The sequence below is a fragment of the Saliphagus sp. GCM10025317 genome (genome assembly GCF_042663665.1).
Classification (GTDB): domain Archaea; phylum Halobacteriota; class Halobacteria; order Halobacteriales; family Natrialbaceae; genus Natronosalvus.
Genome location: NZ_JBHTAQ010000005.1, coordinates 1 through 226,681 on the forward strand (window position 1 = coordinate 1; position 226,681 = coordinate 226,681).

At 64.8% G+C, this 226,681-nt stretch carries 200 protein-coding genes, 5 tRNA genes, 3 rRNA genes and 13 pseudogenes (1 of these 221 cut by a window edge); 119 read left to right on the top strand and 102 right to left on the bottom strand.

All coding sequences use genetic code 11. The features are described 5' to 3' along the window. Positions 1 to 250: 250 nt before the first annotated feature. Together ACFQS4_RS02155 and ACFQS4_RS02160 are read left to right on the top strand one after the other, a co-directional pair. Entirely contained in the window at positions 251 to 715 is a 465-nt protein-coding gene (locus ACFQS4_RS02155) for a hypothetical protein (RefSeq protein ID WP_497902086.1), read from the top strand. 210 nt (positions 716 to 925) lie between these two features. Next, positions 926 to 1,243, top strand: a complete 318-nt coding sequence (locus tag ACFQS4_RS02160) for a hypothetical protein (protein ID WP_497902087.1) — start codon at positions 926 to 928, stop codon at positions 1,241 to 1,243. Positions 1,244 to 1,308: 65 nt separating this feature from the next. Here ACFQS4_RS02160 and ACFQS4_RS02165 read toward each other — a convergent pair whose 3' ends face one another. From ACFQS4_RS02165 to ACFQS4_RS02175, 3 genes and pseudogenes are all read right to left on the bottom strand, one after another. After that, entirely contained in the window at positions 1,309 to 2,649 is a 1,341-nt protein-coding gene (locus ACFQS4_RS02165) for an outer membrane protein assembly factor BamB family protein (protein ID WP_497902088.1), read from the bottom strand. Between the two features lie 106 nt (positions 2,650 to 2,755). After that, positions 2,756 to 4,101: pseudogene (locus ACFQS4_RS02170) on the bottom strand (tryptophanase). Positions 4,102 to 4,271: 170 nt separating this feature from the next. Then, on the bottom strand, positions 4,272 to 4,736 hold the full coding sequence (locus ACFQS4_RS02175; protein ID WP_497902089.1) for a hypothetical protein: 465 nt from the start codon (positions 4,734 to 4,736) through the stop codon (positions 4,272 to 4,274). Positions 4,737 to 4,849: 113 nt separating this feature from the next. Between ACFQS4_RS02175 and ACFQS4_RS02180 the strand changes: the two genes are divergently transcribed. Genes ACFQS4_RS02180 through ACFQS4_RS02200 form a run of 5 tightly spaced genes read left to right on the top strand, consistent with a single transcriptional unit; the run spans position 4,850 to position 8,259 of the window. Beyond that, entirely contained in the window at positions 4,850 to 5,944 is a 1,095-nt protein-coding gene (locus ACFQS4_RS02180; RefSeq protein WP_497902090.1) for an RAD55 family ATPase, read from the top strand. Positions 5,945 to 5,969: 25 nt separating this feature from the next. After that, on the top strand, positions 5,970 to 6,674 hold the full coding sequence (gene rnhB, locus ACFQS4_RS02185; RefSeq protein WP_497902091.1) for a ribonuclease HII: 705 nt from the start codon (positions 5,970 to 5,972) through the stop codon (positions 6,672 to 6,674). 26 nt (positions 6,675 to 6,700) lie between these two features. Continuing rightward, the gene (locus ACFQS4_RS02190; protein ID WP_497902092.1) at positions 6,701 to 7,297 is read left to right on the top strand and encodes a class I SAM-dependent methyltransferase; all 597 of its coding nucleotides are present in this window, start codon (positions 6,701 to 6,703) and stop codon (positions 7,295 to 7,297) included. A gap of 37 nt (positions 7,298 to 7,334) precedes the next feature. After that, entirely contained in the window at positions 7,335 to 7,823 is a 489-nt protein-coding gene (locus ACFQS4_RS02195; protein ID WP_497902093.1) for a DUF5810 domain-containing protein, read from the top strand. 25 nt (positions 7,824 to 7,848) lie between these two features. After that, positions 7,849 to 8,259, top strand: coding sequence for a DUF5809 family protein (locus ACFQS4_RS02200; protein WP_497902094.1), 411 nt, complete (start codon positions 7,849 to 7,851; stop codon positions 8,257 to 8,259). Between the two features lie 258 nt (positions 8,260 to 8,517). Here the strand turns inward: ACFQS4_RS02200 and ACFQS4_RS02205 are convergent, their stop codons facing one another. Further along, positions 8,518 to 8,838 carry a hypothetical protein gene (locus ACFQS4_RS02205; RefSeq protein ID WP_497902095.1) on the bottom strand — a complete coding sequence of 107 codons (321 nt, stop codon included), beginning with the start codon at positions 8,836 to 8,838 and terminating at the stop codon, positions 8,518 to 8,520. Between the two features lie 206 nt (positions 8,839 to 9,044). Here ACFQS4_RS02205 and ACFQS4_RS02210 point away from each other — a divergent pair, with 206 nt between their 5' ends. The 3 genes and pseudogenes from ACFQS4_RS02210 to ACFQS4_RS02220 all read left to right on the top strand — a co-directional run. After that, positions 9,045 to 9,476, top strand: coding sequence for a hypothetical protein (locus ACFQS4_RS02210; protein ID WP_497902096.1), 432 nt, complete (start codon positions 9,045 to 9,047; stop codon positions 9,474 to 9,476). Continuing rightward, a pseudogene (locus tag ACFQS4_RS02215) lies at positions 9,466 to 10,048 on the top strand (NUDIX hydrolase); the annotation flags it as partial. The gene ACFQS4_RS02210 and the pseudogene ACFQS4_RS02215, both read left to right, overlap by 11 nt. 52 nt (positions 10,049 to 10,100) lie before the next feature. Beyond that, a pseudogene (locus ACFQS4_RS02220) lies at positions 10,101 to 10,448 on the top strand (rhodanese-like domain-containing protein); the annotation flags it as partial. Between the two features lie 617 nt (positions 10,449 to 11,065). On the opposite strand, the gene yciH reads toward ACFQS4_RS02220, so the two are convergent. After that, complete coding sequence (yciH, locus tag ACFQS4_RS02225) at positions 11,066 to 11,359, bottom strand: stress response translation initiation inhibitor YciH (protein ID WP_253431440.1); 294 nt, start codon at positions 11,357 to 11,359, stop codon at positions 11,066 to 11,068. A 174-nt stretch (positions 11,360 to 11,533) separates the two neighbouring features. On the opposite strand from yciH, the pseudogene ACFQS4_RS02230 reads away from it, so the two are divergent. Together ACFQS4_RS02230 and ACFQS4_RS02235 are read left to right on the top strand one after the other, a co-directional pair. Then, positions 11,534 to 11,951, top strand: a pseudogene (locus ACFQS4_RS02230) (PPC domain-containing DNA-binding protein). A 1-nt stretch (position 11,952) separates the two neighbouring features. Continuing rightward, positions 11,953 to 15,532: pseudogene (locus ACFQS4_RS02235) on the top strand (DNA polymerase II large subunit). A gap of 101 nt (positions 15,533 to 15,633) precedes the next feature. Here ACFQS4_RS02235 and ACFQS4_RS02240 read toward each other — a convergent pair. After that, the gene (locus ACFQS4_RS02240; RefSeq protein WP_497902097.1) at positions 15,634 to 16,635 is read right to left on the bottom strand and encodes a lipid II:glycine glycyltransferase FemX; all 1,002 of its coding nucleotides are present in this window, start codon (positions 16,633 to 16,635) and stop codon (positions 15,634 to 15,636) included. 313 nt (positions 16,636 to 16,948) lie between these two features. On the opposite strand from ACFQS4_RS02240, the gene ACFQS4_RS02245 reads away from it, so the two are divergent. The 3 genes from ACFQS4_RS02245 (at position 16,949) to ddfA (ending at position 18,469) form a co-directional block, all read left to right on the top strand. Continuing rightward, entirely contained in the window at positions 16,949 to 17,230 is a 282-nt protein-coding gene (locus ACFQS4_RS02245) for a WNWW family protein (protein ID WP_497902098.1), read from the top strand. A 359-nt stretch (positions 17,231 to 17,589) separates the two neighbouring features. Next, the gene (locus ACFQS4_RS02250; RefSeq protein ID WP_497902099.1) at positions 17,590 to 18,075 is read left to right on the top strand and encodes an Lrp/AsnC family transcriptional regulator; all 486 of its coding nucleotides are present in this window, start codon (positions 17,590 to 17,592) and stop codon (positions 18,073 to 18,075) included. 121 nt (positions 18,076 to 18,196) lie between these two features. Next, on the top strand, positions 18,197 to 18,469 hold the full coding sequence (ddfA, locus tag ACFQS4_RS02255; RefSeq protein WP_497902100.1) for a DdfA family disk-determining factor: 273 nt from the start codon (positions 18,197 to 18,199) through the stop codon (positions 18,467 to 18,469). Between the two features lie 126 nt (positions 18,470 to 18,595). Here ddfA and ACFQS4_RS02260 read toward each other — a convergent pair whose 3' ends face one another. Continuing rightward, complete coding sequence (locus ACFQS4_RS02260) at positions 18,596 to 19,021, bottom strand: DUF7968 family protein (protein ID WP_497902101.1); 426 nt, start codon at positions 19,019 to 19,021, stop codon at positions 18,596 to 18,598. A gap of 118 nt (positions 19,022 to 19,139) precedes the next feature. Here ACFQS4_RS02260 and secF point away from each other — a divergent pair, with 118 nt between their 5' ends. Together secF and ACFQS4_RS02270 are read left to right on the top strand one after the other, a co-directional pair. After that, the gene (gene secF / locus ACFQS4_RS02265) at positions 19,140 to 20,018 is read left to right on the top strand and encodes a protein translocase subunit SecF (RefSeq protein WP_497902102.1); all 879 of its coding nucleotides are present in this window, start codon (positions 19,140 to 19,142) and stop codon (positions 20,016 to 20,018) included. Then, positions 20,015 to 21,603, top strand: a pseudogene (locus tag ACFQS4_RS02270) (preprotein translocase subunit SecD). The gene secF and the pseudogene ACFQS4_RS02270 overlap by 4 nt, the downstream one beginning before the upstream one ends. Positions 21,604 to 21,760: 157 nt before the next feature. On the opposite strand, the pseudogene ACFQS4_RS02275 reads toward ACFQS4_RS02270, so the two are convergent. From ACFQS4_RS02275 to ACFQS4_RS02315, 9 genes and pseudogenes are all read right to left on the bottom strand, one after another. After that, positions 21,761 to 22,525 (bottom strand): annotated as a pseudogene (locus tag ACFQS4_RS02275) (sensor histidine kinase); the annotation flags it as partial. Beyond that, positions 22,489 to 24,846 (bottom strand): MEDS domain-containing protein, encoded by a 2,358-nt coding sequence (locus tag ACFQS4_RS02280; RefSeq protein ID WP_497902103.1) that lies wholly within the window; start codon positions 24,844 to 24,846, stop codon positions 22,489 to 22,491. The gene ACFQS4_RS02280 and the pseudogene ACFQS4_RS02275, both read right to left, overlap by 37 nt. A gap of 96 nt (positions 24,847 to 24,942) precedes the next feature. Then, the gene (locus ACFQS4_RS02285; RefSeq protein ID WP_497902104.1) at positions 24,943 to 25,071 is read right to left on the bottom strand and encodes a DUF7563 family protein; all 129 of its coding nucleotides are present in this window, start codon (positions 25,069 to 25,071) and stop codon (positions 24,943 to 24,945) included. Positions 25,072 to 25,173: 102 nt separating this feature from the next. Continuing rightward, entirely contained in the window at positions 25,174 to 25,656 is a 483-nt protein-coding gene (rimI, locus tag ACFQS4_RS02290) for a ribosomal protein S18-alanine N-acetyltransferase (RefSeq protein ID WP_497902105.1), read from the bottom strand. Positions 25,657 to 25,699: 43 nt separating this feature from the next. Beyond that, the gene (locus ACFQS4_RS02295; RefSeq protein WP_497902106.1) at positions 25,700 to 25,891 is read right to left on the bottom strand and encodes a hypothetical protein; all 192 of its coding nucleotides are present in this window, start codon (positions 25,889 to 25,891) and stop codon (positions 25,700 to 25,702) included. A 5-nt stretch (positions 25,892 to 25,896) separates the two neighbouring features. Then, positions 25,897 to 26,385, bottom strand: a complete 489-nt coding sequence (locus tag ACFQS4_RS02300; protein ID WP_497902107.1) for a DUF892 family protein — start codon at positions 26,383 to 26,385, stop codon at positions 25,897 to 25,899. Positions 26,386 to 26,449: 64 nt separating this feature from the next. Beyond that, positions 26,450 to 26,779: a DUF6360 family protein gene (locus ACFQS4_RS02305; RefSeq protein WP_497902108.1), complete on the bottom strand. Its 330-nt coding sequence runs from the start codon at positions 26,777 to 26,779 to the stop codon at positions 26,450 to 26,452. Positions 26,780 to 26,783: 4 nt separating this feature from the next. Continuing rightward, on the bottom strand, positions 26,784 to 28,559 hold the full coding sequence (locus tag ACFQS4_RS02310; protein WP_497902109.1) for a nitrite/sulfite reductase: 1,776 nt from the start codon (positions 28,557 to 28,559) through the stop codon (positions 26,784 to 26,786). Between the two features lie 45 nt (positions 28,560 to 28,604). Continuing rightward, positions 28,605 to 28,979 (bottom strand): DUF8134 family protein, encoded by a 375-nt coding sequence (locus ACFQS4_RS02315; RefSeq protein WP_497903207.1) that lies wholly within the window; start codon positions 28,977 to 28,979, stop codon positions 28,605 to 28,607. A gap of 390 nt (positions 28,980 to 29,369) precedes the next feature. Here ACFQS4_RS02315 and ACFQS4_RS02320 point away from each other — a divergent pair, with 390 nt between their 5' ends. Both ACFQS4_RS02320 and ACFQS4_RS02325 read left to right on the top strand, forming a co-directional pair. Next, positions 29,370 to 29,564 (top strand): DUF8595 family protein, encoded by a 195-nt coding sequence (locus ACFQS4_RS02320; RefSeq protein ID WP_497902110.1) that lies wholly within the window; start codon positions 29,370 to 29,372, stop codon positions 29,562 to 29,564. Positions 29,565 to 29,649: 85 nt separating this feature from the next. Further along, complete coding sequence (locus ACFQS4_RS02325; protein WP_497902111.1) at positions 29,650 to 30,369, top strand: DUF7119 family protein; 720 nt, start codon at positions 29,650 to 29,652, stop codon at positions 30,367 to 30,369. Between the two features lie 24 nt (positions 30,370 to 30,393). Here ACFQS4_RS02325 and ACFQS4_RS02330 read toward each other — a convergent pair whose 3' ends face one another. Then, positions 30,394 to 31,668 (bottom strand): M20/M25/M40 family metallo-hydrolase, encoded by a 1,275-nt coding sequence (locus tag ACFQS4_RS02330; RefSeq protein WP_497902112.1) that lies wholly within the window; start codon positions 31,666 to 31,668, stop codon positions 30,394 to 30,396. An 82-nt stretch (positions 31,669 to 31,750) separates the two neighbouring features. Here ACFQS4_RS02330 and ACFQS4_RS02335 point away from each other — a divergent pair. Then, positions 31,751 to 31,824: transfer RNA gene (locus ACFQS4_RS02335), tRNA-Lys, on the top strand. A gap of 507 nt (positions 31,825 to 32,331) precedes the next feature. On the opposite strand, the gene ACFQS4_RS02340 is transcribed toward ACFQS4_RS02335, so the two are convergent. The 6 genes from ACFQS4_RS02340 to ACFQS4_RS02365 form a co-directional block, all read right to left on the bottom strand. Beyond that, entirely contained in the window at positions 32,332 to 33,243 is a 912-nt protein-coding gene (locus ACFQS4_RS02340) for a DUF8231 family protein (protein WP_497902113.1), read from the bottom strand. Positions 33,244 to 33,459: 216 nt separating this feature from the next. After that, a tRNA-Cys gene (locus ACFQS4_RS02345) sits at positions 33,460 to 33,535 on the bottom strand. 113 nt (positions 33,536 to 33,648) lie between these two features. Beyond that, positions 33,649 to 33,769, bottom strand: a 5S ribosomal RNA gene (gene rrf, locus ACFQS4_RS02350). Between the two features lie 139 nt (positions 33,770 to 33,908). Next, positions 33,909 to 36,820, bottom strand: a 23S ribosomal RNA gene (locus ACFQS4_RS02355). A gap of 209 nt (positions 36,821 to 37,029) precedes the next feature. Continuing rightward, positions 37,030 to 37,101, bottom strand: a tRNA-Ala gene (locus ACFQS4_RS02360). Between the two features lie 116 nt (positions 37,102 to 37,217). Beyond that, positions 37,218 to 38,691 (bottom strand): 16S ribosomal RNA (locus ACFQS4_RS02365). The 16S, 23S and 5S rRNA genes sit together here with 2 tRNA genes alongside, the layout of an rRNA operon. Before the next feature lie 985 nt (positions 38,692 to 39,676). On the opposite strand from ACFQS4_RS02365, the gene ACFQS4_RS02370 reads away from it, so the two are divergent. Continuing rightward, positions 39,677 to 40,177, top strand: coding sequence for a halocyanin domain-containing protein (locus tag ACFQS4_RS02370; RefSeq protein WP_497902114.1), 501 nt, complete (start codon positions 39,677 to 39,679; stop codon positions 40,175 to 40,177). An 85-nt stretch (positions 40,178 to 40,262) separates the two neighbouring features. On the opposite strand, the gene lpdA is transcribed toward ACFQS4_RS02370, so the two are convergent. From lpdA to leuS (ACFQS4_RS02395), 5 genes and pseudogenes are all read right to left on the bottom strand, one after another. After that, entirely contained in the window at positions 40,263 to 41,690 is a 1,428-nt protein-coding gene (gene lpdA / locus ACFQS4_RS02375) for a dihydrolipoyl dehydrogenase (protein ID WP_497902115.1), read from the bottom strand. Positions 41,691 to 41,777: 87 nt separating this feature from the next. Continuing rightward, positions 41,778 to 42,997 (bottom strand): annotated as a pseudogene (gene ilvA, locus ACFQS4_RS02380) (threonine ammonia-lyase). A 76-nt stretch (positions 42,998 to 43,073) separates the two neighbouring features. After that, positions 43,074 to 43,829 carry a YqjF family protein gene (locus tag ACFQS4_RS02385; RefSeq protein WP_497902116.1) on the bottom strand — a complete coding sequence of 252 codons (756 nt, stop codon included), beginning with the start codon at positions 43,827 to 43,829 and terminating at the stop codon, positions 43,074 to 43,076. A gap of 318 nt (positions 43,830 to 44,147) precedes the next feature. Then, a complete protein-coding gene (gene leuS, locus ACFQS4_RS02390; RefSeq protein WP_497902117.1) occupies positions 44,148 to 47,102 on the bottom strand; it encodes a leucine--tRNA ligase in 2,955 nt (984 codons plus the stop codon). Between the two features lie 248 nt (positions 47,103 to 47,350). Next, positions 47,351 to 50,013 (bottom strand): annotated as a pseudogene (gene leuS / locus ACFQS4_RS02395) (leucine--tRNA ligase). A gap of 267 nt (positions 50,014 to 50,280) precedes the next feature. Here leuS (ACFQS4_RS02395) and ACFQS4_RS02400 point away from each other — a divergent pair. Then, positions 50,281 to 50,628 (top strand): hypothetical protein, encoded by a 348-nt coding sequence (locus ACFQS4_RS02400; protein WP_497902118.1) that lies wholly within the window; start codon positions 50,281 to 50,283, stop codon positions 50,626 to 50,628. Between the two features lie 144 nt (positions 50,629 to 50,772). Continuing rightward, positions 50,773 to 51,234: a hypothetical protein gene (locus ACFQS4_RS02405; protein WP_497902119.1), complete on the top strand. Its 462-nt coding sequence runs from the start codon at positions 50,773 to 50,775 to the stop codon at positions 51,232 to 51,234. A 190-nt stretch (positions 51,235 to 51,424) separates the two neighbouring features. Here ACFQS4_RS02405 and ACFQS4_RS02410 read toward each other — a convergent pair whose 3' ends face one another. The 3 genes and pseudogenes from ACFQS4_RS02410 to ACFQS4_RS02420 form a co-directional block, all read right to left on the bottom strand. Further along, a complete protein-coding gene (locus tag ACFQS4_RS02410) occupies positions 51,425 to 51,844 on the bottom strand; it encodes an Hsp20/alpha crystallin family protein (protein WP_497902120.1) in 420 nt (139 codons plus the stop codon). 89 nt (positions 51,845 to 51,933) lie between these two features. Continuing rightward, positions 51,934 to 52,739: pseudogene (gene pheA / locus ACFQS4_RS02415) on the bottom strand (prephenate dehydratase). Between the two features lie 90 nt (positions 52,740 to 52,829). Beyond that, on the bottom strand, positions 52,830 to 53,819 hold the full coding sequence (locus ACFQS4_RS02420; protein ID WP_497902121.1) for an AI-2E family transporter: 990 nt from the start codon (positions 53,817 to 53,819) through the stop codon (positions 52,830 to 52,832). Positions 53,820 to 54,048: 229 nt separating this feature from the next. Between ACFQS4_RS02420 and ACFQS4_RS02425 the strand changes: the two genes are divergently transcribed. Next, positions 54,049 to 54,768 (top strand): DUF547 domain-containing protein, encoded by a 720-nt coding sequence (locus ACFQS4_RS02425; RefSeq protein ID WP_497902122.1) that lies wholly within the window; start codon positions 54,049 to 54,051, stop codon positions 54,766 to 54,768. Positions 54,769 to 54,821: 53 nt separating this feature from the next. Here the strand turns inward: ACFQS4_RS02425 and fni are convergent, their stop codons facing one another. Continuing rightward, positions 54,822 to 55,889, bottom strand: coding sequence for a type 2 isopentenyl-diphosphate Delta-isomerase (gene fni, locus ACFQS4_RS02430; RefSeq protein ID WP_497902123.1), 1,068 nt, complete (start codon positions 55,887 to 55,889; stop codon positions 54,822 to 54,824). Between the two features lie 294 nt (positions 55,890 to 56,183). Between fni and ACFQS4_RS02435 the strand changes: the two genes are divergently transcribed. Continuing rightward, a complete protein-coding gene (locus ACFQS4_RS02435; protein ID WP_497902124.1) occupies positions 56,184 to 56,612 on the top strand; it encodes a hypothetical protein in 429 nt (142 codons plus the stop codon). 98 nt (positions 56,613 to 56,710) lie between these two features. On the opposite strand, the gene rpiA is transcribed toward ACFQS4_RS02435, so the two are convergent. After that, positions 56,711 to 57,424, bottom strand: coding sequence for a ribose-5-phosphate isomerase RpiA (rpiA, locus tag ACFQS4_RS02440; RefSeq protein ID WP_497902125.1), 714 nt, complete (start codon positions 57,422 to 57,424; stop codon positions 56,711 to 56,713). 157 nt (positions 57,425 to 57,581) lie between these two features. On the opposite strand from rpiA, the gene ACFQS4_RS02445 reads away from it, so the two are divergent. Then, positions 57,582 to 58,499, top strand: a complete 918-nt coding sequence (locus ACFQS4_RS02445) for an ABC transporter ATP-binding protein (protein ID WP_497902126.1) — start codon at positions 57,582 to 57,584, stop codon at positions 58,497 to 58,499. Beyond that, complete coding sequence (locus ACFQS4_RS02450) at positions 58,499 to 59,812, top strand: ABC transporter permease (RefSeq protein ID WP_497902127.1); 1,314 nt, start codon at positions 58,499 to 58,501, stop codon at positions 59,810 to 59,812. Before ACFQS4_RS02445 ends, ACFQS4_RS02450 begins: the two co-directional genes overlap by 1 nt. A 28-nt stretch (positions 59,813 to 59,840) precedes the next feature. Here ACFQS4_RS02450 and ACFQS4_RS02455 read toward each other — a convergent pair whose 3' ends face one another. Further along, on the bottom strand, positions 59,841 to 60,389 hold the full coding sequence (locus ACFQS4_RS02455; protein ID WP_497902128.1) for a DUF5518 domain-containing protein: 549 nt from the start codon (positions 60,387 to 60,389) through the stop codon (positions 59,841 to 59,843). A 328-nt stretch (positions 60,390 to 60,717) separates the two neighbouring features. Between ACFQS4_RS02455 and ACFQS4_RS02460 the strand changes: the two genes are divergently transcribed. Together ACFQS4_RS02460 and ACFQS4_RS02465 are read left to right on the top strand one after the other, a co-directional pair. Beyond that, a complete protein-coding gene (locus tag ACFQS4_RS02460; protein WP_497902129.1) occupies positions 60,718 to 61,446 on the top strand; it encodes a hypothetical protein in 729 nt (242 codons plus the stop codon). Positions 61,447 to 61,679: 233 nt separating this feature from the next. Beyond that, entirely contained in the window at positions 61,680 to 63,041 is a 1,362-nt protein-coding gene (locus ACFQS4_RS02465) for an ABC transporter substrate-binding protein (RefSeq protein ID WP_497902130.1), read from the top strand. Between the two features lie 176 nt (positions 63,042 to 63,217). On the opposite strand, the gene ACFQS4_RS02470 is transcribed toward ACFQS4_RS02465, so the two are convergent. Then, positions 63,218 to 65,695 carry an ATP-dependent DNA helicase gene (locus tag ACFQS4_RS02470; protein WP_497903134.1) on the bottom strand — a complete coding sequence of 826 codons (2,478 nt, stop codon included), beginning with the start codon at positions 65,693 to 65,695 and terminating at the stop codon, positions 63,218 to 63,220. 534 nt (positions 65,696 to 66,229) lie between these two features. After that, entirely contained in the window at positions 66,230 to 67,576 is a 1,347-nt protein-coding gene (gene hemL / locus ACFQS4_RS02475; RefSeq protein ID WP_497902131.1) for a glutamate-1-semialdehyde 2,1-aminomutase, read from the bottom strand. Positions 67,577 to 68,547: 971 nt separating this feature from the next. Between hemL and ACFQS4_RS02480 the strand changes: the two genes are divergently transcribed. The 11 genes from ACFQS4_RS02480 (at position 68,548) to ACFQS4_RS02530 (ending at position 79,863) form a co-directional block, all read left to right on the top strand. Continuing rightward, complete coding sequence (locus tag ACFQS4_RS02480) at positions 68,548 to 69,321, top strand: carbonic anhydrase (RefSeq protein WP_497902132.1); 774 nt, start codon at positions 68,548 to 68,550, stop codon at positions 69,319 to 69,321. A 194-nt stretch (positions 69,322 to 69,515) separates the two neighbouring features. Then, on the top strand, positions 69,516 to 69,755 hold the full coding sequence (locus ACFQS4_RS02485; protein ID WP_497902133.1) for a hypothetical protein: 240 nt from the start codon (positions 69,516 to 69,518) through the stop codon (positions 69,753 to 69,755). 110 nt (positions 69,756 to 69,865) lie between these two features. Beyond that, on the top strand, positions 69,866 to 70,060 hold the full coding sequence (locus ACFQS4_RS02490) for a cold-shock protein (RefSeq protein ID WP_252701219.1): 195 nt from the start codon (positions 69,866 to 69,868) through the stop codon (positions 70,058 to 70,060). A 332-nt stretch (positions 70,061 to 70,392) separates the two neighbouring features. Beyond that, positions 70,393 to 70,791, top strand: coding sequence for a cupin domain-containing protein (locus ACFQS4_RS02495; RefSeq protein ID WP_497902134.1), 399 nt, complete (start codon positions 70,393 to 70,395; stop codon positions 70,789 to 70,791). A 67-nt stretch (positions 70,792 to 70,858) separates the two neighbouring features. Beyond that, complete coding sequence (locus ACFQS4_RS02500) at positions 70,859 to 72,049, top strand: ABC transporter substrate-binding protein (protein WP_497902135.1); 1,191 nt, start codon at positions 70,859 to 70,861, stop codon at positions 72,047 to 72,049. A gap of 1 nt (position 72,050) precedes the next feature. Next, complete coding sequence (locus ACFQS4_RS02505; RefSeq protein WP_497902136.1) at positions 72,051 to 73,214, top strand: FecCD family ABC transporter permease; 1,164 nt, start codon at positions 72,051 to 72,053, stop codon at positions 73,212 to 73,214. 2 nt (positions 73,215 to 73,216) lie between these two features. Continuing rightward, positions 73,217 to 74,281, top strand: coding sequence for an ABC transporter ATP-binding protein (locus tag ACFQS4_RS02510; RefSeq protein ID WP_497902137.1), 1,065 nt, complete (start codon positions 73,217 to 73,219; stop codon positions 74,279 to 74,281). Between the two features lie 198 nt (positions 74,282 to 74,479). After that, on the top strand, positions 74,480 to 75,130 hold the full coding sequence (locus ACFQS4_RS02515) for a hypothetical protein (protein ID WP_497902138.1): 651 nt from the start codon (positions 74,480 to 74,482) through the stop codon (positions 75,128 to 75,130). Positions 75,131 to 75,418: 288 nt separating this feature from the next. After that, positions 75,419 to 76,672: a DUF7345 domain-containing protein gene (locus tag ACFQS4_RS02520; RefSeq protein ID WP_497902139.1), complete on the top strand. Its 1,254-nt coding sequence runs from the start codon at positions 75,419 to 75,421 to the stop codon at positions 76,670 to 76,672. A gap of 171 nt (positions 76,673 to 76,843) precedes the next feature. Further along, a complete protein-coding gene (locus tag ACFQS4_RS02525) occupies positions 76,844 to 77,542 on the top strand; it encodes a hypothetical protein (RefSeq protein WP_497902140.1) in 699 nt (232 codons plus the stop codon). Between the two features lie 260 nt (positions 77,543 to 77,802). Next, positions 77,803 to 79,863, top strand: a complete 2,061-nt coding sequence (locus ACFQS4_RS02530) for a DEAD/DEAH box helicase (protein ID WP_497902141.1) — start codon at positions 77,803 to 77,805, stop codon at positions 79,861 to 79,863. A 95-nt stretch (positions 79,864 to 79,958) separates the two neighbouring features. Here the strand turns inward: ACFQS4_RS02530 and ACFQS4_RS02535 are convergent, their stop codons facing one another. Then, positions 79,959 to 81,134, bottom strand: coding sequence for a M24 family metallopeptidase (locus tag ACFQS4_RS02535; RefSeq protein ID WP_497902142.1), 1,176 nt, complete (start codon positions 81,132 to 81,134; stop codon positions 79,959 to 79,961). 263 nt (positions 81,135 to 81,397) lie between these two features. On the opposite strand from ACFQS4_RS02535, the gene ACFQS4_RS02540 reads away from it, so the two are divergent. Continuing rightward, on the top strand, positions 81,398 to 81,955 hold the full coding sequence (locus ACFQS4_RS02540; RefSeq protein WP_497902143.1) for an NAD(P)/FAD-dependent oxidoreductase: 558 nt from the start codon (positions 81,398 to 81,400) through the stop codon (positions 81,953 to 81,955). A gap of 203 nt (positions 81,956 to 82,158) precedes the next feature. Here ACFQS4_RS02540 and ACFQS4_RS02545 read toward each other — a convergent pair whose 3' ends face one another. Continuing rightward, positions 82,159 to 82,752, bottom strand: a complete 594-nt coding sequence (locus ACFQS4_RS02545) for an IMP cyclohydrolase (RefSeq protein ID WP_497902144.1) — start codon at positions 82,750 to 82,752, stop codon at positions 82,159 to 82,161. Between the two features lie 127 nt (positions 82,753 to 82,879). On the opposite strand from ACFQS4_RS02545, the gene ACFQS4_RS02550 reads away from it, so the two are divergent. From ACFQS4_RS02550 to ACFQS4_RS02575, 6 genes are all read left to right on the top strand, one after another. Further along, a complete protein-coding gene (locus ACFQS4_RS02550) occupies positions 82,880 to 83,470 on the top strand; it encodes a cupin domain-containing protein (protein ID WP_497902145.1) in 591 nt (196 codons plus the stop codon). Between the two features lie 65 nt (positions 83,471 to 83,535). Continuing rightward, a tRNA-Gln gene (locus ACFQS4_RS02555) sits at positions 83,536 to 83,608 on the top strand. Between the two features lie 143 nt (positions 83,609 to 83,751). Then, positions 83,752 to 84,471, top strand: a complete 720-nt coding sequence (locus ACFQS4_RS02560) for a rhodanese-like domain-containing protein (protein ID WP_497902146.1) — start codon at positions 83,752 to 83,754, stop codon at positions 84,469 to 84,471. A gap of 43 nt (positions 84,472 to 84,514) precedes the next feature. Then, the gene (locus tag ACFQS4_RS02565) at positions 84,515 to 85,516 is read left to right on the top strand and encodes a M48 family metalloprotease (RefSeq protein ID WP_497902147.1); all 1,002 of its coding nucleotides are present in this window, start codon (positions 84,515 to 84,517) and stop codon (positions 85,514 to 85,516) included. A 94-nt stretch (positions 85,517 to 85,610) separates the two neighbouring features. Beyond that, positions 85,611 to 86,240: an SWIM zinc finger family protein gene (locus ACFQS4_RS02570; protein WP_497902148.1), complete on the top strand. Its 630-nt coding sequence runs from the start codon at positions 85,611 to 85,613 to the stop codon at positions 86,238 to 86,240. A 127-nt stretch (positions 86,241 to 86,367) separates the two neighbouring features. Then, entirely contained in the window at positions 86,368 to 88,185 is a 1,818-nt protein-coding gene (locus ACFQS4_RS02575; protein WP_497902149.1) for an acyl-CoA dehydrogenase family protein, read from the top strand. Between the two features lie 25 nt (positions 88,186 to 88,210). On the opposite strand, the gene ACFQS4_RS02580 is transcribed toward ACFQS4_RS02575, so the two are convergent. Beyond that, on the bottom strand, positions 88,211 to 88,471 hold the full coding sequence (locus ACFQS4_RS02580) for a DUF8143 family protein (RefSeq protein WP_497902150.1): 261 nt from the start codon (positions 88,469 to 88,471) through the stop codon (positions 88,211 to 88,213). A 61-nt stretch (positions 88,472 to 88,532) separates the two neighbouring features. On the opposite strand from ACFQS4_RS02580, the gene ACFQS4_RS02585 reads away from it, so the two are divergent. Beyond that, positions 88,533 to 88,739, top strand: coding sequence for a zinc ribbon domain-containing protein (locus tag ACFQS4_RS02585; RefSeq protein ID WP_497902151.1), 207 nt, complete (start codon positions 88,533 to 88,535; stop codon positions 88,737 to 88,739). 31 nt (positions 88,740 to 88,770) lie between these two features. Here the strand turns inward: ACFQS4_RS02585 and hjc are convergent, their stop codons facing one another. Next, positions 88,771 to 89,292, bottom strand: coding sequence for a Holliday junction resolvase Hjc (gene hjc / locus ACFQS4_RS02590; protein WP_497902152.1), 522 nt, complete (start codon positions 89,290 to 89,292; stop codon positions 88,771 to 88,773). 127 nt (positions 89,293 to 89,419) lie between these two features. Here hjc and ACFQS4_RS02595 point away from each other — a divergent pair, with 127 nt between their 5' ends. The 3 genes from ACFQS4_RS02595 (at position 89,420) to ACFQS4_RS02605 (ending at position 92,431) form a co-directional block, all read left to right on the top strand. After that, entirely contained in the window at positions 89,420 to 90,508 is a 1,089-nt protein-coding gene (locus ACFQS4_RS02595; protein ID WP_497902153.1) for a saccharopine dehydrogenase family protein, read from the top strand. A 67-nt stretch (positions 90,509 to 90,575) separates the two neighbouring features. Beyond that, on the top strand, positions 90,576 to 91,469 hold the full coding sequence (locus ACFQS4_RS02600; RefSeq protein ID WP_497902154.1) for a hypothetical protein: 894 nt from the start codon (positions 90,576 to 90,578) through the stop codon (positions 91,467 to 91,469). 218 nt (positions 91,470 to 91,687) lie between these two features. After that, positions 91,688 to 92,431, top strand: a complete 744-nt coding sequence (locus ACFQS4_RS02605) for a DUF8593 domain-containing protein (RefSeq protein ID WP_497902155.1) — start codon at positions 91,688 to 91,690, stop codon at positions 92,429 to 92,431. 57 nt (positions 92,432 to 92,488) lie between these two features. On the opposite strand, the gene ACFQS4_RS02610 is transcribed toward ACFQS4_RS02605, so the two are convergent. Continuing rightward, positions 92,489 to 93,427 (bottom strand): DUF7983 family protein, encoded by a 939-nt coding sequence (locus ACFQS4_RS02610; protein WP_497902156.1) that lies wholly within the window; start codon positions 93,425 to 93,427, stop codon positions 92,489 to 92,491. Positions 93,428 to 93,570: 143 nt separating this feature from the next. Here ACFQS4_RS02610 and ACFQS4_RS02615 point away from each other — a divergent pair, with 143 nt between their 5' ends. Beyond that, entirely contained in the window at positions 93,571 to 94,035 is a 465-nt protein-coding gene (locus tag ACFQS4_RS02615) for a DUF8593 domain-containing protein (RefSeq protein WP_497902157.1), read from the top strand. A gap of 104 nt (positions 94,036 to 94,139) precedes the next feature. Here the strand turns inward: ACFQS4_RS02615 and ACFQS4_RS02620 are convergent, their stop codons facing one another. The 4 genes from ACFQS4_RS02620 to ACFQS4_RS02635 all read right to left on the bottom strand — a co-directional run bounded on the left by ACFQS4_RS02620 (position 94,140) and on the right by ACFQS4_RS02635 (position 98,247). Then, on the bottom strand, positions 94,140 to 95,324 hold the full coding sequence (locus ACFQS4_RS02620) for an MFS transporter (protein WP_497902158.1): 1,185 nt from the start codon (positions 95,322 to 95,324) through the stop codon (positions 94,140 to 94,142). Positions 95,325 to 95,507: 183 nt separating this feature from the next. After that, complete coding sequence (locus tag ACFQS4_RS02625) at positions 95,508 to 95,801, bottom strand: SUI1 family translation initiation factor (protein ID WP_254158939.1); 294 nt, start codon at positions 95,799 to 95,801, stop codon at positions 95,508 to 95,510. A gap of 76 nt (positions 95,802 to 95,877) precedes the next feature. Next, the gene (locus tag ACFQS4_RS02630; protein ID WP_497902159.1) at positions 95,878 to 96,387 is read right to left on the bottom strand and encodes a GNAT family N-acetyltransferase; all 510 of its coding nucleotides are present in this window, start codon (positions 96,385 to 96,387) and stop codon (positions 95,878 to 95,880) included. 102 nt (positions 96,388 to 96,489) lie between these two features. Then, entirely contained in the window at positions 96,490 to 98,247 is a 1,758-nt protein-coding gene (locus ACFQS4_RS02635) for an excinuclease ABC subunit C (RefSeq protein WP_497902160.1), read from the bottom strand. A 177-nt stretch (positions 98,248 to 98,424) separates the two neighbouring features. On the opposite strand from ACFQS4_RS02635, the gene ACFQS4_RS02640 reads away from it, so the two are divergent. Further along, positions 98,425 to 98,592, top strand: coding sequence for a DUF1059 domain-containing protein (locus ACFQS4_RS02640; protein ID WP_497902161.1), 168 nt, complete (start codon positions 98,425 to 98,427; stop codon positions 98,590 to 98,592). Positions 98,593 to 98,694: 102 nt separating this feature from the next. Beyond that, positions 98,695 to 99,303 (top strand): DJ-1/PfpI family protein, encoded by a 609-nt coding sequence (locus ACFQS4_RS02645; protein WP_497902162.1) that lies wholly within the window; start codon positions 98,695 to 98,697, stop codon positions 99,301 to 99,303. 99 nt (positions 99,304 to 99,402) lie between these two features. Here ACFQS4_RS02645 and ACFQS4_RS02650 read toward each other — a convergent pair whose 3' ends face one another. Further along, positions 99,403 to 100,806, bottom strand: a complete 1,404-nt coding sequence (locus ACFQS4_RS02650; RefSeq protein WP_497902163.1) for an MATE family efflux transporter — start codon at positions 100,804 to 100,806, stop codon at positions 99,403 to 99,405. 137 nt (positions 100,807 to 100,943) lie between these two features. Between ACFQS4_RS02650 and lipA the strand changes: the two genes are divergently transcribed. From lipA to ACFQS4_RS02695, 9 genes are all read left to right on the top strand, one after another. Continuing rightward, positions 100,944 to 101,900 (top strand): lipoyl synthase, encoded by a 957-nt coding sequence (gene lipA / locus ACFQS4_RS02655; RefSeq protein WP_497902164.1) that lies wholly within the window; start codon positions 100,944 to 100,946, stop codon positions 101,898 to 101,900. Between the two features lie 310 nt (positions 101,901 to 102,210). Then, a complete protein-coding gene (pdhA, locus tag ACFQS4_RS02660) occupies positions 102,211 to 103,320 on the top strand; it encodes a pyruvate dehydrogenase (acetyl-transferring) E1 component subunit alpha (protein ID WP_497902165.1) in 1,110 nt (369 codons plus the stop codon). Between the two features lies 1 nt (position 103,321). Continuing rightward, positions 103,322 to 104,308 carry an alpha-ketoacid dehydrogenase subunit beta gene (locus tag ACFQS4_RS02665; protein ID WP_497902166.1) on the top strand — a complete coding sequence of 329 codons (987 nt, stop codon included), beginning with the start codon at positions 103,322 to 103,324 and terminating at the stop codon, positions 104,306 to 104,308. 264 nt (positions 104,309 to 104,572) lie between these two features. Beyond that, positions 104,573 to 105,340: a hypothetical protein gene (locus ACFQS4_RS02670; protein WP_497902167.1), complete on the top strand. Its 768-nt coding sequence runs from the start codon at positions 104,573 to 104,575 to the stop codon at positions 105,338 to 105,340. A gap of 152 nt (positions 105,341 to 105,492) precedes the next feature. Then, positions 105,493 to 107,079: a dihydrolipoamide acetyltransferase family protein gene (locus tag ACFQS4_RS02675; RefSeq protein ID WP_497902168.1), complete on the top strand. Its 1,587-nt coding sequence runs from the start codon at positions 105,493 to 105,495 to the stop codon at positions 107,077 to 107,079. A 106-nt stretch (positions 107,080 to 107,185) separates the two neighbouring features. Next, a complete protein-coding gene (locus ACFQS4_RS02680) occupies positions 107,186 to 108,859 on the top strand; it encodes a Na+/H+ antiporter NhaC family protein (RefSeq protein WP_497902169.1) in 1,674 nt (557 codons plus the stop codon). A 105-nt stretch (positions 108,860 to 108,964) separates the two neighbouring features. Next, a complete protein-coding gene (locus tag ACFQS4_RS02685) occupies positions 108,965 to 110,056 on the top strand; it encodes a molybdopterin-dependent oxidoreductase (protein WP_497902170.1) in 1,092 nt (363 codons plus the stop codon). Between the two features lie 124 nt (positions 110,057 to 110,180). Continuing rightward, the gene (locus tag ACFQS4_RS02690; RefSeq protein WP_497902171.1) at positions 110,181 to 110,855 is read left to right on the top strand and encodes a helix-turn-helix domain-containing protein; all 675 of its coding nucleotides are present in this window, start codon (positions 110,181 to 110,183) and stop codon (positions 110,853 to 110,855) included. A 75-nt stretch (positions 110,856 to 110,930) separates the two neighbouring features. Continuing rightward, positions 110,931 to 111,170: a hypothetical protein gene (locus ACFQS4_RS02695; RefSeq protein ID WP_497902172.1), complete on the top strand. Its 240-nt coding sequence runs from the start codon at positions 110,931 to 110,933 to the stop codon at positions 111,168 to 111,170. A 21-nt stretch (positions 111,171 to 111,191) separates the two neighbouring features. Here ACFQS4_RS02695 and uvrB read toward each other — a convergent pair whose 3' ends face one another. Further along, on the bottom strand, positions 111,192 to 113,246 hold the full coding sequence (gene uvrB / locus ACFQS4_RS02700; protein ID WP_497902173.1) for an excinuclease ABC subunit UvrB: 2,055 nt from the start codon (positions 113,244 to 113,246) through the stop codon (positions 111,192 to 111,194). A gap of 130 nt (positions 113,247 to 113,376) precedes the next feature. On the opposite strand from uvrB, the gene ACFQS4_RS02705 reads away from it, so the two are divergent. Next, positions 113,377 to 113,658: a DUF7553 family protein gene (locus ACFQS4_RS02705; protein WP_497902174.1), complete on the top strand. Its 282-nt coding sequence runs from the start codon at positions 113,377 to 113,379 to the stop codon at positions 113,656 to 113,658. 105 nt (positions 113,659 to 113,763) lie between these two features. Further along, positions 113,764 to 115,119 carry a carboxylate--amine ligase gene (locus tag ACFQS4_RS02710; RefSeq protein ID WP_497902175.1) on the top strand — a complete coding sequence of 452 codons (1,356 nt, stop codon included), beginning with the start codon at positions 113,764 to 113,766 and terminating at the stop codon, positions 115,117 to 115,119. 125 nt (positions 115,120 to 115,244) lie between these two features. Here ACFQS4_RS02710 and ACFQS4_RS02715 read toward each other — a convergent pair whose 3' ends face one another. After that, complete coding sequence (locus ACFQS4_RS02715) at positions 115,245 to 116,375, bottom strand: ORC1-type DNA replication protein (protein ID WP_497902176.1); 1,131 nt, start codon at positions 116,373 to 116,375, stop codon at positions 115,245 to 115,247. Positions 116,376 to 116,534: 159 nt separating this feature from the next. Here ACFQS4_RS02715 and ACFQS4_RS02720 point away from each other — a divergent pair, with 159 nt between their 5' ends. Beyond that, positions 116,535 to 116,981, top strand: a complete 447-nt coding sequence (locus ACFQS4_RS02720) for a hypothetical protein (RefSeq protein ID WP_497902177.1) — start codon at positions 116,535 to 116,537, stop codon at positions 116,979 to 116,981. Between the two features lie 54 nt (positions 116,982 to 117,035). Here ACFQS4_RS02720 and ACFQS4_RS02725 read toward each other — a convergent pair whose 3' ends face one another. The 6 genes from ACFQS4_RS02725 to htpX form a co-directional block, all read right to left on the bottom strand. After that, positions 117,036 to 119,057, bottom strand: a complete 2,022-nt coding sequence (locus ACFQS4_RS02725; protein ID WP_497903135.1) for a MutS-related protein — start codon at positions 119,055 to 119,057, stop codon at positions 117,036 to 117,038. Positions 119,058 to 119,169: 112 nt separating this feature from the next. Next, the gene (gene pspAB / locus ACFQS4_RS02730) at positions 119,170 to 119,775 is read right to left on the bottom strand and encodes a PspA-associated protein PspAB (RefSeq protein WP_497902178.1); all 606 of its coding nucleotides are present in this window, start codon (positions 119,773 to 119,775) and stop codon (positions 119,170 to 119,172) included. Between the two features lie 91 nt (positions 119,776 to 119,866). Then, entirely contained in the window at positions 119,867 to 120,442 is a 576-nt protein-coding gene (locus ACFQS4_RS02735) for a hypothetical protein (protein ID WP_497902179.1), read from the bottom strand. Positions 120,443 to 120,445: 3 nt separating this feature from the next. Next, positions 120,446 to 120,892, bottom strand: coding sequence for a RidA family protein (locus ACFQS4_RS02740; protein WP_497902180.1), 447 nt, complete (start codon positions 120,890 to 120,892; stop codon positions 120,446 to 120,448). A gap of 52 nt (positions 120,893 to 120,944) precedes the next feature. After that, the gene (locus ACFQS4_RS02745; protein ID WP_497902181.1) at positions 120,945 to 121,652 is read right to left on the bottom strand and encodes a class I SAM-dependent methyltransferase; all 708 of its coding nucleotides are present in this window, start codon (positions 121,650 to 121,652) and stop codon (positions 120,945 to 120,947) included. 285 nt (positions 121,653 to 121,937) lie between these two features. Further along, positions 121,938 to 122,828 (bottom strand): zinc metalloprotease HtpX, encoded by an 891-nt coding sequence (gene htpX, locus ACFQS4_RS02750; protein WP_497902182.1) that lies wholly within the window; start codon positions 122,826 to 122,828, stop codon positions 121,938 to 121,940. A gap of 651 nt (positions 122,829 to 123,479) precedes the next feature. Between htpX and ACFQS4_RS02755 the strand changes: the two genes are divergently transcribed. From ACFQS4_RS02755 to ACFQS4_RS02795, 9 genes are all read left to right on the top strand, one after another. Next, positions 123,480 to 124,601 (top strand): 60S ribosomal export protein NMD3, encoded by a 1,122-nt coding sequence (locus ACFQS4_RS02755; protein ID WP_497902183.1) that lies wholly within the window; start codon positions 123,480 to 123,482, stop codon positions 124,599 to 124,601. Next, positions 124,594 to 125,838 (top strand): class I SAM-dependent methyltransferase, encoded by a 1,245-nt coding sequence (locus tag ACFQS4_RS02760; protein ID WP_497902184.1) that lies wholly within the window; start codon positions 124,594 to 124,596, stop codon positions 125,836 to 125,838. Before ACFQS4_RS02755 ends, ACFQS4_RS02760 begins: the two co-directional genes overlap by 8 nt. A 532-nt stretch (positions 125,839 to 126,370) precedes the next feature. Further along, complete coding sequence (locus ACFQS4_RS02765; protein ID WP_497902185.1) at positions 126,371 to 126,613, top strand: hypothetical protein; 243 nt, start codon at positions 126,371 to 126,373, stop codon at positions 126,611 to 126,613. 10 nt (positions 126,614 to 126,623) lie between these two features. Next, on the top strand, positions 126,624 to 127,157 hold the full coding sequence (locus tag ACFQS4_RS02770) for a hypothetical protein (RefSeq protein ID WP_497902186.1): 534 nt from the start codon (positions 126,624 to 126,626) through the stop codon (positions 127,155 to 127,157). Between the two features lie 128 nt (positions 127,158 to 127,285). Further along, positions 127,286 to 127,459 (top strand): hypothetical protein, encoded by a 174-nt coding sequence (locus ACFQS4_RS02775; protein WP_497902187.1) that lies wholly within the window; start codon positions 127,286 to 127,288, stop codon positions 127,457 to 127,459. After that, positions 127,456 to 127,734, top strand: coding sequence for a hypothetical protein (locus ACFQS4_RS02780; protein ID WP_497902188.1), 279 nt, complete (start codon positions 127,456 to 127,458; stop codon positions 127,732 to 127,734). Before ACFQS4_RS02775 ends, ACFQS4_RS02780 begins: the two co-directional genes overlap by 4 nt. 15 nt (positions 127,735 to 127,749) lie before the next feature. Continuing rightward, positions 127,750 to 128,643: a hypothetical protein gene (locus ACFQS4_RS02785; RefSeq protein ID WP_497902189.1), complete on the top strand. Its 894-nt coding sequence runs from the start codon at positions 127,750 to 127,752 to the stop codon at positions 128,641 to 128,643. A 237-nt stretch (positions 128,644 to 128,880) separates the two neighbouring features. Then, positions 128,881 to 129,543, top strand: coding sequence for a DUF7957 family protein (locus ACFQS4_RS02790; protein WP_497902190.1), 663 nt, complete (start codon positions 128,881 to 128,883; stop codon positions 129,541 to 129,543). Positions 129,544 to 129,577: 34 nt separating this feature from the next. Beyond that, positions 129,578 to 129,940, top strand: coding sequence for a hypothetical protein (locus ACFQS4_RS02795; protein ID WP_497902191.1), 363 nt, complete (start codon positions 129,578 to 129,580; stop codon positions 129,938 to 129,940). Between the two features lie 429 nt (positions 129,941 to 130,369). Here the strand turns inward: ACFQS4_RS02795 and ACFQS4_RS02800 are convergent, their stop codons facing one another. After that, the gene (locus ACFQS4_RS02800) at positions 130,370 to 132,274 is read right to left on the bottom strand and encodes a helicase C-terminal domain-containing protein (protein ID WP_497902192.1); all 1,905 of its coding nucleotides are present in this window, start codon (positions 132,272 to 132,274) and stop codon (positions 130,370 to 130,372) included. 246 nt (positions 132,275 to 132,520) lie between these two features. Here ACFQS4_RS02800 and ACFQS4_RS02805 point away from each other — a divergent pair. From ACFQS4_RS02805 to ACFQS4_RS02820, 4 genes are all read left to right on the top strand, one after another. Then, positions 132,521 to 132,608: transfer RNA gene (locus ACFQS4_RS02805), tRNA-OTHER, on the top strand. Between the two features lie 81 nt (positions 132,609 to 132,689). After that, positions 132,690 to 134,084, top strand: coding sequence for an oxidoreductase (locus ACFQS4_RS02810; protein ID WP_497902193.1), 1,395 nt, complete (start codon positions 132,690 to 132,692; stop codon positions 134,082 to 134,084). Between the two features lie 79 nt (positions 134,085 to 134,163). Beyond that, entirely contained in the window at positions 134,164 to 134,826 is a 663-nt protein-coding gene (locus tag ACFQS4_RS02815; protein WP_497902194.1) for an HAD family hydrolase, read from the top strand. A 127-nt stretch (positions 134,827 to 134,953) separates the two neighbouring features. Then, on the top strand, positions 134,954 to 136,012 hold the full coding sequence (locus ACFQS4_RS02820) for a hypothetical protein (RefSeq protein ID WP_497902195.1): 1,059 nt from the start codon (positions 134,954 to 134,956) through the stop codon (positions 136,010 to 136,012). A gap of 106 nt (positions 136,013 to 136,118) precedes the next feature. On the opposite strand, the gene ACFQS4_RS02825 is transcribed toward ACFQS4_RS02820, so the two are convergent. Next, positions 136,119 to 136,535: an RNA-binding domain-containing protein gene (locus ACFQS4_RS02825; protein ID WP_497902196.1), complete on the bottom strand. Its 417-nt coding sequence runs from the start codon at positions 136,533 to 136,535 to the stop codon at positions 136,119 to 136,121. A 1-nt stretch (position 136,536) separates the two neighbouring features. Continuing rightward, positions 136,537 to 137,196 carry an AAA family ATPase gene (locus ACFQS4_RS02830; protein WP_497902197.1) on the bottom strand — a complete coding sequence of 220 codons (660 nt, stop codon included), beginning with the start codon at positions 137,194 to 137,196 and terminating at the stop codon, positions 136,537 to 136,539. 129 nt (positions 137,197 to 137,325) lie between these two features. Between ACFQS4_RS02830 and ACFQS4_RS02835 the strand changes: the two genes are divergently transcribed. Both ACFQS4_RS02835 and ACFQS4_RS02840 read left to right on the top strand, forming a co-directional pair. Next, positions 137,326 to 138,249, top strand: a complete 924-nt coding sequence (locus ACFQS4_RS02835) for an ABC transporter ATP-binding protein (protein WP_497902198.1) — start codon at positions 137,326 to 137,328, stop codon at positions 138,247 to 138,249. Continuing rightward, positions 138,246 to 139,115, top strand: coding sequence for an ABC transporter permease subunit (locus ACFQS4_RS02840; protein ID WP_497902199.1), 870 nt, complete (start codon positions 138,246 to 138,248; stop codon positions 139,113 to 139,115). Before ACFQS4_RS02835 ends, ACFQS4_RS02840 begins: the two co-directional genes overlap by 4 nt. Before the next feature lie 74 nt (positions 139,116 to 139,189). Here ACFQS4_RS02840 and ligA read toward each other — a convergent pair whose 3' ends face one another. Continuing rightward, positions 139,190 to 141,310 carry an NAD-dependent DNA ligase LigA gene (ligA, locus tag ACFQS4_RS02845; protein WP_497902200.1) on the bottom strand — a complete coding sequence of 707 codons (2,121 nt, stop codon included), beginning with the start codon at positions 141,308 to 141,310 and terminating at the stop codon, positions 139,190 to 139,192. Positions 141,311 to 141,367: 57 nt separating this feature from the next. Beyond that, on the bottom strand, positions 141,368 to 141,814 hold the full coding sequence (locus ACFQS4_RS02850; RefSeq protein WP_497902201.1) for a DUF2391 domain-containing protein: 447 nt from the start codon (positions 141,812 to 141,814) through the stop codon (positions 141,368 to 141,370). Between the two features lie 311 nt (positions 141,815 to 142,125). Between ACFQS4_RS02850 and ACFQS4_RS02855 the strand changes: the two genes are divergently transcribed. The 6 genes and pseudogenes from ACFQS4_RS02855 (at position 142,126) to ACFQS4_RS02880 (ending at position 149,781) form a co-directional block, all read left to right on the top strand. After that, the gene (locus ACFQS4_RS02855; protein ID WP_497902202.1) at positions 142,126 to 143,508 is read left to right on the top strand and encodes an aspartate aminotransferase family protein; all 1,383 of its coding nucleotides are present in this window, start codon (positions 142,126 to 142,128) and stop codon (positions 143,506 to 143,508) included. Positions 143,509 to 143,528: 20 nt separating this feature from the next. After that, a pseudogene (locus tag ACFQS4_RS02860) lies at positions 143,529 to 143,917 on the top strand (Rid family detoxifying hydrolase). A 177-nt stretch (positions 143,918 to 144,094) separates the two neighbouring features. After that, complete coding sequence (locus ACFQS4_RS02865) at positions 144,095 to 145,372, top strand: amidohydrolase (protein ID WP_497902203.1); 1,278 nt, start codon at positions 144,095 to 144,097, stop codon at positions 145,370 to 145,372. A 143-nt stretch (positions 145,373 to 145,515) separates the two neighbouring features. Then, positions 145,516 to 146,163 carry a DUF8102 family protein gene (locus ACFQS4_RS02870; RefSeq protein ID WP_254158985.1) on the top strand — a complete coding sequence of 216 codons (648 nt, stop codon included), beginning with the start codon at positions 145,516 to 145,518 and terminating at the stop codon, positions 146,161 to 146,163. Between the two features lie 392 nt (positions 146,164 to 146,555). After that, entirely contained in the window at positions 146,556 to 148,271 is a 1,716-nt protein-coding gene (locus ACFQS4_RS02875) for a BCCT family transporter (protein WP_497902204.1), read from the top strand. Between the two features lie 148 nt (positions 148,272 to 148,419). Further along, positions 148,420 to 149,781 (top strand): aminotransferase class III-fold pyridoxal phosphate-dependent enzyme, encoded by a 1,362-nt coding sequence (locus ACFQS4_RS02880; RefSeq protein ID WP_497902205.1) that lies wholly within the window; start codon positions 148,420 to 148,422, stop codon positions 149,779 to 149,781. A gap of 387 nt (positions 149,782 to 150,168) precedes the next feature. Here the strand turns inward: ACFQS4_RS02880 and ilvA (ACFQS4_RS02885) are convergent, their stop codons facing one another. Both ilvA (ACFQS4_RS02885) and ACFQS4_RS02890 read right to left on the bottom strand, forming a co-directional pair. Continuing rightward, complete coding sequence (gene ilvA / locus ACFQS4_RS02885) at positions 150,169 to 151,407, bottom strand: threonine ammonia-lyase (protein ID WP_497902206.1); 1,239 nt, start codon at positions 151,405 to 151,407, stop codon at positions 150,169 to 150,171. Further along, positions 151,404 to 152,714: an amidohydrolase gene (locus tag ACFQS4_RS02890; RefSeq protein WP_497902207.1), complete on the bottom strand. Its 1,311-nt coding sequence runs from the start codon at positions 152,712 to 152,714 to the stop codon at positions 151,404 to 151,406. The genes ilvA (ACFQS4_RS02885) and ACFQS4_RS02890 overlap by 4 nt, the downstream gene beginning before the upstream one ends. A 146-nt stretch (positions 152,715 to 152,860) precedes the next feature. On the opposite strand from ACFQS4_RS02890, the gene ACFQS4_RS02895 reads away from it, so the two are divergent. From ACFQS4_RS02895 to ACFQS4_RS02905, 3 genes are all read left to right on the top strand, one after another. Further along, positions 152,861 to 153,832 carry an NAD(P)-dependent oxidoreductase gene (locus ACFQS4_RS02895; RefSeq protein ID WP_497902208.1) on the top strand — a complete coding sequence of 324 codons (972 nt, stop codon included), beginning with the start codon at positions 152,861 to 152,863 and terminating at the stop codon, positions 153,830 to 153,832. 6 nt (positions 153,833 to 153,838) lie between these two features. Next, positions 153,839 to 157,048, top strand: coding sequence for an FAD-binding and (Fe-S)-binding domain-containing protein (locus ACFQS4_RS02900; RefSeq protein ID WP_497902209.1), 3,210 nt, complete (start codon positions 153,839 to 153,841; stop codon positions 157,046 to 157,048). A 290-nt stretch (positions 157,049 to 157,338) separates the two neighbouring features. After that, entirely contained in the window at positions 157,339 to 157,689 is a 351-nt protein-coding gene (locus ACFQS4_RS02905; RefSeq protein ID WP_497902210.1) for a helix-turn-helix domain-containing protein, read from the top strand. Positions 157,690 to 158,306: 617 nt separating this feature from the next. Here ACFQS4_RS02905 and ACFQS4_RS02910 read toward each other — a convergent pair. After that, on the bottom strand, positions 158,307 to 159,485 hold the full coding sequence (locus ACFQS4_RS02910) for a M24 family metallopeptidase (protein ID WP_497902211.1): 1,179 nt from the start codon (positions 159,483 to 159,485) through the stop codon (positions 158,307 to 158,309). A gap of 161 nt (positions 159,486 to 159,646) precedes the next feature. Between ACFQS4_RS02910 and rio1 the strand changes: the two genes are divergently transcribed. Then, entirely contained in the window at positions 159,647 to 160,513 is an 867-nt protein-coding gene (gene rio1, locus ACFQS4_RS02915; protein WP_497902212.1) for a serine/threonine-protein kinase Rio1, read from the top strand. A 110-nt stretch (positions 160,514 to 160,623) separates the two neighbouring features. Further along, positions 160,624 to 161,508 carry a transcription initiation factor IIB gene (locus ACFQS4_RS02920; RefSeq protein WP_497902213.1) on the top strand — a complete coding sequence of 295 codons (885 nt, stop codon included), beginning with the start codon at positions 160,624 to 160,626 and terminating at the stop codon, positions 161,506 to 161,508. A gap of 52 nt (positions 161,509 to 161,560) precedes the next feature. On the opposite strand, the gene ACFQS4_RS02925 is transcribed toward ACFQS4_RS02920, so the two are convergent. Together ACFQS4_RS02925 and ACFQS4_RS02930 are read right to left on the bottom strand one after the other, a co-directional pair. Continuing rightward, positions 161,561 to 163,663 (bottom strand): minichromosome maintenance protein MCM, encoded by a 2,103-nt coding sequence (locus ACFQS4_RS02925; protein WP_254158999.1) that lies wholly within the window; start codon positions 163,661 to 163,663, stop codon positions 161,561 to 161,563. Positions 163,664 to 163,843: 180 nt separating this feature from the next. After that, positions 163,844 to 164,221, bottom strand: coding sequence for a thiol-disulfide oxidoreductase DCC family protein (locus tag ACFQS4_RS02930; RefSeq protein WP_500192049.1), 378 nt, complete (start codon positions 164,219 to 164,221; stop codon positions 163,844 to 163,846). 199 nt (positions 164,222 to 164,420) lie between these two features. On the opposite strand from ACFQS4_RS02930, the gene ACFQS4_RS02935 reads away from it, so the two are divergent. Then, positions 164,421 to 165,059 carry a DUF502 domain-containing protein gene (locus tag ACFQS4_RS02935; protein ID WP_497902215.1) on the top strand — a complete coding sequence of 213 codons (639 nt, stop codon included), beginning with the start codon at positions 164,421 to 164,423 and terminating at the stop codon, positions 165,057 to 165,059. 56 nt (positions 165,060 to 165,115) lie between these two features. Here ACFQS4_RS02935 and ftsY read toward each other — a convergent pair whose 3' ends face one another. Beyond that, positions 165,116 to 166,549 (bottom strand): signal recognition particle-docking protein FtsY, encoded by a 1,434-nt coding sequence (gene ftsY / locus ACFQS4_RS02940; protein WP_497902216.1) that lies wholly within the window; start codon positions 166,547 to 166,549, stop codon positions 165,116 to 165,118. A 14-nt stretch (positions 166,550 to 166,563) separates the two neighbouring features. Then, the gene (gene pfdA, locus ACFQS4_RS02945) at positions 166,564 to 167,040 is read right to left on the bottom strand and encodes a prefoldin subunit alpha (RefSeq protein WP_497902217.1); all 477 of its coding nucleotides are present in this window, start codon (positions 167,038 to 167,040) and stop codon (positions 166,564 to 166,566) included. 218 nt (positions 167,041 to 167,258) lie between these two features. Here pfdA and ACFQS4_RS02950 point away from each other — a divergent pair. Next, positions 167,259 to 167,574 (top strand): annotated as a pseudogene (locus ACFQS4_RS02950) (ASCH domain-containing protein). Positions 167,575 to 167,683: 109 nt separating this feature from the next. Here ACFQS4_RS02950 and ACFQS4_RS02955 read toward each other — a convergent pair. The 7 genes from ACFQS4_RS02955 to ACFQS4_RS02985 form a co-directional block, all read right to left on the bottom strand. Then, positions 167,684 to 168,349: a translation initiation factor IF-6 gene (locus tag ACFQS4_RS02955; protein ID WP_497902218.1), complete on the bottom strand. Its 666-nt coding sequence runs from the start codon at positions 168,347 to 168,349 to the stop codon at positions 167,684 to 167,686. 1 nt (position 168,350) lies between these two features. Further along, on the bottom strand, positions 168,351 to 168,629 hold the full coding sequence (locus ACFQS4_RS02960; protein WP_254159007.1) for a 50S ribosomal protein L31e: 279 nt from the start codon (positions 168,627 to 168,629) through the stop codon (positions 168,351 to 168,353). Between the two features lie 2 nt (positions 168,630 to 168,631). Continuing rightward, positions 168,632 to 168,784: a 50S ribosomal protein L39e gene (locus ACFQS4_RS02965; protein WP_497902219.1), complete on the bottom strand. Its 153-nt coding sequence runs from the start codon at positions 168,782 to 168,784 to the stop codon at positions 168,632 to 168,634. 86 nt (positions 168,785 to 168,870) lie between these two features. Further along, positions 168,871 to 169,896: a hypothetical protein gene (locus tag ACFQS4_RS02970; RefSeq protein ID WP_497902220.1), complete on the bottom strand. Its 1,026-nt coding sequence runs from the start codon at positions 169,894 to 169,896 to the stop codon at positions 168,871 to 168,873. After that, on the bottom strand, positions 169,893 to 170,015 hold the full coding sequence (locus tag ACFQS4_RS02975; protein ID WP_497902221.1) for a hypothetical protein: 123 nt from the start codon (positions 170,013 to 170,015) through the stop codon (positions 169,893 to 169,895). Before ACFQS4_RS02975 ends, ACFQS4_RS02970 begins: the two co-directional genes overlap by 4 nt. 309 nt (positions 170,016 to 170,324) lie before the next feature. After that, a complete protein-coding gene (gene thpR, locus ACFQS4_RS02980) occupies positions 170,325 to 170,882 on the bottom strand; it encodes an RNA 2',3'-cyclic phosphodiesterase (protein WP_497902222.1) in 558 nt (185 codons plus the stop codon). A 123-nt stretch (positions 170,883 to 171,005) separates the two neighbouring features. Then, complete coding sequence (locus tag ACFQS4_RS02985) at positions 171,006 to 171,584, bottom strand: cysteine hydrolase family protein (protein WP_497902223.1); 579 nt, start codon at positions 171,582 to 171,584, stop codon at positions 171,006 to 171,008. Positions 171,585 to 171,782: 198 nt separating this feature from the next. Here ACFQS4_RS02985 and ACFQS4_RS02990 point away from each other — a divergent pair, with 198 nt between their 5' ends. Together ACFQS4_RS02990 and ACFQS4_RS02995 are read left to right on the top strand one after the other, a co-directional pair. Continuing rightward, positions 171,783 to 172,877, top strand: a complete 1,095-nt coding sequence (locus ACFQS4_RS02990) for a DUF373 family protein (protein WP_497902224.1) — start codon at positions 171,783 to 171,785, stop codon at positions 172,875 to 172,877. A 98-nt stretch (positions 172,878 to 172,975) separates the two neighbouring features. Next, positions 172,976 to 175,912 carry a PAS domain-containing sensor histidine kinase gene (locus tag ACFQS4_RS02995; protein ID WP_497902225.1) on the top strand — a complete coding sequence of 979 codons (2,937 nt, stop codon included), beginning with the start codon at positions 172,976 to 172,978 and terminating at the stop codon, positions 175,910 to 175,912. A gap of 45 nt (positions 175,913 to 175,957) precedes the next feature. On the opposite strand, the gene ACFQS4_RS03000 is transcribed toward ACFQS4_RS02995, so the two are convergent. After that, positions 175,958 to 176,800 (bottom strand): polyprenyl synthetase family protein, encoded by an 843-nt coding sequence (locus tag ACFQS4_RS03000; protein WP_497902226.1) that lies wholly within the window; start codon positions 176,798 to 176,800, stop codon positions 175,958 to 175,960. A gap of 53 nt (positions 176,801 to 176,853) precedes the next feature. Beyond that, a complete protein-coding gene (locus ACFQS4_RS03005) occupies positions 176,854 to 177,135 on the bottom strand; it encodes a hypothetical protein (protein ID WP_497902227.1) in 282 nt (93 codons plus the stop codon). 526 nt (positions 177,136 to 177,661) lie between these two features. On the opposite strand from ACFQS4_RS03005, the gene ACFQS4_RS03010 reads away from it, so the two are divergent. Then, positions 177,662 to 178,426 (top strand): hypothetical protein, encoded by a 765-nt coding sequence (locus ACFQS4_RS03010; RefSeq protein WP_497902228.1) that lies wholly within the window; start codon positions 177,662 to 177,664, stop codon positions 178,424 to 178,426. 111 nt (positions 178,427 to 178,537) lie between these two features. On the opposite strand, the gene ACFQS4_RS03015 is transcribed toward ACFQS4_RS03010, so the two are convergent. From ACFQS4_RS03015 to ACFQS4_RS03025, 3 genes are all read right to left on the bottom strand, one after another. Beyond that, positions 178,538 to 178,849, bottom strand: coding sequence for a DUF7577 domain-containing protein (locus ACFQS4_RS03015; protein WP_497902229.1), 312 nt, complete (start codon positions 178,847 to 178,849; stop codon positions 178,538 to 178,540). Between the two features lie 96 nt (positions 178,850 to 178,945). Then, the gene (locus ACFQS4_RS03020; RefSeq protein WP_497902230.1) at positions 178,946 to 179,848 is read right to left on the bottom strand and encodes an acyltransferase; all 903 of its coding nucleotides are present in this window, start codon (positions 179,846 to 179,848) and stop codon (positions 178,946 to 178,948) included. A gap of 298 nt (positions 179,849 to 180,146) precedes the next feature. Next, complete coding sequence (locus tag ACFQS4_RS03025) at positions 180,147 to 180,818, bottom strand: DUF7344 domain-containing protein (RefSeq protein WP_497902231.1); 672 nt, start codon at positions 180,816 to 180,818, stop codon at positions 180,147 to 180,149. Between the two features lie 226 nt (positions 180,819 to 181,044). Between ACFQS4_RS03025 and ACFQS4_RS03030 the strand changes: the two genes are divergently transcribed. Both ACFQS4_RS03030 and ACFQS4_RS03035 read left to right on the top strand, forming a co-directional pair. Then, entirely contained in the window at positions 181,045 to 182,100 is a 1,056-nt protein-coding gene (locus tag ACFQS4_RS03030; RefSeq protein ID WP_497902232.1) for an aldo/keto reductase, read from the top strand. Between the two features lie 197 nt (positions 182,101 to 182,297). Next, entirely contained in the window at positions 182,298 to 182,759 is a 462-nt protein-coding gene (locus ACFQS4_RS03035; protein ID WP_497902233.1) for a DUF5518 domain-containing protein, read from the top strand. Positions 182,760 to 182,959: 200 nt separating this feature from the next. Here the strand turns inward: ACFQS4_RS03035 and ACFQS4_RS03040 are convergent, their stop codons facing one another. The 4 genes from ACFQS4_RS03040 to ACFQS4_RS03055 form a co-directional block, all read right to left on the bottom strand. Beyond that, complete coding sequence (locus tag ACFQS4_RS03040; RefSeq protein WP_497902234.1) at positions 182,960 to 184,576, bottom strand: tryptophan--tRNA ligase; 1,617 nt, start codon at positions 184,574 to 184,576, stop codon at positions 182,960 to 182,962. 76 nt (positions 184,577 to 184,652) lie between these two features. Continuing rightward, complete coding sequence (locus ACFQS4_RS03045; protein ID WP_497902235.1) at positions 184,653 to 186,224, bottom strand: sensor histidine kinase; 1,572 nt, start codon at positions 186,222 to 186,224, stop codon at positions 184,653 to 184,655. An 88-nt stretch (positions 186,225 to 186,312) separates the two neighbouring features. Further along, positions 186,313 to 187,398: a tRNA-intron lyase gene (gene endA, locus ACFQS4_RS03050; RefSeq protein WP_497902236.1), complete on the bottom strand. Its 1,086-nt coding sequence runs from the start codon at positions 187,396 to 187,398 to the stop codon at positions 186,313 to 186,315. Positions 187,399 to 187,495: 97 nt separating this feature from the next. Then, positions 187,496 to 188,287 carry a DUF91 domain-containing protein gene (locus ACFQS4_RS03055; protein ID WP_497902237.1) on the bottom strand — a complete coding sequence of 264 codons (792 nt, stop codon included), beginning with the start codon at positions 188,285 to 188,287 and terminating at the stop codon, positions 187,496 to 187,498. A 202-nt stretch (positions 188,288 to 188,489) separates the two neighbouring features. Between ACFQS4_RS03055 and ACFQS4_RS03060 the strand changes: the two genes are divergently transcribed. The 4 genes from ACFQS4_RS03060 (at position 188,490) to ACFQS4_RS03075 (ending at position 192,855) form a co-directional block, all read left to right on the top strand. Beyond that, a complete protein-coding gene (locus ACFQS4_RS03060) occupies positions 188,490 to 189,002 on the top strand; it encodes a PH domain-containing protein (RefSeq protein ID WP_497902238.1) in 513 nt (170 codons plus the stop codon). 85 nt (positions 189,003 to 189,087) lie between these two features. After that, positions 189,088 to 191,484, top strand: a complete 2,397-nt coding sequence (locus ACFQS4_RS03065) for a DEAD/DEAH box helicase (RefSeq protein WP_497902239.1) — start codon at positions 189,088 to 189,090, stop codon at positions 191,482 to 191,484. Between the two features lie 164 nt (positions 191,485 to 191,648). Then, positions 191,649 to 192,020: an ArsR/SmtB family transcription factor gene (locus ACFQS4_RS03070; RefSeq protein ID WP_497902240.1), complete on the top strand. Its 372-nt coding sequence runs from the start codon at positions 191,649 to 191,651 to the stop codon at positions 192,018 to 192,020. Further along, complete coding sequence (locus ACFQS4_RS03075; protein ID WP_497902241.1) at positions 192,013 to 192,855, top strand: arsenite methyltransferase; 843 nt, start codon at positions 192,013 to 192,015, stop codon at positions 192,853 to 192,855. The genes ACFQS4_RS03070 and ACFQS4_RS03075 overlap by 8 nt, the downstream gene beginning before the upstream one ends. 53 nt (positions 192,856 to 192,908) lie before the next feature. Here the strand turns inward: ACFQS4_RS03075 and ACFQS4_RS03080 are convergent, their stop codons facing one another. After that, complete coding sequence (locus ACFQS4_RS03080) at positions 192,909 to 193,085, bottom strand: ribbon-helix-helix domain-containing protein (RefSeq protein ID WP_253431802.1); 177 nt, start codon at positions 193,083 to 193,085, stop codon at positions 192,909 to 192,911. A gap of 73 nt (positions 193,086 to 193,158) precedes the next feature. Further along, a complete protein-coding gene (locus ACFQS4_RS03085; RefSeq protein WP_497902242.1) occupies positions 193,159 to 195,501 on the bottom strand; it encodes a twin-arginine translocase subunit TatC in 2,343 nt (780 codons plus the stop codon). 782 nt (positions 195,502 to 196,283) lie between these two features. On the opposite strand from ACFQS4_RS03085, the gene tatC reads away from it, so the two are divergent. Further along, on the top strand, positions 196,284 to 197,270 hold the full coding sequence (gene tatC / locus ACFQS4_RS03090; RefSeq protein ID WP_497903136.1) for a twin-arginine translocase subunit TatC: 987 nt from the start codon (positions 196,284 to 196,286) through the stop codon (positions 197,268 to 197,270). A gap of 42 nt (positions 197,271 to 197,312) precedes the next feature. On the opposite strand, the gene ACFQS4_RS03095 is transcribed toward tatC, so the two are convergent. Continuing rightward, the gene (locus ACFQS4_RS03095) at positions 197,313 to 197,678 is read right to left on the bottom strand and encodes an HNH endonuclease (protein WP_497902243.1); all 366 of its coding nucleotides are present in this window, start codon (positions 197,676 to 197,678) and stop codon (positions 197,313 to 197,315) included. Between the two features lie 809 nt (positions 197,679 to 198,487). On the opposite strand from ACFQS4_RS03095, the gene ACFQS4_RS03100 reads away from it, so the two are divergent. Then, on the top strand, positions 198,488 to 198,943 hold the full coding sequence (locus ACFQS4_RS03100; RefSeq protein ID WP_497902244.1) for a DUF5814 domain-containing protein: 456 nt from the start codon (positions 198,488 to 198,490) through the stop codon (positions 198,941 to 198,943). A 42-nt stretch (positions 198,944 to 198,985) separates the two neighbouring features. Here ACFQS4_RS03100 and ACFQS4_RS03105 read toward each other — a convergent pair whose 3' ends face one another. The 3 genes from ACFQS4_RS03105 to ACFQS4_RS03115 form a co-directional block, all read right to left on the bottom strand. Further along, positions 198,986 to 199,384, bottom strand: coding sequence for a DUF8146 domain-containing protein (locus ACFQS4_RS03105; RefSeq protein ID WP_497902245.1), 399 nt, complete (start codon positions 199,382 to 199,384; stop codon positions 198,986 to 198,988). 204 nt (positions 199,385 to 199,588) lie between these two features. Then, positions 199,589 to 200,215, bottom strand: a complete 627-nt coding sequence (locus ACFQS4_RS03110; RefSeq protein ID WP_497902246.1) for an RPA family protein — start codon at positions 200,213 to 200,215, stop codon at positions 199,589 to 199,591. Further along, entirely contained in the window at positions 200,216 to 201,145 is a 930-nt protein-coding gene (locus ACFQS4_RS03115) for a replication factor A (protein ID WP_497902247.1), read from the bottom strand. Positions 201,146 to 201,355: 210 nt separating this feature from the next. Here ACFQS4_RS03115 and ACFQS4_RS03120 point away from each other — a divergent pair, with 210 nt between their 5' ends. Further along, the gene (locus ACFQS4_RS03120; RefSeq protein ID WP_253431819.1) at positions 201,356 to 201,667 is read left to right on the top strand and encodes a DUF7091 family protein; all 312 of its coding nucleotides are present in this window, start codon (positions 201,356 to 201,358) and stop codon (positions 201,665 to 201,667) included. Positions 201,668 to 201,701: 34 nt separating this feature from the next. Here ACFQS4_RS03120 and ACFQS4_RS03125 read toward each other — a convergent pair whose 3' ends face one another. From ACFQS4_RS03125 to ACFQS4_RS03135, 3 genes are all read right to left on the bottom strand, one after another. Beyond that, positions 201,702 to 202,292, bottom strand: coding sequence for a DUF8215 family protein (locus ACFQS4_RS03125; RefSeq protein WP_497902248.1), 591 nt, complete (start codon positions 202,290 to 202,292; stop codon positions 201,702 to 201,704). A gap of 92 nt (positions 202,293 to 202,384) precedes the next feature. Beyond that, positions 202,385 to 203,170, bottom strand: coding sequence for an SDR family oxidoreductase (locus ACFQS4_RS03130; RefSeq protein WP_497902249.1), 786 nt, complete (start codon positions 203,168 to 203,170; stop codon positions 202,385 to 202,387). 69 nt (positions 203,171 to 203,239) lie between these two features. After that, positions 203,240 to 203,698: a Tfx family DNA-binding protein gene (locus ACFQS4_RS03135; protein ID WP_497902250.1), complete on the bottom strand. Its 459-nt coding sequence runs from the start codon at positions 203,696 to 203,698 to the stop codon at positions 203,240 to 203,242. 222 nt (positions 203,699 to 203,920) lie between these two features. Between ACFQS4_RS03135 and ACFQS4_RS03140 the strand changes: the two genes are divergently transcribed. Continuing rightward, complete coding sequence (locus ACFQS4_RS03140; RefSeq protein ID WP_497902251.1) at positions 203,921 to 204,454, top strand: hypothetical protein; 534 nt, start codon at positions 203,921 to 203,923, stop codon at positions 204,452 to 204,454. Positions 204,455 to 204,561: 107 nt separating this feature from the next. Here the strand turns inward: ACFQS4_RS03140 and ACFQS4_RS03145 are convergent, their stop codons facing one another. The 3 genes from ACFQS4_RS03145 to ACFQS4_RS03155 all read right to left on the bottom strand — a co-directional run bounded on the left by ACFQS4_RS03145 (position 204,562) and on the right by ACFQS4_RS03155 (position 206,541). Beyond that, positions 204,562 to 204,900: a DUF7977 family protein gene (locus ACFQS4_RS03145; protein ID WP_497902252.1), complete on the bottom strand. Its 339-nt coding sequence runs from the start codon at positions 204,898 to 204,900 to the stop codon at positions 204,562 to 204,564. Positions 204,901 to 204,999: 99 nt separating this feature from the next. Continuing rightward, the gene (locus ACFQS4_RS03150) at positions 205,000 to 206,043 is read right to left on the bottom strand and encodes a zinc-binding dehydrogenase (RefSeq protein ID WP_497902253.1); all 1,044 of its coding nucleotides are present in this window, start codon (positions 206,041 to 206,043) and stop codon (positions 205,000 to 205,002) included. Between the two features lie 63 nt (positions 206,044 to 206,106). Continuing rightward, positions 206,107 to 206,541: a UPF0146 family protein gene (locus ACFQS4_RS03155; protein ID WP_497902254.1), complete on the bottom strand. Its 435-nt coding sequence runs from the start codon at positions 206,539 to 206,541 to the stop codon at positions 206,107 to 206,109. A gap of 39 nt (positions 206,542 to 206,580) precedes the next feature. On the opposite strand from ACFQS4_RS03155, the gene ACFQS4_RS03160 reads away from it, so the two are divergent. Both ACFQS4_RS03160 and ACFQS4_RS03165 read left to right on the top strand, forming a co-directional pair. Next, positions 206,581 to 207,102 (top strand): archaemetzincin family Zn-dependent metalloprotease, encoded by a 522-nt coding sequence (locus ACFQS4_RS03160; RefSeq protein WP_253431834.1) that lies wholly within the window; start codon positions 206,581 to 206,583, stop codon positions 207,100 to 207,102. Between the two features lie 105 nt (positions 207,103 to 207,207). Continuing rightward, positions 207,208 to 207,459, top strand: a complete 252-nt coding sequence (locus tag ACFQS4_RS03165) for a YMGG-like glycine zipper-containing protein (RefSeq protein ID WP_497902255.1) — start codon at positions 207,208 to 207,210, stop codon at positions 207,457 to 207,459. 163 nt (positions 207,460 to 207,622) lie between these two features. On the opposite strand, the gene ACFQS4_RS03170 is transcribed toward ACFQS4_RS03165, so the two are convergent. The 4 genes from ACFQS4_RS03170 to ACFQS4_RS03185 form a co-directional block, all read right to left on the bottom strand. Further along, positions 207,623 to 209,437, bottom strand: coding sequence for a ribosome biogenesis/translation initiation ATPase RLI (locus tag ACFQS4_RS03170; RefSeq protein WP_497902256.1), 1,815 nt, complete (start codon positions 209,435 to 209,437; stop codon positions 207,623 to 207,625). Between the two features lies 1 nt (position 209,438). After that, positions 209,439 to 209,762, bottom strand: coding sequence for an EMC6-like membrane protein (locus tag ACFQS4_RS03175; RefSeq protein ID WP_312911006.1), 324 nt, complete (start codon positions 209,760 to 209,762; stop codon positions 209,439 to 209,441). A 204-nt stretch (positions 209,763 to 209,966) separates the two neighbouring features. Further along, on the bottom strand, positions 209,967 to 210,818 hold the full coding sequence (locus ACFQS4_RS03180) for a hypothetical protein (protein ID WP_497902257.1): 852 nt from the start codon (positions 210,816 to 210,818) through the stop codon (positions 209,967 to 209,969). A gap of 81 nt (positions 210,819 to 210,899) precedes the next feature. Further along, a complete protein-coding gene (locus ACFQS4_RS03185) occupies positions 210,900 to 211,484 on the bottom strand; it encodes a DUF7344 domain-containing protein (RefSeq protein ID WP_497902258.1) in 585 nt (194 codons plus the stop codon). Between the two features lie 274 nt (positions 211,485 to 211,758). On the opposite strand from ACFQS4_RS03185, the gene ACFQS4_RS03190 reads away from it, so the two are divergent. The 7 genes and pseudogenes from ACFQS4_RS03190 to ACFQS4_RS03220 all read left to right on the top strand — a co-directional run bounded on the left by ACFQS4_RS03190 (position 211,759) and on the right by ACFQS4_RS03220 (position 217,684). After that, complete coding sequence (locus tag ACFQS4_RS03190) at positions 211,759 to 212,310, top strand: hypothetical protein (RefSeq protein ID WP_497902259.1); 552 nt, start codon at positions 211,759 to 211,761, stop codon at positions 212,308 to 212,310. A 39-nt stretch (positions 212,311 to 212,349) separates the two neighbouring features. Then, entirely contained in the window at positions 212,350 to 213,471 is a 1,122-nt protein-coding gene (locus ACFQS4_RS03195) for a CARDB domain-containing protein (protein WP_497902260.1), read from the top strand. A 79-nt stretch (positions 213,472 to 213,550) separates the two neighbouring features. Further along, on the top strand, positions 213,551 to 214,720 hold the full coding sequence (locus ACFQS4_RS03200; RefSeq protein ID WP_497902261.1) for a S26 family signal peptidase: 1,170 nt from the start codon (positions 213,551 to 213,553) through the stop codon (positions 214,718 to 214,720). A 189-nt stretch (positions 214,721 to 214,909) separates the two neighbouring features. After that, on the top strand, positions 214,910 to 216,070 hold the full coding sequence (locus ACFQS4_RS03205) for a DUF5305 domain-containing protein (RefSeq protein WP_497902262.1): 1,161 nt from the start codon (positions 214,910 to 214,912) through the stop codon (positions 216,068 to 216,070). A 243-nt stretch (positions 216,071 to 216,313) separates the two neighbouring features. Then, entirely contained in the window at positions 216,314 to 216,610 is a 297-nt protein-coding gene (locus ACFQS4_RS03210; protein WP_254159066.1) for a helix-turn-helix domain-containing protein, read from the top strand. Positions 216,611 to 216,659: 49 nt separating this feature from the next. Further along, positions 216,660 to 217,070 carry a hypothetical protein gene (locus tag ACFQS4_RS03215; RefSeq protein WP_497902263.1) on the top strand — a complete coding sequence of 137 codons (411 nt, stop codon included), beginning with the start codon at positions 216,660 to 216,662 and terminating at the stop codon, positions 217,068 to 217,070. Positions 217,071 to 217,075: 5 nt separating this feature from the next. Then, positions 217,076 to 217,684 (top strand): annotated as a pseudogene (locus ACFQS4_RS03220) (IMPACT family protein). Positions 217,685 to 217,703: 19 nt separating this feature from the next. On the opposite strand, the gene ACFQS4_RS03225 reads toward ACFQS4_RS03220, so the two are convergent. From ACFQS4_RS03225 to ACFQS4_RS03240, 4 genes are read right to left on the bottom strand one after another with little or no spacing between them, the layout of a single operon-like run. Continuing rightward, positions 217,704 to 218,561: a PH domain-containing protein gene (locus ACFQS4_RS03225; RefSeq protein WP_497902264.1), complete on the bottom strand. Its 858-nt coding sequence runs from the start codon at positions 218,559 to 218,561 to the stop codon at positions 217,704 to 217,706. A gap of 56 nt (positions 218,562 to 218,617) precedes the next feature. After that, positions 218,618 to 221,311 (bottom strand): TRAP transporter permease, encoded by a 2,694-nt coding sequence (locus tag ACFQS4_RS03230; RefSeq protein ID WP_497902265.1) that lies wholly within the window; start codon positions 221,309 to 221,311, stop codon positions 218,618 to 218,620. A 10-nt stretch (positions 221,312 to 221,321) separates the two neighbouring features. Then, positions 221,322 to 221,927 carry a DUF1850 domain-containing protein gene (locus tag ACFQS4_RS03235; protein WP_497902266.1) on the bottom strand — a complete coding sequence of 202 codons (606 nt, stop codon included), beginning with the start codon at positions 221,925 to 221,927 and terminating at the stop codon, positions 221,322 to 221,324. 21 nt (positions 221,928 to 221,948) lie between these two features. Beyond that, the gene (locus tag ACFQS4_RS03240) at positions 221,949 to 223,049 is read right to left on the bottom strand and encodes a TAXI family TRAP transporter solute-binding subunit (RefSeq protein ID WP_497902267.1); all 1,101 of its coding nucleotides are present in this window, start codon (positions 223,047 to 223,049) and stop codon (positions 221,949 to 221,951) included. Positions 223,050 to 223,235: 186 nt separating this feature from the next. Here ACFQS4_RS03240 and ACFQS4_RS03245 point away from each other — a divergent pair, with 186 nt between their 5' ends. The 3 genes from ACFQS4_RS03245 to ACFQS4_RS03255 form a co-directional block, all read left to right on the top strand. Then, positions 223,236 to 225,407 carry a S9 family peptidase gene (locus ACFQS4_RS03245; protein WP_497902268.1) on the top strand — a complete coding sequence of 724 codons (2,172 nt, stop codon included), beginning with the start codon at positions 223,236 to 223,238 and terminating at the stop codon, positions 225,405 to 225,407. A gap of 159 nt (positions 225,408 to 225,566) precedes the next feature. Beyond that, a complete protein-coding gene (locus ACFQS4_RS03250) occupies positions 225,567 to 226,583 on the top strand; it encodes a metal-dependent hydrolase (protein WP_497902269.1) in 1,017 nt (338 codons plus the stop codon). A gap of 79 nt (positions 226,584 to 226,662) precedes the next feature. Beyond that, positions 226,663 to 226,681, top strand: partial view of a hypothetical protein gene (locus tag ACFQS4_RS03255; RefSeq protein ID WP_497902270.1) — the start only. Its footprint extends 596 nt past the window's final position; the window shows 19 of its 615 coding nt (coding positions 1-19); the start codon lies at positions 226,663 to 226,665; its stop codon lies beyond the right edge, outside the window.

Here is a 226,681-nt window from a genome sequence, read left to right on the forward strand (position 1 = left end):
CGACGCTCGCGGGAACGCTTCCGAGGACGAGTACGATCAGGAGGGCAGCGACGAACCGGCGTGTCACACGTCTCCTTCTCTCCCGCGCGAGCAAGACTGTTCTGGCTTCCTGACGGTCAGTCGATACACGTTCTGCATCCTGACGGCCCGTCGATGAAAGCCGGGCCGTTTTCGTTCCCGAGAACGTAGCCCGCGCCGTGTACGAGCGACCCGCCACCGCCCGAACGGATAGCGAGTCGGAGGGGCTCCCGTGACCGATCGCCGCGTCCGACGGGCGACGTCGGACGACGCCCTGGCCGTCCGTCGACTCGTCGACGGCGCGTTGCTCGAGGTCGGCGACGTCGAGTCGCGAATCGACGACGGTGACGTCCTGGTCGCGACAGAACCGCGATCGGTGGGTACCGGCGAGACGCGGCGGGTCCTCGGCGCGGTCGTCCTCGAGACGCCGGTTCGAGGCGAAACGAAGGGGGCACGTCGCGGCGATCGCCGTCCACCGACGTCACCGCGGACGTGGGATCGGAACCGACCTGCTCGAGGCGGCGCTCGAGCAAGCGGGCGTGCTAACGGCGAACTTCGATGCGGACGTGCGACCGTTTTACGAGTCGCTCGGATTCGACGTCGAATCGATCACGGAGGGACGGTATCGCGGGGTGAAACGACGTTCGGGGGCACGACACAACGGCTGAAGGAGCCGAGGTCATCGCGACTTCGGTGAGGATCAATCCGGGCGGAGTGTAGCCGACGACTACGTGCTCGATCACCGTTACCTGATACCTCCGACAGGAACCCGATCCTCGAGTGTGGCGGCTGACACGCCCGCCTGTCAGTGATAGCGATCATGCTCACATTTTATACCGGCGAGTGTGGTAGGTGGCCCCGGCATGAACCCCAGACAACTCCTCACCGGTGATCCCAAGCGGGCTCGATGCTCTACCTCGGGATCGGCGCCATCTCGCTGCTGAAAGCGCTGGCGGTCCGCAACGACAAGCGACGCTTCAAACGCGAACTACTCGACGCCGCCCTGTTCCTCGGCGTCGGAATCGCGCTGCGCAACGGCAGCCTCAGAGAGCAGAAACAACAGGAACTGCGCGAGTCAGTCCCCGACGTGCTCCTCCAGGCGCTCGAGGGCGACGGGAGCGGCGACGACTTCGCGTCGATGGCGAAGAAACGGTTCGGCCGCGAGTCGGAGCCGGAACCCGAACCCTCGCTGCGGGCTCGAGCGACGGGCTTCGTTCGCTCGTAGACTCGTAGAAGCGTAGAAGCGTAGAATCGCCTCGAGAAAGGACCGAAGAAGCGCACCACCGTTTTTCAGGCTTCGACGAGCTTGTAGGCACCCCCGTCGGTCTCGCCGTCCTCGGGAGCGGGCGCCCGCTCGGCGTAGTAGATGGCGCCGTCGACGACCAGCGGCGTGCTCGTGACGACGCCGTCGTGGTCGACGTGCCAGACTTCCTCGCCGGTCTGTTTCTCGACGGCGTACAGCGTCCGGTCCTTCGAGCCGAAGACCACCCGGTCGGCACACACCGTCGGGCACCCGGTGAGCGCACTGTCGGTTCCGAAGCGCCAGTGCTCCTCGCCGGTGGCGGCGTCGAGCGCGTAAAGGTTGCCGTCGTGACTCCCAGCGAAGACGACTCCGAGGCTCGGGTCGATCCCTGGGCCCGTCATCGAAAGCCCGCCCGTCTCGACCGACCAGTCCTCGGTGCCGTCCTCGAGGTCGACCCGGTAGATGCGCTGGTCCCACGAGCCGAAGTAGGCCCCGCCGTCGTAGGTGGCGATCGGTCCCTTGATCTCGCCGTCGGTGTCGTTGTCGGGGTCGGTCTCGAACGTCCACTCGAGTTCGAGGTCTGGATACTGCCACCCATAGAGCACGCCGTCGTTGGCGCCGACGACCAGCCGGCCGGCGTTGGGGTCGATCGCGGGCGTCGAGTGGGGGTGGTCGGTGGGCCGGCTCTCGGCGTCCTCCCACAGCACCTCGCCGGTGTCGGGGTCGACGGCGAACATGCTGCCCTCGGGGTCGGGATACTCGACGGCCACGAAGACGCGGTCGCCGTCAAATACCGGGCTCGAGCCGATCGACCCGCCCAGCTTCTCGGCCCACACCTCGTCGCCCGTCTCGAGGTCGAACGCGTAGAGGACGCCGTCGTAAGCACCGATGAAGACGGTATCTGCGGTGACGACGGCCGTCCCGTGGATGCCGTTGCCGTCCGTCTCGGTGTCGGCTTCCCACAGCACTTCGCCATCGGCGGTGAGCGCCGTGACGATGCCAGTGTCGCCCGGCATCACGAGACCACCGTCTGACGTCGGCGTCGCGCTCGCTTTCGCCGCGCTGTGATCGCCAGTGTTTACCTCTGGGAGGCGCCAGGCCTGCTCGACCGCGTCGGGGATCGTCTCCTGGGGACGATATCCCCAGTTCTCGAGCGAGTCCCGAAACTGGGCGACATTGTCGGGGTACGTCGCCTCGAGCGGGTCGTCGATGGGGTCGATCAGGGGGTCGTCTTCGGTGTCGTTGCCGTTACCGTTGCCGTTCCCGTCACGATTACCGGCGTTCGGCGTCGGATCGTCGGATTCCGACTGGTCGAGACAACCAGCGGTTGCCGCCGCGAGACTCGCGCCGCTGAGTCGGAGGACGCGTCGTCGGGAGAGGCCTTGCATTACGAGAGCAGTTTTACTCGAGTGGCATGAACGTTCGCCTCGAGCGCCTCGGTGCGCTCACCGGTGGTAATCTCAAAGTGACCGACGACCGTCCGCGAGCGGAGGGCTACCTGGACGTCGGCTCGAGTTCGGCCGTGAAGTGACGGAGTTCGGGTACCTCGGGTTCGGTTTTGATCTCGAGGCCCGTCGCCTCGTCGGCCCGCTCGAGGACGGCCGCGGCCGCATCGGCAACGTGCTCGAAGTGCTCGCGGTGGTAGGTCCGGCGGGGGACCGCCAGCCGGACGAGTTCTGGACGGTCAGTGCCGGGGAACGCGAAGCTCCCGAGTTCGACGCCGCGAACGCCGCCCTCACGGTAGAGTTCACAGACCAGCACCTGCCCGGGGAAGTCGCTCGACTCGAGGTGCGGGAAGACGGCCTCGGCGTCGAGGTAGACCGCGTGGCCGCCGGTGGGCGTGTAGACGGGGACGTCGCGGTCCTCGAGCAGGCTCGCGAGTGTCCGAATGCTCTCGACGCGGTCGGCGACGTAGGCCTCCTCGACGGCTTCCCGGAGGCCGACCGCCAGGGCCTCCATGTCCCGGCCGGCCATGCCGCCGTAGGTCGGGAAGCCCTCGTAGAGGATCGCCCGCTGTTTGCAGCGGTCGGCCAGCGCCTCGCCCTGGGTGGCGACGAACCCGCCAACGTTCGAGAGGCCGTCTTTCTTGCCGCTCATCACCAGCGCGTCGGCGTACCCCAGTTGTTCGCGGGCGACGTCGGCGACCGACGCTTCGGCGTACTCAGCTTCGCGCTCGGTGACGAAGTAGGCGTTCTCCGCGAAGCGACAGGCGTCGACGACGAACGTGGCGTCGATCTCGTCGGCGAACTCGGCGACCCGGCGGGTGTTCTCGACGCTCACCGGCTGACCCGCCGCCGAGTTGTTCGTGATCGTCTGGATCACCACGGGGACGCGGTCGGCGCCCACCTCCTCGACGACCTCGCGGCCGCGTTCGATCGAGAAGTCGCCCTTGAAGTCGCCCGGGGCCCCGGGTCGGTCGCGACCTCGACCGGGCAGTCGACCGGGTCGGCGCCCTGGTTGGCGACGTGGGCCCGCGTCGTGTCGAAGTGCGTGTTGTTCAGGGCGACGTCCCCCTCCTCGAGCAGGGTGCCGTAGAGGACGTTCTCGGCCCCGCGCCCCTGGTGGGCCGGGACGACGTGGGAAAAGCCCATGACGTCGGCCACCGCGGCCTCGAGCCGTCGGAAGCTCTTCGACCCGGCGTAAGACTCGTCGCCCCGGATCAGGGCGGCCCACTGGTCCTCGCTCATCGTTCCCGTCCCGCTGTCGGTCAGCAGGTCGATGAACACGTTCTCGGCGTCGAGGTTGAAGACGTTGTAGCCCGCCTCCTCGAGTGCGCGTTCGCGCTCGCCGCGAGAAGGGAGGTCGATCGGTTCGACCATCGTCGACTTGTAGTGTACCATATCCCGTTCTGAGGCGCGGCGATAGTTCAATGCATCTGCGGGTTTCTGGGGGCTATCCGCCCCGAACGTACACCGGGCGACGAATCGGGGCTTCGAAGCACGTCCCGTAGTCGCGGGAGGTGGCCCGGTCGGCACGCTCGAGACGCCGACCAGTCAAAGTAGGCCCGCAATCAGGGCTCGAGGCGATACCGGACCGTCCGCGCGCCGTCGAACCGAGGACCCGACCCGGTGTCACCGAAGCCGAGTTCCTCGGCGGCCTCCTCGACTGCTCCGTGGCCGTCCGGAACGAGTACTTCGACGGCCATCCCTTCACACTCGGCGAAGCGAACGGGTTCGGCCAGCAGGCGCTCGCAGGCGGCCTCGGTGCCGTCGATCTGGGTGACGTGGACGGTGTCGCCCTGGGCGTCGAAGCTGACGAATCCGAGGAGGTCCTCGGGATTGGACTTGCCGTACTGCGAGGCGTCCGCGTCGCTCGCGTCGTCCGCAGGTGGGACGTCGGCGTTCGGGTCGTGAGTACCGTCCTCGGCCACGCGCACCGTCCGGTCGTGGACGAGGTTCCGGGCCACGTCGGTCGGAGCGTCGGCGATGGCGGCAATCGCGTCGGCATCGGCCTCGAGGGCATCCCGTACGTTCATTACTGTTTGTCAATGCCACGCACGAATATAAATCCGACGAGCCACGGACACCGCCGCTACGACCCACTGTCGACGCGCGCACATTCTTGTGCCAGGGAGGCAAAACGCACCGCATGAACGACGCGTCGGCGACGGACGAGACTCGCTGTGCGTTCTGTGGACACGCGTGCCCACTCGAGCCGGTTACCGGAGACGGCGAGGGAGCGGACCCGGACCGGGTCTTCTGCTCGCGCGCCTGCCGCGACGCCTTTCGGGAGAACGAAGACGGGTCCCGGAAAGAAAACGGACACCGAACGCTCGAGACGGGCGTCGCCGCTCTCGAGGCGAGCCTCCCGCAGGGGCTCCCGCGAAACTCGTTCGTCCTCCTGGTGGGCAACTCCGGAACCCGCGAGGAGGCCATCCAGGCCGAACTGGTCTGGCGCGCGCTCGAGCGCGACGAACCGGCGATCGTGGTGGCGTTCACCGAACCACCCACGTCGGTCGTCGAGAACTTCCTCGCGATGGACTGGAACGTCCTCCCCTACCTCGAGTCCGGCCAGCTTCGCGTCCTCGACTGCTTTACCTCCAGGATGGACGACCCCGAGCGCCTTCACGACCGGATGACCGAGTGGAATACCCACCTGCGGCGCGTCGTCGAGCCGCAGACGGCCACCGTCCGCGATCCGGGCGACGCCCACGAGGTGCTGAACGTCCTCGACAACGGCCTCGAGGACCTCGAGATGATCGAGACGGGGCTGGTCGTCGTCGACTCCATCGCGGAGTTCGCCTCGCTCGTCCAGCCCGTCCAGGCCTACGACTTCGTCCGGGACGCCCGCGCCGAGGTCTGCAAAGGCCGGTTCGTGCCGCTGATCGCCGGGGGAACGGTCGCGGGCGGCGAGGAAGTCTTCCCCCGGAACCTCGCGTACGCCGTCGATGGTGTGGTCGACCTCGCGCTCGACAACTCGATCGTCGAGGACACGCTCTTTCGTCGGCTCCGGGTGCGCAAGCTCCGAGGCGTTCTCGCGATCAGCGAGTGGCACACCTACGAGTACACGAGCGGACTCGGCATGGTGACCTTCGATCCGCTTGAGGAACTCGAGGGCGACCACGATGACGGTGACAGTGGTGGAGAATCGGACGATGGGACGAGCGGGACGAACGATCCGCGAGACGACGTCGGTGGAAGCGAACACATCGACGAGCCCAACGTCGAGGAACGGAACAGCTAACTGTTCCAGCCGAAATCCTCCGTCAATGCCCTTCGGTGTCGACGAGGCCGGCAAAGGCCCCGTCTTCGGGTCCATGTTCGCCGCCGCGGTCTGGGCCCCGACTCGAGACGCCCTCCCCGACGGCGTCGCCGACTCCAAGCGCCTCTCGCTGGAGCGACGGGAGACCCTGGCCGAGACCATCCGCGCGGACGCTCGACTTCGGGTCGGCGTCGCCGAAATTACCACCGACCGGATCGACGCCCCCGACACCGACATGAATGGCCTGGCCGTCGAGGCCCACGCGAGCGCGCTCGAGGGGGCCGTCGAGGCTTCCGGGGCTGCCGAGGCCGCCGGGGAGTCTCCATCCACCCTCGAGCACGGGGGAACGTCGGAACCGCCGGTCGTCCACTGCGACGCCTGCGACACCGACGCCGAGCGCTTCGCCCGCCGGGTCGCCGACGCCTGCGCCCTCGAGACCACGGTCGAGGCGACCCACGGCGCCGACGACGACGACCCGCTCGTGGGTGCCGCGAGCATCGTCGCCAAGGTCGAACGTGACGCCCACGTCGCCGCAATCGCCGACGAGTACGGCGAGGTCGGCAGCGGCTACCCTTCCGACCCGACCACGCGGGCGTTCCTGGAGGAGTACGTCGCGAGATGTGGAGCGTTGCCGCCGTTCGCCCGCGCGTCGTGGTCGACCTGCGCCGACGTGCTCGCCGACGCCGAACAGACCGGACTCGGGCAATTTTGACGTACCCCCGCCCGAAATACGCCGGCATGAGCGAAGACGACGTCGCTCGAACCCTGCGAACCTACGAATCGGACGCCGACGCCTACGTCGAGAAGTACCGAACCGAGTCGGTGCTCGCCCGGTACGGCGAGGCGTTCCTCGAGGCGCTCGAGACCACCGGCGGACAGCGCGTTCTGGACGTCGGCTGTGGCCCCGGCGTGGACTCGGCGGCGCTCGAGGCCCGCGGATACGACGTCGTCGGTCTGGATCTGACCGAGTCGTTCCTCCGGGCGGCGACGGAGGACGTCCCTTCGGCGTCGTTCCTCCGGGGCGACATGCGCGCACTCCCGGTCGCGACCGGCGCGGTCGAGGGCCTCTGGGCGTGTGCGTCATTTCTCCACGTCCCCCGGGCGGACGCGCCCGCGACGCTCCGCGAGTTCCGACGGGTGCTCGACACCGACGGCGTCCTGTACCTCTCCGTAAAGAGACCCGACCTGGCCGCCCGCGACGAGAGCGACCGCCACTTCGAGCCATACCAGCCGAGAGCGGTCCACGACCTGCTCGAGACGGCCGGCTTCGAACGGGTGACGGTGACCGAACTGGACGGGTGGGTCTCCGCACTGGCCCGCACGCCCGCCCGATAGCAATCGACTTTTTGGGTCCCGCGTCGTAGCGCGATTCATGGGATACGTCTGTCCAATCTGTGAGGCGGGCGTCACCGACGGCCGCCAGCTCGCCGACCACCTCGCGGTCACCGCGTCGCTCGGCCGCACGGCTCACCTCGAGTGGCTCGAGGAGCACGTCCCCGACTGGGGCTCGAGAACGCGAGACGAACTCGCCGACGCCGTCACCCCGCACGCGCTCGAGGTGGAGTTACCGGTCTCGGAAGACGCTTCCGAGGGGCCAAGGGTGCAGTCGGGGCGGGGGGCGAACGCGAGGAACCAGAGAGGCCCGAAGGGCCCCAGACTCGAGGACGCCATCGCCCAGCAGGCACAGGAACCGGGGCGCGGAGACGTGACCACCGAAACCAGGGACGTCCTCGAAGAGGCGAGGGCGTTGACGGCTCGAATGGAGGGCGACGGGCGGCGCGGGTCGAGCGCCGGCAACGGGGAATCGCCCGTCGAAGACGAGCACGAAGACGAGACCGGAAACGAAAACGAAAACGCGTAACTGTCCTCTCGCCAACCGTCTCGACATGCACACCGTCGGTACCTTCGCCCCCGGCACCCTCGAGGACGCGAGCGAGCAGTACGAATTGGTCGGTCCCGCCGCCCAGACCGTCGTCCGCGAGGTCGCCAAATCCATGGACTTCGACCGCGAGGAGTACGCCGACCGCGTCTCGAGAGACGTAGTGGAGACGGCTCGAGACGCCCTGTTCGCGAGTTTGCTCGAGGTTCGCGTCGGCACCCGCAAGGAGTACGAGGACTGGCGCGAGGCGTACGACGGCGAGGTGATCGAGGCGGGAAGCGAGCACGTCGACCACGTGGTCTGGCACGCCGCCCCGACCGGCGAGGCCGTCGCCGCGACCTTTCAAGAGAAGGAGGAGGCCGCCATCGCGACGCTTCGGCGTCAGGCGTTCGGCCGACTGTACCGTGACCAGCTATAGGATCTTTTCAAGTGTCGCATCGGCCACCGGGTGGACGTAGCGCGTCATCTGGTGAGAACGTTCGAGCGAACCATCCCGGGTGAGCGGCGAAGAGCGCGTGCACCAGCGTCTCGAGATCACGGCGTTCGTGGAGTGACGCGACGAGTGATCGTGGCCATCGCTCTCAGGGGGTTGCTATACGAATCGAAAGGGGTTGCTGCACGAGAGGAAGGCGGCTTCGCGTAACGACGCGGAGACCGGCGTCCGTAGGGACGGCAATCAGGACGAGTTTGGACCTGAACCCGAATCCGGATCCGAGCGGAAATTCGAATCCGAACGCGACCCCAAGTCCGAACTCGAGTCGTCGACCACCTCGAACGTCGTTCCGCCGCACCGGCAGCCCTCTCGTCGCCCTATCGGGCGAATTTTTTCGTCGGACCACCGCTCCGCCGCGTACGCCGCCCCGCAAGACGTACAGATCGCTGCGACTTTCTGCACGCGTTCACGCTCGTGATCGCTGTCGACGCCATCTTCGTCTTCACCTGCGACTTCGTCTGACGCCGGTTCGGCGGCGTCGTCTCCCGCAACCTGGTCGTCCATGTGGGCCCTGAGGGGCCACAACGGGATAGCAATCATGCGGTGACCTCGAGGGTATTTATATAAGCGTGCTGGCGCGTTTCACGGCCTGCGTTCGCTATCACTTGCGCGAGAGCGTTCTCGAGACGACGGAGCGCCGGCGGAAGCCAACGGAACCCGACGAAGCAACGACGAAACGCGTATCCTCCGTCGGTCCCGAATGTCGAATAATGCGTCGACGGACCCTCCTCCTCGTTTCGGCCTTCGTACTCGTGCCACTCGTCCTCTTGGTCGCCCTCGGCGCCGTCCCCGCGCTGATCGGCGGCGGGGACGTCTACTACGTGGTCGCGAACGAGGTCGACCTCGAGGATGGGGAACCGCCAGAGGCGAACGTCACGGGTACGATCGCCGCTGAGAACCTCTCGGAGAACCGCTTCCCGTACACGACGGGCGCGCTCGAGGACGGTCGCTCGGCGGCCTACGAAGAGGGGCGATTCGGCTTCGAGTCGGCGTTCACGCACACGCCGTTCGACGAGTTCTCCGAGTTCGAGACGTGGAACCGCGCAGCGACCGACCCCGAGGCAGACGTGGTCTACCTCGAGCGAAACGGTACCTACTACCGCCTCGAGATCACACCAGCTAGCGATGTCGATGGACCCTGACGACACGGACGACGGGGGTGCCGACGCCAACTCGGGAACCACCGAGGATGCACCGGCGTGGCCCGTGCTCGAGTCGCAGACCGAGTACGAAACCGGCTGGTACGACGGCGGCTACGATCTGGTTGAACAGCCCAATGGCTCCGAGAAGCGCTACTACTGGGCCGACCTCCCCGGCAGTGGTGATCGTCGCCGCGACCGACGAGTCGATCCTGTTCGTCGAGCAGTACCGCCCCGCGATTCGAGAGACGCACCTCGAGTTGCCCGCGGGTATCGTCGAGGACGGCGAGTCCTACACCGCCGCGGCCGCGCGCGAACTCGAGGAGGAAACCGGCTTTCGCCCCTCGAGTCTCGCCCTCTTGCAGGAGTACCGCGTCGCGACGGGCGTCCTTCGCCACGACCGCGGCGTGGTCTACGCGGAGGGACTCGAACCCGGCGAGCGCGACCTGGACGGCAACGAGTTCCTCGAGGTGCGGACGATTCCGAAGGGCGAGGCGCTGGCTCGAGCGCGCGAGCACCCGGCGAACGACTCGACGCTGAGCGCACTGTTGCTGGCCCGCGAGGACGGGTTGCTCAGGGACCAAGAGCATCGTTTAACCCGCTCGAGACCCAACCCCGACCAACACGATGGACGGCGAAATCTCCACCGACGACGTCTCGGCACTGCTCGAGTCCGACGCCGACGTGCGGATCGTCGACATTCGCGACCAGGCGAGCTTCAAACGTGGCCACATTCCCGGCAGCGAGAACGTCCCGTTTCACGAGATAACAGCGAAAATCGAGGACTTCGACGACGCTGACCGGATCGTCACCGTCTGCCCGCACGGGCAGGCGAGCGTTCAGGCGGCACGGCTCATCGGCTCCTACGAGGGGAGCGCGGACGCCCGCGTCGAGAGCATGGTCGGGGGACTCGAGGCCTGGGCCAAGGCCTACGAGTTGGCGGCCGACGACGGCGAGGACAGCGAGGGCAGCGAGGGCAACGAGCGAGACGGGCGAGGTGAGCGAGACGAGGACGACGAACGCGAACACAGTACTCGAGGGAACGCTGACTCGAGCGCGCCGTTCTGATTCTGCGACCGGAGATCGACTCGCGGTCGCCGCAGGGTAATCACTGTACCAGTCCCCGAACCGACCTGGCGGACGCGACTCGAGTGAGGCGAGACGCGGATGACGACCACCCCGTTGTAACGACCCTGACTATGACGGCCGAACAACCATCCCTGTGAATGATTCACATACGAATGGTCTGGTTCCGCATCGCACCACAATGGGACAGACCGTCAGGATTTCAGCGGGCTGAGAGCCGTATCAGCACCCGGCCACACCCCCCACGTGGCCGGTTTTGCTGTCGGCGTATTCGAATCCTCGAGAGAGTGGTTTGAAGACGACGTCGTTACTCGAGGTACCGGTCCGAAGACGACACTGCTACTCGAGTTGTACGACTCGAGGCGTGTTCGGACGCGTCGCACGAAAAACGGGAGAGCGGCGTCGCTGCTCGAGGCCCTCGTCGAAACGAAAAACCGCACCGCAGGCGCTGTTTCGTTCGGTTCGCGACCCGCCATGGATCGGAAGTCCGGTCAGAGCATCGACGGTCAGGCGACGTTGAATCCGCGATCGCGGAGGAAGTCCTCGATGCGGCCGCGGTGGTTGCCCTGGAGTTCGATGTGACTGTCCTCGACGGTACCGCCACAGGCGAACTTCGATTTCAGATCCGACGACAGACTGTCGAGATCGACGTCTTTGGGGTCGAATCCTTCGATGACCGTTACCTCTTTACCGTATCTGCGCTCGTCAATGCGGATGGTGAGTTGCTGCTGGCCCTTGGCCACGTCCTCGCAGACGCAGAGTTCCTGGGGCAGCCCGCACGTCGAGCAGACTTCCGACATTACGTTCGCCCGTACGGAATGAGCATATTAAACACTATCGGGACCGCAACCGACTTCCGACTCTCGTGACCGCAACCGTCTTCGGCCTCCAGCAGTCGGACGCTCGACCCACCGCTGCCCGAAGCTGCCTGACAACCGATGGGATTTTCCCGTCTGCGCGTCCAGGGTGTTGGCATGAACTATCGCGCAGTCGAACCGACGGGAGAGTACGTCGCCAGCCTCGACCACGGCGCCGACTGGCGGGCCGAGATCGAGTCGCTCGCGACCGAGGTCGACGCCGACGCCGCCTGGTTCACCGCCCTCGGCGCCGTCCAGGACGCCGAAATCTGGTTCTACGACCAGGACACCCTCGAGTACGAACCCGTGACCTTCGACGAACCGCTCGAGGTAGCCAGTTGCGTGGGGAACGTCTCCTGGCTGGAGGAGACCGGTTCGCCCACACCCACGCCGTCCTCTCGCGACCCGACGGTACGGCCCTCGCGGGCCACCTGAACGCCGCGACCGTCTTCGCGGGCGAAGTGTACATGCGCACCTTCGAGGAGCCCTCGAGCGCGAGCACGACGAGACCACCGACCTCGACCTCTGGCTCTAACATGCGGGCCGAGGACGAGCGCTACTTCGAGACGCTCGAATCCTGCTCGAAGAGGCCATGGACGTCGCCGAAACCGCCAAGCAGCGAGGCGACGACCCGAAGCCAGAAGTCGAGATTCCGGTCGCGAAAGACATGGCCGACCGCGTCGAGAACATCCTCGGGATCGACGGCGTCGCCGAGCGCGTGCGCGAACTCGAGGGCCAGATGTCCCGCGAAGAGGCCGCCCTCGCGCTCGCGGAAGACTTCGCCGACGGTTCCGTCGGTGACTACGAGACGAAAGCCGGGAAGGTCGAGGGCGCGGTCCGGACGGCCGTCGCGCTCCTGACCGAGGGGGTCGTCGCGGCACCGATCGAGGGGATCGACAAGGTCGAGATCCTCACCAACGACGACGGCACCGAGTTCGTCAACGTCTACTACGCTGGCCCGATCCGGTCAGCGGGCGGGACCGCCCAGGCACTCTCGGTGCTGGTCGCGGACTACACCCGCGCGCTGGTCGGGCTCGAGACCTACGAGGCCCGTCAGGAGGAGATTGAACGCTACGCCGAGGAGGTCGGCCTCTACGACAAGGAGACCGGGTTGCAGTACTCCCCAAAGGACGAGGAGACGAAGTTCATCGCTAAACACCTCCCGATCATGCTCGACGGCGAGGCCACGGGCGACGAGGAGGTCTCGGGCTTTCGGGATCTCGAGCGCGTCGACACCAACTCCGCCCGCGGCGGGATGTGTCTGGTGATGGCCGAAGGGATCGCGCTGAAAGCCCCCAAGATCCAGCGCTATACGTCCCAGCTCGACGAAATCGACTGGCCGTGGCTCCAGGATCTGATCGACGGGACCTACTACGACGACGGTGCGTCAGCGAATGAAGGCGAGGACGAGGATGGAGGCGACGGCGGAGAAGGCGAGGGAGACGAGGAGACAAACGCTGACGACTCGAGTCCCGACTCCGAGGAAGACGATCGACCGTCGGGACCCCCGCGCGTCGAACCCGCCACGAAGTTCCTCCGGGACCTGATCGCCGGCCGCCCCGTCTTCTCACACCCCTGCGCCGAGGGCGGCTTCCGCCTGCGCTACGGCCGCGCGCGCAACCACGGCTTCGCGACCGCGGGCGTCCACCCCGCCTCGATGCACATTCTGGACGACTTCCTCGCGACGGGCACCCAGATCAAGACCGAGCGCCCCGGCAAGGCCGCCGGGGTGATTCCCGTCGACAGCATCGAAGGCCCCACCGTCCGCCTGGCCAACGGCGACGTCCGACAGATCGACGACGTCGAGGAGGCCCTCGAGGTCCGCAACGGGATCGAGAAGATCCTGGACGCCGGCGAGTACCTGGTCAACTACGGCGAGTTCGTCGAGAACAACCACGCGCTCGCGCCCGCCGCCTACGCCGTCGAGTGGTGGGTCCAGGACCTCGAGGCCGCCGGTGCGGACGTCCAGGCGCTCGAGGACGACCCCCGGATCGACCTCGAGGACCCGCCCGCCGAGCAGGTCCTCGAGTGGGCGCTCGAGTACGACGCCCCGCTCCATCCGAAATACACCTACCAGTGGCACGACCTCTCGGTCGAGGCCTTCGTCGGGCTGGCCGAGGCCGTCAGCGACGGAACGGTCGAGGATGGGGGCGCAGGTGGCGAGACGCTCGTCCTCGAGCACACCGACGCCGTCCGCGAGGCGCTCGAGACCATCGTCGTCGAACACCGCCAGCGCCCCGACCGGATCGAGGTCGACGACTGGGAGCCGTTCGTTCGCAGTCTGGGACTGACAGTGGATCTGGAGCGCACCTGGTCACTCGAAGACCTGAGCGAGCGCGCTCGCGCGTGGGGCGTACACGAAGACGGCGACAACGCCATCGAGGCGGTCAACGAGGTCGCCTCCTTCACGGTTCGGGAGCGCGCGCCGACCCGCATCGGCACGCGGATGGGTCGGCCCGAGAAGTCCGAGCGCCGGGACCTCAGCCCGCCCGTCCACACCCTCTTTCCCATCGGCGAGGCCGGCGGCGCCCAGCGCAACGTCGCCGACGCCGGAAAGTACGCCGAGACGATGAGCGACACGCCCGGCGTCGTCGAACTCGAGATCGGCCGCAAGCGCTGCGAGGCCTGCGGCGAGGAGACGTTCAAGAACCGCTGTCCGGAGTGCAACGAGCGGACCGTCCCAGACTACGAGTGCCCCTCCTGTGAGTCCCGGGTCGACCCGGACGAGGCGGGCCGCGTCGAGTGCGACCGCTGTGAGATCGAGGCCACCTGCGTCGAGTACACCGAGGTCGACGTCCACGAGGTCTACCGAGACGCCCTCGAGGCCGTCGGTGAGCGCGAGAACGCCTTCGAGATCCTCAAGGGCGTGAAGGGACTCACCTCGACGACCAAGGTGCCGGAGCCGATGGAGAAGGGCATCCTTCGGGCGAAACACGACGTCTCGACGTTCAAAGACGGCACCGTCCGCTACGACATGACCGACCTCCCCGTGACGGCCGTGCGGGCCAGCGAACTCGACGTGACGGTCGGCCAGCCGAGGCGCTGGGCTACGAGGAGGACGTCCACGGCGAACCGCTGACCCACGCCGATCAGCTGGTCGAGCTCAAGGTCCAGGACATCGTCCTCTCGGACGGCGCGGCCGAGCACATGATGCAGACCGCCGATTTCATCGACGACCTGCTCGCGCAGTACTACGGGCTCGAGCCGTTCTACGAGATCGACGATCGCCAGGAGCTCGTCGGCGAGCTCGTATTTGGTATGGCACCGCACACCTCCGCGGCTACTGTCGGGAGAGTGATCGGTTTCACGAGCGCCGCCGTCGGCTATGCACACCCGTTTTTCCACGCAGCAAAAAGACGAAATTGCGACGGTGACGAGGACTGTGTCATGCTCCTCATGGACGGCTTGTTGAACTTTAGTATTAGTTTCTTGCCAGACAAACGAGGCGGGCGCATGGACGCTCCCCTCGTTATGTCCTCGAGAATCGACCCCTCCGAGATCGACGACGAGGCCCACAACATGGACGTCGTCTCCCGCTATCCCCGCGAGTTCTACGAGGCCACCCTCGAGCAGGCCGACCCGGGCGACGTGGAGGACATCGTCGAAATCGCCGAAGACACCCTGGGAACCGACCACGAGTACACCGGCTTCGGGCACACCCACGACACCACCGACATCGCCATGGGGCCGGACCTGTCGGCCTACAAGACGCTCGGGTCGATGATGGACAAGATGGACGCCCAGCTCGAGCTGGCGCGCAAACTCGAGGCCGTCGACGAGACGGACGTCGCCGAGCGGGTCATCGAGTACCACTTCCTGCCCGACCTCATCGGCAACCTGCGGGCGTTCTCGCGCCAGGAGACGCGGTGTCTCGACTGCGGGGAGAAGTTCCGACGGATGCCCCTGACCGAGGTCTGCCGGGAGTGTGGCGGCCGCGTCAATCTGACCGTCCACAAGGGGTCGGTCAACAAGTACATGCAGACCGCCATCGACGTCGCCGAGGAGTACGGCTGTCGGGACTACACCAAGCAACGGCTGGAAGTGCTCGAGAAGTCCCTCGAGAGCGTCTTCGAGAACGACAAGAACAAGCAAAGCGGCATCGCGGACTTCATGTGACCGCGGCTGGTGGTGAGCGACTCCGTTCGGACGTTCGTCGGATCAACTGCGCTTCTGTCTCGCGTCGCACGCCCCTGACGTGGCGCTTGGAGGCGGACCGGTTAACTCCGTAGGTTGTCGACGATATTCGTTTTGAACCCGCTGTACACGGTAGCCAGCGGACTCGACCAGGTCAGTCGGTGGTACATCCGGACCTCCGGGGCGAACTTCGCCTTGTACTCGGAGAGTCCGTAGAGGTTCGCCCCGCCGTGGTCGAGGCGCTCGAGGCCGCGGTCGCGCGCCTGACAGATGACGTGCCAGAGCATGAGGTCCATCACCGGGACGCTGTGGTCGCGATTGCTAACCCCCTGCCACGTGACCAGCGTTCTATCGTCTTCGATAGTTATCTGACCGCCGACGAGTTCGCCGTCGGCAACGAACCGGTACACGCGCATGATCCCGTCGGGAAGTGCGCCGTACAGGGCCGAAAAGAACGCCGGCGGTGCGGCGTACTCGTCGTGACGTTTCCGTAGCCCGTCGATGATAGCGGGTATCTCTGCGCCGTTCGTTTCCGTTATTTCGTAGCTGTCGTTCGGCGTGTTTCGAAGGTTTTGCCGGAGGTCGCTGCTGAACGTCATCAGCAAATCCTCTTCCGACGGCGTGAGATCGACGGCGTACGTGAAGTACGGCTTGCGAGCGGCGTACTCGTTCCAGAAGAACGGCCGCGGGTCGCCGTACTCCGTGCCGGTCTGAATGTGGATGTACGCTGGACCGATCGTTTCTCGAATCGCCTCGTCAACGGCCGCGACGAAGCGGTTGTGACGCCGCAACGCCTTCCGTTCTTTCAGCGACTCCTGGTTGAGCAGGACTGGCCCGAGGTAGTTGATTCGCAAACCGGTCGGCGGGGAATAGGCCGTTTGAACGGGGCCTTTCGATTTGGAGAACACCGGAAATATGCCGACCGGCTGGTTGCCTTTGTACCCAACGTACGGATACAGCGTTCCGGCGTAGTCTTCCATGACCTCCAGGGCCTCGTAGCGGTGGAAGGGCGTCCGATGGGGCGACTGTTCGACCAGGCTATTCCACTCGTCCGGGTCGTCTACGAGGGACACGTCGATGGTCATTTTCCTCACCGTATCGGCGTATTGGACGGCACGCAGCACTCCTACGGACGAGAACCCCGTGTAAAGTTCTTTCATGCATTTCGCTGAAGCGTATCGCAGTCGTCGTTGTTACCCTCGGCGACATGGAACGACCGGAGTCGTGACCACCAGCGGCGCGAACGGAGACGAACCAGTGACCAGTTTTTCAATCGCTCGCGAAGAATACAGGGTTGGTACACATGACACCCACAGACACTGCCGGAATCGCTACCCGTCGTCACCTGCACCGGAGAAAGCGTACAGTGCGCCAATCCGGTTTCGCGTGCTCACGACCGTGACCGTCGAGCCAGGCCCGCTCGAGGTTCGCCTCCGCGATCGTTTCGGCGGCACCGTTGGGGAATCACGCGTCGTCGTCCGCCAAGCCGTCGACCTCGCAGACTCCGGCCAGTACGAGGCCGACGTGGGCGCCGAGTTGACCACCGAGGCGGTGCTCGAGGAACTTGCCGATGCGCCCCACGGCACGCCCGCGGACCGGTGGAACTGGTGGATCGGGTCGCTCGAGGTCGCCTACGGAGGCTACGGCCAGTTTGGGATTCAGCGCTATCGCGACGGGTGAGGCGGGTGAGACGGATGAGAGGATGAGACCCTCGTCGTCGGTCGAAAACTGGCGTCGGGTAATGCTATAGATAGTATAGTTTTCTCGATGGTAATGCTATAGATAGTATAGTTTTCTCGATGGTAATGCTATAGATAGTATAGTTTTCTCGATGGTAATGCTATAGATAGTATAATGTCATTCGACGGTCGTCGATCGAACGCGCGCCGCATCAGCGGGTGACTCCACGACCAACAGGGGCCTCGAGGGCGAGTTGATCTGTAGCGATTGGAGATCGATTCGGCAACGCTCGATCTGGTAATGACGACCAGACATCTGCGCACACAAGATACACCGCTTCTTCCCCGGTACCGCCGAGCATGGGTGAACGACAGTCAGCACTCGACGAGGTTGACCGGGGGATCCTTCACATACTACAGACGGACGCCCGGAACAACAGAGCCAGGGAAATCGGGGAGGCCGTGGGCGTCTCCGCGAGCACCGTCCGGAATCGAATCGAAGCACTTGAGGACGAGGGCGTGATCAGGGGATACATTCCGAAGATCGACTACGAGCAGGCGGGCTATCAGCTGTCGATCCTCTTCACCTGCACCGCCAGCGATCCGTCCGAACCGCTCACCGAGGACTTGCTGGAAAAACACGGCGTCGTCTCCGTCCGGAAGCTGCTCGCCGGTCGGGAGAACTACCACATCAGAGTCGTCGGTACGGACACGAACGACGTGTCGAACATCGCGAACTCGATTCGCGAGTGCGGCCTCGAGATCGTTCGGTCGGACGTGCTCGACGACGAGTACGTCCAGCCGTTCGACCACTTCGGCAAGGACGTCCCCTCGAGAGAGGGGTGAGAAACGGTCTCGCCGGAAATTCAGCCCGTTTTCTGTGGAATAAGCAGCGTTCGATGGTAAAATCCAGGCCTTCCACAACTGGTGACGGGGTTTATACGTATCCAACGGCTGCCTAGCGATGATGGAATCCGTTTCACCCACGCAATCAGTCTCCTCCAGTTCGCCCGTCACGGCCGTCGTCGAACTCGTCGCAGATCGAGAAGGAACGGATCCGATGGAGCTACAGCCGCCGCTTTACGACGTGATCGACCCCGAGGCACTCAACGCGCTCTTCGCGCCGACCAGTCGCGGCCGACCGCGCGAATCCGGTCAGGTTTCGTTCGAGTACCTGGGCTACGACGTCACCGTCCGGGGGAACGGGGACGTTTCCGTGAGAAACAACACTGAACGGTAGCGACCACGAGCGGTCGTGGCGATCGGACCGGATCCATTATTCACTCGGGTCACACGCCCACAGCGGTGAGTGAGCCGTCTGATAGCCAAATATTCCTCGGCCCGCGCTCGCTAACTATCCTGCTGTTCACCGCGCTCTGGACGCGAAACCGCTCACGAACGGCGTGGTCCGCCTGCACTTTGGACGCGCCAGCCCCATCGAGGCCGCAGGCTTCCTGACATCGTAGTCGATCTCGGTCTCCGGCCCGATTCGCGCCCCGCCGTCGACGGACTCGACGCGCAGGGGGACGTCGAGGGTGTTCCCACAGCAGCCGACGCCGACGAACTCCTCCCAGACGTCGCCCGGTTCCGCTCGCTCGCGAGTCTTGCGGAGGAACGCTCCGAACGAAGGCTTCTCGACCTGAAACCGCCCCCAGTCCGAGAGGTCCTCGGGGTACGAGAGGACCAGTCGAGCGGCCATCCGTGCGTCGGTCCCGTCCTCGTTCGGCTCCGCAACCGCGTCGCTCCCCGCAGTTCCGTCGCGTGCTGTACTCGTGTCACTCGAGTGTTTCATGCGCCGACTACGCGCTCGAGCGTGATGACGGGTTCCGTTTCGTTCACCGAGCCAGTACCTGAAATATCGTAATGGAATTGAGAAGGCTTACTTTCGCCGACGGCAACACCCAGGGTATATGGGGACTTTCGCGGTACCGGAAATCGATTACACCCGGTACACCAACCGCCAGCTGGCGGCGGTTCCACTCGCCGTCCTTGCCTTCGCGTTGCTCGTTCTCCTCGGCGGCTACGTCGTCTACGGCACGCCGGTCGAACTGGGCATGGACTTCGCCGGCGGAACCGAGTTGACGATCGAGACGACGAGTTCCGAAGCGGAGATCGAGGCCGCCTTCAGCGAGCAGCCCGAGTCGGTGCAGTCCGTCCAGGCCACCGAGAACCAGTACCTCGTGCAGTTCGCGCCGACCGACGCGGACGTACAGTCGGAGGCAGAGTCGAACCTCGAGCCCGTCTCCGGTAACGACCAGGTCGTCCAGCTCTCGGCGGAGACGTCGGCGAGTTTCGGGGCGGCCGCCCAGCAGACGGCGCTGCTCGGCCTCGGAGCCGCGTTCGTCGGGATGAGCGTCATCGCGTTCGTCCTCTTCCGGACGTTCGTTCCCTCCATCGCTATCGTCATCTCGGCGTTTTCCGACCTCGTGATCCCGCTCGCGTTCATGAACGTCCTCGGGATTCCACTGTCGCTCGGAACCGTCGCCGGACTCCTGTTGATCGTCGGGTACTCCGTCGACTCGGACATCCTGCTGAACAACCACATCCTCAGGCGCAGCGGTGACTTCTACGAGAGCACCCACCGGGCGATGCGCACCGGGATCACCATGACCGTCACGTCGATGGCGGCAATGTTGGTCATGGCCGTCGCCGCGTGGGCGCTCGGCGTCGAACTCCTGCTCTCGGTCGGCCTGATCCTCACCGTCGGGCTGGCAGCCGACCTGATGAACACCTACCTGCTGAACCTCAGCCTGCTTCGGTGGTACAAGTTCGAGGGGGTGGCCCGATGAGCGCCATCGGGTCGATCAAGGCGAACTGGCGCGTCCTGTTGTTGGTCGTCTTCCTTACCGTCGCGCTCGTCGCGCTCTTCCTTCCCGGTGGCGTCATGGGCGGTGAGGAGACGTACCCGACCAACGAGTCCGACTCGAGCATGCACAACCTCGAGTTCGGGCTCGGTCTCGACGGCGGGACGAAGATCAGCGCCCCGGTCGTGGGGATGCACGTCTCGGAGGTGAGCGTCGATGCCGAGGAACCCAACTGGATCGACGCGGCCAGGAGATCCAGGCCACGGTCTCGGAGGAACTGGACCTCGAGACCGGCGACGCCCTCGTCCGGACGGACCACCAGAACGGCGAGGTCAGCGTCGAAGTCTTCACCGGGAACGTCTCGGAAGCGGAGTTCGCCGCGGCGCTCCAGGAAGCCGGCATCGACGTCGCCGAAGAGGACGTCGAACAGGGCGTCACCCAGGCGACCCGCGACGACATCCAGACGACGATCCAGTTGCGGATCAACGAGGCCGGTCTCTCGGGCAGCCAGGTCTCCCAGGCCGAGATGGACGGCACCTACTACATCGTGACCGAGGCGCCCGCGATGACCACCGAGGAGCTTCGATCCCTGCTCGAGTACCGCGGAATCGTCGAGATCGTGATGCACTATCCCGACGGCGAGGGCGGCCAGCAAAACGAGACGGCGCTCGTTCAACAGGACTTCGGGAGCATCGGGACAGCCTCCTATAACGGCGAGGATGGGTACGACTACGTCCCCGTCACAGTCAACCCCGGCCCTGCCGAAGAGTACCAACAGCGGATGGTCGAGACCGGCTTCACCCAGAATCCCAGCAGTTGTAATTACGGAAACCCCGAGGCTGAAGGGTCGAACTACTGCCTGCTCACGATGGTCGACGGCGAGGTCATCGATGCCCACAGCGTCTCCCCGGGACTCGCCGCAGACATGGAAAGTGGTCAGTGGGCCAACGGCGGCCAGTTCCAGATGATCACGCCCAGCCAGCAGGAGGCCCAGACGCTCTCGATCAACCTCCGCGCCGGCGAACTGCGCGCGCCCCTCGACTTCGACCGGGCCCAGACGTACATGATCAGTCCCGCGCTGGCCGAGCAGTTCAAGAACTACTCGCTGCTGATCGGAATCCTGGCCGTTCTCACCGTCAGCGGCGTCGTCTACGTGCGCTACGGCGACCGACGCGTCGCCCTCCCGATGATCGTCACCGCCCTTTCGGAGGTCGTCATCCTCCTCGGCGTCGCCGCCCTCCTGCGGATGCCACTCGACCTCTCACACGTCGCCGGATTCATCGCCGTCGTCGGGACCGGGGTGGACGACCTGGTCATCATCGCCGACGAGGTGTTAGACGAGGGCGACGTCAACTCGAGGCGCGTCTTCGAGTCCCGGTTCCGGAAGGCGTTCTGGGTCATCGGGGCCGCGGCGGCGACGACGATCATCGCTATGTCGCCGCTGGCCGTGCTCAGCCTGGGCGACCTCCGCGGGTTCGCTATCATCACGATCCTGGGCGTGCTCGTCGGAGTTCTGATCACGCGACCGGCCTACGGGGACATCCTGCGCCGGTTGCTGACCGACAAGTAGCTCGTCGGTTTCGCGTTTCGCCCGCTAATCGTCTCGAGTCCTGAATCGATATCGAATGTCCTGGTCGGTTCTGGTGGAGAAGGCTAACTTTGGCTGGATCCGCGCTGCATACGCGAAGAGAGGTGACGCCGTTTGCGGCGAGGAGGATGTCACTCGCTCACTTTCCTGTAGCTTCCCGTCGCTCGCCAGCCGCTACTGGCAGCGTAAACGAGAACGTCGCTCCCTCGCCTGGCTCTGACTCGACCCAGATGTCCCCGCCGTGGCGCTCAACGATCCGCTCACACAGTGCGAGTCCGATACCGGTCCCGTCGTACTCGCCGTGGGTGTGAAGGCGCTGGAACACCTCGAAGATGCAGTCCTGATTATCAGTATCGATGCCGATGCCCTCGTCGCGGACCGACACGATCCACTCGGCCCCATCGCGTTCGGCCGAGGCGTGGATCCGGGGCTTCTCGTCGCCACTGTAGGTGATCGCGTTCTCCAGCAGGTTCTGAAACACCTGGCGGAGCTGGGTGGCATCACCCTCGACGCGAGGGAGGTCGTCGGCGGTAATCTCGGCGTCGCTCCCCGCGATCTGGATCCGAAGATCCGCCAGTACGTCGTCGAACACGGCATCGAGGTCGATGCGTTCCAGCGGATCACCTTGCGTCTCGACCCGCGAATAGGCGAGCAACCCGTCGATCATCTCGCGCATGCGGTTGGCTCCGTCCACCGCAAACTCGAGGAACTCTTCGCCGTCCTCGTCGAGCGCGTTCTCGTACCGTCGTTCGAGCAGCTGAAGGTAAGTCGAGACCATCCGGAGCGGTTCCTGGAGGTCGTGGGAGGCGGCGTAGGCGAACTGCTCGAGCCGTTCGTTCGACGCTTCGAGTCGCTCGATCACCTCTTCTAACCGTTTCTCGCGCTGTTTGCGTTCAGTAATATCCTGGACGGCTCCGCGGAGGAGGCCGCCTTATTATCGACGACCTCCGGGACGCCCTGCAGCCGCAGCCACCGTATGTCCCCGCTGTTCGTACGAATCCGTGCCTCCACGTCGAAGGGGTCGCCCGAGACGAGCGCGTTCTCGACGGCATCCTCGACGATCCCCTGGTCGTCCTCGTGATACATGTCGAGGGCGTCCTCCAGCGGCGGTTCCTCGTCCGCGTCCACTTCCAGAAGCTCGAAGATGTGGTCGGTCCAGAACACGTCCTTCGTTTCCGGGTTGATCTCCCAGCCGCCGACGTCCGCGATGCGTTCGGTTTTCTCGAGTAAATCGAGCGTCCGTTCGAGTTCACGTTCACGCTCGATCTGTTCGGTAATGTCGCGCGTCAACGCAAGTTGGGACGTCGTCCCGTCGGGGCGATGCAGCGGCGCCGCGTGCGTTTCCATGTGCCGGCGCGTGCCGTCTGCCCGATGATGTCGAACTCGGACGCCTCGTTCGCCCCGACAGATCCGCTCGTTGAACTCGCGGAACGTCTCGCGGTGTTCGGGGGCGATCAGCCCGTAGACAGATTCGCCGATCACCGCCGATTCCGAGTCGGCCTCCACCATGTCGAGCCCGGCGGGGTTCATCTGGAGCAGGGTGCCGTCGGCGGCAACGGTCTTTATGCACTCGGGCGCGGTCTCGATGAGTGCACTCAGATACTCTGTGCGCTCGCGCAGTTCCTGCTCGCGCTGGCGGCGCTCGAGTTCGTATTTCACCCACTGCCCCATCAGGTGCTGAAACGTCCGTTCGGCCTCAGAAAACGCGTCCGCTCTCGGTTCGGTCGAAACAAACCAGAACGTCCGGTTACTGTCGTCCTCGAATTCGAGGTACGTTCCGAGGTACGTCCGCACACCGAACTGGTCGTAGCACAGTTTGCCTTCGAACCCATCGCTCACAGGAGCGGTAATCGCACAGGTTCCCCCCTCGTCCGCAGGCACACGGCAGTACGTTTCGGAGAGAGGATACGAGTCGCCCGGAACGAGGTGTTCGTGCTCCCCGTTCGTGATCTCCACCTCGAAGTGATCAGTGTCCGGTTCAGCGACGGCGATCCCGCCGAGTTCCATATCGAAGCGTTCACAGCCAAGATCGAGCAAGTCCTGGAGTTTCTCCTCGAACGCCCGATCGGGATCGGAGGTTATCTCGTACAATTGCCGCTGGGCCCGTTCCCACTTCCTGCGCTCGCTATTGTCGCGGACCACCGCGAGCAGGACCGGACGGCCGTTGTGTTCCATCCGAGACGCAGAGATCTCCGCCGGAATCTGGCCCCGGTTCTTGGTGCGACAGGTAAGTTCATCAGTCCACCCAGTGCCGTCTTCGAACACCCCTTCGACAAATTCCCGGAACGCGTCGAGTTCGTTGGGGTGTACGTCGGAGGGAGCGAGGGCCACCAATTCGTCGTACGTATAGCCGAGCATCTCGGTTGCGGCCCGGTTCGCGTCGACGATCTCGTCCGCTTCGGGGTCAACGATGAGGATGCCGTCGTGACTACTCTCGAAAACTCGCTCCAGGTATTCTTGTCGTTCCGTTAACGCCGTCTTCACCTCCGTCCGCTCTTGCAGCGTCTGCATCATGCGATCGACCTTCGCCTCCATCTTCTCGGAGCCGAAGAACTTCTCGGGTGGTGTGTAGTAGAAGTTCTGTGAGACGGTGCTGTCGGAGACGATGTGCGGATGTGTCTTGATAACGTCGTGGATGACTGCCGCCGGGAACCTCTCTCGGTTGTACTGGCACATGACGGCGTAGTCTTCGTCCTGGTAGAGGGAATTGAGCACGGCCTCGTACTCGACCAGTTCGTCTGCACTCGTGTCTCCCTCCAGTGCCCACGTCATCTCGGCGGCCGCTCTGAGTCCCGTATAGCCATCTTCGTCTTTCGCCTGTTCGAGCGACTCCTCCCAGAATTCCAGCATGGTGGTCTGATCGAACTCGCCGGTCCGGTAGTAGGTGTCCGCTGGTGTGAGGACGGAGAGCGCACCCGATTCGAGGGCGGCGTTCACGTCGATGCCGTCGTCCCGCATCGCCTCCACGACTTCTTCCCTGGAGTTGTCGTCGGCGACGTACAGACACTGTTCGCCACGTTCGAGTCCCTCGGAGATGAACGGAATCGCAGATGCAAATTGGTCTGCAGGGCGCTCGTAGATGAGTGCAAAATGGTCGTTCGAGTGGTCGTGGTTGTTCTCGGGCTCGACCGGCCCACGAAACTCCGAGTGCTGATGCAGCGCCCCCGGCCCACCCTCGCGGTCCGGTTCTCGCTGTCGCGTACCGCGCTCGACCTGGTTACTCACTAAATCAGGTTATTCGCGGAGATTCTTAACTCTGGTCCCCAATTAGACCAGGTGATCGATGGATCACCTACTATTTTAGCAAATGCTGGTTTCGCGTCACCCAGAGCGCCGACACCGGGGACACGTCTCCACGAATCCGTTCTCGTCACCGTGGGTTCGACGGTAATCGATCGAGACCGGGCGACCGCAGCGCAGACAGGTACTCGACTCCGGTGTAAAGTCCATACTCGAGGCTCCGTGGAGCGTGAGAATAGCGCTGTGGGTGGGTATGCAAGGTGGTTCGCGAGCGCTACGAGTGGGCGGTGTGTCGCAAGTATCGCAAACGCGTTACGACAGCTCGCGAACCATCACGATTGCGTCCTCACCATCGTCGTAGTACCGCGGCACCCGCCGCAGCGGGTCGAAGCCGAACCGATCGTAGAGGCGTTTCGCCCCGTCGTTCGATTCTCGGACCTCGAGTTTGACCGAGTGAGCGCCCTGGCTCGCGAGGACGGCGAGCGACCGACCCAGCAGCGCCGAGCCGATACCCGAGCCGCGCCAGTCGGGATGGACGGCGACGTCCTTGACGTGGCCGATGTCGCGGCCGTAGTTCGGCGTCACGTCCGAAACGACGTACCCGGCGACCCGCCCGTCGTCGGTTTCGGCGACCAGAAACCCGGGCTCGCCCAGAAACTGGGTGAACGCATCGTAGGGCCACGGCTGGGGAAACGACGTGTTCTCGATCTGCACGACCGCGAGCAGGTCGGCCCGCTCGGCCTGGCGGATCGTCACGCCGTCTCGAGTCCGCGTCGACTCGGTCGGGGTCGTCACAGGAGGGAGTATCGACGTGAGGGTAAAATAAGTACGCGACCGTTCAGCCGGTTTCGCTGGCTTCGGATTGACCGTCGTTCTCGTTTTCGTTCTCGCTTTCGCTCTCGTCCTCGTCGTTCGCATCTTCCGTGCCGCCGTACTGCGTCTGTTCCTCCTTCGAGAGTTCGCTTCCTTCGTCGTCGGATTCGGACTCGCTCTCGTCTCGGGATCCGGATTCGTTCTCGTCGTCGACCATACGTATCAGGCCGGGATCGCTCCCATATCGAACTCCTCGGTGAGCGTCTTCAGCTCCTCGAGGGCGTCCTGTTCCTCCCGGAGGTTCTCCTCGAGCAGGTCGGCCGCGTCGCCCATGTCCATCTGGGCTGCCAGCGGGATCAGGTTGCCGTAGGCCGCGATTTCGTAGTGTTCGGTCTTCTCGGCGGCCGCCATGTTGTGGTAGTCGAGGACTTCCTGGCTGGGGTCGGTCTCGAGGAACTCCTCGTACTCCTCGATCAGCCCTTCGATGCCCTTACACTCTTCCTTCTCGGGCGGCTCGCCGAAAGCGTCGAACACCTCCTCGAGGCGGTCGATGTGCGTCTGGGTCTCTTCGCGGTGTTCGGCGAAGGCGTTCGCGATCTCCTCGCGTTCCGTGTGCTCCTCGAGGTCTTCCAACGCGTCGAGTAGCTGGTGCTCGGCGTGGTAGATGTCCTCGAGGCCGTGCTCGAACAGGTCCTGGATCGTTTCGGTCATGGAACCACCAGGTCGGACTCCGCCGGGCAGGGACAAACGTCGTCAGCCTGCGATGGCAGGCGGGTTACTCGGACGGTGATTCCGTACTCGAACTCGAACTCGAGCCCGAATCCGTATCCGCAGCCGCCTCGACGCGCCCAGCATGATTCTCCAGGTCGGCCGCCAGCGCCCGCGCCTGCTCGGACGTCAGGCGCACTTCCTCCATGTGCGCCGGCAGGTGCGTCTCGGACATGTTGTCCACCTCGAGTTGCAGTTTGACGTGATCGGGCTGTCTCCGGGCAGCGGTCGCGTCCACCACCGCGTCTCGCTCGTCCTCGAAGTCGTGCCCTGTCACGACCGCGTCCGTGAGGTCCAACGTCGTGTGCGCGGTGACGCGCATGAGTCGGTCGGCCATGGGCTCAGTCGTCCGATGGAATCGGCGATCCGTCGGGCGTCGCCGGCGCGGGACTCTCGTCCAGGGCGTCCTGGTCGGCGTATGGGTACCAGGTCCGCTTGGTGTTGTGCATGTACGGATCCTCGTAGTCGGTCTCCTCGGGTTCGATAAGGTCGGCCAGTTCGTCGTCGTCACGCGCGGCGACGAACTCGCGGAAGCTCTCCTGGCCCTCCCGACGGGCCTCGAAGTTCTCAAGCAGGTTCGCGATCGCACCCGGCACCTCGTCGACGGGGATTCGCTCGCCGACCCAGGAGGCGAACTGCGGATTCTCGCCGAGGCCGCCACCAAGGCCGATGTCGAGCGCCTCGACCGGCTCGCCGTCCTTACGGGTCTTCATCCCCCGCAGGGAGACGTCGGCGATCTGGGGCTGGGCGCACGACGCGGTACACCCCGAGAGGTGAATGTGGAAGTCGTCGACGCCCTCGGGCAGGTCGGCGTTCTCGACCAGCCAGCGCGAGAATCGGACCTGGCGGTTCTTCGTCTCGACGATCGAGAGCGAGCAGAACTCGGTCCCGGTACAAGCGATCGAGCCGCGCTGAAACGGATGCGGATCCGGGCTGTAGGTCTCGAGCAAGGGCTCCGCGAGCAGGTCGTCCAGATTCTCGTCGGGGACGTCCGTGAAAACGACGTTCTGGCGCTGGGTGAGACGAACCTCGCCGGAACCGTACTCGTCGGCGATGTCGGCCAGCTCGAGGGCGTCGTCGGCGCCGATCCGGCCGACGAGGACGTTCAACCCGACGTACGAATTGCCGTCCGGTTGGTCGTGAACGCCGACGTGGTCGTGTTTCCCGGCGGCCTCGCCGGCGTTGTAGGAGTACGACGAGCGCAGGTCCTCGCCTGCGCTCTCGAGGTCGAAGTCGACGTACTCCTCCTGGAGGACGTCGCGAACCTTCTCGGGCCCCCACTCGTCGACGAGGAACTTCATCCGGGCGGCGTAGCGGTTCTCGCGGTTGCCGTAGTCCCGGAACAGGCCCGAGATGCCGCCGGCGACCTCGACCGCCTGTTCGGGCGTGACGAAGACGTCGATGTCGCGGGCGAAGCGGGGCTCGTTGCGAGCGAGGCCACCGCCGACGCGGACGTTGTAGCCGGTCACCGTCTCGCCGTCGATTTCCTTCTCGGCCGGTTCGAACGCGAGGTCGTTGATGTCGCCCTGCCCACAGCCCTCGTCGCAGCCGGTGACCGCCACCTTCCACTTCCGCGGAAGGTTCGAGTGCGCCTCGTTTCGCTTGAACGTGTCGTGGAGGTCGTCGGCCAGCGCACCGGCGTCGACGTGTTCGTGCTCGTCCTTCCCGGCGACCGGACAGCCGACGATGTTCCGCCAGGAGTCCCCACACGCCTGCACCGCCGATAGGCCGACGTCCTCGAGTCGGTCGAAGATCGCGGGGACGTCCTCGAGGTTGATCCAGTGGAGCTGGACGGCCTGACGGGTCGTCACGTCGAGCCAGCCGTTGCCGAATTCAGGATTGGCGGCGGGCCCGTTCGAGTACTCTTTGGCGAGTTCGGCCAGAACGCGAAACTGTCCCGGCTCGAGGACTCCGCTCGGCGGACCGACCCGGAGCATGAAATAGGACTCCTGGCCGGCGCGCTGGTGGTATAGCCCGTACCACTTGAAGCGCTCGAACCAGGCGTCGTGTTCGTCCTCGGGAATCGACTCCCACCCCGACGCAGCGAACTCCTTGATCGCCTCCCTGATATCGGTTCCGTACAGTTCGTCTTTCCAGTTCTCGACGTCGCTTGGCATCTGCACCGGGCTACGCGGACCACCTACAAGGCCCCGGCCGTGGCGTCAGTTCTCCCCGCCTCTCGCCCCTTCCGGCGGTATTTGCCGGCCCGATTCGACCGCTCCGCCAGACGACTGCTCGAGCGTCGCCTGGACGGCCGACGCCTCGTACCGTTCGAACTCGCCGTCGACGACCCGGCCGACCGGCAGGCCCTCGAGCGATGAGTGACGGCCGCACTCGAGACACCGGCCGACCGCCCCCGCAACTACGCTGGTGCCGTCCACGCCGACGTCCGTGAACCCCTCGAGGAGAACGTACGCCGGTTCGCACCGACAGAATCGACCGCGAGCGAGGGTCCAGACGTCGCTCGCGCCGACCGTTCGGGAGTCGTTGACGCTGATCCACGCCCCGTCGTCGAGGGTACGCAACGAGATGACCATGCCCTCGCTTCGGGTGGCAGCCACCTTCGTCCATCGGCCCGTGCAATGCTTCGCCGTTGTCGTGACGGCGAATTCGACGGGAATCGCCAGCATGCGTCGCCGTCTTTCGTTTCAGCCCGTCAGAGATACCAGCAATCGTTACCCGAGAACGGGAGCCGGGGTATCGCTTGCACCCGAAGCCGTACTTAAGCGATGGCCGACCATACGGAGGAGTATGCCCGACGATCCGTCACGGTCACACGACCGCTCATCACGCCGCCAGCCCTCCGAACGCAGGGTACGGAGTCGCCAGCACGTCTCCGCCGACGTGGCTCCGGAATTGCACCTCCCTCCTATCGGATCCGGCGCGTCGCGATCGGTACCGAACGACGATCCAACGGAGGACACACGATGACGAATGCGTCACCCGACGGACGCCAGCTGGACGAATCCGACGACAGCAACGGCAACGAAGGAGACGTCAGCGACCGAGCCACCCCGGAGGCTACTCCCGGTGAGGACGACACGGCCCACCTCGAGGACGTCGACGTCGGCGCTGGCTGTACGGAAATCTGGGAGCACCTCGCCGAGCGACGCGAAGAGTAGCGAGGAGGCCCCAGATGCACCCCTCGACGAACCACAGCGGACCGTCTGAAACGCTTTTTAGGCACGTCGCCCCTATCAGCGGTACATGACCGACGACCACACCGGAGACCGCCGAACTCGAGACGGCGACCCCGGGAACGAGCCTCCGATCCCGACGGATCGAAAATCGCCAGTCGGCGCACCGGTCATCCGGGGCGACGAATCGATCACGGGAACCCACGCTCGCCGGGCCGTCCAGTTCGACCCCGACGACCCGGACAGTCTCGCACTCGCGGCCGAAACCGTCGCCCAGTTCGCCACCGGGTCCGTCGACGAGGACCACCTCTACATGCTCCGCGGCGCCGCAGCCTGTGCCGCGCTCGTTCGCGGCGAGGGATCGTACAAAACCGCCGCCGAGCGAGCGAGCGCCCACCTCAAGGGCGACGAGACGGTCACGGTTTCGTTCATCCGCAAGTGGGCCCGCGTCCACGACCTCCCCCGATCGGTTCGTCGACAGGTCGCCCTCGGCGAAATCGCCCCCTCCGCCGCCAAACACATCGCCCGCGTCGGCGGCGAGGATCGACTCTTGCTCGCCTGGGCCGTCCTCGACGGCGACCTCACCGTCCGCGACGTCCGCCAGGTCGCCAGTCAGGTCAACGACGGGGCCTCGATCGAGCGCGCACTCGACGACTGCGACGTCACCCTCGGCCGCCTCGAACTCACCCTCCCGGCGTCGGCCTACCGCGACCTCCGGCGACGAGCCTCACTCGAGGGCGTCGATCCAGGAACGATCGTTGCGGACGCACTCGAGAACGCACTCGAGTAGCATCGGGAAAGCGTCACAATCCCATCACTGCGACAGGTACGCCCGCGCCGTCTCTGCCAGCACCGCCCCTGCCTCGAGCACCTCGTCCCACTCAATCGTCTCCTCCGGGAAGTGTGCCTGGTTGATGCTCCCCGGCCCGAACAGGACTGTCGGAATCCCCGCCTCGACGTAGTGTCGATTGTCGGCCCCGTAGGTCGCCCCGCGCGGTTCGATTGCCTCGGCGTCGAATCCGCGCGCCGCCATCGCGTTCTGGAGCGCCGAAACCACCGGTTCGTCCGCCGCGATTTCAGCCGGTTCGAACTGTACCGAGAACCGTTCGATCGTTGGCCCGCTGACCCCCGCCGGCCAGGACGGATTGTCCGACAGCGACTCGAGGCGGCTTCGGAGCGCGTGTTCGACGTCCGTCACCGTCTCCCCGGGGGCGACGCCGACCCGAACCTCCGCCGTCAGTTCGTCCGGGACCGAGGACGCCCACCGCCCCGCCTCGACTCGCCCGATACAGATCGGCCACGGAATCGGGAACTCGTCGTACAACGGATGGGAGATGGCCTCGCTTCGTTCCCGTTCGAACGCCTCGCACTCCTCGCGAACGCGCTCGAACGCCGGCAACACCGACGCTCCCCGCCACCGCGTCGCCGCGTGTGCCGACCGGCCCTCGAGGCCGATCCGGATCATCAGGCTTCCCTCGACCGCCGCCACCGGACGCAACTCCGTCGGTTCCGCGACAATCGCCGCGTCTCGCTCGAACGGATAGGGATTTTCGAGTGCTGCCGTGGCTGCACCGATCCCGCCCTCCTCCTCGCCGGCGACGCTCTCGACGACGATCCGACCGTTCAGGTTGGGGTCGTGGTCAGTATTCGTAGCGACCTCTGCCAGGTGACGCGCCGCAAACACGCACACCCCCAGCCCCGACTTCATGTCCGCCGCACCCCTGGCCGTCAGGCGACCGTCGCGCCACCGGGGCTCGAACGGATCACCCTCCCACCCCGACCCCGTAGGGACGACGTCGACATGCCCGTTCAACACCAGCGTCGGCCCCGCGTCAGGATCTCCGAACTCGAAAACTCCGGCAACGCTCGGCCGATCCGCCGTCTCGATGTCGTCAGGGTCGTCCGGGAACGACGGATGCTCGGCTAGAACGGCCGGGTCAGCCTCCCAGGTGTAGGTCCGAAAGCCCGCCGCCTCGAGTTCCTCGCGCAGCCACACCTGGGCCGGCTTCTCGTTTCCTGCAGTCGTCTCGAACGAACAGCACGTGTCGACGAACTCCCGAAGGTCGTCGTCCCAGATGCGGAAATTCATGTGCGAGACCACGTCGGACCCCGATATAATACCGTGGGAGAAAGAAACGTTTAACCACGCGTCCCCGAAAGAGGAGAGTACGGGGCCGGTAGCTCAGTTCGGCAGAGCGTCTGGCTTTTAACCAGACGGTCGCGTGTTCAAATCGCGCCCGGCCCGCTTTTGCCACGAGCACATTCGTGAGTGGCAAAACGGCCCTGCGATTTGAACGCAGGGAGAGCGCAGTCTCGCGAACGAAGTGAACGAGGAAGCGATCGACCGTGTGTTCAAATCGCGCCTGGCCCCTTGCTCCGAGCAGAACCGCGAGGAGCAACGCGATCATACAGCGATCTGAAAGAGACCAGAAAGGCACAGCGAAGCGAGCATTTCTGGGCGTGGTTCACAATCGCACCCGTCTCGCTTTCCTGCCGCGAACACGTTCGTGAGCAGCGAGTTCAGATCAATCCACGTCAGCGACACGAGCGTTCCTCGAGTGTCGAACCGCACCGAACCACACTGAACCGCATCGGACCGCATCGAACCGCACCGAACGAGCCGCAGTTGCCACTCGAGAACGGCCAAAGACTACAGACACCGCAAACCGAAAACCGATAACCGAAAACACACCGATACCAACCACACTGACGAAACGGCACGCGAACCGTGGTCGTCTATAAGTTCGAGCCCTCAGCCTCGCAGCGGCATGAACGCCAACCCGGCCAGCAACACGATCGCGATCACCGACAGTCCGATCGCCCACCAGAACCCGTGGATTCGCTCGTTGTGCTCATCGACTGCCTGGTGTTGAGCCTGGAAACTCTCGACGTCCTCGGTCAGGTAAACGACGTCCTCGCTTGGGAAGTGAACGCCGTAGGGCGTCTGCTCGATCATCACTTCCTCGTTGTGGGAGAGCGATACCTCCGTGACATCCTCACCGGTGTACTCGACGGTCACCTCGTCCGTCTCGATTGTCGTCACCTCAGCGTCAACCTGTTCTTCCATCTCGGATTCGTAGAAGGTCACCTCATCTCCAACCGCGTACTCCTGGGTGTCGATATCGTCAACCTCCGTAACGTGGCGAACGACCTCTTGGCCGTCCTCTTCGACGATCACGTAGACGCCGTCGGGTCGCTCGAGGAACGTGTACTCCTCGGAATCGACCGATTCGATCAGCAAGAACGTCTCCGGTTGGGCCTCGCTTTCGTTTCCGTCACCACCGTCGGCACTCTCGTTTCCGTCACCCTCTCCTGGCGGCGCGTAAATGTAGACGGAATACTCCGTCCCCTCTTCCTCGAACTGAACCGTATCGCCATCGTCCCAGGCGTCACCATTTGCAGCGCTCGCACCGGACCACGCCACGTCAGTTGGAACGGAATCGTTGACGTATTCCAACGTCCCCGTTCCAGCAGCCCCGTCCAGCTCGGACACGTTGTACGTCCGATCCTCGATCGTTATCTCGTCACCCTGCTCGAGTTGGTAGTCCGCATCGGCTTCGTCGATCGTCACCTGCGGTGATTCCGCGGTCGCGATAACGGCGTACGCGCCCGCAGCGACCACCATAAACAGGACGGCGTAGACGATCCCTGCGCGTAATTGCATGTATGAGGCGTTGTCCGCGCGTCGTATAACGGTTACTAAGTTCTCGAAAGAGTGGAGCCAGGGATCGCATTCGCTCGAGCCGAGCCTGGTCGAGATCGACCGCGATTGACTGGTACTCGACGATTTGAAGGTGGCTCCAGGAATTGAAACCGACGCGCTCGAAGGGAGGAGATGAAGCGGTCTAAAGGGACCGGATCAGGGTACAAAACGTGAAAGAGCCAAGGGCCGGATTTGAACCGGCGATGGGTTGCTCTGCAGGCAACTGCGTTCGGCCGAACTCTGCCACCTTGGCGCGCTCGGATGTAGCCACCGCGTTCGTTTAAGCGTAGCGGTACGATTTGCCCGCTGTAAAGACGAAAACCCCACGAGCGCAGTCGCTCGTGAGGGTTGAATAGTGTATGAGTGGGTCGGCGGCGAGCCGGGTTCCCAGCGGGTCTCCCACGCCAGTACTGGCCGAAACGCGGGCGGGCTTAACTGCCGTGTTCGGGATGGGTACGGGTGGTGCCCCGCCGCTCTGGCCGCCGTAATGCCGACTCGCGGAGTCGAACCGCGACAGTACCAGGGTCGGTTACGGTGTCTAAGGTTCTCTGGTCGGTTGTGACCGTGTTGTACGTGTAGTCCAATTAGCGCCTGGACCCGTTCTTACGGGTTGATCCATGCGAAATGAATGGTGGCTTGATCTGTTAGTGCTCGCGGGCTCAACACCTCGTTGCCTCGGTGCGTACACCCCGAGTCTATCGAACTCGTCTTCTACGAGTGATCTCGGTGGCATCTCTTTTTCGGGTGGGTTTCGAGCTTAGATGCGTTCAGCTCTTACCCCGTGGTGCGTCGCTGCCCGGCACGTGCCCTCTCGGACAGCCGGTACACGAGTGGCACCCATTCGGAGTTCCTCTCGTACTATACGAACGTTCCCGTCAGATACCGTAGCACCCCCAATAGATAGCAGCCGACCTGTCTCACGACGGTCTAAACCCAGCTCACGACCTCCTTTAATAGGCGAACAACCTCACCCTTGCCTGCTTCTGCACAGGCAGGATGGAGGGAACCGACATCGAGGTAGCAAGCCACCCGGTCGATATGTGCTCTTGCGGGTGACGACTCTGTTATCCCTAAGGTAGCTTTTCTGTCAGCAATTGCCCGCATTGGGCGGGCTAATTGGTTCGCTAGACCACGCTTTCGCGTCAGCGTCCGTTGTTGTGCCGGACACTGTCAGGCTTCCGTATGCTCTTGCGCTCTTTCTCGGGTCTCCGACCCGAGTGAGGAAACCTTGGGGCGCGCTCGATATCTTTTCAAGCGCGTACCGCCCCAGTCAAACTGCCCGGCTACCAGTGTCCTCCGCCAGGAGTGAGAGTCGCAGTCACCATCGGGTAGTATTTCAGTGATGCCTCGGTGGCCCGCTAGCGCGGGTACCTGTGTAACGGCTCCTACCTATGCTGCACAATGGCGACCACGTCTCAGTGACAGCCTGCAGTAAAGCTCTATAGGGTCTTCGCTTCCCCTTGGGGGTCTCCAGACTCCGCACTGGAATGTACAGTTCACCGGGCCCAACGTTGGGACAGTGGCGCTCTCATTGATCCATTCATGCAAGCCGCTACTAAAGCGGCAAGGTACTACGCTACCTTAAGAGGGTCATAGTTACCCCCGCCGTTAACAGGTCCTTCGTCCCCTTGTACGGGGTGTTCAGATACCTGCACTGGGCAGGATTCAGTGACCGTACGAGTCCTTACGGATTTGCGGTCACCTGTGTTGTTACTAGACAGTTGGAGCGCCCGAGTCACTGCGACCTGCCACTTTCCGTGGCAGGCATCCCTTATTGCGAACGTACGGGACTAACTTGCCGAATTCCCTAACGTCGGTTGCTCCCGACAGACCTTGGCTTTCGCCGCCACGAGTACCTGTGTCGGATCTCGGTACGGACAGTGTGCTTGCCTTTTCACGGGCTCTGGGTTGACCTCTCTTGCGTTATCCAGCCATTCGACCGCTTCGTGCCATTACGGCTTCCACGGTCTTGGACTGTTCACCCGGGCGAAAGCCCGGGAGGCGGCCCCAAAGCGTCGGCTTTGAGTGCACACTGGCATAGGAATATTAACCTATTTCCCTTTTGTCAGCTTCGAATTGCGGGCTGACTTAGGACCGGCTAACCCTCGCTGATTAGCATTGCTGAGGAACCCTTACTCGTTCGGCCGTCGGGGTTCTCACCCGACTAACGCTGCTACTATGACCAGAATTTTCGTTACTGCACGGTCCACACGAAATCTCTTCCGTGCTTCCACCCGAACAGTACGCCAACCTACGGAATCGTGCTGTGACGCACGTCGCTGGTCTCGGTGATGGACTTGAGCCCCGATCATTTTCGGCGCCGCAAACCTCGGCCGGTAAGCTGTTACGCTTTTCTTAGAGGGTAGCTGCTTCTAAGCTCACCTCCCGGCTGTCAGGGCTTGCGACCACCTTCGATCGCACTTAGTCCATACTTGGGGACCTTAACCCAGCTCTGGGTTGTCTCCCTCACGGTACACAGGCTTACCCCGCGCACCGGACTCCCCGCGTCGACGGCGTTCGTAGGTTCGGAGTTGGACAGGGGGCGAACTCCTCTCGGAGTCCGGTCCCCCAATCCGTCGCTCTACCCCACGAACTACCTCGGCGGAGGTCATGCTTCGACATGTTTCGGTTGGAACCAGCTGTTTCCGGATTCGATGGGCCTTTCACCCTAGACATAGGTCACGCGAGGGTATTGTAGGACACCAACGCTAGCGGGCCTCCACGTGGCTTTCGCCACGCTTCACCCTGCCCATGCCTAGATCATCCGGTTTCGGGTCGTGCCCGCCTGACTCCCCGCGCTTGAACACGGTGACCCTGGTCGTAAGACTGCGGTCATATCGGTTTCCCTCTGCCTTCCCCGATACTCGGGTTAGACTCGTCAGACAGGCACACTCTCTGGTTCGTTTTTCAAAACGTACGACGGAACACCGGCTTCCCTCTCGGCTTACTACAGGTTCGCACCTGGTTCATTGTGAGAGGGACCTTGTATGCCCCGTCGCTCTATCGCCAACTGAGTTCACGCCCTATTGCACCTCCCTTTTTGGGGTGCTTTTCAGCGTTCGCTCACGCTACTTGTTCGCTATCGGTCTCGAGGAGTGTTTAGTCTTCGCGGTCAATGCCCGCGGGATTCACGAGGGATTTCCAACCCCCGCTACTCTGGAGCTGACTCCCATCGTACTGATCGACGGTACGGGACTGTCACCCTGTTTCGTACCCTATTCCAAGGGATTTCTCGTCGATGGTCGGATGTTGCAGGTCAGTCCGAACACCACATTGCCCGTGAGGGCTTCGGTTTGGACTGTGTCGGGTTCACTCGCCGTTACTAACGACATCGCGGTTTGCTTTCTTTTCCTGTCGATACTAAGATGTTTCAATTCTCGACGTTCCCCATTGCGCTAAGCAATTGCAAGAGGATTCCTATTCGGAGATCCCAAGTTCTTCCCCTCCGTGCGGGTCCCTTGGGCTTATCGCAGCTTGGCACGTCCGTCATCGGCTCTCGAGCCGAGCGATCCACCAGTTGGCACAGTAGCCACGTTCTTTCGGATCGGTGCTGCACAGAATGCAGCGGTTGTGACCCGGGAACGGGTCCAGTGGACGCCTGGACTACACGTACATACGGTCTTCATCTGCCACCAGTAGACGGCTGGTGGCATCGACCCTTCCCACCCACGCTTGCGCGGGGTGGTGCATCGGTTCATTCGGGATCAGACGCCGTACTCAAAGAGTACAGCATCGTCACCCGAGAGATGGACCCACAGGGATTCGAACCCTGGGCATCCTCCTTGCAAAGGAGGCACTCTACCACTGAGCTATGGGCCCACCCCCTCTCGGGGGCACAACGTTAGCCTTGGTAGTTCAAAGGTGCTCGCTCGGCCGATCGAGCGGTCGGTGAACGGACCGCGTGTGGGCTGGGGCGTCGCCCCAGTCCCGGTCTGTGGAGGTGATCCAGCCGCAGATTCCCCTACGGCTACCTTGTTACGACTTAAGCCCCTTGCGAAGCCCAGATTCGACCGGCGTTACGCCGGCCTCATCCGGACCTCACTCGGGTGCTTTGACGGGCGGTGTGTGCAAGGAGCAGGGACGTATTCACCGCGCCCTTCTGAGGCGCGATTACTACCGAATCCAGCTTCATGCGGGTGAGTTTCAACCCGCAATCCGAACTACGATCGAGTTTAGGAGATTAGCGTCGCCTCTCGGCGTAGCATCCCACTGTCTCGACCATTGTAGCCCGCGTGTAGCCCAGCACATTCGGGGCATACTGACCTACCGTTGCCCGTTCCTTCCTCCAGTTTGGCACTGGCAGTCCTCCTAATGTACCCAACCACCACAAGGGTGTTGCTGGCAATTAGGAGTGCGGGTCTCGCTCGTTGCCTGACTTAACAGGACGCCTCACGGTACGAGCTGACGGCGGCCATGCACCTCCTCTCAGTAGCTCCACTAAGCTCATCACACTGAGCTTCACAGCATACTGTCGGTGCTGGTGAGATGTCCGGCGTTGAGTCCAATTAAACCGCAGGCTCCTCCGGTTGTAGTGCTCCCCCGCCAATTCCTTTAAGTTTCATCCTTGCGGACGTACTTCCCAGGCGGTCTGCTTCACGGCTTCCCTACGGCACAACGCTGGCTCGTAGCCAGCGTCACACCTAGCAGACATCGTTTACGGCTCGGACTACCCGGGTATCTAATCCGGTTCGTGACCCGAGCTTTCGTCCCTCACTGTCGGATCCGTCTTCCTGAGGCGCTTTCGCCACCGGTGGTCCGTCCAGGATTACGGGATTTCACTCCTACCCCAGACGTACCCCTCAGGTCTTCCGGTCCCTAGCCGAACAGTTTCCGCCGGACGTCTACTCGTTAAGCGAGTAGATTTCCCGACGGACTTGTACGGCCAGCTACGGACGCTTTAGGCCCAATAATAGCGGTCATCACTTGGGCTGCCGGTATTACCGCGGCGGCTGGCACCGGTCTTGCCCAGCCCTTATTCGTGTACCACCTTACGGTACACAAAAGCGAGGACTATATGCCCTCGCACTTGGAGTCCCCTTATCGCACTGTCGTGCAGTGTAAAGGTTTCGCGCCTGCTGCGCCCCGTAGGGCCCGGAATCTTGTCTCAGATTCCGTCTCCGGGCTCTTGCTCTCACAACCCGTACCGATTATCGGCACGGTGGGCCGTTACCCCACCGTCTACCTAATCGGCCGCAGCCACATCCTGTCGCGCCTGAGCATTTCGAGCTCGAGCCAGTTCCAGGCATCGAGCCGTATGGGCTATTAGCCTCAGTTTCCCGAGGTTATCGCCCTCAACAGGGTAGTTTGGCCACGTGTTACTGAGCTATCTGCCACGAGTCTGAACTCGTGCGACTAGCATGGCTAAATCGGACTCCAATAGCAATGACCTCCGGCAGGATCAACCGGAATGCTATCCCTCCAGCAGAGCTGGAGGAGTTGGCGGTGAATGTAGGTACACACTCACACTAAATGGGTCCGTTCGGTGACCAACCTCGATAAACCGATCGAGCGTCACCGAACTACCAAGGCTAACATCAGATCCCATCTGTACGGCGGACCGCAGGGGTGAGATCCTCATTTCCTTCGGACTACATTGTAGGTCGTCCGGGGTACATAACCCCTTCGAACCGAGTCCGAGATGATGGAGCGAGTTGAACGCCCCATCGATCACGCGTTCTTTGCGTTTGCATCCGAGTGCCCTCGTTTACTTAAGGGCGTCGGATCGGATCGAAGCCGGCGAAGCCGACCTCGTTCACATCCAATCCGAGTAGCCTTACACACTTAAGGGCATCGGATCGCGGCCCGGCCGGAAATCGCATCCGGCGAGGCGTTCGCGTTCCAATCTGAACGCCCCTAAGTATATAAGGCCGTTGGATCGGTGTGGCCGGCGAGGCCGACCACGGTTGCGTCCAATCCGAATTGGCTTACACACTTAAGGTCGTCGGATCGGTTCGACGCCCGGTGTAAGGGTGGAATGCAGTGCCAACCTCCGTGCCGGGAAACGGCCAGAGGGGACGTGGCCGCGTGGGCCACGTCGTTTGCATTCTATTCGAGGAGAGGGTTAGTATATAAGGCCGTCGAACCGATAGCTCCGTGGGAACTCGCTACCATGGCACGGTTTTTCACCGACCACGGGTGCTCTAGGAACGTCAAAATGATAATAAATGTATCCCCTGATTCGGGGGCAGGTCCGTCGAACGGCGCGGCTGCTCGTCGAGTGGTGTCTCGCGGGCGGAGATCGATCGGTCATCCCTCCCTGGCAGGTGGGGTCAGATCGAGTGGTACCCGCGTACGTTGTAGGTCGTGCGTGCACGCGTAAGAAGACGTTGACATACGTTGTACAGCGGGAGCGAGAGCGAGAGAGCTATGGCCACGAAGCCGAACGCCTAGGTATATGCGCGAGCGAGCGACCAGGCGGCGGGTTCTCGAGGGAATCGGACTCGTGGCGACCGCGGGACTATCGGGGTGTCTCTTCGGACGCGGTGACGACGACGACTACTACGAGGGCGAATCGTTCGTCGCCGAGGACGACGAGCCCCATTTCGATGGACACCTCGACGGGATCGATCATCCGGGAACCGTCGACTGGACGGAGGCCAGCGAGGAAGAGCTGGTCGTCGCGGTCGGCACCGGTCGCGAGGGGATGGGATACGCCCCGCGGGCTGTTCGCGTCGAGGCTGGCTCGACGGTCACCTGGGAGTGGACGGGTGCGGGCGGTCGACACGACGTGGTCGATACCGACGATGCGTTCGACAGCGGCGAGCACCACGGCGAGGGGGAGACGTTCTCGTTCACGTTCGACGAGCCGGGTGTCTACACCTACTACTGCACCCCTCACCACCACCGGGGGATGAAGGGGGCACTCGAGATCGTCGAGTCTGAAACCGGCGATTGAACGAGGCAGCGCTCGAGTGTGTACGTATAGAGCAGGAACGAATTCTGGTGGTCCGTCCGTCGGTCCGTTCGTTGGTTCGTCGGTCCTACCGGTTCAGCGTGTGGATCGCGTGTCCGAGCGCGTTCTCGGCGGCTTCCATCACGGCCTCCGAGAGCGTCGGGTGGGTGTGAATCGTGGCCGCGACGTCCTCGAGGGTGGCTCCGAGTTCGATGGCGAGACCGAGTTCGGCGATCAGTTCGGAGGCCTCGGGGCCGACGATCTGGGCGCCCAGAACGAACCCGGCGTCCTCGTCGGCGACGATCTTGACGAAGCCGTCGGTGTGGCCCGTGGTGAGCGCACGGCCGCTGGCCTGGAACGGGAACTTCCCGGCGACCGTCTCAAAGCCCATCTCCTCGGCCTCCATCTCGGTCATACCGACGGTACCGATTTCGGGGTCGGTGAAGACGGCCGCGGGCATCGCCTGGTAGTCGAGCGCCGAGGGTTCGCCGGCGATGACCTCGGCGGCGACCTGGCCCTCCTTGCTGCCGGCGTGGGCGAGCATCGGTTCGCCGGCGACGTCGCCGACGGCGAAGATGTGTTCGACGTTCGTCCGGCCGCGGTCGTCAGTCGGGATGAAGCCCCGTTCGTCGGTTTCGATGCCGGCGGCCTCGAGTTCGAGCGTGTCGGAGACGGGTGCGCGGCCGACGGCCACGAGGACCTTCTCGGCGTCGATCTCGAGCGTGTCCTCGCCGTCTTCGGAGGCGGCCTCGACGCGAATGCCGTTGCCGTGCTCGCTCCAGCGGGAGGCCCCGTAGCCGAAGTGGAAGTCGATCCCGAGGTCCTTCGCGCGCTTTTTGACCGGGCGGGCGAGGTCGGGGTCGAAGCCGTTGAGCGCTTCGTCGAGCATCTCGACGACCGTCACGTCGGTGCCGAGTTTCGCGAAGACGGTCGCGAGTTCCATCCCGATGTAGCCGGCGCCGACGACGATCAGGGAGTCGGGGACCGAATCGAGCGCGAGCGCCTGCCGCGAGTTGAGTACGGGCTCGTCGTCGTAGGAGAAGTTCGGGATCTCGATCGGGCGAGAGCCGGTGGCGACGATTGCGTGTTCGAAGTCGATGGATTCGCTGCCCTGCCCCTCGCCGCCGTGGGAGACGCGGACCGTGTTCTCGCCGTCGAAGTGGGCGACGCCCTCCATGAGGTTGACCCCGTTGGCCTTACAGAGCTTCTCGACGCCGCTGGTCAGTTGATCGACGACGCCGTCCTTCCAGGAGACCATTCCCTCGAGGTCGATGGCCGGGTCGGCGTGGATGCCCATCTCCTCAGCGTTGCCGGCCTCGTGGGCCAGGTCGCTGGCGGTAATGAGCGCCTTCGAGGGGATACAGCCGTGGTTGAGGCAGGTTCCCCCGTAGGCCTCCTTCTCGACGAGCGTGACGTCGAGGTCGAGTTGGCCGGCCCGAATCGCGGCCACGTAGCCTGCTGGGCCCGCGCCGATGACGAGTACGTCCGTTCCAGTCGAAATGTCTCCGACGACCATTATGCTAGAGCAAATCCAATCGAGATATAAAAACGGGCAGGTATTGCGCCGACCGACACGCGGCTCGTCCCTTCGATCGAGACGGCGTCAGTCGACTCGAGTGGCGTCGTACCCGCGCGATTCGATCGCGTCGAGGACCTCCCTGGCGTGCTCGCGGCCGCTGGTGACGACCTGAAAGACGAGGTAGGCCTCCCCCACTCGAAGATTGCCGACGGCCCGGTCGTGACGGACCGTCCGGATGTTCGCCCCGAGGTCCGAGATCACGCCCGAGATTTCCTCCATCTTGCCGGGCTGATCGGCGATGCGGACGCGCAGTCGCAACAGCTGGTCGCGGTCGGTCAGCGCGTGCTCCAGGACCGTCTGGAGCATGGAGATGTCGATGTTGCCGCCGCCGAGCACCGGAACGACGGTCTCGCCGCTGACGTCGAGGTCGGGAGAGAGCAGGGCCGCGACCGAGGCCGCCCCGGCCCCTCGACGAGTTGTTTGGCTCGCTCCAGGAGGACGAGCGTGCTCTGGGCAATCTGGTCGTCGGTGACGGTGACGACCTCGTCGACGTGCTCGCGGATGATCTCGAAGGTGAGTTCCGAGATGCCGCCCGTGGCGATCCCGTCGGCGATGGTGGTCGGATCGTCGATCCCCTGTGGGAAGCCCTTGTCGAGGCTCTCGGGCACCGTCGCGGCGGAATCCGCCTGCACGCCGACGACGCGGATTTCGGGGTCGAGGCCGGCGAGCGCGGTAGCAATGCCGCCGATCATGCCGCCGCCGCCGATCGGCACAATGACGGTATCGACCTCAGGGAGCGCCTCGTGGATCTCGAGTCCCAGCGTCCCCTGTCCGGCGACGATGTCGGGGTCGTCGTAGGCGTGGACGAAGCCAACGTTCTCGGCTTCGGTGAGCGTCTTCGCGTGGGCCATCGCCGCCTGGAAGTCGTTGCCGTGGAGTTCGACCTCGCCGCCGTAGCTCCGGGTGGCGTTGACCTTCGCCTGCGGGGCGTTCTTCGGCATGACGATGGTCGACTCGAGGCCCGTCTTGGTCGCGGCGAGGGCCACCCCTTGGGCGTGGTTGCCCGCGCTGGCGGCGACGACGCGGTCGACGGTTCCTTCCTCGGCCACCTGGACGAGCTTGTTGTAGGCGCCTCGCGTCTTGAACGAGCCAGTTCGCTGGAGGTGTTCCATCTTCAGGAACACCGTCGCGTCGGCCATTCCGCTCAGCGATCGGTTTGACTCGAGCGGTGTCTTGCGGACGACCGATTCGTCGTCGAAGCGTTCCCGGGCCGCCAGCACGTCTTCGAAGCGGACCTCGACCATATCGGTAAAATCGTTGCGTTTCGCGCAGTATTTCACCTTCGGTTTCGCCCGTCGCCTTCCGGAACCGAAATCGAGATCAGAGAAACCGCGGAATCGACCCCGTTATCTCGAGTCGCTCGCAGTAGTGAGCGAGCGGGTCGCCCGCGGGCGTCGGCACGTCCGCCGCCTCGAATAGGTCGTTCTCGCGGATCGTCACCTCCGCCGGGGCGAGTGACCAGGGTTCGTGGGCGATCTCGGCGACGAGCGTTCGATCGCCGTAGGGGACGAGCATCCGTCGGCGTTCGGTGAGCCAGTGGGTGAGCGAGTCGGGCTGCGCTCGAGTCGGAGGCGCGATCGGTCGGTATTCCGCGTCGAATCGTGCGGAGTCACCGCTGGCGTCGTCACGCTCGCTCGAGAACGCGACCTGGCCGTCAGTGCCGTCGACACGCTGGCGAGCGTCGAAGCAGGGGACGTTGAGTCCCCTGCGAGCGAGGAAAGCCAGCCATGGTCCGTCGATGTCGATGCTGAAGAAGTACAGTCCGGAGACGTCCCGGTAGCGAACGTACGTCCGGAGGTTGAGTTCGGGACGCGTGACGCGCATCGCGCTCGGCGTGTCTCGAACGCCTGCTCGAGCGAGGACGAACGGGACGATCGAGAGCCAGGCCCGGTCCTCATAGGTCTCGAGGTCGAACCGATCGGGAACGTGCGGTCGAAGACGGTCCGGGTTGACGGGCCAGTGGAGGAAGGCCCCGTCTCGCCACACCATCGAGAAGGGGTGTGGCAGCCAGGGGAGGGACGCCGGTTCCGTTTCGGCGGTCGTCGAATCGGGATGCAGGATTCGCTGTTCGGTCATGGTTGATGCGAGAGTGCGACCTCTCGTTCGAGAAACAGTCGGGCGAGCCCCCCGAGCGAGACGGGTCCGAGCGCTTTCGTCGGCGGCGAGGGGTCGGTCGCAGCGGCGTTATTCATATACGTCTCTACGTTACCTGCGGGGATAAATCACTCAGGAACCAATTAGTTCAGGTGAATGTATCGAAGCGCTATACGAACTCGATCGGGAGCCTGAATCGGGAGAGTGTGCGGAGTCCGGACCGGTAACGAGTGCACAGAGGCCGCCGCTCCGAACGAGTAAGTTCGAAACGAATACGGACAGGATCGCCCGTAAAACGGCCTACTCGAGGTAGATCGCCGGGCGAAACGGTCGGGCCTGGCTCGCCTTGTCGGCGGGATCGATCGGATCGGCGTCCTCGGCGTCGATTACGACGTCGGCGTCGAACTCGCTCTTGAGGAAACCCGCGGACGCCTCGTAGACGGCCCGCTCGTCGATTCCGGCGAGCGTCTCGAGTGCGGCATCCTCGCGTTCGCGGACGAACGAGACGAGGTCGCCAACGAGGTCGTTGACGGCACCTCCTCGCTCACGAAGGGCAGGATTTTGCATGACCTGCTCCATCACGGCTCCCTGGTCCGGACCGGTTTCCACGACGGTGCCGAACACCTCGCGCTTCCAGTCGGCCGCGACGTAGACGCGGATCGTCTCGGGATCGGTGTCGGTCACCTCGACGATGTCGCGAACGTCCTCGAGCAGCGCCGTTACCAGCCGTTCCTCGGCGATGACGCTCGAGTCCTCGAATTCGGGCACCGACTCGGGCCACGGCACGTCCTCGGCTGGTTCGCCCGTCAGTCGCTCGTGGAGTTCGTTCGCCGTGAACGGGATGACGGGCGCGAGCAGGCGCAGTCGCGTCTCGAGGACAGTACGAAGGGTCCATCGCGCCCCCGCGCGTTCGAGGTCCGTCCGGCGGCGGTACCACTTCAGGTGCTCCTCGAAGCGGTAGAAGGCTCTCTGGCTGGCTTTCCGGGTCTCGAATCGGTCCATCGCGTCGGTGACCTCGCGAACCGTCTCCTGGAGGTGGGCGAGGAGCCAGCGATCGATCCGCTCGAGGTCACGTTCACCCGCGGGTCCGTCGATCAGGTCCACGGCACGGTTCCAGAAGCGCTCGAGTTGATCGCGCGTCGCGACGACGGCCTCGGCCCGCCAGTCGTAGTCCTGCCAGGGTTCGGCGCTGTTGAGCAAGAAGAAACGTACGGTGTCGGCCCCGTAGCAGTCGATGGCTTCCCCAGGGAGGACGACGTGCCCTCGCGAGGAACTCATCGACTCGCCCTCGAGCAGGCCCATGCCCATGACGGTGATTCCCCGGGGCCACTTCGCCTGCTCGAACAGTTCGGCGTGGTGGGAGAGGAAGAACGTCAGGTGATTCGAGATCAGGTCGTTGCCCGAGCACCGATAGTCGACCGGATACCAGTACTCGAACTCCTTGCGAAGTTCCAGGGCGTGCTCGTCCGGCTCGTCGACGGACTCCGGACCCAGCAAGAGCGCGTCGAAGAACTCTCGCGTGAGGTCCTCGACCGGGACGTCTCGGATCCGGTGGGCGATGGTGTAGTAGGCTGTGTAGATGGTCGAGTCCGACAGCGGTTCGATGACGAACTCGTCGTCCCACGGCAGTCTCGTCCCAAGGCCGTAGTTGCGGATGCAGGGCCACTCCTCGAGCCACTCGATCGTGTGGTCGTACTGCTCGCGGGTGTTCTCGGGAATCGCGTCCAGGTTCGCGACGGCCCGGTGGGCCTTCTCGCGCCAGGCTGCGTCGTTGTACCGCAGGAACCAGGTGTCCTGTTCGGCGACCTCGACGCGCCCGCCGCAGCGACAGACGACCGTCTCGGCGAAGTCGTACATCGCGTCGAAGGCTCCCCGTTCGCGGTAGTGAGCGTCGAGGTCGTCGCGGACGTCCTCGATTACCGCACCGGCGAACTCCCCGTATTCCTCGTTCAATTCGCCCTGGTGGAACTCGCGGGTGTACAGCTCCTCGGTCGCCGCCTCGAGGGCGGGGTCACTCGCGGACTCGATGCCGTACTCGGCGACGGCGTCCGCCGCGGGGAACTCGCCGTAGCCTTCGACGGCCAGGACGGCCCGCGGTTCGATGGCCCGCACCGCCTCGGGGTCGAGACCGTACTCGACCAGGTCGCCTGCGCGGGCTTTCGCCGCCTCGAGGGCGACCCAGTCGTCGGGCGAGTGGGCGGGGACGGACATGACGACGCCGGTAGCGCTGTCGGTGTCGACGAACTCGGCCGGGAGGACGACGATCTCCTCGTCGGTGACGGGGTTCCGGACGCGGGTGCCAACGATCTCGGCCCCCGGGAGGGTCTCGAGCACCTCGACCTCGCGCGCCTGCAACGCGAGTTTCTCGGTCGCCTCGAGGGAGACGACCCACTCCCTGCCGTCCACGCTCGCGCGAGCGTAGGTCGCGTCGGGGTCGACGAAGGCGTTCGTGACCCCGCGGACGGTCTCGGGGCGCAGGGTCGCCATTGGGTAGACGGTGCGTTCGCTCTCTGCTCCCGGTACCGCCTCGCCGTTCGCTCCGCTCGAGTCGTCACTCGTGGCGTGGAACGCGATCAGCGAGTACTCCTGGAATTCGGCGTCCTCGCCCTCGTAGATGTCGTGGGTCGTGACCGGCTGTTCCTCGTTCGTACAGTAGTTCACCGGGTGCAGCCCCTTCTCGAGGAGGCCGCGCTCGTACAGGGTCTCGTACTGCCAGGCGATAAATCGCGAATAGCGCTCGTCTTCGGTAGTGAACTCGCGGCGCCAGTCGATCGACAGCCCGAGGCGGCGCATTCCCGCCTCGTAGTGGTTCTCGATGAAGTACCGGGCGAACCCCATCGGCGTCTCGAGGTCCCAAAGGTCGGACTCGGGCACCCCGAAGGCGTTTCGCAGGCTGTCGAGCTGGTGGGCGTCACCACGTTTCAGGCGCTCGACAGCGCCGATGATGGGCGTGCCGGTGACGTGCCACGCGATGGGAAAGAGGACGTTGTCGCCCCGCTGACGACGGTAGCGGGCGTACGCGTCGGGGACGGTGTACGTGCGCGCGTGACCGATGTGCATACCGCCGTTCGGGTACGGGTAGGGGACGGTCACGAACGTTGCTTCTCCCGAACTGCGGCCGTCCGGGTCGGCCTCGTACCGGCCCGACTCGGCCCAGCGCTCGCGCCAGCGCGCCTCGAGTTCCTGCGGCTCGTAGCCGTCGCTCTCCTCTGAGGTGGCGGTTCGGGAATCCCGGCCTCGAGCGTGCCGGTTCACGTCGATCCCTCGATGGTCGACCGGGCGATTGGCCACGGCGTTACTGGCGGTTGTTGGATCCGTTTCGGCTGACCGTCGCAGTCGGCGTCGAGTCGTCGTCTCATGCTTTCGCTTACTCGAGTGACGGACAAAGAGCTAGTGTGTTGACAGGCGCGGCCTGTCACCAATCCCGGTCTCTCGGTTTCTCGGCGGCTCGGTGGTTCGGTGTCTCGATGGCTCGGTCTCTCGGTAATTCAAAATCTCGAGCGCTACTCCTCGATTTCGATCGCCGGCCGGCCTGGCTCCGCGTTCGAGAGCACCGAATCGTCGGCGTTTTCGGCGCGAACCACGCTGACTGGCGCGTCGAACTCCCGTTCGATTAGCCAGGCGGCCGACTCGAGAGCCGCGTGCTCCTCGTCCGGGCCGAGCGTCGTCGAGAGCGCCTCTCGCTCTACTTGCAGGTCCTGGCCGTAACTCGCGGCAGCGTCACCCTGCTCGCGGATGTGCGATTCCTGCATGAGTTCGCCGATCAGGTTGTCCGCGTCGCTCTCGATCGCGATCTCGAGGGCGTCGTACTTCCAGTCGGGGGCGACGACGACGTCGATCCCCTGCGGGTCGTCAATGCCGGCCACGTCGATAATCTGGCGGACGTCCTCGCGAGTGTTCTCGACGAGTTTGCGGCGCTTCTGGACGTGATCGCGGTCGACTGTCGCGGTCGGCCAGTCGGCCTCGACGACGAAGCCGCCGTCCTCGCCCTCGAGTTGCTCGTAGAGGTCCTCCGCGAGGTGCGGGGCGACCGGGGCCAGTAGCCGAACGACGGCCGACAGCCCGCGCTCGTAGGTCTCGGTGTAGGGTTCGGCGTAGTCGGCGTACTGGCGGAGCGTTCGGACCAGATCCTGAGTCTCGCGAAGCGCGCGGTTGAACGTCAGGTCGTCGTACTTCTCGGTGGCGATGGCGAGCGTCGCGTCGATTTCGCTCTCGACGTAGCTCGCGACGGCGTCGTTCTCGCCCGCGGGCGCGTCCGCGATGTAGTCCTGGACCATCCCCCGCAATCGCGTGAGGAACGCGTAGGTCGACCGGACGCCCTCCTCGCTCCAGTCGAAGTCGCGCTCGGGCTGAGCGGCCTGCATCATGAACAGCCGGGCGGTGTCGGCGCCGTACTCCTCGACGATCCGCTGGGGCGAGACGGTGTTCCCCTTCGACTTGGACATCTTCTCACCCTCGAGCTGGACCATCCCCTGGGCGAGCAAGTTCGTGAACGGCTCGCGGTGCTCGAGGCCCTCGTGGTCGGAGAGCACCTTCGTGAAGAACCGCGAGTAGAGCAGGTGCATCACGGCGTGCTCGATGCCGCCGACGTACTGGTCGACGGGCATCCAGTCGTTGGCCCGCTCCAGGTCGAAGGGAGCATCTTCGAGGTCGGGCGAGACGTACCGCAGGAAGTACCACGAGGAGTCGACGAAGGTGTCCATCGTGTCGGTTTCGCGCTCGGCTGGACCGCCACAGTCGGGACAGGTCGTCTCCTTCCACTCCTCGGCGGCGTCCAGCGGGTTCCCGGTGGTGTTGATGAACTCCGGTAACTCGACGGGCAGATCCTCCTCGGGAACCATTACGGGGCCACACTCCTCACAGTGGACGACCGGAATCGGCGTCCCCCAGTAGCGCTGCCTCGAGATGCCCCAGTCTCTGAGCTGGTACTGGGTGGCGTGCTCGGCGCTCTCGATATCCTCGGTCAGGCGCTCGCGTGCGGTTTCGCTGTCGAGACCCGAGTATTCGCCCGAGTTGACGAGGGCCCCGTCGTCGGTGTAGGCTTCCCCACTCACGTCCGGTGCGTCGGGCACGGACTCGCCATCCCAGTTCTCCGGTTCGGGAGCGACGACGGGAACGATGTCCTCGCCCATCTTCGTCGCGAACGCGTGGTCGCGCTCGTCGTGGCCCGGCACGGCCATCAGCGCGCCGGTCCCGACGTCCGAGAGGACGAAGTCGGCGACGTAGACCGGAATCTCCTCGCCCGTGGCTGGGTTGGTGGCGGACAGGTCGGTGGCGACGCCGTTCGGCTCGTCGCCCTCGGGATCGGCCTCGTGTTCGACAAAGTGGCGGACCTCCTCGTCCTCCTCGGCCAGTTCCTGGCTGATCGGGTGGTCCGGAGCGAGCGCGAAGAAGGTCGCGCCGAAGAGCGTGTCGACGCGGGTCGTGAATGCCCGGACGTCCCCGTGGTCTTCGATTTCGAAATCGAGTTCGGTCCCGTGCTGGCGACCGATCCAGTTGCGCTGCATCTGTCGGACCGAGTTCGGCCACCCTCGAGGTCGTCGATGGCCTCGAGCAACTCGTCGGCGTACTCCGTAATTCGGAGGAACCACTGCTCGAGTTCGCGGGTCTCGACGGGGGTGTCACAGCGCCAGCAGAGTTCGGCCTCGCCCTCGACCTGCTCGTCGGCCAGGACGGTCTCGCAGTGGGGACACCAGTTGACCTCGGCGTCGCGGCGTTCGACCAGCCCTTCCTCGTGGAAGCGGGTGAACAGCCACTGGTTCCAGCGGTAGTACTCGGGGGTGCAGGTGGTGATCTCGCGGCCCCAGTCGTAGCCGAATCCCATCGATTCCATCTGCCCACGCATGGTGTCGATGCAGTCGAACGTCCAGTCGCGCGGGTTGGTGTCGCGCTCCTTGGCCGCGTTCTCGGCCGGGAGGCCGAAGGCGTCCCACCCCATCGGGTGGAGCACGTCGTCGCCGCGCATCCGTCGGTAGCGGGCGTAGGCGTCGGTGATCGTGTAGTTTCGAACGTGGCCCATGTGGAGTTTGCCCGAGGGGTAGGGGTACATCCCCAGGACGTACGTCGGATCCTCGACGTCGTCGGGCGTTCGGTACACGTTCGCGTCGTCCCACGCCTCCTGCCAGCGTCGTTCGACCGTCGCGTGGTCGTATCCCGAGTCGCTCATTTGCTTATATAGGATTGGCGGAGGCGAGGTTCTATACCTTTCCATTGGTGGACAAACGGACGGTTCCCGCTCGCCTCGAGGCGGGCGCCCGAAGCAGGGGTTCCGTTCCGGTTCGGTTTCGAACCAGCTCGAGGGGACGAAGTGGGACCGTTCTCGAGAGTGAAACCGCTATACGTCGGCAGGAAGGTTCGAACGAGATGGAACGAGCAAAATCCGATGCAACCGTCGCGGTTTTATATACGTTCGCCGGTGGAATCACGGACCACAATGGCACCACTCATCAGCGCACTGGTCGCGTTCATCGTCGCACTGCTGGTCGGCGGCCTGGCGATTTACCTCGCCGCAAGCGTCGTCGTCGACGCTCACAGTTACGAGCACGCGATCGTGACGGCCATCGTCGGCGCCATCGGTTGGGCGCTCACCTCGTGGATTCCGCTCCTGGGGCCGATCATCGCCCTGATCGTCTGGATCGCCGTGATCAACTGGCGTTACCCCGGCGGCTGGGTGACCGCCGCAGCCATCGGCGTGATCGCCTGGCTGTCGGCGCTAGTGATTCTGTTCGTGCTCAACGCGATCCTGGGTCTCGGCGTCGGCGCGTTCGGCGTGCCGATCTGACCCGTCCGGAGCGATTTCCCGTTTCGCCGTCGAAACGCGTCGTCCGCTCGAGTGCATCCGACCCGGCCAGGCGTATCGTTTAACTCGACAAAACGTGTCGTTTGATCCGAACGTTTTTCTCGAGTACCGCGGAAACAGACGTCCATGCAACGGCGCCGCGTGCTCGTCGGGGTTCTCGCTTGCACCTCGCTCGGTTCCGGCTGTCTCTCGAGCGCCGACGAGGCCGAGAACGAGCCGGCGACGGTCGAGGACCCGCCCGAGTGGCTTCGAGAGCGTGGCCGCTGTGAAGACGAGTGGGCATGGGGAGCGCTAGAACTCTCGAGAACGGACGTCGAGTCGAGGTACGGTACCGCTACCGTCGCGTACGAGTTCCTCACCGAGGAATCGAAGCGCCTCGTTCGCTTCGCGATCCGCAACGACGGGGCCGAAGCGTGCACCCAAACTGGAGGGTCCTCCTTTCAGACCCTTCTGAGCGACGTTCGCGATCTCGCGTATCGGCCCTACCAGGAGGAACACGGTAAACGCCCTCACGTGTTCGTCATTCGTACGACCGAAGCGGCCTTCCGGATCGAACGGCTGGAGGCATTTGATGCAGTCCTCGTCTGAATCGGCGGCCAGACCCCGGTCACCGGATCCTCTCTGGATTTGCGGTCGATACGCCCGCGTCGATCCTCGCCACGTCAATATTCCTCCGTCGGTACTCGCGAATCGCCAGCACCCCGCTCGAGAGAGGCCGACGGCTCGAGCACGTATTTTTGGATGAAAACGCTTCGAGAACGCCTGAATCCGCGGTTTCCTAGTCGATGTCGATGCGTTTCGAATCGTCGCTCTCCTGCAATTTCGGCAGCGTGACTGTCAGCACGCCGTTGTTGTAGTTGGCCTTTATCGACTCCTCGTCGACCGGTTCGGGGAGGTGGAGCCGTCGACTGACCGACTTGTGCGACCGCTCCCGGCGGAGGTAGCGATCGTGCTCGTCGGTGCGGTCGGTCTCCTGTTCGGCCTCGAGGCGGAGCGTCCCCTCGACGAGAGTCAGCTCGATGTCCTCGGTCTCGAAGCCAGGGAGGTCGGCTGTCACGACGTACTCGTCGCGGTGGTCGGCCACATCGACAGCGACCGAACCCGGAAACGAGAGGCCGTTACCGCCGACGCCCGTTTCGATCTGCTTGCTGACTCGGTTGAGCATCTCCTCGAGGTCGTCGAACGGATTGCGTCGCATGCGAGTCGATAGGCGCTCGAAGAGGATAAATTGTGCCCCGGCGAGGACGACAGAACTGGCAGGGTCGTGTCGAGCGGATCTCGCGATTCTCAGTCGACGACGTGCTCGAGGTCGTACGACCCCAGGCGGCGAACCCACCCCTCTCGGCGAGGGACTCCAGGTCGGCGAGAGCCTCCTGGGTACGTTCCTCGTAGAGGCCGGCGTCGACGTCCATGTGGAAGACGTAATCGCCGAGTCGCTCGCCGCTTGGGCGGGACTCGACTCGGCTCAGGTTGATGTCGCGGTCGGCGAACGGCTCGAGGAGTTCGAGGAGCAGTCCGGGGTAGTTCGCGTTCGGATAGACGACGAGCGAGGTCTTCCCGCCGGCCTCCGAACGCTCGGAGGCGGGTGCGAGTGCGAAGAACCGCGTCGCGTTCGACGTCTGGTCCTGGATGTCGGCGGCGAGGACCTCGAGGTCGTCGCCCGCCGTGGCGGGGTGGGCGATGCCCGCGACGGAGGGGTTCTCGCGGGCGTATTCGACGCCCTGGGCCGTGCTCGAGACGGCCTCGAGGGTCGCATCGGGGTACTCGGACTCGAGGTAGGCGCGACACTGGGCGAGCGCCTGGGAGTGGCTGGCGATGGTGTCGAAGTTCGGCCCCTGTGCAAGCAGGGCGTGGCGGATCGGCGTGACGATCTCGCGGACGACGGCGACATCGTACTCCGCGAGGGCGTCCTGGCTCTCGGTGACGCTCCCCTCGATGCTGTTCTCGATGGGGATTACCCCGCGGTCGAACTCGCCGGCGGCGACGGCGGCGACGATGTCGGTGACCGACTGGCGGAAGACGACGTCGTCGTCGATCGCTCGCGTCGCACGGTGTGAGTACGTCCCCTCGGGGCCGAGCGTGACGGCTGTCATATCCGCAGGTGGGAGTCGAACCCCGAAAAGCGTGCCGAAGGTGGTGATTTCTCGAGTTCGCAGTCGGCCATCTCCACTTTTGACTCGACGCTAGAGCGACCCGTAATCGTCGCTGAAGATCTCGAGCGTGGCGACGAGCGCACCGAGGACGATGGGGCCGTAGAACAGCCCCATGAACCCAAAGGCAGTGACGCCACCGAGGACGCCGATAATGATCACGGCCGGGTTGAGTTCGGCGTAGCGGTCGACGACGATCGGTCGCATGTAGTCGTCCGAAAGACCGACGATGATGGTACTGTAGATCGCCAGCCCAATCGCGAACGCCGGCTGGTTGATCAGGAGCAGGTAGACCACAGCGGGGCCCCAGACCAGGAACGAACCGACGATCGGAATCAGCGAGAGGACGATCATGATGACCGTCCAGAACAGCGAGTTCGGGATGCCGACGACGAACAGGCCGATTCCCGCCAGTCCGCCCTGGACCAGCGCGATGAGGACGTGACCGGCCAGCACCGCCCACGTCACGTTCTCGAGTGAGTCGAAGAGGTCGGTCTGGACGGCGTCCGGAAGCGGCGTCACCTCCCGAAGCCACCGGAGCAAGGAGTCGCCGTCTCGGAGGAGGTAGTACAGCAAGAAGAGCGCCACGCCGATGCCGATGGCCGTGTGCGTGAGCCCCGCCAGCAGTTCCGGACTCCGTTCCAGGAGCGTCTGTCCCGCGGTTCGGGCCCACTCCATGGCCGTCGACTCGAGGTCGACCCCGAATCGCTCGGCGACCGACTGGAAGGGCTCAAGCGGAAGCGAATCGGCGTCGGCGCCTTCGACGAGGGCGCGGGCGTCGCGAAAGACGTACGCCACGACGATCACGACGGGGACGATGGCGAGAAGCAGGGCCAGCAAGACGAGCGAAAACGCGGCGATAGCGGGCGACGTTCGTTGCTCCAGGCGACGCTGGGCTGGCGTCAGCACGAACGCGAGGAGAACGGCGGCCAGCACGTACTGGATGTACGGGAGGACGAGTTGCGCCGACAACAGCAGGAGGACGGTGATGAGAACGAGCAGCGTCCCTCTCGATCGGTTCACACCTCGAACTCAACGGGGAGGGGGTTAAAAGCGGTGGCAGCAGGTACAGGCCGAGGCGGTCCCGCCGAGAGCAGCGACCCAGCCCTCGCCGAAGGCGCCTGCGTGAAGATCCGATTACTGCTGGGTAATCGGGGAAACATGGGATTGGCCGGCGTAAACGGTTCGTACGTCTCGACTGTCTCGTCGCTCGTCACACGGGTTCAAGGCCGTGGTTCACGAGAGATCACGTATGTCGACCCAGCTCGACCCGCTCTCGATCTCGGCCGACCTCCTCTACACGGTCAAGACGGACGGGGAGCGGGGCGCCCTCCGCGACCATCTCGCCACGCTCGAGCGGACGCGACTCGACCGGGCGCTCGGCGGCCGCGCGGAGAAACTCGCCTTCTGGCTCAACTGCTACAACGCGTACGTGCAGATCCTCCTCGAGGACGATCCCACGCTGCTCGAAGGTGGTGTGCTCGACCGCTGGAAGTTCTTCGCCAGGGATCGCGTTCCGATCGCCGGCGTCTGGCTGAGTCTCAACGACATCCAGCACGGACTCCTTCGTGGCTCGAGACACCCCTGGGGGATGGGGTACCTGCCGCGACCGTTCCCGACGGCCTTCGAGCGCCAGTTTCGGCTCGAATCAGTCGATCCCCGGATCCACTTCGCGCTGAACTGCGGCACCGAAAGCTGTCCGCCGGTGGCCGTCTACAGCCCTGCCGACGTCGAGACGGAACTCGAGACGGCGACCGACTGGTTCCTCGAGGAGAACGTGAGCTACCAGCCACGAGAGCGCGTTGCCCGCGTGCCGCGCGTCTTCCTCTGGTACCGCGGTGATTTCGGCGGCTCGAGCGGGATTCGGTCGTTCCTCGAGCGCTACGACGTGATTCCGCCCGGCGTGACGCCGACGTTGCAGTACGACGAGTACGACTGGTCGATGGATCTGGGGGACTACCGACAGAAATAGCTCGGATCGCCGCCAGCCCGGCGATCTCGAGGGTCTCGATTCTCCGAAAGCCGTCAGTTCCCGTGCCCTCGACCCTCGAGGTACTCCTTCGTTCGCCCGAGCAATACGTACTCGGCCCGCTGGAGGTCCGCTACCGATTCCGACCCCGTGACGAACATCGCCGTCTCGAGTTCGACGCGGAGGGTCTCGAGGAGGTCGACGACCGCCTCGGTTCCCTGCCCCGCCGGCGAGAGGAACGGCTTGGCGAGACCGCCAGCTTGCGCACCGAGGGCGATGGTCTTCGCCACGTCGAGTCCCGAGCGGACGCCGCCGCTGGCGATCACGGTGTCGTGGACGCTCGCGGCCTCGAGCGTGCTCACGGCGGTCGGGACGCCCCAGGCCCGGAAGCGTCGCCCGACGTGTTCCTGGCGGGTCGCGCCGACGGCGGCAGCCCGGTAGGACTCGATGCCCGACCACGTCGTCCCGCCCTTTCCGGCGACGTCGATGGCGTCGACGCCCGCCGCCGTCAGTCGCTCGGCGGTGCCCCGTGCGATGCCGTTGCCCGTCTCCTTGACGATTACCGGCACCGAGAGCTCGCTCGCGACCGTTTCGATGGCCTCGAGACAGCCACGGGCGTCGACGTCGCCCTCGGGCTGGACCGCCTCCTGGAGGAAGTTGAGGTGGATCGCCATCGCGTCCGCGTCGATCATCTCCACGGCGCGCTCGACGTCGCTCACGTCGTACTCGAGCAACTGGGCGGCGCCGACGTTGCCGTAGAGGAAGGCGTCGGGGCCGGCCTCCCTGACCACGGTGTAGGACTCGAGGAGGTCCGGATCGTCGAGTTCGAGGCCGGCGCGCTGGCTGCCGACGCCCATCGCGACGCCCGTCTCCTGGGCCGCGGCGGCGAGCGATCGGTTGATCTTCGTGGTGTTGGGGTGGCCGCCGGTCATGCTCTCGATGACGATGGGGGCCGCGAGTTCGTGGCCGAACAGGTCCACGCTCGTATCGATCTCGTCCCGGTGGATCTCCGGCAGCGCCTCGTGGACGAGTTCGATATCCTCGAATCCGGTCCCCGAGGTCTCGACGTCTTCTTCTTCTATAATGCGGATGTGGTCGTCTTTGCGGTCGGATGTCTCGGGCATCGCTTCGTCTCTGCTGTGTCGTTCGCCGGCGGTATTGAAAAGGTGTCCATTCGCGACGGTCGGTCGCCTACCCATTGCTATCGCCGGGTACCGCCTAATCGCCACCGTCGCTGGACCAATTGTGACGTGGCCCAACTGTGGGCCGCTCGCGTGGTGTCGGAATCGTTCAGGGCCGCTCCGAGCCGTTCGCGACCCACTCGAGCGACGACGAGGCGGGGGTGGAATCTCACCAGTTCAACGGAAAGGCGTCCGACCGTTTCAGGATTTTTGTGGCTGTCCGGCGAAGGCATCTCTATGTGGCGAGCAATCGTCCTCGGATTCAGCGTCGTCGAAACCCTGTTTCCCGACCGGATCATCGCCTGGGGAGAACGAAGAGCGTTCGAGAACCCGGACGCCGGCGAGTTGCGCACGTGGACCATACCGATGGCTCGGCTCGAGGGCGTGCTGTTCGCGTGGCTCGCCCTCCGTGAACGAGAACGCGCGCCGTCCGTCGGACCGGCTCTCGCCGTCCTCGGCGTACCAGCCCTCCTGGCCCCGGAGCGATTCGTTCGAACGGCGCTCGAACTCGCCTACCAGAATCCGGACGCCCTCGAGTTGAAACCGTGGGTGGTTCCGTTGACTCGAGCGATCGGTCTCTGCTACGTCGTCCTCGGCACGGTCGCCGGGCGTGTATCGGCACCCGCTGAGGACTCACGGTCAGAGGAGAATACTCGCCTGGAGTAGTGTCTGTTCCCGTCGACGGTACGCAGAACGTGATAAACAAGACGCGATACGCAGGATCCGATACGCAGGACACGCGTCTCGACGTACCCGGCTTCGAGCTAGTACGACCGCACTTCGAGTCCGTCGTCGGTTCCGACGTACGTCGCGTTCGCGAAATCGACGAACAGGCCGTGCTCGAGGACGGCGGGAATCGACGCGAGGTCGTTGCCGAGGGCGGCCGGGTCGTCGATCGAACCAAATGCGCAGTCAAGAACGAGGTTCCCGTTATCGGTGACCACGGGGCCGTCCTTATGCGTCGCCATACGGAGGGTCGGATCGCCGTCCAGGTCCTCGATGCGGCCCGCGACGACTGCGTGGGCCGCGGGGAGCACTTCGACTGGAACCGGCGCCTCGAGCGCGGGGACGAGTTTCGAGGAATCCGCGACGACGACGAACCGGTCGGCCGCGACGGCGACGAGTTTTTCGCGGGCGTGGGCCGCGCCGCCACCTTTGATCAGCGCCCCGTGGGCAGGGGAGTCGGGGTCGTCGACGACCTGGTCGGCCCCGTCGATAGCCAGGTCGATCCCGTCGACGGCGTCGAGATCCGTCAGCGGGATACCGACGTCGAGGGCCAGTCGCCTGGACTGAAAGGAGGTCGCGATTCCCCGAATCTCGAGGCCGTCCGCGACTGCACGGCCGAGTGCCTCGATGGCGTAGGCGGTCGTCGACCCGGTGCCGAGGCCGACGACCATCCCGTCTTCGACCTCCTCGGTTGCTCGTTCCCCCGCACGGCGCTTGTGGGCGTCGGCGCCGCCCGACGATTTCGCGCTCATACCGTCACGAGCGGGCGGCGACGGGAAAAACGTAGCCCTCGAGGTCGACCCTCGGTCGGCTGATCGAGACGAGTCGAGACCAACTCGGTCGGCGATTGCGGCGATTCGACCCCACCCCGCCAAAGTTTTTGGCTCGAGCGAGCCTTGTAGAGGGACGATGGGACCGAGCGACGACGCCGTGACGATGACCGACGTGCGGAAGACGTACCGCGTCGGCGAGCCGGTACACGCCCTCGACGGCGTCTCGCTGTCGATCCCGCGCGGGTCGTACACGGCCATCATGGGCCCGAGCGGATCGGGGAAATCGACGCTGATGAACCTCGTCGGCTGTCTCGATACCCCCACGTCGGGCACCGTCGCCGTCGACGGGGAAGATATTTCGACGCTCTCGGAACGCGAACGTACCCGCCTGCGGGGAACCAGGGTCGGATTCGTCTTCCAGACGTTCAACCTGATGCCGCGGTTGAACGCCCTCGAGAACGTGGCCCTCCCCCAGTTGTTCCGCAGCGTCGGTCGGACGGAGCGCCACGACCGCGCGCAGGATCTGCTCGAGCGCGTCGGACTCGGCGACCGACTCGATCACCTCCCGAACGAGTTATCGGGCGGCCAGCGCCAGCGGGTCGCCCTCGCCCGCGCGCTGGTGAACGATCCGGCGATCGTGCTCGCCGACGAACCCTCCGGCAACCTTGACACCGAGACGGAAGCGGACGTGCTCGACCTCTTCGAGGAGTTCCACGACGCCGGGACGACGCTCATCGTCGTCACGCACGAGCGCCACGTCGCCGAACGCGCCGAACGCATCGTCCACCTGCTGGACGGAAGCGTCGAGCGAATCGAACTACTGGAAGGTGGGGATGACAAGGCGTCCCCCGGTGGCGATTCTCGAGTGGAAACGAAGGGGTCTGCTGAGGGTGTTCGGAGCGAAGTTGCGAATGAAAAGACTGCTAATCGACCCTCGATTGATGGTGTGTCCTCGAACGACGATCTGTCCTCCGGCGATGACGACCCCGCCGCGAGCGATAATGACCCCACCGCGAGCCAAGACGACCCCACCACGAGCGAGGAGGAGCGCTGATGAACCCACTCGAGTCGCTCCGGCTCTCCTGGCGGTCGATTCGTGGCCACCGACTTCGGTCGGCGCTGACGACGCTCGGAGTGATCATCGGCGTCGCCGCCGTCATCGCCTTCGTCGCCCTCGGCGCGAGCCTGCAGGCCGGCATCATCGGCGACATCAGCCCCGACGACCAGCGGAACCTCTACGGCTGGGCGGCCGACCCGGATACCGAGGGCGGTCCGCTCGCCGGCGCCCAGTTCGTCTTCAGTCAGGACGACCTCGAGGCCGTCGAGGAACTCGAGGCCGTCGACGCCGCTTACGGCTATGCGACCATCGACGCCCAGTCGGTGACCCACGCGGGTGAGACCCGGTTACAGAGCAACGGCCTGATCGCCGCCGGCCCGTCCTACGTTCGCGAGTCCTCCCTGCGCGAGGGACGCCAGTTCGAGATGGGCGAGCGCGAGGCCGTCATCAACCCCGCAGCCGCCGAGCAGTTCGAGGAGAACGTCAGCGTTGGCGACGAACTCGAGGTCCGGATCGCTACCGGCGGAACCGAGACCGTTACCGTCGTCGGGATCACCGACACCTCGGAGGGGCTGAGCCCGTTCGAGGGGTTCGACGCGGCGCCACGAATGTACGTCCCGATGGATCCGTTCTACCTCGAGCAGGCGGTCGGTCCGGCGGGCGGAGGCGGCGGTTCGGGTGAGGGGAACGACGATAGCGAATCGGAAAACGACGAGGCCAGTTCGGAAACCGACGTCCGCTACCTCGCCATCATCGTTGAGGCCCCCAGCGCCGACGAGGGCGACGTCGACGCCGCTCGAGACGCTGCAACTGCGTACTTCAAGAGCGAGGAATCCGACGCAAGCGAGTTCCTCGGCGATGACGTCGCCGTCACCCTCCAGACCAGCACCCAGTTACTCCAGCAACTCGAGGACATCCTGGACATCCTTCAGAGCTTCATCGTCGGCATCGCCGCCATCTCGCTCGTCGTCGGTTCGATCGGTATCGCGAACATCATGCTCGTGTCGGTCACCGAGCGAACCCGCGAGATCGGAATTATGAAAGCCGTTGGCGCGCAGAACCGGGACGTTCTCGGACTGTTCCTCACGGAGGCCGTGATCCTCGGCGTGATCGGCGCGATACTGGGAACCGCCCTCGGACTGGCCGTTGCGGCCATCGGTGCCAGCTACATCGACATCCCGCTGGTGTACCCACTCGAGTACGTCGCCCTCGCCATCGTTGCCGGCATCCTGGTCGGCGTCCTGTCCGGGTTGTATCCGGCCTGGCGAGCCGCGAGGACAGATCCGATCGACGCGCTTCGATACGAGTGAGCGTCGGTCTCGGCCAATCGGACCGGAACTATCGGCGGTCTCGCTCGTGTCGCCGATTCGATTCTGGCTCGAGGTCCGTTCGTCGGCCTTCCGATTCGTATTCTAAATTGCGTTCTGAATCGAGTTCTCGACGATCCGGTCCGCGAGAAGTGTCGTCCGCACTGCTCGTCGGCGTGAGTCCGAGTGATCGCTGGAGTCGACGCCGTTCGTCCGGGTATTCGGCAGCGAGCATCGACCCGACGAAACCGCCGACGGCCGCGCCGCCAATGGTGTAGAGACAGGTGGCGACGCCGAACGCAAGGACGAAGAACAGTACCAGAGCGAACCCCTCTACGGGGAATCCACTAAGGGCGGCACCGAAGCCGAACAGACCGAGGAACAGGAAGAGTACGCCGGCAATCGGTACAGTCATGATCGCCCCCGCGAGCGCACCCGAAACGGTCCCCCTACGAGCGTCGCGGCCTTCGAGGAATCCGGACGCTGCACCGCCCAGGACGGTCGAAAACGGGAGAAACGAGAGAACGACCCCGACGATCGCTCCGATGACGGCGTGAACTGGCGTCGACGAGCGGACCATACGCCAATGTAGGACGCCGAATTGGAAAAATACCGTGCCCCCCGAGATAGGTATCTCATATCTGACACTCGTGGTGAGCGTCGGTCCTCGAGAAACGAGGCGACGCTCAAGGGTAGAGACCCGACTAGCTCAGTTGAAATCCTCGGCGGTTGATGCAAACGACGTGCTGCATACATGGCGCGAATGTCGCACGAGTCAAAGGCCGATTTACGAGGGTAGCGAACGGCCAGTATAGGTGAGATAGGTATCGAATAGTTGTGGCTCAAATCACTCCTTGAAGTTGGAGTACCTATTTAAGACACCTTATTGTACTGACAGACAATACAGTATGAATCGTCGGGAACTTCTCGTTGCGGGTGCTGTGAGTGTCCTCCTCGAGACGGGTGGCTGCATCGCCAACCTCAATCCACAGCGTGAAAATTCAGCCAATTTTGACGATAAAAACTCCACTGATGAGAACGTTATCCCGGGCTGTACGTCGAAAGCGGAGTGGGTAGATGACCATACCAACGGCCCGTTTCCCGGTCCAGACTCGATCGCCGGACGTCGCAATTGTGCGAACGCGGATCGCCCCGAACCTACCGGGGATGTTTGTGAGACGTTCGAGTTAGAGAAGCCGAACGGTGAAATCGACGAGTTACACAGCGTGGGTATCAAGCCGTATCCGGAGCCACCGAGTACGTTCGACGAAGAATCGCTGATAGAGTACGTGTACGAGTACGAAGACGCCTACCAGCAAAATAAGGCCGTGTCGGAGTACGGGAAACGAGCAATTGGTGCTGGAGCAGAGACCCTTGACAATTGGGGAGATCCGACACGAGTTCTTGAGCTCTACGATGAGATTACGGTCATCGGCATCCGTTTCGCTCCACCCGTAAATTACAGATCACACGACGGGAATTTCGTCGGTGATGATAATTTCAGCGACGAGGCAGTCTACGGGGTCGATGAGACCGGAGTCGTCCGCCTCCATGAACGGTATTTCGGCGATGAGAGAGCGGTCGTAAAAGAGACGCCCGATCCAGTCGAAGACGGCGACCTCCTCGAATGCTTTTGATCAACACGTGTAGTGAGCGGATAGTTCACTGATTTCATCGTGAAATAACCGAAGTCGCTGTACTGAACTCATTCTATGTATTCAGCAAGACCGCTGAGAATTGTAAGCAATGAATGTTTTAACAAAGCCAAAGGACTCAATCTCGAGGGATCGAGAAGTGACGCAATCTCGAGCAAAAACCTTTGAACGCGCTGACATCGGACTTATGCACCAGCGCGTCGATATCTCGCACGATGGGACTGGATCGACGGTCGTACCTTCGCGTCGCAACCGGATCCACGACGCTCGCCCTGACGTCGCTCGCGGGCTGTGCCACCCGCGAATCGGAACCAGAGCCACAGGAGCCAAACGGCGACGACGAACCGGCCGAACCCGAGGACGAAGGCGTCCTTCGAGTCGCGACGACGGACGCGTTCGCCCACGGCGAGAATCCCGCCTCAGCCTGGCTCAAAACCCAGTTCGAGGAGACGTTCGACAACGTCGAAGTCAACTGGGTTATTCCCGAATCCGGCATCGGTCACTACGTCGAACGCGAGCAACGCGGATTTCTCCCGGACGTCGATGCCTACGTCGGCCTCTCGGCAGCCGACCTCGCGACCGTCGACCACGACCTCGAGGAGGGTGGCCTATTTCGCGAACTCAACCGGGATCGAATCGAGACGCTCGACGGTGTCGTCGACGAACTCGACCTCGAGGATCCAGACGAACGTATCGTCCCGGTCAGTACGCAGTACTCCTGTCTGATGGTCGATGAAACGCGTATCGACCCACCGACCAGACTCGAGGAACTCGGCGAATCGGCCTACGCCGACTCGCTGCTCACCCCGACGCCATCCCGCGGTCGCGGCGGCGCCTTCCTCGACTGGCTGTTCGAATCCGCCGGTCCAGACGACGCGCTGACTGTCTGGGCCGAGCTCGAGGACAACGGACTCGACGTCTACGACACCTGGGTCGAGACGCTGCTGGCGTACGCCGAGCGCGCTCGACCGATGACCGTCGCCTACGCGGCGGATGCGCTCGTGGCGATCGATCGGGCAGTGACGTCAGATACCGACGAGACGCGGGGGAGCGAGCAAAACGAAACTGATGGCCCGGACAATGCGACCGACGGAACTGGGGCCGATGGCGACGATTCCACCGATTCGGGTGCAGACGACGAGTCGGATTCGGACGGCGGCGGTTCCAACGGCGAGGACTCGAGCGCAGACGACGACTCGGGGGACGACTCAGACGGCGAAGCGACCGACGAAACGGCCGACGTCGGCGGCGACCCCGATCAGTACCAGATCACGTACCTCGACGGGGAGGCCTACGCCGAACCCCTCCAGATGGCCATCTTCGAAAACGCGATCAACGTCGACCTGGCCTACACGTTCCTCGAGTTCGCGCTCTCGCCGGAGATTCAGGCCGGACTCGCTCCACGCCTCGGGCAGTACCCGGTGCGCCCGATCGCCGAACTCGAGTTTCCCGAAGAGTTCGACGTCTACGCCGACTACGCCGAGGATCCGCCGTCCGTCGTGACGTTTTCGTACGAAACCCGCCGGGACGACCTCCCAGCGTGGCGCGGTGCCTGGGAGGAGGAGTTCGATTACTGATAACACCCCGGAAGAGCGCTGAAGCGGGCGCTGCGCGGAATTTCCTGTAGCGAGAAGTTTGAGACGTTTCGACGAGAAGTTGGGGCGTCGCGACAGGAGCTCGGGGCGTCGCGGCGGGAAGTCAGAGGCGACGCGGCGAGAACTCGAGAACATCTTGCCGCGAAAATTGGAATGCCTTACTGGCTCGACTCGAGCCGCTCGCGAAATCGCTCGAGGCCGAACTCGAGCATGTCGGGACTGACCGGCTGAAACTCGTCGTCGTCCGGAAGGAACTGACGAACCGAATCCCAGCTGTCGCGAGCGTACCGTTCGTCGAGCAGGATGCGGACACCAATGTCCTCGGGCGAGCGGATCACCCGACCGATCGCCTGCCTGGCCTTCCGAACCGCCGGGACCGTCAGCGCGTAGGTGAACCCGTCGCCGAACGCGTCGTCGTAGGCTCGTCGAATCGCCTTCGTCCGCGGACTCGCCGTATTGACGATCGGAACGCCGCAGATGACCGCCGCTGCGAGGCGATCCCCGCTGTAATCGACGCCCTCCGTCAGGGTCCCACGGAGGCTCGTGACGAGTATCTTACCCCCACCCGCGAAGAACTCGTCTTTCAGCGATTCAGTGGCGTCGTCGCTGCTCGAGGCATCGAGCAAGACGGACTTGTCGACTCCTGGACGCGCCTCGAGGACCGACGCGGCCCACTCCGCCTCGCCATAACTCGGCATTCCGACGAGGACGTTCCCCGGAAGTCGGGCGACCTGTGCCAGCGCGTCCGCGTACGCGGTTCGCGTCGGCGTCTCCTCGCCAGGCGGCCCCCGGTTGTCGTAGGTGAACTTCGGCACCGACACCGCGAAGCTCTCGCGATTAGCCTCGGGGAAGTGCAGGCCGTACTGCCGTTCGACGACCGGACGCCCTTCCTCGCGCGCGAGGTATTCGAGACCCGTGACCTCCCGGAAGGCGTCCATCGGCTCGAGAGTCGCGCTCATCAAGATCCCGCCGCCGAACGCCGACAGTCGCGACCCGATAGCGTCACTGGGAACGCAGCTGTGCAGGGCGAGTCGAGCCGTGTACGCTCGCCGCCAGGAGTCGGCCGGCTCCATCTCGTCCCAGGTTCGCTCGAGTTCGATTTCTCGGAAGTTCGTCGTGTGATCGCGACGGTACCACTCCCCGAGCAAGCGGCCGACGGCGGGCGAGGCCCGGGTCTTCTCCTCGTCCTCGGCCTCGTTGAGAATCCGCTCGACGACCGCGCCGACCGACTCGGCTCGCACCCAGATCGCGTCGCTGTACCCCGCCTCGGCCGCCCACTCGGAAATCTCGTCCTCGGCCGGCATCGTCGGGTCGCGGAGCGGGATTTCGTCGTCCTCGAGGGACGTCAGATCCGACTGCCAGGCTCGATTTGTCCGCTCCAAGTGGGCACGAACTCGACGGTCGAGTTCCCCGCGGAGGTCCTGGACGAACTCGAGGGTGCGCTCGAGTTCCTCGATCGAGACGTCGGTGTCGTTCAGTTCGGCGCGAACGAGGTCCGCGTCGGCTGTCTTCGAGCCACCCTGGGCCTGGCGACCCTCCTGGTCGAATCGAACCGGCTGGAGCACCCGCGAGAGTTCGGTTTCGGCGTCCCGAAGCGTGGTGTCTGCGACCATGTCGCTCACCAGATCGCGAACCCGGGGCTCGAGCATGTGTGCTTCGTCGCAGACGACGAACGTCGATTCGTCGAGTAGGGCGCCGGTGAACGCGGCGGTCGTCGTCGGGTCAAAGGCGTGGTAGTAGTTGCCGATGACGACCTCCACATGGCCCAGTACGGCCCCCATCACCGAGTGCGGGCAAGTGCCGTGTCGAACCGACCCAGCGACGAGATCTTCAGGCGTGAGCAGCCCGGTTTCGGTCACGTCGAAGGGAGCCGCTTCGACTGGATCGGCGTCGCTTCCCTCCTCCGGCAGGTCCTCGAGATACTGGGCGTAGAACGGACAGTACTCGACCTCGCTTCCCGCGGGGCCGCCGGTGTTGTACTCCGGCATCTCCGGTGGGTACGGCGTCGGTTCGCCCGCCGTCTCGAGATAGCGCGCGCCGGCGTGGCTGACGGACGATCCGCTCGTTCCTGCGCCGCCGTTTCTGCCATCGACACCCCCTTCGGTTCCACTGGAACTGCTGCGCCCGTGCCGGCTCCCGCGACCGCTATCGGCCAGGCCAATCTGCTGGCTTCGGGCCTGGGCGGCAAGCGCACCGGCCGTCGTCGAGCCACCCTCGCCGGTGAGGTCGCGCGTGCGATCGCGGAGGGTCTCGCATCGGTCGTAGACGTTGTCGTCACTGATTCCGCCTGCGTTTTCGCGGTTGTACGGGCAGACGTCGGCCTTGCCGACGAGCGTGAGTCCAGAAATCGGGTTCCAGTCGGTGGGCAGGTTCTCGTTGATCGTCTCGAGGTCCGTCTCGAACTGGCGCAGTTGCTGTTTGACGCTCGTGAGGACGAACACCCGTTCGTACTGGCTGTCGGGGTCACGAACGAGGTCGATGCCCGCCGTGAGTGCGATCATCGTCTTGCCGGTCCCGCAGGCTCCTTCGATGACCGTGTACCCGCCCTCAGTAGCGGTTTCGATGGCCGTCTCGATCCCGTCGACTTGCTCGTCGTAGGGTTCGTCGTGGCCGAACACTGGGCGCCAGTCCGTCATCTCCTCCGTACTCATCGTCGGTCGTGCATAGGGTTGACGGACTGATCTGGCCGCGGCATCGTATATAAAGGATCGGCAGCGGCGTTTGCAGTCGAAAAACGAATCGTCGGTCGGTAGCGACGAGATGAATCGTCGTCACGCGAGTTTGCAGTCGAATCGACTCGTAGGTTGAGCCCTGGTGGGCCGTCGTCTCGACTGGAACGCGAGGCGGTGCTGGTATGCAAAGCAGCGCTGGAAAGCGAGACTGCGCTGAAACGCGAGGCTCGCTAGAACACCACCTGACGATTCGGAAACCACCACTGTAACGCACCACAAAAGACACGGGCCGGCCATCGGAACGACCAGCCGCGACCCTGTATTCCCAGGTGGCCACCCCCCAGTGGCCACTCGAAGAGGCGATGGCTCGAAACGTAAACCTTTGGATAACTTTCACACAGTGAAACGACTGTGTCCAGGTTCACAGAGTAAGACGACGAACGTCCACGTTCACAGAGTGAAATGACGAGCAGCCGGCGACTCGAGGCGCGGGCACAATCAGAGCGCGTGCTTGTACGCCTCGAGTGTTCGCTCGACGTCTTCCTCGGTGTGGCCGTAACTGACGAACTGGCTCTCGAACTGGTTCTGGGAGAGAAAGATGCCCTGGTCACGCATCTCGCCCCAGAAGATCCGCCGCCAGCGTTCGGTTTCGGCTCGCTTGACGTCGGCTGCGTTCTTCGGACAGTACTCGTAGCGCGGACAGTCGGGATTCTGGCGACAGCCGGCTTCACACTGGCCCTCGAGTTCGTCCCGGGAGGGGCCCTCGCGCGTAAAGATTACTTTGAACATGCTGTCGGTTCCGACCACGGTGTAGTTCGGCGTCTGGTCCGCGAGGACGTCGGTGAGACCGGCCCGGAGCATCTCCCCGAGCCCGTTGACGTGGTCGTAGACGTCGTTTTCGGCCGCGAACGTGAGCGTCTCGAGTCCGGCGGCCATCGTCACGGGGTGGCCGGAGAAGGTTCCGGCCTGGAAGACGTCCCCGGTAGGTGCGAATCCCTCGATCAACTCGGCGCGGCCACCGATGGCGCCGACGGGAAACCCGCCGCCGATGATCTTGCCGAAGGTGGTGAGGTCGGGCGTGATGCCGAAGTGACTCTGCGCACAGCCTAGCCCGCCGACGCGAAAGCCGGTGATGACCTCGTCGAAGATCAGGAGCGAGTCGTGATTGTCGGTGAGCTCACGAAGGGTCTCGAGGTAGCCGTCGACGGGGTGGACGATGCCGTAGTTGGCGAGGATCGGTTCGACGAGGACGCCAGCGATGTCGCCTCCGTGTTCCTGGAAGACCTCGCGGACGGCCGCTTCGTCGTTGAACGGGACGGGAAGGGTGTGCTCGGCGAACGCCTGCGGGATGCCGGCAGAGGAGGGAGCGGGATGGTCGGCGTCGCCCTCGACCAGCGTCGACTCCTGGGCGCCGTGGTAGCCGCCCTGCATGATGACGATCTTGTTTCGACCGGTCGTTCCGCGGGCGAGGCGGACGGCCGAGACGGTCGCTTCCGTCCCGGAGTTGACGAACCGGATCTTCTCGACACTCGGGACGTGCCGGACGACGAACTCGGCGAGGTCGACCTCGAGTTCGGTCGGTGTACCGTACATCGGACCCTCGCTAGCGGCTCGCTGGACCGCCGCCTGGACGGGTTCGGGGAGGTCGTGTCCGAGGAGCAGGGGCCCGAGTCCCATGACCCAGTCGACGAGTCGATTGCCGTCGGCGTCGACGACGTGGCCGCCGTCGCCCTTCCGGACGAAAAAGGGATACGGCTCGATGGCCGCCCGGACGGCGGAGTTGACGCCGCCGGGCATGACGGACAGCGCCCGGTCGTACAGCGCGCGTGAGCGTTCGTCGTTCATGGTATGGTCGGCGCTTTGGTCGCGGACGGCAAAGATGTACCGAGGTCTGGTTCCGTCACGATCGGAGACTGGTGTGTTGGCGTTTGGATCGTGCCTGAAAGCGTAGTGATTCTCGAGTCGAAACGAAGGGGTGTTTGGTCCTACGTCGGTTCCTATTAGATGATTGATGTTAAAGGGAAGATGATTAAGTGAATTATTCTGAGGTGTTTGCCGGGGTTAGAACACCCCCACCCCTTCGTTTCGGGTGGAGACGGTCAGAGGGGTGGTGGGTTTCGTGGGCCGGGAGAGCCGGATCGGCGATCGAGTGGGGACGATTTCTGCTCGAGACGGCAGGAGAAGCCGTGAGAGTCGTGAATTCGGAGAGAACAGGCGGTCTAGTAACTCAAGCCGTCTAGAACGGCGTTTCTAGTAGAGTCTAGTAACAAAAACCAACCCACCTAGTAAGATGCGTTATTTGCTAGTGCTGCGGACTAATTTATCGGGAGGTATCTTAAACCTTCCCGTCCTAGAAACCCCTCCCACCCCACCCCTCCTTTTCGCTCTCCACCTGAAACAAAGGGGTGGGGGGTCCCCTCCAAATCCCTCTCCGAGAGATCGTGTTATCGTACCTCATGGAACGTGGTTTTCACTCACAAATCTCTCTTTCAATCTCCAGTCTCGTTGGGACTCCCGACATCGTCCGATTCCCCCTCTGCCAAACCTTCGTCCTCTACCACACCCCGTTCTTTCCAATCCTTCTCCTACTCCTGCCTCGGCTCCTCTCACTCTCTGCCCTTGGCTCGCCTCACCCTCCGCTTTCGACTTCTCCAGCGCTCTGCGTTCAATATCGAGACCTTCACTGACCACTTGAAGCGACAGCCGGTCGTCACCACTGGCTCGAGGCGACGACGGCCAATCGCTCCATGACCGGAATCCCCAACACAATTATACAGTTCTCGTCGTTCGTTTACGTGAAACTCCGGACGATTCCCATGACATCCGACTCTGACTCCGACTCCGACTCAACGGACGCTCGAGACGATCACGCAACCGTCCTCTTCAATCTCCTCGAAGGGAACGAACGACACGTCGATTCCCTCGCCGACGGCTACTTCGACGCCGTTCGAGACGAACAACACCCCGACGTCGTCACCATGTGCTGTTCGGATTCGCGGGTTTCACAGGAAGGCATGTGGTCGATCGACCGTCCTGGAGCCATCTTCACGCCGAGTACGATTGGAAACCAGATCTGGGACGTCGAGGACGGCGAGCGATTCGTCGACGGGAGCGTTCTGTACCCGATTCACTACACCGACACGGAGGCGGTCGCCGTCGTCGGTCACACCGGCTGTGGTGCCGTCACGGCTGCCTACGAGGTTGCGTCGGGTGACGAGGAACCCCCGGGCCCACGCGGGGTCACCAAATGGGTCGAGGCGCTCGTTCCCGTCGTCGAGTCGGGTCTCGAGAGCGAACTGGTAGATACCGATATTGGATCCGACGATGACGTTGATGCCGACGCCGACACCGGAATTATCGACCAGCTCGTCGAGTACAACGTCCACCGACAGGTCTCGTACCTTCGAATGGCGGAATCGATTCCGTCCTCAGTCTCCTGCTACGGCTTCGTCTACGATTTCCACGAAACCTACGGATCCGAACCGGGGCGAGCGTACCTGGTCAACCTCGACGGCGAAACCGACCCGCGAGCCATCGCGATGGACCTTCCCGATACGTACGCCGATAGCGTCTCGAGCCTGCTCTACTGACCACGATAGCCGCCGTCGATACGGACGACGATCCTTCTCACCCACGTTCCGACGGCCATCAACGATTCCGTACTCGGAAGTGATGTGTCACGCGGTAGGTTTCGTCTCGAGGTGAAGCGATCCGCGGGCCGAATCTCGAGGCGAAGTGAACCGCGGACCGAACGTTATTCGTCCTCGCGTTCGAACGCTCGAGTATGCCACAACCCCCGATCTGGGACTCGCTGTGGGGTTTCCTCGAGAACGACACCAACTTCTACTACGCTATCGGGTTCCTCACGATCGCCATCTTCGTCGCCGCGTTCGTCGCCGTCTCGCTGACTAGCTCGGTAGACCTCACCCAGGGCGGCTTCCTCGGAATCATCGCAGGGTTCTCCATGTTCATGCTGGTCTTTTTCGTCTCGATCTTCGCCCAGCGACTCGAGGACCAGGAGTAGCCACGAGTCGAGACGCCGCCAGAGTGTCTCTCGAGGTCTTTCAGCCACCCATTCCGGCTGGAGGCTACATCGGAACGGTTATCCGTCTTCCCCGACTCTCTTTAGAAGCAATGGCGAAAGGAACCGTTGATTTCTTCAACGACACTGGCGGCTACGGATTCATCGAGACTGAGGACGCGGACGACGACGTTTTCTTCCACATGGAAGACGTTGGCGGCCCTGACCTGGAAGAAGGCCAGGAAATCGAGTTCGACATCGAGCAGGCCCCCAAGGGCCCGCGCGCGACGAACGTCGAGCGCCTGTAAATCGGGAATTCACTGAGGTATCGCTTTTGAACTATATTTTTCGCTCGCGAGTGACGACGCTACCGTTCGCGCTCACTCTCGTGATTCGACACTAACCAGTCTCCAGTCCCTGATTCACGCTCGAGTCACGGGTACGTCTTCGGGTCCTCAGGTGCGATCCCAGAGGTCCTCGGGTAAAAACCTCGAGTACGACGAATCTTGCTCGACACGAAATGGTGCCCTCGTCGCGAGAACCTTCGTCGCCGGGCCCTCGCCGACGCGGACAAGCGTACCCAAACTGATCCGGGTTACAGAGTCCGAACCGTTTTGTCGCTCACGCGCTCACGACCGATATGGACGACACCGAATCCGCCGAACCGAATCCGGACCCTGAGCCGACGATTCGCCGTACCGACGACGTCGAGTACGAACCCGTCGATGCCGCGGACGGACTCAACAAAGGCGTCCTCATCGCGGCCGAACACGGGGCCCCGAACTTCGCGATTCGCCGGTTCACCCTCGAGGCCAGCGCCGAGGTTCCGCCGCACACGAACGCCGTCGAGCACGAGCAGTACGTCCTCGAAGGCGAGTACGTCGTCGGGATCGGTGACGAGGAGTACGACGTTGAAGCGGGCGACTCCCTCCTGATCCCGGCCGGAACTGTCCACTGGTATCGCAACGAAACCGACGCTGCGGGCGCGTTCCTCTGTGCCGTTCCCAACGGCGAGGACGAGATCGAACTCCTCGAGTAAGCGAACCGACTCATTTCGGTCGGCCTAAATCAGTGCACTTTTACGCTGTTAGGCTAGCCTAAAACGTATGAAATCGAATCGGACGCGACGGGCAGTCCTGGCGACTGGAACGGCGGCACTCGCCGGCCTCGCAGGGTGCGTGAGCGGTACCGACCGAGAGGGTGAGGGAGACCCAGATTCGAACGACGGGAACGGCACCGACGACGGCTCGGGGAACGAGAACTCGAGCGACACCGATGGAAACGAAGGCAACGGTTCCTATTCAGTCACGATGGAACCCGTCGGCACCCTCGAGTTCGACGAGCCGCCCGAACGGTGGGCGACGTACTTCTCCGGGTACGCGGACATGGGCGTCGCCCTCGGCGTCGGCGACGGCCTCCTCTCGGTCGGCAACGCGCCACGGTATCACACGCAGTACTACGACAAACTCGAGGGCGTCTCCGTCGAGAAGGACGACCTTGTCCAGCTAATCGGCGAGGGCGGCATCGACAAAGAGGTGTTCTACGATCTCGAGGCCGACCTCCACCTGATGGACCCGAACTGGCTGGTCAAAAACGGCGCGTTCAACCTCGAGCAGTCCGACGTGGACGAGATTTCGACGGAAATCGCGCCGTTCATGGGGAACGTCATCTTCCGACAGACCGACCCGTGGCACGACTACCGGTACTACTCCCTGTACGAGGCCTTCGAGATCGTCGCCCAGATCTTCCAGCGCGAGGAGCGCTACGAGGCGTTCGCGTCGCTCCACGACGAGTTCATCTCGGACGTTCAGGCGGAGCTACCGCCCGAATCCGAGCGCCCGAACGCCCTGCTCGTCTGGGGCGGCGAGGAGCCCGAAGCGTTCTCGCCATACCGGCTCGGTGAGGGGACGAGCAAGAAACAGTGGCGCGACCTCGGCATCGGGGACGCCTTGGAGGGAACCGGCGTCGATGGACTGAGCACGGACGACCGCGGCCAGATCGACTACGAGACGATGCTCGAGGTCGACCCCGACGTGCTCCTCGTGCGCGGACACGAAGCCAAGTCCGCCGAAGAATTCGAGGACTCCGTGCTCGCGTTCATGCAGGATCACCCCATGGCGAGCGACCTCACGGCCGTCCAGGACGAGCGCGTCTTCCGCGGCGGTCCGCTCTACCAGGGCCCGATCATCAATCTCTTCACGACGGAACGCGCCGCACTGGAACTGTTCCCCGACCGGTTCGAGGGCGATCTGTTCGACCGCGAGCGAGTTGCCGAAATCGTCACCGACGGGCCCTGAAATGGGTGATTCGAGGACGTCACAGGAACTGTCCGCACGACTCGAGAGCTACGGGTGGATAGACGCTCGACTGGTCGGAGTCGCCATCGCGAGCGTGGGAGTTGTGCTCGTCTCGCTGTTCGTCCAGGTGAGCTTTGGCGTGTACTCGATGTCCATCACGGAGGCGTGGTACGCCGTCCTCGACGCCGACGTCTGGTACGACGAGCGGGTGTTGCTGTCGTTCCTCCTCGGCGAGGATCTGATGCGGACTGTGCTGTTCGTGCCCGAGAGTTACGAACTCCCCAACCTGGCGAGGAACACGACGATCGTCTGGAACGGCCGCTTGCCGCGGGTACTCGCCGCGGTGCTGGTCGGCTCGAACCTCGCGATTTCTGGCGCGATCTTCCAGGCGGTGACCCGAAACGAACTCGCGAGTCCGTACATCCTCGGGGTCTCCTCGGGCGCCGGACTGGCGATCTTGCTCACGCTCGTGATCTTCTCGGGAATGGCTGCGTTGCTCCCGATTAGCGCGGCTCTCGGCGGTGCGATCGCGTTTGTCCTCGTCTACGCCATCGCCTGGAAGGGCGGAACTAACCCCGTTCGACTCGTGCTCGCGGGCGTGATCGTCGGCACCGTCTTCAATTCGCTCCAGACGGCCCTCCTCCTGTTCGCTCAGGACATGGCGACCGTGCAGACGGCCATCTCCTGGACGACCGGGACGCTCACTGGCGCGGACTGGGACGAGGTCCGTCTCGTCCTCCCCTGGACGATCCTTACCTCGATCCTCGCGCTGGCGGGCGCGAGACAGTTGAACGTCCTCCTGCTGGGAGAACGAACCGCTGGCGCGCTCGGAATGTCCGTCGAGCGCGCCAGATTCGGCCTCTCGGGAATTGCAATCGTGGCGGCGTCGTCGTCGATCGCCGCGGCGGGCATCGTCGGTTTCGTCGGACTCATTGTCCCTCACGCCGTACGAACGCTCGTGGGCTCGGATTACAAGCGCCTCATCGTGGGCTGTCTGTTCGTCGGTCCGGCGTTGCTGGTCACTGCCGACGTCGGCGCGCGACTGGGGATGGCTGTCCTCTTCGGCAGCACGAACCAGCTCCCGGTCGGTATCCTGACCGGCCTGATTGGCGGGCCGTACTTCCTGTATCTCATGCGCAGACGCAAACACCTGGGTGATCTCTAGCCATGAAACGCCTGCCAAACCTCCGCGGGAGCGCTCGAGAAGAGGAGACGAAATCGTCGGAATCGCCGGACCCGTCAGAACCACCGGAGTCGGATACCGACGGCAGTCCGTCCACCACCGACGAAACCACACACTCGAGTCGCGAACGAACCTCGAGCCCAGAAACCGACTCGACAACCGACGGTGCCGACGCGAAACCGGACGCCTCGGGCTCGAACGGCTCGAGCGCCCTGGACGCGACGCGAACGTCCTCGAACACCGTCCGACCCACGCGATCAGGAAGCGAACTCGTCGGCACGGACCTCGAGATCGGCTACCCCGACACTGACGAGCCAGTCGTCGAGTGCGAACGGATCGACCTGCCTGCAGGCGAGGTGACGGCGCTGGTCGGCCCGAACGGAAGTGGGAAGTCGACGCTCCTGAAGTCGCTCGCTCGTCAATTGGCACCCGACCGGGGAGCCGTCCTTCTGGACGGAGACGACACCGACGAGTTTGGGAAGAAGTCGTTCGCCCGGCAGGTCGGCCTCCTCTCCCAGGAACACGACTCGCCGGGGAGCATCACCGTTGAGGAACTGGTCTATCACGGTCGCTATCCCTACCGCGGGTTCTTCGACGCGGTCGACGAGGCGGACGCGGAAGCCGTCGACCGCGCCATCGATTTAGCCGGCGTCGATCACCTCCGCGAGGCAGACGTCGGGAGCCTCAGTGGCGGTCAGAAACAACTGGTCTGGATCGCAATGAGCTTAGCCCAGGAGACCGACGTCCTCTTGCTCGACGAACCGACGACCTACCTCGATTTACACCACCAGCTCCGGGTGCTCGAGGTCGTCGACGCGCTGACGACCGAACGCGACGTGACGGTCGGCGTCGTCCTGCACGACATCGGCCAGGCGGCCCGCTACGCGGACAACCTGGTGGCGCTCAAAGACGGCAGCGTCTACGACTGGGGGCCGCCGGACGAGGTGGTCACGGACGTCCTGCTCGAGGAGGTCTTCGGCGTGGTCGCGACCGTCGGCTACGGTGAAGAGGGCCCGATCATCCAGCCCCACCATCCGGTCGACCGCTGACGTCGCGCGAGCGCGTTCGAGGGTCGTCGGGATCGGCCTATTCGTCGCTCGACGTTTCGGCCGCGCAACGCTCACTCGAGCCGCGTTGAATGGGGACAAATCGGAGAAAACGTCCGTCAAATGGCGTCAAACCCTGGAAAACCGCTTCCACCGAGTTACTGCTTGAAGTGGGTCTGGCGACCAGAGCCGAGTGCAGTCATGAACCGAACAACGCTGATCGCAGCCGTGCTGGCAGTGCTCGTGATAACGACCGGCTTCGCCGCCGCAGTGCCCGGAAACGCGCCCACGTCCGTGGGTGCGGACGACAACAGTTCCGACGTTCCGGCGGACGATCGCGCCGAGAATGCGGACGATCGCGCCGAAGCTGGTGACGACCGCAACGCTGACCGCGCCGACGACCGACGCGGGAACGCCACTGGCGCCGATCGCGGCGCTGACACCCGACAGGGCCCGAACGCCGACCTCCCCGCGCAGGTTCCCGATCACGTTTCCGCGATCCACGACCGAATCGCAGCCTTCCTGAACGGCAGCCTCGAGGGGACGCTCGGCGAGGCGATACGTGACGTGACACCGGACGATGAGGAGGAGACGGACGAGCAGGAGTCCGACGAACGCGACGAACGTAACGAGGCCGACGACGAGACCGACGACGATACCGACGAAGGTGACGAGCAGGAAGCCGACGAAAACGACGAGACCGACGAAAACGACGTGACGCCAGACGATGAAGAGGAGACCGACGAGCAGGAAGCCGACGATAGCGACGAAAGCGACGATAACGACGAAGGACGCGAAGACACGGAAGACGCTGATGACGACGTCGAGGAGTCGAACGACACCGACGAATAAGGCCGATCCTTCGACCCACTCTACGGAGTCATCGACTCTCGAGGTGGACGTAATGGATCCTGAACCCCGTCCAACCTGAGACGTTCTTCCGACCTTCGAGGCTATTCGATACCGTCTCGACCGGCTGTTTTACAAAATCTATACGTAACCGAATCAACTCGAACCGGCTGACAGCTCCTTTCCAATCGAAGTTCGATTCGATACCTGCGATACGAACTCCGTTACCAGCACATCGACTCTCGTTCTCACTTTCGTGTATTTTAAGCGATGTGGCAAGCATCGACTCGTATGAACCGTCGCGTCGGCGCAATTGTCCTGGTGGTCTTGCTCTGCTTCTCCGGCGTCGGACCGACGGCCGGCGTATTCGGGGTGGCCGCGGCCGGGGCGACACAACCCGAATCGAACGCGTTCCAGCAGGACCGGATCGACGCCGACGAGGTCCGAATGGACGTCGCTATTCGGCCCGACGGGACCGCCGAGTGGACCCTCGAGTTCTGGATTCGTCTCGACGACAACGAGAGCGAGGCAGCGTTCGAATCGCTGCGCCAGGACATCCGCGACGACCCCGACAATTACACGCAATCGTTCGCCGACCGGATGACCGAGACGGCCGCGACGGCGAGCGAAGCGACGGGTCGGGAGATGACCGTCGACGGATTCGATGTGGAGACCCAGCGGCAGTCACTCTCGCGGGAGTACGGTGTTGTCAGGTACACATTCGACTGGCACGGCTTCGCCGCCGTCGAAGACAGCGAAATCCACGTGGGCGACGCCATCGAGGGAATCTATCTCGACGAGGGAACGCGATTGCTCGTCGAGTGGCCCGAAGGCTACGAACGCAGCACGGTCGCACCCGATCCCGACGACGAACGCGACCGCGCGGTGATCTGGCGCGGCGGCGAGACCGATTTCGTCTCCGGGGAGCCTCGAGTGATCCTCGCCGCCGGTGGCGGTTTGAGTACGACGACCATGGTCGCAGTCGCGCTCGCCGTCGTCGCACTCGCCGCTGGTGGAGCCTGGTGGTATCGAAATCACGACCAGCCAGCCGGCCGGGACGGCGCCGGAGGGGATACGGTCACCCATCCAGGTACGCAGACGACGGATCGGTCCGACGAGACCGGCGCTCACCTCGCCGACTCTGGGGATGAAGCGGGAACTCGAGACGGACCAGCGTCTGAACCGCCGGCCGATCAGTCGACGTCGTCGGCCAACCAGCCAACGTCGTCGCCCGATCAGTCGACGTCGCCCGCCGCCGGGACTCCAGACATGGAACTTCTGAGCAACGAGGAGCAGGTCATCAATCTCCTCGAGTCACGCGGCGGCCGGATGAAACAGCAGTCGGTCGTCGAGGAACTGGACTGGACGGACGCGAAAACCAGCAAAGTCGTCACCGGCCTCCGAGAGGAGGGTAAACTCGAGTCGTTCCGGCTGGGTCGGGAAAACGTGCTCTCGCTTCCGGAGGCAGAGGGTCCAGGAGATGTGGATTCCGGGAATGACGACTCGTCGGCAGCCGGCGGTAACGGCGGTGACGGACGACAATGATCCGTTCGGTCGTCAGTCTCGAGCCCGCGGCGCCGGGATCGTCAGAATCACCAATATCGACGAAATCGATAGACGGAACCGGATCGAAAATGGCGTTGAATCGCGTTGATGGTCGTTGACCCGGGGCCATCGACTCCAACGTATATCATCGAACCAGTACAATACCCACCAATGAATCGACGCACATCGATGGCACTGACGGTTGCCCTCCTCGTCGCGGCGGTAGCGGTTCCGCTCGCGGCGGCGAGCGTCGTCCCGAACGGCGCCGTCCAGGAGGGATCCGACGCCGAGAACGAATCGATCGCCCCCGGTGAACAGCTATCGGCAGCCGTCGGCGTCCAGGACGCCGAACTCGAGGGCGACGTCTCCGAACGAGCGTTCGGTCTCGAACTGGCGAACGCCGAGTCCGACGAGGCGAAGGCGGCGATCATCGCCGAGCGCCACGGAGAAGACGAAGCGCGCCTCGAGAAACTCGAGGGGAGACTCGAAACACTCAACGAGTCCCGCGAGGCGGGCGAGGTCAGCGAAGGGCACTATCGCGCGGAGGTCGCGAAGGTCGTCGCCGAGATGGGGAGCGTCGAGCGACGTGCTGCCATCGGCGCGACCGCCGCCGGTGAGTTGCCGACTGACGTTCTCTCGGCACAGGGCGTCGACGTCGACGAGATTCGGACGCTCCGGGAGCGAGCCGGCGAGCGTGGTGGTCCCGACGTCGCAGCGACGGCGCGGTCGATCGCCGGTGAGGGGGTCGGCCAGCCGACGGACGATCGGTCGCCCGACGGCGGCAACGAAACGGCTCGAGACCGTGGGAACGAGACCTCTGGAGACCGCGGAAACGAGAGCGCTGACGAGGGATCGTCGAACGGACGGTGATCTTGTGTTCTCGTCGAACAGACAGTGATCTCGCGGAGTCGTCGAATGGACAGTGACCTCGAGAGACCACCGACGGTGCGGTTCAGCACTGGCACTGACGTTCGAAGCCGGTTCTCGTTCCGCCCTCGAGAGGAGGATCTTCTCTTTGACAGAACGGTCATTGCACAGCACACCTCTAACTATGGTTTTTATAGCATAGCCACATTGGGGGATCGACCGAGTCCGAACCGCTCAAGTACGCTACGCTGTTACTGACGGGCGTGTCAAAACAGGTCCCCGAGGTCGAGACGCTCTTTTGTCACGAGACCGGGAACGACTACCTCGTGGTGGTCACCCGGGACGGAAAGCGGCTGTTCCGGGCAAAACTCGGCATCTCGGAGACCTCGGCAGGACCACGACCCGCGAAATTTCGCGTCAAGCGCAACTCGAGCGAAGAGCCCCGTCAGCCTGACGAGTTCGTTGACCTCGCTCGCCGCACCGGCCGCATCCGCATCTCCGAGCAGACGTCCCGGGAGGGACGCCGGGAACTCGAGGAAATGTTCGCGGGCTACCAGCTCGAGGAGAAGACGAAGGTCGTCCGGACCTGTCGGTACTGCGCGTCCTCGGGCCAGTACTCTCCGATCACCACCGAGACGGCGATCAAGGATGACGAGGACTGGATCTGCACCGACTGCGCGGCTCGCGAACTAGAGCGGGAACTCTCTTACGTCGGGAACGTGACGGGGGCGGCGAAGGACCGCCTCGAGGAGCTGATGCTCGAGGTGCAGGACCTCCAGCGGATCACGAACCTGCTGAAGGGGCGACTGGATCCGGACCTCACGAAGTTCGACACCATCTCGGCGACGACCGACGAGGTCGATTCGGTGGGTGTCGACACCCTCAACCTGCATCCGGGCCTGCAGACCCTGCTCGAGGACCGGTTCGATACCTTGCTTCCGGTCCAGAGCCTCTCGGTCGAGAACGGTCTCTTCGATGGGGACGACCAACTGGTCGTCAGCGCCACGGCGACGGGAAAGACACTCGTGGGGGAACTCGCGGGGCTCAACCGCGTGCTCAACGGCAAGGGGAAACTGCTCTTTCTCGTGCCCCTCGTCGCGCTGGCCAACCAGAAGTACGAGGACTTCCAGGACGAGTACGGCCACCTCGTGGACGTCTCCATCCGCGTCGGCGCGAGCCGAATCGCCGACTCGGGCAACCAGTTCGACCCGAACGCGGACGTCATCGTCGGCACCTACGAGGGGATCGATCACGCCCTCCGGACGGGCAAGGACATGGGTGACATCGGCACCGTCGTCATCGACGAGGTCCACACGCTGAAGGAAGAAGAGCGAGGCCACCGCCTCGACGGCCTCATCTCGAGGCTGAAGTACACGACCGAAAAGCGCGCGGCGGCCCGCGAGAACTACGACGGCGCCCAGTGGATCTACCTATCGGCGACCGTCGGCAACGCCGAACAGCTGGGTCAGGCGCTCGAGGCTACCCTCATCGAGTTCGAGGAGCGCCCGGTTCCCATCGAGCGCCACGTCACATTTGCCGACGGCCGGGAGAAGGTCAACGTTGAGAACAAACTCGTCAGGCGGGAGTTCGACACCGAGTCCTCGAAGGGGTACCGCGGCCAGACGATCATCTTCACCAACTCCCGCAGGCGGTGTCACGAGATCTCGCGAAAGCTCGAGTACAACGCGGCGCCGTACCACGCGGGACTCGATTACCGGCGGCGAAAGCGCGTCGAGAAGATGTTCGCCGACCAGGACCTCGCGGCGGTCGTCACCACCGCGGCGCTGGCCGCGGGCGTCGACTTCCCGGCCTCGCAGGTGATCTTCGACTCGCTGGCGATGGGGATCGAGTGGCTCTCGGTCCAGGAGTTCCACCAGATGCTCGGGCGGGCGGGGCGCCCGGACTACCACGACCAGGGGACCGTATACGTCCTCGTCGAACCCGACTGCAGCTACCACAACTCGATGGAGATGACCGAGGACGAGGTGGCCTTCAAGCTCCTCAAGGGAGAGATGGAGCCGGTGATGACCCACTACGACGAGGACGGCGCCATCGAGGAGACCCTGGCGAACATCACGGTCGGCGGGAAGGCGGCGAAGGCGCTCAACGACCGGATGCTCGGCGAGGTGCCGACGACCCACGCCATCGGCAAGTTGCTCGAGTACGACTTCATCGACGGCTTCTCGCCGACGCCGCTGGGGCGAGTGGTGACGGAACACTTCCTCTCGCCCGGGGAGGCGTTCGCGATCGTCGACGGCATCCGCAAGGACGCTCACCCCTACGACCTGATCGCTGACATCGAGTTGCGGGAATCCGATCTGTAGCGGTTTTCGGGTCTGCCGACGCCTGAGACTGGCCCGTATCGGTCTCCCGTCGCCCGGTGCGGAGAACGACACAGTCGCGAGGGTAAGGTAAGAGCTTAGACGACACCGAGTCCACGGGGATAGTCGGTCAGGTTCTCGTACCCCTCTTCAGTTACTACGACGAGATCCTCGAGCCGGACACCTCCGACTCCGCGCTCGTAGAGTCCGGGTTCGACGGTGACGACGTGGCCAGGTTGCAACTCGCCACCGCCCCAGCCAAGTTTGGGCTGTTCGTGGACGTCGAGACCAACACCGTGGCCGGTGATGCTCGTGAAGCCGTCCTCGGTGGACTCGTCGGTTCGAAGCGTCGGGTATCCTTCGCGTTCGAAGACGTCACAGACCGTGTCGTTCACCGCTTTTCCAGTCACGCCAGGTCGGATCGCCCCCAGTGCCGCCTCGTACGCTTCGCGGGTCAGGTCGTACCACGCTTTGATCTCCGCTCTCGGTTCGCCCTTCACGAACGTCCGCGTCATGTCCCCGAAGTACCGCGACTCTTTGTGACGCGGGAAGACGTCGATGATGATCGGCTCGCCTGCCTCGATCGGTCCCGACCCGACCGCGTGGGCCCGTGCGCCTTCCGCTCCCGAGGCGACGATACAGTCGCTCAGTCCACAGTCCTCCTCGAGAAGCGTAACTTCGATCGCTCGACGGATTCGTTCGCTCGACAGAACCTCACCGTCGAGACGTAAGACACCCGCTTCGACCGTTGCGCGTTCGAGCATTCCCTCCGCGACCGCCATTGCTTTCTCATTGGCCCGCTGGGTCGCTGCGATGTGCTCGATCTCTTCGTCGGTTTTCACCGCCCGGATACTGGCCACGGTGTCGGCGTAATCCGTGACGACCTCGACGCCCTCGTTGCGCAGGACGTCCGCGGTCGCGTTCGGAAAGTACGGAGGGACGGACACGGAACCGATTTCGTTCTCGGAGACGAACGCTGCGGTTGCGAGTGGGGCGGCTTTCACCGGTCCGTGTTCGACGACCAGCTCTCCGTAATCGAACTCGGAGCGCCTGCGGATACTGTCACCGTCGCTTTCGGCGCGCGCTCGTGAATAGACGAGGTCGGGGACGAGAAGCCGAATATCCCCGTCGGTATACAGCGTCGTAAAGTCGCCCATCGCGTGAAACCCCGAGAGATAATACTGGTTGCTGTCCTCGCCGTCGGCGTCGATCAGATACCCGTCGGTTCCTGTCTCCTCGAGAAATGCCGTGAGTCGTGGATGTGCGGGAGTCACATCGTCGAAACTAGGAGGACGAGCAATAACTTCTAACGAGATGTGTTACCAACCAACGCCTGAAAGCGCATTTTGCCCCTTCGGATGTCGAAGCCCCTCTGTGCGAGACGGGAGTCGAAATGAAGGACCGGGTTGCACTTTTTGGGAACCTCCACCGAGTGGCCTCTCGGTATGCTGAAGCCGTAGAGCTCAGGGGGACCGAAATTCGAGACCAGTTCGCCGCCTCCCACACGCTTATTCGCGTTCCTGTGTAATTTCAACCCATGACGGATGTACTGATCGTCGGCGGCGGTCCGGCCGGATTGAGCGCGGCGCTGTTCACCGGAAAGAACGGCCTCGAGACAACCGTCTACGACACGGACGCGACGTGGATGCACAAGGCCCACCTGTTCAACTACCCGGGCGTCCAGTCGATGGACGGGTCGCAGTACATCGAGATCCTCCGAGAACAGGTCGACGACTTCGGCGTCGACCGCCAGCAAGGCGTCGAAGTCACGAGCGTCGAGTCGACGGACGACGGCTACCGCGTCACGACCGAGGACGGCGAGGAGACGGCGCCCTATCTCGTGCTCGCGACGGGTGCCAACCGCGACCTCGCGGCGGACCTGGGCTGTGAGTTCACGGACGACGACGTCGTCGACGTCGACATCACGATGGAGACCAGCCTCGAGAACGCGTACGCGACGGGGGCGGTGTGTCGCGCGGAGGAGTGGCAGGCGGTCATCTCGGCGGGCGACGGGGCGGCGGCGGCGCTCAACATCCTGACGAAGGAGAAGGGCGAGCACTACCACGACTTCGACGTCCCCGACGACGCGGCGTAACTGTTCGGTTCGCTGGTGGTCGACGGCGACGACTAACGCGCCTCGAACCGCTCGAGTCGTCACTCCTCCCGAACCCCGCTCTCCGACCCTTCGAGTTCCGGTACCAGATCCGAGCGCCCCTCATAGGTATCGTTGTAGTCACTTACCGCCGACCGCCCGCCACAGGGTCGGCGATCGGCGGAAAATTGTTACAACATTCCCTATCAGTTTTCGCCGTTGTCGATCGCCGTCTCGAACCCGTCGTCGGTCCGGACGACGCCAGCGGCACAGACGGCGTGTTCGAACTCGGCCTCGAGCGCCTCGCTCGCCGCGTCCAGGGCGTCCGTTGGTTCGAACTCGAACGCTTCCGGCGTATTTTTCTCGTAGGTGGCCACGAGCGTCGGCTCCTCGACGGTTTCGACGAGCAGGGCGTCCCGACGGACGGTGGCGATCAGGGCCTCGCCGTCGGCGTCGATGGTCGCCGCGATGCGGGGCGTGTCGTAGTCGTCCTTCTCGAAGTCCAGCGCGAGCAACGCCGTGGCGAGGGCGTCTCGAGCGGGGTAGCCCAGCTCGAGTTTCTCCGCGATGGGGTCGACGTGGGAGCCGTTACCGAAGGCAACCGTTTCGCCGGTCGGCGTCTCCACGACGCGCAGGCAGTTGTAGGCGACGTAGGGGTTGTCCGTCTCGGGCGCGTCGGGAGTGGGGCCGACGGTGAGCGCGTCCTCGCGGGCAGTAATCTGGCGATTGGGGAACGAACGGGAGGAGACGCGGTAGGCGCCCGCGTCCGGGCCGACGACGACGAATCGTCCGACGTACATACGCGTTCGTGTGCATCTCGAGGGAAAATAGATGTCGATGTATGCACGACCGTCCCGCTTCGGCACCGCCATTCGTTATCAGTCGTCCCGACCTCGATTTTATCTTCCTGGAGCGAAACGCTCGCGTATGCATCCCGTCGAGATCGACGCCCTCGAGCCCGTCGAGTTCGCCGACGGTGGCCAACGGCGGGAACTCTCGGGCGCGCTGGAAACGTCGCATCTCGCGATCAACGAGTACCGGATCCCGCCGGGCGGGGAGTTTCCGGGTGGCTTGCACGCACACCGTGACCAGGAGGAGGTGTTCGTAATCCTGTCGGGCGTCGCGACGTTCGAGACGCTGTCGGGCACGGTTACCGTTGCAGAGAGCGAGGCAGTGCGATTCGGTCGCGGAACCTTTCAGTCCGGAAAAAACGGTGGTGACACGGAACTGGTGGTACTGGCGCTCGGCGCACCACGGGAATCCGAGGACATCCGGGTACCTGCCTCCTGTTCGGACTGTGGGGGCGAACCCCTGCGACTGCGAACCGACGAGGGGACAGTCACGTTCGAGTGTCCGAACTGCGACAGTAGGTTCGAGGCCGACCGCTGCCCCGTCTGTGGGGGCGGGGACCTCGCGTTCGCTCGAGGAACAGGCGTTGACGTCAGCATCGAGTCGGCTATCATTCGCTGTCACGGCTGCGAGGAGACGTTCGAGGAACCGCCAATTTCCGAGCGATGATCGTTCCGCCTGGTCCGAGACGACAGCCATAAGTAGTGGCCGCACGAATCTCGTTCTGCGCTCGCAGACCCATGGGGTAGCGGCCAATCCTGAAGCCTTCTGGGGGCTTCGACCCAGGTTCGAATCCTGGTGGGTCTACTTCTCGAATTTCAACTCGAGCTCGATCGTAGCCCTTGCTAGCGGTTTCCACTCGAAATGAAGGGGTTCTCTCATCGAAATTACCGGCGAGAAGCGGGGTTTACACCAGAAGGTTTAGACGGTGGCACGACCTGAAAACCCGTATGCGACGACGTACGGTTCTCGGGGCGGTCGGGATCGCTTCAATACCGGGTCTATCGGGCTGTCTCGGATCGATCCTCGAGGACGAGGACTCGCCCGGCGGAGACGCGACGAACGACGAGGGATACGACACGGAATCGCAGGGCGGTCAAACCGTTCCCCTGGTCCCGCTCGAGGACGCCTACGAGTGGTACGAGGCCGACGAGGCGGAGTTCCTGGACACGCGTGGAGCGGGACAGTACGGCGCCTCGCACATCGAAGGGGCGCACCTGAGCACGGCGCCCGACGGCGTCGAGGACGACCCCACGACGGAGTGGAGCGAGGACACCCGGATCGTCACCTACTGCGGCTGCCCCCACTCGCTGGCCGTCCTCCGGGCGAGTGAACTGCTCGCGAACGGCTTCGAGAACGTCTACGCGCTCGACGAGGGGTACAACGGGTGGACCGACGCGGGCTATCCGACCGTGGGTGAGAGCGCCGAGTCCATCCCGACCTACGACATCGTCGGTCAGTCCTCGCCGGACCACGAGGGCGAGTACGTCTGGCTCTCGACGCTCGACGAATCCCAGCAGGAGATTTCGCAGGTCGAGGCCGACGGCTCCTACGAACTCCTCGTCCGCTTCGCTGACGTCGACGAGGACACCGTCCTGTCGCTCGAGGCACCGGACTATGCGCTCGAGGCGACCCTCGGCGAGTTGACGAGCGGCGTCGTGGACGCCTGACGAACGTTCAACGTTTTTCACCTCGGATTCTGTACCGGTTCGCATGCCCTCCGCTCGACTCGCACTCTCCGCCCGGATGGCGGTCTCCGTCGTTGCGCTCGCCGCGGTGACCGTCGCCTTTCTGGTCGGCGTCTGGTTGGTCTTCTACGGGGCGCTTCTCGCTGCCGGGTTCGGTGGCGCGGCGCCAATCGCCGGTCTCGTGACGGTCGCGACTCTCCTGTGCATCGGGTTCCTCGAATACCACCAGCGGGAGACGATCGAGCGGACGGCGGACGCCGACCCGGTCGACCGGGAGGCGGCGCCGGAGCTCTACCGCGTCGCGACGCGGGCCGCCGCCCAGCTCGAGGTTCCCGCGCCGACGATCGCTGTCTCGCCACGGTCGGCGCCCGAGGCGATGGTCGTCGGACTCCGTCCCAGATCCATGCACCTCGTCCTCTCGACGGGAATGCTCGACGCCCTCGAGGATCCCGCGGAACTCGAGGCGGTGATCGCCCACGAACTTGCTCACGTCGCAAACCGGGACGCAATGGTGATGACGGCCGTCTCGCTCCCCGTCGTCCTCGCCGGTGGCATCCGTTCGCGGATCACGGCGTTCGAGAACCCCGGCTGGTTCGTCCTTGTCGTCGTCCCCCTCGGCCTCGTCTCGAACCTCGGGTGGGTCGTCGGTCGGCTCCTGACGGCACACCTCTCGCGAGCACGAGAACGGGCCGCCGACCGCGCCGCGATCGACGTCACCGGGTCGCCTGCAGCCCTGGCCAGCGCCCTCGCACGCCTCGACCGATCGATCGCCGAGACGCCCGACCGCGGCCTGCGAGCCGTCTCGGGGATATCCTCGCTGTCGATCCTGCCCCTCGAACCAGCGGAACTCGAGAAGGTCATGCTCGGGCCAGAGGGCGACGTCGAACCGTCGTTCTGGTGGCTCCGCACGCGACTGCACCGCCTCGAGCGGCGACTCTTCGGGACGCACCCGCCGACGGCGAACCGCATCGAAGCTCTCTCCGCGTCAGCGTCGACCCGAGACGGCCCGCGCACCGAGTTGTTCTGAACAGTCAGCATCGGCTGACCGAGGGTTTAGGATGCTCGAGCCCCTATTACTGTCGAATAGCCCGACGACCGAATCCACCACTATCGACGCATCCATGAACACAGTCGCGTCACCGAAAGCATCGCTGCCCCTCCCGCCCCGCCGACACCTCGACGACCGGTCGGTCCGGGCGCGAACCGACCGCATGTCCGTGCTCCCGCTCGGCGACGGCCTCTACGAGGTCGAGGCCGGAAGCGGCGCAACCTACCTGGCCGACCTCGAGGCCGGCCGGTGTACCTGTCCGGATCACGTCTTCCGGGACGCCCGCTGTAAGCACGTTCGCCGAATCGCCATCGAAATCACCGAGGGACGGACGCCGCCACCGGGCCAGCTCGCCGTCCCCTGTTTCGACTGCGGCGACCCGACGTTCGTCGACGAGGACGGCCCGGAAGCCGACGGTCCGGCCTACTGCGACGAACACGCCGTCTACCCCGGCGATCGCGTCCGAGATCGGGAAACCGGCGACCGCCTGACGGTCGTCGACGTCTCGGACCTCCGGGCCGACGCCGTCCACATCAGCGCCGCTGACACTTCCGTCGCCGACTACGTCACCAACAGGCGCTACGACCCCGACGTGCCGGTCGTCGGCGCGGTGTACCCCCACGCCACGGTCGCGCGAAACGGCCCCGTTCCCGAGTCGCTACGCGTGTACGTCTTCCCGCGGACGCGCCTCGAGAAAGTCTGAGCCTGAGCCTCGTCTGAACCCGTTCTGAGCGCTGGTTGGGACGCTAGCGACTGCCGACAACCAGACGCAACGCCCCACCCGTTGGTTTCGCCCCGTTTTATCGTCGTCTGAATCCGAGTACTCGAGTATGACGATCACGGACGACCGAATCGACTACGGCGCCCTCAAGGAGGGTCGTCACGTCAACTACTGGACCCTCGACCGGACGCTCCAGCGCGAGGTCGCCCGCATTTACACCGAGGACGAGCTCGAGTGGGCCCGCCCACGCCTCAAGGCGTTCGGCGAGCTCGTCGGGCACACGGTCACCGACAATGCGGACGTGATCGACGACCACGGGCCGGAACTCGAGCCCTACGACAAACACGGCGAGGTGCAGAACCGGGTTCGCTACCCGCCCGAACAGCTCGAGAACGAGCGCCTGGTCTACGAGTCGGGAATCGTCGCCGACGCGTTCGAAGCACCACCGGGTCGCGACGAGCCGATGCCCCTGGCGCACAACCTCGCGATGCAGTACCTGCTCTGTTACGCCGACGTCGGCTTCGATTGCCCGGTCGCGATGACCGCGGGGGCCGCGCTGGTCCTCGAGAAGTTCGACGACGGGAGCCTCGAGTCCTACTACGACGGCCTGACGAGCCGCGCCTACGACGACCTGATCGAGGGGGCGATGTTCCTCACCGAGAAGCAAGGCGGCAGCGACGTCGGCGCCACCGAAACCTGCGCCGAGTGGGACGAGGATGCCGGATGCTACCGCCTCACCGGCGAGAAGTGGTTCTGCTCGAATATCGACGCCCAGGGGACGCTCGCGCTCGCTCGAATCGAAGGCGCTCCCGACGGCACGAGCGGGCTCTCGCTGTTTCTCGTGCCGCATGAACTCGAGGGGGAACTGAACGACCAGCTGTACCGCCGTCTGAAGGACAAACTGGGGACCATCGCGGTCCCAACGGGCGAAGTCGAGTTCCGGGGTGCGAAGGCGTTTCTCGTCGGCGAACCGGAGAACGGGTTCCGGCAGATGGCCGAGATGCTCAACCTCGAGCGGCTCTCGAACGCCGCGGCGTCGTGCGGGCTCATCGGCCGAGCACTGCTCGAGAGCAAAGTCAGGGCGGCCAACCGGGAGGCCTTCGGAAAACCGATCGATCAGCACCCGTTGATGCGACGGGATCTGGTCGACATGGCCGTCGACCACGAGGCGGCGACGGCGTTCACGATGGAAGCCGCGCGGCTGTTCTCGATCCGGGAGCGGGCCGAACGGGCGGCGCGTGGGGACCTCGAAACTCCGGACGACCGCCTCGAGGAACGCGCCTACCGACTCGTGCGACTCCTGATCCCCATCGCGAAAGCTCGGACGGGCCGGATGGCCGTCGACACTGCTTCATACGCGATGGAGATCCAGGGCGGCAACGGTTACGTGAACGACTTCGTGACCAACCGCCTGCTGCGCGACGCCCAGGTGCTCCCCATCTGGGAAGGAACCGAGAACGTCCTCTCCCTGGACGTGCTCCGTGCGCTCGAGCGCGAGGCCGCCCACGAGCCGTTCCTCGAGGTCGTGGAGGCGCGGCTCGAGGCCGTTTCGCACCCGCTGCTCGTGGATTCCGCCGAGGCGGTCGAGAGGGAGTTTCAGGACCTCGGAACCGCCCTCGCCACGCTGGCGACGAAGGATGGCGAGTACGCCCAGATCCAGGCCAAAGAACTGACTCACTACGTCTTCGACGTCTTCACCGCAGCGCTGTTGCTCGAGGAGGCCCAGCGAGCGCTCGAGGGCCAGCGTGATGGATGCGACGGCGGCGATCCCGACGCCCGCCTCGCACTCGTGGCCCGCCGATTCGTCGACCGACAGTTCGGCACTCGGGCAGCCCGCGGGCTCACGAGCGGCGACCGGTTCGCGCTCGAGCACTTCGACGCCGTAGTTGGCTACGAGCCGGTCGATCCGGCGACGCTCGAGGACTGACCGTCGTCCCTTCCCCGACCGCTCCTCACTCGTCCTCCAGGCGGCTGTAACCCCACGAGTCGGTTTCGTCGCGCTCGCTCGAGTCCGCTATCGACCCGGTCCAATCGTCCTCACTTTCCTCGGTGCGACTCCGATTTCCGCGTCCGCCGAGGCTCATCGCCTCGCGCTCGGCCGTCTCTCGATCGATGACCTCCGGGTTCGTAATTTCGTCGCTGATCAGCACGTAGAGCACGAGCGGCACCAGTAGCGAGAGGAGGAGCACGAAGGCGACGAATCCGGCAGTCATGAATACCGATTCGACGTTCAGCGACAATAAAGTATTCAACCATCCGTCACGAACGGCGCGTATGGTCTCCGATCGCGATCAGGGCTGTCCGAAGTGCGGCCACACCGAGACGGAAGTCGACGACATCGCCACCTCCGGCACCGGCCTCTCGAAGATCTTCGACATCCAGAACCGGCGGTTCCGCGTCGTCTCGTGTACCAACTGCGGATACTCCGAACTGTACCGCGGCAACTCGAGCAACGACATGATCGACCTCTTCTTGGGGTGAGCCGGCTCGAGGGCGCCGTTTCGACTCGAGGCTACTCGAGTATCGCGGCCGCTTCCTCGACGTCCATCACGCCCTGCTCGACCGCCTGGAGGACGCGCATGATTTCGGGATCCGGTCCCGAGTCAGCAGCGTCTCCGACCTCCTCGAGGGTGACCTTCTTCGAGCGGCCGACGAACTCGTCGAAGTCGGTGCCCTCGGCGACGGCGGTCTCCTTCTTGACGCGGTAGTTCCCGCCGTCGGTGACGTGGAGGTCGCCGGGGTGGAAGAAGTACCAGTCCTCGCGGTCGAACCGGACGCCGATGCGCGGTTTCGCGCCGAAGTTCTGCGCGAAGTAGATGAGCGCCTCGACCTCCTCGCCGGTGAGGTAGATGGGGTTGCCGGCGCTCGACTTGGCCTCGATCGCGTAGAAGGTCTCGCCGTCGCCGGCGAGCACGTCGGGCAGTTCGCGTTCGGTCGCAGAGCCGCTGGCGGGCGCTCGCATGACGGCGAACCCGGCCTCGTCGAGCAGGTTGACGAGTTCGCGTTCCCGGCGGTCGCCCTTCGCCTGAGACATGTCCCCCTCTCGCCACCGAATCGTTATAAACCGGCCGACTGCAGCCGAGGCCGCCAACCACCCGTCGAAGGCGCCGTCGGCTTACGCCAGCCAACGGTTTAACCGTCGGGTCGTGGAACGCGTCGGTATGTCGTCTCTCCTGCTGTACGGCTCGTACGGGTTCGTCGGGTCGCTCGTCGCCGAGGCGGCCGTCGATCAAGGCGTCGACGTGATCCTCGCCGGTCGAGACGGCGATCGGGTAGCCGACCAGGTCGACGAACTCGGGCGCCCTGGCCGACGGTTCGCTCTCGACGATCCGTCGACCGTGGCCGAGGCGCTCGAGGACGTCGAGTGCGTGTTGAACTGTGCTGGCCCGTTCTCGAACACCGCCGATCCGCTCGTCGAGGCCTGCATCCGCACCGGAACCGACTACGTCGACATCACTGGCGAGATACCCGTCATCGAGTCGATTCACGACCGCGACGAGGACGCCCGCGATGCCGGCGTGACGCTGCTCCCGGCCGCGGGGTTCTCCGTGATCGCTATGGATTGTCTCGCCGCCCACCTGGCGGAGCGGTTCCCCGGCGCCTCAGCGCTCGCGCTGGGGGTCGATTCGATCCGGGTGCCGTCGGTCGGCACGCTCAGAACGGTCGTCGAGGGCGTCGACACCGGCGGTGCGATTCGCCGGAACGGCCACCTCGAGCGCGTCCCGGCCGGGTGGCAGACGCGATGGATCGACTTCGGGCACGGCGAGCGACCGGCCGTCACCGTGCCCATGGGCGACGTGTCGGCGGCGTACTTCACGACCGGCGTGCCGAACGTCGAAGTGTACGCGATGGTGCCCCCGCCAGCTCGCCTCGGTCTCAAATCGCACCGGCTGCTCGCACCGGTGCTCGCGAGGGATTCCGTCCAGCGGGCGCTGAAGGCGGTCGCCGACCTCGTCCGCGAGGGACCGTCCGAGCGGGCGCGAGAGCGTGGGTCGGCCCTCGGCTGGGGCGAGGCGCGCGAGGGCGACGTGCGCGTCGTCTCGAGACTCGAAACGCCAGACCCGTACGTGGTGACGGTCGACGGCGCCGTCGCGGCGGCCCGACGGGTACTCGCCGGCGACGCCGACGAGGGCTTTTGCACGCCGGCGGGCGCGTTCGGACCCGAGTTCGTCTTCGACCTCGAGCGCGCGTCGGGGTCGTTCGAGGACGACGAGAAACAGATCGAGTCGGGCGCGATGCCCGCCGAGTGATCCTCGAAACCGTTACCTTTCGACGGCCGGCGTTCGACTTAGGTGCCCCGGCGGTGGACGTTCTCGCGTGCCGTCGAACACGCTCGACGATCGGGATCGAACGGTCCTCGAGGCACTCGAAGACGGCCCCGCGGGAATCGAGGCGCTCTCGGAACGCTTCGATACGGGGCCCGACGAGATCGCGGACAGCCTCGAGCACCTCGCGGACAACGCGCTCGTGAGCCGCGGCGACGACGGGTACGAACTCACCGACAACGGCCGGCGCGTCCTCGAGGCGACCCCCGTCGGCGCGCGCGATTACCGGATCGACACCCCCGACGAGGTCGAACGGGCGCTCGAGTCGCGCGACCTGCGACCGGACGAGGCGTCGGCCGTCCGTGCGGCGTTCTCGTTCCTCCGGTACTGGGGAGAGGCCACAGCCGCGGAGGTAATCGACGCGACCTACAGCGAGGTCCCCGCGGGCTACGAGTCGACCGAGGGGTGGTGGTCCGAGTGCGTTCGCGATCACCTCGGGGCCCTGCCGACCGTCGCGCGCTCGGGCGACGAGGACCTCGGCGAACGGTGGCGCTACGAGGAAACTCCCGTGATCGACCGTCCGGAGAACGGCGACGGTCGGGACGTTCCGGATCCGCCCTCGGTTAGACACTCGATCGGGAGCGCCCGACACGCCCTCGAGAATCTCGAACCCTCGCCAGCGGAGCGGGCGACCGCTCGGGCGGCGTTCGTCGTGCTCGCCGAGCGCAGACGGGCGACGGTCGACGACCTCCTCGAAGCGATCGAGGACGCGCACTCGACGGAAGACGAGTCGAGTGACGGCCCAACCGAGGCGCTTTCGTCCCTCCTCCTCGAGATTCCTGGCGTCTCACGGGTCGACGAGCCTGAGGACGCCGACGCCACTCCCGTCCTGCGGTACGAACCAGCGCCCGAGGACCTCGAATCGGACCGACGCGACTCGAGTTGAGGGACTTCGGCCCGCGGGTTGCGTGAGCAGCGATCACCTGTTTGTCGCCGATGCGTGTCGATCAACCCATGAGCGACACCGACCGAGTGCTCGAGCAGTCGTGAGGGACGTTGAGAGCGGTTCGTGAAGGGCGATTGCAGCACGAATCGAGAGGGCTGGCCGAGGCAGGACCATGCAGGCACGAACCACTTCGAACGGGCTGTGTTAGATCGACTCGTATGAGTCCAGTATTCACCGCGGACGACGTCGGCAAGTCGGTCGAGACCGCCTCGGGAGACACGGTCGGCCTCGTCACCGCCGTCGACCCCGGAACGGCCTACGTCGAACCGGATCCGGAAATGGCGGCCTCCACCAGGGCCGCGCTCGGGTGGGGCGGCCGGGAGGACGCCGTCCCCCTCGCGGACGACGCCGTCGACCGGGTCACCGACGACGCGGTTCGGCTCTCCCCGTCGTTCCCCGGGGAGGATCTGACGAGTGACGCGAGCCCGGCCGACTCGGAGTTGCCATCGTCGGAAGCCTCGGGGAAGAACACCCCCGCTCCGGACGAGGAGTACACACCGGGGGAACCAGTCACGACCGACCAGGAGGAACCGTCGGCGCCACCCGGGGAGGACGATCCAGACCCGGGGGCGGACGCGGGCGAGCGAATCGACGGCGACTCGAGCGGGTCGGTCGACCCAGCCGCAGACCTCGAGGAACTCGAAGAGATCGAGGAAGCCCAGCGCCGGGAACTCGAGGTGGATCCGACCGAACTCACGGGCCGTGACCCGGAAGCCGGGGTTCGTCCGGGCGAGGACGTCGGCCAGCGGACCGACGCGGCGGTCGAACCGGACGCGGTTCGGGAGGGGCTCGAGGGTTCGGGGCGTTCGGGCTCCGAAGACGCCGAGACGGAGTGCGGCGACGAGGACGAGCGCCGAACGGAACGCGGTACCGACGAGCAGGACGACGAATCGAACCGTTAGGAGGCACCCCCGTCGTTTTGACCCGGGAAAGGAGGTTCTGGTCGCCTCGTCACCCGATCACCCCGCCGAGAGCGCCTCCTCGAGCCGTTGCTCGAGGTCGCTGAGGTCATCGTAGAGCGACTCGTCGATCTGGCCGGCGGCTTCTGCGTCGACGTCCTCGAGGCGCTCGGCCAGCCCCTGCAGCCGGGAGTACTTCTCGCCCTCGTCGACGCCGGTCTTCTGGACGTACACCTGCTGCTCGATGTCGTAGACGGCGTCGGGCTCGAGATCGGTGACCGCCAGGACGACGTCCAGCTTGTCGGAGTCGATCCCGAGCACCCACTCGTGGGGGATGCCGTGCTTGTCGAGGGCGTCCAGGACGACGTCCTCGTCTTTCGGCTGGCGCCGGTCGCGGGTCGTTCGCCGGACCGTCCCGAAGCGACCGTGGAGCTGTTGATCGGGGCCGAGTCGCTCGAGGAGCGTCTCGCCGGCGGTTCGCCGCACCCGGTCGGATCCCCGCTGGACGTCCGAGAGCAGGACGTACAGGTCGGTCAGCGTCTCCGTGTCGAGCGTCGACGGCTCGTCGCGTCCGTCGCGCTCGAGGCGCTCGAGCTGATCGGCGAGCAGGGTGGCGTCGTCGTGGACTCGCTCGAGACTCGTCCGGGCGTCCTCGGGCGAGACGAGGTGCGGGCTCTCGCCGGCGACGGCCTCCTCCGGGGCGCGTTCGAGGCTCTCGCCGTCGGAAACGTGCTCGGCCGAGAGACTCAGGACGCTCGCGTACGGCTCGACACCCGGTGGGAGTTCCGCGAGCGGGATCGGGCCGCCCTCGAGTTGCTCGGCCAGCACGTCGAACTGCTCGCGGTGGAGCGGGCGCTCCTCGCCGCTGTCGACGAACTGGATCACGAGTCGATCCTCGAGCGCGTCGGTGATCCGAAACGCACGCTCGGAGACCGGCGTCACGAGTTCGGTTCCCGGCTCGAGTCTTCTACACGCGTCGCGAAGGGCATTCCAGTCCATAGGGAACGGTCGACGGCTACCTCGAAAAGCCATTGCCGCGTGTGTGCCGGGTGGTGGGTCGACTCCGACGATGGGGTTCTGACGCCGCCGCCGGCGATGGGACGACGTCTACGCTCGAACGACCCTCCCGGACCTGCCAGCCGATGCAGGCACCACACTATTCGCTCGAGGCGGGGCTAGCCCAGTGTATGTGCGCCACCTTCACGGCTGACGACGTCGGCAAGACGGTCGAAAACGACGAGGGAATGGCTGTCGGCGTCGTCGTTTCGGTCGAGGACGATACTGCGTTCGTCGAACCGGAACCGGGCGTCGTCGATTCGCTCAGGGCGGCCCTCGGCTGGTCGTCCGACCCTCAGGACGCCGTCCCGCTCCACGAGAGCGACGTCCGGGCGGTAGAGGAGACGATCCGACTCGAGGCGTTCCCCTCGAGCGAGGGCCCGTCCTGGGACGATCAGGAGGCGGGCGACGGCGAGACCGAGGGCGGCGCCGAGACCGACACGGCGAAAACCGAGGATTCGGGCGCGTCTCGTCCCGCGGACATTGAGGACGCTCCGCCGGAGGGCGACCAGACGGTCACGAAGGAGCGCGAACTGAACGAGGAACACTGATTCCGTCGCTTCGGTTCCGTAGCTCGACAAAACTCTCTTTTCTATAGCAAACAAACCGAACTGATAGATGCCCTGGAGAGCCTCCTCTCGAGGGACCAGTCAGGTCAATACCCCAGGCCGAGGGCTCGATTCGTGACGAGCGCGAAGAGGACGACGACCAGGAAACCGGCCAGGATCGTGAAAGCGACGCCCCAGCCGAGAACGTCGGCGAAGAGGCCGGTCGCGACGGAGCCGAGCGAGCCGACGACACCGTAGACGGTCCGGACGAGGCCGAAGCCGGCCCCGCGCTCCTCGTCGGTGAGGTTGTCCATGATCCGGGGAAGCAGAGCGGCCCCCCAGCCCAGGCCCGTTCCGACGAGCAGGACGGCGAGGACGATCGATGGAAAACCGAGGCCGAAGACGAACAGCAGGAGACCGCTCGAGCCGAGCACCATGCAGCCGGCGGCGGCGAGGTCGCGGCCGTAGCGGTCGGAGATGGCGCCGACGCCGACCTGGGTGATCGCCTGCACGACGAAGTACGCCGAGAAGACGATGCCGGCGAGGGTCTGGGAGTGACCGCGGTGTTCGATCAGAAAGGTGGGCAGGAACGACGACAGCGCCTGCCAGACGAACGCCGCGAGGATCGCGAGGCAGACGGTAAACGCGATGGACGGACGCGAGAGCACCTCGAGCAACGGCTCGAGTTCGAACCGGTCGCGCATCGGCTGATCGGGGCGGCGTGGCTCGGTCGGTTCGACGTAGCGGGAGAACAGGACGAAGATGGGGACGGCGGCGACGACACCGAGGGCGATGGCGTAGCGCCAGCCGAGGACGACGGCGATCCAGGCGGCCAGCGCCGGGGCGACGAGGCCGGCGAGCGGGCCGCCGCCGTTGTGGACGCCGATGGCGGAGCCGATGTTGTCGTAAGTTCGTGTCAGGAGCGTCGTCGCGACGCTGTAATGGAGGCCCGCGACGGCGCCGAGTACGAGCGTCGCAAGCAGGAAGATCGGAAACGCGGGGGAGACGGCGATGAGGAGGCTCGTGACGGCCGTGCCGCCGACGGCGACCAAGATGACGGGTCGTTCGCCGAAGCGGTCGGCGAGGATGCCGCTGGGGAATTGCGCGAGAAAGTAGGTCATCCAGAGGCCGGTGAGCGCGATGCCGACGACGAAGTTCGAGACGCCGAAGGCGTCGGTGACGTCGGGGACGACCGGGCTGATCACCAGGCGGGCGACCATCGTCGCGAAGAAGGCGAGCGTACAGAGCGCGAGGACGGTCTCCCGGTAGCGCCATCGATTCAGCAGGTCCATCGTCGTCAGTTTCGTCGTTCGTCGTCAGTTTCGCCTCGAGGCTGCGGGTGGCTAGCTGCCGTTCTCTCCGTGGGAACCCGACGCGCTCGAGTGTCGGGTTATTCTCGAGTCGGTGTCCCAAAGAACGCGTCGGTTGCGGCAGTCGAGCGACCGATCGTGCTCGACGACAAAAATGTGTGAGCGCTACTCCTGGACCTGGAACCCGCGCTCGCGAAGGAGCGGCGGGAGTCGACTGCGGTGATCTCCCTGAAGCTCGATTCGGCCCTCCTCGACGGTACCACCGGTTCCGAGCGCCTGTTTGAGTTCGGACGCGGTCGATTTCAGGTCCGCCGTCGAGAGGTCGAACCCCTCGAGAATCGTGACGGGTTTCCCGTATCGGCGCTTCTCGAGGCGGATCGTGAGCACCTGTTCGGCGACGGTGAGGTCGTCGTGGGAGTCGAGTTCGTCGAGCAGGTCGTCGAGGTCGTCGTTTGACACAGTAGGTGTGCTACGGCTTCGAGTGCCAAAGCGTTGTCTCTCGCCCGAATTGACTGTCACTCGAGGGAACGAGACGTCACTCGAGATCGAGCGTGTAGACGACCTCCCGACGGGACTCGCCGCCAATGTCGACCGTCCCCTCTCCAGACTTCTCGAACCCCAGATCCTCGTAGAACGCTCGTCCGTCGACGTTCGACGCGAGGTCGATTGCCCGCATACGGCGCATGTTGAAGTCCTCGAGGTTCTCGCGGAGGCGCTCGTGGAGGGCCGTGCCGATACCCTCGCGCTGGTGGTCGGGGTGGACGTACAGTCGGAGGACGTCGCCCTCGTCCTCCTGGACGACGCCGTGGGCGACACCCACGATTCCCGCTTCCCTACCCGCTTCTTCACCCGCTTCGGCGACCAGCATCGTCGTGCCGGGCGTCGAGAGAGCGCGCTCGAGTTCCTCGTCGCTGTACCAGGCGTCGACGGTCTCGTCGATTACGTCGGGTTCGAGTTCCGTGTACGTGTCGTGCCAGGTTTCACGGGCGAGTTCGCGGATGGCCTCGCGGTCGTCTGCCGTGGCCGGGCGAATGTCGGTGTCCATACGCGACCCACGTCATCGAGTACCAAAGAGGTGGTCGGAGGTTCGAGGTCGAGACGTCGTACAGTTGCGAACCGCACATAGCCGCTCCTTGGCCGTTTACGCTCACAGCCGCTCCTTCACCGTCTGCGCTGTCCGTTCGCCCACGCCGGGGACGCTCTGGAGATCCTCGAGGCTCGCCGCCCGGACGTTTTCGACGCTGCCGAACCGTCCCAGCAGTCGCTTTCGCGTCTCCGGCCCGATTCCCGGGACGTCGTCGAGTACAGTCGAGACTTCGTCGCGGAGCGTCTGGTGATACTGGACGGCGAAGCGGTGGGCCTCGTCGCGCACCCGCTGGAGCAGGTGGAGGTGCGGGGCGTCCCGCGGCCAGTCGTACTCCCGGTCGGGCGTGACGACGCGCTCCTCGGCTTTCGCCAGCCCGATGGCGGGGACGTCCCAGCCCACCTCCTCCAGGGCCTCGAGCGCTGCTTCCAGCTGTCCTCGACCCCCGTCGATCACCAGCAGGTCTGGGTTAGGCCGGTCGTCCCGCCCGTCGAGGGCTCGCTCGGCGCGCCAGGTGACGAGTCGGCGCATGTTGGCGTAGTCGTCGTTCTCGTCGGTGAGCTTCTTCCGACGGTAGCCCGACTTGTCGGCGCTTCCGTCGTCGAACGCGACGTTGCTGCCGACCGCCGACGAGCCCTGGGCATGGCTCACGTCGAACCCCTCGAGGCGCCTGGCGCGCTCGAGACCCAGCGCGTCGGCGAGCATGCCGCACTCGTCCCGTCGGCCGACGTTCTGACGGGCGTTCTTCAGCGCCAGTTCGACGAGTTTCGCCTCGCGACCGGCGCCCGGCACGCGGACGGCCACGCCCTCGGCCTCGAGCCAGGCGGCCACCTCCGGGTCGCCGTGGCGCTCGGGGAGCAACAGCGCGTCCGGCAGCTGTCGCTCGGCGTAGTACTGGACCAGGAAGGCCGCGAGGACGGCAGGGACGGCGCTCTTGGCTCCCTCGTCGGTCGCGGGTGCTTCGAGGGTGTGGCGGTCGCGGTCGACCAGTTTGCCGTGGTCGGAGCGCAGGCGGGCGACGGTCGCGTCCTCGCCGCGAATCGCGACGCCGACGACGTCGACGAGGTGTTCCTGGCCCTCACCCATCGACTGGACGGCGTCGTCGGCGTCCCCGTGGAACGCCTCGACGGTCTCGAGGCGGTCTCGGAGGTGTGCGGCGCGCTCGAACTGCTGGCTCTCAGCGGCGGTCTCCATCCCCCGCCGGAGGGGGTCCGTGAGCACGCCCGTCTCGCCCTCGAAGAAGCGGACGGCCGACTGCACGTCCTCGCGGTAGCTCTCGAGGTCGATCTCGCGGGTACAGGGGGCGCTGCAGAGCCCCATCTCGTAGTCGAGGCAGGGCCGGTCGCGGCCCGCGTACTTGTTGTCCGAGCAGCCACGCAGACCGTAGATTTCCCGCAGCGCTTTGACGACGGTCTCGAGCCGGCCCTTGTTCGTGAACGGGCCGAAGACGGTCGCGGCCTCTGCCGGATCTCGAGTAATTTCGATTCTCGGGGCCTCGTGGGCCGTGAGCTGGACCATCGGGTAGGACTTGTCGTCCTTCAGCCGGACGTTGTACCGGGGCTGGTGACGCTTGATCAGGTTGGCCTCGAGCAACAGCGCCTGGGTCTCGGTGTCGGTGACGGCGATCTCGAGGTCGTCGGCGCGGTCGACCATCCGGCGAATGCGGGCACTCCGCGGGTCTGCATACGAGCGCACCCGTGAGCGGAGGTCGACGGCCTTGCCGACGTAGAGGGTCGTTTCGCCGTCACGGTCGCGGAACTGGTAGACGCCGGGCTCTCGAGGGAGGTCGGCCGCTCGCTCGCGAAGCGTCTCGGCGTCCATCGCTATCGACGCCTCTAGCGGGGCGAGGGGTTTCAGTGTACCGTCCCCGGACGGCGCCGCCGCGTTCGTCGGATGGTCCGGAGTCTTCGCTCCGAGTGACTGTCATTCCCGCCTCCGACAACCGTTATTGCGGTCGATGGTGTGGAAATCCCTGCCGGCACGAGGCGAGTGATTCCTATGGTTAAAGAGGTACAATGCAAAGACGCGGGGTTCGAGGACTGTGACTTCGTCATCCGGGACGAAAACGAAGACGAGATGGTCGATCTCGTCCAGCAACACGCCGAGCGGACGCACGACAAGTCCGTGTCTCGAGACGACGTCCAGGGGCTGATGCACGACGTATAGGCGGACGACCGTCCTTTTATCGTCGGCTCGAGGCGGAAAGAGTCGGCATTTCGTCATCCGGAACGCGAAACACGCTTCGTCTCGAGGACCCTCCTCGAGCACATGTCCGACGCCGAATCCACGACCACCGTCGAAATCGTCATCTTCCCCGGCTTCGACGAACTCGACGCCATCGGTCCCTTCGAGGTCTTTCAGAACGGCGCTCGTGCCGGTGCGCCTCTCGAGACGAAACTCGTCACCCTCGACCCCGTTGACCGGGTTCGAGCCAGCCACGGCCTGCGCGTCGAACCCGACGACGTCCTGGGCGATCCAGACGTACTCGTCGTCCCGGGCGGGGGCTGGACGAGCGACGACGGGGGCGTCAGTCGTATAATCGACGAGCGTCGGCTTCCGGAGGCCGTCGCCGACCGTCACGCCGAGGGCGCCGTCGTCGCGTCGGTCTGTACGGGCGCGATGGTGCTCGCCGACGCGGGCCTGCTGGACGGTCGGCCCGCCGTCACGCACCGGGTTGCTCTCGAGGCCCTGGAGGCGGTCGCGGACGTGCGCTCGGCGCGCGTCGTCGACGACGGCGACGTGTTGACCGCGGGCGGCGTCACGTCGGGAATCGACCTGGCGCTGTGGTTCCTCGAGCGCGAGTTCGGCGAGGCGGTCGCGGCGGCGGTCACAGACGAGATGGAACACGAGCGCCGGGGCGAGGTGGTCGCACGTTAAACGGGGCTGGGGCGGCTGCACGGGTCTGGAGCGACTGAACGACTTGAGCGCAGACTCGAGGACCGAACGCTCGAGCAAACGCTGGAAAATGAAAGCCGATCAATCGGTGCTCGAGGCGGCGACGTCGACCGCGCGCTGATTCATCCCGGAGCCGGTCTCGTACCAGTAGTACAGTCCCAGTCCGACGGCGACGACGACGTTCGAGATGGTCACGGCCCAGAAGGCGGCAGTCGCGTCCATGCCGAGGACGTAAATCCCGAGAGCGGCGACCGGGAGGCGAACGGCCCAGTACTGACAGAGCGTGGCGACGAAACTCGTCCGTGTCCGGCGGGCGCCGTTGAACCCAGCCATCAGCAGGTAGTTCGCGCCGATGGCCCAGTAGCCGTAGGCGAGGATCTCGAGGTATGCGACGGTGTGGGCGACCTCTTCGGGCGTCGCGTCGGGTACGAACACCGTCGTCAACGTCTCGGGAACGAGCCATTGGACGGCGCCGACGACGGTGAGGGCACCCGCGGCGATGGCGACGCCAACCCAGGTCGTCCTGGTCGCCCGTCCTGGATTCTCGGCACCGAGGTTCTGCCCGATGACGCTCTGGGCGGCCTGCTGGAGGCCCTGGGCGGGGATGAAGGCGATGGAGGCGACCCGGGCGCCGATAGCGTAGGCGGCGACGGCGGCCGATCCGCCGGCGACGGCGACGATGGCGACCATCAACACGCGGACGGACTGGCTCGCGACGTACTGGCCGGCATTCGGCCAGCCGACGTCAACGATTTCGCGGGCGTCCTCGAGGTCGAAGCCGATGTTGCTGAGCCTGATTCGAAAGCCGTCCCGGCCGTAGACGGCGAGGCCGACCGCGAAGAAAAAGCCCGCGGCGTACCCGATGGCGGTGGCGGCGGCCGCTCCCTCGACGCCCAGTTCGGGGAACACCCACCAGCCGAAGATGAGGAACGGGTCGAGAGCGACGTTGACGACGACGGTGGCGACGTTGATGTATAGCGCTGCCCGCGCGTCGCCCCAGCCGACGAACCCCGACTCGAGGGCGTCGCTGGCGGTCGCGAGCGGAATGCCGAGTGCAATGACTGCGAGGTAAGCGGCGGCGGCCTCGATGACTTGGGGTTCGGCCGCGAACAGCCCCATGACGTCGCGGGCGAAGACGAACGCGACGATGCCGAGGATCGTTCCACCGATCAGACCGACAACGGTGCCGGTGACGGCGACGCGACGGGCCCCCTCGAGGTTCTCGCTTCCGACGCGCTGGGCGACGACGACCTGCGTGCCCACCGAAATGCCGATGGCCACGGTGAACAGCAGGGCGATAATCGGGAAGTTCAACCCGACGGCTGCGATGGCGTCACCGCCGAGCTCCAGTCGACCGAGCCAGAAGACGTCGATCACCTGGTTGGCGACGTGGACGAGGTTCTGGACGAGCAGCGGCGCGGCGAGTACGAGGAGGACTTTCGGGAGAGAGCCGTTCGAAATTTCCTCACGCGAAGCGGATAGCATCGTCAGTGACCTGTTACATTGGCACACGGGGCGTAATATAACTGTTCATTCACGTTGGTGCATTGTCTCAACGGAACGGCGATCGAATTTCGACGAGAACCACCACGACTTTTCACCATCGCCGTCCAGCATCAGGTATGAGTCGCTCGCGAAAGCCCGACTGGCTGAAGATGCGGCCGCCGTCGGGCCGGGAGTTCACCGGGATCAAGGAGACGCTGCGCGAGCACGACCTCAACACCGTCTGTGAGGAGGCGAACTGCCCGAACCTGGGCGAGTGCTGGAGCGGCCGAAACGGAACGGGCGAATCGGACAGCGGCGGCACGGCGACGTTCATGCTGATGGGCCATCGCTGCTCGCGCGGGTGTAACTTCTGTGACGTCGAAACCGGCGGGATGGAACCGCTCGATCCGGACGAACCCGAAAACGTGGGGAAGGCCATCGCCGAGATCGGCCTCGACTACGTCGTCCTGACGAGCGTCGACCGCGACGACCTCCCCGACCAGGGCGCCGGTCACTTCGCCAGGACGATTCGCGAAATAAAAAAGCGCCACCCGGGCGTCCTCGTCGAGGTCCTCATCCCCGACTTCCAGGGCGAGGAACGCCTCGTCCGAAAGATCATCGACGCCCAGCCGGACGTCATCGCCCACAACGTTGAGACCGTCGAGCGTCTGCAGTTCCCCGTCCGGGACCGTCGTGCAGGATACGAACAGAGCCTGGGCGTGCTCGAGCAGGTCGAACGCGAGTCGGACATTTACACCAAGACCTCGATAATGCTCGGCCACGGCGAGTACGACCACGAGGTCTACCAGACGCTGGCCGACCTCCGCGAACGCGGGGTCGACATCGTCACGCTGGGTCAGTACCTCCAGCCGTCGTTGAGCCACCTCGAGGTCAAGCGCTACGACCACCCGGACAAGTACGAGACCTGGCGACGGGTCGCCGAGGAGGAACTTGGATTTCTTTACTGTGCCAGCGGGCCGATGGTTCGCTCGTCGTACAAGGCCGGCGAACTGTTCGTCGACGCTGTGCTTCGGGAGGGCAAGAGCGTCGAGGACGCTCGAGCGAGCGCTCGTCAGAGCCCCGCGTCGAACTGAGCGGTCTTTCGCCCGCGATTCCATCACCTTTCAGACGCGTTTCGATATCGTACCGGGCCGCCGCACGGGCGGTTCGCTCCTGGAACCCACATGACCGACGAACATCCGTCCAGTAACGTGGACATAATCCGTGATACTCCAAACTATTCTCGCCATTTCTCGCGTTTATTTGGACGCTTGGTCGGCCTCATCCGAAAACAACGGCGAACTTTGGTAATCAATGGCAAGAATCGTGCTGATAGTAAATTATTTACGAAACTCCTTTAACGTGAGCGATAGACCATTAGGGTATGCGAAGGTGGGTATACCCGTGAGCACGCTACAGCACGACCCTAGTGATCGAGTACAGGTACTCGACGACGATGGTCGCGTCCTCGAGGGCGTCGAGGTACCGGATCTCGACGAATCCGAGTTCCTCGAGCTCTACGAGCAGATGAAACTCGCCCGCCACTTCGACCAGCGGGCGGTGAGTCTCCAGCGACAGGGTCGCATGGGGACGTACCCGCCGCTGTCGGGCCAGGAGGGCGCCCAGATCGGAAGTGCCCACGCCCTGGACGACGAGGACTGGCTCTTCCCGAGTTACCGCGAGCACGGCGCGGCGCTCGTCCGCGGCCTCTCGTTGAAACAGACGCTGCTCTACTGGATGGGCCACGAGGAGGGCAACGCGGTTCCCGAAGAGCAGAATATCTTCACGGTCGCCGTCCCAATCGCGACCCAGATTCCCCACGCCACCGGGGCCGCCTGGGCCTCCAGACTGCGCGGCGAGGAGAAGGCGTTCCTCTGTTACTTCGGCGACGGCGCCACGAGCGAGGGCGACTTCCACGAAGGGCTGAACTTCGCGGGGGTCTTCGACGCGCCGGCCGTCTTCTTCTGTAACAACAATCAGTGGGCCATCTCGGTGCCTCGAGAGCGCCAGACTGCGAGCGACACCATCGCCCAGAAGGCCAGCGCCTACGGGTTCGAGGGCGTCCAGGTCGACGGAATGGACCCGCTGGCTGTCTACAAGGTCACCCGCGAGGCCGTCCAGAAGGCCAAGAATCCGGGCGAGGGTGAACTCCGCCCGACGCTCATCGAGGCGGTCCAGTACCGCTTCGGGGCCCACACCACCGCCGACGACCCTTCGGTCTACCGCGACGACGAGGAAGTCGAACGCTGGAAACAGAAGGATCCGATCCCGCGCATGGAGACCTTCCTGCGCGAGCACGGGATGCTCGACGATGAGCGCGCTGACGCGATCGAAGAGCGCGTCACCGACGCGGTGGCGGACGCGATCGACGCCGCCGAAGCCGTCGAGCGGCCGGACCCCGAGGAAATCTTCTCGAAGGTCTACGCCGAGATGCCGCGACGGCTCGCGGAACAACGCGAGTGGTTCGAACGGATTCGCGAACAGTACGGAGACGACGCGCTACTGGAGGACTAACATGGCAGCAGAATCTGAAAACCTCACGCTGGTACAGGCGGTCCGCGACGGACTGCGTCAGGAGATGGAACGGGACGAAGACGTCGTCGTCATGGGCGAGGACGTCGGGAAGAACGGCGGGGTCTTCCGCGCGACGGAAGGGCTCTACGACGAGTTCGGCGAGGACCGGGTCATCGACACGCCACTCGCCGAGTCGGGCATCGTCGGGACGGCCATCGGCATGGCTGCCTACGGGCTCCGGCCCGTCCCCGAGATGCAGTTCCTCGGGTTCATCTACCCCGCCTTCGACCAGATCGTCTCCCACGCCGCGCGCCTGCGAACGCGCTCGCGCGGTCGCTTCACCTGTCCGATGGTCATTCGTGCGCCCTACGGCGGCGGGATCCGAGCGCCTGAACACCACTCCGAATCGAGCGAAGCGATGTTCGTCCACCAGCCCGGCCTCAAGGTGGTCATCCCGTCGACGCCATACGACACGAAGGGACTGCTCACGAGTGCGATTCGCTCGCCCGATCCGGTCATCTTCCTCGAGCCCAAGCTCATCTACCGGGCATTCCGCGAAGAAGTGCCAAACGAGTCCTACGAGGTCCCGATCGGCGAGGCGGCCGTTCGCCGCGAGGGGTCCGACATTTCGGTGTTCACCTACGGCGCGATGACCCGCCCGACGCTCGAGGCCGCCGAGAACCTCGAGGGCGAAATCGACGTCGAGGTCGTCGACCTCCGGACGGTCTCCCCGCTGGACATCGACACCATCGTCGAGTCGTTCAAGAAGACCGGCCGCGGTGCGGTCGTCCACGAGGCGCCGAAGACGAACGGCATGGGCGCCGAGATTGCGGCGACCATCCAGGAGGAGGCCCTGATGTACCAGGAGGCGCCGATCCAGCGCATCAGCGGCTTCGACACGCCGTTCCCGCTGTACGCGCTCGAGGACTACTACTTGCCCGAACCGGCCCGCATCGAGACGGGAATTCGGGACGCGATGGATTTTTAGGGTCGCCGGAAGCGACCCTGTGCGTTCAGGAACGCCGACTGCGTCGGTCTGGATTGGTTTCGAGGCGGGCTATGAACTGATCAATCGGCTTCACTCACCTCTTCGTTCGATTTGCTACGGTAATTTAGACCGTACTCCGTCTAATTGACGACATTTTCCAACAACACTTAAATGAACGATAGATAATCTATACAAGATGAGATCTTCTGTTGGTCACAAAAACCAACACCAAGACAGAAAGTTACTAGGTGGGATCCTATACGAATGAAAGATCGACACCGTCGCCCCCTCGAGTACGCACTCGTCTGTATCGGTGTGCTCGTCGTTGCCCTGATCGTGCTCGGATTCGCGTCCGGTCATGCCATCGCCGCATCGCCGGACGAATCACCTGCGGTCGGCGGTCAAAGTGGGGACGGCCATGGAGAGCCACCCGAGAATGCAACGTACGTGGTCAAAATTACCCCGAAAGCACCGGACGCCGCTCAAGTCCGCGTTGAGATCAGCTACGAGGCGAGATCGACTGCAGAACTCCAGCGAGCGCGCAACGAAACGCTGGACATAGCGTGGTTCCGTGGCGAGGAAATCGTTCAGGACGCGATGGCTGCCAACGACCTCGATTCCGACGCGGTCGAGCACCCCAGGAGAGGCTACTCGGTTCCCCGAGGCGACGACGCGGAAACCATAACGATCCGCTACAGCGTCCAGTGGACTGACATCCCGACGACTGACGATGATCGCATCCGGATCGGGCCCGGGTTCGCTGCTGCACTCGAGTCGGGCGACGAGTTCCGGGTCGCGGTACCCGCCGAACGGTGGGAGAACTGGACCGTCAATCGGGATAAGGCCGACACTGTGACGCACGCACAGCAGATCTACGTCTGGACGATCGGCGACGATCCGGCGCCCGAGATTGTCCTGTACCGTGGCGACGTCGCTGCAGAGAGTGACGATTCCCTCGAACGATCACCGGCAGTGGCGATTTTCGCCCTGCTTCTGATAGCCGGGTTGCTGGCGCGTCGCCGGCGATTGTAGTCGAACTCCCCGTCACAATCCGTTCGGGCACGGGTCGGCAGCTAGTTCGATCGAGCGAATCGACGAACGAACCACCGTTCTGTCCCGAGCAATATATGTGCGAATCGAAAGGGTAACGAAAACCGTATGTGAGCGAACCGTGAAGGCGACGTATGCGCGAATTCAAACTTCCCGACGTGGGCGAGGGCGTGGCCGAGGGTGAACTGGTCTCGTGGCTGGTCGAACCCGGCGACACGGTCAGCGAGGACCAGCCGGTCGCCGAGGTCGAGACCGACAAGGCGCTGGTCGAGGTTCCCTCGCCGTACAACGGCACAGTCGCGGAACTTCGCGCCGAGGAGGGTGAAATGGTCCCGGTCGGTGACGTGATTATCACGTTCAACGTCGAGGGCGAGGCGGACGAGGCAGAGGAGGCGAGCGCCGAAACGGAAACCGAAGCAGCCGCTGACCAAGCGGAGACGGCCGACTCGAGTTCGGCCGAGACCGACTCCGCGGACGCAGCGGCCGACGCCGAGTCCGTCGACGTCCCCGAGGGCCGCGTCTTCGCCCCGCCGCGAGTTCGCAAACTCGCCCGCGAGCAGGGCGTCGACATCTCGACGGTGCAGGGTAGCGGCCCGGGCGGCCGAGTCACTGAAGGTGACGTCGAGGCAGCTGCGGGTGCAGGTGGCTCGAGCGACAGTGGCACCGAATCCGCCGAGACCGCTCCGGCGGAACCGACCGAAGGCACCGGTGGCGTCGACGCTGCCGCGGGGGCCCACGGCGAGACCGAGACCGAGACGGGAACGGGAACTGGGACGAGCGCCTCGAGCGCTCCGTCCGTCGAATCGGCCGACCGCGACCGCACGCTGGCCGCTCCCGCCACTCGCCGCGTCGCGGAGGAGCAGGGCGTCGATATCAACGCCGTCCCTGCGACCGAAGAGCGCGACGGCGAGGCGTTTGTCACGCCCGAGGCCGTGATGGAGTACGCCGAGGCCCAGCAGCGCGCCCAGGAGGCCGACGCCGCCGCAGTCGCGACCGGCGAGACCGGCCCGCGGGAGACTCGCGAGCCGTTCAAGGGCGTCCGCAAGACCATCGCGAACGCGATGGAGCGCTCGAAGTACACGGCACCGCACGTCACCCACCACGACGAGGTCGATGTAACGAAGCTGGTCGAAACCCGTGAGCGGCTGAAGCCGACCGCCGAGGAGCAGGGCATTCGGCTGACCTACATGCCGTTCATCATGAAGGCGGTCGTCGCGGCGCTCAAGGAGTTCCCGGAGATGAACGCGATGATCGACGACGAGAACCAGGAAATCGTCCACCGCAACTACTACAACATCGGCGTCGCGGCCGCGACCGACGCCGGGTTGATGGTACCGGTCGTCGAGGACGCCGACCACAAGGGCATGCTCCAGCTCTCCTCGGAGACGGACGAACTGGTGACGAAGGCCCGCGAGCGCACCATTAGCCCGGACGAACTCCGGGGCTCGACGTTCACCATCACGAATATCGGCGGTATCGGCGGCGAGTACGCCACGCCGATTCTCAACTACCCCGAGGCCGGCATCCTCGCGGTTGGCGAAATCAAGCGCAAGCCACGCGTCGTCACCGACGACGAGGGCAACGAATCGATCGAACCCCGCTCGGTCATGACGCTCTCGCTGTCGTTCGACCACCGCCTCATCGACGGCGCCGAGGGCGCGGCGTTCACCAACGAGGTCATGCGGTACCTCGAGAATCCCGAACTCCTGTTGCTCGAGTAAGCGCGCTCGAGCGTTCTTCTCCGCGAAGCAGGGTTGTTAGTTTGTCAGTGACGCGAAGATTGCGATTACGCATCGTTTAAATACTAATAGCGTGCTCCGTGTGTACATGGTACAACCACACCCGTTCGGCGCGTGGTCGCTCCTGCCGCCGTTGCTGGCGATCCTGCTCGCCATCCTCACCCGTCGGGCCATGCTCTCGCTGTTTCTCGGCGTCTGGTCCGGGGGCATGATCGTCGCCTGGGATAACGCATCGAGCGCTCTCGATATCGCCGCCGTCCCGGTGGTGGGCGTGGTCGAAGCGTTCGGCTGGATCGTCGCCTCGTTCGGGGACGACACGTTCCACGCCGAGATCATCACGTTCACGTTCCTGCTGGGTGCCGGTATCGCGTTGGTTTGGCGGATGGGCGGCTCGATCGCCATTGCCCGCGCCGCAACGGATCGCGTCGACTCCCACCGGCGGGTCGGCCTGGCCGCGTGGCTGCTCGGGCTGGTGTGGTTCTTCGACGACTACGCCAACACGGCCATCGTCGGTTCGGCGGTGAAGGACATCGCCGACGAGATGCGAATGTCTCGCGAGAAACTGGCCTACATCCTCGACTCGACGGCCGCGCCGGTGGCGACGTTCGGTATCTCGAGCTGGGTCGCGTTCCAAATCAGCCTCATCCAGACCGAATACGAACAGATCGATGGCGAAACGCCCTCGGCCGTGGCGACGTTCCTCTGGTCGATCCCGTTCAACGTCTACTGCCTGCTGGCCCTATTGATGGTCCTGATCGTCGTCCTCACCCGCCGGGACTTCGGGGAGATGCTCACCGCGGAAACGCGCGCCAGGGAGACGGGTAACGTAACACGCGAGGACGCCACGCCGCTCCAGAGCATGAAGGAGGACCTCGGCGAACCGGTCGTCAACGATCCGCTCGTTCGGACGTTCGTCGTGCCGGTCGCGGCCCTGGTAATTGTGGTCATGGGCGGGGCGACGATCACCGGCTTCCAGGCCGCCGGGGTCACGCCCGCCGAGGCCGCATCCGGTGGCGACGCGCTCATCACCCTCGTGGACAACGTGAACTTCACGGGCGCGCTCGTCTGGGGCTCGTTCGCCATGGTCGCGACCGCCGTCGCGATGTCACTGTACTACGGGGTGATGGATCTCGAGGAGTCGATGGAGACCGTCCTGGACGGGTTCGGAATCATGCTCACTGCCGTGAGCATTCTCGTCCTGGCGTGGTCGATTGGCACCGTTGCGAGCGAACTCCAGACCGGCCAGTATGTCACCGACATCGCTGCCGGCTTCATCACGCCGACGCTGCTGCCGGTCGTCGTGTTGCTGACGACCGCCGTGATCGCATTCTCGATCGGCACCTCGTGGGGGACGATGGGGATCGTGACGCCGGTCGCCATCCCGCTGGCCTACGAGGTCGGCAACGGCTCGCCGGAAGTGCTGGCACTCGCCGTCGGGACCGTGTTCTCGGGGGCCATCTTCGGCGACCACTGCTCGCCCATCTCGGACACGACGATCCTCTCCTCAACGTTTGCCGGTGCCGATCACATCGACCACGTCCGGACCCAGCTGTACTACGCGGTCACGGTGATCTTCGTCGCACTGATCGTCTACCTGGCGTACGGTCTGTTCGGCCTCTCGCCGTTCGTCCTGGTGCCTCTCGGCGCAGTCCTGCTCGTCGGTCTCGTGTACGTCCTCTCGGAACTCGACGCCGGTCGTAAGAACATCTCTGCCAAGCCGTTCGCCGGCACCCAGCGCCGGGAAGCCCCTTGCGACGACTGACTTCGGATCGCTCGAGTCCCGCGTTTCCGATTCGTTCGTCTTCGATAACCCGGTCTTTCGGATCGGGCGTACCCCTTCTTGCCGTGCGAGCCCGTAACATCGCGTATGGAGCGCAGCCCTGCGGCTCTCGGTCGAAGTGCTGTCGACGCCCTCAGGCCACCGCCGCGCCTCGTCGACTGGTCGATCTTCGCCATCGTCGTACTCGAGGCGGCCTCGGGACTGCTCTCGTTCACCGTCGGCGGGCCGGAGGGATGGCCGCTCTTCTGGCTCCACCGGATCCTCGGCCTGACGCTCGTCGTCTTCCTGGGGTTCAAACTCGCCAGGGTTCGCCACCGACTGACCGATCGACGGCTGTGGCGTCGCTCCACCGTTCTTTCGGTACTTACCCTGATCGCGGCGACGGGCGCAGTCGGCACGGGCGTCGTCTGGGTGTTCGGCGCGGACGTCCGCATCGCGTACTGGACCCTGCTGAGCGTTCACGTCGGGTTCGGCCTCGCGCTCGTTCTCCTGATGGCGTGGCACCTCACGACCCGGTTTCGTCTCCCGCAGCGGGGCGACTTCGACCGTCGCCGAACGACGCTCGCCTACGGGGCGCTTCTGCTTGGCGGGGCCGCCGCCTATCGGGTCCAGGAGACCACCAACCGACTCCTCGAGACCCGCGGCGCCGACCGGCGGTTCACGGGCTCACAGCCGCGACGCGGCGACGGGAACGCGAGCTTCCCGGTCACCTCGTGGGTCGCGGACGATCCAGACCCGATCGACCTTGCTGAGTGGACGCTGTCCGTCCAGGGTGAGGTCGAGACGTCCCTCGAGTACGGCGCCGACGAGCTGGTCCCGGACAGTTCCGAAGAAGTACTCCTCGACTGCACGAGCGGCTGGTACACCGTTCAGCGCTGGAACGGCATTCGCGTCGACGACCTGCTCGAGGCGGCCGGTGCCCGGGCGGACGCCCGATACGTCCGGTTCGTCTCGGTGACCGGCTACCGGTGGTCGCTCCCGATCGAGGAGGCGCGGGCGGCGCTGCTCGCGACGCACGTCGGCGGCGAACCGCTGAGCCACGGTCACGGAGCACCGATGCGACTCGTGGCGCCCGGTCGCCGCGGCTTCCAGTGGGTGAAATGGGTCGAGCGAGTCGAGGTCCGTCGCCGCGGCGATCCAGCCCAGTGGCTCGCGACGCTGGTGAGTGGGTTCGAGTGAGACGCGCTCGAGTGTCGGGGTAGGAGAGTGGAGGGGAGTGTGGGATCACCGATCTGGCGGTCTCGACGGTCCAGTGGCGGATTCCTGGCGACTCCTTATACGGGTCGGACCCATCAGTCGCCGCATGAGCATCGTAACCGAATTCACGCTCCCGGCCGAGGCGTTTGCCCTCGAGGAGGCACTCGAGACGGTCCCGGACCTCACGCTCGAGGTCGAACGCCTCGCCACGCACAGCCGCGAGTGGGTCATGCCGTTCCTGTGGGTGACCGCGGACGACCTCGATGCGGCGGAAACGGCCATACGGGCTGATTCTTCGGTTACAAAACTGAAGACGATCGATCGTACCGGTAACGTCGGCTACTTCAACGTCCACTGGACCGAACGCGTCCAGGAACTGATCGACCAGGTCGTCGACCAACACGGTATCGTCCAGGAGGCAGCAGCGACGAACGGAACCTGGTATCTCAAACTCCAGTTCGTCGGCCAGGGACGACTCGAGTCGTTCCAGCACTACTTCGACGAACAGGGTTACTCCTTCGAACTCCAGCGGCTCTACGAGTCAACGGATCCGAAGGAGCGTGAGTACGACCTGACGCCCCAGCAACGGGAGGCGATGGTCACCGCACTCGAGATGGGCTACTTCGCGGTTCCGCGAGAGACGCAAATCGCCGAACTGGCGGACGCCCTCGACATCTCGACCAACGCCGTCTCACAGCGGCTCCGTCGGGCAACGAACAACCTCACCAGAAATACGCTCACCGTCTCTTCGGAACGGGCCGAGGGCCTCAAGCGATCGTAATTCTATCCTCGGGTATATAAGGGACTTCTAACTCAAAGCAGTCTGGCTTTCTTTGTTCCTGTGGTGGGGAATACTATGGCCGAGCTGCCACGGTCGAAGACGAACGTCGATCCCTCCTCGCGGACCGGGCCGCGACCGGATGGAGTCGATAACGAAAGCGACGTCGAAGACAACGGAAAACGAAAGGTCGCTGCCGCCTGCCGATCCTGTTCGAACGTTTACGCCGCCCAGTTGTGGCCCGACGGGACGGTCCAGCCGATCGGCCGGCGAACGGGCTGTGAGTGTGGATGCGAGGAGTTCGACGTCATCGAGTGAGCGCCAGCGAGGGCTGAACCGCTAGAACTCCTCGGCCGGCGGGGCGACCCCCTCGTCCTTCCCCTCGAGGTCGAACTCATCTCGAACCTCCCGCAACCGATCCCGGATGTCCGCGGCGAGTTCGAACTCGAGATTGCTCGCCGCCTCCTGCATCCGATCTTCGAGTTCGGCGACGTAGCGGGCGGCGTCCTCCTCATCCTCGAGGTCCGTGCCGGCGACGCTCGAGGTGTCGGTCTTGCTCCCCGGGAGATTTGTCTCGCCGACTTCCTTCTCGATGGTCATCGGTTCGTGGCCGTGTTCTTCGTTGAACTCGCGTTGAATCTCGCGGCGGCGGCGGGTCTCATCGATGGCCGACTCCATCGCGTTCGAGACCTCGTCGGCGTATAGCACGACCTCGCCGTTGACGTTCCGGGCCGCCCGCCCCATCGTCTGGACGAGCGTCGTTTCGGATCGGAGGAACCCCTCCTGGTCGGCGTCCAGAATCGCCACGAGGGAGACCTCGGGAATGTCCAGGCCCTCCCGCAGGAGGTTGATGCCGACGAGGACGTCGATCTCCCCGAGGCGGAGAGAGCGCACGATTTCGTGGCGCTCGAGGGTATCCGTCTCGTCGTGCATGTAGGCGACGTCGACGCCCGCCTCCTCGAGGTACTCGGTCAGGTCCTCGGCCATCCGTTTGGTCAGCGTCGTCACGAGGGTACGCTCGTCGCGGTCGATTCGGGCGTCGATGCGATCCATGAGGTCGTCGACCTGGCCCGTCGCGGGGGCGACTTCGACCTCGGGGTCGACGAGGTGGGTGGGGCGAACGATCTGTTCGACGATCTGGTCGCTCTCCTCGCGCTCGTAGTCGCCCGGCGTCGCGGAGACGTACAGCGTCTTGTCGGTTCGCTCCTCGAACTCCTCGAACGTGAGCGGGCGGTTGTCGTAGGCGGTCGGGAGTCGAAAGCCGTTCTCGACCAGCGAGTCCTTCCGAGATTTGTCGCCGGCGTACTGGCCCCGAACCTGGGGCAGGGTGACGTGAGACTCGTCGACTACGGTGAGGAAGTCGTCCGGGAAGTAATCCAGCAGGGTGTAGGGCGTGTCGCCGGGGTCGCGGTCGTCGAGGTACACCGAGTAGTTCTCGATGCCCGAGCAATAGCCCGTCTCCTCCATCATCTCGAGGTCGAACGTGGTTCGTTCCTCGATTCGCTGGGCGGCGAGCAGGTCGCCCTTGCGCTCGAAGTACGAAATCCGCGAGTCGAGGTCGTCCCGAATCTCCTCGACGGCTTGCTCGAGACGAGTCTCGGGCATCGAGTAGTGCTCGGCGGGGTGGACGAGGACGGCGGGTTCGGTGCTCTTGACCTCGCCCTCGAGCGGGTCAACTTTGAGCATGCGGTCGATCTCGTCGCCCCAGAACTCGACGCGGACGGCGTAGCGGCCGTACATCGGGAAGATCTCGATGGTGTCCCCGCGAACCCGGAACGTCCCCTGGGAGAAGTCGACGTCGTTGCGCTCGTAGTTCAGATCGACGAGTCGCTTCAGGAGGTCGTCGCGTCCGATCTCCTCGCCCGTTTCGAGGCGCATCGCCATCTCGACGTAGTTTCGCGGGTCACCGAGTCCGTAGATGGCCGAGACCGAGGCGACGACGATCACGTCGTCCCGGGTGAGCAGGGACCGGGTCGCCGAGTGACGGAGACGGTCGATCTCGTCGTTGATCGAGGCGTCCTTGTCGATGTATGTGTCGGTCTGCTCGACGTAGGCCTCGGGCTGGTAGTAGTCGTAGTAGGAGACGAAGTACTCGACGGCGTTGTCGGGGAACAGGTTCCGGAACTCCTCGTAGAGCTGGGCGGCCAGGGTCTTGTTGTGGGCAATGACCAGCGTCGGCTCCTGGACCTCTTCCATCACCCACGAGACGGTATTAGTCTTGCCCGACCCCGTCACGCCGAGCAGCGTCTGGCGGTCCATGCCGTCGGCGAAGCCCGCCGCCAGCTGCTCGATCGCCTCGGGCTGGTCGCCCGCGGGCTCGAACGGGGCGTCGACCGCGAACGGTTTCGCGGCCTCGGGTCGATCCGGCTGGAGGGGGCCTCGAGTGTCGCTCATCGTATCCGTGACCAGGGGCTCGGGCTACGTAAGCCGCTCGTCTGACGGCTACGGTTGGCGGGCCCGCCGACCGAAGCCGCCGCGCATATGCCGCCCCCACGTCTTTGACGCCGGTCGTCGTCGAGAACGTATGTCCAGTTCCAGCCGCGACGCCGACTTACAGCAGGCTCGAGCCGACCTCGAGCTGGCGACCGAGACCGCCGGCGACGACGTGCGGGACGTTATTCGAGACACGGCGGCCGCCTTCGCCGAAATCGCCGCCAGCGAGGGCGAAGCCGACCACGCCGTCTTCGACGAGCACCTCAACGCGCTCAGGCAGGCACGACGCGAGTCCGACGCCGAGACGGCAGATCGCCTCGAGGGCGCCATCGAACACGCCGAGAGCTATCGCCAGAGCCTCGAGCACGCGTGAGTCCTCTCGAGACTCGGTCCTCGAGGGTCGGTTTTCGCCCCGGTAGGGCAGCCATACGAGGGTAACGGACCCATAACAATACCCTCGTGGCCCCCTCCAACGCGTATGCAATCGGCTGCGCACGACCAACCACGCGAGGCGCGGGAACGCGTCATCGTTCCCGGTATCACGGCCCCTAGCACCGTCGCCTGTCTGCGGTCGCTCGAGCCGCGCGGGATCTACACCATCGTCGGCTCCGAGGATCGGACGACGCCCGGCTCCGTCTCGAGGTACTGCGATCGATTCGTCACGCTCCCCGACCCGCGGTCGGACATCGAGGCCTACGGGGACGTCCTCCTTTCGCTCGCGGCCCGACCTGGCGTCGAGACGATCATCCCCGTCCGCGAGGAGGACGTCTACACGCTCGCGGCGAACAGGGACGCCTTCGCCGAGCACGTCGCGACGCCGTGGCCGGACTTCGAGACCCTGCGGCAGGTGCAAGACCGGGTCGAACTCTTCGCGGCCGCCGAGCGCGCCGGCGTCGAGACGCCCGAGACGACCCTGCTCGACGAGTGGGACGACTGGTCGCGCGAGACGATCATCAAGCCTCGCTACACCGTCGCCGCTCCCGAATACCTCGGCCACGACGCCGGACTCAGCGACATCGGCTCGACCGTCTATCACGAACCCGGCACCCCGCCGGCGGTCGAATCGTCGCTCAACGAGTGGGGCCACGTCCCCATCGTCCAGGAGTACGTCCCCGACTCCCGGGAGTACGGCTTCTTCGCGCTGTACGACGAGGGGGAGGCGGTCGCCACCTTCCAGCACTGCCAGAAACGGGGCTACAAGTACAGCGGTGGTCCCAGCGCCTACCGCGAGTCGACCGACATCCCCGAACTCGAGGCGGCCGGCCTCGCGCTGCTGGACGAACTCGAGTGGCACGGCCTGGCGATGGTCGAGTTCCTGCGCAACCCCGAGACGGGCTCGTTCGAACTGATGGAGATCAACCCACGGTTCTGGTCGTCGCTCCCGTTCTCCGTGCGTGCGGGCGCCGACTTCCCCTACTACTATTGGCAACTCGCCCGTGGCGAACCGATCAGCCAGCCCGACTACGAGGTCGGCATCGGCGGTCACCTGCTCCGAGGCGAACTCTGTCACCTCCACAGCATCCTGGCCGAGGACTACCCGCTGGTCGAACGCCCCTCGTTTCTCTCCGCCGTCAGCGACGTCGCCACGTCGATGGTTCGAGAGCCCCGGTTCGACTACGCCGTCGCGGACGACCCCGTCCCGTTCGTCCAGGACGGCTGGAACTTCGTCCGTTCGGCCGCCGGCGAGCAACTTAGCGCCGTTCGAGCGGGCGGTGAAACCGACGAATCGTCGCCAGCCGTCGGATCGCCAGCGCTCGCTGAGCAAGAGCCCACGTCGACGCCGGCGACGGCCGACCTCGAGCCCCTCGAGGATCAACGCGGACGGACGAACTGACGCCGAGTCGTCGCTACTCGGCGTCGGACGACCGATTGGCACTGAGTTGGTGCCTCACCGTTCGGGTGGGCGAGGCGGTGGGTGGCACACGCTGGCGGCGGATGGACGAATAGGCGACCGGTAACTCACTCGAGTCGCTCCCGAATCGCCTCGGGTTCGTACGAGAGCGTCAGCGACCGCGACCGTCCACGCCCGTCGATCTCGGCGTACTCGGCGTCGATGAGGCCGAGCTGGTCGAGCTTGTTGACGATTTCCGAATAGCGGGTGTAGCCGAGGTCTGTCTCCTCGCTGAACCGCTCGTACACCTCGCCAGCCTGTGAGCCGTCGTGGTCGACGAGTACCTCGAGGAGCGCTCGTTCGTTCTCACTCAGGCTGTTGAGGCTTCTGGAGAGGTTGATGTACTTCGACGTCTCGTAGGCCTTCTCGACGTCCTCGAGTTCGACGGTTCGGCTCGCCCGCATCTCGGCGTTGAGTCCGGCTCGCCTGAGGAGGTCGATCCCCACCCGGAGGTCGCCGCTCTTGGCCGTGAGCGAGCCGACCCGCTCCAGAACGTCTGTGGCGACGACGCCGTCGTGGAACCCGCGCGTGACGCGCTCGTGGAGGATGTCGACGATCTCCGGCTGGTCGTACACCGGGAAGTAGACGTCCTCGGGCCGGAAGACGCTCTGGACGCGGGTGTCCAGGGCGTCGATCACCTCGAGCGCCGGGTCCGAGGAGACGACGATGACGCCGATCTTCGCCCCCGGGTGTTCCTCGTGGGCGCGCAGCAGCGAGTAGAGCGTATCAGACGCCTCGTTCTCGTAGAAGAGGTAGTTGACGTCGTCGAGCGCGACGACGAGCACGCGGTCGTCCTCGACGAGTTTCTCGGCGATCTGGCCGAAGAGCTTCTTGAAAGAGATGCCCGACGACGGGGGTTCGTAGTCGAAACAGCCCTCGAACAGTCGCGAAAAGACGGAGTACCGCGTCGAGTTGACCTGGCAGTTGACCCGGATCGTCTGGACGTCCCGGGTCTGGGCGCCGACCTCGTCGTACAGCTTCTGAATCGCCGTGGTCTTCCCTGTTCCCGGCGGTCCGCGGACCATCACGTTTAGCGGGCGCGAGCCCCGGACCGCAGGTCGCAGCGCGTACGTGAGACTCTGCATCTGCGAATCGCGGTGGCGGAACGTCTCGGGGACGTAATCGATCTCGAAGACGTGCTCGTTCCTGAACACGGATTCGTCCCACGACAACATCCCCTCTTCGGGGTCGCCAGTCATCACTTTCACCACGCCCTCGAAGCTACTTAGTTGTTTGCGGTCGTTTTCGGCGTGAAGCCGGGTTCTCACCGCTCGAGACCGTCGAAACGGGATATTGGTACGCAATCACCGACACAGCGTCCACGACTTTATATACGACGCCGGGGCCAGAACGGATCGATGATCGACGTACCTGCGGACGGAAACGAGCGTCTGGCTGCCCTCGGTGGCGCGTGCCTCGTCGTCAGCGCGTTCCTCCCCTGGGCCAGCATCGACGTGCTCGACATATCGACGACGACGAACGGATTCACGGGCATGGGATACGCCGTCCCGGTCGCCGGTTTCGTCGCCCTCGGACTGGTAACCCTGCGCGAGTGGACCGCGTTCGAGGCCAAAGTGACTGCGGCTGTGGGCGTCCTGACGCTCCTGTCGCTGGGCGTGATCTACACCTCCCTCGAGAACGTCTTCGCCGTCGGCTACCCCGCCCACTACGTCACCGTCTCGCCGGAACCCGGCCTCTACGTCGCCGCCCTCGCCAGCACCCTCGTCGCCGTCGCGGGGTATCGGGGGATGCGGGCGGCCGCCACCGAGACCGCGGCTCGACCCTCGAGCGAGCCTCGCGGATGACCCGACCTCGTGTCGTGGTCGCTCTCCGACCTCGTGGTCGCCCCCTGACCGCGGTCACTCGAACTTCTCGAGCAACCGGTCGTAGAACGCGGCGTTCCCCTCCTGGGCCAGCTTCTCGACGATCAACTCGGGTGTCGACCGCGCGAGGTGGTCCTTGACCGGCGACCGGTTGACCTCGAGTTCGCCATCGACCAGGCCGACGGCCTCGATGCCGTCGACGGCCACGTCGATGGCGGCCATCTCCCGGATTTCCCCGGCCAGGTGGGAGACGAAGACGGCCGTGGCGCCGTTCTCGGCGAGCGCCTCGAGGATGCCGGCGATGATCTTCGCGCTCGCCCCGGGTTCGGTGATGCTCTCGAGTTCGTCGACGAGAACGAGCGACCCCTCGCCGCCGGTGGCGAGGTCCGCGAACTCCCGGACGGTGGACTCGAACGCCCCGGCGTCGAGGGTTCCCTGGGTCTTGGCGTGGTAGTGTACGTCGTCGAAGCGGCGCAGCCGGAGCCCTTCGGCGGGAACGGGTAGGCCCATGTGTGCGAGGACGACGACGCTCGCGACCAGGTCGAGCGTCGAGGTCTTCCCGCCGCTGTTGACCCCCGAGAGCAGGGTGGTACCCGACACCGCGTAGTCGACGGGTTCGATTTCCTCGAGTGGCTCCTCGAGGACGGGCGAGCGGCCGCCCTCGATGGCGAATCCGGTTTCCCCGTAGCCGTCGTCGCCGTCCCAGACGAACTCGGGCATCGTACACTCGAAGTCCCGTGAGAAGCGGGCGACGGCGAGTTCGACGTCGAGCTCGAGTGCCGTGCGAACCAGGTCGTGGGCGCCCTCACGCTGGGCGGCGAGGTCGGCCGCCAGGTCGCGTTTGAGCTGGGCCGCCCGTCGGTCCCGGGCGACGGTGAGTTCCTCGCGAAGCCGTGCCGTGGCGTTCTCGCCGCGTTCGACGGGAAAGGTCGGTTCGTCGTCGAAGACGTGGCGGGCGAGTTCGGCCTCGCCGACGTCCAGGTCGAGGGCGTCGATCAGGTGCTCGCGGGCGGCCTCGACCGCCGCGGCGAACTCGTCGGCGAGTTCCCGGGAGAGCAGCGAGTCGACGCCGGCACCGCGCTCGACGAGCGAGAGCAGGTCGGCACCCTCGATGGTCACGTCTCGTGCCTCGATCGCCCCGCGGAGTCGGTCGTTGGCGACGCTCTCGGCGACGCCCGCGACCGCGTCGAGGTCGTCGACGGCGACCGTCAACCGATCGAGTTCGGGGTCGCCGGCGACGGTACCGTCGTCGTCGAGGCGCTCGAGGCCGTTCTCGAGGGCGTCGAGGTCGACCGTCGCGTCCAGTTGCGAATCGGTGTCGCCACTACCGCCGACCGCACGATGAACCGCGACCGCTGCCCGCAGTCGCTCCCGGTTGCGGGCGAAGAACGCGAGTGGACGCTCCGGAACCACGTCGGCGGGGTCCGCGAGCGCATCCGGGCGAACCTGTACGTCCCCCTCGACCTCGACGCCGGCGAAGGACTCGTCGATCGCGACCACCGTCGAATACCCTCTCGCCAGTTCGGCCAGCCCCTGGGCGTCCTCGACGATTTCGACGGAGATCTCGGGAATCGCCTCACGGGCTTCGGCGTAGCGCTCGGCGTCGGTCGTTGCCAGACAGCGGTCCCGGACGCGAACGTCGCCGGGCCGCTCGAGCGGTTCGACGCCCTCGAGGGCCTCGAGCACGACCGGATCGGGGTCGCGTTCGATCGCCTGACGAGAGAAGTCCTGCACCTCCTCAATGCGCGAGCGCCTGGGGCTGGGGTACAGGGTCTCGAGGCGGTGGGCCGCGTAGTCGGTCACCGTTCGATCCTGACACAGGGAGAGTACCTGTCGGTAAATCTCGCGTGCGCGGTCGGTCGCGAGGAAGCCGCCGGGGTCGTCGTGTTCGCGTCGGATCGCCCCGCGGGCGATGCGAGCGGCCCGGCCGACGGTGACGCCGGGCGCGCTGGCGAGCGCGGCCACGTCGCCGTTCTCGAGGGCCCGCTCGGGGTCGTCGAGTTCGTCCAGTGCACGGGCGGTCTTCGCGCCGACGCCCGGGATCGACTCGAGGTCCATTGCCATCGACCGCCACGTCCCGCCGAGACGAGAAAAAGGTCCCGCCCCGTTCTCGGCCCGACTCTCGAGTCCCGAGTCTCGAGTCGTGGATCACACGCCCCCGGCGAGCGCGCTACTCCCAGGGGTGACGCCCGCTCGTACTCGGCCACAGGGGATACCAGTACTCCTTGTCGGGTTCGATCTCGAGTTCGCCGTCCAGGACGGACTCGAGTTTGAACTCGGTGCCCGAATCGCGCTCGCGGCCGGCCCGCGGCGCGAAGGGGTAGTACGCGCCGCGCCGGAAGGAGTAGATCCAGTAGGCCGGTCCGCTGTCGTTTCGATAGGCGAAGACGGCCGCGAGCAGCCGCGAGCCGTAGCCTTCCTCGATGAACGTGTCCGCCGCGAAGTGGAGGCTGGTGATCAGGTCCTCCGGATCCGAGTCCTCGAGGACGACCCAGTGGTAGCCGTGGTCGTCCTCGGTGACGCGAAAGTCGGTGCCGGTGTCTTCGCTGCCGGCCTCGAGGATTGCTTCGACGTTCTCGACGGCGTCGCGAAAGCTGCTCGAGTCGACACCGGCGAAACAGAGCGCGCCCGCGTCGGCGGAGTCGTAGCCGAGGTCGGCTTCCATCGTCAGATACGCGGTGCTCATCCCGAAGAGGTCCTCGGGGTTGGCGTCCCGGCTGGCGTCCGATTCGGCGCGGATGCCGAGTACGGATCGCAGTCCGTCGAGCAGTCCCATACCCTTCGTTGGGGGGCCAGGGTTTGAAAGCTCGCGTTTTCTCGCTCGAAGCGGTAGTTCCCTCACCCGAGGACGGCTTTACTCGAGGTCGTCACTCGAGGAACAGTCGAACGTCCGCCGCCGGCCGCTCGGGCGTTTCGTCACAGCCGTCGGGGAACGAGGTGTACCACCCGGCGTCCCAGCTGCAGGTCGTCCTGGCGGTGAGATCGGCCGCCGTCGCCCCGTCCGCTTCCGGGGAGGCCTCGAACACGACGGTGTGACTCGAGGTGTGGGCCGTGTCGTCGCCCTCGACGACGTGCTCGACCGATCGAACGCGAACTGGACGGCCGACGTCGACGGGCTCGTCCGTGAGTCGTTCGATCGCTCGATCGGCCGCCGCGAGCCAGTCGTCGTCTTCGTCCTCAATGTGAGCGTTCGGCAACAGGGCGACGGGCTCCTCGAGGTGGGTGGCGATCAGAACCGAGCCGTCGGCGGCGGTGACCCCGACGACGGCCATCCCGCGACTGTGGGCGCGGCAGTGGTTCTCGTCGGCGTGGGTCTCGGTGCGTTCCTCGTAGTGAACGTCGTCGCGGTCTCGGAACCGGGCCGGGTCAGTGAGCGACTCGAGGTCGGTCAGGGAGTCGGTGCGCGTCGAGCTGGTCGCGGATCGTGGTGATTTCTCCGTCATTGGTTATTCGTCGCCGGTAATCGTTCGAACTGTCCACTCGCCGTCGGTGGGAATCGTCGCCCGCACTTCGAGTTCTACGAGGGCTCCGTCGACGTTGTGACTGGCAACCCCGACCATGCAACTAGCCGGGTAGTGAGGATAGTCGATGAAGTCCGATCGGACCTCGTGAATCGTTCCTCTGGTTTCGTCATCGAGGACATCCTCGCGAACGAACCATCGAAACTTCACGATGTCGTGCATCGACCCCTCGAGGTCCTCGAGTATCTTTTCAACGAGGCCCAGCATCTGTCGAGTCTGCTCACGAACGTTCCCCTCAGGGTAGACGAGGCCGTTGATCTCGACGTGCGTGTGCGTGTCGTGATGCGTTGCCACTGCGAGCGAAATTTGCGGTTCGTCGATGACGTCCGATTCAATCGTGCCTTGTCCGGGTGCGATGACGGTTTTCTTCATCTGTATCTCGTGTCTGCGTTTCGACTGGATTCGCCGCGTTCCTGGAATGGACTCATTTCGGCAACCAGACCAGTGGAACGTGATCCCAGGCCCAGCGCTCCTCGGGTTTCTCGGTGAATTCCCAGAACTGCCGCGGCGGAGTGCCGAGGGCGTCTTCGATTGCCGATTCGGAAAGCGTACTTTCCCCCTCGAGCACCAGCCGGAACCGCCTGGCGAACCCGTGGGGATCGAAGTCCGGGTCGTGCTCGCGCCACGCGTCGGGGTCCGCGAGACGACCGTCGTAGTGATCGCGCCCGGCCTCGGTGATGTAGCCGAGCACGAGGTGGCCGCCGGGGGTGACCGCGTCGTACAGCGCGCGGAGCGCGCGCTCTGTGTCGTCGACGTAACACAGCGTCGCGTAACAGCACACGAGGTCGAACTGCCGGCCGGGATCAAACTCGGGGAGCACGGCGCGTTCGAAGCACACGTTCTCGACCCCGCTCGAGCGGGCTCGATCGCGGTTCGCCGCGAGAATCGAGTCGGCGGCGTCGTAGCCGACGACGCTGGTTTCCGGGTGGCGTTTCGCGACGGTGAAGGCGACCTCGCCGGGGCCACAGCCGACGTCCGCGATCGAATCAGGGACGCCCTTCGCGGCGACGAAGTCCTCGAGGAGGTCGGTCAGGTGGTGGGTACTGGGGGTCGCGCCGGCGCGGTCGTCCGCGTCGGCGGTCTCCCAGAAGCGGTTCCAGTCGATGGTCTGCTCGAAAGGGGTGTCTGTCATGCGTGAGGAGTTGCTATCCGTTCGATCAGGTGTCGGTCGGCGGGAGCGGTCGACTCGTGGAGAGAGCCGTCGCTGTGGGATCGAAGGCGAGTCGTCGTATTACAGTGCGCCCGAAATCAGGGCTCTCGAGCGCTGTAGCTACACGTATTGGTAGTGATAAAAGAAAGCACCGATTTTAATTCGTTTATCTTCTGTATGTAATAATTCGGCGCGGCGGGTTAAATAGTTTTCGGCGTTCGTCGTGGATTCTCACCGAACCGGTGCTGTCGAATCTCGAGCGAGGAGCTATACTGTCTCCATCTCGCGCTCGAGCTGGCGGAGCTGATCCACGCGGCGCTCGGTCGATGGATGCGTCGAGAACAGTCTCCCGACGACGCCCGATTTCAGCGGGATGATGAAGAAGGCGTTCATCTCGGCCTCTTCGCGCATGTCTCTGTCGGGTACCTTGTCGATCTCTCCCGAAATCTTCAGCAGCGCGGAGGCGAGCGCAGAGGGCTTGCCGGTGATCGTCGCAGCACCCCGGTCGGCGGAGAACTCGCGATACCGCGAGAGCGCCCGGATCAGCAGGTAACTCACGATCCAGACGACCAGCGAGACGACGATGGCGACGATCACGCCGCCACCACCGCCGCGGCCGCGACCGTGACCGCCGCCGAAGAAGGCGCCCCAGCGGACGATCATGAACGCGATGGTCGACAGGAACGAGGCGATGGTCATCACCATCATGTCCCGATTCTTGACGTGAGCGAGTTCGTGGGCGAGGACGCCGTCGAGTTCGTCCTGGTCGAGCGTTCGCATCAGTCCCGTGGTGACGGCGACGGCAGCGTTCTTCTGGTTTCGCCCCGTCGCGAACGCGTTCGGCACTTTCGAGTCGATGACGGCGACTTTCGGCTTCGGGAGGTCGGCCTGCTGGGAGAGGCGTTCGACGGCGCTGTGAAGCTGTGGGTACTCCTCGGCGGAGACCGTCTTCGCGCCCATCGTTTTGAGAGTGAGGGTGTCGCTGAAGTAGTACTGCACCAGCGACATCCCGCCGAAGAGCAGGCCGAAGATCAGCAGGTTCGCTCCGCCCGCGATGTACGCCGTCAGCACCCCTGCGAAGACGATGTACAGGGCGAACAGCAGGAACATCGTGAGGAACATCCGAAACCGCAATCCCCAGTCCGGTTTCCAGTCCATACGCGAACAACGGACCGAGGGCGGATAAATCCGCCGCGAACGCGCCTCGAGCGGGTGGCCCGACCGGACGCTCCGTGCTCGCTCGTCCTCGAGTCGTATCTCGTATGCGCCCCCTATCGACCTCCAACGACGACGTGGATCGTCGACGATATCGCTCCCTCGATACGTTCTGCCACCCCAATCCACCACCTTTCAGTTGAGTCATAAGTGCTCGAGCGGGTACGTCGAAGCACCGAGCGAGCGTCCCCAAAACCCCTCTATTTCCCCTGGAAAGTCGAACACGAGGGGACGGCCACCGGTGTCGACGCTCGAGCGTACGCCACGCGTCAGACGCCCGGCCTTCGCGTTCCACCGGAAACGTCAGACGGGCGTGAAATCCGTCGTTCTACATGTTTGACGATCGATAACACCACGATCGAAACCGACACCAGTGGGGGAGATCAGACACATAGTTCGAAACGCGCACTTACTGGAGACGAATTCCGTGTGCCCTGATAACACGATCCGCAACCCCCTGGTTTCGGGTGGAGTTCCCACACGCTGTGACCGAACGGCCCGTCGAACCCCTCTATTTCCGGTGGAGACACCTCGCTGGGACCGGCGTCGGCGACGAACGCGTCGCTTAACTCCCCCAGTCCCCAACCACGGGACATGACCGATTCGCGTGCGTTCTGTCCCCGCTGTGGCGATCCGGTGCCGGAGCGGAGCGAAGGCGACGCGACGGACCCCCTCCGACCGGGGACCGACGTCGACCTCTGTGACAGCTGTTACTTCGACGACTTCGAATTCATCGACGCGCCCGACCGGATCGACGTACGCGTCTGCGCCCAGTGCGGGGCTGTCCACCGGGGTCGTCGCTGGGTCGACGTCGGTGCGCAGGATTACACCGACGTCGCCATCGAGGAGGTGAGCGAGGCGCTGGCCGTTCACGTCGACGTCAAGGACGTCGCCTGGCAGGTCGAACCCGAGGAGGTCGGCCCGAACACGATCCGGATGCACTGTTACTTCACGGGGACGGTTCGCGGAACGCCCGTCGAGGAGCAGGTGATGATCCCGGTGAAGATAGCCCGTCAGACCTGCACCAGGTGCGGTCGCATCGCCGGGGACTACTACGCCAGCATCGTCCAGATCCGGGCCGAGGACCGGACGCCCACGACGGAAGAACTCGAGCGGGCGAAAGAGATAGCCGAGACCATCGTCGCGGACATGGAGGCGACCGGGGACCGGAACGCCTTCATCACCGAGACCACGGAGACCGACGACGGCCTCAACATGCGGGTTTCGACCAACAAGATCGGCAAGAAGATCGCCAACAAGATGGTCGAAGAGTTCGGCGGCACCGTCAACGACGCCGAAACACTGGTCACCGAGGACGAGGATGGCAACGGCGTCTACCGCGTGACGTTCGCAGTTCGGCTCCCGCCGTACGTTCCCGGCGACGTGATCGACCTCGCGGACGACGACGAGGGGCCCGTCCTGGTCAGTAGTGCCCACGGCAACCTCAAAGGAATCCGGTTGCGGACGGGCGAACGCTACGAGGCGAGTTACGAGGAGGGCAACTCCCCCGAGGCCCGCAAACTTGGGGAGCGCGAGGACGCCGTCGAGGCGACCGTCGTCACGGTCGAGGACGAGCGCTCGATCCAGGTGCTCGATCCCGAGACCTACCAGGCGAAGACGATTTCCCGGCCCGAGTACGTCGACGCCGACGCGGAGGAAGTACCGGCGCTGAAGAGTCGCGCCGGCTTGCACATTTTGCCTGAGGACGATGAGTGAGGGCACAGGGGAGGACGACCGGTCTCGAGGCGAGGATTACCCTCGAGACGAGGGCCGACCTCGAGACGACGATTCGAGGTCGGACGACGATTCGAACTCGAGTCCCAGCGGCGATACTACAAAATCTATAGCAAAAGACTCGACCGCGCTCGAGCCGCGAGACGACCCGCTCGCGGTCGTCGTCGAGAAACCGCGCTCGGAGACGGCGATCGAATCCCTGCGGGCAGAGGGCGTCTACGACGACGACCGCCGGGTGCGGGAGTACGGCTCCGAGACGGTGGCGCTCCCGGTGCTCGAGTCACCCTCGGATACGGCCGTCCTCGAGGTCGTCCGTCAAATCGACCCCACCTACCGCACCCGCGACCTGGCCGACCACCTCCGCGAGTGGGGGTGGAGCGACGCCGACCTCGAGACGGCGCCCGGCTCCTGGGCCGTTATCGGTTCGGTGATCCTCGTTCGCGTTCCCGACGACTGCCACGACGAGGCCGAACTCGGAGAGGCCTTGCTCGCACTCCACGGCGAGGCCGACAGCGTGCTCGCTGACGAGGGAATCTCGAACGAGAGTAAGGGCGACGGCGGCACCTACCGCGAACCCCGAACGCGACTGCTCGCGGGCTCGAGTGACACCGAGACCGTCCACGTCGAGGACGGCACGCAGTACGCCCTCGACCCGACGCGGGTGATGTTCTCGCCGGGCAATCAGGCCGAGCGCCGGCGGATGGCCGAGGTCGTCAACCCGGACGAGCGCGTGTTCGACATGTTCGCCGGCATCGGCTACTTCACGCTCCCCATGGCGCGAGCGGGAGCGCGAGTGGCCGCGACGGAGCTGAATCCGACGGCATTTCGCTACCTGCTCGAGAACGCGATAGCCAACGACGTCTCGAGTCGGGTCGACGCCTACCACAGCGACTGTCGTGAACTGGCTGCCGACGTTCGCGCGGACCGGGTCGTCATGGGCTACTACGGCGTCGCCGACGACGAAGACGAGGCGGGACACGGCAGTCGAGTTGAGGAGGCCGTTTCGTTCCTGCCGGCGGCCCTCGAGGCCCTCGAGCCAGGTGGCGTCGTCCACTATCACGAGGCGACGCCGAGACCGGAACTGTGGGAGCGACCGGTCGGTCGGCTCGAGGCCGCTGTTGAAGAGGCAGGGCGGACCCTCGAGGTGCTCGAGAAGCGGCGGGTGAAGACGCACAGCGCGGGTGTCGAACACGTGGTCGTGGACGCTCGCGTGAAGTGACTCCTGAAGGGCTCGTTATCTATCCTTGTTGGTCGCTGTTGCGAAGCAGGCCTTTGCGTTCGTTCGGCACGGCTAGCATCTGGCTAACGTCTTCGCTGAGCGATGCTGCTTCGACCGGATACAGCGACCATCGAATGCGCTCGAACTGGACAGAACCGTCGCACGAGGACCTCCAGGCCGCTACACCACCATGTCTCAGGAGAAGGTCCAATCGATACCGAGTTCGTCCTCCTAAGATCTGGTATTACGGGTCTCGTCTAGTACGAGCACCGCCTCGAATCGAGCCTCGTCCCAAATACGCCCGCCGACAGTCTTCTGTTTGTGTTCTCTATTATGCAACGCGAACAGGCTATTCTCGTCTCTCTATAAATCACCTTCCCAATTATTAGAAAATAGAAAATATTAAATTGTGTTATGGATCTTCAATCGAACATACATGGCGCATGATGGATTAAGAGGGTGCAGGAGAGGGCTACTGGCAAGCTACTTCCCAATCGACCAGAACATAAATGGGAGGACGCTAGATGGACCTATGAGCGACGAACGTGACGTCCAAAGGATCATCGGCGCTGCAGTAAAAACCGGTCACCCCAAACAGGGGCCCAGACGAAGTTTAGCTGAATATACACATGACCCTGATCCTGCTTCAACGGGTGTGAGCGAAATGATAGTTAGGGTGAACGCCGATGGGAAAATAACGACCGCGTTCCCGGAGGAGGGGCCCGACGTCGCTGTCTGGATCCGTGATGAGCAGGAATGGCTAGATAATCTGTAACCCTCCAAAGATGACTGACCCAGCAGACACCTTCGAAATTGCCGTTCGCTACGATGACGATCTTCGAGAACAGGTCAAAGAGGGAGCTACTGATCCGCTGGGCTGGATCGATGTTATCCGAGGGGGTGATAAACCGCTCGTCGGCGGTGAACACGAGGAAGGGATGAGGGAATACCTAACGAGTCTGTTTGGAGGTCTATTGCAAGCACTGATGGGTTGTGTAGCGGGGAACGATGAAATCCTCCGGACAGGAAACGGCCCGCTCTATATCGTGTTCGAACCTGCCGACGATGAGACGATCTCCGTTTCGATCTGTTATTCTAAACGGAGTGCGCACTCTCCGGCACAGCGTGAAGCGTACGAACCGAGTGTGACCGTCCGCGCGGAGCCGCTGGTGAACGAACTCGTCGATCGAGCGACCGAGTTCGAGGCCTTCGTCGCTGATGTCAATCCGCAACTCGCAGCGGACTCGTCCGACTACCGAGGCCTCCGCGAAGATATCGATCGACTGCGAGACGTCTATCGCTCCGATCGCAGTCGTTGATATAGCCGACGCTATTCGGAGAGGAATCAAATTACTTCCATCGACGACTGGAACGGAAGCTACGAACGCTCCTGACTCGTAATCGACGACGATGAACGACGTGGATCCATTTACGATCGAATTCCGATATGGATCTCGACGGAGAGTACGGTTCGGTAAAACAGGCGATCAGAATGGGGGATTACAAGAAGGAGGCGATCGTCGTACAGGACGTCTCAGTGTCCAGAACGATCGACGAGGATCTTCGGGAATTGGGTATGGACGACGTGCGTATCGTCCGAACTGGAGGTGTGACGGAATGACATTCACCGCCGACGAAATCCGTGCCTGCTTCGAAGACGAGGTTGACGAGATTACAAAACGAGTCCGGTCGTGGGAAAACGGCGAGGTCCCGATCGACGGGACGACCACGTATCTCTATGCCGTCGCCAGGCGGTTCGAGTACCTCGGAAAACTCACGGCGCTACTCGGGGCGGTCCACCAGTCCCGAACGTGTATCGGAGAGGTCGCCAAGTGCTATCTCGCGCACATCGAAGCGTGTCGCTTGCGACGCGATATGACCGAACAGGCGAAGTGAAACAACGAACCGCAGATGTTCGCACGGGCGGTCAACGCTGCAGTCCTGAGTCGCGACGAGGAGTTACTCGCGAACGTCGCAGCCGCCACGCTCGCGATGGACGAAAGTTATCTCGATGCCTTCACCGAATCGTCTCTCAGCGCGCCGGCGCGATACTACAATGCAAAGGTTAAGGCCGCAATCGCGATCGACGATAAGTCGGTACGGGCGTTGCTCGCCAACCTCGAGGAGAGCCTCGAACGATTCGAGGAGAAGAGCCCGTATTGGGAGGTGATCCCGGTGTATTATCGCGCACTCGTAGATGGATCGGAACCGGCGGCTCAAACGAGCCTTTCGGAACTGTACGATTATTACGCTGCGGAGGAACCCGATCCGGACGACCCTCGCTGGTTCGTCCTTCACCACGTGTGCGCACACATCGTGCTTGCGCGTCGACGCGGCCTGAGGGTCTCCCGGAAGTCCGATCGGCTCTCGGAGGCGCTCCTCCGAGAGGACGTGCCAGCGGACGATACCGAACTCGACGTTGACGTGGACCTGGACGCGTTCCAGGTCACGAGCGACGTCGGGTTCTTCGAACTCGAACGCGACGGGGACGATCAATCCGTAATTGCAGGACGGATCTATCATTCCGACGGTGAGCCGGTGAGTGCCGACGACGTTCCCGAGCGCGAAGCAGGCCGGGTACTCTCCGACGAGTGGGTTGTGGCGGCCCTCGAGGAGGCAACCTGGCACGACTCCTACGACGACAAACTGGTAGCCGACGCAACAGCTGCTTTTAAGGACGGAACGGTGGGCCGAAAACTGGTCGTGGTCCAGGATCGAACCGACGAACACACGTTCGACGAGTCACTGGCAGAACTACCGATCGACGACGTTACGCTACTGAAGGGCGCTGGACGGCGCCGTTGATCGACGTTCTCATTTCTGTGGTAGGAACGTGCATGTTCGTATAACTTGGTGGCCTGGTGAAGACAGCCCTCAGCCCGCCGCTTTTGGATACACGCTCGAAGAGTCCGACGTCCCCCACTACTGATTCACCCACGGCTGTCTCTCAGAGTAACATCGAACGATTCGCGAATGTCGGTTGCTCATTGTCGGAGACGAATCCGTCGAACTAAGCCGACTTCTCGCGAAGGAGTGGATATGATGACAACCGACGTATCGCTCAACAAAATAACGGTCGGGGACAACGAGGTGATTCCTCCCAATTCCGTCGAGGATCACGTCGAACGCGATGACTCGGTAATCGTCGTGTTAGGAACGTTTCGGACGGGCAAGCACGGAGACCGCGATTTCGACGTCCCTTCTGACGATCGAAACGTTGTTGCGATAGATCACGCTAGCCGGGTAACGTGGATAATTGACCCCGTCCCCGTCCCGATGACCTCGGAAAACGGAGGTCATCGGAAACTGTGGACGATACAGGACCGATTCCTAACCAGTCACACGGACGGTACCTTCGAATTCGATCCGGAAACGGGTGAGATTCTCGAGGCGTGGCCCAAAACCGAACTCCCCGTCGGTGACCACACCGTCGACCTCAGCGGCGAGGTCTTCGACGTCCTCGAGTTCGACGACGCCATCTTTATTTATTGTTCAGAGGCCACACACGATCTCTATGCATTCGAATCCGATGGCACGGAACGATGGCGCTCGGAACCCGACGAGTGGCGGGGACATCTCTCCGTCGAGGATGGCGACCTCTGGGAACGAGTCGCGGTCGATCGGACAATCGACCACCGATACCGGCTCGATCCCGCAACGGGCGAACGCCTCGAGTGCGAGGAGATCGAGACCGGACTCTGGTGACAATCCATATGAACGATGCCCACCGAGACGCCTTATGGGCAAATCGTTTGCTGACGGCTCGATCGTCATGGAGGGAACGACCAGTACACCGACCGAATACCTTCGGTTCGAGCCGAACGGACTTTCCGGCGAATACTGGCTCCACCGGCGAGACGAGCTTGATCCGACGCACACGCGAGACGAGGTTATCGACCGGTATGCCCTCCCACCGAGTGAGTCCTACACCGTTACTGTCGTCGAAATTCCCGCAGGGATCGCGATCCGATTCGGAACAGTCGGCGCCAGCCACGGCCGGACTGGCGGTGCGGACCTTGTTAATCTGCTCGAATACGAATCGATTCCATCCGCCTGGATCCGTCGGTCGCTTTCGCTAGCCAAATTACTCAAAGCCCAGTGACGCCGAGGATCAGAGGACGTTCATGCTCGCGTCGCGTCGTGGCTCCTGATACCTCTCTCGGGCGTTGTCGTCACTCTCGAGCGGATCGCCCACCCAGGACGGTAAACGAGTCGATTGCGTTCGAGAGACAGAACTGCGCTCGTCGGGCTGACGATGGTGACGTAAGCTTGTTTGATGCTCGTGCAGATGCTCGAAGGGGTCTCTCTCCACCATCGACCGCGATTGTCGAGGAGGAACACCTAATCGTTTCTCGAACGATGCGTAGTTGCCGTCGTCACGTTTCGTTACGGAAGTGTACTCGGTCGTGAACTTGATACGACTTGGGTTCGAACCATCCCGTTATGAACCTGAACCAGATCATCGCGGCGCTGTTCGCCCTGTTGATGATCTCGTCGATGGTCGCCTGGGGCGCGACGTTTATCTTCTAACTTAGCCGTCGGTGTCCCAGACGTCCGCGAGCGGGCTTCGCTTCGAGGAGCGTCGGCCGCGTCGTGACCGCGATCCGGAACGGGAACTGCCTCGAGCATCGCTCTCGTTCGCGCTCCCGCCTGAGCCTGCCCCCTCTTTCGACTCTGAACTCGACATACTGTGCGAGGACGTTCTCGAGTACCCGCCGCGCCCGCCCCCATCCGTCGCCTCGAGCGCCGCCCGCGGCTCGAACTCGGGCAATTCCGGCACCGAGAGGCGATCGACCTGTTCTTCGAACCAGTCAGGCATGTCCGTCCGGGCGCGTTCGAACAGGTCGAGCAGGCTCGAGTCCGCGACGTAGGTTGCTCCATGGTCGTCAGGGGCGCGGATCACCCGGCCGCAGGCCTGGATCACGGTCCTGAGCGCCGCCCGGTAGTACCACGCCCACTGCCCTTCCTCGAGACGGTGAGCCACTCGCGAGTCGCTCGTGTTGAGGAACGGTGCCTTGCAGAGCACCTGCCAGCGACAGAGGTCGCCCTTCAGGTCGAGCGCTTCCTCCATCTTCACCGAGAGGAAGACGTCCGGTTCCGAGGAGGCCTTCCAGGACTCGAGGTCGGCGTCCCGGTCGTCCCTGGAGTGGGCTCGAACGCGGTCGCCGACGCCGAAATCGGTGAGGAGCGACTCGAGTTGCTCCTGGATCGCGTAGGAGTGGGCGTGGATCAGCCCCTTCTCGTCGGGGTGGGCCTGCATGATGCGGACGATGGTACGGGCGATCTTCGGCAGGGTCTCCTCGCGGTGTTCGTAGGTCATCTTCCCCTGAGTGACGTCGTAGAGCGGCCGGTTCTCGACGGGGAAGGTGTGGCCGACGTCGACGAGGGCGACGCGGGAGGGCTCGAGACCGACGTGGCGACAGAAGGCGTCCTTGTTGAGGATCGTGGCCGAGAGGAGTGCGAACTTGTTGCCCCGGTCCCAGACGGTGTACCGGAGGTAGCGCTCGGGGTCCATCGGTTTGATGGTGAGAGGGCCGCCGTTCGGGTTCTCGGTTTCGTCCCCGTCGCTCGAGTCCGCCCCTCCGTCGCGGTTCGACCCTCCGTCATCAGCCTGATCGACCAGCCACGTCGTCGGACTCTGCGGGTCGCGGTAGTCCTCGACGAAGAAGTCGAGTTCGCCGATGAGTTCCTGGAGGCGGTCCCGCTCTCGCACTTCGCCGGGTGAGAGGGATTCCTGGCCGAGCAACTCGTCCTTGCGGCTGGTACACCGCCGGCCGAGTGCCTCGGCGTAGCGGGCTGCCGCTTCCACGGAGTCGACCTGGGGCACCCGAAGGTCGTCCCAGAACGGGACGGTCCGGGGGCCGAGCTGGATCGTCGCGTACATCTCGGCCCACTCGGAGAGGCCGTGGGCCTCGTCGATCACGACGACGTCGCGCTTGCGGAACACCTCGCTGCCCGCGGTCTGCATGAAGTACGCGAGCGTCATCGCCGCGATGGAGCGGTTGGAGGCGATGGCTCGGTCGGAAAAGTACGGACAGCGGTGCTGGACCGAGCAGTCGTAGCCCCGCTCGCGGACGCAGGGGGCCTGGTTGACCGGCGTGTCGAGTTCGCCGGGGAGGAGGCAGGTGTAGTTCGACTTCCCGCGGATGATGTTCAGGTCCTGGAGCAAGTCGTCGCCGGCCACGTCGTCGAGCTGGGAGACCTGCGGGGTCGTGTAGTAGGCGCCGGTCGCCTCCACTGGATCAGCCTCGTCGACCGTACGGGCACAGCCGGCGACCGCACGAGCCAGCAGGGACTTGCCACTGCCCGTCGGCGCGCGGACGAGAACGACGTCGTTGCCCGCCTCGAAGGCGTCGCGGATGTCGCGGAGGGCCTGCTCCTGGTTGCCCCGGTAGCTCGGCGCGGGGAACGCCTCGAAGATCCGGTCGGGATTCACCACTCGAGTCACCGGGGGGCGTGGTCCTAAAGGCTGCGGAGTCTCGCGCGTCCTGAACGATGGATGTCGGCAGCGATTGGGGTGCTCGAAGCGACGGCAGCGACTGGTATGGGCTCGAAGCGATGGCAGTGACCGGGGTGGTCTCGAGACGGCGGTGAAGACTCCTCGAGGCGTACGGGAACGTTCGGCTTACGACGGAGTTAGGTTCCCGATTACAATTCGGACCACTGTCGTCGAACGGTGTACGGAAGGGTCGCTCAGCGGAAGAGCACCGCGGCGTCTCTGACCCGCGGCGGCCGTCTGGCCTCGTGGCGTTCGAATCCCACCCCTTCCGCTCCTGAATATTACTATACTTTCTATAGCAAGCACTCGAGACCGTCGCCACGCTCTTTGTCCACGCCCCCGAACGAAAAACATGGCACGCCTCGAGGATCCGCTCGAAATCGGCGGCGTCGAGATTCCGAACCGCCTCTACCGAGCACCGGTCCTCGAGTGCGCGGGGAACGGACCCGACGCCGTCGAGACGCTGATCGAAGACCTCGAGCCGGCCGCCGAGTCGGGCGTCGGATTGCTCTGCCAGGGGGCGACCATCGTCCGTGGCGAGGGCGGCTGTGCGGCTCCAGGGATGACCCGCGTCCACGACCCCGACTTCGTGTCCCGTCTCTCACGGCTCACCAACCGGATCCACGACCACGGGAGCCGGATCTTCGTCCAGCTCGAGCACGGGGGCCTTCGGAGCATGGAGACCTGGCACGCCGGCTATCGGCGCGAGCACCCGGACCTCGAGCAACTCGCCGTCTCCCCCCTCCCGGCACCGCTACGCGCGCTCGACCGGGCGGGCTTTCTGGCCTACGATCCGCACGTCCTGACGACCGAGGAGGTGTACGAACTGGCCGCCGACTTCGGCCGTTCGGCGGCGTACTGCGTCGACGCCGGCTACGACGGCATCCACCTCTCGGGGGCGAACATGGGCATCGTCCAGCAGTTCCTCTCGCCGTTTTACAACCGCCGTGACGACGAATTTGGGGGGACGCCCGAGAACCGACTCGCCTTCCTGGAGGTCGTCCACGACGAGATCCGCGACCGGGCTGGTGACGTCCCGCTGATCACCAAGGTGCCCGCCGAGACGCCGGCCCCATCCTGGCCGGTCGTCCGCAGGAAGCTCTCCCTCCAGGACGGCGTCGAGATCGCGCGACGGCTCGAACGGATCGGGTACGACGGCGTCGTGCCGGTCCAGACCTCCGTGGCCTGGGACATGAGCATCGTCCGCGGGCGGTATCCGAAACGGGCCTGGGAGAACGAGGCGCTTCGCGAGGGGTACGACGAGGCCTTCGGCGGTCCGTGGCGGCGGCGACTCGTCGCGCTTGGTAATCGACTCGAGTCGCTGGTCTACGACTTCGAGCCGGCCTGGAACGAGGACTTCTGTCGTCGCGTCTGCGATCGAGTCTCCATTCCGGTGCTGGCCGAAGGGGGAATCCGAGAGCGAGGCCAGATGGATCGGTTACTGGGTGCGACTGGCGAAACCGACGACGGGTCCGTCAGGAACGCGGCACCCGCCTGCAACATGGTCGGCATGGCCCGTCCCTTCTACGCCGAACCGCGTCTCGGGGCGCGGTTGCTCGAGTCTCGGTCTTCGTCCCCGGGCATAACTGACCGCGAACCTGCCCCGGAGATGCGCGTCCTCTGTGAGAACTGCAACAACTGTACGGTCCCGCAGGTGACGGGCGCCCCCGGAATCTGTCGCACGCCGTCAGTGCTCGGAAAGCGGGGCGAACTCGAGCGAGAGGGCGTCTACGACGGCCAGGAGTGACCTGCCATCTCCGCGCCGGCCCCGGCCCCCGGCTGCCAGCCGAACGCCTATGCGCCATCGCCCGAAATCGTCGGGTCACATGCGCGCCGTACTCTTCGACATGGACGGGGTCCTCGTCGACTCCGAGGACTACTGGGTCACCCTCGAGCGCGAAGAACTTCTCCCGCAGGTCGTCCCCGACCAGGACGTCGCTGTCGCCGAAATCACCGGGATGAACTACCGCGAGATCTACGACTACCTCGATGCGGAGTACGAGACTGCGGTCTCCCGCGAGGAGTTCCTGGACCTGTTCGAAACCGCCGCCGAAACCCTCTACCGCGACCGCGTGGCCCTCCTCGAGGGTACTCACGACCTGCTCGACGAACTCGAGGAACGGGACGTCCCGCGAGCGATCGTCTCCTCGTCCCCTCACGACTGGATCGACATCGTCCTCGAGCGATTCGACCTCGCGGATCGGTTCGACGCGGTCGTCAGCGCCGAAGAAATCGACGGGCCGGGCAAGCCGGAACCGGACGTCTTCGAGTACGCTGCGGCCGAACTCGGCATCGAACCCGAGGAGTGCGTCGTCCTCGAGGACTCCGAGCACGGGATCCGTGCGGCAGCCCGTGCGGGGACGACCTGCATCGCCTACGAAATCGAGGCTCACGACGACGTCGATTACTCGCCTGCCGACGCGGTCGTCGATAGCCCACTCGAGTTGCGCGATGCGGTCCTCGAGCGGGTTCAGGGTGCTCCTCGTTGACGCGACCTGCTGTGTTCCGTTGACGCGACCCGTTATGACCTCTGGTACTGACACTCTCTGTGCCCCCTGGTAACGACACCCTCTGCGGCCAGTACGTTCAAACGTCGTGAGCGTCACTAACGAATACATGAACAGACGTCGCTATCTCGGGACACTCACCGCCGGCCTTGCCGTGGGCGGTCTGGCCGGCTGTCTCGACGACCTCCAGGCGACATCCAGGAGCGACGCCGATCGGACGGCCGGGAACGGCGACGGGGCGACGGACGACGGCGACGACGGCACCGGCAGCACCGACGACTCCACGACCGACGGCAGCGCCGGCCGCGACGAAGCTGACCGCGAGATTCGACTGGCTGCCGGGCGACTGAACCGCGCCGGCGCCTCGCTTCGAGAATCCCGTGATTCCCTCGAGGACCCCGAATCGACCGACTACGACTCCGAGGAGCCCCAGGCGTTTCTCGACGAAGCCCTCGAGTCGCTCGAGGCGGCCGAAGACGCCGACCCGACCGAGGCACAACGCGCCGACATCGAAGAACTGAATGCCTACGCGGCCGTCCTCGGCCCCGCCATCGAGGTGACGGCCGTCGTCACCGACGACGGCCTCGAGGACGAGGTCGCCCAGGTCAACGACGCCATCGTCGACGAGGACCTCGTGACGGCCCGGTCGGTCGCCGAGTCGCTCGTCGACACCTTCGCCCCCGCACAGGAGACTCTCCAACCTGCACTCGAGGGCGTCGAATCCCTCGATGCCGACCGACTCGCCGATCTCGCAATCACGGACCTCGCGGCCGTCGAGGACGGCGTCCGGACGCTCGCGTCGGTCGTCGACTCCCTGGTCGTCCTCTCGACGTCGCTCGTGTCCCTCGTCGACGGCCACGAAGCGCTCGAGGAAGGCGGCAACCTGGCCGACGAAGAAGCGTTCGACGAGGCGTGTACGGCGTTCGACGACGCGGCGACGATTTACGCGGATACCGAAGCGTCGCTCGAGGACGGCCACGCGGACGCTCCCGAGGGGCTGGTGGCGTACTTCGAGACGGCGCTGTGCCAGGTCGACCACCTCGAGCAGGCGGCAGTCGCGTTCACCGAGGCGGCGAAGGCGGCCGACGACGGGGACCGGCGCACGGCCGAAGAGCGAGAGGCCGACGCGGAAGAACAACTCGAGCTGGCGGAAGCGTGTGGGACGTAAGGAGAGCGAACGCCGAGACCGACTACGACGACTTGCGAACGTCAGAACGAACTACGGCGAGTCGTGGACGCCGGAACGAACGACGATTCGCGATTATCGGAACCGACTACGACGAGTCGACCGGCCGCCCGTCCTCGGTTCGCGGGGCGACGTGATCGACGTAGTCCTCGAGCGACGGTTCCTCGACGCGGACGCGAACGGCGATTTCGCCGAGTTCGTCGGGTTCGCCGACCGAGAAGTTCACGCGGCCCTCGAACGCTGCCTGCTTCTTCAGCGCGAAGTGAAACGTGTCGCCCTCGCGGCTCGAGAAGAACTCGCCCCGGGCCGTATCCAGAATCTCCTGGCGGTGTAGTTGTTCCGAGAAGTGCTCCATGGAGTGGACCGTCGCCGTCACTTCGCCGAACCGTTCTTCGGGCTCGGCGTTCGGGAACAGGTTTCTGATGGCGTCTTCGACCCGGCTCGTTACCTCCGTGTCGTTGACGGGGGCAGTGATCTCGACGTCGACGCGGTAGAGCGTGGTCATGTCAGGGTTCGGATTCGAGGGTCGGTTCGCTATCTTTGGTATCTTCAGACTCTTCGATACTTTCGACATCGTCGGCGTCCTGGGACTCTTCGCCAGATTCGACGTCGGCACCCTCGGCCGCCGCCTCGAGCACCTCGCTAATCTGCGACCGAAACGCCTCGAGACTGTTGGTGTTCTCGACGACGACGTCCGCACGTGCCATCGCGTCGTCCATCCCGAAGCCGCGTTCGCGCTCGTCGCGGGCCTCGAGCCCCTCGCCGCCGTGGTCCTCGTCGGCGTCTCGCCCGCGGTCGACGACGCGTTCTCGCCGGAGGTCGAACGGGGCCTCGATGCTCACGACCGTGAAGTCCTCGCCGAAGCGTTCCTCGAAGACGTCGACCTCGGTGCCGGATCGAATGCCGTCGACGAGGACGCCCTCGTGGTTTTCGAGGCGGTCCTCGAGCATCGGGAGCGACCGTTCGGCGATGGCGGCAGGGCCGTTTTCCTCCCGCAGCGCCTGGGCGACTGTCCCGTGGTCCTTGCTGGGGTCGAGTCCCCTGTCGGCGGTTTCCTGTCGAACCACGTCGCCCATCGTGACGACCGGGATTCCTCGCTCGCGGGCGACCGTCGCGGCCTCGCCCTTGCCGCTTCCCGGGAGTCCGACGGTTCCGATAACGTACATTGGATGCGTGTACAGGCGACGTGTGCATAAGGGCTATGTCTCGCGAGTCGCGGCGGACTCCACGACGAGTCGTGTTGGCATTCCTATACTATCGGTGGGTATTTATCCCTGCATTTAGTAGCGGGCCGTATGAACGCAATCGAGGTCACGAACGTCACGAAGCGATTCGGTGACGTCACCGCCCTGAACGACCTCTCTCTGACCGTCGAAGACGGCGAAATCTTCGGCTTCCTGGGTCCGAACGGGGCCGGAAAGTCGACGACGATCAACCTCCTCCTCGACTTCATTCGCCCGACCGACGGTACCGTCTCCGTGCTCGGCATGGACGCCCAGTCGGAGAGCAAGGCGATCAGACAGCGCCTCGGCGTCCTCCCCGAGGGGTTCACGACCTACGACCGCCTCACCGGTCGCCAGCACCTCGAGTTCGCCATCGAGTCCAAGGACGCGACCGAGGAGCCGGACCTGCTGTTCGAGCACGTCGGTCTCTCGCCGGAGGAAGGCGACCGCAAGGCCGGCGGCTACTCGAAGGGGATGTCCCAGCGGCTCCTGTTCGCGATGGCTCTCGTCGGCGACCCGGACATGCTGATCCTCGACGAGCCCTCCACCGGTCTCGACCCCAACGGCGCCCGGGAGATGCGCCAGCTCATTCGCGAGGAGAACGACCGCGGGACGACCATCTTCTTCTCGAGTCACATCTTAGAGCAGGTCGAGGCGGTCTGTGACCGCGTCGGGATTATCCGGAACGGCGAGATGGTCGCCGTCGACAGCGTCGAGGGACTGCGAGATTCCGTCTCGACGGCCAGCCAGTTGCGCATCGAGACGGACCGGATGACCGAACCCGCGCTCGAGGCCGTCCGCGCGCTCGAGGGGGTCGAACGCGCCGAGGTTCTCGAATCCGGTTCGGCCGGGGCGGTCGTCGCCGTCGAGACGACGGGCTCGAAGACGGCGGTGCTCGGCGCGCTCGAGGACGCCGGTATCGTCGTCGAGGACTTTTCGACGGCGGAGGCGTCGCTCGAGGACGTCTTCCAGCGGTATACGGAGGTGACGGCATGAGCGTCACCGCCATCGTCCGGAAGGACTTCCGGGACGGGATCCGTTCGCGGTTACTCTGGGCGCTGATGGCGCTGTTCTTGCTCTCGATGGGCGGGTTCACCTACGTCGCCACTCGTGGGTTCGAGGGACAGTCGGGTGACTCGGGTATCGCGCTGTTTGGGTTGCTCGGTCTCTCCGTGATTCTCGCCATCGTCTTCCTCGTACCACTGACCGGGCTCGTTGTGAGTATCAAATCTATCGTCCGCGAACGAGAACTCGGGAGCATCCGCATCCTCCTCTCGCTGCCCCACACCCGCCAGGAAGTCGTCATCGGCAAGTTCATCGGCCGTGCTGGGCTGCTGACCGCCGCAATCCTCGCCGGGTTCGTTCCCGCGGCGATCATCATGTTCGCCCAGACCGGCGAGTTGCCGTTCTTCGAGTACGTCGCCCTCGTGTTCGTGACGATCTGCTTCGGCGTCGTCTTCGTCGCTATCGGCCTCAGCGTGTCGGCGTTTACCAGCACCGAGACCCGCGCCACCATCGGCGGCGTCGGCGCCTTCTTCCTGCTGTACTTCTGGCAGGGCCTGTTCGGGTACGTCAACGGCCGACTCGAGTTGTTCTCGGGCGATCTCCTGCTGTTCATCCAGCGCTTCGACCTGTTCGTCGTCTTCCTGGACTCGCTGATGGCGCTCCTCTCGATCCAGCACGATATTCCGAACACGTCGTTCGTCGGTTTGAATCAAGCCTTCCCTCAGAACCCGGAGGCAGTTGCATCCGTCTCCCAGCCGTTCTACCTCCAGCACTGGTTCGCGTTCGTGATCCTCGCACTCTGGATCGCGGTCCCGCTCGCGATTGGGTACGCCCGATTCGAGCGGATCGACCTGTAGCGCGTCACTCGGCATTCGTCTACCGTCTTTGCCTTTCTCCCCTCTCGAATCTTCGCCGCGAGCCTCCGACCGAATCAGACTTTGATACCCCGCTCCTCGAGCACTGCCCGAAACGCGTCCTCCTCGAGTACCTCTACGTCCTCCTCCTCGGCGTCTTCGAGCTTCGTCGCCCCCGGATTCTCGCCGATGACGAGGTAATCGGTGTTGCCGGAGACGCTCCCCGTCGCGTTCGCGCCGTGGGCTTCGACGAGTTTCTGGGCGTCCCCGCGGGTCATCCCCTCGAGACTCCCCGTGAAGACGAACGTCAGGCCTGCGAGTTCGTCACCACCGTCTTCGAGATCGCCTTCTTGCGGGGAGACGTGCTCGAGCACGGCATCGACGACGGCTGCGTTCGCCTCGCTCGCGAAGAACTCGTGGATCGTCTCGGCGACGGTTTCGCCCACGTCGTCGACGCCCTCGAGTTTCGCGGGGTCGTCCTCGGCCATCTCTCGGAAGGCCTCGAAGGAGCCGAACTCGCGGGCCAGCTCGCGGGCGGTCGTCGGCCCCACGTGGGGGATGCCGAGTGCCGAGAGGAACTCCGCCAGCGGAGGCTCACGGCTCGCCTCGATTTCGGCCACCAGGTTCTCGACGCTCGTCTCACCCCAGCCCTCGAGGTCGTGGAGTGCGTCTCGCTTTTGCGGTAGCTTGTAGAGGTCCGCAACGCTCTCGAGCAATCCCGCATCGACCAGCTGTCGGACCGTCTTCTCGCCGAGGCCCTCGAGGTCCAGGCCGTCGTCGCTCGCGTAGTACTCGATCGAGCGCCGACGCTGGGCGTCGCAGGCCAGGCCGCCCGTACAGAACGCCAGCGGGCCGTCGCGTTCGATCGCGCTCCCGCAGACGGGACACGTGTCGGGCAGTTCGTAGTGCCCGTCGCTCCCCTTCTCGACGACCTCCTCGACGTAGGGGATGACGTCGCCGGCGCGCTGGACCCGGACGGTGTCGCCGACGTTGACGTTCTTCGCGGCGATCTCCTCGGGGTTGTGCAGGCTCGCCCGCGAGACCGTGACGCCGCCGACGTCGACTGGCTCGAGCAGTGCAACCGGCGTGACCCGGCCCGTGCGCCCGACCTGGACGGCGACGTCGACGATGGGCGTCACCTCCGCGCGGGCGGGGAACTTGTAGGCGTAGGCCCACCGGTCGTGGCGGGCCGTCTGGCCGAGTTCCTCGCGGGCCTCGCGGTCGTCGACCTTGATCACGACGCCGTCGATCTCGTAGGGAAGGTCGTCGCGGGCCTCGAGCAGGCGGTCGCGGTAGTCGATGGCCGCTTCGATATCTGACACGATTTCGACGCGGTCGTTAGTCCGGAGGCCGTATCGGGGAAAATCCTCGAGTTCCTCGCGGTGGCTCTCCGCGAGGTCACTCGCTGCGAGCACGTCGAAGTAGAACACCTCGAGGGGGCGCTCGGCGACGACGGCGGGATCGAGCTGGCGAATCGTCCCCGCAGTCGCGTTCCGGGGATTGGCAAAGGGATTTTCGCCACGCTCGATGCGCTCGCGGTTGTGCGCCTGGAAGGCGTCTTTGGGCATGTACACTTCCCCGCGGACGGCGAAGGATTCCGGCGGATCGTCGTGGAGTCGCTGGGGGACGGAGCCGATTGTTCGGGCGTTTCGCGTCACGTCGTCTCCCTCGCGGCCGTCGCCGCGGGTGACCGCCCGCTCGAGCGAGCCGTCCTCGTAGACGAATTCCATGGAGACGCCGTCGAACTTGGGTTCACAGACGTAGGCGACCTCACCCTCGCCGTCTCCACTGTCACTGTCGCCGTCGTAGCCCGCGTCACGAAGCTCCCGGCGCACGCGCTCGTCGAACTCCCGGACGTCGTCGGCCTCGCCGCTGGCGTCGATCGAGAGCATCGGTGCGACGTGTTCGACCGTCTCGAACGCGTCGAGCGGTTCGTCCCCCACCGCTCGGGTTGGGCTGTCGGGATGAGCGAGGTCAAATTCGTCCTCGAGTTCCTGCAAACGAGCGAACAGCGCGTCGTAGGTCCGGTCGGCGATGATTGGGTCGTTCTCGGCGTAGTACCGACGGTCGTGTTCGCGGATGGCCTCGCGTAGGCGCTCGACCTGTTCTTCGGCCGCCTCGAACTCGAGGTCCCGGACCGGATCGAACTCGACCGGCGGATCCCGAAGGTAGGGATTCTCCGTCGTCGGTGTGGACATTACTCGAGCGTTCGTCCCGATCCGATTAAAACGTAGGTTTGTGGATCACGGACCCAGTCACTTCGCAAAGACGCTGTCGGCCGTCGCCGCTCCGACGACGCTGAAGATCGAGCCGACGCTGATCGCCTTCGCCGTAATTGCTGCAACCTGGGTCGTGGTTTCGGCGTCCTCGATAAACGTATCGGGAGCGTCGAAGAGCAACGCCAGGATGGTGACCGACCCGAACGAGACGAGCATGAGGGAGATGAATCGCAGCGGGATGCCGCCGACTTCCTTCTCCAGGTCGGGATCGCGACTCGAATCTGCAGCGTACAGCGCCGCGTACCCGATCGCGAAGACGAGACCGACCGTCGCGAGCGCTTGCCCGAGGTGCATATTCGACGCGAGGACCCACACCTCCTCGGTGACGACGAACGGCCCCGCCAGCAGGAACCCGCCGACGAGTTGCTGGGCGGAGTCGGCTACCCGAAACTGGGGCGGCCGACGAGGACGGCGAAGTTGCATACCCGAAATAACAGACGATTCGTCAAGTATCGTCCGGTCTCGAGACGGCTACGGTTGTCGAGGGTCGGCCGTTTCAGCGCGACCATCCACCGGTTAGCCGTTTCGACCGGCTCGGTGGGAGTGTACCGCTGTCAGCCGGGTGGAGAGTGATACCGAACTCGAGCGCTCGACGCCGAAGCCATCGTCGACACGCTGGCGGACACGGGCGACGGCGCGACGAACGTAGCGCTCGTAACCTATTCAGTAATTGTGTACGACTTGAATAGATATTGTGGACAAATTATTAGTAGCTGTTTCACAACGAGTCACGTATGACGGCAGGACCGCCGATCGCCGACCTTCACTTCGACGACGCACCGGACGTTGATTCCGTTCCCGGGCCGAAAACCCGGTCGCTGCTCGAGAAACAGCGAGAAATCGACAGCAGTGCGGTCGCGTACCCGAACGACATTCCGATCGCGTTCGAGGAGGGCAAGGGGGCGACGGTCCGCGACGCCGACGGCAACACGTACATCGATCTCTTCGCCGGGATCGGCGTGCTCAACGTCGGCCACGCCAATCCCTACGTACTTGAGGCCGTGCACGAGCAGGCCGACAAGTTCGTCCACACGGTCGACTTCCCGACCGAGGCCCGACTCGAGTTGATCGAAAAGCTCGACGAAATCGCCCCGGACGGGCTGCAGGGCCAGAACAAGGTCGTCTTCGGCGGTCCGACGGGGAGCGACGCCATCGAGGCGTCGATCAAACTCTCGAAGTACAACACCGGCGGCGACGGCCTCATCGCCTTCCGTGGGGCGTACCACGGCGCGACGACGGGGGCGATGAGCGTCACCTCGAACAAGAAGTTCAAGGGCCACTACACGCCCCTGCTCGCAGACGTCGTTCACGCGCCGTACCCCCACCCGTTTCGCCAGGACAAGACGCCCGACGAGGCGGTCGATCACGCGCTCGAGGAGGTCCAGGCGATTGTCGAGGATCCCTACGGGGGACTGGCCAATCCGGCCGGGATCATCGTCGAACCGATCCAGGGCGAGGGCGGCATCGTCACGCCGCCGGCTGGGTTCCTGCAGGGGGTACGCGATATTGCCGACGACAACGACGTCGTTCTCGTCTTCGACGAGATCCAGAGCGGGCTTGGCCGTACTGGTCAGTGGTGGGCCTGCGACTGGGAGGGCGTCACCCCGGACGCGATGACCTCCGCGAAGGCCCTCGGCGGGGCGGGATTTCCGCTGTCGGCGACTATCTACCACGAGGACCTCGACACCTGGGGATCGGGCGACCACGCCGGCACCTACCGCGGCCACGTCGTGGGAATGAGCGCCGGGACCCGCGCCATCGAGTACATCCAGGAACACGATCTCCTGGCCCACGCTCGAGACCTCGGCGAGTACATCCAGGGCCGACTCCTGGAGGCGGCCGAGGAAACGGAACGACTGGCCGACGTCCGCGGGAAGGGACTGTTCATCGGCGCCGAATTCGTCGACGTGGACGGGACCCCGGACGGCGACCTCGTCGACGCGATCCAGACCTACTGTTTCGAACGCGGGGTCCTCGTCTGGACGGCCGGTCGCCAGGGGAACGTCCTTCGGCTGCTCCCGCCGCTCGTCCTCACCCGCGACCTGGCCGAGACGGCCCTCGACGTCGTCGTGGAGGCGATCGAACACGTGACTGAGGGGGCGAAACGGACGGCCTGAGCCGTCGCTCGAACGAAACGATGTCCGACACCACCCCACTCGAGACCGACGACGCGCCGAGCAACGACAACCCCTACTCGCAGGGCGTCCTGGCCGGCGACACGTGCTACATCTCCGGCTACGGCCGGTCGATCCGGATACCGGCGAGGTCGTGGACGGCGACGTCGAAGCGCAGACCGAGCGCGTCCTCGAGAACGTCGCTGCCGTGGTCGAGGCAGCCGGCGGCGACGGTCTCGCCGACGTCGTCAAGGTGACGGTTTACCTGACCGACCTCGAGGACTACGACCGGGTCAACGAGGCCTACGGCGCACGGTTCGGCGAAGAACCGCCAGCACGCGTTTGCGTCGAGGTCTCGAGATTACCCGACGACGTTCGAATCGAGATGGACGCGATCGCGTTCCTGGGGTAGTTGGGCAGTCGGTCAGTCGGATCAGTTTGCGTCCTCACGGAGCTACGACAGTCGGGAGCGGTTCACGTCTTCGCGGAGGTGCGGCCCGGTTGGTCGGTTCACCGTCGCCTCGACGCAGAAACGAAGTGTCACACGCTACCCATAGTTAAATATCCGCCAGTCCTATCAGAATCAGGTATGCCCTACGACGCACACACGAGCGTGGCCGACCTCCGTCGGGCGTTTCACCGCCATCCCGAACCCGGCTGGCGCGAGTTCCGGACGACCGCCCGCGTCGTCGAGGAACTCGAGTCCTTCGACCTCGACGACATCGCGATCGGACGAGAGGCGCTCGCACCCGACAAACGGATGGCCGTCCCGTCGGCGGCCGACCTCGAGCCCTGGCTCGAGCGGGCCCGTGGGGCTGGCGTTCGACCGGACCTCCTCGACCGGATGGAGGGCGGGTACACGGGGGTCGTCGCGGTGCTCGAGCAGGGGCCAGGGCCGACGGTCGGGCTACGGGTCGACCTCGACGGCATCTCGATGGCGGAGTCGAGCGACGACGACCACCGGCCGACTGCCGAGGGGTTCCGGTCGGAACACGAGGGCTACATGCACGCCTGCGGCCACGACGCCCACATCGCGATCGCCCTGGAGACGATCGACGCGGTACGGAACAGCGACTTCTCGGGGACGCTGAAGGTGTTCTTCCAGCCGGCCGAGGAGATTTCGGGCGGCGGGAAGGCGATGGCTGAGGGCGGGTACGCCGACGACCTCGAGTACCTGTTCGCGCTCCACATCGGTCTCGATCACCCGACGGGGGAGATCGTCGCGGGCATCGAGAAACCCCTGGCCATGGCACACCTGACGGCCACGTTCGAGGGGGCGAGCGCCCACGCCGGGAAGGCGCCGAACGAGGGCGGCAACGCGATGCAGGCGGCGGCGACGGCGATTCAGAACGCCTACGGGATCCCCCGCCACAGCGACGGCATGACTCGCGTGAACGTCGGCCGCATCGAAGGTGGTACCGCGAGCAACGTCATCGCCGAGGAGATCACGATCGAGGCGGAGGTCCGCGGCGAGACCACGGGACTGATGGAGTACATGCGAACGGAACTCGAGCGCGTCTGCTATGCAGCTGCAGAGATGCACGACTGCGACGTAACCCCGCGAGTCATCAGCGAGTCGCCCCGGGCGGACAGCGACCCCGCACTGCGCGAACTCGTCGGCTCGGTCGCGCGGAACGTCCAGGGGGTCCACCAGGTGACCGAGACGACCGACTTCGGCGTTAGCGAAGACGTTACCTACCTGATGGAGCGCGTCCAGGCCGGCGGCGGTCTGGCGTCGTACGTCCTCGTCGGCACGGACCACCCGACGAACCACCACACGCCGACGTTCGACGTCGACGACGAGAGCCTCGAGATCGGCGTGGCGATCCTGTCGGACGCGATTCGAGCGTGTTCGCGTCAGCGGTAGTAGGGCGAGACACGGCCATATTCGGCCAGGTAGGGCCTGGTGCGGCCAGATACGGCCAGAACCGCGCTCATCTGGACGTCTTCTCGTCTCGTCATGTTCGTTCGATCAGAAGGATTAATCCCCGGGCTCCCTGTGTATTGGTTATGAGCCAGGACGACGTGCCGGCGTCCCTCCAGACGGCAGCGGACTCGGATCGGCCGCGGGGCATTCTCACCCCCTCCGATCGCGACTTCCTGCTCGGCCGGAAAACCGACTACACCGATCACTCGAAGAAGCAAAAGCGCAATCGGATCCGGCGCCGAGTGCGAAACGCGATTCTCGACTTCAGCATACTCTTTGCCTACATGGAAGAACGTGACCGCGAGACGGTGTTCGATCCCGACGCCGAGGACCGCGACGCCTACACCCAGGGAATCACCGACGTGCTCGCGTTTCTCCACCTCGGGACGATGGGCTATCACACGCCGTTCAAGGACATGCTCTCGGAGGGCGTCGGCAAGGCCGAACAGCGACTGGCCGGGTCGAACTACCGGATGGTCAACGTCGAGTTCAACGTCGAGCCGGTCGGGCAGATCGACGTCGACGCGGTGATCGAGAAACTCGAGAACGAGGAGTTCGCTCAGCTCACTGACGAGGAACTGCGCGCGTTCGTCCGACTGTTGACGATGTCCGAGGGATTCTCGCCCGAGACGGCCCGCGAGGAGATCAAGGATCGCGTCGACGAGTTCGCCGAGCGGGTGGCCGAGAGCGCCGAGGCTCGAGAGCGGACGCTCGAGGAACTGACGAACTGACGAACTGGCGAGTTGACAAATTGGCGAACTGACAAATTGGCGAACTGACGGTCGACAGCGGCCGCTGGCTAGTCCGGATCCCACTCTACCTACACCCGACCGACGAACAGTCGGGTATTCGGTTCATTGTTTCCCACAGCGCTGCTATCTGCGAATAGGCAATTCCTGATCTGAATAGCATTTCTGGGAGATCCGTGGCAAAAATATTCTCGAGTCGATGGCCGCTCGAGCGACCGTCAAATAAACGCAATCTGTAGATAGTTTACGAGAGTGAGAAACACTTATTGTTTACGACGTAAATGGTAGCGGTATGCCAACACGAAGCATGGCAAAATGTGGGTGGAGGCTCAGTCAATCAGTGAGCTGTCGCTCGGTTCGGGGGGTGAGTCGGGATGAGTGACGCCGAGAAGGGGGCAATCGCTCAGTTCCGGGAGGAGATCGACCCCATCGTCTTCGCGTTCGGGGCGTTGCTAACCGTCGGCGTAATCGCGGCGTTCTTCATCAGCCCCACAACCGTCGAGGAAGGGATCGGGTCGCTAAACGATTCGATGCTCGGCGCGTTCAACTGGGCACTGCTGGTGATCGTGTTCCTGATCGTGGTCTTCCTCCTGTTCCTGATCGTCGGACCGTGGGGGAGGATCAAACTCGGTGACGAGGACCCCGAGTACAGCTTCCTGTCGTTCTTCGCGATGTTGTACTCGGCCGGCTTCGCTGCGGGTGTCGTGTTCTGGGGGCCGACCGAGGGACTGTTCTACTACGATAGTCCCTCGCCGCTGTTCAACGTCGAGGGTGGGACGGCCGAAGCGATCCCCATTGCGATCCAGCAGACGCTGTTCCACTGGGCGTTGCCCCAGCTGGCCGTGTTTACGATCATGGGGATCGCGATCGGGTACTTCGCGTACAACTACGACGCGGTTCCGCTTCGCGTATCCTCGGCGCTGACACCGATTCTCGGGAAGGAGAATCTCGACGGACCGACGGCCAAGGTCATCGACATCCTCGCCGTCTTCGCGACGATCGGCGGCGTGGCGACCTCGCTGGGATTCATCGGTAGCCAGTTCGTCACTGGCCTCGACTACCAGTGGGGGATCAGTATGGGGAACATCGGGATCCTCGCCGTCGTGACGGTGATGACGCTGCTGTTTACGGTCTCGATGGTTCTCGGTGTCGACAAGGGGATCCGACGCCTCTCGAACTTCAACATGGTCCTGTTCGTCGTGCTCATGCTCGCGACGTTCATCGTCGGGCCGACGCTGTTCCTGGTATTGCTCGGCTCCCAGGCCCTCGGCGGCATGATTACCGACTTCGTCTCGATGAGTCTCTTCACCGGCGCTGGTCCGATGGGCAACGGTGATCCGGCAGCCACCGAGTGGATGAACACCTGGACCGTCTTCTACTGGGCGTGGGCGCTGTCGTGGTCCCCGTTCGCGGGACTGTTCATCGCCCGCATCTCCAAGGGACGGACCGTCCGCGAGGTCGCCTTCACCGGCATCGTCGCGACGTCAGCGGCGACTATCCCGTGGTTCACGTTCGTCGGCGGCACTGCGGTGTGGGCACAGCACAACGGCGTCGCCGACTTCAGCGAGGTGTTAGCCCCCGAGGCTCCAGGTCCGGAGGTTTCCGGCTTCATTCTCTTCGAAGCGTTGCAGTTCACGATCGACTTGAGCGCCGTCGGACTCGGCACGTACGCGGTCCCGGTGGGCGGGGTCCTGATCTACATGTTCTTGATACTCGTGACGACGTTCTTCGTCACGTCTGCAGACTCCTCGACGCTGGCCGTCTCCATGATGACGACCGGCGGGAAGGCCAAGCCGTCGACCATCAACCGGGTCTTCTGGGGCGTCGTCCTCGGAATGACCGCCGCAATCCTGATGATCCTTGGCGGCAGCGGCAGCGCGAACACGCTCCAGCAGGCGGCGATCATCACCGGTACTCCCTTCGCGTTCGTCTGCTTCCTCGCGATGCTCGCACTGATCAAGGACTTTGGCTCGAACTACGGTCGCGTGTTACTGCAGGACGAGACCGTCCTCATCGGCTCGAGTAAGCCATCGGAAACCGATTCACCGCCGACTGGTCCCGGCGGGCCCGTCGAATCCGACGACGACTGAGGCGCCACCCTCCTCCCACCCTGCTGATTGCCATCTCGTTTAGCTCCTGTGTCGATGTTCTCCCACACGGTAGATCGACGGCCACAATCGATCCGTTCCCTGCTATCCTATAACAAGTTTTAATGTACGAGGTACACATAATCTGTGTATGGATAGGGACACCGCGGAACCCGATGCGGACGTGCTTCCGGGTCCGAACGCCCAGCGGTGGGTCGACTTCCATCAGGCGCACTCCGCGCCCAGCGAGTACTCCCACGAGTTCGTCTGGGACATCACGCGCGAGGCCGACGGCCCGTTCGTCACGGACGTCGACGGGAACGTTCTGCTCGATTTCACCTGCCACATCGGCGCTGCGCCCCTCGGATACAACAACGAGAAGATCCTCGAGCCACTCGAGGCGTTCGACCTCGTCGAGCCGATGAAAATCGCCGGCCAGGACCTCTACTTCGGCGCCGGACCGACCCCCGAGGAGTCGGCAGTGCCGGGCTCGAGTCACCTCATGGAGAAGTTGGTCGACATCTCGAGCCAGTACGGGATGGACACGGTGTTCCTCTCGAACTCCGGCGCGGAGGCGATGGAGAACGCGATGAAGATCACGAACGATCACCGCGCCCCGGCGAAGTACGGCATCGCCTTCGCCGGCAGCTTTCACGGTCGCACCCTGGGGACCCTCTCGATCACGAAGTCCAAAGAGGTGTACACGCGTCACTACCCCCAGATCAGCGGGATCGAGACGGTGCCGTTCTGTGCCGACCGCGGCTGTGACGCCGACAGTTGCGACTGCGGCTTCTTCGCCGGCGGCGACTCGCAGCTCCGCAGTATGCTCGCGCCCGAAGGCGGCCACATCGACCCCTCCGAGATTGCCTTCCTCGCCCTCGAGCCCATCCAGGGCGTCGGCGGCTATCGCTTCCCCAGCGAGGCGTTCATGCAGGAGGTCGCGGACGTCACCGACGAGTACGACATCCCCCTGGTCGTCGACGAGATCCAGGCCGGTGTCGGTCGCACCGGCGAGATCTGGGCCTCGGATCACTACCCGATCGAACCCGACGTCATCGCGAGCGCGAAGGGACTTCGCGTGGGCGCGACGGTCTCGCGTTCGGAGGTCTTCCCCGACGAGAAGAACCGGCTCGGCTCGACCTTCGGCGGCGGCGACCTGCTCGGCTCGATGATGGGCGCGTTCACGCTCGAGGCCATCCAGGAGCACGACCTGCTCGCGAACGCCCGCGAGCGCGGCGAGCAGGCGAAAGAACTCCTGCGCGACGACGCTCCGGCGTACGTCGAGGACGTCCGCGGCAAGGGACTGATGCTGGCCGTCGAGTTCGATACCCCCGAGCGCCGGACCGCCGTGGTCGAGGCTGCCCTCGAGCGCGGCCTCCTGACCCTCGGCTGTGGCAAGAAGACGATCCGGCTGCTCCCGCCGCTCGACTCGAGCGAGCGCGAGATCGAACTGGGTATCGGTATTTTCCTCGAGGCGATCGAGGCGGTCGGACCGAACGCGAAAGTGGCGTAATCCGTTTCTGATTCTAGTTCTGACGCTGCGACTCGAGACCGGTATTCGGGCCGCTGCACGTACTGGTCGGACCGTTCACGTGCGATAGTGCGTCCCGAAACTGCGCGAGGGATGAGTGAGCGACTGTACGGAGCGAACGAATCGGCTGGGGAGGACGTGGAATCCTTAGCTGCCAGGAAGACGCACTGCTCCGTCACGACGGCCGTACCGTGCCGTCACCACTCCTCGATCGTGGCCACTAGGATTTCCACACCCTCCCCAGCCGATTCGCTCACTCGCGCCATTCGAACCGCGACGAAGTCGCGGTTCAGCGCGCCAAGAGTGGGCTCGAGAGAGCTATTCGAAGGAACAACTCGAGGGGGCTATTCGAAGGAACGCTCGAGGGGGCTATTCGAAGGAACGCTCGACGACGGACACTCCCTCGAGCGAATCTAGCTTCTCGAGCACCCCTTCGAGGTGCTCCCGCCCGCTTCCCTCGAGGCCAACGGTCACCGGAACCCGATTCGGCTCGTCGACGGGACCGCGTCGCGCGCGCTCGAGGACGTCCAGTTCGGCGCCCTCGGACTCGACGGTCTCCGCGACGTCTCCGACGACCAAGGGCCACCCGTCGATGGCCAGTCGTGCCTCAACGTAGCGCCCGAGTTCGTGGAGGCCGGTCCGCGTCAGTTCGGCGTGTTCGGTGAGGCCGACGTTGCCCCCGGAGACGATCACGCCGACGTGTGCTCCCTCGAGGTCCACCGCCGTTTCCTCGGAAATGGCGGCCGCCAGTGGTGTCGCACCTGCACCTTCGACCACCGTCCTCGCGCGTTCGGCCAGCAACGTCACCGCGGCGGCAATCTCCCGGTCGGTGACGCTGACCACGTCGTCGACGACCTCCCGGGCGATGGCGAAAGTGGTCTCCAGCATCCGGGTATCGGCGATTCCCTCCGCGACGGTGTCGACGGTCTCGAGTTCCCGAATCTCGCCCGTCTCGAGCGAGGGTTTCGCGTGAGCGGCCCCCTCTGGCTGGACCCCGATCACGCGGATCTCGGGATCGTGGGCCTTCAGCACCGTCCCGATGCCCGAAATCAGCCCGCCGCCGCCGATGGCGACGAGGACGGTGTCGAGGTCGGAATACTGCTCGAGCAACTCGAGGCCGATCGTTCCCTGCCCGGCGACGATCTCCTCGTCGTTGAAGGGGTGGACGAACGTCTCGCCGGTCTCGTCGACCCGTTCGAGGGCGTACTCGTACGATCGCTCGTAGATGTCGCCCTCGACGACCACCTCGGCGCCGTAGCCGCGGGTGGCCTCGATCTTCGCCGCAGGGGTCACCTCGGGGACGACGATGGTCGTCTCGATGCCGAGCAACTGGCCGGCCAGCGCCACGCCCTGGGCGTGATTTCCCGCGCTCGAGGAGACGACCCCCGCTTCTCGCTCCGCGTCGGAGAGCTGGGCCATCTCGTTGTACGCGCCGCGAATCTTGAACGAGCCCGTTCGCTGTGCGTTCTCGAGTTTGAGTCCGACCGACGCCGCGCCACTCATCTCGGCGAAGGTTCGCGACGTGTCGAGAGGCGTGCGGTGGACGACGTCGTCGATGCGCTCCCGGGCCGCTTCGACGTCCTCGAGGGTAACGCGGCTCTCGCTCATGCCTCGCTCTCGTCGTCGCGACGAGACACCGGGTGCCGTCGCTCGAGCTCACGAATCGTCTCGACGAGCACGTCCACGCCGTGGACGAGACTCCGCTCGTCCACGTCGAACGTGGGCGTGTGGTGACTTGTCGGATGATCGGTGCCGACGATGAGGTACGACGCGAGTCCCCCTTCCTCCTGGACGCGCTCCATCAGGAAGGTCGCGTCCTCGCTCGCGCCGAAGTCAGCCGAGGGGAGCACGTGCTCGACGCCCGCCACGTCGGCTGCGACCTCGCTCACGAGCGCCTGTAGTTCGGGGTCGCTGTCGGCCCGCGGCGACTCGCTGACGATGTCGACGTCCGCTCGACAGCCGTGAAGCGTCGCCGCCGACTTTATCGTTCGCTCGAGTCGCTCCTTCACGTACTCCATCAGCGCCGTGGTCTCGCCGCGGGCTTCAGCGACTATGTGGGCCCGTTCGGCGATGACGTTGCTCGCGGTTCCCGCCTCCGCACGACCGACGTTCACGCGGGTCATCCCGTCGCTGTGGCGGGGGATCCCGTAGGCGTTCTCGATCGCCGTGGCCATGGCGTGTAAGGCGTTGTCCCCCTCGTTGGGTGCCTTTCCCGCGTGTGCGGAGGTCCCCTCGATCGTCGCGTCGACGTGGCACATCGCCAGGGGTTTCTCGATGCCCGCGACGACCTCTCCCGTCGGGTGGTCGAGGCCGACGTGAATCGCGAGCAGGTAGTCGAGATCCGCCGCGAACTTGCTCTTCGCCATCGGACACCCGCCGCCGCCGGTCTCCTCGGCTGGCTGGAAGAAGACGACCAGTCGCCCGGCGAAGTCGCTTTCTACGATCGCCTCGAGCGTGGCCAGCCCCCAGGTCATGTGGGCGTCGTGGCCGCAGGCGTGCATCGTGCCGTCGACTGCCGACCGAAAGCCCTCGGCGGCCGGTTCGTGATCCGCGTCGGTCGATTCCTCGATGAACAGGCCGTCGATGTCGACTCGAAGCCCGATGGCCGGCCCGTCGCCTCGATTGAGGACCGCGACGGCACCGGTAGTGCCCCCCGTCATTCGCTCGAGGAGGTCCTCGCGAACACCGGCTTCACGCGCCCCTTCGAGCCAGGGCTCCAGTTCCTCGTCGTCGGGAACGGCCATTCGGTCGGCGGGGTCGTACGCGTCCGCTCCGACGGCGAGTTCGTCGACGTCGAGGGATTCGAGTTCGTCGACGAGCCGAGCGGTCGTCTGAAACTCACACCAGGCCGGTTCTGGGTGGCGGTGAAAACGGCAACGGAGGGGGACGAGTCGGTCCCGTATTGACTCGGTCATGCGAGACGCTGACGCGGCCCACGCACTTAATTATACACAATCAGTGTTAACGTCGGGTACACAAAAAGGATAAGGAAACGTGTGACAATCGTAGCGTACGAACGTTTCAGGGACGGTGGGCCGTCGCTGTGACGGAGATGATCCACATGAGCACGAATCCAGACGTCGTCGTTCTCCGGGAGGGAACGGAAGGCCTGTCGATGGAATCGTACGCCGAAACGCTTCGCGAGCGCCTCCCCGAACGCACCGTCGAACTCGCTCGTACGCCGGCGGCCGAGCGCGAACTCGTTTCGCAGGCGCGAGTGGTGACCGGAATCACGATCGAGGAGGCCATGCTCGAGCACGCCGAGCGCCTCGAGTTGTTCGCGTGTACGTTCGCCGGGACCGACCACGTCCCGATGGACGCGCTGGCCGACCGCGGCGTCGCCGTGACCAACGCTGGCGGCATCCACGCACCCGGAATCGCCGAGCAGTCCATCGCCAACATGCTCGTCTTCGCTCGAAACCTCCACGAAGGGTGGCGCCGCAAGCAAAATGGCGAGTGGCGCCACTTCCAGTCCCACGAGTTCACCGACAGCACCGTGACGGTCGTCGGCCTCGGGTCGATCGGCCAGCAGATCGTCACAAGGCTCGAGGGCTTCGACGTCGAGACGATCGGCATCCGGTACACGCCGTCGAAAGGTGGCCCGACCGACGAGGTCCTCGGATTCGAGGCGGACGACGTGCACGAGGCGTTCTCGCGCAGCGACTACGTCGTCCTGGCGTGCCCGCTCAACGACACGACCCGCGGCCTCGTCGGCGAGGCGGAACTGGCGACGCTCCCCCCGAACGCCGTCGTCGTCAACGCCGCTCGAGGGGGGCTCATCGACACCGAGGCGCTCGTTTCGGCACTGCAGTTCAACGGCATCCGGGGGGCCGCTCTCGACGTCACCGACCCCGAGCCACTGCCCGGCGATCACCCGCTGTGGGACCTCGAGAACTGCCTCATCACGCCCCATACGGGCGGCCACACGCCGAAACATTGGGACCGGCTGGCCGACATCGTCGCACACAACGTCCGCGCGCTGGAGTCGGGCGATGCCCTCGAGAACGCCGTCCTCGAGCCGACGTCGAGGTGACCGACGATGGCTACCGACGACTCGGCGTCCACGACCGATCGGGCCGACCGGACGGGGGCACCGGACTCTATGGGTGCGCCAGATTCGGACCGATCCGATTCGTCCGCGGACCGGGGAGCCGACCCCGCGGTGGATTCCCGGGCGAATTACGACTACGTCGGCGGGACCATCGATCGACCGGCTCTGGTCTCAGATCTGGACGCCCGAATCGACGGCGAGGTGCGATTCGACGAGTACACCCGCCAACTGTACGCGACCGACGCGAGCGCGTACGAACGGACGCCCGTTGGCGTGGTTCTGCCGCGGTCGACGGCGGACGTTTCGAGCGTCGTCGGCTACTGCGCCGACAACGGCATCCCCGTCTTGCCGCGCGGCGCCGGCACGAGCCTCGCCGGCCAGGCGGTCAACGAGGCCGTCGTCCTCGACTTCACGGCGCACATGGACGCAGTCGGCACGATCGACCCCGACGAACGACGGGCGACCGTCCAGGCGGGGGCCGTTCTCGCCGACCTGAACGCGGCCCTCGAGCCCTACGACCTGAAGTTCGCGCCCGACCCCGCCGCCGGCAACCGCAGCACGGTCGGCGGCGCCATCGGGAACAACTCGACGGGCGCCCACTCGCTGCAGTACGGCAAGACCGACGCCTACGTCGAGTCGTGCGAGGTCGTCCTCGCCGACGGCTCCGTCGAGCGCTTCGGTGAGGTGACGGTCGCCGAAATCCGAAACGCGGCCGATCCGGACGGCGACCTGCTCGAGCGCATCTACGAGGCGTTGCGCCGCGTGATCGACGAGGAAGCAGGCGCGATCGGCGAGGCCTTCCCGCAACTGAAGCGCAACGTCTCGGGGTACAACCTGGACCGCCTGGTCGCGGAGGCCTACGGGAAACCGGGCGCGTTCGACGAGCGTGGCGACGGCCCGCTCGTGATCGACGGCGAACCCGACCCCGACGCGACGGTCAACCTCGCCCGGGTGCTCGCCGGCAGCGAAGGGACCCTCGGCGTCGTGACGGAAGCGACGGTCTCGCTCGAGCCCGTGCCCGAGACCACGTCCGTGGCGCTGTTGACCTACCACGACCTGCTCGAGGCGATGGCCGACGTCGATACGATCGTCCGCAACCACGATCCGGCGGCGATCGAGGCGATCGACGACGTGCTGATCGACCTCGCCGAGCGAACCGAGGAGTTCGCGGCCGTCGCCGAACGACTCCCCGCGGGCACCGAGACCGCCTTGCTCGTCGAGTTCTACGCCGAGACCGACGACGACGGCCGCGAACAAGTCGCGGAGTTGCTGGCCGACCGGCTGCCGGACGCGGACGTTCCGGATCTGGGGGCCGACGAAGCGGATTCGGAAGACGGGGACACCACGGCCAACCCGGAGCACGACCCCGTCCGGGCCTTCGACGCCATCGAAGCTCACGACCCGGAAGGGATCGCCGAACTCTGGAAGCTCCGCAAGAGCGCGGCCCCGATCCTCCTCTCGCGAACGTCCGACGCGAAGCACATCTCGTTCATCGAGGACACGGCCGTCCCGACCGAGAACCTGGCGGCCTACGTCGCGGACTTCCAGGACGTTCTGGAGGAGTACGACACGTTCGCCAGCTTCTACGCTCATGCGGGGCCGGGCTGTATGCACATGCGTCCGCTCGTCGACACCAAGAGCTCGTCCGGGCTCGAGGCGTTCGAGTCGCTCGCCGACGACGTCACCGACCTCGTCGTCGAGTACGGCGGCTCGGTGTCGGGCGAACACGGCGACGGCCGCGCCCGCACGCAGTGGAACCACAAGCTCTACGGCGACGACGTGTGGGACCTCTTTCGCGACCTGAAGACGGCGTTCGACCCCGACTGGCTGCTCAACCCCGGGACCGTCTGTGGCGACCACGACATGACCGAACACCTCCGGTTCGACCCCGACTACGCGTTCGACCCGGGGCTCGAGCCGAGCCTGAACTGGGACAACGAGAACGGCTTCCAGGGGATGGTCGACCTCTGTCACGGCTGTGCCGGCTGTCGGAGCGGCCAGGAGACGACCGGCGGCGTGATGTGTCCGACGTTCCGCGCGGCCGAAGAAGAGAGCCTCAGCACCCGTGGCCGGGCGAACGCGCTCCGGGGGGCGATGAGCGGCGAACTCGACGCCGACACGACCGACGAGGAGTTCCTGGCCGAAATCGTGGACCTCTGTATCGGCTGTAAGGGCTGTAAACGCGACTGTCCGAGCGAGGTGGATGTGGCGAAGCTCAAAGCCGAGGTTGAACACGCCGCCCACCAGCGAAACGGCTCGTCCCTCCGGGACCGCCTCTTCGCGAACGTCGACCGGCTCAATGCCGTCGGCTCCGCGCTCGCCCCCCTGTCGAACGCGATGACCTCGCTTCCCGGATCCGGCGTTCTCGCCGAGAAAACGGTCGGAATCGCCCGCGAGCGCGACCTCCCGACGTTCTCGAGCCGGAGCTTCGAGGACTGGTTCGCCGCGCGCGGCCCCCGAGTTTCACTCGAGGCGGCGGACCGGAAAGTGCTCCTCTTCCCGGATACCTACACGAACTACAATCACCCGCGGGCCGGCAAGGCGGCGGTACAGGTCCTCGAGACGGCCGGCGTTCACGTCCGACTTCCTGACGGAACGACCTCGACCGGACGTCCGGCCCACTCGAAGGGCTTTCTGGACCTGTCTCGCGAACGAGCCCGGACCAACGTCGATGCACTGACGCCGTTCCTCGAGGACGGGTGGGAGGTCGTCCTGGTCGAACCCTCCGACGTGGTCATGCTCCAGTCGGATTATCTGGACCTGTTGTCGGGTCCGGACGTGGAACGACTCGCGAGGAACACCTACGGCGTCTGCGAATACCTCGATCGGTTCGACCTGGCCGGCGAACTGCCGGCCGACGGGGCCGGTGAGCGCCTGACCTACCACGGCCACTGCCACCAGAAGGCGACGAAGAAGGACGGTCACGCCGCGACCGTCCTCGAGACCGTCGGCTACGCAGTCGACGCGCTGGACTCGGGCTGTTGCGGGATGGCCGGTTCGTTCGGCTACGAGGCCGAACACTACTCGCTCAGCCGGGCCATCGGCGAGATCCTGTTCGACCAGGTCGACGCGAGTGACGGAGATCGGGTCGTTGCCCCTGGCGCGTCCTGTCGGACGCAGCTATCGGATTACGACGGGTGTACGGATCCGCCCCACCCGATCGAGGCGGTTGCGGCGGCGCTCGCGGAGCGATCGTGAGGTCAGTCGTCGGTCTTCGATTTTCTGGCCGCGAGCGGATCAGACCCTCGCTCGAGCGGCCACTGGTGGCCGACCGCCATCGAACTCCACAATCGGGACGGTCGCACCACCTTTCTCGAGAACGTCGGTCGAGTCCGATGACGGCTACGCCCCGAGTTCCGCACGTCGTTCTAGGGAAAGCCATTCGCCATTGAGCGGAAAAATACGTGGGGTAGGAAGCATACAAGCATACATCCCGTATTGATAATACGTCAGATACGCTTTTACCGATATGGCTCGTTTGTTCGCATATGTCGATCGATATCGACGAGTTCGAGGACCGCTCGCCCGCGGAACTCGAGGAGCCGAGTAACGCCGAACGAGTGCTCCGGTTCCTCTTCGAAAACAGCGACAAGGCGTGGAAGGCATCGACTATCGCTGAACGAGCGGACGTCAACGAAAACTCGATCTCGGCGGCCCTCAACCGACTGAAGGAACGGGACCTCGTCCGGCACAAGGGGTCGTACTGGGCCATTACGGACGACACGGAACGGCTTCGTCGTGCCCATCAGTTCCATCGGACAGTTCAGCGGTTCGACGAACTCTACGGCGAAGAGGATCGCGACGAGTGGATCGAAGCGAGTGACCGAGCGAGCGACTGACGTACGATCGAGGAACGATCGTCATCGCAGAGGATCCGTTCAAGGGCGAGGACGCCAGCCGACCGTGGCTGCTCATCGGCACGGACGAGACGCCGTTTTTCGGCGACCAGTTTATCGCCGTCACGCTCTCGACGAAAACGTGGTACGACGAGCGCGTCCAGATTGACGGCGACGATATCATCGATGGTGGTCTCCCGAAAGATAGTTCGATCCTCCCGTGGCGGTCGCATCGATCGACGTGACTCGAATCGACCGTGAGCTCGGGACGCTCGACGAGAAACTCGTCGACGAGGTCGTCAGACAGCTCGGTTCGTACATCGGTCTGGAGCAGCGCTGACCACTGACCCCGATCGAATTTCCCTTCGTCGTGGGGGTGATAGCGTCTGCCGAGCAACGTGACGTCCGAATACGGAGACGAAGCGAGCGTCAGTGACGTCGATCCGTTCCGGAACGTCGAGAGACTGATCAGCCGATAGCCACGGGAGACTCACGGCCAGAGTCCGTGAGGCGCTTCTCCGTCGCGATCCCTATCGGTCGTTCCTCGTCCGGGGACGAGTCCTCACCGTCGTCTCGAGAGCGACGTTCGCGGCTCGAATGTGCAACGGGTCGGAGTGCAATCAGGTGGTAAACAGTCGCCGTGGGAAGTCGGCCAGCGTCTCCGCGCCGGTCCCCGTCACGCGGAACGTCTCGCTGATCTCCATCCCAATTTCCTCCGTCCAGATGCCGGGGATCATGTGGAAGGTCATGTTCTCCTCGAGGATGGTCTCGTCGCCCGGGCGAATGCTCGCGGTGTGTTCGCCCCAATCCGGCGGGTAGCCGACCCCCATCGAGTAGCCGATTCGGTCCTCCTTTTCGAGGCCGTACTGGGCGATCGTATCGCGCCAGGCCTTCTCGACGGCCTCGCAGGTGACCCCCGGCTCGACGGCGTCGAGGGCCGCCTCAATCCCCTCGACCACAATGTCTGCGGTTCGCTCGAGTTCCGCGGGCGGATCGCCGACGAACGTCGTCCGGGCCAGCGGCGAGTGATAGCGGTGACGACATCCCGATAGCTCGATGATGACGGGGTCGCCGTCCTCGAACGGGCGGTCGGTCCACGTGAGGTGTGGGGTACCAGTGTGGTCGCCCGAAGGCATCAGCGGGACGATTGCCGGATAGTCGCCGCCGTACGCGTCGGTGCCGGTGATCAGTGCGTCGTAAATTGCGGCCGCGGCTTCGTACTCGGGGACGCCTTCCGAGATCGCGTCGAGGCCCGCCTGCATCGCGTTCTCCGAGATGCGAGCGGCCTCGCGCATGTACTCGAGTTCCTGCTCGGACTTCTTGACCCGTACCCAGCCGACTAGGAGCGTCGCGTCGTCGAATTCGGCTGCCGGGAGGTTTTCCTGGAGTCGCGTGTACGATTTCGCGGTGAAGTAGGATGCGTCCATCTCGAGGCCGATTCGGCCGTCTGCGACCTCGAGGTCCTCGAGGACGCCCGCGACGTAGTCCATCGGGTGGAGGTCGTACGGCGAGTGGACGTGGTCGTCGCTGTACGCCCGGATACTCTCCTCGGAGAGGGTAGTGGTCGTCCGGGCGCCGTTGGCGTCCATCTCGCGCCCGACCCAGACCGGCTCGTCGCGGTCGGCCGTGACGACGACGGCCTGGTGGACGTAGAACGACCAGCCGTCGTAGCCGGTGAGGTAGTTCATGTTGGCCGGGTCGGTGACGACGATGGCGTCGAGTTCCTCCTCGCGCAACCGTGCTTTCGCTCGCTCGACCCGACGCTCGTACTCGCGTTCGTCGAAGACATCTTGAGACATGGTAGCAGGCCCTACGGTGGTGGTCCACCAGGAATACTAAAAGTTTTTCGTGTACAATGACTACAGATACTGTTTACTTTCGTCCCCGATCGCCCTGCCGTCGAATCCGACCAGTTGCTCATGCCTACCCTTTACCCGTTTCGCGCCCTACGTCACCCTAGATGACAGCCGCGTTCGAACTGGTCGACCTCGAGGAAGCGGACACCCCCGGTGACGAGTGGGAGGAGATCGACGTCACCGACACGGAAGCCGACCGCATCGCCCGCAAGCGTGACCGCGAGTTCGAGCAGTTCGAGGAACGCATCAAGGACGCTGACCAGTTCAAAGTCGAACAGTCGGTGTTCGACGACGCCACCTTCGCCGCGCTGTACAAACTCGTCCAGGATGGCCACGTCGAGGCCTTCGGTGGCCCCATCTCGACCGGCAAGGAAGCCAACGTCTACCATGCCCTCGGTGACGACCGAGAGGTCGCCGTGAAAATCTACCGGATCAACGCCTCGAACTTCCGCCAGATGCGCGACTACCTCGAGGGCGACCCCCGATTCGAGGGACTGGGCGGCAAGAAGAAGGACGTCGTCCTCGCCTGGGTCCGCAAAGAACTGGCCAATCTCGAGCGCGCTCGCGCCGCCGGTGTTCGCGTCCCGGAACCAATCGCAGCCGAACGAAACGTCCTCGTGATGGAGTACCTCGGAAACGACGCGGACGGTCGAGCGAAGCGCCTCGGCGAGGTCCACGTCGAGAACCCGCAGACGGCCTACGAGGTGATTCGGGAGTACATGCGTCGACTCTACTCGGCCGGCCTGATTCACGGCGACCTGAGCGAGTACAACGTCATCGTCCACGAGAATCAACTCATCGTCATCGACCTCGGACAAGCCGTCACCGTCCACCACCCCAACAGTCGGGGCTTCCTCGAACGCGACTGCCACAACGTCGCCTCGTTCTTCCGGCGACAGGGCCTCGAGGTAACCGACGACGAGGTTCTCGAGTTCGTCACCCAGCCTGAACCGGACCCGACTCGATCCTGATACGGTGGAAATTAGGTGTTATATCCAACCGTATTTTTAACGTCTTCAGATAAAAATGAAATTCTAATTTCGATAGTATAATTTAAATACATCAATGCCCCAATGAATGTATGGTGGAACAAGGTGCACGTAAGGACCGGTGTCCCGAGTGCGAGGGGACCATCCGATCGACGGGGACGGAACAGATCTGTAGCCAGTGTGGACTCGTCTGTCGAGAGCACGCGATCGATCCCGGACCGGAGTGGCGATCCTACGGCGACGAGGACCAGTCTCGGCGCCGAACTGGCGCGCCGCTCACGCGGTCGCGACACGACCGCGGTCTCTCGACCGAAATCGGCTACGGTTCGGGCTCGCGTCTCACCGGCCGGAAACGTCGTCAATTTGCCAGACTCAGGCGCGAACACAACCGCGCTCGCATCGCGACGAAAGCGGACCGAAACCGCGTCTACGGATTTACCGAGATCCGTCGCATTCGAAGCCGTCTCTCGCTACCCGTATCCGTCCGTGAACAGGCGTGTACCCTCTTCAAATCGGCCCAGTCGGAGAACCTGCTACAGGGTCGGTCGCTCGAGGGGTTCGCCGCGGCCTCGGTCTACGCGACGTGTCGAACGCGGTCGATCGCCCGAACCGTCGACGAAATCGTCGCCGTCTCCCGTGCCAGCGAAAACGAACTCAAGGTCGCCTACGACGCCCTCAACCGCGAACTCGGCCTGCCGACCGGCCCGATCGACCCGTCTCAGTACCTGCCGCGATTCGCGTCGAAACTCGAGCTCGACGCTGACGTCGAGCGACACGCCCAGGAACGCGTCGACGCCCTCCTCGAACAGGGTCTGATCGGTGGCCGCAATCCAGGCGGCGTCGCCGCTGGCTGTCTGTATCACGCCTCGCTCGTGCTCGACTGTGAGGCCATCACCCAGCAGGCCGCCGCCGACGTCGCCGACGTCTCGCCGGTTACGATCCGATCGGCGGTCGAACTAGTCGATCAGGTGGAGTGAGGACTCGAGGCGATCCACTTTTTGACGACGTCGAGCACGAGCGCGAGCGACGCTACGTCGTCCGCAAGTTGTTCGTACTCGGCTCGTAGACCTCGCCCTTCTGCTTGAGCTTCTCGATCTCGTGTTCGGCTTTCGACTGATCCATGCCAATCTCGTTCGCCCGCTCGAGGACGACGTCGATCGGTGCGCCCTCGTCGTACTCCTCCTCGACGTCGCTGATGAGCTGCTTGATGTTCTTGATCCGGTCGCGCTGGGACTTCGAGGTCCCTGCCTCGACGATGTCCGCGTCGAACTCGCCGGTTTCGGGATCCACGCCGATGTCCTGGAGACACGAGCGAACGATCTCAATCACGCGCGTGGCGTCTTCCTCCTCGACCGTATCGGAGAGGCGGATCCGCGCGCTGGCTTCCGACAGTCGAACCAGCCCCTCGAGCTTTCGGGCCGTCACCGGCACCGCGGCGTCCTCGTCGGTCCCCTTCGAGCGGAGGTCGACGTAGAAGTCCCGGATGGCTTCCCGGGCCTCCTGAGTCATCCGCGGGTGGCAGTTCTGCTTGGAGTACGCGATGTACTTGCGCAGCAAGTCGGCGTCGATCACCGGGTCGACCTCCTCGGTCATCGACTCGATCTCCTCGGTGGAGACGTCGAGCTGTGGCATCTCTCGCTGCTGGGTCGTCAACTCGCCGGCGTAGTTCGTCGTCAGAATGTGTTCTGCCAGATTGCGGTCTTTCTCCTCGTCGGGCTGGTCCGTGACGGTGAAGATCAGGTCGAACCGCGAGATGAGCGCCGGCTCGAGGTCGATCTGCTCGCTGATGGGTTCGTAGTGGTCGAAGCGACCGTACTTGGGGTTGGCCGCGCCGAGCAGCGAACACCGGGACTTGAGGGTGGCGTTGATGCCCGCCTTCGAGACCGAGATCCGCTGTTGCTCAAGGGCTTCGTGCATGGCGCTGCGATCTTCCGGGCGCATCTTGTCGAGTTCGTCGACCGCCGCAATTCCTTGGTCGGCGAGCACGAGGGCGCCAGCCTCGAGGGTCCACTGTTGGCCGTCGCCGAAGTCGTCGCGAACCGCAGCTGCGGTAAGCCCTGCCGAGGACGACCCCTTCCCAGAGGTATAGACGGAGCGAGGTGCAATATTTTGGATATATCCGAGCATCTGCGATTTCCCTGTACCAGGATCTCCGATGAGCAGCATGTGCAGGTCCCCACGAATCCTCGAGCCGTCGGGTAACTGCTTGGTCACGCCTGAGAACAGCTGGAGCATCATCGCGAGCTTCTCCTCTTCGTAGCCGTAGATGGCGGGCGCGATGGAGCCGACCATGTCCTCGTAGACGTCCTCGCGCTGGGAAATCTCGTAGATTTGTTTCTTGTCCTCGTCGGTGATGTCCATGTCCTCGAACTGCTCCTCGTCGACCTGGACGGACATCCCCTCCATGTAGAAGTCGAAGATGGGCGACTTCTCCTGCTGGTTGCCCTGTTGCTCGAGACGCAGGACGCCCACCGCGGAGACGTGATCGCCGGGGGTGACCTCGCCGGTGATGTCGTCCTCGATGTTGACGTCGATGGCCTGGGGCGTCTCGCCGCCGCGCAGTCCCTCGGGGCTCTCCTGGATGCGAAGCTTCTGGGAGTCGACGAACTCGGACTGGTCGAAGTTCACGCGGAAGGGCCCCTGTCGCTCACAGCCTTGGCACTCGTGGGGCTCCTGGAAGTCGCCGGTCGACTGGGGGATTCGCGAGAGGGTGCCACAGAGTTGGCACTCGAAGGCGGCCTCCTCGATCTTCGGACGGACGTCGGTGGCCTTCCGGACGATGCCGCGCACCTGGACGAGGGTGTTCATGTGGCGGGCGCGAATTTCGCGGATCTCGGGGGATTCGGTGTCCGGGAGTGTGTGGATGCGGACGTGGGCCTGCCCGAGGCTGACGTCGATCGGCAGGTCGTAGAGTCGGAGGGCTTCCTCGGCGTAGCGCTGGAGCTGTTCGGGCTGGTTCAGGAAGTCGTCGGCCAGGTCGGGATCGAATCGGTAGAGGTCCTGCCAGTCGACCGACAGCGAGCGCTGTTCGTTGGGGTAACGCTGGGCGAGCTGCTTGATCTCGTTGTCGTAGTAGTTACGGAAGAACTGCTCGAACGCGTCGACGAGTTCAGAGTTGCCCGCTTGCGCCATTGAAATCGTCTAGGGTCGGCATGGGGTATAAATGGTCGTATAGCCGGCTGAAAGTAGTCAGCCTGACTCTCTTGTTCCTCGAGCAATTCGACCACTCGAGACTTTCGAGACTAGTTGTTCGGAAATGGTATCGATGTTATAGCGAGGCTCAATCTCGGTCGTATGAGGTGACGGCTGCTGTCACTGCTGTCTCGCCGGCGGATCCCGGCTCGCGATTTTGCCGAACAGGACCCGGTTGTCCGCGACGGCGCGATACCCCCACTCTCGTAATCGACTGTGTCCGGGGAGTCGCTGGAACGCTCGAGCCACGAACCGGTCGGGCGTCTCGAGGCGGGCCACGGCCTCCTCGAGGGCTTCGCCGCAGGAGTAGACCCGGTCCTGGGTGAGGAGGTGGGCGCAGGTTTCGTAGTCGTCGGGTAGCCGGGCGAGTTGATCCGGCGAGAGTTCCTCGAAGCCGACGAGTTCGAACGCGCCGCGGGCGTCGGCGTACTCGGCACACCAGGTACAGAAGCCACAGTCGTCGTCGTAAACGAGTCGCGGTAGCGGCGTTGCCGTCATGTCCCTATCGACGGCCGGCCGGCCGAAAGGTCTGTCCCTCGGGCAGTCGCCGACCGCCTCGAGCGCTGGCGTGACCGTATCACCGCTAAGCTCGAGCACTGAGGCGATCACGGCCAGTGCTATCAGCGCATCAATATCACCGACTCCTGATCACTGCAGGCCGAACGAATTTCAGGGATTCGTATCGTATACCGGACGTATGAACGCGCTGTTGTCGCGGCTGAGGCGGTGGTTCGTCAATGGGGTCGTAATCACGATCCCGATCATCGTCACGCTCATCGTCCTCCTCGTCGTCCTCGAGTTCCTCCTCGGTCTCCTCTCGCCGGCAATCGCCGGCATCGGCTACCTCTGGGACAATGAGCCGTCGACGGCGGTCATGCAAGTGCTGACCATCCTCGCGCTGCTCGCGTTCTTCTTCCTCGTCGGGCTCATCGCGGAGTACACCCCTGGGACGTACCTCTCCCGTCGGTTTCACCGCACGTTCGAGACGATTCCTGGCATTGGAACGATCTACACGAGCGTTCGCCAGGCGAGCAACGTCCTGATCGACGACGACGTCGACCAGTTCGAGGACGTGAAACTCGTCGAATTCCCCCACCGGGGCGCGCACGTCCTCGGCTTTCTGACCGCCGACACTCCGACGGCGATCGAGGAGAGTGCAAATGCGGGGGACATGCAGACGGTCATGATCCCGCTCGGTCCGAATCCGATGACGAACGGGTTCATCGTCCACGTTCCCGACGAAGCCGTCTCCGACGTCGACGTCAGCGTCGAGGAAGCCGTCCGAATGACCGCGACGCTCGGGGTTGCGTCTAACGGCGTGGACGAGGGTCGCTGATTTGCTCGACGTCCTCGAAAATCGTCTTCCGCTGTGAGAAATGAGAACGCCAGCAACTACTCCTCGAGCAACCGCTCGACCATCTCGTCGGGGTCGAATCGCTCGAGATCCTCGTAGCCCTGACCGACGCCCAGGAAGAGGATCGGTTTGCCGGTGACGTGGGCCACCGAAATGGCCGCGCCACCGTTCGAGTCGGCGTCGGCTTTCGTGAGGATGGTGCCGTCGATTTCGGCGGCCGCGTTGAACTCTCGAGCGCGGTTGACGGCGTCCTGGCCGGCGACGGCCTCGTCGACGAACAGGGTCATGTCGGGGTCGACGACCCGGCCGATCTTCTCGAGTTGGTCCATCAGCCCCTCGTTGGTGTGGAGGCGCCCAGCAGTGTCTCCGAGGACGACGTCGATGTCGTTGGCCTCGGCGTACTCCACGGCGTCGTAGAGCACGGCCGCGGGGTCGCCGCCCTGGTCGTGGGCGATGAGTTTGGTGTCCCGGGCTCTGGCGTGCTCGGCGATCTGTTCGTTCGCGCCGGCGCGGTAGGTGTCGCCGTTGGCCATCACGGTCGAGTAGCCGCGTTCCTCGAAGCAGCGGTCAAGTTTCGCGATGGAGGTCGTCTTGCCGACGCCGTTGACGCCCGTGAAGACGATGACGACCGGCTTGTCCTCGATGGCGATTCGCTCGTCGAAGTCGAACTGGCCGACGCTGATCACGTCGTAGATGGCGTCCTTCAGGGCCTCCTCGACGACCGCGCCCGTCGAGGTGGTGAACGTGCGCGTCTCGCCGACGAGTTTCTCGCGGATGTTGTCGACGATCTCGTCGACGACGCCCATCTCGACGTCGCTCGAGAGCAGGGCCAGTTCGAGTTCCTGAAGCGGCCCCTCGAGGTCGTCTTCTTCGATGACGAACTTGCCGCGGACGAGGGATTTGGCCTTGCGGCCGAAGCCGATACCGCCGGTGTCGTCTGCGTCGGTTTCGGCTTCAGCTCCGGATTCGGCTTCAACTTCGGTTTCGGCTTCGACTTCGACTTCGTCCTCGAGGTCCTCCTCGTCTTCGTCTCCGTCTCCGTCTCCGTCTCCCTCTTCGCTCACCAAACCGTCCCCGACGACCCCTTCGTCGGTCGTGGCATCCTCCTCGAACGCTCCGTCTTCGACGGGTGCGGCGTCGGTCTCTGCAACGGGAGCACCGTCTCGAGGTTCGGCGCCAGCGTCGGTTGTCTCCGCGACTTCGCGTTCGGATTCGGTACCCGCACCAGCGGCCGTTTCGTCCTCGAAGTCGGACTCGACACCCGAGCGTGAGTCGGTCGCGGTAGCTGCCGCCGTCGCTGTTGGTTCGTCCTCGGCGTCCGGTTCCGCGGGATCCGACTCGGGCGCGTCGACCGGGTCCTCGAGGTCGCCGTCCTCGAGTTCGTCCTCGTCGACGTCTTCGACGTTCGCTTCCGCGGCTTCTTCGGCGTCCTTGCGGAAACTACCGAGTTTCTCCTTCAGGTTGTCGAACATGGGCGTCGCCTACGTTACTCGTCGAGACCCTGATCCGATCCCGGACCCTGGCCTTGACCCTGCATCTGCTGCATCTGCTGTTGCATCGCCTGCTGCTGGAGCTGCTGGGCCTGCTGTTCGAGCTGGCCGCTCTCGCTCTCGAGATCTGTAATCTCCTCCTCGAGGTCGTCGATCCGGTCGCCGAGGCGGTCCTTCTTGTGCTCGAGCGTCTCGGCAGCGCCGTCCTGATCGCGCTCGATGGCGTAGTCGGCGCCGAGTTCGACGATGATCTCGTCTATGTCGTCGATGGTCGCCCGGACGTAGGCACCGCCGCCCAGGGGAACCTGGACCGTCGAGCCGGTCTCGAGTTGCTCGATGGCGTCGGTCGCCTCGTCGACGGCGTCCTGCTCGTCCCGGACGTTCTCGACTTCGCTCCGGAGGACCTGGATCTGTTCTTCGATCTCCTGGAGTTGCTGGGAGAGTTCCTGGAGTTGCTGCTGGCTGGCGCCCATCAGCAGGACACCTCGGTTGCGTCGTCGGTTCGCGCGTGTGTCGCCTCGTGGCTATCGATTGTTCGCATGACTATTGGTCCGTCAGGCAGTCGGAAGAATGTTCCCTTCCCTACCGACCTGACCAATTTGGATCGGTGAAACCAGGCTCCGAGACGTGAGGTGCGGTCGGGACCGCCCTAGGCTCAAGCGTTTTTGCCCCACCGACCGAACGGTCGAGTATGACCGAACTCGAGCCGGAAACCCTGCTCCCCCTCGCCTCGAATGCAATCGCAGGCTTCCGACGGCGAAATCACCCAGATTCACCGCGGACGAGCCTACGCCGAAGTGGGTGATACGTTCGTCGTCGACGACGCGACGTTCGAGGTCGTCGACGTCACGGAACGAACCCTCGGAGACCTGACGGACGCCGACGCCAGAAAGGAGGGTGTCGAGGACCTCGAGGCGTACCGCGACCTGCTCGAGCGCGCTCACGAGACCTTCAAGTGGGACGACGGGAGCGAGGTCGTTCGCCATCGGTTCGAGCGTCGGGAGTAAGGGTAAATCAGTGAAGCGTGGCTACCGCTCGAGGCCGTACCATGATCGTCCCTAGAAACTGTTAGTCGATTTCCGGCCATCACAGGCAAGAAACGTGACTCGTCTGCCGTCAGTCGATGTACCCGAGGGCGTCTTCGATCCGGCCCAGCTCCGGCCCCGTCGTGTCTCTCCCGACGACGTATCCCTGGGCGTTGGCGAGCAGACCGGAGCCGACCAGCGGCGCGCCGTAGTTAATCGTCCCGACGTCCGCGCGGACGTCGAGCGCGTCCTCGAGGGCGTCTAACTCCCCGTCGGTCGCCTTGGGATGACAGAGGACGCCATCGTTCGTCGCCACGGCCGCGGTTCCGACCGTCCTGACGCCGGCGAGGTCGCCGCGTTCGACGGGCACCTCGAGGGCGTCGCCGATGACCTGGACGGCCTCCCGGGGGAGGTCGGGATGGACGTACGCGCCGTAATCGTTTGCGAGGACGACGTTTCCGGCGGCATTGATCTGTCCGGGCAACTCGGTGACGGGTACGTCGAGAGTCTCCTCGAGGCGTTCGCGCTCGTACTCGAGGACGCGCGAACTGACGAGCAGGCCGTTCTCGTTACCCATCGCTAGCGCACCGACGGTCGAGGAGCCGCCGACGGTCGTCTGGACGGCCTCGACCGCGAGTTCCTCGGCGAGGTCTGCGACGAGGTCGTCGTCGGCGTCGGGGCGAACGAACAGGTGCGAGTCGGTCGCACGGGCGAAGACGCCGATGTACGACGACCCGCCGAACGCGGCGCGAAGCAAGTTACTCGGCGACCTCGGCCTCGACGATCGCCTCGCCGGCGTCCTCGAACCGGGCGGCGCGGACGCGGAGCTTCCGCGGCGGGTTCGCGCGGCCGTTGGCCCAGACCTCCTCGTTGATCGAGGGATCGAGGCGGATGGCGTCCTCGTCGACGGCGAAGTGCTTCGCCAGGTGTTCGCGGACGACCGACATCGCGTAGTTGGCGGCCTCGTGGTTGGGGCCTTTCTTCACGTCACGCAGCGGGACGGTGACGACGCGTTCGTCGAAATCACTTGCACTCATGGTTACTCGTCAGTGTCGTTTCGACGCCAGTTGCGTCGTTTGGGGTTTCGCTGCACTTCCATGTCGGTCTTGAGCATGACCCACGCGGGGACGCGGCTGTTCTGGTTCTCGAGTTTGGCAAGCCGCTTTTTCTTGCCCTTGGATTTTTTGCCCATAGTGGACGCAGGTAACCGACGCTGGCTTAAAATCTTGTCCATCTGGCCGTCGAGGGTTCGACGCGCACTCGAGCAACGTGCCCGAGTCACCCGTCCTCGAGCAGATAGCGCTCGACGTAGGTCGTGACGGCCTCGAGGGTCGCCTCGCTGACGCTCGTCGTGTACCGCCAGTTCTCAACCCCGTCGTAGCCGTCGTGGCGGTAGAACGAGTCGTGATCGTAACAGGCCGTGCCGTGGAATCGCGTCCCGCCACCAACTCCCTCCGGGCCGGCGTAGGCGGTCGCCATCGGCGACACCTCGAGGGTGTCGTCGTCGACGCGGACGGCGGTCCCGAGGTCGTGTTCACACCGGCTGTCGATCACGGTCTCGACGACGTCGTCGGTGAGGAACGTGTGAAAGGCCTCGTGGATGGCGATGTTCTTCGTCACGTCGCGGGAATCCCACGTCTCCGTGGCACCGAGGTTGGCGACGACCTGTGCGTCCTCGCCTTCGACCGCATCGACGTGGTGGTTCGGCCGCCGGGTGCCGCCGTATCCGACCGCGTAGTGAACCGGCCCCCACCAGCACAGGAGGTGGCTACACCGCCCCGTGACGGCCCCTCGCTCCTCGAGCACCTCGGCGAACGCGTCGAGGATGCCCTGCTGGGTCGGCGCGACGGCGTCCCGCGGGGAAGAGCCGGACGCGAGCGAGAGGTCGACCTGGCCGCCGCGTTCGACGATCACGTCGATGTCCTCGAGCCGTCCCTGCTCTGTGGCGTATGCCGTCACCTGATCGAACGCGTCCCTGATGGCCTCGAGGGCGTCCTCGTACGGCGGTGGCCAGCCGCTCGAGACACCCTGCCAGCCGTAGCGGGCCCACCCGGTCGTGGGGAGGGTGCCGGGGTAGACGCGGAGGTGGACTGGACCTCCGGTGACCGACGTGGTCGTCGTCTCGGTGGTTGAGGAGAGGACGGCCGCGCCGCCGAGGGCTGCCAGCACCTCTCGTCGGGTCGTGATGCCGTCGACGAACGCGCCGTCCGCGGTGCTGCCCGTCGTGTCATCCGCCGTGCCGACTGTCGTACCGACTGCCGACCCATCATCTCCGGATTCACGGGACCCGTCGGCCTCGTTCATGGTGTCGGTCGATCGGTGCCCGCTCTGACCACCGCGGCGGTGGTCGCGCTCACGGACGTATTTGCGTTCACGACAGTCAGGCCGCGACCGACGTCGACCGTCCCTGTCACCTCGATCATACCTGTTCTGTTACAACAGAACTTGGTATTACTCTTCTCGCTGTATTTCGTCGATAACGTGAGTTACAGAATCTCTACTTGTTGTTCGATGACTCTACTTGAATCGAGATATTCGCGTACGTATCACGAAATAGTCTATTTCTGATGACGGTCGATCGAGCGATACTGACGCGCGCTTCGGACTGTCACGAACGACGGATAGTGTGCGGAGAGAACAGGTGGTTCGCCGATGGGACGTGGGACATCGAATCCGGCTCGAGCGGGAATCGTGGCGAACCGGCTATTCGAGCGGAAATTGCGACGAATCGGCTACTCGAGCGGGAAGCGCTCGCGCGTCTCGTAGACGGGCCCGTCCTCGGTGAGTCGGCTCTCGGTGAGCCGAATCTCCTCGACCGTAGTCGTGCCGACGGTCGGCGAGCGCTCGCGGACGACCGACTGGACGCGCTCTTTCCCGCCGGCGTGGTCCATTCGCGCGATGGTGACGTGAGGCGTGAACTCGTGGTCGTCTGCCTCAAAGCCCATCGCCGTCGTCCGATCCTCGATCGTCGCCTGGAGGCGCGTCAGTTCCTCGCTTCCGTCCTCGACGCCGAGCCATACCACGCGGATGTACTCGAGATTCGGGAAGACGCCTAGACCGGCGAACCGAGCCTCGAACGGGTTGATCTCGGCATCGTCGACGGCGGCCTCGAGTTCTCGCTCGAGGTCGGGTACCCGGTCGGGGTCGACGTCGCCGAGGAAGACGAGCGTGACGTGTGCCTGCGTCGGGTCGGTGAGCCGTATTCCGGCGGCATCGGAGAGCGGTTCCTGGGCCGCGGCGACGGCGTCGGCGAGCGATTCCGGGAGGTCGACGCTGACGAACAGTCGCATATCGAGATTATGGCGCGTGCAGGCTTGAAAGATGGTGGTGGTGGTGGTGGCCGCGGCGGTTCTATAACTATAGAATATATAATCTCAAACTATGAAAAGTATATCGTGAGTGTACCGGCCCGATCACGCTCGAGCCACGTCTATCACTGCCACCGCATCCGTGATTGTCGCAAACTCTCGATTGAGGTGGGCGAGCGCGAGTCGGTGGCTCGTCTCGGCGTCGTAGGTCGTGCCGTCGTGGCCCTCGCGGTCGAACGTCGCCGTGGCGTCCGCGACGACGATTGGGTCGAAGCCGCGGTTCTCGGCCATTCGGGTCGTCGTCGACACGCAGTGGTCGGTGGTGAAGCCACAGAGGACGACCGTCTCCACGTCCCGGTCACGCAGGTGGTCCTCGAGATCCGTGTCGACGAACGCGCCGTTGACTCGCTTCTCGAGGACGGATTCGCCGTCGCGGGGTTCTCCGACGGATTTGAAGTCGTTTCCCGACTGACCCGGTCGCAGCGGTGAGTCCGCCTCGGTCGAGCAGTGTTTCGCGTGGACGATCGGACGACCGGTTTCGCGCCAGGCCGCCAGTAAGTCGGCGATACGCACTTCGGCGTCGGGATTGTTGCGCTCGCCCCAGACGGGGTCGTCGAAGCCTCGCTGGACGTCGATCAGGAGCAACGTCGCGTTCGCGGGGAGCGGGGTCTCGAGTCCGTTCATGCCGGTGAGTGGAACTCGAGCGCGTTGAACGCTTCGACCGGCCGCTCGAGGCGGTCTCTTGTGGTCGTTCGCCCGCTCGAGCGTCCGCCCGACCGGGCCTCGGCCATGGCGCGCACTCTCGCTGTCGTTCTCGGAACGGTGTGATACGCCCTCTCACTCCCAGAAGAGGGAAATACCGGGCAACCCAACGTCCCCACGATGCTGCTGGTCCTCTGCGTCGACCTCGACGACGACCTCGGTCGGAAGACCGGATTCTCGACGCCCGTCATCGGCCGCGAAGACGTCGAGGAGGCGGCCGTCGCCCTCGCGACCGCGGACCCGGAGGACTCCGACGTCAACGTCGTCTTCCAGGGGCTTCACATCTACGACGACCTCGATTCTCGCGATGAGAGCGTCGAGGTCGCCGTCGTCACCGGCCTCGAAGGATCCGACGTCAAAGCCAACCGCAAGGTCGGCGACGAGGTCGACACCGTGCTGGCCAGTCTGACGACGGGCGAGGACGTCACCGCGTTGCTCGTCACCGACGGCGCCCAGGACGAGTCGGTCGTCCCGATCATCCGTTCGCGGGTGCCCATCGACGGCGTCCGCCGGGTGGTCGTCCGCCAGGCGCAGAACCTCGAGTCGATGTACTACACGATGAAGCAGGTGCTGGCCGACCCCGAGACCCGGGGGACGGTCCTGATCCCGATCGGAATCTTGCTGCTGGTGTACCCCCTCGCGCTGCTCGGGAGCCTGTTCAACCTGCCAGGACTGATGCTGGGGGTGACCTCGGCACTGCTCGGCCTGTACCTGATCTCGCGCGGCCTCGGCCTCGGCGAGCACCTCGACGAGAGCGTCGAGCGACTTCGGCTCTCGCTGTACGCCGGGCGGATGACCCTCATCGCGTACGTCGTCGCCGCCACGCTGATGGTGCTCGGGGGTGTCAGCGGCCTCGACACGATCGAATCCGTCCAGGGCGAGACCGGCGGGAGCGTTCCGGTCGCGCTCGCGGCGTTCGTTTACGGCTCGATCCAGTGGATCGCCGCCGCCGGCATCACGACCAGTCTGGGCCAGATCACCGACGAGTACATCGCCGGGAGCCTCGAGCTCCGCTACCTCAACGCCCCGTTCTACGTGATCGCGATGGCGATCGTCCTCCACGCCGTGAGCGCCTTCTTCCTCGATCGGGCCGGAATCCCGTACCTCGCGACGGCGTTGACTGGCGGGACGCTCCTGGGAATTGTGAGCACGCTCACGTTCGCCGTCGCGGAGTCGCGGCTGGCGGAGGGAGGCCGGCGGGCCGAAGGCGCCTGACGGACGACCGAGAGACGAGCTCTACCGGCGAGAACGTCCGTACGGGCTGGCACAGTGTGTAACAGAGTATTTATGTGTCCAGTGAGTGGCCAACGGGTATGGGAGAACGTCCGAAGGACGAGGGGGTTACGTCCTCTCCAGCCGGTACAGACCCTCTCTCCTCGGAACTCTATCGGACGCTCGCCGACGCCGTTCCTGGTGGGGTCTTTCAACTCGATACGGACGGCCGCGTCGTCGCCGTCAACGACGCCCTCGTCGAACTGACGGGGTACAGTCGCGAGGAGCTGGTCGATGCGCACCCCTCCGTATTCCTGGAGAACGACAGCGCGGACCGCCTGGACGCCGAATTTCAATCGCGACAGGCGACCGGCGCTGACGACGTCTCGACGCTCGAACTCACGACTCGGGCCGCCACCGGCGAATCGATCCCCTGCGAACTCCGGCTCAACGGCGTGTCGGTCGACGGAACGACTCGAGGGGCGGTCTGTGCCGTCCGCGACGTGTCCGACCGGCTCCAGCGAGACGCCGAACTCGAGAGCGTCCAGGACGCGTTCGAGTCGATGGCCTCGGTCCTCGACGAGGCCGACGTCGGCGTCTTCCTCCTCGATTCGGACTTCGAGATCGTGTGGGCCGACCGGACGATCGAGCGGTTCTTCGACCTCGACCGGGAGGCCGTCGTTGGCCGCGACAAGCGCGACGTGCTCGAGGAAACGATCGCTGACCGGGTAGCCGATCCGCAGTCGTTCGTCGACGTCATTCGCTCGAGCTACGAGGACAACACCGTCGCCGAGCGCTTCGAGTGTCGCCTCCAGTCGGTGGACGGGACAGAGGAACGGTGGCTCGAGCACCGAAGCAATCCGATCACGGCCGGCCAGTACGCGGGCGGGCGAATCGAACTCTACTACGACGTCACGGGTCGGAAGCGATCCGAGGTCGCGCTGTACGAACGAGAAGAGCAGTTGCGGACGCTGGTCGAGGCGGTCGACGAGTACGCGATCTTCATGCTCGACACCGACGGGACGGTCGTCACGTGGAACACGGGGGCCCGGGAGATCAAGGGTTACACCACCGACGACGTCGTCGGCGAGCACTTCTCGACCTTTTATCCGGAGGAAGACGCCGCAGACGGGAAACCGGAGCGTCTCCTGGCGACGGCGCGCGAGGAGGGACAGGTCGAAGACGAGGGCTGGCGCGTCCGGAAGGACGGCTCGCGGTTCTGGGCGAACGTCGTCATCACCGCGATCAGGGACGACGGCGACCTGGTCGGCTACGCGAAGGTCACGCGAGACATGACCGAGCGGCGAGAGTACGAGGAGCAACTCCGTCGCGAGCGCGACCAGACCGAGCAACTCCTGCGGACCTCGCCGATCGCGATTTCGGTCCGGGACGCCGATAGCTCGCTCCTCCTGGCGAACCACCGCGCGAGAGAGCTGTTCGGACTCACGGAACCGGACCTCGATGAGGGTCCCGAGAGCCTCGAGGAGTGGACGATTTCGCACGCTGACGGAACGCCGTTTTCGCCGACGGATCGACCCGCGGTTCGCGTTCTCGAAACCGGCAATCAGGTTCTCGACCAGAAAGTCGTCGTCGAACGCCCTTCCGGCGACCGGTTATGGCTCTCCGTGAGCGCCGCTCCCGTGTTCGACGACGGCGGCGACCTCCAGCGAATCATCACCACGGCCGAGGACATCACCGGGGTCAAAGAACGCGAGCAACAACTCGAGTCCGAACTCGGGGAATTGCTCGGACGGATCTCCGACGCGTTCTACGCCCTCGACGAGGAGTACCGGTTTACACACGTGAACGAACGTGCCGAGGAACTGCTCCAGGCCAGCGAAGAGGAGCTACTCGGCGAATCGCTCTGGGAGATGTTTCCGGAGGCGGCCGAAGTCGACGAGGTCTGGGACGCGTTCCACACGGCGATGGATACCCAGGAGCAGACCAGTTACGAACTCTACTTCGATCTCCTCGACTTCTGGGTCGAGGCGAACATCTACCCCTCCGAAACCGGCGTCTCAGTCTACTTCAGGGACGTCACCGAGCGCATCGAGCGTGAACAGCAGCTGGCGGAATCCGAGCGACGCTACCGCACCCTCGCCGAACACTTCCCGAACGGGGTCGTGATGTTGTTCGACGAGGACCTCCGGTGTACGCTCGCGGCGGGACAGGCGTTCGAGCACCTGCCTATCTCCGCGGACGAACTCGAGGGACAGGTGCCGGCGGAGATGGTCGACGAAAGCGCCGGTCGAGCACTCGAGTCGGCCTTCCAGGAGGCACTCGACGGAACCGAGCAGATGATCGAAGTCGAGTACGCGGGTCGCCAGTGGTCGATCCACACCGCGCCGATCACCGACGTCCAGGGCGGTTCGACGGCCGGGATGGCGATGGCCCAGGACATCACCGAGCGAAACGAGCGCATTCAGAAGCTCGAGCAGTTCGCGAGCGTCGTCTCCCACGGCCTGCGCAATCCGCTGGGTATCGCCCAGATCTACACCGACATGGCTCGGCAGGAGGGGAATCCCGAGGACTTCGACCAGATCGAGCAGTCCCTCGACCGCATGGAGACGATCATCGAGAACCTGTTGACCACCTCGCGCGAGGGCCGGACGGTCTCCGACCCGGACCACGTTTCGCTCTCCGAGACCTCGGTGGAGGCCTGGCAGAACGTCGAAACGGGCGAGGCGACGCTCGAGGTGGACGACGACCTCGAGCGGGTGCTCGTCGACGAGGACCAGCTCCACTCGCTCTTCGAGAACCTGTTTCGAAACGCCGTGCAGTACGGTGGTGAGGCGGTCACGGTTCGCGTCCGGTCGCTCGAGGACGAGCCCGGGTTCGCCGTCGAGGACACGGGGCCGGGAATCCCAGCAGAAAAACGGGACGAGGTGCTCCAGTACGGCTACACGTCGGGCAGCGGCACCGGTATCGGGCTCGCGGTCGTTCGCGACATTGCCCAGGCTCACGGCTGGGGAGTTTCGATCACGGACGGCGAAGAGGGCGGTGCTCGATTCGAGTTCCGTGGCCTCGAGACGGCCTGACGATCGGTGCCAGTACTCGCTCGGCCTTTCTACGGCACTACACCACTAGCGTTCTCGCTCGACGACGAACTCCGCCAGCTCGAGCAGGTAGTCTCGCGCCTCGGCGTTCGCGACGTCGACGGTGCCGAGCGCGTCGATGGCCCGGTCGGCCTCCGCTCGGGCCCGGCCGTTCGCCTCGGCCGGCGTCATGTCCGTAATCTGTACGAGCGACGGGCGCTCCATCACGGCGTCGTGTCCGGTCGGCTTGCCGAGCGCTTCGGGGTCGGCGACGGCGTCCAGGACGTCGTCGCGGATCTGGAAGGCGACGCCGACCCGTTCGGCGTACTCGCCGAGGGCCTCGACCGTGAACGTGTCCGCGTCGGCCGCGATGGCGCCGAGTTCGGCGGCCGCCCGGAACAGCGCCCCGGTCTTGCGCCGGGCGAGGGTCATGTACTCGGCTTCCGTCTCGGGTTTCGCCTCGAGTTCGGTCGCTTCGCCGACGCCGAGTTCGACCATCGCCTCGGAGACGACCTGCATTGCGGCGGGGTCGCTCGAGAACAGCGCGAAGGCTTCCCCGAGGAGGCCGTCGCTGGTGATGATCGCGGGGCCGTAGCCGAGTTCCGACCAGGCGCTGGTGGTGCCCCGCCGGAGGGCCGAGCGGTCGATGATGTCGTCGACGACGAGTGACGCCGTGTGGACGAGTTCGATGCCGACGCCGAAGTCGACGGCGTCGCTCGCCTCCCCGCCGACGGTCTCACAGGCGAGGACGGTCACCGTCGGGCGGACGCGTTTTCCCCCGGCGAGGGTCGCGTGACGAACGCCGTCGTTGAGCGCCTCCGGCTCGACGCCGTCGACGACCTCGATGAGTCGCTCCTCGAGGAGCGCTCGACGGTGCTCCAGCAGTTCCATTGACAGGGCTTAGGACGGCCCTCAAAAGTAGGTGACGGTTGCCATCACCGTCTTCACAGCGCGCGTTTGTAGCCACACGCCGGACAGTACAGCGCGTCCGAATGGACGAGGAGGTAGCTCCGCTCGCAGCGACCGCACGATCCGGCGATGGAGGCTCCCAGCTCTCGAGCCAGGCCGCTCACGGTGCCCTCGAGCAACCGCTGGCGCCGCTCCGTGGCCTCGAGCCGAGCGATCACAGCCTCGAGTCGCTGGTCCGTTCGTTGCGCGGCAACACCCCGCCCTGCCGAGCTCCGGCCGGGGACCCCGCGACGAGTGTGGCGTTGTCTGGTGTCCATACGCGTGTCTACGTGTCACAGGGAGAAAAGCGCGTTTTCACGCCCGATGGCACGTTTGCCGGCCGATTCCGGCTGACGGCCACAACGCTCAAGATAGACCTTTCCCATGGTTTGGGTGGCGACGGTGGCCATCAACAGCAGAGGTGGTGGAACGGCCATGGACGTCGCCAGGGGGTACGTCCCTGCTCCGACGGTGCCAGACTGTACCCGGGTTGCTGGATGTCACGACCGTTTGACGTTGCTTCGTCGTTCGAGACGCCTTCTCGATGCGGTATCGACGTTCTCTATGCACGCTGCGTAGCCATGCATCGTCGCTATCACGCACACGTCCACGACGACACTCGAGACTCGAGAGCCACGCGACAACGATCGGTTACGTCGCTCCATACACAGGTAAGCGACGGTTACACGCCGCCAGGGAGACGATGAGGCGGAAAACTGGCTCCGGCGGACGTCGCATTCGAACGACGCTCGCGACTCGAGGCCAGAAGGGTTATGACGGTAGTCGCATATTACTACTCGATTCATGACTGACGACCCGTCGTTCGTCGACCGTTTCGACGATCCACGGATTACGACGCAGTTCTGCCGTCGACTCTCTGACGAGACGGACGTGACGCTCCTCGGCGTCGTTCACGACCACCCTGCAAGCATCGCCCGCGTCGAAACCGTCCTTGAGTACCTGGAGCCCGACACGCTAGCCCTCGAACTCCCGGGTGCGGCCGTTCCGCTGTATCGAACCTACGCCCGCGACAGCGAGGGGACACCCTCGCCCGAGTTCGGTGGCGAGATGGCGGCCGCGATCCGCGCCGCGCCGGAAGCGGATGTCGTGGGTATCGACGCCCCCAACTGGTCGTTTCTCCGCCGCCTCTTCACCCGCCTGCTCGCCGACCGCGTCCCGGCGTCGACCGCCCGACGGGTCCTCTCGAGTCTCAGTGGGGCGACGCGAACGGCGCTGACCTGTCGCGTCGCCGCCACCGTCTCGAACGCGACGTCGGTGACCGTTGCCTGCGACGACCCGATCGAGTACGCCTGTTCGGCGGACGATTCGCCCGCGACGCAGGCCGAACACGAGCGCCGACACGTCTCCGGCGTCAGAACGCTCCTCCGGCTCCAGGGCGACGGGGCGGACGCGACGACGTACCGCGACGAGACGCGGGAGTCGTGTATGATCGACCACCTCGAGTCGCTCCAGGCGGAAGGGTCAGTTGTCGCCGTCGTCGGTATCGATCACCTGCGGGCGCTCGAGACGGCGCTGGCCAGTAGTGACAGTGACGGCGGCTCACAGTGATGACGGCCCGCGGTGACGAGTGCCCGCGGTGACGACGGCTCCGGTAACGGCGGCTCCGGTGGCGACGAACCCGACGAACCGATCTGCACTGAGAAAACGGATTCTTCGCGGCTACCGTCTGAGCGGCGAGACGCAAACCCGACAGTAGGTGAACGTCGGCTCCCGTTCGTTCGGCGCGCCGCAGTGTGGACAGGCCGTCGTCTCGCCGTCGACCTCGAGGTCGGCGTCGAGTGAGTCGGCGCCGTCGTGGTGAGCGCGGGCCCGATCCAATCGCGGCGCCGACTGCAGGCCGGCGTGCTCGCCGTCGGTGACGGACGCGGGAAGGCTGGTCTCGCTGTCACGGCGCACGTACGCGTAGTAGAGCACCAGGTGGAGTAAGGCGAACAACAGCACGTACCCGACGAGCCAGACCCAGAGGCTCATTGGTGTGCTATACGTTCTCAACCTACTTGGTTATTGCCCGAAATATCGCTGCTCGTGACAATCACGACCTCGAAAGAACGCGCGCCGTCAGTTCGTTCAGCGTCCGGGTGGCGTCAGGTCGCGCTGGAACTCGTCGAACTGCTCGAGGCCGTCGTCCAGGTCGTACTCGATCTCGCGTTCGGCCTGTCGGTTCTCGCCGGCGTCCTCGAGCGGGGTCGCGACGTCCTCCCAGCCGGGTTTGATCTTGATGCTCTTCGCAGGCATGCCGACGGTGATGTGGTGGGCCGGCACGTCGTTCTGGACGATAGCGCGGGCGCCGACGATGGCGTTCTCGCCGACTCTGTTCCCCGCGCGAACCATCGAGTCGTAGGTAAGACGGACGTCGTCTTCGATAGTGGTGTGGAAGTTTCGGACCTCGGTCTGATCGACGACGTCGTGGTCGTGGCTGTAGAGGTGCGCGCCGTCGGAGATGGAGACCCGGTCGCCGATCGTGAGCTTACCGCGGTCGTCGAGGTGAACGTTGTCGTGGATGACCGTGTTGTCGCCGACCGTGATGTTGTGGCCGTACGTGAACGTGATCCCCTTGAAGAAGCGGCAGTTCTCACCACAGTCCTCGAAGAGGTGATCGGCGAGCATCCGTCTGAACCGGAGGGCGAACTCGACGTTGTCAGCGAGTGGCAGACTGTCGAACTGTCGCCAGAGCCACTGGAGGTGCTTCGAGCGCTTGAACTTCTCTTCGTCCTTCTCGGCGTAATACTCGCTCTCGAGCGTCGTGTTACAGGGGTCGTAACTCTGGAGCCTGACGAGTTCGGCCGGCGAGACGTCGCCACCGGCTTGCCAGCGCTCGTAGGCGTCCCGGTCCCCCGAGAGGTCGATGAGCACGTCCTCGACGACCGAGCAGGTGCTCTCGTCGCTCGAAAGACGCTCGTCGACGGCCGTCACGAACTCCCGCATCCCCGCCTCCGCCTCGTCCGGCAGCGAGACGTACCGCTTGGTCATGTGGCGGTGTACTGTGGCGAAGGTCATAGACGTTCGGTTCTCGATTTTCGCTCCCTCTCGAGAGCGTTCGGTATCAGAGTAGCCCGACGCTACCGGTCGGTGCAGAGCCGGAGTTTCGCCGATAGTGATTCCCCACGCTCGAGAACGGGTTCTCCCGCTCGCGAATCAGTTTCTATCAGCCTCGACCATCGGGACGCTCTTCGACGAAGGCGTACTCGATGATTATCTGAACGGTCCTCGAACGCGGCGAGAAGACGGAAAGCGGCTGTCGTGTCGTGATTCGGTGCCAGCGGACCGATCAGAGCGACGTTCCGGCGACGAGCGGACGCGAGGGCGTAGTGAAGTCGGTGTCGACGATTCCGTCCTCGAGGTGGTCGTCGGCGTACATGACGCCCTTCTCGCCGACAGTGACCAACCCGGACGCCTCGAGGGCGGGCAAGTGCTGGTGGGTGAGGGTAGTCCGTACGTCCGCTTCATCGGCACCGACCTCGACGGCGACTTCCGACGCGAGGACGGCGACGGAGAGTGGCTCGGACGCGTCATCGAGCACCGCGAGGGCGGCTCGCCGCCGCTCGTTCGCGAGCGCCTCGAAGACGGCGTCCCAGTTCGTGTCGTTGCGCTCGGTCGTCTTTCGGATGGTCGCCCCGTCGAGGACGAGGTCGTCGGGCAGCGAGACGGCGCCCGCCTCGCGGTCCCATGCGAGCAACCCGGCGTCCTCGAGCAGGGGCAACTCGACGTGAACGAGCGCCGTTCGGCGCTCCTCGTACTCGTCCGTGGTAATCGACGCAACCGGCTTCCCACGCTCCTCGGCAGCGAGTTCACGGGCGACCTCGTCGACCGAGAGCCGGTCGATTCCACCCTCGCGCCGTTCGCCGACGAACGCCAGAATACGCCGTCGCCGTCGGCTGGTAATGGCGTTAAACGTCGAATCAATCGACAGATTACGTGCCGCAGAGTCCGTCTGGCTCATACAACCGCTGCTTACTACCATAGTCGGTTAAGCCTCGTTCCAAAACAGATAGGTGGTCGATCAACGGTCGTGAAATGAATGCCAGCGATACTGTTCAGCACCCGAACTGGACGCCATCGTCCTCGGGCCCGAACGATCGTCGGCCATCCCCCGTCGTGTCGGCGGGTTCGGGACGAACGAGCGACGTTCCGTACACCCTAAGTCCCCTCGCTCCCAAGCCCGAGATATGCAGTATCAGACGCTCGGAACCGCCGATGTCGAGGTCAGCGAAGTCGGCTTCGGCGCTTGGGTCGTCGGGACCGACTGGTGGGGCGACCGCTCGGAAGCCGACGCGATCGAGATGATCGACCACGCCCTCGACCGGGGGATCACCTACTTCGACACGGGCGACGTCTACGGCCACGGGCGAAGCGAGGAACTCGTCGGGGAGGCCCTCGCGGACGTGCGCGAGGACGTCACGATCGCCACCAAGGTCGGCTACGACTTCTACAACAACCCGCAGGCGGGCCACGGCGAGTTGCCCAAAGCGATGGACCCCGACTACCTCCGGGAAGCCGTCGAGCAGAGCCTCGAGCGACTCGACACCGATTACCTGGACGTTCTCCAGTTGCACAACGCGAACGTCGACGAGCTCACCCCGGATGTCCTCGAACTTCTCGACGAACTCGAGGAAGAGGGCCTGATTCGCGCCCGCGGCCTCGCGCTGGGCCCCTCTATCGGCTGGCTGGCCGAGGGTGACCTCGCCATCGAAGAGGAGTTCGACTCCCTGCAGCTGGTCTGGAACGTCTTAGAGCAGGAGGTCGGCAACCACTTCCTCGAGACCATCGAGCGCACCGGTTCCTCGACGAGCCTGATTCCCCGGGTGCCCCACTCCTCGGGCATCCTGAACGAACAGGTCACGCCCGAGACAGAACTCGACGCGGGCGACCACCGCGGCTTCCGCCCCGACGCCTGGTACGAGACGGGCTGGGAGAAACTCGAGACCCTGCGTTTCCTGGAGCGCGACGGCGAGCGGACGATGGGCCAGGCCGCGATCGCCTGGCTCCTGAGCCACGAGTCGGTCGCCAGCGTCACGCCGACGTTCCGCACCGCCGCCGACATCGACGAGTGGGCGGCCGCCAGCGACGTGCCGAAATTGAGCGACGAGGAACTGGCTCGAGTCGCCAATCTCTACGAGAACGATTTCGACATCGACCGCGAGGACGGCATGGACTCGCTCCGGTCGTCGGTCGACGGCGAGGACATTCGCTCGGCGGGCCTGGACAAACTGGCCGCCGACTGATCGCGTCGCCGCGCTGAGAAGGTGGCGCTCAGGGTCGATTCGCGCTGACGAGTGCGACGGTAGTGCTCGAGACCGATCCGTGCTGTCGGGGCCGATTCGTTCTCGAGCGTCGGCAGCCCTGATCTGACGAAACTCCTTCGACTGCGGACTGAACACGAATACGAACATTCTCGTCGGTCGGCCCGAGAGTGACGGCCATGTCGTCCCCCGAAACCTCTTCCCCGGACGGGCCGGACGGAACGGAACACGCGGTCGAACCGGCCGAACCAGCCCCCTCGAGCGAACCGAACGCGCCGGACACCCGACCGGCCACGATGAACGGCCTCCTCGGCGGCCTCGTCGCCGTCTTCGCCTCCTTTCTTACGTTCTCGGTGCTCCTCGGCGGCATCGTCGCCGGCTACCTCGAGGGGGCCGACCAGGAGGAGGGGATCATCGCGGGTCTGTACGCGGGTTTCGTCTACGCCGCGCTGATCGTCTTGCCGCTCGTGCTCGGACTGGGGCCAGTCGTCGGCGTCGGCGACCTGGTCGGCGGGCTCGAGTTCGTCGACGGGGGTCTGATCCTCTTCATGGTGTTCTACAGCACGTTCGCCGGCGGGTTCGGCGGCTGGGTCGGCGCGTACCTGAACGCGGAGTTCGGCGACGTGTTCGGACGTCTCTAGCGCGAAGCGGTTCGCTGATCGCTCGTCACGGGCCTCACTCACGCCACTTCTTCTCGAGAGCCGTGTTCGACTTCGATTTCGCCTCCGAATCACGGAGCGATATCCTGTATTCCGAGCGGAGACGACTCTCACGTTCCCACATTGCTACCGCCGTGAGAGAAAGAGCGTTCTACTCCTCCAATCCCTCCGTCGCGCCGCGATCACCCTCTCCGCGGCGACTCGAGTTCGATGTCCGCAGCCTCGAGCAGGTCGGCGACCTCCTCGCGTTTCTCCTGGTGATCCTGCAGAAACTCCTTCATGAGGTGAGCGGCCTGCTCCTTGCAGTCGCCACAGAGGCGCTCGCCGCCGACGCACTCGTCGTAGACCCGTTTCGCGAACTCGTCGTCGTCGCCGGCGAGCAGGTAGGCGTAGAGTTCGTAGACGGGACACTCGTCGGCTTTCCCTCCCAATTCGCGCTGGAGTTCGGCCGTCTCGCGCCCGCCCGTGGTCGCCGCCTTCACCTTGTCGTAGCCGTTCTCGGGGTCGTCGAGCAGCGAGATGTGGCTGGCCGGAATCGAGGAGGACATCTTCCCGCCCGTGAGCCCGGTCATGAACCGGTGGTAGATCGACGACGGTGGCTGGAAGCCGTAGCCGTCGTGAGCGAGTTCGATTGTGCGGGCGATCTCGGCGGCCTCCTCGTGATCCAGGTCGAAGGCGTCGACGTGTTCGTCGAAGACCCGCTTCTCGCCCTCGACGGTGTCGATCAGCGCTTCGAAGGCCTCCTCGGTCGCCCGGCGATTCAGGAACCGTGTTCGGGGACGGAGGGGTTCCATACCAGCGTTCTCGAGTTTCGAGATGGCGCGCTCGAGGGCGTCGTCCGTGACGGTCCCGAGATCGAGTTCCGGGACGACCTCGCTGTCGGCGGACGAGAGCCACTCGGCGGCCTCCACACACCGCGGCTGGTCGGGGTCGTCCGCGTACGACTCCCGGGTGTCGTAGGCAGCGCCGATGACCGCGAGTTCGTCCTTCGTCGCCTCGAAGCTCGCGTAGGCCGTCGTCACGCCGAAGTAGCGCATCCGGGAGGCGAGGTCACGAGCCAGCCTGACGTGGGGGTCCTGGTCGGGGCCGACGGGGATCACGGTGGGTTTTGGCCCCTCGAGCTGGGGATAGAGGATGTCGGCCATCTGCGTGACGACCGACTGCATGTGCGAGACGTCGGTCTCGCCGTTGAAGCCGTAGATTGCACCCAGTTCCGAGAAGTTGGCCTCGATGCCCAGTTCGAACGCGAGGTCCTGCACCTCGCGCTCGGTCGACTGGCGGTAGACGGTTCCGTCCTCGAGATCGAACCCGAGCGCCAGCAGCGAGAGCAGGTAGTCCCGGGCGTGTTCGTCGATTTCGTCCCAGGTGAGCCCGCGCGCGGCGTGGGCCTCGAGGTCGGCGATCAGCGCGTAGGCGTCCCCGCCCTGTTCCTGGTGCCAGATGATCTCGTCGAAGACGAGTTTGTGTCCGATGTGAGGGTCGCCGGTCGGCATGAACCCCGAGAGGACGGCGAAGGGGTCGCCCTCGCGCATGGCCTCGAGCACCGGCCGGTAGTCGCGGTGACCGAAGATGACGCCCCGGCGCATCAGGTAGTGAGGGTGGGGCAGGTCCGCGAGGAGTTCGTCGAACTCCTCGATGCCGAACTCCTCGAACAGTTTGCGGTAGTCGGAGACGCTCGAGGAACCCCAGGGGTCGAGGGCGACCTCGTCGGCGCCAGCGGCCCCTCCGTCGGTCAGTGGTTCCTCGGCGTCCTCGGCGTCCTCGGCCTCCTCGATGGTATCCGTACCCGTACCGGTCATTGTCCCGGATTCGCCGCCCAGCGCGCAAAAACCTTCGCTTCCGCACCGTCTCGACTCGAACACCGGCGGTCCCCGATCAGGACGGTTCGTCCAGTTCGTCCACATCGCCCGCCGACGACCCTGTCCGAAACTCCAGGCGAAACCCACTCTCGGCGTGCTGGCTCGTGCCCGCCTCGACCGTCCAGCCGTGAGCGTCCGCGATTCGGCGGACGATCGACAGGCCGAGCCCCGTCCCGTTCTGAGTGCCCGAGTGACCGTACTCGAAGAGCACCTCGAGGTCGTCCTCGCCGACGTCGACGCCGATGCCATCGTCTTCGACGTAAAAGCCGCCGCCGGGGAGCGATCCGAGCCGTACCGTCACGCCCTCGCCGCCGTGGGTGACGGCGTTGCCGAAGACGTTCTCGAACAGTTCTCGAAGTGCTCCCGGGGTCGCCTCGACCGGTTCCAGGCCGGCTGCCGACTCGAGTTCGAGGGTAGCCTGCCCGGTGTCGACGGTCTCCCAGGCACGCCCGGCGACGACGCCGACGGACACCCACTCGAGGTCGTCCTCGTCGACGTCCGAACGGACGAGCGTCAGGACGTCGTCGATCAGGTCGTCCATCCGCTCGAGCGATTCGGCAATCGGTTCGAGGTGGTCGCTCGAACAGTCGTCGGCGAGGAGGTCGAGGTGACCCGTCGCGACGGTCAGCGGATTCCGCAGGTCGTGGGAGACGATGGCGGCGAAGGCCCCGAGTCGATCGTTGGCGCGCTCGAGGTCGTACTCGCGCTCGGTTCGCCGAAACGCCGCGGCGGCGTGTTCCGCCAGAAATTCGACGAACTGGCAGTCGTCGACGGAGATCGTTCCTGACTCCGGCGTGACGCCGCTCATCACGCCGTAGGAACCGAGCGGAACGATCATGCTGGCGGTCATCGGGTGGTCCGGGTCGCCGAGAATGTCGCTCTCGTCGATCAACCGAAAGCTGGCGTTCTCGACGTCGGCCAGCGGGTCGTCTTCGGTTTCGGCGAACACGATCGTTCGACCCTCCCAAAAGACTACGCCGGCCATCGAATTTTCGAACGGGAGGTGTTCCGGGACCGCGCCGTGGCCCTTCCGTTCGTCCGTCGTGGCCACGAGGTCGAACTGGCCCGTCCCACCGTTGGCGGCGAAGACGGCCGTCAGTGGCTGCTCGAGAACGGTACTCGCCGTCTCGACGGTCGTTTCGGCGATTTCGTCGGCCGTCGACGCTCGAAAGAGTCTCGGTGTCGCCGACTGCAGGGCGCGCAAAATCCGCATCTGACGGTGTCGGTCGACCCGTTCTCTGACGTAGTCGACCAGCGTCTCGGTCGCGTCCACCGCAACGGCGGCAGGCTGGTAGGACCCGTCCTCGAGCCACGCCTCCGCGTCGCCGTCGACACAGCGGACGACCGAACACGTCGTCGCTTGCGCTCGAACTCGCTCGAGCAGTTCGCGCCGAAGTCCTTCGTCGCCGGCCACGTCTCCGACGACGAGGCAACCGACGGTTCCCGACTCGAGGCGGTCGAGCGCGGACGAGAGCCGACGCTCGTGCGCGACCGACGTGGATAGTCGGGACTCGAGCGTCGTCGCGACTGCCTCGAGACCGTCGCCGACGACGAGAACGCTCGGTTGGCGTCCCCCATCCACTGTCATACGCTCACGTGGCCTCGAGGCGGCAAATACGTTGGCGTGGAATCGACCGCTGAAACGGGTCTCGAAACCGAATTCGAATCCGGTTCGGTCAGGGGGTCAGCCGCTCGAGCGACCGCCACTCGATGTCGGCCTCGGCGTCAGCGTCGGCGTCGCCGTCGCCTCCCGGACCGGCTTCGCCGACCAGCGCGAACACCATCGTCTTCCGGACGCCGTGGGCCAGCCGTACGTCGAGCGAGAGGTCTCGCGGCTCGAAGACGTGCTCTGCCGGCAGCACCCGGACCAGGAGTTCCGAGTGGCCGAGGTCGTCGACCGACTCGACGTTCGCGTAGGTCCGGAAGTCCGCACCGAACTTGTAGCCCGTCTTGGGAACGACGCCGGCCTTGCGGAGCGTGGTGTAGACGGCCAGTCGCCGGTCGAATCGTTCGCCCTCGACGTCACGACCGCGCTCGAGCACCGCCGCCGGGTCGAGGTCGATCGCGCCCGCCGCCGCGAGGTGGGCAGCCTCGAGCAACGAACACTGCAGGGTCGGTCGGTCGTACTCCCGGCCCTCGAGCGGCTGGCCGTAGAACGTCCGCTCGTACAGCTCGTGTGGGGGATTCCAGATGACGACCCGATCGGCGAGCAGATCGGCTTCCACCCTCTGGGGAAGGGCCGTCTCGCTCGTTCCCGAAATCTCGGGCCGGCCGACGTCGAAGTAGGTAATCTCGCTCTCCTCGTCGACGACGGCGAGGGCGCCGCTTTCGAGGTCGTTCGCGGCCACGTCGGTTCGCTCGCCGACCACGCTCAGCGCGTACTCGATTTCCCCGTCTCTCGGCCCTTTCCCGCGGGGGAAGACGGCGAACTCGGCTCGGGGCGGATCCGTTACCCATGGTTCGCGAGCGGGGGCGAGGTAGAACCCGCGCGAACGGAGGTCGGCGTAGACGAGGAACCGAACGCCGAAGTCGGGTTCCGGTCCCGGTTCGCGGGCGAGGAACGACCGGAACGACAGTCGCTCGTCGCCGTCGCCGACGGCAGCCAGGTCGCCCCGATACAGCAGGTGGGCGGCCTCGACCGGTGCGAGGGCGATCTCGTTGCCCTCGAGCGGGTAGCCGTAGCCGCGCGAGTCGTGAAACCGCTGGCGGGCGTCGTTGCCGACGCGGACGACGTCGCCATCGAACCGTCCCTCGAGTTCCATACCCGGAGGTGTCGGGCGGGCCACAAAGCCCCTGCGGATCCCGTCGTCGGTGCTGGTGGGTCACGTCGCCGAGCGGGCTCGTCTGGGCGGCGAATCGTCAGTGGTCGGCCGTCACCGACCCTCCTTCGGTTGCCGCCTCGGACTCGAGCGCCCCCGCTCGAGCGCGGTCGCAGGTCGCGTCCAGGCAGCGGGTGCCGGTCGTGGTGTCGAACGTGGGGAGGCCGCAGGCACACTCGCCGTCGACGACGCCCGTCGGGATGACGAACCCAGTGTCGCAGTCGGGATAGTGTTCACAGCCGGCGATCAGGCCGCCCCGTCGGAGGATCAGCAGGTCACCCTCGCAGTTCGGACAGTCCCACTCGCGGTCGAACGCCTCGCGGACGGCGTCGTCGAGCGACTCACAGCCACGGTCGAGGCAGACGTGGAACGCGAGGCCGCGCTCGACGCGCATGCGAGGGAGGCCACAGTCACAGCGGTCGTCGCGGAGGGTCGCATCCCGCGGGATGGCGTAGCGGTCGCCACAGCCGACGCAGTGGATGCCGTTCGAGAGGACGAGGACGCCGGTGCAGTCGTCGCCTGGACACTCGCCCACGGGGGTGCCGGCGCTCGAGGCCGGATAGGTGGCGAAGCCGTCCTCGACGTGGGCGGCGACCCGGAGCGTCTGGGTGTCCTTCTTCGCGACGAGGGTGAACCCGTCCTCGCGGTCGCTCGAGACGCTGTCGGCGCGGGTGAGCCAGGCGACGGGCTGGTAGCCGTCGACGTCGTGGACGAGGACGGTGTTGTCCGGCTTGACGATGGTCGTGACGCGGCCGCGGTACTCCTCGCGGTCGGTTCCGTCGGTGATCACGGTGCAGTCACCGGCGAGGACGCGAATGCTGTCGTCGGGCATGGGTGGTCTGGCCGCGCGATGGTATATAAACTCTCGAGCCGGTGTGTCCCAGTCCTGGCGACTCTCCTCGACGCTCAGCGGACGGATTGTCTCGATTCGCGTTCACGTTCTCGTTCACGTCCATGTCCCGTGTTCACGTTCGTCTTCGCGTTCGATGTGACCGAGACGAGACTTTTTGACCCCGGTCGTGATACCGGTTGGTATGGGGGAGACGTACGAGGCGGACTGGCTCCACCTCGCCGACGGGGAGGCCGTCGTCTGGGAGAGCCGGCCGCATCCGATCGACATGGGGTGGAAACTGCCGATGGGCCTCGGCTTGATGCTCTTCGGAATCATCGTCCTCGGCCTGGCAGCCGGGACCGAGTACGGCCTCGCGAGGGCGATCGGTCTGGCCGTCGGGGCCATCGGCCTCGTCGTCGTCACCGCGACGTACCTCCGCTGGACGAGCACGCGCTACGTCCTCACCACGAGCCAACTGTACCGGAAACGTGGCATCCTCTCCCGGGACGTCACCCAGTTTCGTCTCGACCGCGTCCAGAACACGACCCTCGAGCAGGGCGTCCTCGAGCGATTGCTCGGGTACGGGCAGTTGACTGTCTACACGGCGGGCTCGGCCGACCCCGAACTCACGTTCACGCACGTACCGAACCCCGAGCGGGCGGCCGGCCGGTTGAGCGCCGAACTCGAGGGCGATTCGGGTATCCAGCCGACGTGAGCGGGATTCGGTACGAGACGCCTCGCACCCCCGTCGCTGGCCGGGACAGAAACGCCTTTCACCGGGCACACCCCCTGTCCGAGTGATGGAGGTCGCCGAGGTTCTGCCCGACTTTGCCGACGCGTTCGCGTTCGAGGCGTTCAACGAGATGCAACGCGAGGCCCTGCCCGCGTTACTCGAGCGTGAGGAGAACGTGGTCGCGAGCGCGCCGACGGCATCGGGGAAGACGGCCCTGGCCGAACTCGCGATCTGTAACGCACTGGCCGATGGGGGAACCGCCCTCTTTATCGCCCCGCTACGGGCGCTGACCAACGAGAAGGAGGCCGACTGGGATCGCTTCGAGTCCATGGACTACTCGGTGTACGTCGTCACCGGCGAACGCGACCTGAATCCGCGCCGGGCGAAGCACGCGGACATCCTCGTGATGACGCCCGAGAAGCTCGATTCCGCGACTCGAAAACACGACTCGCCGCGATACGACTTCGTGACGGACGTCGACGTCTGCGTGATCGACGAGGTCCACCTGCTCGACGCCGACCGGCGCGGCTCGGTCCTCGAGGTGACCGTCTCGCGGCTGCGTCGGCTCTGTGACCCACGCGTCGTCGCGCTCTCGGCGACGATGCCGAACGTCGACGACGTGGCGGCCTGGCTCGACGCCCCGCCGGTGTGCACGTTCGAGTTCGGCGACGAGTACCGCCCGGTCGACCTCAACGCGGGCGTCAAGACCTACACCCACGGCGAGAACTCCTTCGCCGACAAGTACCGTCGCCTCTACCGGGCGCTCGACCTCGCCGAACCTCACCTCCGGGAGGACGGCCAGGCGCTGGTGTTCGTCGCCTCCCGCCAGGACACCGTCCAGGCGGCGAAGAAGGCCAGAGACGAGATTGGCGAGCGCGACGTGCCGATGGGGGCTCGCGGCGACTACGACTTTCATACTGAGACGAAGCGCCTCGAGAACGACACCCTGCGAAACTCGGCGCTCGACGGCGTGGGCTTTCATCACGCGGGCCTCTCGAAGAACGACAAGGACCTGATCGAGGCGTGGTTCAAGGAGGGCAAGATCGAACTGCTGTTCTCGACGTCGACGCTCGCCTGGGGGGTCAACCTCCCCGCCCGCTGCGTCGTCATCCGCGATACGAAGTACCACGACCCGCTCGAGGGCGAGGTGGACATGAGTCCGCTCGACATTCTCCAGATGCTCGGGCGCGCGGGCCGACCCGGCTACGACGACGTCGGCTACGGCTGGGTCGTCTGCGACGGCGCCGAGGCGGACGACTACCGCCGCCTCCTTCGGGAGGGGAAAGAGATCGAGTCCCGGCTGGCCGACAGCCTCCAGACCCACCTCAACGCCGAGATCGCGATGGGAACCATCGCCGACCTCGAGGACGTAATGGATTGGCTCGAGACCACCTTCTACTACGTTCGCGGCCAGTCGCGCCCGGAGTCCTACGACTTCCAGAACCTCCGACGGCGCGTTCGAGACTGCCTCGAGGAACTGGTCGAGCAGGGCTTCGTCGAGACCGGCGAGGACCTCTCGGTCGAGTCGACGCCCCGGGGCGTGCTCGCCTCCACGTACTACCTGCGCCTCGAGACGGCCGTCGGTTTTGCAGCGCTGTGTGACCGGGCCGTGGGCGCCGGGGGAGACGACTCCACCACCGCATCGGTGCCGGGAACGACCCTTGAGGCCGACGACGTCCTCGAGGCCGTCGCCACGGCTGGCGAGTTCGACTCCGTCTCTGCCCGCCAGTCCGAGCGCGATGCGATCAACGCTGCGCTCGTCGGCCAGGACACTGGCGACCTCGACGCCGGTCAGCGAAAGGTGCTCGCTATCCTGCGAAGCGCCGCCGACAACGGCAACACCCCGCAGGACCTCCGGAGCGACGCCTGGGTGATTCGACAGAACGCGCTTCGCCTGCTCGCCGCCCTTCGCGCGTTCCTCGACCGGTTCGCGACGCCCCACGACGCCAACCTCGCTCGGCGACTTGAGGCCCGGATAGAGAACGGCGTCGCCGACGACGCGGTCGGCCTGACGGCCATCGACGGCGTCGCCGCCGGTCGGGCGAGCAAACTTTCGACGGAGGGACTCTCGACGCCGGGCGACGTCGTCGCGGCCGGCGTCTCGGGACTCGAGGACGCGGGGCTGGGCGAGAGCATCGCCGAGCGCATCTACGAGGGCGCACAGACGCTCCCCGCGGTCGAACTCGAGTGGGGAGACTTTCCCGAGACCATCAGTGCCGGCGAGAACGCCGTCCAGGAGGTCCGCATTCGAAACGTGGGCGAACCGGCCAGGGCCGGGGTTCGCGTGACGGTCAACGGCGTCGAGATGACCAGCACCAGCACGTACCTCCGCGATTCGGAGACCGTCCCCGTCGGCGTCTTCGGTGCGAACGCGGACGAACTCGAGTACACCGTCAGCGTCGCGTTCCCCGAAGAGCCGCTACGCCCGCTCGAGGAGCGGCGGACGGTCGAGGTTCGTCGATAGCGTCGGCCTCGAGACAGTCCGCGACGGTTTTTGAGGCTCGAACGGTGCTTCTCACGTAGATCGTTCGAACGAACGTGCGTAGGATGTTCTCCGGTAGACGTCGATACGAGCCATCACCGTCGAAACATCTATATTAGCACATGCTAATATTAGGGATAGCTAAAATGACTGCGCACCACCCGGCGAACGAATCCACTCGGTCGAATCGAGACGCGGACTGCTGTTCCGCGGCCGAACACGCCCTGAGCGAACGGGAACTGGCCGCCGACGTCCGAACGCTGTCGGCCGTCGGGAGCGACACCCGGTACGAGGCACTACGTCTCATCGCCGACCGCGACGAAGACATCTGCGTCTGCGAACTGGAACCTGCCCTCGGCGTGAGCCAGGGCGCGGTCAGCCAGGCCCTATCGCGGCTGTACGCCGCCGGCCTCGTGACGCGACGCAAGGAGGGCCGATGGCGGTACTACGGCGCCACGCCGCGGGCAGACAGGCTGCTCGAGGTGCTCGACAAAACCCGGAGGCTCGAGGATGAGTGACGACGCACTCTCGACGGAATCCGGCTCGAGCGAGACCGGGATCACTGCCGCCGAGCAGCGCGAAGCGGTACGAGAGCGGTACGCCGAAATCGCCACCGATTCGGCGTCCTGCTGTGACGACGAAGCGTCCTGCGGGAGCGGAACGACGGATGGTGAACTCGATGATCGATCGCGCTCGATGGGCTACGCCGAGGAAGCCCACGAGAGCGTCGCCGCGGGCGCGAATCTGGGACTCGGCTGCGGGAATCCGACTGCAATCGCGAGCCTGGACGCTGGGGACGCCGTCCTCGACCTCGGTTCCGGGGCCGGCTTCGACTGTTTCCTCGCCGCCCGGGAAGTCGGGCCGGACGGCCGCGTTATTGGCGTCGACATGACGCCGGAGATGGTCGAGAAGGCTCGCGAGAACGCGCGAGAAAACGACGCGTCGAACGTGGAATTTCGCCTCGGCGAAATCGAGCACCTTCCGGTCGTCGACGGATCGATCGACGTGATCATTTCGAACTGCGTCGTGAACCTCTCGCCGGACAAACTGCAGGTGTTCGCCGACGCGTTTCGCGCGCTTCGACCGGGCGGGCGCCTCGCCATCTCCGACGTGGTGCTCACCGCTCAACTGCCGGACCCGGTACGAGCGGGCCCGTCGTCGGTCGCCGCCTGCGTCGCCGGCGCGTCGTCGATCCCCGAGCTCGAGTCGATGCTTGTCGAGGCCGGGTTCGAGGACGTCTCCGTCGAGCCGAAGGCGGACAGCGGGTCGTTCATCCGCGAGTGGGACGACGACCGCGATCTGAGCGAGTACGTCGTCTCCGTGACCATCGAGGCGCGAAAACCGGTCCGGTGAGTCATCGGCCACCGAATCGACACGACGAAATCGGAAACGAAGGCAACGGCGCCCTATGACTCCTCCTCGAGCCGATCGTGTCGCTCGTCGATCTCGTCCAGGATGTCGAGGGTCTTGCGGATCGAAGCGCGAATCGCGTCGCTGCGGTTGACGAACTTCCCGTCGTCGCCGACGTGTTCGTCGAGGTCCTCGAGGAGTTCCTGGGGGATCTCGACGCTGATCTTTGGCATGGTCGCTCCTTCGAAGGCGGAGTTCTTAAGCGATTTGACGGGTGCTTCGGCCAGGGGACAAAACTGAGACGCGCTATCCGGTTTCGTGCTCGACGGGTTCGGGCGCCGATGTCGACCCCCCGCCGCCGAAGAATCGTCCGCCGCCGGTGAGCACGTAGAGGACGGCCAGTCCCAGCATGTAGGTCACTGCGAGCGGGATCGCCATCAGGAACATGGTCAGTATCCCTTTCGGACTCGCGAACGCGGCGACGGTGAAGATGCCGACGACGACCGGTCGCCAGCGCCGGAGCATCGTCCGATAGCTGACGATACCGCCGACGTGGAACAGCGCCATCGTGACGATGATGTTGAACAGGAAGCCGATGCCAACGGTGGTGTAGATCACGAGCCAGAAGAAGCTCTTGATCCGGTAAGAGACCTCCATATTGTTGGCGAGCGCGTCCGCGACCAGGTAGGAGATCACGGAGGGGGCGATCCAGAAGAACCCGAGGTAGGTCCCGGCGGCGAACCCGAGCGCGATCGTCCCGCCCCAGACGAGGAACACGCGTCGGTCGCCCCGAACCAGGCCGCGCTCCCTGGCTGGGGGCCAGGCGTAGTAGAGCAAGAGGGGAAGCACGGCCACGAAGCCCGCGATGACGCTCACCTTCACGGCGAAGATCAGCACCTCGACAGGGTGGATCGCGACCACGAGGTCGGTCTGCTCGAGGAACGTCTGCAGATCCATTCCGCTCGGATCGACGTCGTTCTCGACGGCGACCTCCTCGAGGACGGACTCGGGCATTCGGCTCAGGAACAGTTCCAGGACGTCGCCAACGCCGCCCTGGTAGAGCCAGAAGAACGTCCCGGCCATGACGAGCATGAACAGGCCGACCAGCCGGAACATCTTCGAGGTCAGGCTGTTGAGGATGAACGCGAAGTCGTAGGCGTAGCCACCGATGTCCTCCTCGGTCGTCTCGTCTTCGGTGAACGGATCGAGCATCCCGGCGGCCGTGCTCGAAAAAAGACTGCCGCTGTCGTCGGCGTCGCCTGCGTCGCCGCTTTCGCCTCCGGCCGATTCGCCGGGTGCCGTCGCCGACTCGCTGGTGTCGGCGTTCGCACCGTCGGCGTCAGCGGCCGCATTCAGCGAATCGTACCGATCGAGGATCGCCTGCGCCTTCGCCTTGTCGTCGTCGTACATCGCCTCGCGGGCCTCCTCCATGGCCTCTTCCTCGGTCATCTTGAGGAAGACCTGCGGCGGCGCGCGCTCGATGGCCTCGGCGTCGAGCACCTGCAGGTCGATCTCGGAGGGGTCTGTCGCGGTCCGGAGCGCGGACTCACGCGGGTAGATCGGCCGCTGCAGGACCACGATGGTGTAGCCGATCAGCGCGACGAGTGCGACGCCGAGGCCGACGATCAGTCCCGCGGCGATCGTTCCCGTGAGGCCGTGTTCGGCCGGCAGGGTTTCGAGGATCGAGCCGCCGCCGGGTCGAATCCAGGCGGGGAGGGCGGGGTAGACCTCCTCCTTGAGATAGTCGAACGCGCCGTAGCTGATGGCGAGACTCGAGAGGCCAGCGATCGTGAGAATGCCGAGGCCGAACTGGAGGACCCGGCGTTTGACGAGGCCGGTTCCGCTCTCGAGTTCGGCTTCACCCTTCCGGCGGACGTTGGCGACGAGTTTCGCGAGGCCGAGGCTGAACACGTAGAGGATGACCATCGGTGCCGCCCACATGACGAGGGTGAACGGGTCTGGCGGCGAGAAGAGCGCGCCGAAGACCGTGATGGCGACGATGGCGTGGCGCCACTTGTCCCGGAAGGTTTCGTAGGGGACGATTTCAGTGTACGAGAGGGCGCTCATGAACAGCGGAAGCTGGGCGGCCAGGCCGAACGACACCGTGAGGAGGGCGATGAATTCAGTGAACTCGGTAATCCCGAAACTGGGGTTGACGCCCATCGCGACGGCGTTCCCGGCGAGGAAGCCGAACGCGTAGGGGAAGAAGACCGCGTAGGCGTAGATCAGTCCGACGACGAAGAGGACGAGCGAGAGGAGGACGAAGGTGGCGAGGGAGGCCGCCGAAATCGGGACGACGCTCTCGATGCCGCGTTCTCGAAGTTTGTCGCGTGAGAAATACAGTAGCGCCGGAATCGCAACGATGACGCCGACGATCATGCCGATTTTCGCCTGGAGCAGTATCACCTCGAACGGCGTCCGCGTGATGACCGTCGCCTGATCGGCGACGTTTGGCGCCATTTCGGCTTTCGCCGTCGCCTTGAGGAAGTCCCAGATGTACAGTCGGAGCACGTAGAACGATCCGATGAAGCCGATCACGAAGATGATAAAGACCTTCTGGAGGTTCGCCTGGGCACTCGAGAGCATCGCCCCGAGCGTGTCCCGTCCGGCATTTATCGTCCGGACGGTGTCCTCGTCGATAGCGCTCATTCGGTGTTCCACGGTAGCTTATATGCAGTTATCAACTTTTCGAGTCAACGCTCGTGATGGACGTCCGTTTTCGGTCTCCCGGAGGCTGTTTCGGGTCGATGCCTTCGAACGAATTCGTCCCCTTGAGGTCGATGCCGTGGGCCAGGCCGGTCGGGACGATGGCGAACCGAAGGGTCGTTTTAGCGCCCGATTGTGTCACCTTCCTCGACTCTCAATCCCGTGGCGTAAGAAAAAGGCCTATAACCGGGCGCCTATCTATATCCCGATAGATGTCGGACGAGTCGGATGCTGGGTCGGACACCGATGAGGCCGAGGAGCCACGGGACTCGAGCGCCGAGGCCGCTACCGATTCCCGATCCGAAAACGACGCCGCCACGGACGCGAGTGACCGCGATGGGGACGCGAACGACGGTGAGGACACCACCGCCGATGGCACCGATGGTGACGATACCTCTGGCGAGCCCGACGAACCCTCGAGTGAGGACACTGATGCGTTGAGCGACGACACTGATGCGTCGAGCGACCACGACCCCGATACTCCGGACGCGGCCGACGAATCGACTGGACTCACGGCTCACGGAGGAACGGATGACCACGACGCGCCCAGCGGGTTCGAAGACGTTCCGCTCGACGAACGCCCAGAACTCGGCCCGACGGGGTGGAGCCGTTCGAACGACGAGGATTCGAGTACCGGTGGCGATGTCAAGACCGCGTACGAAACCAAAACCGACACCGAATTCGAATTTGGCCCCAGTCTCGAATCGTCCGAAGAGGGAGACGAGATGTCTGAGAACGATGTCGACGATGCCAAAGTCGAAGATGACCCCGAAGTTGAAGACGAAGACGACCCCGCCGGCGTCGGCACCAATCCCGACCTTAGCCACCTCGAGGAACCCGCCCCCGAACCGCCGGGCGAGACTGACACCGACGCGACCGCCAGCCCAGAAGCGAAGACCGACGGCCACGGCCACCACGACGGGGCGCGAGACCGTCAGGAACCGAGCTATCCGGACCCCGACGACGACATCGGCGGCATCTCGACCCCGCCGGACGACGAGGAGATGCCTCTGGCCGACCACATCGAGGAGATGGTTCTCCGGCTGGCCGTCGTCTTCCTCGTCGGCGCAGCCGCGACGTCCATCGCCCTGCTGTGGTCCTCACAGGCCATCGGACTCATCTGGGAGAACGTCTTCCCCGGACCGGCCGCCGAGGTGCCGCCGCCGCACGTCTACGCCCCGCTCGAACTCTGGCTGACCCGGATCAAAGTCGCCGCGCTGGCGGGGATCATGGCCGCGATTCCGATGCTCGTCTACCAGGGCTACCTGTTCATGCGCCCGGGGCTGTACCCCAACGAGCGCAAGTACTACCTCGCGGCGGTGCCGACGAGCGTCGTCCTCGCCGGGATCGGGATGTTCGTCTCGTTCATTGTCGTGTTGCCGATCCTGTTCGAGTACTTCACGTTCTACTCGGAAGGGAGCGCGGACATCGCGTATGCCCTCGGCGAGACGTTCGGCCTCATAATCACGCTGACGGGTTTCCTCGCAATCGTCTTCCAGATCCCGCTGCTCGTCATCCTCGCGGTCCTGATGGGCGTGACGACCCGTCGATGGCTGGCCGACAAACGGCTGTACTTCTGGGCGGCGTTCGCCGGCCTTTCGTTCATGTTCACCATCGACCCGACGCTGATGGCGCCAATCATCGTCGCGATCATCATGATCATCCTCTTCGAGGGGACGTTGCTCCTGCTCAAGTGGACCGGGCGGGAGTGATCAGAATCAGGATCGGGTTCCAGACACCGCTTTTCGCTCGAATCAAGCCGCCTCGAGTCCGGCATACGCCCGAAGCGTCTCGACGCTGATCTGGCCGAACTCCGCTCGTCGGTGACACGGCAGACAGAGCGAGACGACGTTCTCGAGGACGTGGGCATCGGCCCGATCGACTTCGTCAGCTCCGGCGAACGCTCGCACCGGAATCAGGTGGTGAACGTCCGGGTTGCGACCGAGCTCGTCCTTCGTCGTTCCGCAATGGACGCACTGGTAGCCGTCGCGCTCAAGGGCCTGTCGTCTAACGGCTCCCCACCCTTTCCCGTAGGGGCCGGTATCCCCACCCTTCCAGTTGGGGGTGGCCCTCGCCGGTGAACGATTCCGAGAGCCAGCGCCGTCGGCAGTCTTCGCCACAGACGACGACGTCGCCGACCGCGCTCGGGTACCGGTCGATCGAGTCAGTGCAGACGGTGCACTCGGTGGTGACTTTGCCGCCTTGCCACTGTCCGTTTGCATCCCCCTCGAGTGCTGGGCGCTCACGCCATTGTTCGGTTTTAAAACACTGGGGACAGTACAAACCTGGCTTGTCGGATGGATAGTACTCGAACGTAGACTCGCACAGCTCGCATTTCGTTTGGTCCTTTCCTCCTTTCCAGTTTGGGTTGTCGGATCCGGCGAAGGAAACGGATGCGTCGAGACACTCGTCTGAACAGTACTTCTTCTGATGGTCGGAGTAAAATCGGGATTCACAGCGATCACAGGTTCGATTTGGAAGCCGTTCGCCGTGTACGGAACTGTGGTGAACGCCGAGTCCACGTCTCGTTTCGAATCGCTTGCCACACGTCGGACAGTCACGCATCGCTCACTCTGGCCCTGCTTTTCTATATAATCTTGCGGATAGCACCAGTCGTGACTGCCGATAAACTATCAAAAATTTGATGGAGTCCGGGTGCGAAAATTGAATCCGCCTCTCAGCCTCCACAAGGCTGAAGGATAACCACTACCCCAACCCGGACACGCTTGCAAGCGCTTCTAGCCCGGTCAACTTCAAATACGTTACGACTCTCGAGACGCCGTGGGAGTCGGTAGCGCGTTTTGGAGTCCAGCGATTCGTCGGTCGAGATTCTACTATAGGATATATAGTAATGGCTCGAGATTCTCCTCTCCTCGCCGCGAACTATCCGAGTCGCTTTTGCCTGTGCCGTGAGTACCCTCACCAACGCGTGGCCATCACCGACAAGATCTACGTCAAGAACCACCGCCAGCTCAGCTCCCAGCTCGAGACGAACATCCCGAAGGGGGCGTTCAAGGGGGCGACGCTCGACGTGCTCTTCCAGGGCCGGGGCCTCGAGAAGCTCGACGACGCCACCCGCGAGCGGGTGCTCGACTTCGCGACGGACTTTCTGGACTGTGACTGCGACAATAATCCCTACTGCGGGTGTCCCGAGCGAAAGTTCGTTCGCTACCTGCTCGAGTTGCGCGCCCAGGGACTCGGTCCGGACGCCATCGTGGACGTGATGAGCGACGACTACATGGTCTACGCCTACTCCGGAGACATCCTCTCGTTTCTCGACAGCGGTGTTCGCACGCTCGAGGCCGCCGAGGGGCTGGCTCGAGTCGAAGGGGACGACGACGCCAGGGAAGAGATTCGACGCGTGAAGAACGAACTGTCGCGGTAACTGCGCAGTTCCGCTCGCTGGCTTCGACGCTCGTCCGACGAGTTACCGAACCGTCGGCGAGTCGCCCGAGTCGTCGAGGTCGTCCAGCAACAACACCTCGTCTTCCTCGTCCTCGAGGCGGTCGCGCAGGTCGGTGACGTAGGACTTGTGCTCTTCGAGCTGTTCGCGCAGGTGCTCGGCCTCGAGTTCGAGTCGTTCGTGCTCGCGAACGAAACTCTTTGGCACCTCGACGGTGGGCGGGAACGACGGTTCGCCCTCGCTTCGGGCCTCGAGTTCGTCCTCGGGGATGACGGCCACCTGCCCGTCGTGGTCGACCAGGAGGTCGACGTAGTCCCGGAAGACGGCGGACAACGAGATGTCGCGCTCCTCGGCGATCTCCTGGAGGGCCGCGAAGGCATCCTCGTTCACCCGGAACGAGATGGTCTTGTTCTTGTTGCCCATGTCGGTATCGATGAGCTATCGTCGCGCGAGGCACTTAACCGTTTGTCAGACGACTGGTCACGGCACGTCATCGCCGCCTCCAGTCCGCTTCGTCGGCGATGGGGTGACGATTCCGCCATAGGCTCTCGCTCGAGACGCTGTCAGCGGACCGATCTTCGTCCACAAAAAGGGAATACGACAGGGTGGTGCGACTTCGATTTCGCGTCAGGCCGAGGCCTCGAGGTCCTCGAGACTCTCCAGGGCCTGGATGACGTCGCGGCGGTAGTTCTCGACGGGCGAGTCGTACTGCTCGCGGGCCATCTGGGCGTACTCGTTGGTGGGCACGGTGGATCCACTTTCGGGCGCCTCTTGCTCGGTTTCCCACGCCTGGAACGCCTCGACGCGGTCGAGAGTCCGCTCGGCGGTCTCGACGACCCAGCGGTCGCGGGTCGCCTCGTCGACGACCGCGATGGACTCGGGCCGGACGGAGACGTTCACGGTGCCGTCGTCGGTCTCGTAGGTGCGCGGCTTGCCAACGATGGCCACGTACGCCGGCGGCTCCGTGTCCCGGAGGACTGCGGCGGCCTCGGGCTGGTACTGGCCGGCGTAGACGAAGAACGTTCCCGTGGGATCGACGACGCGCCCGCGCCAGTACTCGCTCTCGTCGCCCACGTCCTCGGTTTCGGTGAGCGTGCCGACGAAGAACACGCGGTTGGCGCGGTCGCCAGTCGGCAGCAGGGCGTAGTTCGGAGCGCGCTCGTCGTCGGACTCCTTGAACGCGTACGTCGAGTCGTTGAATTCGGAGGCGAAGACGCGCTTTGCGACCTCGCGGGTGAGTTGTGTCTGAGACATTTACATCGACCTCGCTTTGATCAGCAGTTCCTCGGCGTCGACCGGCCCGTCGAGTTCCTCGACCTCGTCGGCCAGGACGTAGCGGCCGAAGGTCGGCCCCTCGATGCGGTAGTAGGTGCCGACGATCCGATCCCGGATCTCGTCGGCCACGACGGTCGTATCGAGGGCGTCCATCGCCATGTCCTTGGCCTCCTCGAGGCTGATCCCCGTCAGCCCCTCGGTGGCCTCGGCGTCGAAGATGACCTCGTGGGCGTCGAGGCCGTCGTCGACGACTCCCTTGATGCGGAGGTCGAAGTCACCCTCGACCTCGCCGTGGTCTGGACAGCGCCCGTTCTGGAGGACGTAGGTGCAGTCCTCCTCGGGGCAGCGCTTGATGAGGCCGCTGCCGCTCTGCATGTCGACGAGGGCGCCCTCGATTTCGCTGGTGTCGTCGCCGACCTCGATATCTTCCTCGAGTTCCTCGATGACCGTCGTCGAGTTGAGTTTGACCGAGTACCGGCCCTGGTACTCGTCGGTGACGACGTTACGAAGGTCGTAGACGCCGCCCTCTTCGAGGCTCGGGAGGTCGGATTTAGCCCACTTGGTGAACTTGATGGTGCCCGTCGGGTCGCCCAGGAGGCCGACCTGTGCGACGGAGTCGCTGCGGGGCTCCCAGAGTTCGATGACCTTGGCGGTGAGGTCGATCCACTCTTCGGGTTCGTCGACGTCCTCGATCTGGGCGCGCTCGCTGCCGCCGCTCGAGATGTCCTCGCGCTCGAGGCCGGCCTCGTCGAGGTAGTGCGTCGTCACGGATCGGCGAGCCTCGTCCATCGGGACTTTGTACTCGTCGACCAGCGTGGTGAGTCGCTTCTCGACGTCCTCGACCTCGAGGTCGATGTGGTCTGAAAACTGCGCGTGTATGTCTTCTGCGTGTTGGCGTACGTCGCTCATCGGATCACGCCTCCTCTTGTGTATCCATGGGAGGCATACCGGTGTTCGCGCCCGATCGTATTTAAACTGCCGCTACCGGAGTGAAAGTGGTCCTCGACAGTGCTTGATGCGTCGCGTCGACCGTCTTCGTTCCTTCTCCGGTCGAGAAGGAGATTCGAGCAGCTGCTCTGGCCAACAGTATATGTGTCCGGCCCACGAACGCAACCCACAATGGCAGATCGGCGTCGACTCGAGCGGTTTCTGCGCTCGAAACTCGAGCAGGCGGGAACCCAGTACGCGGAGGTTCGCCGGTCGGCAGACGGTCAGCTCGAGGAGGCCCGGGAGGCCTACCGCGTGGCGCGAAACGCGCGGAGCCTGCCGACGGACGACGCGGGGCGGGCAAAGATCGTCTGCCGCCGATTTGCGGAGAAGCGAGCCGCGAAACTGGACGAGGAGTTCCGACCGGCGTGTTACGAGGCGGACCACCCCGACTGCGAGGGCTGCGTTGAGGACGTTCACGAGGGGCGTATCGAGACGTGGTGATCGTCGCTCTCTGCTGATTGCGAGGAGACGCTCTTCACTCGCCCTTGAGCCGCCCATACACCCACTCGCCCAGCCGCGGGAACGCGAGGGCGGCGAGGGCGCTCGAGCCGATGGCCACGACGAGCGAGATAGGCGGAAACCCGACCGCGTCCCCGACGGCGGGACTCCCGAACGCAATCGCACCGAGCACGAGGTTGTAGTAGGCGACTCGGAGCACGACGAGCCACGGCGTGAGCGAGAGCCAGCCCCGAACGTCGGTTCCGAGTGGCCGGACCCAGCCGCCACGAATCCCGGCGGCGACCGCCGTCATCGTCAGCCAGGCGACGAGCATCGCACTCGAGACGCTGTAGATGCGCGGGTCGGGCGAGAGGAAGGCCAGGGTGATCGCCGGCAGTCCCAGCACGGCGAGTTCCGCGAAGACGGTGGTCACGTCGTGGAGGTAGCGCCGGACCGGCGGCTTCTCGGCTCGAGCCAGGGTTCCGTGGCCGTACCAGGTGCGGCGCTCGCTCGAGTAGGCAGGGCGGGTGGCCCGTCCGGGCGCCCGGTTCGGCTCCGATGGTCGATCGCTCGACGCCCGGTCGCGATCCGACGTCCGGCCCCGTCCGGGCTCTGACTCGCGCGTCATCGCTGGCGGCTACCACTTCGAGACACAAATGCTGGGAGGGGCGTCCGCACGAACTGCGACTGGCGTTTACGAGTCGCCTCCCGTGAGGCGCTCTAACTCCGCAACAGCCCGCCGTCGATGGCCACCTCGACCCCGGTGACGAAACTCGCGTGCGGACTCGAGAGGAATGCCACGACCTCCCCTAACTCCTCGGGATCGCCGATTCGTCCCATCGGGATGTCGTTGGCCATCGCCTTGAGCCCCAACTCGTAGTCCTCGTAGGTGCCGTTCTCGACGCGAGCCTCGATCAGTTCCTCGATGCGGGGCGTTTCGATGGTGCCGGGGAGGACGGCGTTGGCGCGAATTTCGGGCGCGAACTCCCGGGAGACGGTCTTGACGAGGCCGATGACCGCCCGGCGGACCGCGTTCGAGAGCAGGAGGCCGTCGGCGACCTCCTGGACGGTCCGGGAGGTGACGCAGACGATCGATCCCTCGTCGGACTCGAGCAGGTGCGGGTGGGCCTCCTCGATCGTCCAGACGACGCTCATCACGAGCAGGTCGTAGGCCTGGTACCACTCGCGCTCGCTCGTCTCGAGGAAGGTCGTGCTCGGTGGGCCGCCCGCGGAGGTGACCAGGTGGTCGATGCCGCCGAAGGCCTCCGCAGTGGTCGCGACCAGGTCCGAGACCTGGTCGGGGTCGGTGAGGTCGGTCTGCTTCGCGAGCACCTCGCCGTCTCCCTGCGCATCGACGTGCTCGCGAGCCGTCTCGAGTCGGTCCGCGTCGCGCCCGCAGATGGCGACGTCCGCGCCCTGTCGGGCGAGCACCGCCGCGCTCGCCAGGCCGAGGCCGCTCGAGGATGCCGTTACCAGTGCCGCGTTGCCGTCGACGTCGAGGTCCATGGGTCGACTACGCTCGCCGAGGACAAATCTCTCGGGGCCGTGGCAACCCGCCTCCATTCCCTTTCCTCTTCACTCGGACTGGCGAACCCGAACCGATCCCTCGCTCGTGACCCCGACGACGAGGTCCGTCGCCACCTGACGACCCGTCACTGCGTCGCCGGCGGCGTCCGAAACGACCTTCATCAGGTCCGGTGCGGTGTACTCGACCTTGACGCCCGCCTCGTCGCAGGCCGCGTACACCGCCTCGGGGACGTCGTAGAGGTCCGTTCCCGCCTCGACCTGCACGCGAACCGGGGCTCGTAGCGCCTCGGCGAACGCGATGGTCTCGCGTGCGCGCTCGAGGTTGTCGCGGGCGCTCCCCTCGACCGAGGAGACGTTGGCGCGGGAGGTCCCGAGCGCGTCGGCGATCGACGCCTGGGAGAAGCCACGCTCGCGGAGCGCCAGCACCTGCGCCTGGCGGTGGGTGAGGACGCTCGCCTCGGGGTCGAAGCCGACCTCCTCGAGGATTTCCTCGGCGTCCTCGATCACGGTCGATACCCCCTCGACTCGATGGCGGCCGTCGCGGCCGTGATCGCGTCCATACCCGACCTAGGTGAGGGGACCCCCAAAGCGTCTCCGGTCGCTGGGCGGTCTGTGGGGTCCCACCGCCGTACTCGTCACCCTCAAGCGCCGTCGCCGTACTCGCCATCTTGAATCCCCATCACCGAACTCGCAACCTTCAACCGTCACCTCGAGGAACTCGAGGTGAGGATGAACCGCCCGCCCGGCCTCGATCCGTTCGCCACACAGTCGCGATTCGCACACACGGTGACCGTCCTCGGCGGAATCACGGTCTGCCTCCTTGCGTACTTCGGGGTCGTCGCCGCCGTCTACGGCGACCTCTCGGTGCTCGCGCTCGAGTCGAACATCGGTGCCCAACGGGCGGGCGGCGCGATCGCGGGCGTCGCCGTCTGGACGTACTTCTCGCTCGCGTTCGTCCGTGGCTACGGTGGGCCGGTGTTGAACGTACTCCCGTATCCGGTCGCTATCGTCGTCCTCGCGCCGTTTCCGGCGCGGTGGCTCCTGTTCGGCCCGGACGTCTCCGGGCTCCGATCGAGGTTCGTCGGCTTCTTCGTATTCGAGCCACTGATCACAACCGGGATTGCGGTTCTTCCAGGACTGGCCGCCTGTACCGTCGTCCTGACGGCCTGGGCGTCGCTGATCGGGGACGAGGCTCGAGAACGGTGGGAACGGCGTCACCTCACGAGCGAGTTCTACGATGCGTTCGTGGACGTCGAGGAGTGAGGGGGAGAGGACGGTTCGACTCGAGACGAGCCTCGAGGAGGAAGTACATTCGCGCCAAAGGAGTGAAAAACCGCAGCCCGAGGAGACGGAGAACCGCCCGTTCGGGCTCAGGGCCGCGTCGTCGCCCACACCGCCGTCAGCGCCAGCATCGTCGCCGGCAGGAGCGGGAGGATCAACAGCGCGAACCAGTAGTCCATGTCCGGCGGCGTCAGCAGGATCAGGCCGGGAGCGACGATGAACGCGAGGACGATCATCCCGACGAGCACCCAGCCGCGACGGCCGAACTCCCGGTCGGTCGACTCAGGATGAATCGGCCGCTCGAGCCAGGCGTCGTCGTTCGAGTCGGCGGCGTCCGCGCTCCCCTTCTGGTTGTCCGCGGTACGCCGACCCTCTCGGTCGAACGCGTTCGGGTCGTGGACGTAGCCGCCGTCGTCGCTCGAGGTCACGTGCGAGTGTTACGAGCGCGTCTGCATAGCCCTCACGGTTCTCGTTTGCACGTCAGGACCGATCTTCGACTTTCTCGTCCGTCCATTACGGATCTTCGACTACTCGAGTTCGCTATCCGGCCGAACGACGACTTTCCCGAATCCTTCGCGGTCCTCGAGGAGGGCGTGAGCGCGGTCAGTCTCGCTCATCGGGAGCACCTCGCGGACGGCGGGCTCGAACGTGCCGTCCCAGACGAGTTCCATCACGTCGTCGACCTGGCCCGGGGTAGCCATCGTCGAGCCCAGGATCGTGAGCTGGTTCCAGAAGATGCGAGGGATGTCGGTCTCGGGATTCGGCCCGGCGGTGCCGCCGCAGGTGACGAGGCGCCCACCCTTCGCGAGGCACCGGATGGAATCGCGCCAGGTGCCGGCGCCGATGTAATCGACGACGACGTCGACGCCGCGCTTGCCGGTCTCGGCGCGCGCCCAGTCGGCGAAGTTCTCCTCCTCATAGTCGACGACGTGGTCGGCGCCGTGGGCCTCGGCGTATCGAAGTTTCTCCTCGCTGCTTCCGGTGGCGTACACCTCCGCGCCCGCGTGGGCGGCGATCTGGAGGGCGGCGTGGCCGACGCCGCCGCTAGCGCCGAGTACGAGGACGGACTCGCCCGCCGAGATATCGGCTCTGTCGATCAGCATGCGCCATGCGGTCTGGAAGACGAGGGTGGTCGACCCTGCGGTCACCCAGTCGACGCCCTCGGGAACGGGGATCAGGTTGTCCTGGGGGACGGCGGCGTACTCGGCGTGGACGCCGGGGACGTGCTCGCCGATGACGTGGTAGGAGACGCAGAGCGGGTACTCCCCGCGGCGGCAGAACTCGCACTCGCCACAGGAGACGCCCGCGGAGAGGGCGACCCGGTCGCCTTCCTCGAACCGGGTGACGGCCTCGCCGGTGTCGACGACGACCCCCGCCGCGTCGCTGCCGGGGACGTGTGGCAGCTCGAGGTCGAGTCCGGGAAGCCCGCGTCGGGTCCAGACGTCGAGGTGGTTGAGCGCGCCCGCCTTCACGTCGATGAGCACGTCCTCGGGTCCGACGTCGGGGTCGGGAACCTCGGCGTACTCGATTACGTCGGTGTCTCCGTGGCCGGTGAAGGTGACAGCCTGCATACCGGGGCCAACGCGAGAATCCGTGAAAAGTTGTTCGTCACCCGCCAGCGCTCGCTTCCCCTCTCAACGGCCGCCGCCGGAACGCTCCGTTCCACGATGTGAGACGAACAGCGTCTCTCGAGGCAGCGACACTCGCTCGACGGGCACCAGCGGCGGGTCGCCACCCAGCGTCGTGAACAGGAAGTCGGCGTCGACCGCGCGGGCCACCTGGAGCGCAGGCCGATGCAGTTCCGGCGGGAGGTTCAGCGCGTAGATGGCGTCGGCGTTGGCGTAGGCCTCGAGTTCGGGATCGGTGACGTCGTCGATCACGAACTGTACTCCCTCGGGGGTCTCGTGCGGGTGAACGTCCGTCGCGACGACTGCACACCCGGCCTCGACGAGCGCCTCGGCGACCGCCGTTCGCCGTCCGATGCCGACCTCGAGAAGGCGCTCGTAGGTCTCGAGTTCCCCCACGAGCGCGTTCTGGTTTCGGTCTCGGTCCCGGTGAAAGCGTACCACGGCGGGACGTTTATGCTGGGGGGCGGCATAGACGTTGCCATGCTCGTCGACATCGTGCCGGTCGGGTCTGTTCCCGCGAACGTCAAGCGGGAGGCCTCCGCGGCGCTCCGGTCGGTCTACGACTGCGACGTCACGGTCAACGATGCCCAGTCGATTCCGAACGGCGCGTACGACTCCGGGCGCAACCAGTACTGCGCCGAGACGTTCATCCAGCTGGCCGAGCGCGTCGGCCGGGGCGACAAGAACATCGCCGTCACCCCCCACGACCTCTTCTACCGCCGGCGCAACTACGTCTTCGGCCTCGCCTACCTCGACGGGAGCGGCAGCGTCGTCTCGACCTATCGGCTCCAGACCTCGAGCGACGGCGGCTTCTCGAACAAGAGCGCGAGCGACATCTTCCAGGACCGCATCCGCAAGGAGATTGTCCACGAAATCGGCCACACCTACGGGCTCGAGCACTGCGACAACCAGCGCTGCGTGATGAACTTCTCGCCCACGGTCCGGGAAGTCGACATCAAGGAAGAACACCTCTGTGGGAGCTGTCAGCGGCTGATCGGCTAGTTCCGTCTCGCTCGCGAGTGGGGCCCGGCGTAACCAGTGAATCAGTACACCCGCAGGGCACCAGCCGGGAACAGGCTTATCTTCCTCTCGAACGTACACTCACTCATGGTGAGAGATAGACTCGTCCGTGCCGTGAGCCGCGCACGCTATGCCGCGATGGGCGCCGCCGTCGGCGCCTTCCTGGGTGGACTACTGGGCAAACAGACCGCGAGCACCGGGGCCGCCCTCGGTGCGCTCGTCGGCGCGACCTTCGGCGAACACCGCCCGACCGTCCAGTCGCGCTTCGACGACCTGAAATCCGGCGGTGGGCCCAACGTTAGCGGACTGCGGTCTCGAGGCAGCGACGTCGAAGAGTAACGATACGGACGAGAGGCGGCCGCACGGCCGAACACGAGACCACGACGTTTTTTGGACAGCCTCGCTCTCCAGTCGTCCATCCTCGAGCCAGCGCAATAGCACCTGTTGAGAGTCTCGACCTTGAGCGCTGATCTGCGAACCGCGAAAAACTAGGCGGCGCCGATCAGGGCGCGTAGTAGTACTCACCCTCGCGCTTCTGTTGCCTGTCGAGTTGGGAATCCGGCTTGTTGATCCGCGGGCGCGAGGTCCGCTCGTCCCGGCGGAACGTCACCTCGAGGTTCGCCAGGAACTCGTTCATGCCGCCGCGCATCGACTGGGGCGTCCCCGCGCGGCCGTGGACGGCCGGCTCGCCGTCGAAGACCATCAGGCGGTCGGCCAGTAGGTCGATCATGTAGATGTCGTGGTCGATGACCAGGACGGTGGCATCTTGCTGTTCGGCGTAGCGACGGATCGCTCGCGTGGCCTGGACCCGCTGTTCGACGTCGAGGTGGGCCGAGGGCTCGTCGAGCAGGTACAGATCCGCGGTATCGGAGAGGCAGGCCGCGATTGCTACCCGCTGGCGCTCCCCGCCCGAGAGGTCCGAGAGGCTCTGTTCCATAATTCGCTCGAGCTGGAGCGGGCCCGCGATTTCGGTGTTCCAGTACGAGGAGCCGAACTGGTCGGTGATCGAGGCGAGGAACGCGTCGACGCGCATCGGCTGGTCGATGGTGACGTACTGCGGTTTGTACGAGATATCGAGATCGAGTTCAGCCTCACCTTCGTCAGGTTTGAGCGCACCGGTCAACAGCTTCGCGAAGGTCGACTTCCCGATGCCGTTCGGGCCGACGACGCCGAGCACCTCGTTCTTCCGAATTTCGCCGCCCTCGACCTCGAGTGAGAACTCGCCGTCGCCGTAGGACTTCACGAGATCGGGATACTCGACGAGGGTGTCCCCGCGGGTGGCGCTCCGTGGGGCGTGTTCCTCGAACTCGATCGGATTCGGCCGGATCCGCATGTTCTCGTTCTCGAGGTAGCCCGCGAGGTACTCGTTGATGCCGTTGCGGACCGACTTGGGCGTCGTGATGACACCGTAGGCGCCGGGCTCCCCGTAGGCGACGTGGAGGGTGTCGGCGAGCAGGTCCAGCACCGCGAGGTCGTGTTCGACCACGAGCATCGACTTTCCTTCGTCCTCAGCGAGTTCGCGGATCAGGCGGGCCGCGGTGACCCGCTGGCCGATGTCGAGGTAGGGCGTAATCTCGTCGAGGAAGTAGAAGTCCGTGTCGCGAGCCAGCGTCGCCGCGAGCGCTACGCGCTGGAGTTCCCCGCCCGATAAATCGTCGATCGACTGGTCCATCACCGGACCGATCGACAGCCGTTCGACGAGGTACTTGAGGGCGTCGCGCTCGTTCGTCCGCTCGAGCAACTCGCGGGTGTTGCCGTCGAACTGATTCGGAATCTGGTCGACGTACTGTGGTTTGCGCGCGACCGAGAGGTCACCGTCGCGGACGGCCTCGAGGTAGTCCTGGATCTCGGTGCCGCGGTAGGCCTCGAGCACGTCGTCCCAGCCCGGCGGATCCTCGAAGCGTCCGAGGTTTGGCTCGAGTTCGCCGGCCAGGATGCGGACGGCGGTGGTCTTCCCGATGCCGTTCGGTCCGAGGATGCCCGTTACCCTCCCCTCCTGTGGCGCCGGGAGGCCATAGAGGGAGAAGGCGTTCTCGCCGTAGCGGTGGGCGGGGTCGTCCTGGAGTTCCTGTGGCAGGTTGATGATCTCGATAGCGTCGAATGGGCACTTCTCGACGCAGATGCCACAGGTCTCGCCCAGACAGATCTCCTCGGAGATGCGGATCTGCTCGGGCTGGCCTTCGTCGGCCTCTTCGCCGCGGAGCGTGATGCACTCCTTGCCGGTGCGGTTGGGCGGGCAGTAGTTCTTGCACTCGTAGTTACACCGGTCGGGCTGGCACCGGTCGAGGTTGACGACGGCGATGCTGTCTTTGGCCATGTTAGAAGCTCGCGCCGGTGCTCAGCATGATTCCCCAGGTGATAAACCAGAACGAGAAGGTCATCAGCCCGATGAACAGGACGTGTTTTGGTCCGAACTCCTCGCTATCGTAGAGGCCGGTCGCGGGCAGGGCGATGACCTGCAGGGCGATGAGCCCGAAGACCAGGAGGTAGGTGAGCGGTTCGGTCGCCGCGGCGTCGACGGCTTCCCCGGCAGTGAGTATCGAGGAGCCGATGGCGGCGCCAACCCCGGCGAGACAGGCGAACGCCGTCACGCCGATCGAGCGAATGTGCTCGCGCCGATCGCTCATCGTTGCGGTTGACATACTACTGAGTCTGTTTTGGGCGTTCAAAAGCCGTTCGCATTGGATAGCGCCAATGTTTGAACGACGAGTGGTATAATTGGCAAAGAATAATTTTCCCGCAGCATCTTTCATCAAAACAACAGCACGCAACCCCCTTCTCGAGTAGAAGAATGATTGAGGGTGAGCCCTATTTATATATCTTTACCCTCTCGATGACCGTACCTCTCAGAAGTCGCACCCGTCAATACACAATTTTATCGTCGAGGTACTGTCGTCACCGAAGTACAGAGTAATTCGTACGTCTTCGCCTTTCATATCAATATTACTTGAATTACCATTGCCGTTACCGTTGCCAGGTCCCGTACTATTCTCTTTGAATCTATTGAATTCGAACCTCACAATATCATTTACAGCTAACGTGATGTTCGGATCCATATCGCGGCGTGTGTCACTGTTGGGGTCAGTGTTGTCGATCGGAATCTCCTCAGTAATCAATTCTTCACCGGTGTCATCGTTAAACAGACTCCCATCTCCAGAGACAAATTCGGCGGTGGTAGTCGTCTCGTTGATGCCAATACCGGTCATCGTCACGTCCTCACAGCCGCTATTCTCGATTTCGAAGGAGTACTTTCCGCTCGCACCAGCACTGCTCACGTTTCCAGTGAGTTGTATTTGGCCCGCTTGCGGAATGTCGAAGTCTCGAGTGAGTGCTATCGAGCCGATAGGTGTGTTGCTCTCGTCTTTTAGCACAGCGTCGATATCCACGGTCGCCGTTCCCGCGTCGGTACACTCGCCGACGAATCGAAGATTGATCTCTTTCGACTCCTCAAGAAGTAGCGAGAACGTTTCCGGCGCCGTAGACCAGCTTCCATCGTTTCCGACGTCAAGTTCAATTTCGCTAGAGCTGTCGAGCGTGACCTCCATCTCGTTGTTACTCTGGTTTGTGAACGTTGGAACGGCGGACGTCTCTTTAGCATTGGCAATGGCGAGCAATGCGTTCGAATCGTCAGCCGTGCTCACGCTTAGACCGCGACCGGCAGAGACTTCTGTAAACCCGTAGGTTTCGGACGCAGCCAACAATGAACCACCCGCAATTAGACCGAGGGCCGTTCGCCGCGTAATGTTGGTTGTTTTAGACATTAGTCACTGACAGTATGCTTATGGTGGCTTCTCGATCTTGCCGAGGCGATTGCGTCGATTCTCGAGCACGTGGATCACCGCTGAAACTCCAAACAGAGTCACGGTGAGCGTTGCCCAGCCGAGTTCAGGGACTGTTTCGGTCGGGACGATCTCGAACCACAGCCCCGCTATTACCACGGCCGCAACCACTGACAATCCAAGGTAATAAATCCCCCACGGAATCGAATCACCCGGAACGACGTCGAGGTAGACCTCAAGTTGTTCGGCTTCTTCGGTGAGTTCGATCGCTCGAGCGTCGAACTCGACCATTCCCGCGCGCTCGAGCGCCGGGAGATGCGTCTGCTGAAGCGACGTGTACACCCGCTTACGCTCGGCAGAGGTGAGTCCTTGCACCTCTTTCTCGAGTTCCCAGGCGGCGACCTGTTCGGCCAGCGCACCGAGTTCGACGGGTTCGTCGGTCTGCTTGAGGTGGTGGATGGCGTACCGTCGACGGTGATTGCTCAGGAGGTCGAAAATCTCGCCTCGAGTGGGGCCGGCGGCGTTCCCGCCGCTATCAGTCCTTTCAGCCTCGTTCTCGCCTACCTGTTCGGTAATCGTCGACATTGGCCCCCCGAAATCTATCTAGAATTACTGAACTAAGGCTACATAACGTTTGTTGCCGTCACGCGTAGATCTAACACAAACATGTCTTTGGCTCACACACCAACCCCTCAGATGCTGATTTCGGCCGATCAAGGCCGTCTTGAAGCATCGATTGGTGGCCCAGAACTGCTTCTGGCGACCTAATACAAAGGGGGTGGCCTCGAGTGAGAGAGGTAATGATCACGTCGGTATCCAGCGACTACGATGCCGGCGCGGATCGAACGGAGACCATACAATGAGACTCAACAGACGCAACGTGCTTGTCGGACTGGGAACGATCGTAGCTGGCGGCGGCGGCGCACTCGCGACGGGTGCGTTTAGTAGTGTGGAAGCGACGCGTGATGTATCAATCGAGACTGCAGGGGACACGGATAACGCCTTGATAGGAATCAACGTCACGGGTGACCTCGCAGGAACCACGAATGATACAATCTCATTCGATCTCACCAATGACATCAACCTTGATGCAGTCACTAGGTTCAATGGTGCACTCACTATCACCAACAACCGCGAGAATGAGGGTGATGAGATCGATATCGAGATACACATTGATGAAACAGATGCAGTGACTGATGTTGCCACCGACAATGGCGGGATGCAATTCGAAGTTACTACCGACGGAGACCAAAATAATGTGTCCGGTAATGGCGGATCTGTAACCTTTGATGTCGTCTTTGGACTTGATGGATTCACGTCAAAAGAAGGTGTCGATGGTGCCAGTGGTGCTGATGATGAAATCCCCGAAACGATCACCATTATCGCCAACGACTCTGACTCGACCGTATAGCGGTTCCCTTTCGATAGAATAACTGAGTTGAATAGCTGAATGTATCTGAAACTCGGGACCGCGTTCGTGCTTGTACTCCTGTTAGCGGTACCTACGGCGGCTATCTCTCTCGAGCCCACAGACACAACCTCCTCTATCGAACTCGAGTCCGCGAGCCCCTACGCCACCACCGAAAACGGCCAGCTCGAGCTCGATTTCGAGCGACTCAACGCCGACGCGGTGACGACGGTCGATGAAGCCTTCACCGTCCGCGCCACCGACGAGAACGTCGACCGCATCTGGCTCTCGGGCACCGACGGCGTCACCTTCTACCGAAACGGCGATCCTCGAGACGAGATAACCGCGAGGTCGCCGCTCGAGCCCGCTACCGGCCACTCGATTACGGTCGGCGTCTCCATCGACACCCACGAGGCGGGGGAGGGAACGGAGTCATTCACGATCCACGTGCGGTATGACGACGACGAGGACGACGAAACCGACCCCGACCCGCCGACGCTCGAGCGCGTCACCGTCTCGGACACCGAGGTGGCCGTCGGCGAGACGATCACGGTCACGGGTATCTACCGGGGCGGGTCCCAGTCGATGGCGACGATGGTTGGGCTGACCGTTGACGACATCGTCGTCAGCCAGAAACGGGTCTTCGTCTTCGGCGGCGAGAACCGGTCCGTCTCCTTCGAGCGGACGATGGACGCCCCCGGCACGTACGAGGTCGGCATCGACGGTCGGACGCACACGGTGACGGTCACCAATCCCGAACCCGAACCGGGTGAATCGGTGCCGAATATGACGGTGACGGGGGTCGACCTCGATCAGACCGAGGTCGCAATCGGGGAGCCGGTTTCGGTCACGGCGACCGTCGAGAACACAGGTAACGCGACGGGGGTACGAACCCTCGAGTTCGCCGTCGGCGGATTCGTCGTCGAGACGGAGCGGGTCGAACTCGCACCCGGTGAGACGCGACAGGTCGAGTTCGAGCGATCGTTCGCCGACCCCGGCCGCTACGCGCTGGCGCTCGAGGGCGAGGCGGTGGGTACCGTCACAGTCGTCGGACTGCCGGCGATTGCGGCGGTCACGGCCGCACTCCCCTCGCGATCGACGGCGGCACTCGCGCTCCCGATCGCGCTGGGCGTCGGGTTCGTCGTCCGGCGGCGGCGAGCGTGAGACGAGCAGTTAAGACGATTCGAATGCGAGACAGGAAAAACACGACCGTGCCAGGAGCGAACTCGAGGGAGCGACGACGATGAACGGGACGTCGATAGCCAAACAGGTCGCGATGGGGCTGGTGGGGCTCGTCGTGGTACTGCTGGTGCTCGGCCAGGTGCTGGGCCAGCCGATACTGCTCGGCTACGTTGCGACGGGAAGCATGGAGCCGACGCTTGCCGCCGGGGACGGGTTCGTCGCGGTGCCCAGCGCGGCGACCGACGCGCCCGAACCCGGCGACGTCGTCGTCTTCGAGGCCGAGACGTTACACGGGGGCGGGCTCACGACCCATCGAATCGTCGCCGAGACCGACGAGGGGTACGTGACGCGGGGTGACGCCAACCCGTTCACCGATCAGGACGGGGGCGAGCCGCCGGTCACCGAGGGGAAGATCGTCGCCGAGGCCTGGCAGGTCGGGGGGTCGGTCGTCCGGGTCCCGCATCTGGGGACCGTCATCATGAGCGTCCAGGGACTCGTCGGGGCCGTCTTCGGTCTCCTGGCGGCGCCGCTCGGGATCACGGCCGCCTTCGACGCCGAGGGGACCGGCGCCCTGCTGGTGGCCCTCGGGGTCGGCCTGCTCGGGGTCGGCTTGCTGCTCGAGCGAGTCGGCGTCGCCGAACGGCGGACGGCGCGACGAACCAGCCGCGAGAACGTGATCGGCCTCTGGTCGGCGCTGTCGGCCGTCGTCGTCGTGCTTGCCCTCTTCGCGACCGCGGCGATGGTGATCCCGGCCGGCGGAACCGCGTACGAACTCGTGAGCACCGACTCGCCGACCGACGACCCGCAGATCGTCGCCCCCGGGGAGACGACGACGCTCACGCGAACGATCGACAACAGCGGCTACGTTCCGGTCGTCGTTGTGCTCGACGCGCCCCACCCCGCCGTCGACGCCGAGCCGCGGGCGACGACGGTCGGTAGTCGCGACACCGCCGAGGTCGCGCTGTCGATGACAGCGCCGGAGACGACGGGGAGCTACACCCGCGACGTCGTCGAGAGTCGGTACCTCCTCGTCTTGCCACCGACGCTGCTCGTCTGGCTCCACGACGTCCACCCGTTCGTGGCCGTCGGCGCGGTTAACGTCGTGATCGTCGCCGTCGCCGTCGGTCTGGTGTTTGCCCTCTTCGGCACCGGCGACCTCCGGATACGGACGCCCGGCTCGCATCTCCCGCTCTCGAGGCGACTCGAGCGCCTGCTCGAGAAGTGGTTGTGACCGTTATCACCCTCCCAGACCGGTCGATCGACGGCCACTACTGTTATAGTCGATGAACGACGACCTATCGTATCGCGTGACTTTCGCCACTTTGCTAGATGGGGGGTTGGCCGACGGCGAGTCACAACCAGCGGTGGGGTCCGACGGGATTGACGGGGCCGACGGAACCGACGGGAGGGAGGGTGCACCGTGACGAACACGCCCCGCCTCGACCTGCTGATCGCCAGATCCGGCCGGCCGATTCTGATCGCGTTGCTCGTGATCGGCACGATCGCCCTGCTCGCGACCGGCTGGGTCGTCGCGAACCCGTCGACGACCACGACCACCCAGGAAGTCGATCGCCAGACGGTCTCGACGCAGGTCGGCACGGAAGCCGTGGTCGTCCAAGACGGTCTCTGGGAGGCGGGCACGGTGCTCGAGGACAACCCCGCGTACGTGATCAACGCCTCGCCGGAACTCGAGATCGTCGCCGAGACGGCGGTCCCGAGCGACGAGACGAGCCTCGAGCACGAAATCGTCCTCAGGTACGCGGCCTCGCGCAACGGCGAGGTGTTCTGGGAGTCAGAACGGGTGCTGGCGGCCGAGGAACCGACGGTCACGGACGGACAGGGCGTCACCAGGGCGTCGGTCGACATTCGGGAGGTCCAGGACCGGCGTGAGGAACTCAGGACTCGCCTCGACGGGGTCGGGACGGTCGACCTCTCGCTGATCGTCCGCACGAGTTACGATACAGGGACACACGTCGGCGAGCACGCCCCGTCGACCCCGTTCGTCGTCACCGAGCGGAGCTACTACCTCGAGGACCACCCCGAAGAATCGGATCCGAACCCGGTTACCCAGACCGTCGAGACGACGGACCCACCCAGTTCTGCGCTGATCGGCGCCCTCCTGATCCTCACGGTGGGGTCGTTCGGCGGGGCCGCGTTCGTCAACTCCCGCTCCGACGTCGATGTCGACCGAGCACGGCAAGCGATCCACGAAAACCGCTACGCAGAGTGGATCTCGCGAGGCTCGCTTCCGATGTGGATCGGCGACGAGCATGTCTCGCTCGACACGCTCGAGGACGTCGTCGACGTCGCCATCGACACGAACGAACGCGTGATCCACGACGGGAGTCGCGGCCTGTTCGCGGTCGTCAGCGACGGCGTCGTCTACTACTACAGCGACCGCGGGCTCTGGGAGGAGACGGCGTGGCCGGACTTCGACCTCGAGGAGCGGCCGACTCCGGGCGACGTGGTCTCGCCTGGTGAGGGCGACGGACCGGGGGCTCGGCCGGCCGATAGTGGGCCGAAGCCGCCGTTCGAGGACTTGCCGGACCCTGAGGACGACGACGCCTGGAACAATCTGTGATCTGTCGCGTACACCGGTGATCGTTCGCGCATATTTGGAATCTGTCGCGTACTCTCGTGTGTGCTCATTTTTGTTCACTACCCGAGTCTGTCACGCCGACTGACTGACTGGTCAAATTGTCGCGAATGTCCCGTCTCTCGAGGCTCTAAATACAATATTCATGGATATTTTTGTGAACAAATTGCCCGTTCTGTCATCCAGAAAGGCTCAACTTTATACTCCTGGAGCATTTCGATTCGTAATATGAGTGAGACTGACGGGGAGGACATCACGGATTTGCCACCGAGTGCGAAGCTGGTCTACAAAGTCCTCGAGTACGACGGCCCGTTGACCCAGAAACAAATCGTCGAGGAGTCGATGCTGTCTGCGCGGACGGTCAGGTACGCCCTCGAGCGCCTCAGTGACATCGGCACCGTCGACGAGAACATCTACTTTGCGGACGCGCGCCAGAGCCTCTACCGGATCACGGAGGCCGAACCGGTCGCGGCCGACGGCGGCAGTGGCGAGCCGGCGAGCAAGGACGCCTGCTGTGCGGAGTGACCTGTCGCGAGTCGATAGAATATTCGTCCTCGAGTGACCGAATCGAGACATGGACAAGGAGACGCTGCCGGAGTGGGCGTGGCTGTTTCTGGGGTTGATGGTTGCCGCGGCCGCCGCCAACCTGGCCAGCGTAGTGTTGCAGATCTCGACCGACTGGCGGATGGCGATCATCGTCACCGCGATGGCACCGGTTCTGGTCTACGTCGGCGTCTGGTACGACCCGGACAGGCAGTACTACTGGGAGCAGTCGCGAGCGAAGATCTTCGGCGACGTCGGCTTCCTGGTCGTGGGAACGGCCGTGGGCGCCGGCATCGCCATCGCCCTGACGATCGACCTGATCGGCTCGCAGTTCTTGCGGGACCTGGTCGCCATGCTCGTGGGCTTTCTCACCGGCTGGGCCCTCTTCTGGTGGCGTAACCCGAACCTCTACCGTCCCGACAACGACGTCAGCTCGAGGTAACGCTCATGGACGCCGAAGCCTACCGAACCGTCGCCGAGGCCGCGACCGCGAGCCTCGTCGTCCAGGGCTCGGAGTTTCTCGGACACGCTCGCCCCGTCGTCGACCTCGAGTCGGCCGAGGCGTTCCTCGAGAACGTACGCGAGGAGTAAGCCGACGCGACCCACAACGTCCCGGCCTACCGGGTCAGAGTCGACGCCGATGGCCGGCTCCGGGAGTACTCGAGCGACGACGGCGAACCGAGCGGTTCCGCCGGGAAACCCGCCCTGAACGTGCTCACCCAGCGCGACCTCGAGAACGTCGCGGTCGTCGTCACGCGCTACTACGGCGGGACGAACCTCGGCATCGGCGGCCTCGTTCGAGCGTACTCCCGAGCGGTCAAGGAGGCGGTCGACGCCGCGGGCGTAATCGAGGAGCGGCCCCACGAGCAGGTGTCGATCACCCTCGAGTACGACGATTCGGGCACCGTTCGCGGCATCTTAGAGAGCGAGGGGCTCGAGTTCGAGGCCGAGTACGAAGCGGACGTGCAGTTCGAGGTTCGGGTGCCGATCGCCGACGCGGACGCCCTCAGTGACCGGATTCGCAGTGCGACGAGTGGTCGGGCCCGGCTCGAGTGAGGGTTCGGCGGTCGCACGGTTATCGATCTGTTCGGAGCCTCTCGAGCGTCGCGGCGACCGATTCGGAATCGTCGATCGCGTCCCGACGACAGCGGAGCGAGCGCCAGTCCCGTTCGATCACGAGTTCGTCTGCGGTGAGTTCGATTTCAGACACCGACTCCCAGGAGAGCAGTCGTTTCGTGAGTCCGCGGTCGACGACGAGCCCGGACTCGTAGACGGCGAGGGTGGGCGTCGACACCGAATCGGCGTCGAAGAGCGAACTCCAGTAGCCGGCGAGGAGCCAGAACAGGCCGTAGGCAGCCCAGAGAACGGCGAAAGTGAGGTCGCCGCCGTACAGCGACCCGAGACTGACGAGCAGGAAACCGACGCCGATGACCAGTTCCCGGCGGAGCACGCCAGCTTTGACCCACGTCCAGGCGACGACGGGTTCGTCGCTCGTGACCGCGTCGACGTAGCGATTGGTGGCCATCGCGGCGACGAGCAGCCCCGCCAGGACGATCCCGATCACACCCAGGATGGCGACGCCGGCGGCGCTCGCTCCGACGTCGGTCGCGAACGGGACGAGCGCCAGTCCGACGAACGGGAGGGCGGGAAGCGAACACTGTACGCCGAGCCAGCGGCGGCGACCGAGGCGTTCGGCCAACCCGTGATATCGGCCGGCGAGAATGCCGCCGCCGATCACGCCGGCGGTAACCGTTCCGGGCGCGAGCGCGAGGACGGTGGTGCCGGTGACGCCGGCGAGGACGGCGGCCGTCGTCACCGCAGCGGTGAGCACCGCGGCGACGTACGCGCCGAAACCGAATCGGAAGCCGATGTCCGCCACCTCGAGGTCGGCGCGCTCGAGGCGGGGCGCACACTGCTGTCGATTCGGGAACACGTTATTCGACTCTCTGCAGGGGGATATGAATGCAACGGCGGCCCGACGTTCGGCGATTAGGCCGTCTCCGCCGTCTCCGCTGCCTCCGTCGTCCGTCCACGGGTTCGGTTTCGGGTCGAGAGCGCCACGAGCGTGACGAGGCCGATGAGTCGCAGGGAGGCGGTCAACTCGAAGATGGCCAGGTACGCCGGAATGCCGAACGCCTCGAGGGTGCCCTCGAGGACCAGCAGCGGAATCTCGGGTACCATCAGGAAGATGGAGGCGATGGCGTACAGCGCTCGCTTGACCCGGCCGACGCCGGTGTACTGGTAGCCGATGATCGTGACCCCGAGGGCGTAGACACCGAGGAACATGCCGAGGATGGGGATGACGACGTCGGGGACGAAGAAGCCGAGGTCGGCCACGTCGGCGGCGGTGAGGATCGTCCACTCGTCGCCGCGTTCTCGCAGGAGCAGGATGCCCGGCGAGAAGACGAACGCGAAGGGAACCAGGATCTTGTTGAGCGAGAGCAGGAAGGCGATCAGCGCCGTCCCGAGTTCGTCGGCTTTCGCGACGCCGGCCCCGGCGAAGGCAGCGACGGCCACCGGGGGCGTGACGTCGGCCATCAGGCCGAAGTAGAGCACGAACAGGTGGGCAGCCAGCAGGGCGGTCCCCGCCTGTTCCATCGGCCCGCCGAGCATCGCGATCAGGATGATGTACATCGCCGTCGTCGGCATCCCCATCCCGAAGATGATCGAGGCGACGCCCGTTAGGACGAGCAAGATCAGCAGCGACCCGCCGCTGACGGCGTTGATCAGCGCGGCCAGGTTTGGTCCGAGCCCGGAGACGCTGATGACTCCCGGGATGATGCCCGCGGCCGCGACCGCGATCACGACCGTCGTCGCTGTTCGCGCTCCCGAATCCATCGACTTGAGGACGAACGCGCCGAACCGGTAGGCCCTGTTGCGAGCGAGTTGCGGTCGACCGACCGTCGAGGCCGCCCGCTCCGCTGATTCGTCGACGGCGTCGTCGAGTTCGAGCAGCGTCGGAACCGTTCCGGGCCTGGCGAGCATGACGGCGACGCTCACGAGGATCACGATGGTTCCCAGCCCGCTCGCCGCGGCGTAGGCCGCCGCCTCGAGCCCCAGTCCCGCCCCGGCGGCCTCGAGTCCCGCCATCACCTGCACGGCGTCGCCGACGTTCCCGCCGACGGTCGCGTAGCTGAGCAGTTGCAGGGCGAAGAGGGCGACGATGGTACCGACCAGGGGAACGCGCGAGCGCTCGTCGTAGGCCGCGATGAAGGCGATGAGGGCGAACACCGAGACGATGGTGAACCAGCCCGCGCGGTTGATAGAGAAGCGGGTGAGGAAGTACAGCAGGAGGACGATTGGGACCAGGTAGAACCAGCCGGAGCGCAGGCGCGAGCGGACGTCCGGCAACTCGTCTCGAGGCAGCCCGCCGATATTGTGTTGGACGGCCTCGAAGTGGACCATGACCCACATGCCGAAGAAGAAGGCGATGGCGGGCAGGGTCGCGGCGGTGATGACGGTCGTGTAGGGGATGCCGGTGTACTCGACGATGAGAAAGGCGGCGGCGCCCATCACTGGCGGCAGAATCTGGCCGCCGGAGGACGAGGAGGACTCGACGGCCCCGGAGAACTCGGGCGAGTAGCCCGACCGTTTCATCAGCGGAATCGTGAACGCGCCCGTCGTCACGGTGTTCGCGATGGACGACCCCGAGAGCATCCCCATGAACCCGCTCGAGACGACGCTCGCCTTCGCTGGCCCACCTCGCCGGGTACCGGTGAGGGCGTAGGCGAGATCGATGAACCACTTGCCGGCGCCGCTCATCTCGAGGAAGGCGCCAAAGAGGATGAATATGTAGATGTACCGGACGCTCACGATGACGGGCGTGCTGAAGACGCCCGCCTGGACGGTGTACCACAGGTTGTAGACGATGTTCGCCCAGTTCTCGGGCTGGATGGCGAGGGCCCCGATTGCGGAATCTCGCGGGACGAGGTAGCCCCAGCGCGCGTAGACGATGAACGATCCGACGAGCGTCATCAGGAGAAAGCCGAGCGTGCGCCGGGTCGCCTCGAGCACGAGCAAGAGCCCGAGAACGCCCATCCAGAACGCGTAGGAGGCCTCGTCGATGGGGATGCCGAGCGCTGCCATCCCGGTGACGACTGGCTCGAGGAACCAGAGCACGTCCCCGACGCCCTGCGTATTGTCGAATCGCCTGATGGCGATCGATTGAATCTCGTCGTAGTTGGTGACGGTGTAGTGTACAGGGAGCAACGAGAGGCCGATCATGAGGCCGTCGAGCGGCGTCACGCGGTTCATCTGCCGGTCGAGGGCGGCCCATCTGACGAATCCGCTCGCCCGGGAGACCCCTCGAGTGACCGAGTGCTCGTCGCCGAAGCGCCGTCTCGCGGCCGGCTCGAGGCGACCGAGTCGTCGAGCGACGAAACCGTCGCCCCGGCTGGCCGGGAAGAGCAAGAACGCGAGCACCAGGGCGAACGTGACGTGAATCGCGCCGACCTGCAGAAGTTGCAGGGACCCGATATCGATCGTGCCGTAGAGCGGCAGGGTAATCTCGAAGATGTAGGATCTCGCAGCGATCCACATCTGGAAGGCCGAGAAGGTGATCCCGATCAGTGAGACGAGAACGGCGGCCCCGCCCTGGAGTGTCCGGCGTCGTTCGACCTCCTGGAGAATCTGTTCCTGTTCGGCCTCGGACAATTCATCCGACCCGCCGGTGTCGACGCTCATTGGTACGGTATCAGTGGGTGAGTTCCATATGCATGTGGGTCGCGACAGCACCGCTCGAGCGGTCCTCGTCGCCCAATAGTCTGTCCTGTGTCACTTCTGCCGGCGCTGACAACGCTAGCAGTTCCTCGAGCGCTCCCGGCTCGTCCTCGTCGACGACGATGACGACTGGCCCGTCCGACATCGCTACGAGGTCGTACTGATCCTCGCCGACGAGTAGTTCGTGGCCGGCGACGGAACCTGGTGCGACTCGCAGCTGGCTGTACGTCGAGCTTCGTTCGACGACGAACCAGCCGTCGGCTCGTTCCATCGACTCGTCGGCGGGGAGTCCGGCGCCGTGGGACTTGAATCGCATCTCCGTCATCCGCAACTGATCACCGTCGACGACGTAGACGTCCTCGACCGGTGTCTTCTCGACGCTGTGGGTGTACGCGAGCGTTACCCGCTCGCCATTTTCGACCGGCTGCTCGAGGAGCGTCTCGCCCGAGTCGGCGTCCTGAATGACGAGGGTTCGTTCGGGGTTCGAATCGAGACTCGAGGCGGCCGCGACGCTCCCGACGACGAGGGCGACGACGACGGCGGTAACGACGAGCGTTCGGCGACGGTGACCGGTAAACACGGTGAGAGGCGTCGTGGAAGGCTACTCGCCGAAGTACGCGGACGCGCCGGGATGGAGGTCGATGGGCATCCCGTCCTGGGCGCTGTCGGCGCTGATGAAGTCGGCCTTGATCGTAAAGGAGTCCGTATTGTCGAAGATGGCGGTCGTTACCTCTTCGACGATTCCCTCGTCGACTCCCTCGTGGGTCGCGATCATCGCCTGGACCGAGACGGTCTCCGTGTCCTCGTCGACGCCGTCGTAGGTGCCGCCGGGGATGGTGTCGTCGGCCATCCACTCGGCGTCGCTCTTGACCTGTTCGCGCACGTCGCCGTCGACGGACACGAGCGAGATGTCGCTCGAAGAGGCGAGTTCCTCGACCGAGCCGACGGGCCACCCGCCGACGATGAACGCCGCATCGACGTCGCCGTCCCGGATCTGGTCGGTCGCCGTCGCGAAGTCGGTGTTCTGTTCCTCGAAGTCCGAGATGCCCGCCGACTCGAGGATCTGGTTCGCGTTGACCTGCGTCCCGCTGCCGGCGTCGCCGGTGTTGATCGTCGCCCCCTCGAGGTCCTCGACGGACTCGATGCCCGAGTCGGCCTGGGTGAGGATGTGGATCGTTTCGGGATAGAGCGTCGCGACCCCGCGAATGCTCTCGACGGGTTCGCCCTCGAAGTCCTCGATCCCGGTTCCGTTGAACGCGAAGTAGGCGACGTCGTTCTGGATCAGCGCGAACTCGGCTTCCTCGCGGGCGAGGCTGCCGACGTTCTCGACGCTGGCGCCGGTCGACTGGACCTGGAGGCCGTGGGGCGTGTTCTCCTCGACGATGGATTTGACCTCGCCGGAGAGTGGGTAGTACGTGCCGCCGGTGCCGCCGGCGTGCCAGGAGAGGACCTCGCCGCCTTCGTCGGGGTCGGCCTCGCCGATGTCTTCTTCGTCTTCGCCGTTGCCATTCCCGTCTTCGGTTTCGTTGTCGTCGCCGTTCCCAGTTTCGTTACCGTTACCGTTCCCAGTTTCGTTGCCGTTTCCGTTCCCATTGCCGTTTCCGGGATCTTCGGCGTCCTCGCCGATGCACCCGGCGATACCTGCAATTCCTGTTGCACCAGTTACTGCGATGAAGTCGCGTCGATTGAACTTTCGCGCCATGATGGCAGTCTATGCGTTTTCGGCTGATTACTATGCCGAGCATAACCGATTGTATCTGCTGAAAGTACTGATTCTTGGACACTCACGACGTGCTGAACGCCCGGTAATGAGCCTGTGACAGCGTCATTGACGCCCGTGTTTCCTACGAACCGAAACATATACTCCCGACCGCCCGGAGTGAGGACTATGCACACGGTCGACCCCGCCGACTACCACGACATCGTCCAGGTAGCCGACCCCCAGCTCTCGCCGGACGGCGAGCGAGTCGCGTTCGTCCGGAAGGCCCCGGAAGACGACGAGTCCTACGAGGCGACGATCTACGTCGTCCCGCTCGGCGGTGACGAGCCGACCCAGTTCACCGTCAGCGAGGGCGTCGACAGCCAGCCGCGCTGGAGTCCCGACGGCTCACACCTCGCGTTCGTCAGCACCCGCGGCGCCGACGACGACCGGCCGCAGCTCTGGGTCCTTCCGACCGACGGCGGCGAGGCCCGCCAGGTCACGAGCGTCGTCGGCGGCGTCTCCGGCCTCGAGTGCAGTCCCGACGGCTCTCACGTTCTCTTCACGCAGGCCTCGACGGCCGATGACCGCGAGGAGGGGCGCGACTTCGCCGTCGAGCCCGACTACGAACCGGAGACGCCCGACCCGCGGGTTATCGACCGGCTCGTCTATCGGGCCCACCAGCGCTACGCGGACGGCCGCCGGAACCACGTCTACACGCTCGACGTCGAGTCGGCGCTCGAGCAAGGGACCGTTACCGAGACCGTAGGCGACAACGACGCCCTCGAGCGACTCACCGACGGCGACGTTGACCACACGGGGGCGGCCTGGGGTGACGACGAAACGGTCTACTACGCCCGAAAGCTCGGCGAGGTGCCCGACGACTCCATCGATTCCGAAATCCTCGCACACGACCTCGAGACGGGCGAGGTCGAGCAGGTCGCCGAAACGATCGGCTGGGCGACGATGCTCGCGGCGACGACCGACGGCCGGGTCGCCTACCCGTGGGTGCCGAAAGACGGGTTTACCCTTCGTCAGACCGAACTGAAGGTGTTCAATCGAACGACGGGTACGGAGACGACCGTCACCGAATCGATCGATCGCACCCTCGGCTACGACGGCGGGCTCGAGTGGGGACCCGACGAGGAGACCCTCTACTTCGCCACGCCGGACGAGGGCGCGAGCGCGCTCTGGTCGGCCCCCGGCGACGGGAGCGAGGATCCAACCACCGTCTACGGCGAGGGCGTCACTCTCGAGGGCTTCTCGGTAGGTGAAAACGCCATCGCCTACGTCCAGAGCGAGTGGGACCACTCGGGGGACGTCTTCGCGTCCACGCGCGGGGGCAACGAGGTCACCCGGCTGACCCGCGTCAACGCCGACTACCTCGAGGATCGAGCCGTCGCTCAGCCCGAAGAATTGCGCTACGAGAGCGACCAGGGGCCGGTTCAGGGCTGGCTATTGACGCCGCCGGATTTTGATCCCGAGGAGACCTACCCGCTCGTCGTCGAGATTCACGGCGGCCCCCACGCCCGTTGGACCACCAGCGGGACGATGTGGCACGAGTTCCAGAGCCTCGCCGCCGCTGGCTACGTCGTCTTCTGGTCGAACCCCCGAGGATCGACTGGGTACGGCGAGGCCCACGCGGCCGCCATCGAGCGCGACTGGGGCGACGTGACACTCACCGACGTGCTGGCAGGGGTCGACCTCGCCTGCGAGCGCGAGTACGTCGACGCCGACGAACAGTACGTCACCGGCGGCAGTTTCGGCGGGTTCATGACCGCCTGGACGGTCGGACAGACCGACCGCTTCCGGGCCGCCGTCAGCCAGCGCGGCGTCTACGACTTCACGAGCTTCTACGGCTCGACGGACGCGTTCAAGCTCGTCGAGGGTGACTACGGCGTCACGCCCTGGGAGGACCCCGAGCACCTCTGGGCGCACTCCCCCGTCGCGCACGTCCCGGACGTGACCACGCCGACGCTCCTGATCCACGCCGACCAGGACTACCGCACGCCAGCGAACACGGCCGAACTGTTCTACCTCGGCCTGAAGAAACACGGCGTCGACACCCGGATGGTTCGGTACCCCCGCGAAGGCCACGAGCTCTCCCGCTCGGGCGAGCCGGCCCACGTCGTCGACCGCCTCGAGCGGATCGTCCGCTGGTTCGACGGCTACAGCGACTACACCGACGCGTCGCCAGCGCTCGAGCGCGGGCCGAACGAGGGACTTACGGCGGGCCAGGAGGGCGATGCGAGCGAGGGTGGTGACGATGCGAACGAGAGTGGTGGCGATTCGAACGAAGGCGAGGACGAGAACGGGGACGACGACGCGCCAGCCGAGAATAACGAGGATACGAGCGCCTGATATCGCGTCGCTACAGATTTCTCGCCCTCGAGCGGCCTGGTCATCGCCGTTGCGCCACCCTCGAGCCGCCAACCACCGCCGTCACCCTTCCCTCGAGCACTTTCGACCACCGAGATCACGCGAGTCGCTTAAGCCGACGCGTTCCCTACCCGATGTATCGTGTTCGTCGGTCACGCACTCTTCGCGTTCGCCGTCGCGGCACTCGTCGCCGAGTGGCGGGGCTGGGAGTCACGCCGTGCGCTGGGGATCGGGGTCGTCGCCGGCCTTTTCGCCGCGATCCCCGACGTCGACGTCGCCTACGCGCTCGTCGGCCTCGCCGAGTGGAATCTCGGCGACGGCGCGCTCGGGGCCTCGACCGCGTTCTGGGACGCCAGCCGAACCGTCCACCGCTCGGCCACCCACTCGCTGGTCGTTGGTCTCGTCGGCGCATCCGCGTTCGGCCTGCTCGCGATTCGTCGCACGCGAACACACTCGAACTCGAGGTCGAGTACGACGGGGGCTCGACTTGCACACACCGCCGCCGCCGGGTTGCTCGCCGCACTCGTGATCGTCGCGTTCGCCGCGTCCGGTCCGGTCGCGGCGTTCGTGATGGCCCTCTTCGCGATCGCCGGCGCCGGCGTCGCGCTCGGAACCGCCCGGGTGACCACCTTCTCGCCGACGACCGTCGCCCTCGCGGCGCTCTGGGGTCTGTGCTCGCATCCGTGGGGCGACCTGTTCACCGGCGAACCGCCGGCGTGGCTGTTCCCGTTCGCCACACCCGCCCTCGAGTCTCGCGTCCTGCTCCACCCGGATCCGACGCTGAATCTGCTCGGTGCGTTCGCGATCGAACTCGGTATCATCTGGCTCGCCCTGCTCACCTACGCGCGCCTGGCCGACCGAAACCTCCTCACGGCGCTGGACCGCCGCGCCGCCGCCGGGGCCGCCTACGGGATCGTCGCCCTGGTTAGCACGCCCCCGACGCTCGACATGTCCTACCACTTCGTCTTCTCGATCCTGGGCGCCGGGATCCTCTGTGGCGTCGTCCGGGAGGGAACCGTACCGGGGATTCACGGCCTGATTCCGCGGCGCTGGCGCACCTCAAGGGGCGTGTTCGGCATCGCTCTTACGGCGCTGACCGGCGTGACCGTCGCGCTTTTGGCCTACGTGGCAGTGTACGCGCTCGTGGGTCCGCTGTAGATACTATCTTCGACAAAATCGAATCGAACCCCTCTGGAGAGCCCTCTCCTTTTTAAGGATTCCATCGGTATCAGTGACCGTGTCTCAAACGCGACTCG

Excerpts from the sequence above, each read along its gene's own strand:
- lpdA (WP_497902115.1), bottom strand. The coding sequence starts at position 41,690 with ATGGTCGTCGGAGACATTTCGACTGGAACGGACGTACTCGTCATCGGC.
- ACFQS4_RS02900 (WP_497902209.1), top strand. The coding sequence starts at position 153,839 with ATGGCTACCGACGACTCGGCGTCCACGACCGATCGGGCCGACCGGACG.
- ACFQS4_RS02935 (WP_497902215.1), top strand. The coding sequence starts at position 164,421 with ATGAACGCGCTGTTGTCGCGGCTGAGGCGGTGGTTCGTCAATGGGGTC.
- ACFQS4_RS02985 (WP_497902223.1), bottom strand. The coding sequence starts at position 171,584 with ATGAACGGACTCGAGACCCCGCTCCCCGCGAACGCGACGTTGCTCCTG.
- ACFQS4_RS02775 (WP_497902187.1), top strand. The coding sequence starts at position 127,286 with ATGGATCTCGACGGAGAGTACGGTTCGGTAAAACAGGCGATCAGAATG.
- ACFQS4_RS02920 (WP_497902213.1), top strand. The coding sequence starts at position 160,624 with ATGGTGGAACAAGGTGCACGTAAGGACCGGTGTCCCGAGTGCGAGGGG.
- ACFQS4_RS02570 (WP_497902148.1), top strand. The coding sequence starts at position 85,611 with ATGAACACAGTCGCGTCACCGAAAGCATCGCTGCCCCTCCCGCCCCGC.
- ACFQS4_RS02720 (WP_497902177.1), top strand. The coding sequence starts at position 116,535 with ATGATCGACGTACCTGCGGACGGAAACGAGCGTCTGGCTGCCCTCGGT.
- ACFQS4_RS02810 (WP_497902193.1), top strand. The coding sequence starts at position 132,690 with ATGGCACGCCTCGAGGATCCGCTCGAAATCGGCGGCGTCGAGATTCCG.
- ACFQS4_RS02515 (WP_497902138.1), top strand. The coding sequence starts at position 74,480 with ATGAACCGAACAACGCTGATCGCAGCCGTGCTGGCAGTGCTCGTGATA.
- ACFQS4_RS02490 (WP_252701219.1), top strand. The coding sequence starts at position 69,866 with ATGGCGAAAGGAACCGTTGATTTCTTCAACGACACTGGCGGCTACGGA.
- ftsY (WP_497902216.1), bottom strand. The coding sequence starts at position 166,549 with ATGTTCGACAACCTGAAGGAGAAACTCGGTAGTTTCCGCAAGGACGCC.
- ACFQS4_RS02895 (WP_497902208.1), top strand. The coding sequence starts at position 152,861 with ATGAGCACGAATCCAGACGTCGTCGTTCTCCGGGAGGGAACGGAAGGC.
- ACFQS4_RS02850 (WP_497902201.1), bottom strand. The coding sequence starts at position 141,814 with ATGCAACTTCGCCGTCCTCGTCGGCCGCCCCAGTTTCGGGTAGCCGAC.
- ACFQS4_RS03240 (WP_497902267.1), bottom strand. The coding sequence starts at position 223,049 with ATGGCGCGAAAGTTCAATCGACGCGACTTCATCGCAGTAACTGGTGCA.
- ACFQS4_RS03230 (WP_497902265.1), bottom strand. The coding sequence starts at position 221,311 with ATGAGCGTCGACACCGGCGGGTCGGATGAATTGTCCGAGGCCGAACAG.
- ACFQS4_RS02565 (WP_497902147.1), top strand. The coding sequence starts at position 84,515 with ATGCCCTCCGCTCGACTCGCACTCTCCGCCCGGATGGCGGTCTCCGTC.
- ACFQS4_RS02160 (WP_497902087.1), top strand. The coding sequence starts at position 926 with ATGCTCTACCTCGGGATCGGCGCCATCTCGCTGCTGAAAGCGCTGGCG.
- ACFQS4_RS02745 (WP_497902181.1), bottom strand. The coding sequence starts at position 121,652 with ATGACAGACACCCCTTTCGAGCAGACCATCGACTGGAACCGCTTCTGG.
- endA (WP_497902236.1), bottom strand. The coding sequence starts at position 187,398 with ATGGAACTCGAGGGACGGTTCGATGGCGACGTCGTCCGCGTCGGCAAC.
- ACFQS4_RS02285 (WP_497902104.1), bottom strand. The coding sequence starts at position 25,071 with ATGGACTTTACACCGGAGTCGAGTACCTGTCTGCGCTGCGGTCGCCCG.
- tatC (WP_497903136.1), top strand. The coding sequence starts at position 196,284 with ATGTCTGAGAACGATGTCGACGATGCCAAAGTCGAAGATGACCCCGAA.
- ACFQS4_RS02580 (WP_497902150.1), bottom strand. The coding sequence starts at position 88,471 with ATGACTGCCGGATTCGTCGCCTTCGTGCTCCTCCTCTCGCTACTGGTG.
- ACFQS4_RS02690 (WP_497902171.1), top strand. The coding sequence starts at position 110,181 with ATGAGCATCGTAACCGAATTCACGCTCCCGGCCGAGGCGTTTGCCCTC.
- ACFQS4_RS02965 (WP_497902219.1), bottom strand. The coding sequence starts at position 168,784 with ATGGGCAAAAAATCCAAGGGCAAGAAAAAGCGGCTTGCCAAACTCGAG.
- ACFQS4_RS02910 (WP_497902211.1), bottom strand. The coding sequence starts at position 159,485 with ATGTCTCAAGATGTCTTCGACGAACGCGAGTACGAGCGTCGGGTCGAG.
- ACFQS4_RS02790 (WP_497902190.1), top strand. The coding sequence starts at position 128,881 with ATGACAACCGACGTATCGCTCAACAAAATAACGGTCGGGGACAACGAG.
- uvrB (WP_497902173.1), bottom strand. The coding sequence starts at position 113,246 with ATGAGCGACACTCGAGGCCCCCTCCAGCCGGATCGACCCGAGGCCGCG.
- ACFQS4_RS03245 (WP_497902268.1), top strand. The coding sequence starts at position 223,236 with ATGCACACGGTCGACCCCGCCGACTACCACGACATCGTCCAGGTAGCC.
- ACFQS4_RS02585 (WP_497902151.1), top strand. The coding sequence starts at position 88,533 with ATGGTCTCCGATCGCGATCAGGGCTGTCCGAAGTGCGGCCACACCGAG.
- ACFQS4_RS02650 (WP_497902163.1), bottom strand. The coding sequence starts at position 100,806 with ATGCTATCCGCTTCGCGTGAGGAAATTTCGAACGGCTCTCTCCCGAAA.
- ACFQS4_RS03045 (WP_497902235.1), bottom strand. The coding sequence starts at position 186,224 with ATGACAGTGGATGGGGGACGCCAACCGAGCGTTCTCGTCGTCGGCGAC.
- ACFQS4_RS02995 (WP_497902225.1), top strand. The coding sequence starts at position 172,976 with ATGGGAGAACGTCCGAAGGACGAGGGGGTTACGTCCTCTCCAGCCGGT.
- ACFQS4_RS02855 (WP_497902202.1), top strand. The coding sequence starts at position 142,126 with ATGACGGCAGGACCGCCGATCGCCGACCTTCACTTCGACGACGCACCG.
- ACFQS4_RS02975 (WP_497902221.1), bottom strand. The coding sequence starts at position 170,015 with ATGATCGAGGTGACAGGGACGGTCGACGTCGGTCGCGGCCTGACTGTC.
- ligA (WP_497902200.1), bottom strand. The coding sequence starts at position 141,310 with ATGTCCACACCGACGACGGAGAATCCCTACCTTCGGGATCCGCCGGTC.
- ACFQS4_RS02505 (WP_497902136.1), top strand. The coding sequence starts at position 72,051 with ATGGGTGATTCGAGGACGTCACAGGAACTGTCCGCACGACTCGAGAGC.
- ACFQS4_RS02880 (WP_497902205.1), top strand. The coding sequence starts at position 148,420 with ATGGATAGGGACACCGCGGAACCCGATGCGGACGTGCTTCCGGGTCCG.
- ACFQS4_RS02595 (WP_497902153.1), top strand. The coding sequence starts at position 89,420 with ATGTCGTCTCTCCTGCTGTACGGCTCGTACGGGTTCGTCGGGTCGCTC.
- ACFQS4_RS02485 (WP_497902133.1), top strand. The coding sequence starts at position 69,516 with ATGCCACAACCCCCGATCTGGGACTCGCTGTGGGGTTTCCTCGAGAAC.
- ACFQS4_RS02480 (WP_497902132.1), top strand. The coding sequence starts at position 68,548 with ATGACATCCGACTCTGACTCCGACTCCGACTCAACGGACGCTCGAGAC.
- ACFQS4_RS02825 (WP_497902196.1), bottom strand. The coding sequence starts at position 136,535 with ATGACCACGCTCTACCGCGTCGACGTCGAGATCACTGCCCCCGTCAAC.
- ACFQS4_RS02865 (WP_497902203.1), top strand. The coding sequence starts at position 144,095 with ATGCCCTACGACGCACACACGAGCGTGGCCGACCTCCGTCGGGCGTTT.
- ACFQS4_RS02210 (WP_497902096.1), top strand. The coding sequence starts at position 9,045 with ATGCGTCGACGGACCCTCCTCCTCGTTTCGGCCTTCGTACTCGTGCCA.
- ACFQS4_RS02540 (WP_497902143.1), top strand. The coding sequence starts at position 81,398 with ATGACGGATGTACTGATCGTCGGCGGCGGTCCGGCCGGATTGAGCGCG.
- ACFQS4_RS02645 (WP_497902162.1), top strand. The coding sequence starts at position 98,695 with ATGTCCGACGCCGAATCCACGACCACCGTCGAAATCGTCATCTTCCCC.
- ACFQS4_RS03040 (WP_497902234.1), bottom strand. The coding sequence starts at position 184,576 with ATGACCGGTACGGGTACGGATACCATCGAGGAGGCCGAGGACGCCGAG.
- ACFQS4_RS02520 (WP_497902139.1), top strand. The coding sequence starts at position 75,419 with ATGAACCGTCGCGTCGGCGCAATTGTCCTGGTGGTCTTGCTCTGCTTC.
- ACFQS4_RS02410 (WP_497902120.1), bottom strand. The coding sequence starts at position 51,844 with ATGCGACGCAATCCGTTCGACGACCTCGAGGAGATGCTCAACCGAGTC.
- ACFQS4_RS02760 (WP_497902184.1), top strand. The coding sequence starts at position 124,594 with ATGAGTGAGGGCACAGGGGAGGACGACCGGTCTCGAGGCGAGGATTAC.
- ACFQS4_RS03035 (WP_497902233.1), top strand. The coding sequence starts at position 182,298 with ATGTCGTCCCCCGAAACCTCTTCCCCGGACGGGCCGGACGGAACGGAA.
- ACFQS4_RS03010 (WP_497902228.1), top strand. The coding sequence starts at position 177,662 with ATGACTGACGACCCGTCGTTCGTCGACCGTTTCGACGATCCACGGATT.
- ACFQS4_RS02495 (WP_497902134.1), top strand. The coding sequence starts at position 70,393 with ATGGACGACACCGAATCCGCCGAACCGAATCCGGACCCTGAGCCGACG.
- ACFQS4_RS03130 (WP_497902249.1), bottom strand. The coding sequence starts at position 203,170 with ATGGACCTCGACGTCGACGGCAACGCGGCACTGGTAACGGCATCCTCG.
- ACFQS4_RS03210 (WP_254159066.1), top strand. The coding sequence starts at position 216,314 with ATGAGTGAGACTGACGGGGAGGACATCACGGATTTGCCACCGAGTGCG.
- ACFQS4_RS02670 (WP_497902167.1), top strand. The coding sequence starts at position 104,573 with ATGAAAGATCGACACCGTCGCCCCCTCGAGTACGCACTCGTCTGTATC.
- ACFQS4_RS02970 (WP_497902220.1), bottom strand. The coding sequence starts at position 169,896 with ATGAACGAGGCCGACGGGTCCCGTGAATCCGGAGATGATGGGTCGGCA.
- ACFQS4_RS02560 (WP_497902146.1), top strand. The coding sequence starts at position 83,752 with ATGCGACGACGTACGGTTCTCGGGGCGGTCGGGATCGCTTCAATACCG.
- ACFQS4_RS03170 (WP_497902256.1), bottom strand. The coding sequence starts at position 209,437 with ATGGCCAAAGACAGCATCGCCGTCGTCAACCTCGACCGGTGCCAGCCC.
- ACFQS4_RS02470 (WP_497903134.1), bottom strand. The coding sequence starts at position 65,695 with ATGACGGACTGGCGCCCAGTGTTCGGCCACGACGAACCCTACGACGAG.
- ACFQS4_RS02640 (WP_497902161.1), top strand. The coding sequence starts at position 98,425 with ATGGTTAAAGAGGTACAATGCAAAGACGCGGGGTTCGAGGACTGTGAC.
- ACFQS4_RS03150 (WP_497902253.1), bottom strand. The coding sequence starts at position 206,043 with ATGCAGGCTGTCACCTTCACCGGCCACGGAGACACCGACGTAATCGAG.
- ACFQS4_RS02765 (WP_497902185.1), top strand. The coding sequence starts at position 126,371 with ATGAGCGACGAACGTGACGTCCAAAGGATCATCGGCGCTGCAGTAAAA.
- ACFQS4_RS02875 (WP_497902204.1), top strand. The coding sequence starts at position 146,556 with ATGAGTGACGCCGAGAAGGGGGCAATCGCTCAGTTCCGGGAGGAGATC.
- ACFQS4_RS02960 (WP_254159007.1), bottom strand. The coding sequence starts at position 168,629 with ATGAGTGCAAGTGATTTCGACGAACGCGTCGTCACCGTCCCGCTGCGT.
- pspAB (WP_497902178.1), bottom strand. The coding sequence starts at position 119,775 with ATGGGACTGCTCGACGGACTGCGATCCGTACTCGGCATCCGCGCCGAA.
- hjc (WP_497902152.1), bottom strand. The coding sequence starts at position 89,292 with ATGTCTCAGGCGAAGGGCGACCGCCGGGAACGCGAACTCGTCAACCTG.
- ACFQS4_RS03075 (WP_497902241.1), top strand. The coding sequence starts at position 192,013 with ATGAGTGACGACGCACTCTCGACGGAATCCGGCTCGAGCGAGACCGGG.
- thpR (WP_497902222.1), bottom strand. The coding sequence starts at position 170,882 with ATGCGACTGTTCGTCAGCGTCGACCTCCCGGAATCGCTCGCCGACGCC.
- ACFQS4_RS02250 (WP_497902099.1), top strand. The coding sequence starts at position 17,590 with ATGGGTGAACGACAGTCAGCACTCGACGAGGTTGACCGGGGGATCCTT.
- ACFQS4_RS02710 (WP_497902175.1), top strand. The coding sequence starts at position 113,764 with ATGCAATCGGCTGCGCACGACCAACCACGCGAGGCGCGGGAACGCGTC.
- ACFQS4_RS02620 (WP_497902158.1), bottom strand. The coding sequence starts at position 95,324 with ATGGACCTGCTGAATCGATGGCGCTACCGGGAGACCGTCCTCGCGCTC.
- ACFQS4_RS02785 (WP_497902189.1), top strand. The coding sequence starts at position 127,750 with ATGTTCGCACGGGCGGTCAACGCTGCAGTCCTGAGTCGCGACGAGGAG.
- ACFQS4_RS02740 (WP_497902180.1), bottom strand. The coding sequence starts at position 120,892 with ATGAAGAAAACCGTCATCGCACCCGGACAAGGCACGATTGAATCGGAC.
- ACFQS4_RS03125 (WP_497902248.1), bottom strand. The coding sequence starts at position 202,292 with ATGACGCGCGAGTCAGAGCCCGGACGGGGCCGGACGTCGGATCGCGAC.
- rpiA (WP_497902125.1), bottom strand. The coding sequence starts at position 57,424 with ATGAGCGCGAAATCGTCGGGCGGCGCCGACGCCCACAAGCGCCGTGCG.
- hemL (WP_497902131.1), bottom strand. The coding sequence starts at position 67,576 with ATGAACGACGAACGCTCACGCGCGCTGTACGACCGGGCGCTGTCCGTC.
- ACFQS4_RS03055 (WP_497902237.1), bottom strand. The coding sequence starts at position 188,287 with ATGCCCGACGACAGCATTCGCGTCCTCGCCGGTGACTGCACCGTGATC.
- ACFQS4_RS02735 (WP_497902179.1), bottom strand. The coding sequence starts at position 120,442 with ATGACGGAGAAATCACCACGATCCGCGACCAGCTCGACGCGCACCGAC.
- ACFQS4_RS03065 (WP_497902239.1), top strand. The coding sequence starts at position 189,088 with ATGGAGGTCGCCGAGGTTCTGCCCGACTTTGCCGACGCGTTCGCGTTC.
- ACFQS4_RS02455 (WP_497902128.1), bottom strand. The coding sequence starts at position 60,389 with ATGGTCCGCTCGTCGACGCCAGTTCACGCCGTCATCGGAGCGATCGTC.
- ACFQS4_RS02705 (WP_497902174.1), top strand. The coding sequence starts at position 113,377 with ATGTCCAGTTCCAGCCGCGACGCCGACTTACAGCAGGCTCGAGCCGAC.
- secF (WP_497902102.1), top strand. The coding sequence starts at position 19,140 with ATGGGGACTTTCGCGGTACCGGAAATCGATTACACCCGGTACACCAAC.
- ACFQS4_RS02180 (WP_497902090.1), top strand. The coding sequence starts at position 4,850 with ATGAACGACGCGTCGGCGACGGACGAGACTCGCTGTGCGTTCTGTGGA.
- ACFQS4_RS02450 (WP_497902127.1), top strand. The coding sequence starts at position 58,499 with ATGAACCCACTCGAGTCGCTCCGGCTCTCCTGGCGGTCGATTCGTGGC.
- ACFQS4_RS03015 (WP_497902229.1), bottom strand. The coding sequence starts at position 178,849 with ATGAGCCTCTGGGTCTGGCTCGTCGGGTACGTGCTGTTGTTCGCCTTA.
- ACFQS4_RS02930 (WP_500192049.1), bottom strand. The coding sequence starts at position 164,221 with ATGACGGCAACGCCGCTACCGCGACTCGTTTACGACGACGACTGTGGC.
- ACFQS4_RS03080 (WP_253431802.1), bottom strand. The coding sequence starts at position 193,085 with ATGCCAAAGATCAGCGTCGAGATCCCCCAGGAACTCCTCGAGGACCTC.
- lipA (WP_497902164.1), top strand. The coding sequence starts at position 100,944 with ATGAGTCGCTCGCGAAAGCCCGACTGGCTGAAGATGCGGCCGCCGTCG.
- ACFQS4_RS02200 (WP_497902094.1), top strand. The coding sequence starts at position 7,849 with ATGCACACCGTCGGTACCTTCGCCCCCGGCACCCTCGAGGACGCGAGC.
- ACFQS4_RS02425 (WP_497902122.1), top strand. The coding sequence starts at position 54,049 with ATGTCGACCCAGCTCGACCCGCTCTCGATCTCGGCCGACCTCCTCTAC.
- ACFQS4_RS02795 (WP_497902191.1), top strand. The coding sequence starts at position 129,578 with ATGGGCAAATCGTTTGCTGACGGCTCGATCGTCATGGAGGGAACGACC.
- ACFQS4_RS02260 (WP_497902101.1), bottom strand. The coding sequence starts at position 19,021 with ATGAAACACTCGAGTGACACGAGTACAGCACGCGACGGAACTGCGGGG.
- fni (WP_497902123.1), bottom strand. The coding sequence starts at position 55,889 with ATGCCCGAGACATCCGACCGCAAAGACGACCACATCCGCATTATAGAA.
- ACFQS4_RS02195 (WP_497902093.1), top strand. The coding sequence starts at position 7,335 with ATGGGATACGTCTGTCCAATCTGTGAGGCGGGCGTCACCGACGGCCGC.
- yciH (WP_253431440.1), bottom strand. The coding sequence starts at position 11,359 with ATGTCGGAAGTCTGCTCGACGTGCGGGCTGCCCCAGGAACTCTGCGTC.
- ACFQS4_RS02320 (WP_497902110.1), top strand. The coding sequence starts at position 29,370 with ATGACGAATGCGTCACCCGACGGACGCCAGCTGGACGAATCCGACGAC.
- ACFQS4_RS03140 (WP_497902251.1), top strand. The coding sequence starts at position 203,921 with ATGAACCGCCCGCCCGGCCTCGATCCGTTCGCCACACAGTCGCGATTC.
- ACFQS4_RS02550 (WP_497902145.1), top strand. The coding sequence starts at position 82,880 with ATGCATCCCGTCGAGATCGACGCCCTCGAGCCCGTCGAGTTCGCCGAC.
- ACFQS4_RS02635 (WP_497902160.1), bottom strand. The coding sequence starts at position 98,247 with ATGGACGCCGAGACGCTTCGCGAGCGAGCGGCCGACCTCCCTCGAGAG.
- ACFQS4_RS03165 (WP_497902255.1), top strand. The coding sequence starts at position 207,208 with ATGGTGAGAGATAGACTCGTCCGTGCCGTGAGCCGCGCACGCTATGCC.
- ACFQS4_RS02370 (WP_497902114.1), top strand. The coding sequence starts at position 39,677 with ATGCGCGAGCGAGCGACCAGGCGGCGGGTTCTCGAGGGAATCGGACTC.
- ACFQS4_RS02695 (WP_497902172.1), top strand. The coding sequence starts at position 110,931 with ATGGCCGAGCTGCCACGGTCGAAGACGAACGTCGATCCCTCCTCGCGG.
- ACFQS4_RS02325 (WP_497902111.1), top strand. The coding sequence starts at position 29,650 with ATGACCGACGACCACACCGGAGACCGCCGAACTCGAGACGGCGACCCC.
- pfdA (WP_497902217.1), bottom strand. The coding sequence starts at position 167,040 with ATGGGCGCCAGCCAGCAGCAACTCCAGGAACTCTCCCAGCAACTCCAG.
- ACFQS4_RS03190 (WP_497902259.1), top strand. The coding sequence starts at position 211,759 with ATGAGACTCAACAGACGCAACGTGCTTGTCGGACTGGGAACGATCGTA.
- ACFQS4_RS02175 (WP_497902089.1), bottom strand. The coding sequence starts at position 4,736 with ATGAACGTACGGGATGCCCTCGAGGCCGATGCCGACGCGATTGCCGCC.
- ACFQS4_RS02190 (WP_497902092.1), top strand. The coding sequence starts at position 6,701 with ATGAGCGAAGACGACGTCGCTCGAACCCTGCGAACCTACGAATCGGAC.
- ACFQS4_RS02240 (WP_497902097.1), bottom strand. The coding sequence starts at position 16,635 with ATGACCATCGACGTGTCCCTCGTAGACGACCCGGACGAGTGGAATAGC.
- ACFQS4_RS03175 (WP_312911006.1), bottom strand. The coding sequence starts at position 209,762 with ATGTCAACCGCAACGATGAGCGATCGGCGCGAGCACATTCGCTCGATC.
- ACFQS4_RS02500 (WP_497902135.1), top strand. The coding sequence starts at position 70,859 with ATGAAATCGAATCGGACGCGACGGGCAGTCCTGGCGACTGGAACGGCG.
- ACFQS4_RS02715 (WP_497902176.1), bottom strand. The coding sequence starts at position 116,375 with ATGACTGGCGACCCCGAAGAGGGGATGTTGTCGTGGGACGAATCCGTG.
- ACFQS4_RS03030 (WP_497902232.1), top strand. The coding sequence starts at position 181,045 with ATGCAGTATCAGACGCTCGGAACCGCCGATGTCGAGGTCAGCGAAGTC.
- ACFQS4_RS02310 (WP_497902109.1), bottom strand. The coding sequence starts at position 28,559 with ATGCCAAGCGACGTCGAGAACTGGAAAGACGAACTGTACGGAACCGAT.
- ACFQS4_RS02870 (WP_254158985.1), top strand. The coding sequence starts at position 145,516 with ATGAGCCAGGACGACGTGCCGGCGTCCCTCCAGACGGCAGCGGACTCG.
- ACFQS4_RS02840 (WP_497902199.1), top strand. The coding sequence starts at position 138,246 with ATGAGCGTCACCGCCATCGTCCGGAAGGACTTCCGGGACGGGATCCGT.
- ACFQS4_RS03085 (WP_497902242.1), bottom strand. The coding sequence starts at position 195,501 with ATGAGCGCTATCGACGAGGACACCGTCCGGACGATAAATGCCGGACGG.
- ACFQS4_RS02305 (WP_497902108.1), bottom strand. The coding sequence starts at position 26,779 with ATGGCCGACCGACTCATGCGCGTCACCGCGCACACGACGTTGGACCTC.
- ACFQS4_RS03185 (WP_497902258.1), bottom strand. The coding sequence starts at position 211,484 with ATGTCGACGATTACCGAACAGGTAGGCGAGAACGAGGCTGAAAGGACT.
- ACFQS4_RS02165 (WP_497902088.1), bottom strand. The coding sequence starts at position 2,649 with ATGCAAGGCCTCTCCCGACGACGCGTCCTCCGACTCAGCGGCGCGAGT.
- ACFQS4_RS02545 (WP_497902144.1), bottom strand. The coding sequence starts at position 82,752 with ATGTACGTCGGACGATTCGTCGTCGTCGGCCCGGACGCGGGCGCCTAC.
- ACFQS4_RS02340 (WP_497902113.1), bottom strand. The coding sequence starts at position 33,243 with ATGCAATTACGCGCAGGGATCGTCTACGCCGTCCTGTTTATGGTGGTC.
- ACFQS4_RS02400 (WP_497902118.1), top strand. The coding sequence starts at position 50,281 with ATGGCACCACTCATCAGCGCACTGGTCGCGTTCATCGTCGCACTGCTG.
- ACFQS4_RS03195 (WP_497902260.1), top strand. The coding sequence starts at position 212,350 with ATGTATCTGAAACTCGGGACCGCGTTCGTGCTTGTACTCCTGTTAGCG.
- ACFQS4_RS03215 (WP_497902263.1), top strand. The coding sequence starts at position 216,660 with ATGGACAAGGAGACGCTGCCGGAGTGGGCGTGGCTGTTTCTGGGGTTG.
- ACFQS4_RS02830 (WP_497902197.1), bottom strand. The coding sequence starts at position 137,196 with ATGTACGTTATCGGAACCGTCGGACTCCCGGGAAGCGGCAAGGGCGAG.
- ACFQS4_RS03005 (WP_497902227.1), bottom strand. The coding sequence starts at position 177,135 with ATGGACACCAGACAACGCCACACTCGTCGCGGGGTCCCCGGCCGGAGC.
- ACFQS4_RS03200 (WP_497902261.1), top strand. The coding sequence starts at position 213,551 with ATGAACGGGACGTCGATAGCCAAACAGGTCGCGATGGGGCTGGTGGGG.
- ACFQS4_RS02205 (WP_497902095.1), bottom strand. The coding sequence starts at position 8,838 with ATGGACGACCAGGTTGCGGGAGACGACGCCGCCGAACCGGCGTCAGAC.
- ACFQS4_RS02780 (WP_497902188.1), top strand. The coding sequence starts at position 127,456 with ATGACATTCACCGCCGACGAAATCCGTGCCTGCTTCGAAGACGAGGTT.
- ACFQS4_RS03120 (WP_253431819.1), top strand. The coding sequence starts at position 201,356 with ATGGCAGATCGGCGTCGACTCGAGCGGTTTCTGCGCTCGAAACTCGAG.
- ACFQS4_RS02405 (WP_497902119.1), top strand. The coding sequence starts at position 50,773 with ATGCAACGGCGCCGCGTGCTCGTCGGGGTTCTCGCTTGCACCTCGCTC.
- ACFQS4_RS02295 (WP_497902106.1), bottom strand. The coding sequence starts at position 25,891 with ATGGTCGACGACGAGAACGAATCCGGATCCCGAGACGAGAGCGAGTCC.
- ACFQS4_RS02755 (WP_497902183.1), top strand. The coding sequence starts at position 123,480 with ATGACCGATTCGCGTGCGTTCTGTCCCCGCTGTGGCGATCCGGTGCCG.
- ACFQS4_RS02990 (WP_497902224.1), top strand. The coding sequence starts at position 171,783 with ATGCTGCTGGTCCTCTGCGTCGACCTCGACGACGACCTCGGTCGGAAG.
- ACFQS4_RS02575 (WP_497902149.1), top strand. The coding sequence starts at position 86,368 with ATGACGATCACGGACGACCGAATCGACTACGGCGCCCTCAAGGAGGGT.
- ilvA (WP_497902206.1), bottom strand. The coding sequence starts at position 151,407 with ATGAGCGAGAGCCGCGTTACCCTCGAGGACGTCGAAGCGGCCCGGGAG.
- ACFQS4_RS03105 (WP_497902245.1), bottom strand. The coding sequence starts at position 199,384 with ATGGGCAACAAGAACAAGACCATCTCGTTCCGGGTGAACGAGGATGCC.
- ACFQS4_RS02525 (WP_497902140.1), top strand. The coding sequence starts at position 76,844 with ATGAATCGACGCACATCGATGGCACTGACGGTTGCCCTCCTCGTCGCG.
- ACFQS4_RS02330 (WP_497902112.1), bottom strand. The coding sequence starts at position 31,668 with ATGAATTTCCGCATCTGGGACGACGACCTTCGGGAGTTCGTCGACACG.
- ACFQS4_RS02820 (WP_497902195.1), top strand. The coding sequence starts at position 134,954 with ATGAACAGACGTCGCTATCTCGGGACACTCACCGCCGGCCTTGCCGTG.
- ACFQS4_RS03110 (WP_497902246.1), bottom strand. The coding sequence starts at position 200,215 with ATGTCTCAGACACAACTCACCCGCGAGGTCGCAAAGCGCGTCTTCGCC.
- ACFQS4_RS03000 (WP_497902226.1), bottom strand. The coding sequence starts at position 176,800 with ATGGAACTGCTGGAGCACCGTCGAGCGCTCCTCGAGGAGCGACTCATC.
- rio1 (WP_497902212.1), top strand. The coding sequence starts at position 159,647 with ATGACAGCCGCGTTCGAACTGGTCGACCTCGAGGAAGCGGACACCCCC.
- ACFQS4_RS02725 (WP_497903135.1), bottom strand. The coding sequence starts at position 119,057 with ATGGACCTCGAGTCGATCCCGGGCGTCGGCGCGAAGACCGCCCGTGCA.
- ACFQS4_RS02460 (WP_497902129.1), top strand. The coding sequence starts at position 60,718 with ATGAATCGTCGGGAACTTCTCGTTGCGGGTGCTGTGAGTGTCCTCCTC.
- ACFQS4_RS02605 (WP_497902155.1), top strand. The coding sequence starts at position 91,688 with ATGAGTCCAGTATTCACCGCGGACGACGTCGGCAAGTCGGTCGAGACC.
- ACFQS4_RS03020 (WP_497902230.1), bottom strand. The coding sequence starts at position 179,848 with ATGACCAAGCGGTACGTCTCGCTGCCGGACGAGGCGGAGGCGGGGATG.
- ACFQS4_RS02315 (WP_497903207.1), bottom strand. The coding sequence starts at position 28,979 with ATGGTCATCTCGTTGCGTACCCTCGACGACGGGGCGTGGATCAGCGTC.
- ddfA (WP_497902100.1), top strand. The coding sequence starts at position 18,197 with ATGGAATCCGTTTCACCCACGCAATCAGTCTCCTCCAGTTCGCCCGTC.
- ACFQS4_RS02630 (WP_497902159.1), bottom strand. The coding sequence starts at position 96,387 with ATGGACACCGACATTCGCCCGGCCACGGCAGACGACCGCGAGGCCATC.
- ACFQS4_RS02835 (WP_497902198.1), top strand. The coding sequence starts at position 137,326 with ATGAACGCAATCGAGGTCACGAACGTCACGAAGCGATTCGGTGACGTC.
- ACFQS4_RS02300 (WP_497902107.1), bottom strand. The coding sequence starts at position 26,385 with ATGACCGAAACGATCCAGGACCTGTTCGAGCACGGCCTCGAGGACATC.
- ACFQS4_RS02675 (WP_497902168.1), top strand. The coding sequence starts at position 105,493 with ATGCGCGAATTCAAACTTCCCGACGTGGGCGAGGGCGTGGCCGAGGGT.
- ACFQS4_RS02680 (WP_497902169.1), top strand. The coding sequence starts at position 107,186 with ATGGTACAACCACACCCGTTCGGCGCGTGGTCGCTCCTGCCGCCGTTG.
- ACFQS4_RS02465 (WP_497902130.1), top strand. The coding sequence starts at position 61,680 with ATGGGACTGGATCGACGGTCGTACCTTCGCGTCGCAACCGGATCCACG.
- ACFQS4_RS02610 (WP_497902156.1), bottom strand. The coding sequence starts at position 93,427 with ATGGACTGGAATGCCCTTCGCGACGCGTGTAGAAGACTCGAGCCGGGA.
- ACFQS4_RS02925 (WP_254158999.1), bottom strand. The coding sequence starts at position 163,663 with ATGGCGCAAGCGGGCAACTCTGAACTCGTCGACGCGTTCGAGCAGTTC.
- ACFQS4_RS02385 (WP_497902116.1), bottom strand. The coding sequence starts at position 43,829 with ATGACCGAACAGCGAATCCTGCATCCCGATTCGACGACCGCCGAAACG.
- ACFQS4_RS03060 (WP_497902238.1), top strand. The coding sequence starts at position 188,490 with ATGGGGGAGACGTACGAGGCGGACTGGCTCCACCTCGCCGACGGGGAG.
- ACFQS4_RS02815 (WP_497902194.1), top strand. The coding sequence starts at position 134,164 with ATGCGCGCCGTACTCTTCGACATGGACGGGGTCCTCGTCGACTCCGAG.
- ACFQS4_RS02890 (WP_497902207.1), bottom strand. The coding sequence starts at position 152,714 with ATGACCGAGTCAATACGGGACCGACTCGTCCCCCTCCGTTGCCGTTTT.
- rnhB (WP_497902091.1), top strand. The coding sequence starts at position 5,970 with ATGCCCTTCGGTGTCGACGAGGCCGGCAAAGGCCCCGTCTTCGGGTCC.
- ACFQS4_RS02445 (WP_497902126.1), top strand. The coding sequence starts at position 57,582 with ATGGGACCGAGCGACGACGCCGTGACGATGACCGACGTGCGGAAGACG.
- ACFQS4_RS02665 (WP_497902166.1), top strand. The coding sequence starts at position 103,322 with ATGGCAGCAGAATCTGAAAACCTCACGCTGGTACAGGCGGTCCGCGAC.
- ACFQS4_RS03115 (WP_497902247.1), bottom strand. The coding sequence starts at position 201,145 with ATGAGCGACGTACGCCAACACGCAGAAGACATACACGCGCAGTTTTCA.
- ACFQS4_RS02615 (WP_497902157.1), top strand. The coding sequence starts at position 93,571 with ATGCAGGCACCACACTATTCGCTCGAGGCGGGGCTAGCCCAGTGTATG.
- ACFQS4_RS02510 (WP_497902137.1), top strand. The coding sequence starts at position 73,217 with ATGAAACGCCTGCCAAACCTCCGCGGGAGCGCTCGAGAAGAGGAGACG.
- ACFQS4_RS03160 (WP_253431834.1), top strand. The coding sequence starts at position 206,581 with ATGCTCGTCGACATCGTGCCGGTCGGGTCTGTTCCCGCGAACGTCAAG.
- ACFQS4_RS02685 (WP_497902170.1), top strand. The coding sequence starts at position 108,965 with ATGGAGCGCAGCCCTGCGGCTCTCGGTCGAAGTGCTGTCGACGCCCTC.
- ACFQS4_RS02435 (WP_497902124.1), top strand. The coding sequence starts at position 56,184 with ATGTGGCGAGCAATCGTCCTCGGATTCAGCGTCGTCGAAACCCTGTTT.
- ACFQS4_RS03070 (WP_497902240.1), top strand. The coding sequence starts at position 191,649 with ATGACTGCGCACCACCCGGCGAACGAATCCACTCGGTCGAATCGAGAC.
- ACFQS4_RS02905 (WP_497902210.1), top strand. The coding sequence starts at position 157,339 with ATGTCGATCGATATCGACGAGTTCGAGGACCGCTCGCCCGCGGAACTC.
- ACFQS4_RS03025 (WP_497902231.1), bottom strand. The coding sequence starts at position 180,818 with ATGAGCCAGACGGACTCTGCGGCACGTAATCTGTCGATTGATTCGACG.
- ACFQS4_RS02770 (WP_497902186.1), top strand. The coding sequence starts at position 126,624 with ATGACTGACCCAGCAGACACCTTCGAAATTGCCGTTCGCTACGATGAC.
- htpX (WP_497902182.1), bottom strand. The coding sequence starts at position 122,828 with ATGGACTGGAAACCGGACTGGGGATTGCGGTTTCGGATGTTCCTCACG.